At 42.3% G+C, this 230,686-nt stretch carries 216 protein-coding genes, 2 tRNA genes and 9 pseudogenes; 99 read left to right on the plus strand and 128 right to left on the minus strand.

Annotated features, from left to right (window positions below):
• Both V7K31_RS14050 and V7K31_RS14055 read left to right on the plus strand, forming a co-directional pair.
• The coding region (locus V7K31_RS14050) for an IS110 family transposase (protein WP_335094937.1) at nt 1-1,125 on the plus strand (1,125 nt) is incomplete at its 5' end.
• Between the two features lie 681 nt (nt 1,126-1,806).
• The gene (locus tag V7K31_RS14055) at nt 1,807-2,607 is read left to right on the plus strand and encodes a PhzF family phenazine biosynthesis protein (RefSeq protein ID WP_335094938.1); all 801 of its coding nucleotides are present in this window, start codon (nt 1,807-1,809) and stop codon (nt 2,605-2,607) included.
• A gap of 7 nt (nt 2,608-2,614) precedes the next feature.
• On the opposite strand, the gene V7K31_RS14060 is transcribed toward V7K31_RS14055, so the two are convergent.
• Complete coding sequence (locus V7K31_RS14060) at nt 2,615-3,079, minus strand: DUF29 domain-containing protein (RefSeq protein ID WP_335094939.1); 465 nt, start codon at nt 3,077-3,079, stop codon at nt 2,615-2,617.
• 384 nt (nt 3,080-3,463) lie between these two features.
• Here V7K31_RS14060 and V7K31_RS14065 point away from each other — a divergent pair, with 384 nt between their 5' ends.
• Nucleotides 3,464-3,904, plus strand: a complete 441-nt coding sequence (locus V7K31_RS14065; protein ID WP_335094940.1) for a DUF4332 domain-containing protein — start codon at nt 3,464-3,466, stop codon at nt 3,902-3,904.
• 161 nt (nt 3,905-4,065) lie between these two features.
• On the opposite strand, the gene psbA is transcribed toward V7K31_RS14065, so the two are convergent.
• Nucleotides 4,066-5,148: a photosystem II q(b) protein gene (gene psbA / locus V7K31_RS14070; RefSeq protein ID WP_335094941.1), complete on the minus strand. Its 1,083-nt coding sequence runs from the start codon at nt 5,146-5,148 to the stop codon at nt 4,066-4,068.
• 701 nt (nt 5,149-5,849) lie between these two features.
• Between psbA and V7K31_RS14075 the strand changes: the two genes are divergently transcribed.
• Nucleotides 5,850-6,935, plus strand: coding sequence for a HoxN/HupN/NixA family nickel/cobalt transporter (locus tag V7K31_RS14075; RefSeq protein ID WP_335094942.1), 1,086 nt, complete (start codon nt 5,850-5,852; stop codon nt 6,933-6,935).
• 132 nt (nt 6,936-7,067) lie between these two features.
• Here the strand turns inward: V7K31_RS14075 and V7K31_RS14080 are convergent, their stop codons facing one another.
• From V7K31_RS14080 to menD, 6 genes and pseudogenes are all read right to left on the minus strand, one after another.
• Complete coding sequence (locus V7K31_RS14080) at nt 7,068-7,412, minus strand: XRE family transcriptional regulator (protein WP_335094943.1); 345 nt, start codon at nt 7,410-7,412, stop codon at nt 7,068-7,070.
• Nucleotides 7,413-7,521: 109 nt separating this feature from the next.
• Nucleotides 7,522-7,977: pseudogene (locus tag V7K31_RS14085) on the minus strand (Crp/Fnr family transcriptional regulator); the annotation flags it as partial.
• A 106-nt stretch (nt 7,978-8,083) separates the two neighbouring features.
• Nucleotides 8,084-9,268: an anion transporter gene (locus tag V7K31_RS14090; RefSeq protein WP_335094944.1), complete on the minus strand. Its 1,185-nt coding sequence runs from the start codon at nt 9,266-9,268 to the stop codon at nt 8,084-8,086.
• Entirely contained in the window at nt 9,265-9,435 is a 171-nt protein-coding gene (locus V7K31_RS14095) for a hypothetical protein (RefSeq protein WP_335094945.1), read from the minus strand. The genes V7K31_RS14090 and V7K31_RS14095 overlap by 4 nt, the downstream gene beginning before the upstream one ends.
• Nucleotides 9,428-9,931: pseudogene (locus V7K31_RS14100) on the minus strand (MFS transporter); the annotation flags it as partial. The gene V7K31_RS14095 and the pseudogene V7K31_RS14100, both read right to left, overlap by 8 nt.
• A 195-nt stretch (nt 9,932-10,126) precedes the next feature.
• Complete coding sequence (menD, locus tag V7K31_RS14105; protein ID WP_335094947.1) at nt 10,127-11,887, minus strand: 2-succinyl-5-enolpyruvyl-6-hydroxy-3-cyclohexene-1-carboxylic-acid synthase; 1,761 nt, start codon at nt 11,885-11,887, stop codon at nt 10,127-10,129.
• 129 nt (nt 11,888-12,016) lie between these two features.
• Between menD and folB the strand changes: the two genes are divergently transcribed.
• The 3 genes from folB to V7K31_RS14120 all read left to right on the plus strand — a co-directional run bounded on the left by folB (nt 12,017) and on the right by V7K31_RS14120 (nt 14,863).
• The gene (gene folB, locus V7K31_RS14110; RefSeq protein WP_335094948.1) at nt 12,017-12,385 is read left to right on the plus strand and encodes a dihydroneopterin aldolase; all 369 of its coding nucleotides are present in this window, start codon (nt 12,017-12,019) and stop codon (nt 12,383-12,385) included.
• 563 nt (nt 12,386-12,948) lie between these two features.
• On the plus strand, nt 12,949-14,232 hold the full coding sequence (locus V7K31_RS14115; RefSeq protein ID WP_335094949.1) for a diguanylate cyclase domain-containing protein: 1,284 nt from the start codon (nt 12,949-12,951) through the stop codon (nt 14,230-14,232).
• Nucleotides 14,233-14,302: 70 nt separating this feature from the next.
• A complete protein-coding gene (locus V7K31_RS14120; protein WP_335094950.1) occupies nt 14,303-14,863 on the plus strand; it encodes a sugar O-acetyltransferase in 561 nt (186 codons plus the stop codon).
• Nucleotides 14,864-14,999: 136 nt separating this feature from the next.
• Here V7K31_RS14120 and V7K31_RS14125 read toward each other — a convergent pair whose 3' ends face one another.
• Nucleotides 15,000-15,995, minus strand: a complete 996-nt coding sequence (locus tag V7K31_RS14125; protein WP_335094951.1) for a DUF1517 domain-containing protein — start codon at nt 15,993-15,995, stop codon at nt 15,000-15,002.
• Nucleotides 15,996-17,019: 1,024 nt separating this feature from the next.
• On the opposite strand from V7K31_RS14125, the gene V7K31_RS14130 reads away from it, so the two are divergent.
• Both V7K31_RS14130 and blaOXA read left to right on the plus strand, forming a co-directional pair.
• Nucleotides 17,020-18,237: a glycosyltransferase family 4 protein gene (locus V7K31_RS14130; protein ID WP_335094952.1), complete on the plus strand. Its 1,218-nt coding sequence runs from the start codon at nt 17,020-17,022 to the stop codon at nt 18,235-18,237.
• A 200-nt stretch (nt 18,238-18,437) separates the two neighbouring features.
• Complete coding sequence (blaOXA, locus tag V7K31_RS14135; RefSeq protein ID WP_335095185.1) at nt 18,438-19,292, plus strand: class D beta-lactamase; 855 nt, start codon at nt 18,438-18,440, stop codon at nt 19,290-19,292.
• Here blaOXA and thiS read toward each other — a convergent pair.
• The 12 genes and pseudogenes from thiS to V7K31_RS14190 all read right to left on the minus strand — a co-directional run bounded on the left by thiS (nt 19,289) and on the right by V7K31_RS14190 (nt 28,327).
• On the minus strand, nt 19,289-19,501 hold the full coding sequence (gene thiS, locus V7K31_RS14140; RefSeq protein WP_335095186.1) for a sulfur carrier protein ThiS: 213 nt from the start codon (nt 19,499-19,501) through the stop codon (nt 19,289-19,291). The genes blaOXA and thiS overlap by 4 nt on opposite strands.
• A 193-nt stretch (nt 19,502-19,694) precedes the next feature.
• Nucleotides 19,695-20,750, minus strand: a complete 1,056-nt coding sequence (locus V7K31_RS14145; protein ID WP_335094953.1) for a thiamine phosphate synthase — start codon at nt 20,748-20,750, stop codon at nt 19,695-19,697.
• 152 nt (nt 20,751-20,902) lie between these two features.
• Nucleotides 20,903-21,217: a hypothetical protein gene (locus tag V7K31_RS14150; protein ID WP_335094954.1), complete on the minus strand. Its 315-nt coding sequence runs from the start codon at nt 21,215-21,217 to the stop codon at nt 20,903-20,905.
• 5 nt (nt 21,218-21,222) lie between these two features.
• Nucleotides 21,223-21,450: a hypothetical protein gene (locus tag V7K31_RS14155; protein WP_335094955.1), complete on the minus strand. Its 228-nt coding sequence runs from the start codon at nt 21,448-21,450 to the stop codon at nt 21,223-21,225.
• Nucleotides 21,450-21,587, minus strand: a complete 138-nt coding sequence (locus V7K31_RS14160; RefSeq protein WP_335094956.1) for a hypothetical protein — start codon at nt 21,585-21,587, stop codon at nt 21,450-21,452. The genes V7K31_RS14155 and V7K31_RS14160 overlap by 1 nt, the downstream gene beginning before the upstream one ends.
• Before the next feature lie 185 nt (nt 21,588-21,772).
• Nucleotides 21,773-21,919, minus strand: a pseudogene (locus V7K31_RS31880) (DUF7005 family protein); the annotation flags it as partial.
• 183 nt (nt 21,920-22,102) lie between these two features.
• The gene (locus V7K31_RS14165) at nt 22,103-23,305 is read right to left on the minus strand and encodes an alpha/beta hydrolase (RefSeq protein WP_335094957.1); all 1,203 of its coding nucleotides are present in this window, start codon (nt 23,303-23,305) and stop codon (nt 22,103-22,105) included.
• Between the two features lie 331 nt (nt 23,306-23,636).
• On the minus strand, nt 23,637-24,542 hold the full coding sequence (locus tag V7K31_RS14170) for a shikimate dehydrogenase (RefSeq protein WP_335094958.1): 906 nt from the start codon (nt 24,540-24,542) through the stop codon (nt 23,637-23,639).
• A 30-nt stretch (nt 24,543-24,572) separates the two neighbouring features.
• Nucleotides 24,573-25,634, minus strand: a complete 1,062-nt coding sequence (gene rfbB, locus V7K31_RS14175; RefSeq protein ID WP_335094959.1) for a dTDP-glucose 4,6-dehydratase — start codon at nt 25,632-25,634, stop codon at nt 24,573-24,575.
• Between the two features lie 61 nt (nt 25,635-25,695).
• Complete coding sequence (locus V7K31_RS14180) at nt 25,696-26,682, minus strand: glycosyltransferase (protein WP_335094960.1); 987 nt, start codon at nt 26,680-26,682, stop codon at nt 25,696-25,698.
• Between the two features lie 67 nt (nt 26,683-26,749).
• Nucleotides 26,750-27,451 (minus strand): DUF6391 domain-containing protein, encoded by a 702-nt coding sequence (locus tag V7K31_RS14185; protein ID WP_335094961.1) that lies wholly within the window; start codon nt 27,449-27,451, stop codon nt 26,750-26,752.
• 612 nt (nt 27,452-28,063) lie between these two features.
• On the minus strand, nt 28,064-28,327 hold the full coding sequence (locus tag V7K31_RS14190) for a helix-turn-helix domain-containing protein (protein ID WP_335094962.1): 264 nt from the start codon (nt 28,325-28,327) through the stop codon (nt 28,064-28,066).
• A gap of 363 nt (nt 28,328-28,690) precedes the next feature.
• Between V7K31_RS14190 and V7K31_RS14195 the strand changes: the two genes are divergently transcribed.
• Nucleotides 28,691-29,668 (plus strand): carbohydrate kinase family protein, encoded by a 978-nt coding sequence (locus V7K31_RS14195; protein WP_335094963.1) that lies wholly within the window; start codon nt 28,691-28,693, stop codon nt 29,666-29,668.
• Here the strand turns inward: V7K31_RS14195 and V7K31_RS14200 are convergent.
• A complete protein-coding gene (locus V7K31_RS14200) occupies nt 29,665-30,429 on the minus strand; it encodes an HIRAN domain-containing protein (RefSeq protein ID WP_335094964.1) in 765 nt (254 codons plus the stop codon). The two genes, V7K31_RS14195 and V7K31_RS14200, sit on opposite strands and share 4 nt — an antisense overlap.
• 324 nt (nt 30,430-30,753) lie before the next feature.
• Nucleotides 30,754-31,428: a polysaccharide deacetylase family protein gene (locus tag V7K31_RS14205; RefSeq protein WP_335094965.1), complete on the minus strand. Its 675-nt coding sequence runs from the start codon at nt 31,426-31,428 to the stop codon at nt 30,754-30,756.
• A 193-nt stretch (nt 31,429-31,621) separates the two neighbouring features.
• Here V7K31_RS14205 and V7K31_RS14210 point away from each other — a divergent pair, with 193 nt between their 5' ends.
• From V7K31_RS14210 to V7K31_RS14220, 3 genes are all read left to right on the plus strand, one after another.
• On the plus strand, nt 31,622-32,488 hold the full coding sequence (locus V7K31_RS14210; RefSeq protein WP_335094966.1) for an RnfABCDGE type electron transport complex subunit D: 867 nt from the start codon (nt 31,622-31,624) through the stop codon (nt 32,486-32,488).
• A gap of 28 nt (nt 32,489-32,516) precedes the next feature.
• Nucleotides 32,517-33,893: a DUF2330 domain-containing protein gene (locus tag V7K31_RS14215; RefSeq protein ID WP_335094967.1), complete on the plus strand. Its 1,377-nt coding sequence runs from the start codon at nt 32,517-32,519 to the stop codon at nt 33,891-33,893.
• Between the two features lie 214 nt (nt 33,894-34,107).
• Nucleotides 34,108-34,758, plus strand: coding sequence for a sigma-70 family RNA polymerase sigma factor (locus tag V7K31_RS14220; RefSeq protein ID WP_335094968.1), 651 nt, complete (start codon nt 34,108-34,110; stop codon nt 34,756-34,758).
• A gap of 439 nt (nt 34,759-35,197) precedes the next feature.
• Here the strand turns inward: V7K31_RS14220 and V7K31_RS14225 are convergent, their stop codons facing one another.
• The 4 genes from V7K31_RS14225 to V7K31_RS14240 form a co-directional block, all read right to left on the minus strand.
• A complete protein-coding gene (locus V7K31_RS14225) occupies nt 35,198-35,776 on the minus strand; it encodes a hypothetical protein (RefSeq protein ID WP_335094969.1) in 579 nt (192 codons plus the stop codon).
• Nucleotides 35,777-35,943: 167 nt separating this feature from the next.
• Nucleotides 35,944-36,102, minus strand: a complete 159-nt coding sequence (locus V7K31_RS14230) for a hypothetical protein (RefSeq protein ID WP_335094970.1) — start codon at nt 36,100-36,102, stop codon at nt 35,944-35,946.
• 157 nt (nt 36,103-36,259) lie between these two features.
• On the minus strand, nt 36,260-36,703 hold the full coding sequence (locus V7K31_RS14235; protein WP_335094971.1) for a lectin OAA family protein: 444 nt from the start codon (nt 36,701-36,703) through the stop codon (nt 36,260-36,262).
• A 477-nt stretch (nt 36,704-37,180) separates the two neighbouring features.
• The gene (locus V7K31_RS14240; protein ID WP_335094972.1) at nt 37,181-38,107 is read right to left on the minus strand and encodes an alpha/beta fold hydrolase; all 927 of its coding nucleotides are present in this window, start codon (nt 38,105-38,107) and stop codon (nt 37,181-37,183) included.
• Nucleotides 38,108-38,188: 81 nt separating this feature from the next.
• On the opposite strand from V7K31_RS14240, the pseudogene V7K31_RS14245 reads away from it, so the two are divergent.
• A pseudogene (locus V7K31_RS14245) lies at nt 38,189-38,318 on the plus strand (shikimate dehydrogenase); the annotation flags it as partial.
• A 194-nt stretch (nt 38,319-38,512) separates the two neighbouring features.
• Here the strand turns inward: V7K31_RS14245 and msrA are convergent.
• The gene (gene msrA, locus V7K31_RS14250) at nt 38,513-39,181 is read right to left on the minus strand and encodes a peptide-methionine (S)-S-oxide reductase MsrA (protein WP_335094973.1); all 669 of its coding nucleotides are present in this window, start codon (nt 39,179-39,181) and stop codon (nt 38,513-38,515) included.
• Between the two features lie 176 nt (nt 39,182-39,357).
• On the opposite strand from msrA, the pseudogene V7K31_RS14255 reads away from it, so the two are divergent.
• A pseudogene (locus V7K31_RS14255) lies at nt 39,358-39,786 on the plus strand (YidH family protein); the annotation flags it as partial.
• Between the two features lie 387 nt (nt 39,787-40,173).
• Here V7K31_RS14255 and V7K31_RS14260 read toward each other — a convergent pair.
• Nucleotides 40,174-42,429, minus strand: a complete 2,256-nt coding sequence (locus tag V7K31_RS14260) for a hypothetical protein (RefSeq protein WP_335094974.1) — start codon at nt 42,427-42,429, stop codon at nt 40,174-40,176.
• Nucleotides 42,430-42,691: 262 nt separating this feature from the next.
• On the opposite strand from V7K31_RS14260, the gene V7K31_RS14265 reads away from it, so the two are divergent.
• A complete protein-coding gene (locus tag V7K31_RS14265; protein ID WP_335094975.1) occupies nt 42,692-44,362 on the plus strand; it encodes an ABC transporter ATP-binding protein in 1,671 nt (556 codons plus the stop codon).
• Nucleotides 44,363-44,410: 48 nt separating this feature from the next.
• On the opposite strand, the pseudogene V7K31_RS14270 reads toward V7K31_RS14265, so the two are convergent.
• Nucleotides 44,411-44,662, minus strand: a pseudogene (locus tag V7K31_RS14270) (hypothetical protein); the annotation flags it as partial.
• Nucleotides 44,663-44,742: 80 nt separating this feature from the next.
• Between V7K31_RS14270 and V7K31_RS14275 the strand changes: the two are divergent.
• The 7 genes from V7K31_RS14275 (at nt 44,743) to V7K31_RS14305 (ending at nt 50,442) form a co-directional block, all read left to right on the plus strand.
• Nucleotides 44,743-45,021: a hypothetical protein gene (locus V7K31_RS14275; protein WP_335094976.1), complete on the plus strand. Its 279-nt coding sequence runs from the start codon at nt 44,743-44,745 to the stop codon at nt 45,019-45,021.
• Between the two features lie 7 nt (nt 45,022-45,028).
• A complete protein-coding gene (locus V7K31_RS14280) occupies nt 45,029-45,268 on the plus strand; it encodes a hypothetical protein (RefSeq protein WP_335094977.1) in 240 nt (79 codons plus the stop codon).
• 227 nt (nt 45,269-45,495) lie between these two features.
• Nucleotides 45,496-47,253 (plus strand): FAD-dependent oxidoreductase, encoded by a 1,758-nt coding sequence (locus V7K31_RS14285; RefSeq protein WP_335094978.1) that lies wholly within the window; start codon nt 45,496-45,498, stop codon nt 47,251-47,253.
• A gap of 107 nt (nt 47,254-47,360) precedes the next feature.
• A complete protein-coding gene (gene patX / locus V7K31_RS14290; protein WP_335094979.1) occupies nt 47,361-47,588 on the plus strand; it encodes a heterocyst-inhibiting protein PatX in 228 nt (75 codons plus the stop codon).
• Nucleotides 47,575-47,724: a hypothetical protein gene (locus V7K31_RS14295; RefSeq protein ID WP_335094980.1), complete on the plus strand. Its 150-nt coding sequence runs from the start codon at nt 47,575-47,577 to the stop codon at nt 47,722-47,724. The genes patX and V7K31_RS14295 overlap by 14 nt, the downstream gene beginning before the upstream one ends.
• A 705-nt stretch (nt 47,725-48,429) precedes the next feature.
• A complete protein-coding gene (locus V7K31_RS14300; RefSeq protein WP_335094981.1) occupies nt 48,430-48,600 on the plus strand; it encodes a hypothetical protein in 171 nt (56 codons plus the stop codon).
• 78 nt (nt 48,601-48,678) lie between these two features.
• Nucleotides 48,679-50,442, plus strand: coding sequence for a Rieske (2Fe-2S) protein (locus V7K31_RS14305; protein WP_335094982.1), 1,764 nt, complete (start codon nt 48,679-48,681; stop codon nt 50,440-50,442).
• A 129-nt stretch (nt 50,443-50,571) separates the two neighbouring features.
• Here V7K31_RS14305 and fdhD read toward each other — a convergent pair whose 3' ends face one another.
• Nucleotides 50,572-51,399, minus strand: a complete 828-nt coding sequence (gene fdhD / locus V7K31_RS14310; protein ID WP_335094983.1) for a formate dehydrogenase accessory sulfurtransferase FdhD — start codon at nt 51,397-51,399, stop codon at nt 50,572-50,574.
• A gap of 243 nt (nt 51,400-51,642) precedes the next feature.
• Between fdhD and V7K31_RS14315 the strand changes: the two genes are divergently transcribed.
• Nucleotides 51,643-52,824 (plus strand): serine hydrolase domain-containing protein, encoded by a 1,182-nt coding sequence (locus tag V7K31_RS14315; protein WP_335094984.1) that lies wholly within the window; start codon nt 51,643-51,645, stop codon nt 52,822-52,824.
• Nucleotides 52,825-52,949: 125 nt separating this feature from the next.
• Here the strand turns inward: V7K31_RS14315 and V7K31_RS14320 are convergent, their stop codons facing one another.
• Nucleotides 52,950-53,642 (minus strand): Uma2 family endonuclease, encoded by a 693-nt coding sequence (locus tag V7K31_RS14320; protein ID WP_335094985.1) that lies wholly within the window; start codon nt 53,640-53,642, stop codon nt 52,950-52,952.
• 555 nt (nt 53,643-54,197) lie between these two features.
• On the opposite strand from V7K31_RS14320, the gene V7K31_RS14325 reads away from it, so the two are divergent.
• Together V7K31_RS14325 and V7K31_RS14330 are read left to right on the plus strand one after the other, a co-directional pair.
• Nucleotides 54,198-54,647, plus strand: coding sequence for an orange carotenoid protein N-terminal domain-containing protein (locus V7K31_RS14325; RefSeq protein ID WP_335094986.1), 450 nt, complete (start codon nt 54,198-54,200; stop codon nt 54,645-54,647).
• A 301-nt stretch (nt 54,648-54,948) separates the two neighbouring features.
• Nucleotides 54,949-56,094: a GTPase gene (locus tag V7K31_RS14330; RefSeq protein WP_335094987.1), complete on the plus strand. Its 1,146-nt coding sequence runs from the start codon at nt 54,949-54,951 to the stop codon at nt 56,092-56,094.
• A 253-nt stretch (nt 56,095-56,347) separates the two neighbouring features.
• On the opposite strand, the gene V7K31_RS14335 is transcribed toward V7K31_RS14330, so the two are convergent.
• The 6 genes and pseudogenes from V7K31_RS14335 to V7K31_RS14360 form a co-directional block, all read right to left on the minus strand.
• A complete protein-coding gene (locus V7K31_RS14335) occupies nt 56,348-58,570 on the minus strand; it encodes an FdhF/YdeP family oxidoreductase (protein ID WP_335094988.1) in 2,223 nt (740 codons plus the stop codon).
• 33 nt (nt 58,571-58,603) lie between these two features.
• A complete protein-coding gene (locus V7K31_RS14340; RefSeq protein ID WP_335094989.1) occupies nt 58,604-58,912 on the minus strand; it encodes a hypothetical protein in 309 nt (102 codons plus the stop codon).
• Nucleotides 58,913-59,336: 424 nt separating this feature from the next.
• Nucleotides 59,337-59,513: a hypothetical protein gene (locus V7K31_RS14345; protein WP_335094990.1), complete on the minus strand. Its 177-nt coding sequence runs from the start codon at nt 59,511-59,513 to the stop codon at nt 59,337-59,339.
• A 77-nt stretch (nt 59,514-59,590) separates the two neighbouring features.
• The gene (locus V7K31_RS14350) at nt 59,591-59,896 is read right to left on the minus strand and encodes a hypothetical protein (protein ID WP_335094991.1); all 306 of its coding nucleotides are present in this window, start codon (nt 59,894-59,896) and stop codon (nt 59,591-59,593) included.
• 286 nt (nt 59,897-60,182) lie between these two features.
• A complete protein-coding gene (locus V7K31_RS14355) occupies nt 60,183-60,359 on the minus strand; it encodes a hypothetical protein (RefSeq protein ID WP_335094992.1) in 177 nt (58 codons plus the stop codon).
• A 273-nt stretch (nt 60,360-60,632) separates the two neighbouring features.
• Nucleotides 60,633-60,842: pseudogene (locus tag V7K31_RS14360) on the minus strand (hypothetical protein); the annotation flags it as partial.
• A gap of 218 nt (nt 60,843-61,060) precedes the next feature.
• Here V7K31_RS14360 and V7K31_RS14365 point away from each other — a divergent pair.
• From V7K31_RS14365 to V7K31_RS14375, 3 genes are all read left to right on the plus strand, one after another.
• Complete coding sequence (locus V7K31_RS14365) at nt 61,061-61,300, plus strand: hypothetical protein (protein ID WP_335094994.1); 240 nt, start codon at nt 61,061-61,063, stop codon at nt 61,298-61,300.
• A gap of 40 nt (nt 61,301-61,340) precedes the next feature.
• A complete protein-coding gene (locus V7K31_RS14370) occupies nt 61,341-62,720 on the plus strand; it encodes an aminopeptidase P family protein (RefSeq protein ID WP_335094995.1) in 1,380 nt (459 codons plus the stop codon).
• Nucleotides 62,721-63,025: 305 nt separating this feature from the next.
• On the plus strand, nt 63,026-63,919 hold the full coding sequence (locus tag V7K31_RS14375; RefSeq protein WP_335094996.1) for an alpha/beta fold hydrolase: 894 nt from the start codon (nt 63,026-63,028) through the stop codon (nt 63,917-63,919).
• 113 nt (nt 63,920-64,032) lie between these two features.
• On the opposite strand, the gene ebsA is transcribed toward V7K31_RS14375, so the two are convergent.
• Entirely contained in the window at nt 64,033-64,407 is a 375-nt protein-coding gene (gene ebsA, locus V7K31_RS14380) for a type IV pilus biogenesis protein EbsA (RefSeq protein WP_334830063.1), read from the minus strand.
• Nucleotides 64,408-64,712: 305 nt separating this feature from the next.
• Nucleotides 64,713-65,021 carry a hypothetical protein gene (locus tag V7K31_RS14385; protein WP_335094997.1) on the minus strand — a complete coding sequence of 103 codons (309 nt, stop codon included), beginning with the start codon at nt 65,019-65,021 and terminating at the stop codon, nt 64,713-64,715.
• A gap of 31 nt (nt 65,022-65,052) precedes the next feature.
• Between V7K31_RS14385 and V7K31_RS14390 the strand changes: the two genes are divergently transcribed.
• Both V7K31_RS14390 and V7K31_RS14395 read left to right on the plus strand, forming a co-directional pair.
• Nucleotides 65,053-66,459, plus strand: coding sequence for a glycosyltransferase (locus V7K31_RS14390; RefSeq protein ID WP_335094998.1), 1,407 nt, complete (start codon nt 65,053-65,055; stop codon nt 66,457-66,459).
• An 81-nt stretch (nt 66,460-66,540) separates the two neighbouring features.
• Entirely contained in the window at nt 66,541-66,732 is a 192-nt protein-coding gene (locus tag V7K31_RS14395) for a hypothetical protein (protein WP_335094999.1), read from the plus strand.
• Here V7K31_RS14395 and dnaX read toward each other — a convergent pair.
• Nucleotides 66,689-70,069 carry a DNA polymerase III subunit gamma/tau gene (dnaX, locus tag V7K31_RS14400; RefSeq protein ID WP_335095000.1) on the minus strand — a complete coding sequence of 1,127 codons (3,381 nt, stop codon included), beginning with the start codon at nt 70,067-70,069 and terminating at the stop codon, nt 66,689-66,691. The two genes, V7K31_RS14395 and dnaX, sit on opposite strands and share 44 nt — an antisense overlap.
• Before the next feature lie 933 nt (nt 70,070-71,002).
• On the opposite strand from dnaX, the gene V7K31_RS14405 reads away from it, so the two are divergent.
• The 3 genes from V7K31_RS14405 to V7K31_RS14415 all read left to right on the plus strand — a co-directional run bounded on the left by V7K31_RS14405 (nt 71,003) and on the right by V7K31_RS14415 (nt 79,323).
• A complete protein-coding gene (locus V7K31_RS14405) occupies nt 71,003-74,080 on the plus strand; it encodes a DUF4347 domain-containing protein (protein ID WP_335095001.1) in 3,078 nt (1,025 codons plus the stop codon).
• 449 nt (nt 74,081-74,529) lie between these two features.
• Nucleotides 74,530-75,216: a hypothetical protein gene (locus V7K31_RS14410; protein WP_442941289.1), complete on the plus strand. Its 687-nt coding sequence runs from the start codon at nt 74,530-74,532 to the stop codon at nt 75,214-75,216.
• Nucleotides 75,217-75,447: 231 nt separating this feature from the next.
• Entirely contained in the window at nt 75,448-79,323 is a 3,876-nt protein-coding gene (locus V7K31_RS14415; protein ID WP_335095003.1) for a CHAT domain-containing protein, read from the plus strand.
• A 543-nt stretch (nt 79,324-79,866) separates the two neighbouring features.
• On the opposite strand, the gene recR is transcribed toward V7K31_RS14415, so the two are convergent.
• A complete protein-coding gene (gene recR / locus V7K31_RS14420; RefSeq protein WP_335095004.1) occupies nt 79,867-80,424 on the minus strand; it encodes a recombination mediator RecR in 558 nt (185 codons plus the stop codon).
• Between the two features lie 218 nt (nt 80,425-80,642).
• Between recR and V7K31_RS14425 the strand changes: the two genes are divergently transcribed.
• On the plus strand, nt 80,643-80,852 hold the full coding sequence (locus tag V7K31_RS14425; RefSeq protein WP_335095005.1) for a hypothetical protein: 210 nt from the start codon (nt 80,643-80,645) through the stop codon (nt 80,850-80,852).
• A gap of 127 nt (nt 80,853-80,979) precedes the next feature.
• On the opposite strand, the gene V7K31_RS14430 is transcribed toward V7K31_RS14425, so the two are convergent.
• The gene (locus V7K31_RS14430; RefSeq protein WP_335095006.1) at nt 80,980-81,330 is read right to left on the minus strand and encodes a histidine triad nucleotide-binding protein; all 351 of its coding nucleotides are present in this window, start codon (nt 81,328-81,330) and stop codon (nt 80,980-80,982) included.
• A gap of 221 nt (nt 81,331-81,551) precedes the next feature.
• On the opposite strand from V7K31_RS14430, the gene V7K31_RS14435 reads away from it, so the two are divergent.
• Nucleotides 81,552-82,073 (plus strand): glycosyltransferase family 39 protein, encoded by a 522-nt coding sequence (locus tag V7K31_RS14435; protein WP_335095007.1) that lies wholly within the window; start codon nt 81,552-81,554, stop codon nt 82,071-82,073.
• Nucleotides 82,074-82,327: 254 nt separating this feature from the next.
• Here the strand turns inward: V7K31_RS14435 and V7K31_RS14440 are convergent, their stop codons facing one another.
• Nucleotides 82,328-82,588, minus strand: coding sequence for a hypothetical protein (locus tag V7K31_RS14440; RefSeq protein WP_334945020.1), 261 nt, complete (start codon nt 82,586-82,588; stop codon nt 82,328-82,330).
• Nucleotides 82,589-83,116: 528 nt separating this feature from the next.
• Here V7K31_RS14440 and V7K31_RS14445 point away from each other — a divergent pair.
• Complete coding sequence (locus tag V7K31_RS14445) at nt 83,117-85,186, plus strand: tetratricopeptide repeat protein (RefSeq protein ID WP_335095008.1); 2,070 nt, start codon at nt 83,117-83,119, stop codon at nt 85,184-85,186.
• Nucleotides 85,187-85,286: 100 nt separating this feature from the next.
• On the opposite strand, the gene V7K31_RS14450 is transcribed toward V7K31_RS14445, so the two are convergent.
• Both V7K31_RS14450 and V7K31_RS14455 read right to left on the minus strand, forming a co-directional pair.
• The gene (locus V7K31_RS14450; RefSeq protein ID WP_335095009.1) at nt 85,287-86,042 is read right to left on the minus strand and encodes a hypothetical protein; all 756 of its coding nucleotides are present in this window, start codon (nt 86,040-86,042) and stop codon (nt 85,287-85,289) included.
• A gap of 129 nt (nt 86,043-86,171) precedes the next feature.
• Nucleotides 86,172-87,704: a DUF1565 domain-containing protein gene (locus V7K31_RS14455; RefSeq protein WP_335095187.1), complete on the minus strand. Its 1,533-nt coding sequence runs from the start codon at nt 87,702-87,704 to the stop codon at nt 86,172-86,174.
• A gap of 348 nt (nt 87,705-88,052) precedes the next feature.
• Between V7K31_RS14455 and V7K31_RS14460 the strand changes: the two genes are divergently transcribed.
• Nucleotides 88,053-88,229, plus strand: a complete 177-nt coding sequence (locus tag V7K31_RS14460) for a hypothetical protein (protein WP_335095010.1) — start codon at nt 88,053-88,055, stop codon at nt 88,227-88,229.
• A gap of 137 nt (nt 88,230-88,366) precedes the next feature.
• On the opposite strand, the gene V7K31_RS14465 is transcribed toward V7K31_RS14460, so the two are convergent.
• Entirely contained in the window at nt 88,367-89,215 is an 849-nt protein-coding gene (locus V7K31_RS14465; protein WP_335095011.1) for a pentapeptide repeat-containing protein, read from the minus strand.
• Between the two features lie 115 nt (nt 89,216-89,330).
• Between V7K31_RS14465 and V7K31_RS14470 the strand changes: the two genes are divergently transcribed.
• The 3 genes from V7K31_RS14470 (at nt 89,331) to V7K31_RS14480 (ending at nt 91,657) form a co-directional block, all read left to right on the plus strand.
• A complete protein-coding gene (locus tag V7K31_RS14470; RefSeq protein ID WP_335095012.1) occupies nt 89,331-89,903 on the plus strand; it encodes a phycobiliprotein lyase in 573 nt (190 codons plus the stop codon).
• A gap of 146 nt (nt 89,904-90,049) precedes the next feature.
• A complete protein-coding gene (locus tag V7K31_RS14475) occupies nt 90,050-90,784 on the plus strand; it encodes a 15,16-dihydrobiliverdin:ferredoxin oxidoreductase (RefSeq protein WP_335095188.1) in 735 nt (244 codons plus the stop codon).
• Between the two features lie 105 nt (nt 90,785-90,889).
• On the plus strand, nt 90,890-91,657 hold the full coding sequence (locus V7K31_RS14480; RefSeq protein ID WP_335095013.1) for a phycoerythrobilin:ferredoxin oxidoreductase: 768 nt from the start codon (nt 90,890-90,892) through the stop codon (nt 91,655-91,657).
• 537 nt (nt 91,658-92,194) lie between these two features.
• Here the strand turns inward: V7K31_RS14480 and V7K31_RS14485 are convergent.
• From V7K31_RS14485 to V7K31_RS14505, 5 genes are all read right to left on the minus strand, one after another.
• A complete protein-coding gene (locus tag V7K31_RS14485) occupies nt 92,195-93,508 on the minus strand; it encodes an ABC transporter ATP-binding protein (RefSeq protein ID WP_335095014.1) in 1,314 nt (437 codons plus the stop codon).
• A 250-nt stretch (nt 93,509-93,758) separates the two neighbouring features.
• Nucleotides 93,759-93,983 carry a hypothetical protein gene (locus V7K31_RS14490; protein WP_335095015.1) on the minus strand — a complete coding sequence of 75 codons (225 nt, stop codon included), beginning with the start codon at nt 93,981-93,983 and terminating at the stop codon, nt 93,759-93,761.
• A 3-nt stretch (nt 93,984-93,986) separates the two neighbouring features.
• Nucleotides 93,987-95,186 carry a nicotinate mononucleotide-dependent phosphoribosyltransferase CobT gene (cobT, locus tag V7K31_RS14495; protein WP_335095016.1) on the minus strand — a complete coding sequence of 400 codons (1,200 nt, stop codon included), beginning with the start codon at nt 95,184-95,186 and terminating at the stop codon, nt 93,987-93,989.
• 223 nt (nt 95,187-95,409) lie between these two features.
• Nucleotides 95,410-96,150, minus strand: a complete 741-nt coding sequence (locus tag V7K31_RS14500; protein ID WP_335095189.1) for a DUF2232 domain-containing protein — start codon at nt 96,148-96,150, stop codon at nt 95,410-95,412.
• Between the two features lie 509 nt (nt 96,151-96,659).
• Nucleotides 96,660-97,361 carry a Crp/Fnr family transcriptional regulator gene (locus V7K31_RS14505; protein ID WP_335095017.1) on the minus strand — a complete coding sequence of 234 codons (702 nt, stop codon included), beginning with the start codon at nt 97,359-97,361 and terminating at the stop codon, nt 96,660-96,662.
• 663 nt (nt 97,362-98,024) lie between these two features.
• Between V7K31_RS14505 and V7K31_RS14510 the strand changes: the two genes are divergently transcribed.
• Together V7K31_RS14510 and V7K31_RS14515 are read left to right on the plus strand one after the other, a co-directional pair.
• On the plus strand, nt 98,025-102,089 hold the full coding sequence (locus V7K31_RS14510) for a hypothetical protein (RefSeq protein WP_335095018.1): 4,065 nt from the start codon (nt 98,025-98,027) through the stop codon (nt 102,087-102,089).
• A gap of 522 nt (nt 102,090-102,611) precedes the next feature.
• On the plus strand, nt 102,612-103,265 hold the full coding sequence (locus V7K31_RS14515) for a sugar transferase (protein ID WP_335095019.1): 654 nt from the start codon (nt 102,612-102,614) through the stop codon (nt 103,263-103,265).
• Between the two features lie 38 nt (nt 103,266-103,303).
• Here V7K31_RS14515 and V7K31_RS14520 read toward each other — a convergent pair whose 3' ends face one another.
• From V7K31_RS14520 to V7K31_RS14565, 10 genes are all read right to left on the minus strand, one after another.
• The gene (locus V7K31_RS14520) at nt 103,304-104,140 is read right to left on the minus strand and encodes a carbohydrate ABC transporter permease (protein ID WP_335095020.1); all 837 of its coding nucleotides are present in this window, start codon (nt 104,138-104,140) and stop codon (nt 103,304-103,306) included.
• A gap of 46 nt (nt 104,141-104,186) precedes the next feature.
• The gene (locus V7K31_RS14525; RefSeq protein ID WP_335095021.1) at nt 104,187-104,528 is read right to left on the minus strand and encodes a hypothetical protein; all 342 of its coding nucleotides are present in this window, start codon (nt 104,526-104,528) and stop codon (nt 104,187-104,189) included.
• A gap of 106 nt (nt 104,529-104,634) precedes the next feature.
• Nucleotides 104,635-104,913, minus strand: a complete 279-nt coding sequence (locus tag V7K31_RS14530) for a hypothetical protein (protein ID WP_335095022.1) — start codon at nt 104,911-104,913, stop codon at nt 104,635-104,637.
• A gap of 199 nt (nt 104,914-105,112) precedes the next feature.
• Nucleotides 105,113-105,259, minus strand: coding sequence for a hypothetical protein (locus V7K31_RS14535; protein ID WP_335095023.1), 147 nt, complete (start codon nt 105,257-105,259; stop codon nt 105,113-105,115).
• A 13-nt stretch (nt 105,260-105,272) separates the two neighbouring features.
• Nucleotides 105,273-105,848 carry a 5-formyltetrahydrofolate cyclo-ligase gene (locus V7K31_RS14540; protein ID WP_335095024.1) on the minus strand — a complete coding sequence of 192 codons (576 nt, stop codon included), beginning with the start codon at nt 105,846-105,848 and terminating at the stop codon, nt 105,273-105,275.
• Between the two features lie 72 nt (nt 105,849-105,920).
• Complete coding sequence (locus tag V7K31_RS14545) at nt 105,921-106,865, minus strand: GDP-L-fucose synthase family protein (protein WP_335095025.1); 945 nt, start codon at nt 106,863-106,865, stop codon at nt 105,921-105,923.
• Nucleotides 106,866-106,888: 23 nt separating this feature from the next.
• Nucleotides 106,889-107,968, minus strand: coding sequence for a GDP-mannose 4,6-dehydratase (gene gmd / locus V7K31_RS14550; RefSeq protein WP_335095026.1), 1,080 nt, complete (start codon nt 107,966-107,968; stop codon nt 106,889-106,891).
• Nucleotides 107,969-108,644: 676 nt separating this feature from the next.
• Nucleotides 108,645-109,403 (minus strand): sugar transferase, encoded by a 759-nt coding sequence (locus V7K31_RS14555; protein ID WP_335095190.1) that lies wholly within the window; start codon nt 109,401-109,403, stop codon nt 108,645-108,647.
• A 112-nt stretch (nt 109,404-109,515) separates the two neighbouring features.
• Complete coding sequence (locus V7K31_RS14560) at nt 109,516-110,658, minus strand: glycosyltransferase (RefSeq protein ID WP_335095027.1); 1,143 nt, start codon at nt 110,656-110,658, stop codon at nt 109,516-109,518.
• Nucleotides 110,659-110,731: 73 nt separating this feature from the next.
• Nucleotides 110,732-110,911 (minus strand): hypothetical protein, encoded by a 180-nt coding sequence (locus V7K31_RS14565; protein WP_335095028.1) that lies wholly within the window; start codon nt 110,909-110,911, stop codon nt 110,732-110,734.
• 73 nt (nt 110,912-110,984) lie between these two features.
• On the opposite strand from V7K31_RS14565, the gene V7K31_RS14570 reads away from it, so the two are divergent.
• A complete protein-coding gene (locus V7K31_RS14570; protein WP_335095029.1) occupies nt 110,985-111,923 on the plus strand; it encodes an NAD-dependent epimerase/dehydratase family protein in 939 nt (312 codons plus the stop codon).
• A 301-nt stretch (nt 111,924-112,224) separates the two neighbouring features.
• Complete coding sequence (locus V7K31_RS14575; RefSeq protein ID WP_335095030.1) at nt 112,225-113,100, plus strand: SMP-30/gluconolactonase/LRE family protein; 876 nt, start codon at nt 112,225-112,227, stop codon at nt 113,098-113,100.
• A 293-nt stretch (nt 113,101-113,393) separates the two neighbouring features.
• Here the strand turns inward: V7K31_RS14575 and V7K31_RS14580 are convergent, their stop codons facing one another.
• Complete coding sequence (locus V7K31_RS14580) at nt 113,394-115,568, minus strand: DEAD/DEAH box helicase (RefSeq protein WP_335095031.1); 2,175 nt, start codon at nt 115,566-115,568, stop codon at nt 113,394-113,396.
• Between the two features lie 354 nt (nt 115,569-115,922).
• Between V7K31_RS14580 and V7K31_RS14585 the strand changes: the two genes are divergently transcribed.
• Nucleotides 115,923-116,360 (plus strand): DoxX family protein, encoded by a 438-nt coding sequence (locus V7K31_RS14585; RefSeq protein WP_335095032.1) that lies wholly within the window; start codon nt 115,923-115,925, stop codon nt 116,358-116,360.
• A 22-nt stretch (nt 116,361-116,382) separates the two neighbouring features.
• On the plus strand, nt 116,383-116,952 hold the full coding sequence (locus tag V7K31_RS14590) for a DUF2808 domain-containing protein (RefSeq protein ID WP_335095033.1): 570 nt from the start codon (nt 116,383-116,385) through the stop codon (nt 116,950-116,952).
• A gap of 69 nt (nt 116,953-117,021) precedes the next feature.
• Here the strand turns inward: V7K31_RS14590 and V7K31_RS14595 are convergent, their stop codons facing one another.
• From V7K31_RS14595 to V7K31_RS14605, 3 genes are all read right to left on the minus strand, one after another.
• Nucleotides 117,022-117,600, minus strand: coding sequence for a Uma2 family endonuclease (locus V7K31_RS14595; RefSeq protein WP_335095034.1), 579 nt, complete (start codon nt 117,598-117,600; stop codon nt 117,022-117,024).
• A 10-nt stretch (nt 117,601-117,610) separates the two neighbouring features.
• Complete coding sequence (locus V7K31_RS14600; RefSeq protein ID WP_335095035.1) at nt 117,611-118,189, minus strand: Uma2 family endonuclease; 579 nt, start codon at nt 118,187-118,189, stop codon at nt 117,611-117,613.
• A gap of 105 nt (nt 118,190-118,294) precedes the next feature.
• Nucleotides 118,295-118,474: a hypothetical protein gene (locus V7K31_RS14605; RefSeq protein ID WP_335095036.1), complete on the minus strand. Its 180-nt coding sequence runs from the start codon at nt 118,472-118,474 to the stop codon at nt 118,295-118,297.
• Nucleotides 118,475-118,750: 276 nt separating this feature from the next.
• Between V7K31_RS14605 and V7K31_RS14610 the strand changes: the two genes are divergently transcribed.
• Together V7K31_RS14610 and V7K31_RS14615 are read left to right on the plus strand one after the other, a co-directional pair.
• Nucleotides 118,751-119,743, plus strand: a complete 993-nt coding sequence (locus V7K31_RS14610) for a DUF6745 domain-containing protein (RefSeq protein WP_335095037.1) — start codon at nt 118,751-118,753, stop codon at nt 119,741-119,743.
• Between the two features lie 277 nt (nt 119,744-120,020).
• Nucleotides 120,021-120,188, plus strand: coding sequence for a hypothetical protein (locus V7K31_RS14615; protein ID WP_335095038.1), 168 nt, complete (start codon nt 120,021-120,023; stop codon nt 120,186-120,188).
• Between the two features lie 114 nt (nt 120,189-120,302).
• Here V7K31_RS14615 and V7K31_RS14620 read toward each other — a convergent pair whose 3' ends face one another.
• Nucleotides 120,303-120,557, minus strand: a complete 255-nt coding sequence (locus V7K31_RS14620; protein ID WP_335095039.1) for a hypothetical protein — start codon at nt 120,555-120,557, stop codon at nt 120,303-120,305.
• Between the two features lie 256 nt (nt 120,558-120,813).
• On the opposite strand from V7K31_RS14620, the gene V7K31_RS14625 reads away from it, so the two are divergent.
• The 5 genes from V7K31_RS14625 to V7K31_RS14645 all read left to right on the plus strand — a co-directional run bounded on the left by V7K31_RS14625 (nt 120,814) and on the right by V7K31_RS14645 (nt 125,216).
• Nucleotides 120,814-121,215 (plus strand): CU044_2847 family protein, encoded by a 402-nt coding sequence (locus tag V7K31_RS14625; RefSeq protein ID WP_335095040.1) that lies wholly within the window; start codon nt 120,814-120,816, stop codon nt 121,213-121,215.
• Nucleotides 121,212-121,922, plus strand: coding sequence for a TIGR04283 family arsenosugar biosynthesis glycosyltransferase (locus tag V7K31_RS14630; RefSeq protein WP_335095041.1), 711 nt, complete (start codon nt 121,212-121,214; stop codon nt 121,920-121,922). Before V7K31_RS14625 ends, V7K31_RS14630 begins: the two co-directional genes overlap by 4 nt.
• 322 nt (nt 121,923-122,244) lie before the next feature.
• Nucleotides 122,245-123,018, plus strand: coding sequence for a TVP38/TMEM64 family protein (locus V7K31_RS14635; RefSeq protein WP_335095042.1), 774 nt, complete (start codon nt 122,245-122,247; stop codon nt 123,016-123,018).
• Nucleotides 123,019-123,326: 308 nt separating this feature from the next.
• Nucleotides 123,327-124,877, plus strand: coding sequence for a mercuric reductase (locus V7K31_RS14640; protein WP_335095043.1), 1,551 nt, complete (start codon nt 123,327-123,329; stop codon nt 124,875-124,877).
• Nucleotides 124,878-125,021: 144 nt separating this feature from the next.
• On the plus strand, nt 125,022-125,216 hold the full coding sequence (locus tag V7K31_RS14645) for a hypothetical protein (protein ID WP_335095044.1): 195 nt from the start codon (nt 125,022-125,024) through the stop codon (nt 125,214-125,216).
• Between the two features lie 56 nt (nt 125,217-125,272).
• Here the strand turns inward: V7K31_RS14645 and V7K31_RS14650 are convergent, their stop codons facing one another.
• Together V7K31_RS14650 and V7K31_RS14655 are read right to left on the minus strand one after the other, a co-directional pair.
• Nucleotides 125,273-125,530 (minus strand): hypothetical protein, encoded by a 258-nt coding sequence (locus V7K31_RS14650; RefSeq protein WP_335095045.1) that lies wholly within the window; start codon nt 125,528-125,530, stop codon nt 125,273-125,275.
• 294 nt (nt 125,531-125,824) lie between these two features.
• Nucleotides 125,825-126,724, minus strand: a complete 900-nt coding sequence (locus V7K31_RS14655) for an SDR family oxidoreductase (protein ID WP_442941290.1) — start codon at nt 126,722-126,724, stop codon at nt 125,825-125,827.
• A 783-nt stretch (nt 126,725-127,507) separates the two neighbouring features.
• Here V7K31_RS14655 and V7K31_RS14660 point away from each other — a divergent pair.
• A complete protein-coding gene (locus tag V7K31_RS14660; protein WP_335095046.1) occupies nt 127,508-129,109 on the plus strand; it encodes a peptide ligase PGM1-related protein in 1,602 nt (533 codons plus the stop codon).
• A 1,237-nt stretch (nt 129,110-130,346) separates the two neighbouring features.
• Here V7K31_RS14660 and V7K31_RS14665 read toward each other — a convergent pair.
• Complete coding sequence (locus tag V7K31_RS14665; protein ID WP_335095205.1) at nt 130,347-130,571, minus strand: hypothetical protein; 225 nt, start codon at nt 130,569-130,571, stop codon at nt 130,347-130,349.
• A gap of 111 nt (nt 130,572-130,682) precedes the next feature.
• Between V7K31_RS14665 and V7K31_RS14670 the strand changes: the two genes are divergently transcribed.
• Complete coding sequence (locus V7K31_RS14670; protein ID WP_335095047.1) at nt 130,683-130,862, plus strand: hypothetical protein; 180 nt, start codon at nt 130,683-130,685, stop codon at nt 130,860-130,862.
• 46 nt (nt 130,863-130,908) lie between these two features.
• Here the strand turns inward: V7K31_RS14670 and V7K31_RS14675 are convergent, their stop codons facing one another.
• From V7K31_RS14675 to V7K31_RS14690, 4 genes are all read right to left on the minus strand, one after another.
• On the minus strand, nt 130,909-131,280 hold the full coding sequence (locus V7K31_RS14675) for a four-helix bundle copper-binding protein (RefSeq protein ID WP_335095192.1): 372 nt from the start codon (nt 131,278-131,280) through the stop codon (nt 130,909-130,911).
• 435 nt (nt 131,281-131,715) lie between these two features.
• Nucleotides 131,716-132,852 carry a cystathionine gamma-synthase gene (locus tag V7K31_RS14680; RefSeq protein ID WP_335095048.1) on the minus strand — a complete coding sequence of 379 codons (1,137 nt, stop codon included), beginning with the start codon at nt 132,850-132,852 and terminating at the stop codon, nt 131,716-131,718.
• 13 nt (nt 132,853-132,865) lie between these two features.
• Nucleotides 132,866-134,227, minus strand: coding sequence for a cystathionine beta-synthase (locus V7K31_RS14685; protein ID WP_335095049.1), 1,362 nt, complete (start codon nt 134,225-134,227; stop codon nt 132,866-132,868).
• Between the two features lie 236 nt (nt 134,228-134,463).
• Nucleotides 134,464-135,654 carry a pyridoxal phosphate-dependent aminotransferase gene (locus V7K31_RS14690; protein ID WP_335095050.1) on the minus strand — a complete coding sequence of 397 codons (1,191 nt, stop codon included), beginning with the start codon at nt 135,652-135,654 and terminating at the stop codon, nt 134,464-134,466.
• Nucleotides 135,655-135,843: 189 nt separating this feature from the next.
• Between V7K31_RS14690 and V7K31_RS14695 the strand changes: the two genes are divergently transcribed.
• Both V7K31_RS14695 and ribD read left to right on the plus strand, forming a co-directional pair.
• Nucleotides 135,844-136,443: an MBL fold metallo-hydrolase gene (locus V7K31_RS14695; protein WP_335095051.1), complete on the plus strand. Its 600-nt coding sequence runs from the start codon at nt 135,844-135,846 to the stop codon at nt 136,441-136,443.
• A gap of 135 nt (nt 136,444-136,578) precedes the next feature.
• Nucleotides 136,579-137,688: a bifunctional diaminohydroxyphosphoribosylaminopyrimidine deaminase/5-amino-6-(5-phosphoribosylamino)uracil reductase RibD gene (gene ribD, locus V7K31_RS14700; RefSeq protein ID WP_335095193.1), complete on the plus strand. Its 1,110-nt coding sequence runs from the start codon at nt 136,579-136,581 to the stop codon at nt 137,686-137,688.
• Nucleotides 137,689-137,706: 18 nt separating this feature from the next.
• On the opposite strand, the gene V7K31_RS14705 is transcribed toward ribD, so the two are convergent.
• A complete protein-coding gene (locus V7K31_RS14705; RefSeq protein ID WP_334832735.1) occupies nt 137,707-137,925 on the minus strand; it encodes a hypothetical protein in 219 nt (72 codons plus the stop codon).
• A gap of 158 nt (nt 137,926-138,083) precedes the next feature.
• Here V7K31_RS14705 and V7K31_RS14710 point away from each other — a divergent pair, with 158 nt between their 5' ends.
• Nucleotides 138,084-138,242: a hypothetical protein gene (locus V7K31_RS14710; protein WP_335095052.1), complete on the plus strand. Its 159-nt coding sequence runs from the start codon at nt 138,084-138,086 to the stop codon at nt 138,240-138,242.
• Between the two features lie 325 nt (nt 138,243-138,567).
• On the opposite strand, the gene rnc is transcribed toward V7K31_RS14710, so the two are convergent.
• The 4 genes from rnc to V7K31_RS14730 all read right to left on the minus strand — a co-directional run bounded on the left by rnc (nt 138,568) and on the right by V7K31_RS14730 (nt 141,983).
• Nucleotides 138,568-139,251, minus strand: coding sequence for a ribonuclease III (gene rnc, locus V7K31_RS14715; protein WP_335095194.1), 684 nt, complete (start codon nt 139,249-139,251; stop codon nt 138,568-138,570).
• Nucleotides 139,252-139,387: 136 nt separating this feature from the next.
• Complete coding sequence (locus V7K31_RS14720) at nt 139,388-140,188, minus strand: NYN domain-containing protein (RefSeq protein WP_335095053.1); 801 nt, start codon at nt 140,186-140,188, stop codon at nt 139,388-139,390.
• A 544-nt stretch (nt 140,189-140,732) separates the two neighbouring features.
• The gene (locus tag V7K31_RS14725) at nt 140,733-141,341 is read right to left on the minus strand and encodes a hypothetical protein (protein WP_335095054.1); all 609 of its coding nucleotides are present in this window, start codon (nt 141,339-141,341) and stop codon (nt 140,733-140,735) included.
• A gap of 54 nt (nt 141,342-141,395) precedes the next feature.
• Nucleotides 141,396-141,983, minus strand: a complete 588-nt coding sequence (locus V7K31_RS14730) for a Uma2 family endonuclease (protein WP_335095055.1) — start codon at nt 141,981-141,983, stop codon at nt 141,396-141,398.
• Nucleotides 141,984-142,074: 91 nt separating this feature from the next.
• Here V7K31_RS14730 and bchD point away from each other — a divergent pair, with 91 nt between their 5' ends.
• The gene (gene bchD, locus V7K31_RS14735; protein ID WP_335095056.1) at nt 142,075-144,108 is read left to right on the plus strand and encodes a magnesium chelatase ATPase subunit D; all 2,034 of its coding nucleotides are present in this window, start codon (nt 142,075-142,077) and stop codon (nt 144,106-144,108) included.
• 50 nt (nt 144,109-144,158) lie between these two features.
• On the opposite strand, the gene V7K31_RS14740 is transcribed toward bchD, so the two are convergent.
• On the minus strand, nt 144,159-144,959 hold the full coding sequence (locus V7K31_RS14740; RefSeq protein ID WP_335095057.1) for an RNA polymerase sigma factor SigF: 801 nt from the start codon (nt 144,957-144,959) through the stop codon (nt 144,159-144,161).
• Nucleotides 144,960-145,296: 337 nt separating this feature from the next.
• Between V7K31_RS14740 and V7K31_RS14745 the strand changes: the two genes are divergently transcribed.
• Entirely contained in the window at nt 145,297-146,025 is a 729-nt protein-coding gene (locus V7K31_RS14745) for a Bax inhibitor-1/YccA family protein (protein ID WP_335095058.1), read from the plus strand.
• A gap of 100 nt (nt 146,026-146,125) precedes the next feature.
• Here V7K31_RS14745 and V7K31_RS14750 read toward each other — a convergent pair whose 3' ends face one another.
• On the minus strand, nt 146,126-146,569 hold the full coding sequence (locus V7K31_RS14750) for a VOC family protein (RefSeq protein WP_334832752.1): 444 nt from the start codon (nt 146,567-146,569) through the stop codon (nt 146,126-146,128).
• Between the two features lie 230 nt (nt 146,570-146,799).
• The gene (locus tag V7K31_RS14755) at nt 146,800-147,309 is read right to left on the minus strand and encodes a TIGR02652 family protein (RefSeq protein ID WP_442941291.1); all 510 of its coding nucleotides are present in this window, start codon (nt 147,307-147,309) and stop codon (nt 146,800-146,802) included.
• Nucleotides 147,310-147,551: 242 nt separating this feature from the next.
• On the opposite strand from V7K31_RS14755, the gene V7K31_RS14760 reads away from it, so the two are divergent.
• The 5 genes and pseudogenes from V7K31_RS14760 (at nt 147,552) to V7K31_RS14780 (ending at nt 153,280) form a co-directional block, all read left to right on the plus strand.
• Complete coding sequence (locus V7K31_RS14760; RefSeq protein ID WP_335095059.1) at nt 147,552-148,088, plus strand: gamma carbonic anhydrase family protein; 537 nt, start codon at nt 147,552-147,554, stop codon at nt 148,086-148,088.
• 659 nt (nt 148,089-148,747) lie between these two features.
• Nucleotides 148,748-149,927 (plus strand): annotated as a pseudogene (gene ltrA / locus V7K31_RS14765) (group II intron reverse transcriptase/maturase); the annotation flags it as partial.
• A gap of 321 nt (nt 149,928-150,248) precedes the next feature.
• Nucleotides 150,249-150,452: an HNH endonuclease gene (locus V7K31_RS14770; RefSeq protein WP_335095195.1), complete on the plus strand. Its 204-nt coding sequence runs from the start codon at nt 150,249-150,251 to the stop codon at nt 150,450-150,452.
• Nucleotides 150,453-151,607: 1,155 nt separating this feature from the next.
• Nucleotides 151,608-151,736 (plus strand): photosystem II protein Y, encoded by a 129-nt coding sequence (locus tag V7K31_RS14775; RefSeq protein ID WP_292772125.1) that lies wholly within the window; start codon nt 151,608-151,610, stop codon nt 151,734-151,736.
• Between the two features lie 233 nt (nt 151,737-151,969).
• On the plus strand, nt 151,970-153,280 hold the full coding sequence (locus tag V7K31_RS14780; protein WP_335095196.1) for a bifunctional folylpolyglutamate synthase/dihydrofolate synthase: 1,311 nt from the start codon (nt 151,970-151,972) through the stop codon (nt 153,278-153,280).
• 130 nt (nt 153,281-153,410) lie between these two features.
• Here the strand turns inward: V7K31_RS14780 and V7K31_RS14785 are convergent, their stop codons facing one another.
• Nucleotides 153,411-154,709 (minus strand): ABC transporter substrate-binding protein, encoded by a 1,299-nt coding sequence (locus V7K31_RS14785; protein ID WP_335095060.1) that lies wholly within the window; start codon nt 154,707-154,709, stop codon nt 153,411-153,413.
• A 201-nt stretch (nt 154,710-154,910) separates the two neighbouring features.
• On the opposite strand from V7K31_RS14785, the gene pilM reads away from it, so the two are divergent.
• The 4 genes from pilM to V7K31_RS14805 all read left to right on the plus strand — a co-directional run bounded on the left by pilM (nt 154,911) and on the right by V7K31_RS14805 (nt 160,615).
• Nucleotides 154,911-156,017, plus strand: coding sequence for a type IV pilus biogenesis protein PilM (gene pilM, locus V7K31_RS14790; RefSeq protein WP_335095061.1), 1,107 nt, complete (start codon nt 154,911-154,913; stop codon nt 156,015-156,017).
• Between the two features lie 113 nt (nt 156,018-156,130).
• Complete coding sequence (locus tag V7K31_RS14795; protein WP_335095062.1) at nt 156,131-156,907, plus strand: PilN domain-containing protein; 777 nt, start codon at nt 156,131-156,133, stop codon at nt 156,905-156,907.
• On the plus strand, nt 156,904-157,707 hold the full coding sequence (locus tag V7K31_RS14800) for a pilus assembly protein PilO (protein WP_335095063.1): 804 nt from the start codon (nt 156,904-156,906) through the stop codon (nt 157,705-157,707). Before V7K31_RS14795 ends, V7K31_RS14800 begins: the two co-directional genes overlap by 4 nt.
• 526 nt (nt 157,708-158,233) lie before the next feature.
• The gene (locus tag V7K31_RS14805) at nt 158,234-160,615 is read left to right on the plus strand and encodes an AMIN domain-containing protein (protein WP_335095064.1); all 2,382 of its coding nucleotides are present in this window, start codon (nt 158,234-158,236) and stop codon (nt 160,613-160,615) included.
• Nucleotides 160,616-161,250: 635 nt separating this feature from the next.
• Here V7K31_RS14805 and V7K31_RS14810 read toward each other — a convergent pair.
• From V7K31_RS14810 to V7K31_RS14820, 3 genes are all read right to left on the minus strand, one after another.
• Complete coding sequence (locus V7K31_RS14810) at nt 161,251-161,595, minus strand: hypothetical protein (protein WP_335095065.1); 345 nt, start codon at nt 161,593-161,595, stop codon at nt 161,251-161,253.
• A gap of 649 nt (nt 161,596-162,244) precedes the next feature.
• Nucleotides 162,245-162,448, minus strand: coding sequence for a transposase (locus V7K31_RS14815; RefSeq protein WP_335095066.1), 204 nt, complete (start codon nt 162,446-162,448; stop codon nt 162,245-162,247).
• 20 nt (nt 162,449-162,468) lie between these two features.
• Nucleotides 162,469-162,777 (minus strand): transposase, encoded by a 309-nt coding sequence (locus tag V7K31_RS14820; RefSeq protein ID WP_335095067.1) that lies wholly within the window; start codon nt 162,775-162,777, stop codon nt 162,469-162,471.
• A gap of 178 nt (nt 162,778-162,955) precedes the next feature.
• Between V7K31_RS14820 and V7K31_RS14825 the strand changes: the two genes are divergently transcribed.
• A complete protein-coding gene (locus V7K31_RS14825; RefSeq protein WP_335095068.1) occupies nt 162,956-164,428 on the plus strand; it encodes a glycoside hydrolase family 13 protein in 1,473 nt (490 codons plus the stop codon).
• Between the two features lie 143 nt (nt 164,429-164,571).
• Here the strand turns inward: V7K31_RS14825 and V7K31_RS14830 are convergent, their stop codons facing one another.
• Entirely contained in the window at nt 164,572-164,991 is a 420-nt protein-coding gene (locus V7K31_RS14830) for a fasciclin domain-containing protein (RefSeq protein WP_335095069.1), read from the minus strand.
• A 157-nt stretch (nt 164,992-165,148) separates the two neighbouring features.
• Between V7K31_RS14830 and V7K31_RS14835 the strand changes: the two genes are divergently transcribed.
• The 5 genes from V7K31_RS14835 to V7K31_RS14855 all read left to right on the plus strand — a co-directional run bounded on the left by V7K31_RS14835 (nt 165,149) and on the right by V7K31_RS14855 (nt 167,809).
• Nucleotides 165,149-165,385: a DNA-directed RNA polymerase subunit omega gene (locus tag V7K31_RS14835; RefSeq protein WP_334832704.1), complete on the plus strand. Its 237-nt coding sequence runs from the start codon at nt 165,149-165,151 to the stop codon at nt 165,383-165,385.
• Between the two features lie 361 nt (nt 165,386-165,746).
• Nucleotides 165,747-166,394 (plus strand): hypothetical protein, encoded by a 648-nt coding sequence (locus V7K31_RS14840; RefSeq protein ID WP_335095070.1) that lies wholly within the window; start codon nt 165,747-165,749, stop codon nt 166,392-166,394.
• A 205-nt stretch (nt 166,395-166,599) separates the two neighbouring features.
• Complete coding sequence (locus V7K31_RS14845; protein WP_335095071.1) at nt 166,600-166,965, plus strand: DUF1818 family protein; 366 nt, start codon at nt 166,600-166,602, stop codon at nt 166,963-166,965.
• A 50-nt stretch (nt 166,966-167,015) separates the two neighbouring features.
• Nucleotides 167,016-167,089: transfer RNA gene (locus V7K31_RS14850), tRNA-Pro, on the plus strand.
• A 288-nt stretch (nt 167,090-167,377) separates the two neighbouring features.
• Nucleotides 167,378-167,809: a DUF2358 domain-containing protein gene (locus V7K31_RS14855; RefSeq protein ID WP_335095072.1), complete on the plus strand. Its 432-nt coding sequence runs from the start codon at nt 167,378-167,380 to the stop codon at nt 167,807-167,809.
• 247 nt (nt 167,810-168,056) lie between these two features.
• Here V7K31_RS14855 and V7K31_RS14860 read toward each other — a convergent pair whose 3' ends face one another.
• The 3 genes from V7K31_RS14860 to V7K31_RS14870 all read right to left on the minus strand — a co-directional run bounded on the left by V7K31_RS14860 (nt 168,057) and on the right by V7K31_RS14870 (nt 169,971).
• Nucleotides 168,057-168,254, minus strand: a complete 198-nt coding sequence (locus tag V7K31_RS14860) for a hypothetical protein (protein WP_335095073.1) — start codon at nt 168,252-168,254, stop codon at nt 168,057-168,059.
• A gap of 1 nt (nt 168,255) precedes the next feature.
• Nucleotides 168,256-168,879 (minus strand): TenA family protein, encoded by a 624-nt coding sequence (locus V7K31_RS14865; RefSeq protein WP_335095074.1) that lies wholly within the window; start codon nt 168,877-168,879, stop codon nt 168,256-168,258.
• A 321-nt stretch (nt 168,880-169,200) separates the two neighbouring features.
• The gene (locus tag V7K31_RS14870; protein WP_335095075.1) at nt 169,201-169,971 is read right to left on the minus strand and encodes a pentapeptide repeat-containing protein; all 771 of its coding nucleotides are present in this window, start codon (nt 169,969-169,971) and stop codon (nt 169,201-169,203) included.
• A gap of 535 nt (nt 169,972-170,506) precedes the next feature.
• On the opposite strand from V7K31_RS14870, the gene V7K31_RS14875 reads away from it, so the two are divergent.
• Entirely contained in the window at nt 170,507-170,773 is a 267-nt protein-coding gene (locus V7K31_RS14875; RefSeq protein ID WP_335095076.1) for a type II toxin-antitoxin system HicA family toxin, read from the plus strand.
• Complete coding sequence (locus tag V7K31_RS14880; protein ID WP_442941285.1) at nt 170,760-170,969, plus strand: type II toxin-antitoxin system HicB family antitoxin; 210 nt, start codon at nt 170,760-170,762, stop codon at nt 170,967-170,969. The genes V7K31_RS14875 and V7K31_RS14880 overlap by 14 nt, the downstream gene beginning before the upstream one ends.
• A gap of 129 nt (nt 170,970-171,098) precedes the next feature.
• On the opposite strand, the gene V7K31_RS14885 is transcribed toward V7K31_RS14880, so the two are convergent.
• Entirely contained in the window at nt 171,099-171,332 is a 234-nt protein-coding gene (locus V7K31_RS14885) for a hypothetical protein (RefSeq protein ID WP_335095077.1), read from the minus strand.
• Between the two features lie 148 nt (nt 171,333-171,480).
• On the opposite strand from V7K31_RS14885, the gene V7K31_RS14890 reads away from it, so the two are divergent.
• The 6 genes and pseudogenes from V7K31_RS14890 to V7K31_RS14915 all read left to right on the plus strand — a co-directional run bounded on the left by V7K31_RS14890 (nt 171,481) and on the right by V7K31_RS14915 (nt 176,927).
• Nucleotides 171,481-173,265 carry an ABC transporter ATP-binding protein gene (locus V7K31_RS14890; RefSeq protein WP_335095078.1) on the plus strand — a complete coding sequence of 595 codons (1,785 nt, stop codon included), beginning with the start codon at nt 171,481-171,483 and terminating at the stop codon, nt 173,263-173,265.
• Between the two features lie 132 nt (nt 173,266-173,397).
• Nucleotides 173,398-173,634 carry a hypothetical protein gene (locus tag V7K31_RS14895; protein ID WP_335095079.1) on the plus strand — a complete coding sequence of 79 codons (237 nt, stop codon included), beginning with the start codon at nt 173,398-173,400 and terminating at the stop codon, nt 173,632-173,634.
• A 143-nt stretch (nt 173,635-173,777) separates the two neighbouring features.
• Nucleotides 173,778-173,897 (plus strand): annotated as a pseudogene (locus tag V7K31_RS14900) (type II toxin-antitoxin system RelE family toxin); the annotation flags it as partial.
• Nucleotides 173,898-174,210: 313 nt separating this feature from the next.
• Nucleotides 174,211-176,010 carry an ABC transporter ATP-binding protein gene (locus tag V7K31_RS14905; RefSeq protein WP_335095080.1) on the plus strand — a complete coding sequence of 600 codons (1,800 nt, stop codon included), beginning with the start codon at nt 174,211-174,213 and terminating at the stop codon, nt 176,008-176,010.
• Between the two features lie 39 nt (nt 176,011-176,049).
• Nucleotides 176,050-176,304: a TIGR03643 family protein gene (locus tag V7K31_RS14910; protein WP_335095081.1), complete on the plus strand. Its 255-nt coding sequence runs from the start codon at nt 176,050-176,052 to the stop codon at nt 176,302-176,304.
• Between the two features lie 326 nt (nt 176,305-176,630).
• A complete protein-coding gene (locus V7K31_RS14915) occupies nt 176,631-176,927 on the plus strand; it encodes a hypothetical protein (RefSeq protein ID WP_335095082.1) in 297 nt (98 codons plus the stop codon).
• Between the two features lie 234 nt (nt 176,928-177,161).
• On the opposite strand, the gene V7K31_RS14920 is transcribed toward V7K31_RS14915, so the two are convergent.
• The 3 genes from V7K31_RS14920 to V7K31_RS14930 form a co-directional block, all read right to left on the minus strand.
• Nucleotides 177,162-177,710 carry a GIY-YIG nuclease family protein gene (locus tag V7K31_RS14920; RefSeq protein ID WP_335095083.1) on the minus strand — a complete coding sequence of 183 codons (549 nt, stop codon included), beginning with the start codon at nt 177,708-177,710 and terminating at the stop codon, nt 177,162-177,164.
• Nucleotides 177,711-177,770: 60 nt separating this feature from the next.
• The gene (locus V7K31_RS14925) at nt 177,771-178,112 is read right to left on the minus strand and encodes a hypothetical protein (RefSeq protein ID WP_335095084.1); all 342 of its coding nucleotides are present in this window, start codon (nt 178,110-178,112) and stop codon (nt 177,771-177,773) included.
• A gap of 309 nt (nt 178,113-178,421) precedes the next feature.
• Nucleotides 178,422-180,692 (minus strand): RelA/SpoT family protein, encoded by a 2,271-nt coding sequence (locus tag V7K31_RS14930; RefSeq protein WP_335095085.1) that lies wholly within the window; start codon nt 180,690-180,692, stop codon nt 178,422-178,424.
• A 300-nt stretch (nt 180,693-180,992) separates the two neighbouring features.
• Here V7K31_RS14930 and patD point away from each other — a divergent pair, with 300 nt between their 5' ends.
• Nucleotides 180,993-181,346: a heterocyst frequency control protein PatD gene (gene patD, locus V7K31_RS14935; protein WP_335095086.1), complete on the plus strand. Its 354-nt coding sequence runs from the start codon at nt 180,993-180,995 to the stop codon at nt 181,344-181,346.
• 60 nt (nt 181,347-181,406) lie between these two features.
• Here the strand turns inward: patD and V7K31_RS14940 are convergent, their stop codons facing one another.
• Both V7K31_RS14940 and V7K31_RS14945 read right to left on the minus strand, forming a co-directional pair.
• Nucleotides 181,407-181,589, minus strand: coding sequence for a hypothetical protein (locus tag V7K31_RS14940; RefSeq protein WP_335095087.1), 183 nt, complete (start codon nt 181,587-181,589; stop codon nt 181,407-181,409).
• A 92-nt stretch (nt 181,590-181,681) separates the two neighbouring features.
• A complete protein-coding gene (locus V7K31_RS14945; protein ID WP_335095088.1) occupies nt 181,682-182,278 on the minus strand; it encodes a TetR/AcrR family transcriptional regulator in 597 nt (198 codons plus the stop codon).
• A 369-nt stretch (nt 182,279-182,647) separates the two neighbouring features.
• On the opposite strand from V7K31_RS14945, the gene V7K31_RS14950 reads away from it, so the two are divergent.
• The 3 genes from V7K31_RS14950 (at nt 182,648) to V7K31_RS14960 (ending at nt 187,449) form a co-directional block, all read left to right on the plus strand.
• Nucleotides 182,648-184,237 carry a DHA2 family efflux MFS transporter permease subunit gene (locus tag V7K31_RS14950; RefSeq protein WP_335095089.1) on the plus strand — a complete coding sequence of 530 codons (1,590 nt, stop codon included), beginning with the start codon at nt 182,648-182,650 and terminating at the stop codon, nt 184,235-184,237.
• A 637-nt stretch (nt 184,238-184,874) separates the two neighbouring features.
• Complete coding sequence (cysH, locus tag V7K31_RS14955) at nt 184,875-185,600, plus strand: phosphoadenosine phosphosulfate reductase (RefSeq protein WP_335095090.1); 726 nt, start codon at nt 184,875-184,877, stop codon at nt 185,598-185,600.
• A 646-nt stretch (nt 185,601-186,246) separates the two neighbouring features.
• A complete protein-coding gene (locus V7K31_RS14960; protein ID WP_335095091.1) occupies nt 186,247-187,449 on the plus strand; it encodes an AAA family ATPase in 1,203 nt (400 codons plus the stop codon).
• A gap of 195 nt (nt 187,450-187,644) precedes the next feature.
• Here V7K31_RS14960 and V7K31_RS14965 read toward each other — a convergent pair whose 3' ends face one another.
• The 6 genes from V7K31_RS14965 to V7K31_RS14990 form a co-directional block, all read right to left on the minus strand.
• Nucleotides 187,645-188,457, minus strand: coding sequence for an SDR family NAD(P)-dependent oxidoreductase (locus V7K31_RS14965; protein WP_335095092.1), 813 nt, complete (start codon nt 188,455-188,457; stop codon nt 187,645-187,647).
• A 469-nt stretch (nt 188,458-188,926) separates the two neighbouring features.
• Entirely contained in the window at nt 188,927-190,159 is a 1,233-nt protein-coding gene (cbiE, locus tag V7K31_RS14970) for a precorrin-6y C5,15-methyltransferase (decarboxylating) subunit CbiE (RefSeq protein WP_335095093.1), read from the minus strand.
• A gap of 77 nt (nt 190,160-190,236) precedes the next feature.
• The gene (locus V7K31_RS14975) at nt 190,237-190,680 is read right to left on the minus strand and encodes an SRPBCC family protein (RefSeq protein ID WP_335095094.1); all 444 of its coding nucleotides are present in this window, start codon (nt 190,678-190,680) and stop codon (nt 190,237-190,239) included.
• A gap of 87 nt (nt 190,681-190,767) precedes the next feature.
• Nucleotides 190,768-192,207, minus strand: coding sequence for a 9,9'-di-cis-zeta-carotene desaturase (gene zds / locus V7K31_RS14980; protein WP_335095095.1), 1,440 nt, complete (start codon nt 192,205-192,207; stop codon nt 190,768-190,770).
• 276 nt (nt 192,208-192,483) lie between these two features.
• On the minus strand, nt 192,484-192,660 hold the full coding sequence (locus V7K31_RS14985; protein WP_335041530.1) for a CopG family transcriptional regulator: 177 nt from the start codon (nt 192,658-192,660) through the stop codon (nt 192,484-192,486).
• Between the two features lie 1,698 nt (nt 192,661-194,358).
• Nucleotides 194,359-196,002, minus strand: a complete 1,644-nt coding sequence (locus V7K31_RS14990) for a DUF6930 domain-containing protein (RefSeq protein ID WP_335095096.1) — start codon at nt 196,000-196,002, stop codon at nt 194,359-194,361.
• 300 nt (nt 196,003-196,302) lie between these two features.
• On the opposite strand from V7K31_RS14990, the gene V7K31_RS14995 reads away from it, so the two are divergent.
• The 3 genes from V7K31_RS14995 (at nt 196,303) to V7K31_RS15005 (ending at nt 197,542) form a co-directional block, all read left to right on the plus strand.
• The gene (locus V7K31_RS14995) at nt 196,303-196,659 is read left to right on the plus strand and encodes an iron-sulfur cluster assembly accessory protein (protein ID WP_292823481.1); all 357 of its coding nucleotides are present in this window, start codon (nt 196,303-196,305) and stop codon (nt 196,657-196,659) included.
• A gap of 72 nt (nt 196,660-196,731) precedes the next feature.
• On the plus strand, nt 196,732-197,154 hold the full coding sequence (locus tag V7K31_RS15000; RefSeq protein WP_335095097.1) for a tetratricopeptide repeat protein: 423 nt from the start codon (nt 196,732-196,734) through the stop codon (nt 197,152-197,154).
• Nucleotides 197,155-197,296: 142 nt separating this feature from the next.
• Entirely contained in the window at nt 197,297-197,542 is a 246-nt protein-coding gene (locus tag V7K31_RS15005) for a hypothetical protein (RefSeq protein WP_335010584.1), read from the plus strand.
• Between the two features lie 119 nt (nt 197,543-197,661).
• Here the strand turns inward: V7K31_RS15005 and thyD are convergent, their stop codons facing one another.
• The gene (gene thyD / locus V7K31_RS15010) at nt 197,662-198,582 is read right to left on the minus strand and encodes a thylakoid membrane protein ThyD (protein ID WP_335095098.1); all 921 of its coding nucleotides are present in this window, start codon (nt 198,580-198,582) and stop codon (nt 197,662-197,664) included.
• A 203-nt stretch (nt 198,583-198,785) separates the two neighbouring features.
• Here thyD and V7K31_RS15015 point away from each other — a divergent pair, with 203 nt between their 5' ends.
• Entirely contained in the window at nt 198,786-199,133 is a 348-nt protein-coding gene (locus V7K31_RS15015; RefSeq protein ID WP_334827109.1) for a hypothetical protein, read from the plus strand.
• A gap of 75 nt (nt 199,134-199,208) precedes the next feature.
• Here the strand turns inward: V7K31_RS15015 and V7K31_RS15020 are convergent, their stop codons facing one another.
• Nucleotides 199,209-199,706 carry an FHA domain-containing protein gene (locus tag V7K31_RS15020; RefSeq protein ID WP_335095099.1) on the minus strand — a complete coding sequence of 166 codons (498 nt, stop codon included), beginning with the start codon at nt 199,704-199,706 and terminating at the stop codon, nt 199,209-199,211.
• Between the two features lie 191 nt (nt 199,707-199,897).
• The gene (locus V7K31_RS15025; protein WP_335095100.1) at nt 199,898-200,044 is read right to left on the minus strand and encodes a hypothetical protein; all 147 of its coding nucleotides are present in this window, start codon (nt 200,042-200,044) and stop codon (nt 199,898-199,900) included.
• Nucleotides 200,045-200,318: 274 nt separating this feature from the next.
• Here V7K31_RS15025 and V7K31_RS15030 point away from each other — a divergent pair, with 274 nt between their 5' ends.
• The gene (locus V7K31_RS15030; RefSeq protein WP_335095101.1) at nt 200,319-200,489 is read left to right on the plus strand and encodes a hypothetical protein; all 171 of its coding nucleotides are present in this window, start codon (nt 200,319-200,321) and stop codon (nt 200,487-200,489) included.
• Nucleotides 200,490-200,629: 140 nt separating this feature from the next.
• Here the strand turns inward: V7K31_RS15030 and V7K31_RS15035 are convergent, their stop codons facing one another.
• The 4 genes from V7K31_RS15035 to V7K31_RS15050 form a co-directional block, all read right to left on the minus strand.
• The gene (locus tag V7K31_RS15035; RefSeq protein WP_335095102.1) at nt 200,630-203,089 is read right to left on the minus strand and encodes a heavy metal translocating P-type ATPase; all 2,460 of its coding nucleotides are present in this window, start codon (nt 203,087-203,089) and stop codon (nt 200,630-200,632) included.
• A 159-nt stretch (nt 203,090-203,248) separates the two neighbouring features.
• On the minus strand, nt 203,249-203,515 hold the full coding sequence (locus tag V7K31_RS15040) for a hypothetical protein (protein WP_335095103.1): 267 nt from the start codon (nt 203,513-203,515) through the stop codon (nt 203,249-203,251).
• Nucleotides 203,516-204,082: 567 nt separating this feature from the next.
• A complete protein-coding gene (locus tag V7K31_RS15045; RefSeq protein ID WP_335095104.1) occupies nt 204,083-204,358 on the minus strand; it encodes a TM2 domain-containing protein in 276 nt (91 codons plus the stop codon).
• Nucleotides 204,359-205,017: 659 nt separating this feature from the next.
• The gene (locus tag V7K31_RS15050; protein WP_335095105.1) at nt 205,018-206,592 is read right to left on the minus strand and encodes a CPBP family intramembrane glutamic endopeptidase; all 1,575 of its coding nucleotides are present in this window, start codon (nt 206,590-206,592) and stop codon (nt 205,018-205,020) included.
• A gap of 134 nt (nt 206,593-206,726) precedes the next feature.
• On the opposite strand from V7K31_RS15050, the gene V7K31_RS15055 reads away from it, so the two are divergent.
• On the plus strand, nt 206,727-207,425 hold the full coding sequence (locus V7K31_RS15055; protein ID WP_335095106.1) for a Uma2 family endonuclease: 699 nt from the start codon (nt 206,727-206,729) through the stop codon (nt 207,423-207,425).
• 20 nt (nt 207,426-207,445) lie between these two features.
• Here the strand turns inward: V7K31_RS15055 and V7K31_RS15060 are convergent, their stop codons facing one another.
• The 8 genes from V7K31_RS15060 to V7K31_RS15095 form a co-directional block, all read right to left on the minus strand.
• A complete protein-coding gene (locus V7K31_RS15060) occupies nt 207,446-207,556 on the minus strand; it encodes an addiction module protein (RefSeq protein ID WP_335095198.1) in 111 nt (36 codons plus the stop codon).
• Between the two features lie 229 nt (nt 207,557-207,785).
• Entirely contained in the window at nt 207,786-209,297 is a 1,512-nt protein-coding gene (locus tag V7K31_RS15065; RefSeq protein WP_335095107.1) for a hypothetical protein, read from the minus strand.
• A gap of 21 nt (nt 209,298-209,318) precedes the next feature.
• A complete protein-coding gene (locus V7K31_RS15070) occupies nt 209,319-209,627 on the minus strand; it encodes a hypothetical protein (protein WP_335095108.1) in 309 nt (102 codons plus the stop codon).
• A gap of 7 nt (nt 209,628-209,634) precedes the next feature.
• Entirely contained in the window at nt 209,635-209,910 is a 276-nt protein-coding gene (locus V7K31_RS15075; protein WP_335095109.1) for a hypothetical protein, read from the minus strand.
• Nucleotides 209,911-210,728: 818 nt separating this feature from the next.
• A tRNA-Lys gene (locus V7K31_RS15080) sits at nt 210,729-210,800 on the minus strand.
• Between the two features lie 62 nt (nt 210,801-210,862).
• Nucleotides 210,863-213,112, minus strand: a complete 2,250-nt coding sequence (locus V7K31_RS15085) for a PAS domain-containing sensor histidine kinase (protein WP_335095110.1) — start codon at nt 213,110-213,112, stop codon at nt 210,863-210,865.
• Between the two features lie 641 nt (nt 213,113-213,753).
• Nucleotides 213,754-214,338, minus strand: coding sequence for a hypothetical protein (locus V7K31_RS15090; protein ID WP_335095111.1), 585 nt, complete (start codon nt 214,336-214,338; stop codon nt 213,754-213,756).
• Nucleotides 214,338-215,576 carry a glycoside hydrolase family 10 protein gene (locus tag V7K31_RS15095; RefSeq protein WP_335095112.1) on the minus strand — a complete coding sequence of 413 codons (1,239 nt, stop codon included), beginning with the start codon at nt 215,574-215,576 and terminating at the stop codon, nt 214,338-214,340. The genes V7K31_RS15090 and V7K31_RS15095 overlap by 1 nt, the downstream gene beginning before the upstream one ends.
• A gap of 505 nt (nt 215,577-216,081) precedes the next feature.
• On the opposite strand from V7K31_RS15095, the gene V7K31_RS15100 reads away from it, so the two are divergent.
• Complete coding sequence (locus tag V7K31_RS15100; RefSeq protein WP_335095199.1) at nt 216,082-216,699, plus strand: class I SAM-dependent methyltransferase; 618 nt, start codon at nt 216,082-216,084, stop codon at nt 216,697-216,699.
• A 52-nt stretch (nt 216,700-216,751) separates the two neighbouring features.
• Here the strand turns inward: V7K31_RS15100 and V7K31_RS15105 are convergent, their stop codons facing one another.
• Complete coding sequence (locus V7K31_RS15105; protein WP_335095113.1) at nt 216,752-217,270, minus strand: GNAT family N-acetyltransferase; 519 nt, start codon at nt 217,268-217,270, stop codon at nt 216,752-216,754.
• 270 nt (nt 217,271-217,540) lie between these two features.
• On the opposite strand from V7K31_RS15105, the gene V7K31_RS15110 reads away from it, so the two are divergent.
• The 4 genes from V7K31_RS15110 to V7K31_RS15125 all read left to right on the plus strand — a co-directional run bounded on the left by V7K31_RS15110 (nt 217,541) and on the right by V7K31_RS15125 (nt 221,026).
• Nucleotides 217,541-217,741 carry a hypothetical protein gene (locus V7K31_RS15110; RefSeq protein ID WP_335095114.1) on the plus strand — a complete coding sequence of 67 codons (201 nt, stop codon included), beginning with the start codon at nt 217,541-217,543 and terminating at the stop codon, nt 217,739-217,741.
• 957 nt (nt 217,742-218,698) lie between these two features.
• A complete protein-coding gene (locus tag V7K31_RS15115; RefSeq protein WP_335095115.1) occupies nt 218,699-218,836 on the plus strand; it encodes a hypothetical protein in 138 nt (45 codons plus the stop codon).
• 177 nt (nt 218,837-219,013) lie between these two features.
• A complete protein-coding gene (locus V7K31_RS15120) occupies nt 219,014-219,460 on the plus strand; it encodes a tellurite resistance TerB family protein (protein ID WP_335095116.1) in 447 nt (148 codons plus the stop codon).
• Nucleotides 219,461-219,670: 210 nt separating this feature from the next.
• A complete protein-coding gene (locus V7K31_RS15125; RefSeq protein WP_335095117.1) occupies nt 219,671-221,026 on the plus strand; it encodes a UDP-N-acetylmuramoyl-tripeptide--D-alanyl-D-alanine ligase in 1,356 nt (451 codons plus the stop codon).
• Between the two features lie 38 nt (nt 221,027-221,064).
• Here V7K31_RS15125 and V7K31_RS15130 read toward each other — a convergent pair whose 3' ends face one another.
• The 10 genes from V7K31_RS15130 to V7K31_RS15175 all read right to left on the minus strand — a co-directional run bounded on the left by V7K31_RS15130 (nt 221,065) and on the right by V7K31_RS15175 (nt 230,540).
• Nucleotides 221,065-221,394 (minus strand): hypothetical protein, encoded by a 330-nt coding sequence (locus V7K31_RS15130; RefSeq protein ID WP_335095118.1) that lies wholly within the window; start codon nt 221,392-221,394, stop codon nt 221,065-221,067.
• A gap of 201 nt (nt 221,395-221,595) precedes the next feature.
• Nucleotides 221,596-221,997, minus strand: a complete 402-nt coding sequence (locus V7K31_RS15135) for a fasciclin domain-containing protein (protein ID WP_335095119.1) — start codon at nt 221,995-221,997, stop codon at nt 221,596-221,598.
• A gap of 117 nt (nt 221,998-222,114) precedes the next feature.
• Entirely contained in the window at nt 222,115-222,306 is a 192-nt protein-coding gene (locus V7K31_RS15140; RefSeq protein WP_335095120.1) for a hypothetical protein, read from the minus strand.
• A complete protein-coding gene (gene trmFO, locus V7K31_RS15145) occupies nt 222,306-223,625 on the minus strand; it encodes an FADH(2)-oxidizing methylenetetrahydrofolate--tRNA-(uracil(54)-C(5))-methyltransferase TrmFO (protein WP_335095121.1) in 1,320 nt (439 codons plus the stop codon). The genes V7K31_RS15140 and trmFO overlap by 1 nt, the downstream gene beginning before the upstream one ends.
• Nucleotides 223,626-223,871: 246 nt before the next feature.
• Complete coding sequence (locus V7K31_RS15150; RefSeq protein ID WP_335095122.1) at nt 223,872-224,117, minus strand: hypothetical protein; 246 nt, start codon at nt 224,115-224,117, stop codon at nt 223,872-223,874.
• A 3-nt stretch (nt 224,118-224,120) separates the two neighbouring features.
• Nucleotides 224,121-224,249, minus strand: coding sequence for a hypothetical protein (locus tag V7K31_RS15155; RefSeq protein WP_335095123.1), 129 nt, complete (start codon nt 224,247-224,249; stop codon nt 224,121-224,123).
• Nucleotides 224,242-224,463: a type II toxin-antitoxin system RelN family antitoxin gene (locus V7K31_RS15160; protein ID WP_442941288.1), complete on the minus strand. Its 222-nt coding sequence runs from the start codon at nt 224,461-224,463 to the stop codon at nt 224,242-224,244. The genes V7K31_RS15155 and V7K31_RS15160 overlap by 8 nt, the downstream gene beginning before the upstream one ends.
• Before the next feature lie 148 nt (nt 224,464-224,611).
• Complete coding sequence (locus V7K31_RS15165; RefSeq protein ID WP_335095125.1) at nt 224,612-224,806, minus strand: DUF2283 domain-containing protein; 195 nt, start codon at nt 224,804-224,806, stop codon at nt 224,612-224,614.
• Between the two features lie 16 nt (nt 224,807-224,822).
• Complete coding sequence (locus V7K31_RS15170; protein ID WP_335095200.1) at nt 224,823-228,395, minus strand: N-6 DNA methylase; 3,573 nt, start codon at nt 228,393-228,395, stop codon at nt 224,823-224,825.
• Nucleotides 228,396-228,827: 432 nt separating this feature from the next.
• Nucleotides 228,828-230,540, minus strand: coding sequence for a putative bifunctional diguanylate cyclase/phosphodiesterase (locus V7K31_RS15175; protein WP_335095126.1), 1,713 nt, complete (start codon nt 230,538-230,540; stop codon nt 228,828-228,830).
• Nucleotides 230,541-230,686 lie beyond the last annotated feature (146 nt).

Below are 230,686 nucleotides of genomic sequence, written 5' to 3' on the forward strand. Positions count from 1 at the left end.
CATCAAGAGGCAGTTCATTATCGCAAGCAAAATAAATTGCCCGATAAAAATGACCAAGCCGATGCCCTGGCACTTGCAGCTTACGCGATTGCCCATTGGGAAGATAATGAATTTTTTCTTCAGTTTCAGCCTGGGGTGATTGCCCAAATGCGTCAATCTTGGCTGCAATTGCAGTCGGTCAACCGCATCAAGTCCCCGATCATTAATCGGTGCCGTCAACAGTTAGCTAGAGAATTCCCCGAAGCTGCGCTATCGCGAAGTCAACCTAGTAAAGCTGATGGGATGTTACCCCTCTGGGCTTGGTTGGCAGCCCGCGAACGTAACCTAACCAAGAATAACAATTACTATGAGCGACTTTACAACCGCTCAATTGCCAAAACATACGGGGTTGAAATTTCTGCTTTTACCCGTCACTTATCTAACCTACTGTGTGATTTACAAGACTGGGAGAATGAAATTAACACGGAAATTCTGTTGATGTTGGAGCAACCGCAGTTTGCCGCTTACACCCAAGTTTTTCAAAAGTTTGGTATTGGTGCTAGACCCCAAGCATTGTTCATTAGCCAAATTTACCCCATTACCAAGTTTGAGTCTTTGGGTCGGTTTAAGCGGCGGCTGGGTATGGCCAAAGATGAAAATTCCAGTGGTGACAAAGAAACGATGAACACCGGAGCCGGTTCGGGGTTATGTCGAAGTCAATTGTACTTGTGGATTTTTGACATGATTGCCCCAGCCCACGCCCGACCAAAAAACGAAATTGGCGAGAAATTAGGTAACTTCTATGACTCCAGAAAAGCCCAATTCCAGGACAATCCAGAGCTATGGAAGAAAAAAGCCGTCGCTCGACTTCAGCAACAAGCCCTCAAAGAATTTCAGCGATCGCTAATCCAAAATCTAATTCCGATGGTGTCAAAGGATCTACAACCACAGTTGGAGGCAACCCTTAACCTCACACTCCAAACCATGCAGTTAAGTTTAGCGTCCTCGATGGCCGCGGAGGATATCGCCCCTGGGGTGAAACAAAACCAAGTCAAAAAGGGATTTGGTAATTTGGTTATCTCCCAAACAGCCGCCTACGGTTGTAGATTGCTGTTCAAGGAATTGAAGAAATCGTGTAGCCAATGACCACTGATTCACACTTTAGCAAGCTTTATAGTCTAGGTTAGCAAGCTTTATAGTCTAGGTTAGCAAGCTTTATAGTCTAGGTTAACTAGCTAAAGTGAAAGCTTTGATGTCTATCCCTGGTAAAACATTTGCTGAGATAAATAAAGCTTTAGGAATTAAGCTAATTTCCAAAGCAGGCGAGAAAACTTTAGTCAACATATCAACAATGATACCTTTGATAGGTCCTCCGATCATTGGTGTGATCGATGGAGTAATGATGAATGCTTGTGGACATTCAGTGATTGCCTTCATCAAGGCTTGGAAAAGGTCATAAGGTAGGATGACGTAGTGATTATCTAGATTGTCAAGTCTAGGCGATCGCTATGACGCCTTTATTCTGTTTTGATAAATATAATAGCGGTTCTCACTTGAGTGAGGTACAAGAACCCCACCCCCAACCCCCTCCCCGCAAGCGAGGAGGGGGCTATGATTTACTTCATGTCATTACGAAACGCTATATTGCTGTCTAATATCATGTCCGGGTAATTAGTTATGATTCCCACAGTCATTGCACCCCTCCCCTGCCCTTAATCCCCTCCTCGCTTGCGGGGAGGGGAGACAAAGCGTAGCTTTGGCGGGGTGGGGTTCTTGAAGTTTAATAAGTAATCAAGCGGACATGATATAACTTTCAAGGTGACTCTAATGGGACAAACCATTATTCAGGTTGATGCTTTTACCAATACACCTTTTGCAGGTAATCCTGCTGCTGTGTGTGTTTTGCCTACTCCTCAAGACGAACGCTGGATGCAGAATGTGGCGCAGGAGATGAATTTATCTGAGACGGCTTTTCTAGTTAGACAGGATGATGGCTTTAATCTGCGTTGGTTTACGCCCACGGTGGAAGTGCCGCTTTGTGGTCATGCAACTTTAGCTAGCGCCCATGTACTTTGGTCAGAAAGGCATCTGTCAGCTAATGAAGTTGCGCGTTTTTACACCAAAAGTGGAGTGCTGATTGCTAAGTTGCAAGGTGAGTGGATTGAGTTAGATTTTCCTGTAAATCACTCACAAGCAACGATCGCTCCTCCAGAACTTAATGCTGCTTTGGGTGTACCATACAAATCTGTCTTGCAAAATTCACTAGGTTATTTAGTGGAATTGGAATCGGAAGACTTGGTGCGGCAAATGCAGCCAAATTTTCAACTCCTAAAAACGTTACCTGTTTCTGATGTTATAGTCACCAGCATTACGCAGTCTGACCCAAATTATGATTTCATCTCTCGCTTCTTTGCACCAGGACTAGGTATTAATGAAGACCCCGTGACTGGGGCTGCCCATTGTTGCCTTGCTGCGTTCTGGCGCGATCGCTTGCACAAAGATCAGTTTTTGGCTTATCAAGCATCAAGTCGCGGTGGGGTGGTAAAAGTACGTTATACAGGAGGCGATCGCGTCTTTCTGGGCGGACAAGCCGTAACTGTGATGCGAGGTGAGTTAATTACCGCATAAACCTATATTACAAATCAATCGCATCCGGCAAAAACTCAGCATCAAAAACTTGGGAAATGGAATAAGGACATTCCACTGGAAACGGATCTATTGGTAGTCCAGTTTCATTACTAGCAGCTCTCAATCCGCGATCGTAGCATTGGGCTAAAACTTCTTCTGGATATGACTTGAGGCTGGGACTCTCTTGCAGCAAATCTGCAATTCGGTTGCGTTGCTCATCAATCGTATTTCGGCAAGAGCCACTCCGCAAACTAGAATGATAATGCCACTTGAGCAAATGCTGCAATAATACTTCTAAGCGGCTTTTCAACTCCCGTCGATCTGACCGTCCCAAGCTTTCAATCTCCTCAATTACAGCATCCCAGTCTACTTGTGCAAATTGTCCAGCACGAATAAGTTGCACAGTCTTTTCTGTCCATGCTACAAAATCCGTTTCATACAACTGGGCTGCGCTTTTCGGAATTGGGGTCATGAGCTTCCTGCAATCCACTGTAGACTAGCAAAAGTTGAGATATTTTACACCTATTTTAACGTCAGCTATGCGAGGCGATCGCGTTTTTCTCGTCGGACAAGCGGTAACTGTTATGCAAGGTGAGTAGGGACAATTCATGAATTGTCCCTACTAGCGTGTAGTTTTGCGTAAGTCCTACTTTAGAGAAGTGCGGTGGAAAATACTAGCCATCGACTCTACTTAATTTTTGCAAGCCGACATAATGCCATTGTTAGTTGATACAATGCCATTGCAAGAGGTTTAGTTAAAATAACACGGCAATACAAATACTAAATTGCAAGAGCGTACTTTTGGGAAGAAGCGACTATCACAATATTTAAACAAACCTCTATTTTAATTTAAAAAATGTCTGCTAAACACACAAATAGTAGAAGTCCTATCCAATCTCGTGACTGGCCAATTGAGCAATTGCCTGGACTGAGCCAAGAGGAACAATCTCAACTGCAAAATTGTGGGATTATTAGCACAGTACAGCTAATCAAACAAGGCAAGACTCTAGAGGAAAAAGTAGCGTTAGCTAATAAACTACAGATTCATCTTCAGTATGTAAATAAATGGATAGCTTTGGCTGACTTGGCACGTATTCCCAGTGTCGGGACACAATATTGTGGTTTATTGCTCCATGCGGGTATTGTTTCTGTAGCACAGTTAGCTCAAACTCCCACTCACAGATTGCACCAACAAATTATGCGCTTGCAGGTAGCAACAATGCAGCGACGAGATTTGTGTCCAGCAATTGAGTTAGTACAACAATGGAGTCAGCAAGCACAAGCAATCATCAGTTAGGAGTTATACCAATTCTGTATGAAGATGCACAGAATTATCTGCCTGAAATCCTTGCTAGATAAAGACATAAAAAATCATCAATCTGACTTTTAAATATAGTTCCAACAAAAAAGCGCCCCCCATTTCTAGAGGGCGCTTTTTATTTAGCTAATACTTAAATATTAACCGTTGATAGCAGGAGCAGTCATTGCTACAGGATAAACTTCACCAGCAGCTAAGTCTAGAGGGAAGTTGTGAGCATTGCGCTCGTGCATTACTTCCATACCCAAGTTAGCGCGGTTAATTACGTCTGCCCAGGTGCTGATGACACGACCTTGGGAGTCAATGATTGATTGGTTGAAGTTGAAACCGTTCAGGTTGAATGCCATCGTGCTGATACCCAAAGCGGTGAACCAGATACCGACGACAGGCCACGCTGCGAGTAAGAAGTGCAGTGAACGGCTGTTGTTGAAAGAAGCGTATTGGAAGATCAAACGACCGAAGTAGCCGTGGGCTGCAACGATGTTATAGGTTTCTTCTTCTTGACCGAACTTATAACCGTAGTTTAGTGATTCGGTTTCGGTGGTTTCACGCACCAACGAAGAAGTTACTAGAGAACCGTGCATTGCAGAGAACAAGGAACCGCCAAACACACCAGCCACACCTAACATGTGGAAGGGGTGCATCAAGATGTTATGTTCTGCTTGGAACACAATCATAAAATTGAAAGTTCCAGAGATACCCAAAGGCATACCATCAGAGAAAGAACCTTGACCGATGGGGTAGATCAAGAATACTGCGGTAGCGGAAGCCAAAGGTGCGCTGTAAGCTACGCAGATCCAAGGACGCATACCCAAGCGGTAAGAAAGTTCCCACTGACGACCCAGATAGGCAGCGCAACCGATTAAGAAGTGGAAAACTACCAACTGGTAAGGACCACCGTTGTACAACCACTCATCTAAAGAAGCAGCTTCCCAGATTGGGTACAAGTGCAAGCCGATGGCGTTTGAAGAAGGAACAACTGCACCAGAGATGATGTTGTTTCCGTAGATCAAAGAACCTGCAACTGGTTCACGGATGCCATCGATGTCTACAGGAGGAGCAGCGATGAAGGCAATTACAAAGCAGGTGGTCGCAGCTAGCAGGGTAGGAATCATCAGAACGCCAAACCAACCGATATATATACGGTTGTCGGTGCTGGTGATCCACTCGCAGAAGCGATCCCATACGTTAGCGTCAGAGCGCCGTTGTAAGGTTGTGGTCATTGTTTTATAAGTGCGATGGGTTCTTAAATATGGAACAAGCGAATTTTTTTTCGCCTGTTTAATTACAGTTTATATGAATTTATTTTGATGCGATCTGTGACTTAATATTCTGTTACAGAATTCTTTAACAAGCTCATCAAACTGTAAATTTTTCCTACTATGAAATAATAATAAATTGAGGCTTTATAAGCCATTTAAACACCAAACTAGCTATAACTATCAATGACGCGATCGCACAGTATAAGTGGGTCAAATTAAATATAAAACCTCACCCCTGCCTCCGGCTTCCCTCTCCGAACTCACGGAGAGGGATTGAGGGTGAGGTTTGATCTTATATTTAATTACGCCTACCTACTTACACTGTGCCGAAAGTTTACCTACCTTCAATAAGGGGCTTAATCAATTGTCTGGTTAATTGAGATGGTAAGTAGATTTACGTTGTGCTATAGTAGTGACTTACCTTTACACTTCTTTACAATCAGCTTGTGGGAAAAATTTTAAGCCTTGCTTATTTGTAACGACATAAGAAACCTTGAAACGCCTCCCTAGAGGATTGCAGCTTTTATCCCAATAGGTTTCTATTGAAAAGTTACTTAAATAATCTTTACGAGTCTAAACGAGATAGTTAGGCTCAGTTTTCGCTGCTAATACAGTCCTATTCCTTTTCCCCAAACAAAAATCTGTCTTTAAAGAGGAAATGCATGCTATCAGGTTTTTCGCGTGTTTTCAACGATAGTTCCAGAAACGTTAGACGTAAAGTTATCAATATTTATGCATTCCTGATTAGCGTGAATATTTTGGTTTGGGTAGTTGCACTGATTGCATTCCACAGCTATCCCCTTCTGCTTGGGACTGCCGTATTAGCTTATAGCTTTGGTCTACGTCATGCTGTGGATGCCGATCATATTGCGGCGATTGACAATGTTACGCGTAAATTGATGCAGGAGAATAAACGACCTGTTGCTGTTGGGTTCTTTTTCTCACTGGGTCATTCCACCATTGTGGTTTTAGCCTCTGTTGCGATCGCTTTGACCGCCTCGACTATCCAAAGGGACTTTCCTAGTTTTCAAAAGGTTGGTGGGTTAATTGGCACTAGTGTTTCTGCACTTTTCCTACTGGTAATTGCAGCGATTAATATGGTGGTTCTCTGGGATGTGTATAAAACCTTCCAAAGCGTAAAGCGGGGAGGAACCTACGATGATCAGTCCTTAGATGAATTTTTGAACCAACGTGGGCTGTTAGGTCGCTTCTTCCGTCCCTTGTTTCGGCTGATAGATAGTAGCTGGAAAATGTACCCTTTGGGGTTTCTTTTTGGTTTAGGCTTCGACACCGCGACTGAGGTAGGACTGCTTGGGATCTCTGCAAGTCAGGCAGCTAAAGGTCTGCCGATTTGGTCAATCTTATTGTTTCCAGCTTTGTTTACAGCAGGTATGTCCCTAGTTGACACTACTGACGGCATTTTAATGCTTGGTGCTTATGGCTGGGCTTACGTAAAACCAATCCGCAAGCTTTACTACAACATGACTATCACCTTTGTTTCTGTACTAGTCGCTGTAATCATCGGAGGGATTGAAGCTCTGAGCATCATTGGTGATCAGTTAGAACTGAAAGGTTCCTTTTGGGATTTTATTAGTAACCTAAGTGATAATTTCGGCACAATTGGCTACTTGATCATTGGCATCTTTATATTAAGTTGGTTACTCTCGACTTTCATCTACAAAGTCAAGAAGTACGATGAGTTGGAGGTTACTACTACTACAACCCCTAAGCAGAGGAGGGATAAGTAAATATAAATCAAAGGCGATGATTAATGGCGATCGCACCCCGGTAAAATTCTCATAGCTACAAAGCTTTGATGAATGAAAAACTGCAAGAAACGCGGGTATATCAGGAAGCGGTGGAAGAAAGAGTGCGATCGCTCATTCTACTTCTATCTCAGATGCTTGATCATCTAATTCTCCTAGAGCAGAAATAATCACAGGTGGCCTATCAGGAAATTCTGCCACAAGTTTTAGCTCTCCTCCCATAGCTTTTACGTAACTACGCAATGTAGAAAGAAGAAGGTCTGTACGTTTTTCCAGCCTAGAGACGCTATCTTGGCGAATTCCTAATAGTTCTGCCATAGATTCCTGAGTTAATTTATTTGCTTTTCTCATATCTTGAAGCGTCATGTTTTCAGCAATAAGCTCTTGAGCGCGAGCTTCAATTTTTGCTCGACATGCTGGTGGGATTTGTGCCATTACATCACTCAGTTTTGTTGCCATAGGTTTATTCTCCTTTTTCTTTCAGTTCATCAAGATGAGAGTCAAATCGTGCATCTGCTTTTGCAATCAGTTGCTTGTAAAATCGTTTTTCACTTACCCTTCCCTTCCCTCAGCCACCGATTTCGACATCTTCGAGGATGCCGAGTGCGTCAGGGACGAGGACAGCTGCGGAGTAGTAGGCGGTGACGAGGTAGGAGATGATAGCCTTTTCGCTTATACCCATGAATCGGACGGACAAACTGGGTTGGTGTTCATCGGGGATACCAGTTTGATGTAAGCCGATAACGCCCTGGTTTTCCTCACCAGTGCGGAGTACAAGGATGGAGCTAGTCTGGGTATCGCTGATCGGGATTTTGTTGCAGGGAAAAATGGGTACGCTCCGCCAAGTGACCACCATACTGCCGTCCAGGTCGATGCTTTCTGGATAGATGCCGAGGCGGTTGCACTCCCGACCGAAAGCGGCAATGGTGCGGGGATGAGCCAGGAAGAATTTCGACTTCCTCCGGCGGGTGAGCAGTTCGTCTAGATCGTCGGGGTTAGGTGGTCCGTTGCGGGTGTATGCCCTTAGTCCACGCAGGCGGACTTCGTTTGTGTAGCAGCGACTTCCAGTCGTTCGGGCAAAGTGCAAGATGTGAGGAGCAGAAGAGTCTCTTGAAACAAATGACCAATGACTAAATCCAGTAATAAGCCAGGATGAGAGTTAGGACAGTTAGCGGTAGACCAAAACGTAAATGTTCCCAGAATGATAACTGATAACCAAGTTTTGCAACAGCCTCAGCAACAATTAAATTAGCAACTGAACCTAACAAAGTTAGATTACCTGCCAAAGTAGAACCTGCTGCTAATAGTAACCAGGTTTTGGTGTCTGGATGGGGAAGTAAATGTTGTAATAGCAATACTGCTGGAACATTGGAAACTAAATTTGAAAGGAGAGCAGTAACTCCTAAGATGCTCAGGGGAGTATGAACTAAACCGCTAAATAAATTTAATATTCCTAATTTTTCGACTCCGGCAGTCACAATAAATAGTCCAGAAAACATCACCAGTAAATCCCAATCTACTTTATTTAAAACTCGCTGCGGTTTGATTCGCCTAGTAATAAACATTAAACCAGCAGCTACGAATGTTGCTTGGGCTGGGGGTATTCCAATTAAGAATGCAATTAATAGTCCTGCGGTTATCAATAGGCTTTTAGTAAGTAACGGTTTAAATATGCGGTAATGCACGGGGGTTCCAGTCGGACAAGACTTAGTAGAACGGACATCAGGATAAAGCCACCACAGTAACCCAATTTGAATCAACAAACTTACTAATGCGATGGGAGTCAATGCTTTAGCAAAATCGAGATAGCTGATACCAGAGAAGGAACCAATTAGGATATTTTGCGGATTACCACTTAAGGTAGCCACTGAACCTAGATTAGTTGCTCCGGCTAAGGCAAGTAAGTAAGGAATAGGATTGAGGTTCAAAGTTTGGGTTAAGCCGAGAACCAAAGGAGTCAGAATTAGAGCGATGGTATCATTCAGAAAAAAAGCGGAGAGAATTCCACTGCCAAAAGTTAAAATAATCAGCAAACCTAAAGGGCTGCGGGTAAAGTGTGTAACTGTATCAAGGGTTAGTTGGAAAAAACCAGCATAAGCTAAGTTTGTGCTGATTATCATCATGCTAAACAGGAAAATCAGCGTTTTATAGTCTATAGCAAGCCATGCTTCTTTGAGGTCTAATACCCCGAATGCCATCAGCAAAGATGCACCAACTAAAGCAATACTGGCTCGGTTCGTCCGCAAACCAGGTAGATATCCTAAACCTAAACCTATATAAGTCAGCCCAATGATGATGTATCTGAAGACAATCATGATTTCGCTAGATTCTTTTGAGGTGATGCATTTCTATTAACTCCTGTTTTTGTTTCAGGTACACAGAACCAAAAAACTCCTAAAGCCACAACTGCGTAGGCATAGCCCGCCCCAAGCATCGCTGCTAAAATCAAAAAACCAACATTGTAACCAGCACTTTTAACCACAAACCCAAGCTTTTACATTGCTTAAACCCGCACCAACACCAATGGCAGTGTTGAGCATCCCTTGGGTAACATTAAAGCGCCCTGTGCCTTTAGTCAAATCAGCTACCATCAACACTGAAAGCACACCAAAAATCCCGGCTCTAATACCATCCAGAATTTGCACAGAAACGAGAAAATAGGGATTGTCTGAAAGCGTATACAGCACTCCTCGAATAGGTAAGACGGCAAAGCCAAGCAGAAATATGGGTTTTCGGGCTGCATTTGCGAAACGCCCAGCCAAGTTGGACACCGGAATCATCACTAACTGAGCCACAATGATCCAAACAGACATATAAACTGTGTCACTTGTCCCTTTACCCTGCGCCAATTCTTGACCAACTAGCGGTAACATAGCAGCATTGGCAAAGTGAAACAGAACTACTGCAACAGTAAAAAAAAGAATTTTGCGATCGCTCAATAATTCCAATATGCCTTCATAGCGCTGTTGATGTTTTTCTTTATCCTCCTCTTCGCCCTCTTCACCATCTCCACGCGCTAGGTCGTGTTTTTTTGGGGAATTTTAACCCTGTCCAGGGTGTTAAGCTGTCGCGTAGAGATTGGCGACAACTATTTCGATTTAATTTTGACACCATAAACATTTCGCCAAATTAATACCTTGCATCTCGCTATTTAGTAATATCTAACAGGAGAGTTAAATTACAATATCTGCGGCAAACTTCCGTAAATTATCCTGTCGCCACTTGGCATCTGCTTTGCGATTTGTCTGCAACTCTAAAACCCGAATTCCTGTAGCTGGTAGCGGGTTTAATTTTTGCTGCAACTGCTGCCAAGAAGTAATCAATTCATGCTGCACATTATAAGTAGCACACAACTGAGCAAAATCAATATGCTGGGGAGTGCCAAAAAACTCTTCAAATGGTGGGTCAAATTTGGCAATGGGTAACATTTCAAAAATCCCACCGCCATTGTTGTTGATTAACACAATTGTGAGATGTCCGACAAACTTATTTCTAATTAAAAAACCATTGGTGTCATGCAACAGCGCTAAATCTCCTGTTAACATGACACTACTTTGCTGGCGATGGGCCATTCCTAAAGCTGTGGATAATGTGCCATCTATACCATTTGCACCCCGGTTAAAATGCGATCGCACTCCGAAATTATTCGGTTTCCAGAAATATTCCACATCCCGCACAGGCATACTATTGGCAATAAACAGAGGCGTTCCTGGCGGTAAAATCTGAGAAATTAACCAAGCCGCTTTACTCTCAATGATTTCATCTATTTTCCCCATCGTCTGATCAACAATTAACCTCACCTTAGCTTCCGCATCACACCATTTTTCTCCATAGTCTGAGGAGAAAGATAAATTTATCTCCTCTGCCTTTATGTCTTCTACAGATATCCGTAAATGCGTCGTCCTTCCGTGCAAAGGGTCGAGGTTTTGGTCACTGGGATCAATTACCCAGCGTCGCGGTTGCGTTGCATCTATCCAGGTACGCAGTTCTTTACTCGTGGGCATTTCTCCTACCTGAATCACCATTTTGGGCGCTAACTGCTTTGCTAGTTGCTGATTTCGCAAAATCAGGTCATAAGTAGAAATCAAATAAGGGTTGAGTTCGGCATAATTTCTCACTGGGGAGAGTCCCTCTGCCAGCACTGGCCATTTGAGAGTTTGGGAAAGTTGCCCGATCGCTCTACAATATTCCTCTGGTTTCTGTGGTTGGGCAACACCTGCGATAATAATGCCGCGATCGCATTCTTTCCATTCTTTGGGCATGGGGAATGGGGAATGGGGAATGGGGAATTGGGTAGTGCTTGTTATTCCTGCAAAAAAGTCTTCTGGTTGAAACTGGGACTGTAAATAACTCAAGTCAGTTCCATCAGGAAGAGGTGCTAAAGGATCGCGAAAGGGAATATTCAAATGTACCGGTCCCTTTGTAGGAGTTTGCGCCCTTTCCCAGCTATGAATTACCATTTGTCTCAGATAAGCTAGCATTCCCATGTCGGCGGAGGGTAAAGCTAACTCCGTTTGCCAATTTGGGTAGTTTCCATATAATCTCAATTGATCTATAGTTTGCCCAGAGTGACAATCTCGTAATTCTGGCGGCCTATCGGTGGTTAATACCAACAGTGGTACGCGACTATATGAGGCTTCGATGACTGCTGAATAAAAATTTGCTCCTGCTGTACCAGAGGTGCAAACTAGTACCACAGGGCGTCCGGTTGCTTGAGCTTGTCCCAAGGCAAAAAAGGCGGCGGAACGTTCATCCAGAATGGAAATCGCTTCAATCTCAGGTACTTGTTGAGCAAAGGCTACTGTTAAGGGTGTAGAGCGTGATCCAGGACAAATGATCGCACAAGTCAATCCCAACCGCTTTAGCGTCTCTGTTAAAATATAAGCCCAAAGTTGATTAACATTTTTAAAGGCGATCGGCATTAAATCAAACATAGTTATAAAACAATCTTAAATTTTAGATTTTGTCTAGGGAAATTCAATTTAAAATCCATCTGGGAAAGAAAATCTCCAAGCAAACTTGCTCCACTTTCTACAAAATGCCCAATTTGCTCTCAAACTTTTATGGACTGCATTCATTTAACGGGAATTCGCGGCTATGGCTACACTGGGTATCTACCAGAAGAACAGGTGCTAGGACAATGGTTTGAGGTGGATGTAAAATTATGGTTGGATATCTCCACAGCGGCCAAGACTGACGCGATCGAAGACACTTTAGATTATCGCAGCGTCATTAGCTTGATACAACATCTGGTCAAAACGTCTAAGTTTGCTTTGGTGGAGAAGTTGGTAGCAACGATCGCAGATTCTATTCTCCAAGAATGCGATCGTGTAACACAAGTCCAAGTGATTCTGAGCAAACCTGCCGCACCTATTCCAGACTTTAGTGGCAAAATTAGCATTGAACTGACTAAAACTAAGTCCAATCTCTAAAGTACAAAAGGACTAAAAAATCCCGTGATCTGCTGATGAGCATTGAACTTGCATATTTTCAGATCACAGGATTTGTGATTAAGTATTAACCAGAAGCGATGAATAGTTCTGAGTAAGTAAGTCGGTCAAATTAAATATAAAACCTCACCCTGCCTCCGGCTTCCCTCTCCAAAGTATCCCAGAGGCATTGAGGGTGAGGTTTGATCTTATATTTGATCTTAATTACATGATATTAACTGCATTAACTGATCAAAATTAGCTTTGAAAAGCACAAAAATTGTCGGAGTTAATAATATGATGTTATTTGATCCTTAGTTCAAGATTTATAGCAGGCAAACGCATCTAAAGTCTAATAATCCTTTAATAATAATGGTTTGAGCGGTGTTTTTTTGGATCAAGATCCTTATCTAGCAAAGATTTCATAAATACTGTGTGTTTACGCTGGTATTTATGTGAAGCAAGAACATAGGTAGTTAGAGATTGTTTATGATAAGAGAATGAATTTTCTATCGAGTTAACACTCACAAGAAAAATCGGAACCTTAGCAAGCAGGTTATTTTAATATGTCGATCTGCAAAATCCTAGTTGTTGAGGATGAAAAAATCCCAGCCTCAAATATTAAAAAAAGTTTACAAAAACTAGGGTATTCTGTTTCAGAAATAACTAAGTGTAGTGAAGATGCAATAAAAAAAGTAGCAAAAGCTCATCCACATTTAGTATTAATTAATATCTGCCTAGCTGGGGAAATTGACGGTTTACACGTAGCGGATATGATTGAGAGTCATTTAAATGTGCCTGTAGTATATCTAACAGAGGGTTCGGAATATAAAATATTACATAAAAATCATCTAAGTGAGCCTTTTTGTTACGTAGTCAAACCATTTCTTGAAAGTGATTTACATTTTGCGATTGAAATGGCTCTGTACAACTACCAGAGCAAAAAGATATTACACGATGAAAAATACAGGCTAAGGGCAATTATTAACAGTATGGGGTGTGCAGTGATTGTGACTTATGCAAATGGTTGTATTCAAATGATGAATCCCATAGCAGAACTAATCACTGGTTGGAAGCAAAGTGAAGCGTTCGGTAAAGATTTAGTAGAAGTCGTTAACTTAGTTGACAAAGATGGAGGAGAAACAATTAAAAATTTAGCCATACATGTAATCGAAACAGGTGAGGTTTTAAATTTACCAGAAAACTCTACACTGATTACTAAAGATGGCAATGAAGTAGCGATTGGGGATAATGTTGCACCCATCCGTGATCAAAATGGCAATATTACTGGCTCGGTTTTAGTTTTTCAAGATATCACCAAACGCAAGCAGACAGAAGGGGAACTGATTCACAATGCGTTTTATGATGGGTTGACAGCATTACCGAATCGTGTTTTATTTTTAGAACGGCTCACACAAGCAATTGAACGTAGCAGACGCAGAAGCGATTATTATTTTGCAGTTTTATTTTTGGATTTAGATGGCTTCAAGGAGATTAACGATCGCTTTGGGCATGGAATTGGGGATGATTTTTTAGTAGCGATCGCTAGACGTTTAGAGTCGTGTTTACGCAGTGCCGATACTGTAGCACGATTTGGTGGTGATGAGTTTACTGTTCTTTTGGAGGATATTAAAGACATTACCGACGCCACCAATTTTGCCAAACGTGTTCAAGACTCCTTGCGATTACCACTTCAGATCAATGGACATGAATTATCTGCTACAGCCAGCATTGGTATTACTTGGAATTTTAGAAATTATGAGGAGGCTGCAACTTTGCTGCAAGATGCTGATATTGCGATGTACAGAGCTAAACGGCAGGGAAAAGGTACTTATGCCATATTTAATTAAGGATGGAATATGCTACTCTAGCCGCTAATAAGGTGTATCACACATAACTGAGAAGCTCCATAAGTCTGTCATGGAAAAAACCGAAAAACAGAAAATGCTCGCAGGCGAATTATATCTGGCGGAAGATCCAGAATTGGCTGCCGAAAATAAACGAGCTAGTCGTCTGTTAAGAAGGTACAATTTGACAACAGAAGAACAGCAAGAGCAACGGCAGGAAATTTTACAAGAATTATTTGGAAATATAGGTAACAAAGCATTAATTGTGCCACCCTTTCACTGCGACTATGGCAGTAATATTTTCGCTGGCGACAAATTGTATATGAACTATGGCTGCGTGATTCTAGACTGCAATACAGTTCACATTGGTGAAAATGTCTTGTGCGCTCCTTATGTGCAAATTTATACTGCTTATCACCCCACAGAGCCGAAAATCCGTCTTTCTGGTAGAGAATTAGCTGCCCCAATTAACATTGGTAATAATGTCTGGATTGGTGGCAGTGCAATTATTTGTCCAGGTGTAACTATTGGTGATAACACAACCATTGGTGCTGGCAGTGTAGTTGTTAAAGATATAGCTGAGAATGTTGTCGCTGCTGGCAATCCCTGCCGCGTCATTCGGCATTTGTCCTAGAATTTAAAACTTATTATAGCCCGTCTGCGATCGCTTCTGGGGTTTCGCTATCATCCAAAAAACCGCTTGTGAATGACAAGCGGTTTTCTAGTGGTTGCCCTCAAAGTGCAACCTAAAGCGAAAAATTTTTGAGAGATTAAACAAGTCTCAAATCAGGATAATTTGCCAAGACATCATCAGATGTCAGGGTATCATTTTCAGCTTGCGGAGTCCAAAGAACTTCAATTGCCAGCAGCTTTTCGCTAGGAAGACTACCAATTTGCCGCAAAGCTTGACGCAAATCATCAGCACTGTTAATCGCTGTGGGGATTTCAAACTTACCTAATGTCGCCGCCAGCAAAGTGACGATAATGTATTCACCAGGTCCTTCGGTAAATAAGCGGGTGGGGTTGTCGAGTTCACCAGCCGGGGGCAAAGCATCTTTGGCAAGGGCTGCTTTTAGCTGGTTGTTGACATTAGACAGAGTTTCTTCGCTAAACTTGCTGCGTTCTGCCAGTGACAGCCGATTAAATTGACTTTCAGCTGAATTTAAACTTGCTTGTTGAGTGCCACCACCTGCATATACAAAGTATTCGGGATGGCGGAGTAAAGCTAGGCTGGCTTCTTGTAGAACTTCTGCTCTGCCCTCTGGGGTGTTAGTATCAGCAGTTTCAGCAATGTGGTTGAGTTCATTTTGCAATTCACGAGCTTGAGCTAACAAACCTACTTGCAAACGAGTTACCGAAACAGGAGAGTTGCTGCTGTAATCTGCTTCACCCGTTTCACCACTAGAGACGCGGCGGAAAGTTTGCAATAAGAAATTAGCGATCGCCAAGAAAATTAAGATGGTAAATATACCACCAAATCCTCCTCCAATACCCCACAAGGGAATTAGGAAGGGAAAGCCAAAGCCACCACCAAAGCCACCACCAAAGCCACCACCAGGATAGTATCCGCCCCCACCAGGAGGTGCATAGGTGCGCGGTGCATAAGTGCGACTGGAAGGCGCTCTAAAGGAGCCACCACCGATCCTACCCCCACTGCGGGCTGCTAATGCTCCATCGGCGTGGCCAAGAGCCAAAGCTAACACCAGCACTAGGGCTAAGAAGGTTTTTAACAGAGGTTTGATGGTTTGTTGTAGTTTTTTACGCATAATACATACAGTCGCTTGAAAAACAGAATTTTTTATGATTTCTCCCCATGCTCTTAGGAGTGTTGCGGTATGTCGCTAACGCCAACCCGTAAGCAGCAAGCGAGTTTGTAGCATTCACGTAGCATTTACTTTTAAAGGCTACATATTCAATTTACCGCGTCTGATGTTGGGTAGGCAGCGATCGCAGGGGGGATTTCTCGACTGGGGAACCGTACCTTAAGATATGTTCATCATCACACAAATTTGCGATATCTACGACGGGCTACGCCTACGAGCAATTGTTGCTACGTCTTAGGACTAGCACTTTCAGACTACAGTTTTGAATTATACAGATGATTTTAATTTTTAGTGATTATTTTGACTAATTTTTTTAATATTTCATCCGACTTGTTTTGTCATAAGGGACTTCCAAGAAATAAATTATCCAATCTTGTGGGGTGGACATCTTATCTTGTCCGCCCTTCTCTACGGGCGCTCGTGTCGCCCACCCCACAAGAAGTAGTTGAGTATTTTTTTATTTGTCAGTCCCTAAGGTGGGAGGATATTTTTAAATTATCAACAGCATTTACTACATCTAGTGCCTTTATATTTACGTATACTTAACAGGCTAGCAAGTGTCCATAATGCCTATCATTAATACTAGTCAGACACCAGATAGCTATTAAATACTTATCCAATCTTTTGGCATTTTGGCACAATAGTCCACAGGATTCAGGATATTCTATTAAACGTAGCTAAATTTCGTAATTTTCCCAAGAGTTGTTCACTGAGCAATTTGGCTACAAGTGCTAGCTTTTATTGTTTATCATGCACAGAAATTCTCAAGTAGTGAGAAATTTGCAGAAAAAATAAAATTAACACAACACAATAAAAAAACAATCTTCGTGGCGAATCTTCAAAAATAGCCTTCAAATTTGTCTACCAGATTCGTTTTAAAAGAAATAAAATAATAAATATGGCTTTGAAAGTAATCCTAATTGTAAATAAATTAACAATTATTTGAAATGTAGTCATCAACTTGATTATGGAACATATTTCTCAACTAACAGCCGAAATCACAGACAAAGCTGCATACCCGGATATCCTAGTCATATCCCGAATCTTCCTGCCGAAAGAAGCTGTAATTGGGGAATATATCTACGATCGCTGTCTCCAAGATCCAGAACGAGTTATTGTGCTAGCGGCTAGTTGCTTAGGAGATAAAGTATTTGACGAAGGTCAACAGTTTCCCGTGTATCGCTGGTATTATCCTAGATTCTGGCGTAGTGGTTGCATAGGAAGTATCCTGAAACCTTGGGTCAATATCGTCTGCTCATTTGTGCTAGCAATCAAACTCTATTTTCGCTATCACTACCGTTATATAGAGTGGGGTCACGGCTATGACTTCCCTTCACTGTTGCTATTGAGCTATTTCTTACCGATTCGCTTTTTTATCTATCTGCACGGCAATGATCTTCTTTCTACTTTACACAATCCCGTGCTGCGATCGCTCTTTAAATTAACACTTCATAGAGCCGAAGGTATTGTTTGTAACAGTTCTTATACACAAGACTATCTCAGAACTGCTTTCCGATTAGATACTCCTACCCACGTCATTAACCCAGTAATTAGACCAGAAAAATTTGGTAATAATGTAGCAAGTCCCAGTAGCCTTGATGATTTACGTGTTCGCGTGCGTCAGATGTACAACATTCCCGAAACAGCAATAGTTATTCTCTCGGTAGGAAGGCTAGTAAAACATAAAGGTTTCGACTTAGTTATTGATAATATCCCACTATTGATGACTTTTGGGGTCGATGTCCACTATATAGTCTGCGGCCAAGGATCAAGTGAATCGGAACTGAAATCTCTGGCGCATCGTTTGCGGGTAGATAAGCGCGTACACTTTGCCGGATATGTGCCAGAGCGTGAATTAGCAGGTTATTATGCAGCTTGCGATATATTTGCTATGCTGACTTTATCAGATACTAAACCTAATAATATAGAAGGTTTTGGTATGGTTTATTTAGAAGCAAGTTACTTCGGTAAACCTGTAATTACCTCTCGCTTAGGCGGTGTTCTAGACACAGTTCAGCACGAGGAAAATGGCATACTAGTTAATCCCAATTCTGGTTATGAAGTTTTCCAAGCTTTCAATCGATTGTGCAAAGATCAGCAACTACGTGAGCAGCTTGGCCGCAAAGGTAAAGAATTAGCCAAGCGTAGAACCCTTCATCGATCGCTTTACAAATCAGAGGGGTGAAACGCTGTTTTGTAAAATAAATGCATATCCAATAGGGTAGCACAACTGTGCTATCCTAGCGTGTATCTCATTGTTCTAACAAATAGCTGTAAATAAGCAAGATTGCAGTGTAAAATCTCGCTTGTGATGCGATTAAATGTGCAATGAAAAATATCTGGTTTCGCATAGAGCAATTCCTTCGGCGTTACGCAAATCGCCGAATGCAATCTTTTGTCTTTACAATCATTGGATGTCTGGCTGTATTGAGTGTGATTACCTTTGGGACAATGTATGTCGTGGCTCAACCGGCTTCAACCTCATCTGAACGTCCTGCTGTTAAAACGCCAAATTTCGGGCGACACTTTCAAGAATTCGGGCGTGAAGGCTCAATTTTGATTTACGACTCAAAAAATAACCGCATCTATGAACACAATCCTCAACGTAATGCAACTGCCATCGCTCCAGCTTCGACATTCAAAATTTTTAACGCCCTGGTAGCTATAGAAATAGGTGTAGTTCCTGATGATGTGGCGGTTCTTACTTGGGATGGAATTCACCGAGAAATTGATGCCTGGAATCATGATACAAATTTGCGTCAAGCCTTTAAAGATTCAACTGTTTGGTTCTATCAAGTACTAGCACGTAGGGCTGGATATGAACGGATGCAGCAATTTATTAATAAAGTAGGTTACGGGAACCGTCAAATTGGCACTGCCGCAGACATTGATCGTTTTTGGCTACAACAGCAGCTATTGCAAATTACACCCCAAGAGCAAATTAAGTTTTTGCACAGGTTGTATCAAGGCGATTTACCTTTCTCCCAACGGACAATAAATCTTGTCAAAGACATTATGGTACGCGAACAAACTCCAGACTACACACTGCGGGGAAAAACGGGATGGTTAACGACTAGCAAACCAAACGTTGGTTGGTTTGTGGGTTATTTAGAGCAAAACAAAAACGTCTACTTTTTCGCAACAACCCTTGATATGGATAAAGCAGAGGATGCACCCGCCCGCATCGAGATTACACGACGCAGCCTTAAGGATTTGGGCTTGCTGGCTCAGATCAACTAACCACCACCAACAATAGTTACCACTTCTAAGCGATCGCCTGGTTGCACTTTTGTTTGCGGCCAAAACTGGCGGTGTAAAATTTCGCCATTATACTCCACAGCCACCAAGCGGGGGTTAAAACCCAACTGTTGGAGCAAATCGGGTAAAGAACTTTGAAATAAGCAGCTATGGGTTTCCCCATTTACCTGAATCGTAATCTCATTAGACATAAATGTGGGAAATGGGGAATTGGGCATTGGTTATCACTAATCACGACTTACGCAAAATTATGAAAAAACGAACCGCGTTCGCCCTTGGCCTCTCCGAAGGAGAAGGACGCAAAGGACACGAAGGAATAAGAGTTTTAGAGAGTTATTGCGTAAGTCCTAACTAATGACAAATGACAAATGACTCTTTTAAATTTTAAATTTCTGGTTTAATGCGATTGAGTTGGGAGAGCAAATATTGCGTCACCAGGGTAGGCTGTTCGGCTTGGATGAGCGATCGCACCACTGCTACACGTTCGGCTCCCGCATCAATCACATCATTGATATTATTTGCATCTATTCCGCCAATGGCAAACCAGGGAATTGAGCAATTTTTGGCAGCATAGCTGACATATTCTAAACCTGTTGCTGCCTTACCTACTTTCGTGGGAGTTTCATAAACTGGCCCCACGCCAATGTAATCTACACCTTCAGCAATTGCTGCTTGCATTTCTTCTTTATTTGTGGTAGAAAGACCTATCAGACGCTGGGAACCGAGTAATTGCCGAGCAACAGCAATAGGCATATCTTGTTGTCCCAGATGCACCCCATCTGCATTGACTGCTAAAGCCAGATCCACGCGATCGTTAACAATAAACAAAGTGCCGTAGATGTGGCATAACTGCCGGAGTTTTCTCGCTTGTTCCAGACGCAAAGAATCATCGGCGGTTTTGTCGCGGTACTGTAGGAGCGTTAATCCACCTTTGAGTGCAGCTTCGACGGTGTTCAACAAAGTTTCACTAGGGGAAGTAACAAAATACAGACGCGATCGCCACAACAATTGATGGCGCTGATGACCCATTAAACTACTTTCTAGGGTATAAACCTGATAGCGCATCTGCTTACAAGCTTTAGCCATATTAGGCTGGTAAAGCTTGCTGTATTCTTCCAACACCCGCAATGCTTCTTCGATGCGGCAAAAGTTAGCTTGCAACACTGATTTGATACTAGCTCGTTGTTCTTCCTGAGGATGGCTTAACTCAGTCCCAGCATCGCCTGGTGTATCTCGCGCCGCCCGTAATTCCGAGGTATGCCACTGGGCTACCTCTTGTCGCAGGCGCTTGCATTCAAGGGATAACTGGGCATTATTCAATCCAAACCGACACCATTCCTCAATAATTCGCAAGCCCTCACGAGCGCGATCTAAATTGGCGTCTAAAATGCGGTAGATAACCTGCTGTATTTGCTCTTTTTGGCTGTATGGCTCGACCATTACAACAACCCCGTTAGTGCTTTCATCGAAATGTGAATTATCATATGTCCTAGTAAGCATAAGTTAATTAATTTGCTTTTTTTTACTCAATTTTTACTAAATCATTGTGCCGCTTTTGAGTTATCGTTGTGAGAGACAATAACTCTACTACATCAGCCCTCTCTCTTCATACTATTTTTTTGGCGAAGGTATTGCTCAACACTCATTCCCTTCGGTGCATTATATAACAGGTAGGAAAGTGCAGCCCCATTTGGGTCAAAAGCTGCAATTTGATAACCATATTGTTGTCCTACTGCTGCTGTTATAATGGCATCAGATGTAATTACAGGATTTTGACTCTTATATGGTTTGGCATAAATTCCTGGTGTAAAGTCTACTCGCAGTGCATCGGGGTCATATACTGTAATTGTCCGACTGGTGATTGATTCACCTGGTCTGAGAATCCCATCTGCTACACTGCTACTCAAATCTATTAAATATCCACCTTGGCATTACGGCTTGCAGCGTCGGTGGTGACTCCGGTAAATGATTGTGCTGGGTCTAGCAACAACATTAATGGTATTTGTAAATTCTGAAAAGCTTTGCTAGTAATTGTGACATCGTAGGAAATGGTTTGGTCTTTTTTATCGCTACGAGGATTGCTAAATTTGAAGTCTACTAGGGATGAAAAATCAGCACTTGTGATAGCGATTCGCATCATTAACGAGCAATTAAATTGACTACAGCATCAATAAAAGTTGAATCATAAAAACTACTTTTTGTCAAGTAATAATCAGCACCAGCTTCTAAACCCTGAATGCGGTCTTCAGTGCGATCGCGGTAAGAGACAATAATCATAGGCAGCGAGTGCAAGCGAGGAGATAAATTAGCCTAAAAATAGGATATAAAATTTTATCTTTATAAATTCTAAAACCTGCATTATATAGGTTTTGGGTATTTTACAGCATAATAAATCTTGTTGAAGTTCAAAATTTGAAAATTCTATTTTTTGTCTCTAAACTATTATCAACTATGTCAAACACTTATTGCTCCGTTGATTGAAGACATATAAGCAGGCTTGAAAACCCTTCTACAGACTGGGTTATAAATTTCAGGACAAGTCTAATTAGTTCATCCAGCATATTATTTCCCATCGTACCAAACACCCGTCGCGTAAAATAATGGCAGCATTCGTTGCGATTGACCGCAAAGCGAGACGCAAGCCCCTAGATTTATCTATGGGGTCGAGTCGATTAGGTGGTTTTAAACACCTAATCGTATGGTAAAATCATCTGGTGAGTAGGAATAACCGTGAGCGTGTTGAAGCATCCTAGTGAGGGCGAAATTCCCGTTATCTCAGAAGTTTAATTAAATTATTGCCTGAACAACGCCCAAGCCAAAAACCTCTCGGTATGATACAACGCTAATTGATTGCTCACACCGTTAAAAACGGCATCAAAAGCGTGTTCTGCCCAAGGAATTTCTAGAAAAACCGCAGTATTTCCAGAGTCATGTAAACGTTCATACATTTCTCTGCCAAATCGCGCTTCTACCAAATTGTCACGACTGCCGTAAATTAATAAAGTTGGCGGTAAAGGGTGCGTCAGGTAATTTATCGGTGAACCAATTTTATACTGATTAGGCAATTCTTCTAAAGAACCACCAATAAATGCTTTTAAAACAGCGCGGGTGTTGATAGGATCAGGAACTGGCGGTGTTTTGTATCCTTCAGTTAAGTTAACAGGCCCGTAATAGTTCACCACACCCCGAATGGGTGGTGCATCCGGTTGATAAGCTGCTAACATTGCTAGATGCGCTCCCGCAGAACGTCCTAAAAGCACCATATGTTCTGGATCGGCTTCATATTCGGCTGCATGTTTGCGAATAAAATTTAGGGCTGTACGCACGTCATCTAACTGAGATGGAAACCGATATCTCGGTGCGTGTCGATAGTCGATCGCAAATACTGTATATCCATGATTAGCAAGATATTGATTAAACTCGGAATTGGCATGAGGATTGCCATATTGCCAAGCTCCACCATAAATTACTACCACTGCTGGATATTTCCCTACCTCTGAGGGTTGGTAAACTTCCATTTTTAAAGGCACTCCCGCAGGAGAAGCAAAGAGAATATCTTTTTGATGACGCGTTTTACCTAATGGAATACCCCAGAAGAAATGAACTAAGTTAAAGGGATGGATTTGCATCTTAGCGCTTACTTGGGCTGGAATTTGCTCTAAATAATTTGCTCCCAATCCTTGTTTCATCGCTTTAGCCATCTGTATTTGAGTTAGTGGGATATTCACTAGCAGCCATCCACAAATTAGCAATCCGATTAAACTGAAAATACAAGCTAGGCGTTGTAGTTGACGGCGACGAATGCAGAAAAAAGAAAGTAATAAAGAGAGCAAATTTGATAACAATAACCAAGGACTGACTTCTGGCGCTCCCACTGCTAGGGTGAGTAAAAACATATTTGGAGCCGGAAGAATAATCCAAGAACTAAGAAATAGACTTGCAAAACTGAGTAATAATGCAAGCCATGATAAAAGTATTTTTGGTTTAAAGAACATAAATTAAAGTGCGGTAATAATGACTTAAAGAAATACAATCTATCCGCCAATGCTAAGTTTGGCAATAGTTATATCATGTCCGCTTGATTACTTATTAAACCCGAAGAACCCCACCCCCAACCCCTCCCCGCTCTTCGGGAGGGGAGACGAAGCGTAGCTTTGGCTCTTTGGGGTTCCGGGTATTATGCTTAATTGCCCGGACATGATATAAAGCCTCGTGTAGACAAGCCAGCGCTGTGCGGGGGTTCCCCCCCATTGTTCACGCAGCGTCTCCCCTTAGGAGAGGCGACTGGCGCGCGGTTTATAACCGCCCTTTGAAATTATTTCTTTATCAACCTAAACCCAAATCCTCTCTCAACGCTTGGCGCATCACTTCTACAGGTATAGTTTCCTGCTGTAACCAAATTTTTAATGCTGCTACTCCTTGTTGAACTAGCATTTCTAATCCATCGATCGCAATTGCACCTTGTTTTTCTGCTTGCTGTAGAAATTGCGTCGGTTTCGGAATATATATTAAATCGTAGGCGATCGCACCTGGCGGCAAGTTTTTGATCTCATCTGCACTCAATGGTGACTCATCCACCTTGGGATACATCCCGATCGGGGTTGTGTTTACTAGCAAATCTGCTTGAGGAATCAATTTTGCTAGTTCATCCCATGTACCGACTTGCAAATTCTCTTCTATAGGTGAATTACTCCAACTATCGCAAAATGCTTGTAATTTCTCCACATTGCGCCCCAACACATAAATTTTGGCAAAACCTAGTTGATGACAACCTGCGACAACTGCTCTAGCTGCACCACCATTACCCAAAATTACCGCTACTTTCTGACTCCAATCCTGCTTATACGTTGTCTGCAAAGGGGCAAGAAATCCTTCTATATCTGTATTTGTGCCTACCCATTTATTATTTTGGCGACTAACAGTATTCACTGCGCCGATAGCTTGAGCCAGGGGTGTAATTTCTGAGAGTATGGGTATAATTGCCTGTTTATGAGGTATTGTCACACTAAAACCGACAACACCAATAGCGGCGAAACCTGCGATCGCGATCTCTAGATTTTCTGGTGCTATGGGAAAGGGAAGATAAACGTAATCTAATCCCAAATGTGCGATGTCTTCGACGAGCTGCGCTAACGCGGCATTATGCATCACTGGCGATCGCGAATGTTCCACCGGATGTCCAATTACCCCTAGCAGTTTAGTTTTGCCTGTAATCAATCTTTCTTTAGTCATTTGCCATTTGTTATCCAATTTTCGGTGATTCTACAGATAATTTTTACGATAGTAAGATTGATATTCCGCAGATAGCAGAGGTTCCCACCAATCACGATGATTGAGATACCATTCAACAGTTAAACGTAAACCCTCAGCAATCGTTACTGAAGGTATCCAACCTAGCTGAGTTTTAATTTTGTTCGCATTAATTGCATATCTTCGATCATGTCCCTGTCTATCCTTGACAAAAGTAATCAACTGCTTTGTCGGATGTACTGGTAAATCAGGTGCTAATTCATCCATCATCTCACACAAAAGTTGCACAAGGTTAATATTTTCTACCTCATTATTGCCACCAATATTGTATGTTTCCCCTGGTTGACCATGATTAATCACCACGTCTAAAGCTCGACAATGATCGCCTACATAAAGCCAATCGCGCACATTTTTACCATCGCCATAAACAGGTAATGGTTTCCCTATCAAGGTGTTGATACACATCAGGGGAATTAGCTTTTCGGGAAACTGATAAGGTCCGTAATTATTAGAGCAATTTGTGATAATGGTTGGAAGTTTATAAGTATGATAATAAGCACGCACTAAATGGTCACTGCCAGCTTTGGAGGCTGAATAGGGACTATTGGGAGCGTATGGTGTAGTTTCACAAAAAGCTGGATCATCTGCGCCCAAACTACCGTAAACTTCATCAGTAGAAACGTGTAGGAAACGATAATTAGATGGCTGTGCTTTTGTCTCCCAATGCTGCCGAAAAGCTTCTAGTAGGGTGAAAGTTCCCACCACATTAGTTTGTACAAAAGCCCCAGGCCCAAGAATCGAACGATCAACATGAGATTCAGCAGCAAAATGGGCGATCGCATCAATATTTTCCGTTGCTAGTAACTGATCTATAATGGTGCGATCGCAAATATCCCCCTGCACAAACCGAAAATTCTCTCTTCCCTCAACCAGCGCCAAATTCAGACGATTTCCCGCGTAGGTAAGCGCATCCAACACCACCACTCGATCATCTGGATAAACTTGACACCAATGATGGACAAAATTCGCCCCAATAAACCCAGCACCCCCCGTAACTAATAACCGCCGATTCATCCAATTTCCTCTCTTTTCTCTGTGTTCTCTGCGCCTCTGCGGTTCGTTTCTATTTCTTAAACTATTTCTTCCTCAGCTTACCGTATATCCTCTGTGCGAGTAATTTAGCCATACGTATTTTCGTCAAACTCTTAATATTAGAAGGTTGCTGTATTTTGTGGTCAAAAAACTCATTTAACTCATCTAGAATAACTTGGAAACGCTGAATAATCTTTTCAGTCCGATGCTCAAGCAACAACTTTTCAGATAAGCTAAATGTTACTGAATAATCAATCACCTTCATAATCCGTTGCACATCATATTCTTTTGAATATCCAGCAATTTTATAGCAATTAAATCCCGGATCTAAGTAATCTGCCAGTCCACCGTTGACACTAGAAAATACTTGACAGCCACAGGCAAGAGCTTCCATTGGTTGCAGACCAAATCCTTCACTAACACCCTGTTGTGCCCAGTACTCAGCCGAATCATAGAGGTAAACCTTGGCTCGGTTGAATAGTCCAGGCAAATCCTCTATATAGGAGTCAACAACCAATACTTTACAACGTTTTTGTAACGCTGGAATCAATTCTTTAATTAAATACTCAGAAGATTTCCGAGCCTGAACTAAAACATCAATATCCCGTTCCAGACCTAAATTTTGAAACTCATCAGAAATTTGATTGGGCAAATAATAAATGAGAGAATTGGGTGATTTTTCTCCCCAATATCCCATTGTATAGCGGCTGACAGTGATGATCGGAATACTTGCTCTTAGCCTAAATGGATAACCTGCACTATGTGCATGATAAACGACATTGTATTGCTTAAGTTTAGCCACGAGTTGAGCTACATCAAATCCCCAACTGATGACAAAAATTACATCACTTAAATTTTTCTCTTTTAGCAAATCATCAATAAAAAGCTTACCTTTTTCTCGTTGACGGTAAGTTACAACATCAGCACTAGAAAACTGCTGAACCAGATTAAGTGCTTTTAACTCAGCCCAAAGACCACCACAGGCAAATTTGCCATCTGTACCAGGGAGTAAGAAGTAAAGTTTTCTCATAATTTTGTTAGGGTATTGGGCATTGGGCAAAGGGGAAAGACTTACTACAACTTCTCCCCTGCTCCCTTCATTCTTGCCAGACCACTTTCACAAAATGTGCCTCACGCCCCCAAACGTCGCGTGTACGGATAATATTTTCAATTGCTAGGTTAAAAGGAATGGCAGTTGTTAGGTAACGCTGTGCCATAGAACCTAAATTAGGTGCGAGTTCTGCGGCTGTCGTTGCTGCTAACCCCAAACCTATAAGTTGTTCAATTGGTCGAAATGGTAGCAACAGATGCACACCGACAGCTAGGCCAGCCGTTAAGAGCATTGCTACTGATAAATTTGTGCCGCAACGGGGATGTACAGCCAAATCCCATTCTCCACTGGTGAGGCGATGTCGAGCAAGTGCGATCGCACGCCGCAAATCACTAATATTCACCTCACCATAGAGGTAGAATCCCTGCTCAGTAGACAAACCGCCTAATAGTTCGTTATCTCGTTGAACGTTAGTGGGTTCTCCTTTGGCAGGATAGGCACTTTTTGATTCGCTAAGAACCCAAACAGTAGCATGTTCTAAGGCGTGAACCTGCCGCAGCATCAAAATTTCTTTTAACCCCGGAATAAACGATAGCTGTCTGAGTAAGTCGGCATCTTGTGTGGGTCGAGGAAAGTCTGAAAATCGGTTTTCAAGACTCGGAACTTTCTCAGATACAGGTGTCGTCAGATAAAAGTTAAAAAATTCAAAGGGAGACGAGTCACCCTGAAAAGAAGCAGAAGTATTCATTGAAACACCGCTCTCAAAACCGATAGGGTAACATATATTTCTTTCAAATGTAACGCTTGCACTACTAAATTGTTGCCAATTTTTGTGGATGATTGTTGAGTTTGGGCGTTGGGTATTAATGATTCTCCCCTGCTCCTCAGTCCCCTGCCCAAAGCCTTAATTTTTCGTTGTTGATGCGTAAGTCTCACATCTGTTCTGCTGAATTTGAAAAGAAATAGGACTTACGCCTTCACAGAAAACACCAAATATGGACTAGGAAAAAACCGCATCTGCCGTAGGGGTAATTCATGAATTGCCCCTACAGCGCCGATTTATTTGCCATCAAAGTTAATGATTAATCAAAGCTGAAACTACCTTTTTTGGTAAAATCATACCATGATTAATTTGTAGACTGCATAAGTCCTAAGAAATTGTGATCTTTTTTATAGTTACCGAGTCCGAGGGTCAGCTGGCTCCACTAACATAAACTCCGGCTGAGTGAAGGACTCGGAACTTTTGGTAGAGTGTTCACACTGAAAACTTAGACATGAGGAGGGCAAGAATCAGTAAACCTCATTCATTGGCTCTTTACTATACCAGACCAGAATAATTACCTTGCTACTAGTAAATTATTTATTCGATCTGGTTAGGGAGAAGACAGCAATTGACATCATTCAAACAGACTTTGCCCCACCTTAAAGCCCAGCGCACAAGAGCTACTCGGTTTTCTGTCTCGGTTTTGGTGAGAATATTACTGATATGGTTATCAACTGTACGCTTGCTAATCTCCAGTTTTCCTGCAATCTCTTGGTTAGTTAAGCCAGTGGCCACTAAGTCGATAATTTGCAGTTCTCTGTCTGACAGACTAACGGGGGTCTCAGACTTGCCACCAGCCATGACTATTTCTATCCTCTGTTGGTATATGTACTTAATCGCTCTTTCTAATTCTAGAGGATTCTTTTGTTGGTAGGGGTTTCAAGTGTTAGCAGTAATACTATTGTCAATATTTTCTTTGGATTTCAAGTTGGCAGAAATATAAATTATAAAATATTAAAGTATTAAAAATTACATCGTTTATGTAAAAATCTAGTTTATTCACTGAGATAATTTTGACGAGTATTAGAAGCATATATATGTTATGGGAGTAGTAAAAAGTGCTATTTCATTCTATGAAGAACTGGCGACAGATTAGCAAAAATCATTGTAGATTTTATACTGTAAATTCCTAATCCCAAATCGAAATCTAAAATTGAAAATGAGATGAGCAATCCCCGTGTTTTGTGCCTTGGTGAAATTTTGTTTGATTGTTTAGCCGATCAATTGGGGCTAAAGCTGGAAGAAGTGAAATCTTGGACTCCCTACCCAGGAGGGGCACCAGCTAACGTCGCCTGTGCTTTAGTCAAGTTGGGGACATCAGCCGGATTTATCGGAGCCGTTGGCGAAGATGAAGCAGGGAATGCGCTGGTGAAACTATTACAAGATGTAGGTGTAGAGACGACGGGGGTACAACGCCATCCTACAGCACCAACGCGGCAAGTTTATGTTACACGGGATTTGGCTGGCGATCGCACTTTCGCCGGATTTGGTCGGTATGATACCGCAGAATTTGCCGATACTCACCTGCAAGCTAAACAATTGCTAGATTCACTGTTTCAAGAGGCAGATTTTCTGGTTTTGGGTACTCTGGAATTAGCCTATCCTGAAAGTGAAGAGGCAATTCACCGCGCTCTAGAGTTAGCAGAACATTACGACTTGAAAATTGTGCTGGATGTCAACTGGCGTCCTGTATTTTGGGATGAACCAAACATCGCTCATCAAAAAATTCCAGAATTATTTAAGCGAGTCGATTTCCTCAAACTCTCCAAAGAAGAAGCTGAATGGCTATTTGAAACCGCAGATCCCGGAGCCATCACCTACCGTCTGGCTTCAATTGAGGGGGTACTGGTGACAGATGGGGAAAACGGTTGCAGCTACTGTCTGGGTGAGAACGAAGGCAAATTACCTTCCTTTTCCATCCCTGTAGTTGATACAACTGGTGCAGGAGATAGCTTTTTGGCTGGATTCATCCACCAACTGAGTCAGTATGGCATCCACAGCTTGCGGGATGCAGAAACAGCAAAACGTATTGTCACATACGCCAGTGCAGTTGGAGCGCTGACTACCATTAAAGCAGGTGCGATCGCTTCCCAACCAACAGCTGCCCAAGTCGAAGCTTTTCTAGCCGCACATCAACTCTAAGAACTAGCATAAGTCACTGGGATATCAGCCACCAAAGGCTGATACTCCCAACTAGAAAATGGACGAAAATCCTCATGCCATTCTGCGGTCATATTGCACAATAAACGTAGTTGGAGAGGTGTCGGTACTGGGTTAACCCGCTCAACTTTTACATTTAGAAGTTCTGAATTTTTGTTCTTGAGTTTAAAAACATCATCCACAATATACCGAGGACAATAACCTACGACGTAATGATCTTCAGTGCATAATAGCAATGCACGCGGGTCATAGGGATTTTGAAATTCGTTCGCTAAATATAAGAGTTCACCCGTTTGTAATTGATTAATCCGTTCAGTTGCACAAGCAGGAAGGTGTCGTAATCCATGTGCAAAAAAATGGATATGGTATAAACCATTTTCATCTGGTTCTGGGCAGGGGAAAACTTCAAAATTATCCGTTACCTTGCGTCCACCACTCCGAGAGAGGATGGTAACTGGATAGTCTTCACCTTCAGGAATATTTAGCGATTGAATATAATTTTTGTAGTCGGGTCGAGAGCGTTGCATTAATCGATTATAAAATAAGGGAAATAGTTCAACCGATGTGTATTCTTTGTTCAAGTCTGGCAAGGAATACAATAGCTGAAAATTATGTTCAGCTTGAGCTTTTACAGCACCTTGTGTATACACAAACTGATATTTTGTCCCGTCAAATGTTAAGCGACCGATGGGAAGCCAAGCCCGACTTTTAGGATCTTGCCAAGCTAAAAAAAGTGTTTTCATAGTAGGGTGTCCAGCAGCTTACTTTGATTTCAAAACTTCATCCTGTCTCACAATCCCTCTCCTTTATAAGGCTACCGTGTACACACAAGTCTTTCTTGAAGCAATTTACACTTATATCGAATACTCCAAAGAAACCTCACCCTGGTTTTGCTTGTGCAAAACCTGTCCCTCTCCTTACTAAGGAGAGGGATTAAAGATATGACAGGGTGAGGTTTTTGTTTTGTTTTGGGTAATTCGATGACTTGTGTGTACACCATAGCCTTTATAAGGAGAGGGATTGAGGGTGAGGTAAGCCAGGGACATAAACTATATGTTATTTAATTCTTATTCCTTAGCTCGCTGCCACAGAGTATCAACAGTCACAAACTCATAGCCTTGTTGTAGCAGTTGCGGAATGAGGATTTGAATTATGGCAGCAACATCTTCTCCACCGCAAGCACCATCATGTAAGACAATCAACGAACCATTTTTGACCTGCTGCATAATTCGTTCTACCACAGTGGTTACACCTGGCCGCACCCAGTCTTCTGGTACAACGCTCCACATAACTGGGCGGTAATTCCACTGAAAGAACAATTTTAAAGTCGCAGGTGTAAATAAACCATTGGGGGGGCGGACATCTCGCACTTGTTCAGGTTGCAGGTTGCAGGCATTGTAGATGGCAACTTGGGTTTTTTCTAAACTGTCCTTCAGGTCATTTGGGGAAAGCATCGGAAAAGAACGATGATCGTAGCCATGCAATCCGATCCAGTGTCCGCGATCGCAAACAACTTTAGCAATGGCTGGTGAACGGTTGACACAAACACCCAACCAAAAAAAACTCGCAGTAATATTGTAACGGTCTAACACTGCCAAGACTTCGGGTGTGTATTGAGGATGGGGTCCATCATCAAAAGTCAGAGCGATCGCTTTAGCATGGGGATTTCCACCCCAAAGGCAGTTGGGAAAACTCGGTTGGAGAACGCGGTAGAAAATTGGGAACAGGGGAGCTAGCTGCATTTGCGTTTATCTGCTGCTGACAACTTTTTGTAGGTGTTGCTTACGAAATACATTTCTATCTCTGACTATATCCTCAGGGATTTTTAGATTTACTGCTCTATTTTGTAACAAAATCTGTAACAGTAATACTATTTGAGTTAGCACTCGTCTAGATTGATGACAAATCTACGGGGAATCCCTGAATGAAAGGGTAATGTTGCTCAAAGATATACGAGATTATCAAATTCTATTTCTGGGCTTGTTCCTAGTCGTGGGAATCGGTACACGAGACTGGACGCTGCGACCTGAGTTAATTGGGGTAGCGATCGCCACCAGTCTTGCAACCCAATGGATATTGTCATTAATTAGTGGCAAAGAACAAATCCCCAATCTTCGCAGTGCTTTAATTACCTCACTAGGACTCAGTTTACTATTGCGGGCTGATCACTGGACGACAATGGCAATAGCCGCAGCAATTGCGATCGCTAGCAAATTTATCTTCCAATTCGGTGATAAGCATTTCTTCAATCCCGCCAATTTTGGGATCATTTCCGTCTTGATTCTCACCCCCGATGCTTGGGTTTCGCCGGGACAATGGGGTGAAGAGTGGTGGTATGGGCTATTATTTGTTGGCACTGGTGGCATGATTTTGCAACGTATTGGTCGCTGGGACACCACAGCAGCTTTTTTGACTGCCTACTCCTTGCTGGAAGCGATTCGCAATCTCTGGCTGGGTTGGACTTGGGATGTTTACTGGCACCGATTAATGAGCGGCTCTTTGCTGCTGTTCGCTCTATTTATGATTACAGATCCGCGATCGATTCCCAATTCCCGAATTGGGCGGGTAGTTTGGGCAGTTTGCATCGCCGGATTAACTTTTATCCTGCGGAATTATTTCTTTGTTTCCACAGCAGTCTTCTGGTCGCTGTTTGCCCTTGCGCCATTGACCATTCTGTTAGATGTTCTCTGGTTAGCCCCAAGGTTTGCTTGGCAAAGAGGAGATGAGGGAGAACTCCTAACAGATGCGATTAATCGCGTCTCTCCTAATTCTTGTACAGACGCGATTCATCGCGTCTCCTAATTCAGCATTAAAAAAGTAGAGGTATAAAATGAGATTTTTTCGACTTTTAACGCCATTATTGTTGGCAATTGTAGCTGTTTTGTGCTTTGCACCCGCAGCTTGGGCATTTTGTGGATTTTATGTAGCCAAAGCTGATACGAAGCTGTATAACAAAGCTTCTCAGGTGGTGATAGCGCGAGAAGACGATCGCACTGTAATGACAATGGCAAACGACTTTCAAGGCGAGGTGAAAGATTTTGCAATAGTAATACCTGTGCCAACGGTGCTGCAAAAAGAGCAAGTTCATGTGATCGAACCGAAGATTATCCAGCGCCTAGATGCTTTTAGTGCGCCACGATTGGTAGAATATTTTGACTCAGATCCATGTGCTGTAAGTGATTCGCTAGATCGACCTGCTCCGGCATCTAGAGCAGGCGCAGCCAATGAGCAAGCTCAAAAGACAAGCGATCGCAGTTTAGGTGTGACAGTCGAAGCGCGTTTCAACGTCGGCGAATACGACATTTTGATCCTCAGCGCTAAAGAATCTGGCGGACTAGAAACTTGGCTCAAACGCAATGGCTACAAAATCCCTAGAGGAGCAAAACAGTTACTTCAGCCCTACATCCGTTCCTCAATGAAATTCTTTGTTGCCAAAGTCAACTTGGATAAATTTGAGAAATCTGGCTATCAGTTCCTGCGTCCTTTACAAATTTCCTACCAGTCACCCAAATTCATGCTGCCAATTCGTTTGGGCATGATCAATGCTACGACAGAACAGGATTTGATTGTCTACATCCTCTCGCCCCAAGGACAAGCAGAAATCACTAACTACCGGACAGTGAAAATTCCCTCCGACGCCAACATTCCCTTGTTTGTCAAAGGTGAATTTGGTGAATTCTACAAATCCATGTTTCAAACTGCCTACACCAAAGAAGATAGAAAAGTTGGTTTTTTGGAATACGCTTGGGACATGGGTAGTTGCGATCCCTGTTCTGCCGATCCCCTAACCCCAGAAGAACTCAAGCAAGCAGGTGTATTTTGGTTAGATGATAATTCTGCAAGTAATACGCCAGTACGCCCCGGCTATCGTCGTTCTTCTCCTAGTAGTAGCGTTTTCATCTCCCGGTTGCATGTTCGCTATACCCGTGACAAATTCCCCGAAGACCTGATCTTCCAACAAACTGCTAATAGTGAATCTTTCCAAGGGCGTTATGTTTTGCAACATCCCTTCCAAGGGGAACTCAAGTGTCAGGCAGGTAGAGAATATAAACGGTCTTTGCCCAAGCGTTTTGAACAAGAGGCGCAAACTCTGGCTAAACTAACCAACTGGAATATTCAAGACATTCGCAACAAAATGAACTTGAGTGTAGGTAATCTGAGATATTCTTGGTGGGAAAGTTTCTTATCCTGGTTTCGATTATATTGAGGGGAGTAGGGCAGCAGAGGAGAAGTTACAAGTATTGTGGTTGGTGCAGCATCACATTATGGTCAGAGTGCGCTATACACAGCCACATTTGTAAGTCTTTCCCCTCTGCCTCTTTTCACTGCCCAATGACCAATGACTAAATTTTGACGAAAACTTTTTAAAGTGTTGTTATACGCAATACTAAGATATTCTTGCTTTCTGCGCCAAGATTGTCATGGTTCAATTCGATGAACAGCTACGCCGCTTAGTTACCGAAGCCTGTGAACACCCATCTGGAAGTCCTCAGCGTCAGAAGCTGCTCACGCAAATTATTCGCTTGAGTGCAAGTAGACTCTGGAGGGAAAATACCCCCTACTATCAAGATGCACTACAACAAACTTGGTTGTATTTCTGCCGCAATGTTTGTGAAGGTTTGACAGGTCAAATCTATGATCCCACCTATGGCAGTGTCATCACCTGGCTGAATGCTTACTTAAAACGGAGACTACAAGACTTTTACATTAATCAGAACCGGGAACAAGCTACAACAGTCCCTCTTCGGATTCGTCAGTCTACATCGGGTGGAATAAGTGAAACCATTGATCCTATAGATAACCTCGCAGCTATCCCCCAAGCACCTCCCATTCTGGAAGACTTGGAGATATGGGTTAAGACAGATTCTCAAGGAGAATTGCGCGGTACTTGCATTAAAGGGCGTCCAGATGTGAATTGTCAGGTGTTAATTCTCAAACGCCTACCCCCGGAAGTTAGCTGGAGAGAATTATCTGAAGAATTTGGGCTGTCAATTCCGACATTAAGCAGTTTTTATCAGCGCCAGTGTTTACCACGTTTGCGTAAATTCGCTGAATTGGAAGGATTGTTATAAACTGCTTATTCCCCAGTGGGAGGGTAAACACAACTTGTAGTACAAGTATAGCGGTTCTCAATTGCATGGAATACAGACCACTCGTAGGGGCACAGCAATGCTCATAGGTGTCAACTTAACGTAAAAACCAGTCTAGACAAAGCTTTGATAGATTCCCTCGTTCCCAGTCTCCGACTGGGAATGCCGTTCTAGAGGCTCCGCCTCCCTTGCTGGCGGCTCTGCCGCCAGGAGCGGCATTTCCAGCCAGAGACTGGAAACGAGATTTGAAAAGACTTTGAGCTTAAGTTCTGGAGTTTAGACTAAGCCATGCAAAACAACTCAGCAGGGCTGAGTTAATCACAGACGTAGTGAAATTATGGATAATCTTGAAGATTAAACAGCAATTGATGGTTCTTTAGGTGGTGGTGTTACTGTTTTTTTAACAATCGGGCATCGGTTTTTACGGTGACGCTTTTTTCCAGGTTCCCAACCAGGGGACTTTCCGCGAGGTTTGGGTGCAACAGCAGGAGTGCCAATCACTGTGAAAACTCCACCTATAGATTGAGTAACTCAACGAGCGGGTCAATTTATTAACAGACTTCTGCCAAGGTAGAGGATTGTCGGTGACAATATCACGGGCTAACCACAATTCCCAAGTTATGAACGGCATTAAGTCACTCCACCTTTCACATTGCTTGGGAGTGCTTAAATTTGGCACAGTCCAATGTAGACGTTGCTTTAAAAAGCGATACCAATGATCAATTGTAAAGCGACGCAAATAAAGACACCAAACTGACTCTAGGGGTGGCATTTCTTCTCCTACCCAAGCCAACCACAAAGGTTTGCACACTCTCATGTTACCTTGTGCGTCGAGACGTTCAACCCTAAGCAGTAATATGGGGCGTGTAGGCGCTTTACCGAAGTGTAAATCTTTCCATAAGCTAACACGCACATATCCTAATTTTGGGTGATTGACTTCTAAGATAGATGTGGCTTCACTCCATGTTATGGGAACATTTACGTTTAAATTTATCACCATGCTTTTTGGGTCGCCCCTTTCCAGAATAAGCTAATGGTTCACCCCATAAACATAAATTTGAACGCAACCGGACGAGAATATCCACTGAAATATTGGCAGTTTTTAAGATAAAAGGCGCACAACCGTATTCACTATCCCAAACTGAAATCGGTCTGGTGGGGAAATATTTACACACCTGTTTTAGTTGCCAAAACGAGAAAGCTGATTGGACTTTCGGCACTTGTAATCCGCTCATGTCTTAATGGTAATGCCCAACTCCCTTCACTTTCTGGTATCCAGGCAATTGTGCTATATCCCTGTCCCACGGTTATTGGTTTCTCTCCCACCTTTTTCAATTCGTAATTCGTAATGCTTCGGCTTCCCTTAGCACAGGTTCGTAATTAAATTGGTACAAGCTTCCACCAATTCAAAGATTTAGTGGTCAACAAGACGGTGGTAGGTTTAAGGTCCAAATCGTAAGTATTAGAGTTGTCGCCAAATAAACTAAAGCGCTGCTGTTGATCTGGTTTTGATGTCAACAACGCCTTCAGCCCTAACGCCCTTGAAACCAATAGACCCCTCACCTTTGTAAGTTATGGTTCCATTGAGGGTTTGTCCGTCATCGTCAGACTTGACATCGATAGCGACGACGTTCTGGTCAGAGCGACCACCGAGTACCCATGTACCCCCGTCATGCCAAGGAGCGGAATCCCCTCCCCATTGGTTTTCCACCGTGTAACCATTACTACCGGAGCGCTTCGCCCGAAAACCAATCGGTCCTTCACCAGAATAAGTCATGGTTCCATTGAGGGTTTGTCCTTGATCATCAGACTTGACATCGATAGCGACGACGTTCTGGTCAGAGCGACCACCGATATCCCACCTGCCGCCTTCGTTCCACGGGGCAGATGAGCCACCCCACTGATTTTCTACTTGATATAGTGCCATATCTTTCTCCAATATTTAACTATTTTTCATTAGACTGAAAACTTTTCTGTGAAGCCTTACTAACCTTTGATTTTAACTGGAAAATACTATTCACCGAAATCAGATGACAATTTGCTTTTTAAGTCCATCTTTTCTGGATGAACTTCTGTAACAATGTCTTGCTCGCTCGCTAAATATCACCTGTATATTTTAATTCTCCATCAATATTTTCAATTTCCATCAAGACAATTGAGGTTTTATTCGGCGATTTATCGCTTAATGAGAGTTAATTTTGACTTAAAAAGAGTTTCGCACCGCGAACTAGTCTAAACTCCAGTAAGTTGACACCAATGAGCAATGCTCTGCCCCTGCCATGTGTTGCATCCATACCAGAACTGCTATAGTAGAACGCTCCATTGAATAGTCGAATATCAAAGACAAACTTGCCAATGCCAGCATTCTAGGTCAGTCGAAAGCGAATCAAATAAAAAGCCTATATCACTTGGGAATAGATAAAACCCAATCGCCTAAAAGTTGGTTTACTCTATCGGGTACTTCATCATGGGGACAATGACCTGCTGTTAAGAAATGTTCTGTGAGATCAGGATAATATTGTCGAAATTTTTTGGAACGTTCTCTAGCATTCATCCAAGGATCAGCTTCTCCCCACAGCATCAGAAGTGGACAAGTTAATTGCTTTAGTAGCAGATCAACTTTTTCCCCTTGAGGAGTGCTAAAGACTGACACAAATACATCCAACGCACCAGCATCGTAAGCAGGACGACAAATTTCTTCTACCAATTGGTCTGTAATCGCACTTTTGTCAAGATAAACTTTTTCTAGAGTTTGGCGGATCACCCAACGTTGTCGCACGTATTGAAATAACAAAAACTGGGCTAAAGGTTGTTCAAGAATCCACTTAACCGAGTCACCCAGTAGTTTCTGTAAAGAAGAGGTTTGTTTAGGTGGCTGAATTTCTGATTGTAAAGCTTCAGGCTCAGATGTCGGTTGGCTTTCGCTAAAAGGTCCGGCACTATTGAGCAAAACTAAACCAGCCGCACTGTCAGGACATTGTGCTGCAACACACAAGCCAGCATAGCCACCAAGGGAATTACCCGCTAATACTGCTTTTTGACCAATTACTTCACTGATAAAATCATGGAGTTGGTCACGCCACAAGTCGCCGCTATACTGCAATTTCGGTTTTGCCGATCGCCCAAATCCTAAAAGGTCGATCGCAAATACTTCAAAATCTTCATACAATCCTGTGATATTCTTGCGCCAGTGATCTGTGGAAGCACCAAATCCATGTACCAAAAGCAAGGGCGGACGTTGCGATTGTTTTTCTCCCGCACGCACATAGTAAACGTTGTGTCCTCGCCACTGCCAATATTTACCAGGAGTTGGGGCTGTAGTTGCCTGCATAATCAAAAGAAATGTTAAGTAGCTTTTAATAATTGTAGGCTAAGGGGGAGTGGGGAGTGGGGGAGAAATAACCAATCACAAATGACAAATGACAAATTGATTACAGGTAAAACTAAACTGCTAGGGGTAATTGGATATCCGGTGGAACATTCACGATCGCCATTGTGCATCACTGGCGATCGCACATTTAAAATTAGATTACGTTTATCTGCTAGGCAAAACCTCTCTCTCTCCGAACTCACGGAGAGGGATGTCCGTCAGGACAGGGTGAGGTTTTGTTTTGGGTAATTCGATGACTTGTGTGTACACCGTAGCTCCGAGTCGGAGAGAAACTTGAACTTTAATTCAAGCTAGGGAGAGGTTCGTCGAACTCACGTTAAGTTGACTACCCTACCAACTCCATTTCTAACTACTAACTTGTGATTCAACTACACCCACGGGACAAGATACGTTTGTCCCTCCTAAACCACAATACCCGTTGGGATTTTTAGCGAGGTATTGCTGATGGTAAGGTTCGGCGTAGTAGAACTCAGGCGCATCCAAGATTTCTGTAGTAATCTTGCCATAACCTGCACCGTTGAGAGCTTGCTGATAAGCTTCGCGCGATGCTTCTGCTAGCTGCTTTTGACTTTCGGAATATACATAAATTCCCGAACGGTACTGAGTACCAGCATCATTGCCTTGGCGCATTCCTTGGGTGGGATTGTGACTTTCCCAAAAGACTTTGAGCAGTTCGGCATAACTAATCACTTTGGGATCAAACACAACCAACACCACTTCATTGTGGCCGGTTCGTCCACTACAGACCTCTTCATAGGTGGGATTAGGTGTCAACCCAGCAGCATAACCGACTGCGGTAGTGTAAACTCCTTTAAGTTCCCAGAATTTGCGTTCTGCACCCCAAAAACAGCCCAAGCCAAAAATTGCCTTCTCTAATCCATCGGGATAAGGAGGCTTCAGGGGATTCTTGTTGACATAATGAGCAGCCGGTACTGACATAGATTGTGCCCTTCCTGACAAAGCTTGCTCAGAAGTGGGCATAACTTCCTTTTTGCCAAATCCGAATAGTGCCATTGATTTTGACTCTCATATACATCTTTACCTTATTTTCTATTGTAAAGATTCTAGCGATCGCTTGGGGTTCTCTGAGAATCCTCACTGGACTGTATTTACCTTTACATTAGACTTTTACGAACTTTCATCAATGTTATGAATACTTGTGAAGAGAAACTTAGCATCAAAAAATATTCATGGATAAAATACCAAAAATTGACCGTCAAAGGGAGCATCAAGCGAACGAACGGACTTTTCTGGCTTGGCTACGCACTTCTATTGCATTGATTAGCTTTGGTTTTGCGATCGCGCGATTTGGTATATTTCTGCGCCAGCTGAATAGTACTATTACTCAACAACAAACACCAGTAAATCCATTATCCAACTCGGAAAATTTGGGTCTGGCTTTGGTAATTTTTGGAATTTTGGTTGTTGTGTTAGCCGCGTGGCGATATAACCAAGTTTTCTGGCAAATTGAACGAAGCGACTATAGACCAAATAGGTTAATGGTTTGGATAATCACCGGAGTAGTAATTATGTTGGGATTTCTGAGTATTCCTTTGCTCCTATTGCGTGATCAAGTCCCTTCTCGTTCTCCTGTTCCAATTCAACCACAGTCCCGAAATTGGCAAAGATCAACTCCAAACCTCAATGTTAAAAAGGGGACAATTACTACTCTATACAAACAAATATTTTTGTTTTTTAAATAGCTCATTATTAAATAATACTTAATAAGATCAAACCTCACCCTCAATCCCTCTCCTTAGTAAGGAGAGGGAAGCCGGAGGCAGAGTGAGGTTTTATATTTAATTTGACCCACTAACTTAGGAATCGGATTTGATTTTTTAAAAAGACTATAGCTTTTCCTAATCAAATGAGTTACATCATAGCCCCCTATCGAAGAGCGGGGAGTGGGGGTGGGGTTCTTGTACCTCACCCAACTGAGAAACGCTATAAGCGAGAATACGCTATTTTAAGTAAAGGGTTATTCGTAATAAGTTAACTTACTTTTGCTAGAATGCAACTTCTAACAGCGAATACGACTTTAAGGTATCCCGTGCGGCAGCACGAACAATGCTGTTAGGGTCTTGTGTTAGTTGTTGGCAAATGTTGCGGTCAGTATTAGGGTTTTGAGCGATCGCATATCTTTCTGGCCAAAACCAAGATTTATAGTATCTTGCGAGAAATGAACTGGGTATATGAGGATTCATCAGAACCAAAAAGCGAGAAAAGGATGGGCGATCGGGAAATTTTAGACATCGATCCAAAAAAGGAATCGCAGTTTCTGGTTCTTGAGTCAGTAAACTTTTAACAGCAGCTAAATTAAGTTGATTAAAGTAAAATCCCTCACGGACTGCGGGTTGAGTCGCTAACTGAATTAGTAAATCTTTCGGCGCACCAGGGTTTTGAGCAACTGCGAGAGGTAATCTTCGATCTGGATGCTCAGTAAATCTAGTTAGAATCTCGGCTGGAGTTTTCCGATGTTTAGCTACAGCTAATCTGACAATTAACTTATCGTCAGCTAGTTTTGCCAGAATTGAACCATCAACGTTAGGATGTCTAGCAACTTTAGCTCTGACAGCAGTATGCTCGCTATTTGCTAGTTCTAGTAAATCTAGTGCAGATAAATTTGGATTTTCCAAGCTTGCTAATTGTTCTCTAACCATCGAATCAAGTTTGGGATTCGCCAAAGCAGCTGCTCTAACTTCTGCATTGCGATCATCAATTAACTTAGCTAAAGAGTTTTGAGTAATATTGTGATGACTAGCTACCAAAACTCTTACACCCTGAATTGGATGCTCTACTAATTTTGATAGGATTTGCGGTGAAGTTCTTGGGTCACTTGCTAGAATTACACCATAATATTCTAGATTAGAAAATTCAATAAATATCCCATTATGGTCTTTATAACTACCTTTTTCAAAATCCATAAGCATCTTTTCTAGGTAGTGTCTTCTACGCCTCGCTCCCATTTTGTTATGTATAAAATTAACTATATGTTCAGTATTTTCCCCTTCCTTTATGAATATATATCTTACCTCTTTCCACCAATATCTATCTTTCAACTTCGTAAATAGAGTATCTAAATCGGTAACTACAGGGTTTATTTTATTGGCATAATGATCCGGTAATTCAGTATTATCTATTGGCAGCATCTGCGGAAGTAAATCAAAAACTATTGTTTCTCGTTGTTTTAAGAAGGTAATACATTTAGTAATTAATTTAGAAACTCTGGAGTGGTTTTCAAGATTATCTAAAATCGATCGAGGTGTGTCAGCCGAACAAATAATATTTAACAAAGTACTTATACTTATATATTCGTGTACTGATTTCTGATTTAAATAAGTTAAAGTGCTTTCATCAATTGCTCCTGCGTACCACAATCGCAGTTCAATTTCTTCTTCCTTATCAGTTGAAATAGATAGTTGCGCTCTATCAATTTTGCTTTCCGCCAGTTCGCGCCACCCAGTTTCCAATTCTCCAGCATAATTAATATGTAGCTTTGCTCCTTCAGCAATAAAAGTAAGGCTATTTTTCGCAAGCTTATCGAGTAATTCTTTGGGTGTTTTTGGATGATTTGCAATAATATTGAGAATTTCTGGAAGTGTTTCAAGCTGGGATGCCGCTTTTAGAAAGTTTGTGGATATTTTGGGCAATTGCACCAATTTAAACATTAGCCTATGGGGAATAAAAAGAATGAGATTTGGTTTCTTCTTTAAAGCAACTTTATCCCAGAAAGTAATGTCATCATTGGGACAATCAAGACGTAACTGAGCAATTTCTGCAACAATCTCCTTACCAAATGTAGATAACTCCAATAGTTTTTTTCTAGAAGTATTCTGATGACTAGCTATAACAATTTTAAGATTATTCTCACAAATGCCAGCAGCAAATTCTAGAAAAGAGGTTGGTGCATTAAATGCACAAACAAGCTTCAAGAGTAATTCTTTTCCAAAACGTTGAACAAAGTTGACATTTAAAATTGACAAATCATAAGCCGGATTGCTAAAGAATTCTTCAGGAAATAGATGGGCTAGTCCGATTAAGCATTGTGTTGGTGTATTAGGATTGCTTGCGATCGCTCTTTGTATTTCCACATCTTTGTTGTTTCTGGCTTTTATGGCAAGTTCTCCTAATAAACCACTATCGGCGAGAGGATTGACAGCAACTAATCTTGTTAGCTCATCATTAATTGCAGCTAGTTCTCGTAATCTTTGTGGTGAAGTGTTATGATTGCTTGCTTCTTGCTTAAACGAATCGAGTGACATTAACTTAACAACCCTCTTTTACTATTTCAGGAATATCATTTTTAATTTACTCGGATATTTCAGTAAGTGCTAGGTTGATTTAGTATCGGATAACAGTGTTATGCCGATTCCCGTAGGCTCCCCATGAGCAACTGGCGCGCGATTTCTAATCGCCGGGGCTGGTATTAATTTAGACTTGTTCATTCATCCTCTAATACTAATCTGATAGACTATCTTAAATTTGAAATTATAAAAGCTGGTGGCTCAGGGCTGATGACTAACTATGAGTGAAGCCTTATTCTGTATCGAAAATCTGCAAGTTGCCTATCCTGGGCGGAGTGGAGAAGAAGCAAGCTGGGCGGTTGATGATGTATCTTTCACTTTGCAACCAGGTGAAAGAATGGGATTGGTGGGAGAGTCGGGTTGTGGGAAGTCAACTATCGGACGGGCAGTAATGCGTTTATTACCAGCGTCTAGTCGTATTGAGGGACGGGTAACATTTCAAGGACAGTCGGTGTTTGACTTGATGCCTAACCAGTTGCGGAAGTTTCGAGGAGAAGCGATCGCCTTAGTTTTTCAAGATCCGATGACACGCCTCGATCCACTGATGACGATTGGTAAGCATTGTATCGAAACCCTTCAGGCGCACTCACCAGAATTATCAAGGCGGGAAGCTAAAGTAAAAGCACTTGCTACCTTGGCTAAGGTGAATATTCCAGCTAGTCGCTGGAATCAGTATCCCCATGAGTTTAGCGGTGGAATGCGCCAACGAGTTGCGATCGCCTTAGCTTTACTCCTCAACCCCAAGTTAATTGTTGCCGATGAACCCACCACCAGTTTAGATGTCACCGTTTCCGCGCAGATATTAAAAGAATTAACTCGCCTGTGCGGTGAAGAAAACATGGGATTGTTGCTGATTTCTCACGATTTAGCAATGGTGGCTGAGTATTGCGATCGCATTGGCGTTATGTACAACGGCAAGATAGTCGAAATGGGTTCTACAGAAACCGTATTTAGACACCCTCAACATGAATACACGCGATCGCTCTTAAAAGCAGCTTTACATATTCAAGCAGTAAATGATCATGGAGAATTGATCATTGTTAATGACTCAGAAAAGCAATTACCGATTATTAATGATAAATCCCCAATTTTGAGTGTTACAGAACTCAAGCAATATTACACCATAGAACCTAACTTGATCGAACGACTGTTTAAGACACAAGCGCAGACAATTAAAGCAGTAGATGGAATCAACCTGGATGTTTATTCAGGAGAAATTCTTGGCTTAGTTGGGGAATCAGGTTGTGGTAAAAGTACGCTATCACGAACAATCTTGCAACTAATTCGCCCTACTAGTGGCAAAGTTGAGTTTTTAGGACAGGATTTAACTACACTGTCGCGTCAAGAAATTCGCTCCTCACGGCGGCAGATACAAATGGTTTTTCAAGACCCTCATGCTTGTCTCAATCCAGCGATGACAGTGGGAGAAAGTATCGCTGACCCTTTATTTATCCATAATCTTGCCGATCCTATTAAGGCAAAAGAACAGGTTTTGTGGATGCTAGAGAAAGTTGGGTTAACACCGCCAAAAGTGTATTATGAGCGTTATCCATCAGATTTGTCTGGTGGACAACAGCAAAGAGTTGCGATCGCTCGTGCTTTGATTACTCACCCTAAACTTCTCATTTGCGATGAACCCGTGAGTATGTTAGACGCCAGCGTGCAGTCGCAAGTGCTGGATTTGATGTTGCAATTAAAGGAAGAGTTTGAGTTAACTTATCTGTTCATCACCCATGATCTTTGGTTGGCGAGATTTTTGTGCGATCGTATTGCCGTAATGAATGGCGGTAAAATTGTCGAACTCGGTTTGACAAAAACTATTTTTGCTAATCCTCAGCACCCTTATACCAAAACCTTACTAGCTGCTGCTCCCTTACTAGCACGCGCTTAACTAAACAAAGTGAGGAGTTAATAATTCATAACTCCCCACTCCTAACTCCTAACTCTCTTCCCTTCCCTCAAGTAACTTAGTTCCTTCTGGACTCGAACCATATAGCTCAACAAATCTTTTAAACAGCAACGCACTCTCGTTATTTGAAGTCCTATTTAAGTTGAAGAAACGCTCTATATTTTTCTCAGCTAAAGCTCTTAGATTCGGCAAATCTTCAAATACTGTCAAACAAGAAGCTAAATGCAATATTATTTGTAATAATGGCTTTGGCCACTCTAAGTCACTATAAATATCTCTAAATATATCTCAAGAAAAATGCGCCGAGTCAAACAATTGTGAGAGGTTAATCGTGTTCTAAATTATTTTAGGAAAGTCTAAAAATGGTTGTAGCTTTAGATGATACCAAGCGGAGCGCGATCGCTACAGAGCTAGGAGATTTGAAAGCTATACAAGAGTTGCTAATTGCTAATGAACAAAAAGTACTACCTGCTGTAAGCAACGATCAAGAAATTAGCAAGCGCCTAAACGACTTTCTCAAAGATGACCAAGAAAATCTCACAGTAATCGAGCAAGTCATCTCTAAATTTGGTGGTGGTTCAGCCCAGCCTAGAGACACCATACGGCAGTACGTCGAGCAAGTATATAATAGATGGAAATGAACTGACATTGTATCAAAAGGCTTCTATTCACGAAAGGATTAAGCACCAAGCCGTAATGACTGGTTTAATTATCCATAAGGCTGCACAGGTGGTTGGTGATGATGTCAATCAAGAACAATTGAAAGGTGTGTTGGAAGTGTTGGGTACAAGAGAACTTACAGGTCAAGACCCAGATCAAGGTGTTTGGGCGCGGACTCAAGATGCTGTTGCAGCTTTAAGATGTGTGTTTGAGGGTTTGACAAAGTAAATAGAACTGAACACCACCTTTACTTATAGTTGGGTAAGTAGTAATTGATAAATAATCCTAATAATCTCTTTTGATTTAAGGAATCCGATCGCGATCGCACTCAGTTTGAGATAAAAACTGAAATGCGATCGCTTTTTTTTAAGGGATGGTTAATCAAACATAGCCGAGACTTGTCTGAACCCACTCTATTTAGAGACAATATCTCGAACGCTTAGTGAGGTTCAGGGATGGCTAATCAATATCAAGCTGATGTCTTAGTTGTCGGAGGGGGAACCGGTGGGACTGCGGCTGCTATCCAAGCGGCGCGACGGGGAGCCAAAACCATTCTGGTGAGTGAATTTCCTTGGTTGGGGGGAATGCTGACTTCAGCTGGAGTATCTGCACCAGATGGCAACGAATTAGAAGCCTTTCAAACGGGGTTATGGGGTGCGTTTTTGCAGGAATTGCGACAACGACAGCCTGGAGGATTAGATAATAACTGGGTAAGCTTTTTTAGTTATGATCCCCGGATTGGGGCAGAGATTTTTGCAGATTGGGTGGAGGAATTCCCAAATCTGCACTGGATTTCTAGACAAGTGCCAATAGAGGTTTACCGACAAGGTGATTCTATTACTGGTGTCCGCTTTGCTGATTTTACTGCCACAGCCAAAATTATTCTCGACGCTACAGAATTAGGAGATTTATTGGCTTTAGCTGACATACCTTACCGTTGGGGCTGGGAATTGCAATCTGAGTGGGGAGAACCCAGCGCCCCAGTAACTTTTAATTCTTTAACTAAGAGATATCCAGTGCAAGCGCCCACTTATGTAGTGATTATGCAAGACTTTGGTGAAGCGATCGCTTCAGAAATTCCGGCTGCCCCTAACTATAATCCATCCCAGTTTACAGGTGCTTGGGATGGCTATGGAGCAGAGATATTTTTGAATTACGGACGCCTGCCTGGAGGTCTATTTATGATTAATTGGCCAATCTGTGGCAATGACTACGCCGAAGGAGTAGGGCGGCTGATAGAGTCAGATGTATCCAGAGGTGAATTCATCCAAGAATCTCGCTGGCACAGCCAAAATTTTGCCCATTTTATCCAAAAACAGCTTGGTCGTCGCTATGGTTTAGCAGAAAAAGTATTTCCTCACACCCCTACAGCTTTTGCACTGCATCCCTATTACCGGGAAAGCCGCCGCTTAGTGGGGCTAACTACTATCCGAGAACAGGATATTTTGCCGATCGCTGGAGGGAGAGTTGCATCTATATTTAATGATGCGATCGCCCTTGGTAACTACGCCAATGACCATCATTATCCTGGTGTTCAATTCCCACTGCAACCAAAATCTATCCGTTGGGGCGGACGCTGGACTGGGACTCCCTTTACAATTCCCTACAGTTGTCTAATTCCAGCTACAACAGATGGTTTCTTAGTCTGTGAAAAGAATATTTCTGTCTCGCACATTGCTAATGGCGCCACCAGATTACAACCTGTAGTTATGGGCATTGGTCAAGCTGCGGGGATGGCGGCGGCGATGTGTGTTGAGTTAAACTGCCAGCCGAGGGATTTACCTGTGAGGGCGCTGCAAACCGCTTTATTAGAAGATAATCGCTCAAAAACAGCAATTATTCCTTTATTTAATCTTCCACCCAATCGTTCGGATTGGCGGCACTGGCAACTGTATTACTTAAATAACCCACAAGCCTATCCAGTTAGTGGCGATTGCCCTTTCCCATCGGGGAATGAGTACCCACACTCCAAGGCATTAATTCGGGAAAGTAACTGTTTCAAAGGCATTTTTTACCGCTTGTCACAGCAGGAATACAGATTCACTGTCACAGCACCAGCCGCATATCAAGGGCAAAATTGGCAGCTTGTGACTTTGCGATCGCATATCGACGAGCAATTACGCGCTTATCCCCACGAACAATTCGTTACATTGTGGGGTCGTCAGAATCACTTTGCTAATTGGTTATTAGTCGAACATTTAAACGGAGGATAAAAAGAGTTTATTTTCAGTAAAACAGAATACTTTTTGATGATTTGTCCGGATATTAATCAAAAAGCTAAGTATCAGTGAAGTGGAGAGTTTCAAAATAGACATCTTCTATGCGTGCTGCCATTTCACTTTTAGTATCGAGTCTGGTGTTCGGCCCCTTAGCTTATAACTGCCAAGCAATGGTCAATCACTTATCCTATAGACTACCTTCCACGCCTGCTTCGGAACAGTGGCTCTCGGCAGCATCTGAACAAAATCCAGATGATGCGCCACGTCATCGCGGTAGTGGGCGTAGAGAAGTAACGCAAAAATTCGGAAATATCTATGCTGTGGTTTAACTACCTTCGGGTAATGCCTCTTTTGCCAAAGGAACCAAAGTATCAGAAAACCGGCTGTTGTGCTAACATCTTTTACACAGCTTTTCTGGTAAAGATATATACAGTTGACATCCGAAAATCTTTTGCGATCGCTTAGTATTTCAACTGCAAGCTTTGTATATATAGTTGGCGTCAATCCTGGCGATCAAAACGCAAATCAAATTAAGTGCCTTGATCAACGGCATCACCAACTCCTCAAAAGCTACACAACTGTTGCTTATATTGCTGGGAAGCTCTGCGTCTCAATCCTCAACTGCTCTAGAAATAGATGTTACTTAGGCTATCAGTTAATCTAAAGCACATCTAATTCAAACATTTTGCTTGTTGAGGAAACAGTCTTCAGGCAACTTCACTTTATTCCCCAATAGGTTTTCTTCTCAGACATTGAGTAGCTGGTTATCTAGATCAGCAACTAATTGATCTTCGCTCCGACACCTGTTTAGCGCCCTTTGCCGAAGCATAAAATCCCTTTCGTTTCATCTTGAGCTGATCTAGGGCATGGATTAGCACAAGTAGTGTAGGTTTATTGCACTTGGCAACAAATCTTACTATTCGTGAGTTACTCTTGCACCCTGGTTCCTTCTCCTCGCAGATGGCTCCCGACGAAATAAATATTAAGAAGGATCTGCTAGATCATCTTAGTCATTTTAATTATTTTACACCCAAGGCCAAATGCAATATATTGCATTTGGCCTTTTTAGATGAATTTTACGTGAATAAAAGGTATACCCTCAAAGATTCGGGGTAGCAGAGAGAAATAAAAAGGTGAGCAAGGTACATAAAACGTCATAGAATATGACACATGACGCAAAAACTTCTTGAGAATGAAAAGTCAGTAGAGAAATTGCTGCAAGCCATCGACCCAAAAAGGATTGCAGACGAATCAATGCGTCCGACTATAGAAATATTATTGAACCTCCTAGAGGAATTAAATTCAAAAGTTAAAGAACTGGAGTCAGTTAACAAAAATTAGAATTGCATAAATGCTCAAACCTGAAAAACTTCGTCAAACTAGAAGTAAGGGTTTTGACATTTACCTATGTGCAATTAAATGACTCAAATATTTGTTGCTGCAACGAAAAGAGACGATTATATCCGTGTTGCTCAACTTGTAGAAGTTCAGGCAGCAGGCAGTTTGCTAGTCCACAAGGAAAAGCATACGATCGCTTTATTTTACTCAAACAATACAGTTTATGCAATAGATAACCGTTGCCCCCATATGGGCTTTCCCCTACAAGGAAGTACTTGTAAGAATGGTATTGTTACCTGCCCTTGGCACTATGCCCGCTTTGATCTAGCTAGTGGTGGAACCTTTGATTCTTGGGCAGATGATGTTCCTTGTTTCCCTGTAGAAATCCGTGATGGTGAAGTTTGGGTAAATTTAGCCCCACCAGTTAACCCTCATGCCCACCACCGCCAACGTCTGCAAGACGGTTTAGAGCAGAATATTTCCTTAATTATTGCTAAATCAACGATCGCACTGTTAGATATCGGAGTCAATCCGGCGGAACCATTTCTCACGGGGCTAGAATTCGGTACTCGTTATCACAAAGCAGGTTGGAGTACAGGTTTAACTATCCATACTTGCATGATGAATTTACTACCTTACTTAGATGCAGAAGACAAACCTCGTGCTTTATTCCACGGACTTTCGGCAGTAGCTAATGATAGTGCCGATGCCCCACCACAGTTTGTTGTTCACCCTTTACCCAACTCTAAAGTTGATTTTGTGACTCTCAAAAGCTGGTTTCGCCAATTTATTCAGGTACGGGATACTGAAGCAGCACAAAGATGTCTAGTATCTGCGATTCGCTCAGGAGCAAATTCCCAGCAAATTGCAGATATGCTGTTCTGTGCTGCTACGGATCATCGCTATCTTGATTTTGGGCATACGCTTGATTTTATTAACAAAGCACTAGAATCACTTGATGCTGTAGATTGGCAAGCATCTGAATCGATTTTGGCTAGCCTCGTTTCAGGTTTAGCTAATGCAGTACGTATGGAAGAATCTAATTCCTGGCGCTACCCTGTAGATTTGGTGGCAATATTGGAGTCGGCTTTTGAGCAATTACCTACTGTATTAAATGTGGGAAAATCTCGACAAGGAACTTGGTCAAAACCAGATGAATTAGTACCAATTTTATTGGGTGAAGACCCACAAGCGATCGCTGACTCGCTGCTGAATGCACTGCTTGCAGGTTGTACTGAAGAACAATTAGCCAGTGTGGTTACTTATACAACAGCATTGCGAGTAGCTCGTTTCCACACTAACAATGACTTTGGAGATTGGAATTCAGCACACCATCCATTTACTTTTGCTAATGCCGTGCATCGAGGGTTACGAAGAGTACCAACAGTAGAACTAATAAGAGGTGTGTTTGATGCAGCTATGAGTGTTTATTTAAATCGTTTTTTGAATGTCCCACCAGCACGGCTGCCAGAACCCAAAGACACCGTTGAAAATCCTGAAGAATTACTACAGCAGCTACCGGATTTATTAAACCGTCAGCAACAAGTAAACCAGACAGGCCAGTTAGTTGCTAACTATTTATATAGCGGTGGCCGTGCTGAAAAACTGATGGCAATGCTGGGAAAATTGATGCTGCGAGAAAACCGCGATTTTCATGTCATTCAAGAAATAGAAGCAGCTTTTGGTCAGTATTCTCTGTTTAGGGAAACTCCGGCTGGTATTCACATATTAGTAGCTGCATCTCGGTATTTAGCAGCTCATTCTCCCACAATGCGATCTCAAGGACAAACCTATCAAATTGCTGAACGCTTACATAAAGGAGATCACTTATTTGAGGAATCTTGACTAAAAATATTTGCACAGCTTGGCTAGCTCAAGCTGTGCCATCGCTTGGTGTTTCCTCTTTGAATCGGGAGAGCGATCGCTTTTGTTAGCTATCTTGAAGCTTCGCGGTAACACACCTTACGAAATTTATTAAGCAGCGTTTATTCTTTGCAAACCAGTATAAATATTGAACCGTTCTCCGCGCAAGAATCCAATTAAGGTAATCCCGAATTCTTTGGCGACAGACATCGCCAAACTACTGGGAGCGGATACAGAACAAACAATGGGAACTCCAGCAGTTGTAGACTTTTGCAAAATCTCAAAACTAGAGCGTCCACTGACTAGGACAATACAATTATTTAAAGGCAACTCGTCACTGAGCAAAGCTGTACCAATCAATTTATCCAAAGCATTGTGTCGCCCAACATCCTCCCGCAGGTTTAACAACTGTCCTTGAGCATTGAAGGTAGCCGCAGCGTGTAAACCCCCTGTAGCACTAAAGATACCTTGAGCAGCGCGGAGCTTGTCTGGTAGGCTGTAGATAATCTCAGGTGTTACCGTTAGCCCAGAAGGAATCACTGGACATCCCCGCAGACGCAAAGCCTCAAGGCTAGCTTTACCACACACCCCACAAGCGCTACTAGTGTAGAAATGACGCTCTAAAGGCTGTAAGTCTGGAATCAACCCATCCCGCAGTTCTACATTTACGATGTTATGGCGTTGCTCACCATCTACGCAGTAGCTCATACGTCGGATATCTTCCCTGCGGCTAACGACTCCTTCACTGTAGAGGAAACCAGCAGCTAGTTCAAAATCTGCCCCTGGTGTCCGCATGGTTACAGCTACCGTCTTCTGGAGAGGAATAAGGCGAATTTCTAAAGGTTCCTCAGTAGTGAGATGATCTAAACGAGGCCGTACTTGACCTTTTTCCACTACCCAAACAGTAGCTTTAGTCTTGCTTTTAGTTGGCATTCTCATATTTGTGAGAGTTGGTGAATTGAAATTTTGATACTAATCTGGAAACAGAGTAATGCTATTTGTATATCAGATGTCAAGTTGATGCTCACCAACTACTTTGTGTAGTTGAGCTAGTTCGGCTAGTACAGCATGGCGTAAATAAACCACCCATTCAAAATCAATGAAACGCTTACGCTATATTCATTTTGAATTTTGAATTTTGAATTTTGCCCTGCGGTACTAGGTTTCTGTTTAGGAAGTAAAATGAACCTAAAATTTTTGGCTTTCAGTAAAATTTTATTTGCAATAGTCTTTGTGATTTCCCTTGGTTTTGCAGGATATCTAGTGGGTAATAACATTAGTCAGGGAGTAATTGAAAAATCTCTTGCTAAACAAGTCATGTCTACCTCCACCGTAGGGAAAAGTTCTCGACTACAGACACTTTTAAATGAGATAGTTGTAGAACAAAAAATCCCTGGTGCAGTCATGTATATTACTACACCTAAAGGTTCTTGGTTGGGAGCATCTGGTGTGAATAACTTGTCAACTAAAACCCGGATGAAACCCACAGATGGCTTTGCCATTGCCAGTATGAGTAAAACTTTTATGGCGGTGGTTGTGCTGAAATTAGTGGAGCAAAAGAAGATAGAATTAGATCGGGCGATCGCAACCTACCTACCAAGAGACATCAGTCCTCATATTATTAACAGCGACAAAATTACAGTTCGTCAACTGCTCAACCATACTAGTGGTATTGCTGAATACTTAGATACAAAAGAGTTTATTCAAGCTACTGCGAAAAGAAGTCGCTCACAGCCTTGGACAGCTAGAGAAGCTATTCGATATATGTACCAAGAACAACCGCGTGCAAATCCCGGAGAAAAATTTATTTATACTGATGGCAACTACATTCTTTTGGAACTGATTGTTGAAAATATAACTAGGGGAACTCTCGCACAAGCAATCCGCAGTCGGATTTTAAAACCATTAGGATTAAAACATACCTTCACGGAATTGCGCGAACCGACAATTGGAGAAGTAGCTACAGGTTATGGCGATCGCCATAAGCATGGTAAGCTAGATAGCTACGCAAAAGTCAATGATGGCAATGGCTTGGGAGATGGTGGATTGGTTTCAACAGCAGAGGATTTAGCCAAGTTCGCTAAAGCGTTATTTGTCAAAAAAACCTTACTTTCCTCGAAGATGATGAAAGAAATGCTGAAATTTAAAGATAATGGCGAAGGTTATAGCTATGGGTTGGGTGTAGAACGCTTTTCATCTCCTTTGGAAAAAGCAATTGGGCATACTGGTACAGCTTATGGCTTCGTAACATTGCTTGCATATCTTCCCAATCAAAATACCACCATAATAGTGCTACTAAACAATCAGGATGTTGATATTAAATCAGTAGCTAGGACAGGTTTAGAGGTTGTCGAGAATAATTGATAAGCTAATGAGCATTTAAGTTGCATAAAACCAGGGCTTCAGCCCTTACTACAAGCGAATCATTCTGGAAAAAAGAATGACGATTACCTTACTAATTTGTAATTATGTTTGTAGGGCTGACATTATCATGATAAATTTTCTGGGTCAATATTCAGTTCTCGCAATTTGGCTGCTAGGCGTTCAGCGCGTTGTCGTTCTTGTTCAGCGTGATTCGCTTCCCACAGTGCAATTTCTTCAGGTGTAGGCATTAACTGTCCTTCCGCATTGAAATAGCGTAATTGATTTTCATGAACACCCAAATACAAACTTAGCTGCTGACTCCATAACAATTCTTGTGGGTTGGGTTCTATAGGTTGATACCTACCACCCAACAAAATAAACCCAGCAAATTCTAGATTCTTGGGGTCAAACCAAAAATATTCAGGAGTGCGAAAGATATCTTGGTAAATTTGTTTTTTTAAGCCCTTGTCAATCGCTGCGGTTGACTTTGAAAGCAGTTCTATAATCAAATTTGGATATTTGCCGTCTTCTTCCCAAACAACCCAACTATCACGGGGTTTGCGTTCAGTATCCAAAACGACAAAGAAATCTGGCCCCCGAAAGTCTTGAGATTTTCGCTGGCGTGGACTGTAATAAATGCTAAGATTGCCGGCAGCAAAAAAGTCGTTGTGGTCTCGCCACCACCAATCAAGGCATTTTATCAATAGCAGCATTTGCTGCAAATGTAGGTATGTTTCCAATGGTGGCTCATTACTTTCTAAATCCCCTGGTGGAAATATAACATCTTCTGGGGTTTCAAAATCTTTGGCGACAGACATGGCTGCAAGTTTTGGAGTAATATTAAGTCGAGCGTAGCAGTCAAAAAGCGTTAATATTAGGTTTGCTTTTCTAGGCGTACTACTGCATTATAATCAGGAACTCCTTCGAGCGATCGCTTACTTTAAAATTCTAGGCATTATCACTGACGCTTCGCTCATTTGGAGACAAGCTTCTCAACTTTGGGTAATGTCTGGATATGAGCAAAACCCCTACATTCAGAAATGTTACTTAAACTTTTAACTTTTATCTTTACTTTTCCATACATCTAGGACTTACGCACAAGTTACGGAATAACGAACCACAGAGGCGCAGAGGACACAGAGAAATCAGAGTTTGAGAGATATTTTGCGTAAGTCCATACATCAAAGCAGGGATTTTTGTAAGTAGCAACTTAAGTTATCTATATCTGTCTTATGTAGTGAGTCCTATTCATACCCTAAGTAGAGTTATCCATCTTCATTTGTTCGTTAAGTTATATGAAGATACTGAAAGCAAATTTTCTCATTTCAGTAACTGAAGAAATCAGAATACCCTTAACTTAGTTAGAGTTTTTTATGACTTATACAGTTGATGAAGCAACAAAACCGGCTTTAGAAACTTTTCAACGCTTTGATGTAGATACTCAACTAGCCTTACTTTGGTTTGGTTACTTGGATATTAAAGAGCAGCTAAAGCCGGCACCTCCTCAAAGGATAGAAGTTCCTGCTAAAGCAGTGTTTGACCTATTTCTGGACTTATCTCCTGAAGAGCAACTGCAAGCACAACGCGACATTATTAATGGTGCAGCGAACAATATTAGCCAAGCCTATAATGCTCTAAGTGCCAATGCCAGATTAGACGTTTGGCTGCTGCTGGCAGAAGGAATGGAGAATGGAAGCATCATTCAAGTGCCGCCTGACTATCAACCACCTGCTGAAACGGACGAATTTGTTGCATTGATCAAAAAGCTAGAGTTTGAGCAGCGGATTAATTTCATGCTGACTGCGGTGCAAGCAATGGGTTAGTCAAGTCCAAGAACTCTCAATAGCTTTCTAGAATTGGGGATAACTGAAAGTAGCAAATTAAGCTAGACCTGGCTGTTTTTGCTCTACTTTAATAGTGGTTAACTTACAACTACCGCAGAGATGCTCATCTTTGCGGTAGTCTTGATGCAAATTTTGTGAAGTCTCCTGACACGATTCACAAAAAATCTTTGTGGATATTTACTCATGGTCAGTACCCCAAGGTGCGATTGCTGGTTAGTTTGATAAGCTTTGTGGGTACTATAAGTTCAACCATTGATACATAAAATGGATGAACTACTAGATGACGAACTCAGCTTTTGATGGATTGAACGAAGAAAGTTTTTTTGACAGGGTTAAGGCCAACTTTGATGAGAAAGCACCAAATTTATCTCAAACATTGAATATTGCAGTCATTGGCAAAGTAAGTTCTGGGAAAAGCTCATTAATAAATGCTTTGTTAAAACTCACTCGAAGGCAGGCTCTCGAAATTGCAAAGGTAGGAGCAATATCAGGAGTTACGAAAGATTTGCGAATTATCAAACTTGATGAAAAAGTTTGTCTGATTGATTCTCCAGGACTTGATGATGTCCGAAAAGAAAACAGTGAAGTCACTAAAAGTTTTTTGAAGCATATTGATATTGGACTTTTTGTAGTAACTGGTTCGTCAGATGCATCTCAAAAGAAAAATCTAGATGATTTAAAAAAACACTGTGATTCGATTTTTGTAGTTTTAAATAAGATAGATGAGTGGGATGATCTAGACTCAACAGCTCTTGATGATGTAATCCATCAATGGAAAAGTGATTTAGACGTAGATAAAATTTATCCAATCTGTACTAAAGGTTACGACCCTAAAAGCCGTTTACCGAAAATGGACATTAGGGGAGTCCATCCACTACGTAAAAATATTGAGGAATTTCTAGAAAAAAAAGGAAAAGACCTGCTGCTAAAAAGACACATGGCTGAAAAGCAATCTTATGCAGTAACTATAATTGCAACAGCTCTAGTTGCAGTAGCAGGTGAAGCATTCCTCCCTGGTAGCGCAGCTTGGATAACAGCAACACAAGGAGTTGCTATAGCGTCTCTTTCCTATCTGTATACTGGTAAAATATTATCTACAAATGCAGCAATTACTATTCTACCTACATTCTTTGCTGAGACTGCTGGCTCTAGCATCTTTTTATTTGTAAAATCATTTTTTCCACCAACAGGAATTATTGATGTTGCTGCTGCTGGTGTATCCGTAATGATCACACTTGCTATATTAGCAACCGTCAATAGTATATTGTCTGATGGCGCTGAACTTGAACAAAAAGAACTTCTGAGTTCTAAATTTAAAACATACCATAAACAAGCCAAAGAATTAATCAAAGAGTTGGCGTTAACAGATATAAGCAATTTGCCTGCTCTATCAATTATTGTAACTAAGTTTTTAGGCAGCTATTAGCTTTAGTCTGTAGGTTGAGTTAGGCGAAGCATAACCAAACAATTACGAATTAATTATGAACGCTCATTTGGAACAAGTATAAAAGTAAGTGAATTTTGTCAACAGCCAAAACTTTACTTTTACTAGATAGTGGTGCGTTAGGCGCTTCTCAAAAATGTTTTCGCAACAAATCATATTAAAAGATGCGCTTAACATATACTATTGCTGTAGATATGCTGTTGGAAATGTGAAAACTGGGAAAATGAGACTTGATTCAGATTTTTTCCAACCGCACGATCGCATTATAATCAGGTACACCTTCAAGCGATCGCTTACTTTTATCTAGTAGCACATTCCCTTCTGGCCAATGTACTTGCAAGTTTCCTGACTGAATTGGCGCAATGTAGACTTGACAGAACAACTCGCCTAACTCATTCTTAAGAATGACGCGATCGCAATCTTTTAAACCCAATAGTGCCGCATCAGCAGCATTTATTAGCACCGCCTCTCGCACCGCCCCTGTAATTGCATCCTTGCGCTCCTGCACCATACTATTAAATTGTTTGCCTCGGCGCGTTGCTAATAAGAAATAACCTTCTGGTAATTCTCTTTGGCGTGGCAACAATACGCCAAAGTGTGCCTTACCATCCACTGTTGGGAAATTCCAACCAAAGCACAAATGTGACCCACCATACTGAAATTGATCGCCAGCTTGCTGTAAGTGTTGAATACCAGCATATTGCGGGACGACTTGAGCAATTTCTTGACGGATAGCAGCTGTGTCAGCAAAAGCCAGCTTATCTGCTAAATCTGGTTTTACCCGCCTTGCCAATTCTAAAAATACTTCCCACTCTGGACGTGTTTCCCCAATGCGTGTCCCGGGAATTTCTGGACTGAAAATTACCCGGCGTTCAGTATTAGTTTGTGTGACTCCCCCTGGTATTTCGTAGCGAGTCGTCGCAGGTAAAAGCACCACAGTATCAGCAGGTTCCACCAACATTTGGCTAGAGAGAACAATATCCATGTGTACCCGCAACGGTATTTTTTTCAGCGCGGCTTCCACATAATCTGGTTCTGGTAGCACTTCTAAAAAATTCCCGCCCACGGAAAACAACACATCTAATTGCCCCTGATGTGCGGCGTTAATCATTTCTGGAGCAATTAAACCTTTACTTGCTGGTACTTCAAAGCCCCAATGCTGACTCAATTGGGCAGCATTTTCTGAAGTAATCGGTTTACCACCAGGAAACACTGTCGCGTAACATCCCATTTCTGCGCCACCCTGCACCCCAGAATGACCGCGAATTGGCATTAAACCGCAGCCTTCCCGACCGACAAAACCTTTGGTGAGAGCTAAGTTAATGATACTTCGCACATTATCTTCACCGCATTCATGTTGAGTAATGCCCATACTCCAAACAAATACAGCTTTATTCGCTTCTTTGACCATTTTGGCAAAGCCGTACATTGACTCGCGGGATGTACCAGAAAGCCGCTCTAATTCTTCCCAAGATTGACTTTCTAACGATGTCTTGAGTTCGGCAAAGCCATCTGTGTGTAAATTTATAAATGACTGGTCTACCCAATTGTGAGCAATTATATGTTTAATTGTGCCATTCAAAAATGCTATATCCCCGCCCATGTTGATTAAAAAGAAGTCTTCGGCAAACTTTGTACCAAAAACGGCACTTTCCACAATTGAGGGCACCCAGTAGCGCTCCATTCCTGGCTCACGGTAAGTATTAATAACTACAATCTTAGTGCCAGCTTTCTTGGCGTAATGGAGATACTTAACGGTAACAGGCTGATTATTGGCAACATTGGAGCCAATGAAGACTAATAAATCAGTTCCAATCCAGTCTTTATAAGAACAGGTAGTAGCCCCTGCACCAATAGCAGCTTTCAGTCCCGCCGTGCTGGGAGAATGGCAGATACGGGCAGCGTTATCAATATTATTGCTTCCCATTGCCCGCACAGCTTTTTGGGTAGCATAATAAGTCTCGTTGACAGTACCGCGACTGGTAACATAGAAACTGAGGCGGTCTGGTGTAGTAGTGCGGATGCGATCGCTAATTATCCCTAAAGCTTCATCCCAGCTAACACGACGAAAGCCCTTTTCCCCGCGTTGACGAATCATCGGGTAAGGAAGCCGTCCCAAGTCTCGTAGTTGGACACTTTTTTGCTTTTGGAACTGCGAAACATCTTCTAATGGCATAGGGTCAAAAGCTGGCATAGTATTCATCCGCAACAGCCGCAACCGGACATTGCAGAGATGGATGCCATCTAAAGTCCAATCTTTCATCCCGGTTGTTCCGAGAGCGCAACCATCGCAAACACCTTTATCGAGAATATTCCACGCATAGGGTAGTTTGTCACGAGACAGCCAGATTGCCCGAAAGACCTCCCAGTAGTTGTTGGGGTACTGTTCGCCAATCCCGAAGGGCTTCCAACTTGCCCAGTGCTGAGGTGTCCAGTGCTTTTTGGGTTTAGGTAACATGATGCAGTGTGTGAGTTGCTGGATTATTTAAGGCTACCGTTTTAAGTAGCATTTAAGTAGCATTACCGTTAATTTGACCAAAATCAACATCACAAAGAAAAATTCAAACACAAATGCGGGGATTTCCCGATGATTAAGTCCCTGTAGCACTTGAATCTCTCGCTCATGTGCTGTGAAAGCTGACCAATTAGAACCAAGTTGAGCAAAACAGAACTGTTTCACTACCACCTGTTGACTTGTATTGAGGTTTGATACCAACCATGTAATCCTTCCTCCTTCTCGATTCCGCCCTAATTCGTTAATGACTTGATAGCCTTGTGGGGAAAAATCTGGATAGCTCATAGTCTGCTATAGCAGTCCTAAATCATTTGTGAAAATTTTTGTAGATTCCTCTCTCTGCGCTCTCTGCGCCTCTGCGGTTCGTTAAAACAGTAATTTTCACAACTCAGATAGGATTGCTATAGAAGCTAGTTAATATTAATTAATGCACTATATTAAATTTTTTAGAAGATGTCAGAAAATTGCCAACATAATTGTGATTTTTTTTGGCTAACAAAGACCAAATTGAAATAATTTATCAAATTCATCAATGGAAAATAAATCTTGTAGAGAGTGCATGGGGCTGGGAATGAGAAAGAGTGAAGGCGCTATTTATTCCCATCAAGCATGGCATCGCGTGTCAGCTTCTCTTGTGGGCACAGGAGTCCAAATAAAAATCCCTGCCACTGTGGACAGGGATAGTAGTTTTTAGCTAGGGCTTGTCCCGTTAGTACAGTTTTGCGTAAAAGCGTAGCGTTTTTAATGCGGGGAAACGCATTAACATTGCATTGGGATGCATTAGCATTGCAAGGGGACGCATTAACAAGGCATCCTCTTGCATTGGCATTGCAGAAAGACGCATTAACATTGTATTGGGATGCATTGGCATTGTAGAGGGACGCATTAACAATGCATCCCTATGCATTGGCATTGCAACGTATTGCCAAATTTAATTCGCTACGAATTAATCAAATGCTATAGTTAGCTAACAAAATCTTTGTGGGCAGCGACAAGCATCTGAGCCTGCCTTAAAACGTTTCCGAATAAATAAATAGGAATCTGCCAAGCTGCAACGGTAACTTGTTTGACTAGATCCTGTACACTAATTGCGATTAGTTCATGCTCTGGCGGTTCTCCCTCAATTGTACCAGACCAAGTAAAAGCTAATAAGAAATCATCGTGTCCAGGTAAGGATGCAATCAAGCATTCTTCTGGTGTTGGCTGGCAAATAATTCCATAATCATTTGCAAGTTCTACTAGTCTTTGAAAGTTGTTTACGTTGCTCATCTGTCCTTTGGATGTAATTTAATCTAGTTTTAGAAGAAATCATATTTTTATCTCCAGAACTCAAGCTAGTTGCTCTATACCATAAATTACGAATTATTAATTATTCGGTCAGAGTTAGGAGTTATTGGAGATGGATCAGGCTTTAGTCCCAAATCTTACCGCGATCGCTTGGTTATATCAGCAACAATTGCTACTTTTTTAAAAAAAGCTGAACTACCTACTTTTTCAGTTGACTCTATTTACATACACCTCCCTTCGTTATCATTTGAATATTGATGCCCTAATCTCACCCAGGCTGACGCAGTGCATTGAGAATTGCTATCGTTTTTGGGGGAACATCTGTAAACCGAAGCAGAAAAAGATGCTCGTCAACATTAGATTGTTGGATCACCTTGGCATAGATATCTTCTTCTTCTGTAACCAGTTTTGCGTCAATCAATAACTTGAGTTTGAGATTACTCAAGAGTTCTAAAGAATGTGGCGATCGCAGTTATGCCCCTTTTTAAAAGAGGTTAACCAATGAACCATGAAATACTGTTAACACGGCATTTTTTCCCTGCAAAATAGTGTATTTTACAGGTACTTATTGATTGAGAATGATTATTTTTTTATTATCTTTAGTTAAGAATAAATTATATTGACCGCCAATGCCACGAATTTCACAAATTTTCACACGGTGTTTCATTCCCTGATGTTCTATTTGTAATTATCCAGCAATTTGCAGGTTAATATTAGCATTCAAAATCTTTACTACTTCTTCAGAGGGCAATTGTTCAGAAATAGCTGAGAATCCTTTTAAATCAGACACGAGAACCGTAACTTTTCTCCGTTCTCTCCCCAACTTTAACCCAGAAGGAGTTTCCAGGATATTGGCGACGATTTCATCAGTTAGATAGCGAATGAGGGTTTTTCGCATCTCGGTAGCGCTTTGAGCAATATACTGAGTGCGATGGCAGAACCTACCCTAGTCAAGTGGAGAGGGGCAGACTTGAACTAAGTAGGTAGGCGTAATTAAATATAAGATCAAACCTCACCCTCAATCCCTCTCCAAAGTATCGGAGAGGGAAGCCGGAGGCAGGGAGAGGTTCATCGAACTCACGTTACCTTAGAAATTAGTCATACAATCTTTAAAAACTAGGGTGAATGTTAAAGGAAAACGGAAACATGAGGATAAAAATCTTCAGAAGCATCTTTGCTGCTCTCAACTTAGCGCTAATTTCTGGAGGATTAGTTAGTTGTGTTGTTGAAGTACCGCGGCCAGTTCCTGCAACTGAGCAACAAAAACCAGTCATACAACCTACCCAACAGCCTAATCAAGTAAAGCAGAACGAAAAAAATGGCGATGATAAACATAGCGATCGCAAGGATGATAAAAAAGATGACGATAAAGAAGATAACGACTAAATAAAGGCAAAACTATCACCTTTTCTTTGAGTTTCCATTTATGCTGATCCCACAAACTTCTACTTCCCTAATCGATACTTTACGCCTCCGACGGCAACAACTAGCCAACCTGATTAATTTTCCCGCAATTCTCTGGTCAGGTAGCAACAGTTCGCGCAACTTTCCAGCAAATGCTTTTCCGTTTCGTGCTAGCAGTCATTTTCTCTACTTCGCCGGACTGCCATTATCAAAGGCGGCAATTCGTCTAGAAGCGGGTAAGCTAGAATTATTCATCGACGATCCCTCACCCAGCAGCGCCCTTTGGCATGGAGAAATGCCAACGCGCGAGGAAATAGCCCAGCAGATTGGGGCGGATGTGGCTCGACCAATGGCAGAATTAGAGTCTTGGATAGAAGATGCCGCGACAATTGCTGTACAAGATGCGGCTACTTGGACGCAGCAATCGCAGCTATTAAATAGATGGGTTTTACCACAAAGTCCTCCCCAAGGAATTGATTTGGAGTTAGCTAAGGCGATCGTTACCCTACGCCTCACCCACGATCAAGCTGCATTAACCGAGTTGCGAAAAGCTGCTGCTGTCACCGTTAAAGCACACAAAGCTGGTATGGCAGCAACACCTCAAGCCAAGCTGGAAGCAGAAGTTCGTGCAGCGATGGAAGGGGTAATTATTGCCCACAATATGACCACCTCATACAACAGTATTGTCACCGTTCACGGTGAAGTTCTGCATAACGAACAATATCACCAGCCTTTACAACCAGGTGATTTACTGCTTGCCGATGTTGGCGCTGAAACCCAGACGGGTTGGGCAGGTGATGTCACTCGCACATGGCCAGTTTCCGGTAAATTTTCATCAACCCAGAGAGATATTTATAATGTCGTATTAGCAGCCCATGATGCTTGCATTGCCAAAATACATCCTGGTGTAGAGTATGGGGATATTCATTTGCTGGCTGTTACGGTCATAGCTGAAGGTTTAGTGGAGTTAGGCATTTTACAAGGAAATCCCCAAGATTTAGTAGAGATGGATACTCACGCGCTGTTTTTCCCTCATGGTATCGGTCATCTATTGGGTTTAGATGTTCATGATCTGGAAGATTTGGGCGATTTAGCAGGCTATGAAGAGGGACGTGAAAGGAGCGATCGCTTTGGTTTAAGCTACCTGCGTTTAAATCGTCCTTTGCGTCCAGGAATGTTAGTCACAATTGAGCCTGGTTTTTATCAAGTACCAGCAATTTTAAATGATGTCAATCTCCGCTCAAAATATCATCATGTCGTAAATTGGCAGCGTTTATCTGAATTTGCCGATGTGCGCGGAATCCGCATCGAAGATGATGTTTTAGTTACAACAGACGGTAGCGAGGTTTTAACAGCCGCATTACCGACTAGTGCCAGTGCTGTAGAAGATTTAGCTGATTAGATTAGATGTAGAAACCTTGCAATGCAGCGTTTCTACAAGGGTTTTCAGGAAGAGGCAAGGGAGCAGGGATCTCAAAGCTTGGGGGATAGAAAAGAATTGGGATTCGACCCATTCCTGTTCGAGAGCCACTTATAACAAGTGGGGGACTCAGACCCATGTTCCCCCCTTCATTCCACAGCTCTTGGTTGGGGTCATTTCCCCCAAGCTTTGAGCCGCCTTCCCCCTGCCTCTTCGTTGAGCGTCGAAGTAGTCGAAACTCGTCTCGGATTGTTATATATTGAAGAAATACTTTATAAATCTTAATAATGACAGTAACTACACGGCAGTTTGCAACCCAAGACGCTTTTGAAAAATTCTTTTGGAATTGGCAGGGCTATAAAATTCAGTATACTGTCATGGGTACAGGACGACCTCTGATTCTGGTTCACGGCTTTGGTGCTTCCATTGGACACTGGCGCAAAAATATCCCAGTTTTAGCTAATGCTGGCTACCAGGTATTTGCCATAGACCTTTTAGGTTTTGGTGGTTCTGATAAAGCGCCCATTGATTACAGTGTGGAAGTTTGGGTAGAACTGCTGAAAGATTTTTGCATAGCACATATACACGAACCTGCTGTATTTATTGGCAACTCCATCGGCGCACTTTTGAGTTTGATAGTACTGGTGGAACATCCAGAAATTGCTGCTGGTGGGATTTTAATTAACTCTGCGGGTGGGTTGAGTCATCGTCCCCACGAATTGAACCCGCCGCTACGGATTGTCATAGCAGCTTTTAACAGGTTTGTGCGATCGCCAATTACAGGTAAATTTGTCTATAACCGCATCCGCCAAAAAGCCCAAATTCGCCGTACCCTCTACCAAGTTTACCGCGATCGTGAAGCCGTCACTGATGAATTAGTCGATTTACTTTATACTCCCTCTTGCGATCCAGGAGCGCAACAAGTTTTTGCCTCCATTCTCACAGCCCCTCCTGGCCCAAGTCCAGAGGAACTATTGCCCAAAGTAGAACGCCCCCTTTTAATAATTTGGGGTGCTGACGATCCCTGGACACCAATTACCGGGGCAAAGATTTACGAAAACGCGCGTGAGAATGGCAAAGAAATCAAAATTGTTCCCATTCCTAATGCTGGTCATTGTCCCCACGATGAGGTTCCAGATGTTGTTAATGCCCAGATTGTCGATTGGCTAGCGCAAAGATAATAATTTCGTCCCTAAAGGCAAAAAAGCTTTGTAGCAAGAACTCCAGGTTTTATACCACCAGAATAAACAGTTTTAAAGACAAGCCGAACTGGTAAAAGTCCGGCTGAATTTAATCAATCGTCTATACGCAGTAGCTTGCGGTAAAACGGTTGTGAAAAATCGGTCACGCGATGACGTTTATAGTTGTCCATAAGTTCAATTAAAAAATTAATAAACTCAAAACTAGCCATCATCAATTCGTAACTCAGATCAGCATTGCCATCAAACTGGATTCGGCAACGGGTTAAGTCTGACGGTAAAGTAGCAACATTCCAGGAGGCGACGAAGGGGATATGTTCACTGGCTTCTATCTTCCGATGTCCCTCCAAGACCCCTTTTTGATAAAGACTGATGGCATAGGGTAAGAAATTGCGCCTAGCGCCCTGAACGTAAGGTAAGTAAACACTGGCTTGTTGTTGAGTGGCGGGCTGGAGTTGCTCAATAGACATTGTTAAATATTCCTCAAGTTGGTTGAAAACTGGGGATATTAGTGGTTGTTAGTAGTATTCCCAAAAGATGTATCTAAAACACATAGGGGGAGTGGGGAGTGGGGGAGCAAGAATTTTAGATTTTAGATTTTGGATTTTAGATTGAAATTTAATCCAAAATCCAAAATTGAATTGCCCTGTTTGGCCAATAAATGAAGTTACTGCTAAGAAATATTAAAATTTCGGTTACAATGATGCTGCATTAACTTTTATCGAAGCTGGGAACGATAACACTAAAAATCCAGACTGTAAAGTGGTGGATGCCGTTATTGCAGTTTCTCCCAACAACAAGCTGCTGCTACCTTGCTATTACTTTGCCCAAACCGGAGTTCTGATTGGAAAAAGTCCGACTCTACAAGCTTCCTGCCCAAGTGGCTATCAAAGGAATCAAGCCTCTGTCTAAGAGTAGCAAACGTGGTTAATGTGAGGTAATTACGCAGAGTGGCGGTGACAACAAAGGTAGTCCCAGCGGCTTTTGGCTTAGGGATAGCGGGTATTGCAGTTTGCCCATTCCGATTAATATCGGGAAAAGTAGCTTCGGGATATTTGTCCGTAAAATTACTAACTGTAGACAAATACTGGTTTTTGAATCAAGCAACCTAACCTATGCCAGCGAATTCCTGGCCCGAAGAAGATTCTTATCAAGAGCTTGATCCGCTCAACTCCTTATTGTCTGACCTATCAGTAAATGAGGAGCCAGTGTCAGAGACAGATCCTGTGTCTCTAACACCCCGGTTTCAAGGTCGTAGACGCAAAGCAGCTCTAGTCTTGACTATCGTCTGGAGTGGCACGATCGCTCTACATTTAGTTTCTTGGGCTTCTATATTTATTCTAGGACTGACCACCATTCTAGGATTTCATGCCTTGGTGGTAGTGTTTACTAAACCCCGTCGTTATCCAAAAGAAATACAGGGAGATTTGCCTTTTGTATCTTTGCTAGTGGCTGCGAAAAATGAAGAAGCGGTAATTGCTAAATTAGTCAAAAATCTTTGTAATCTGGAATATCCAGGTGGGCAATACGAAGTATGGATAATTGACGATCACAGCAGTGATAGCACCCCACATTTATTAGCAGAACTAGAACAGAAACACGAGCAACTGAAACTACTAAGGCGTTCAGCAGAAGCTAGTGGGGGCAAGTCGGGGGCGTTGAATCAGGTATTGCCACTGACAAAGGGCGATATTATAGCAGTATTTGATGCTGATGCCCAAGTGACACCAGACTTGTTACTACAGGTAATACCTTTGTTTCAAAGAGAAAAGGTGGGGGCGGTGCAGGTGCGAAAAGCGATCGCCAACGCTAAAGAAAACTTTTGGACTAAGGGTCAAATGGCGGAAATGGCGCTTGATACCTGGTTTCAGCAACAGCGAACGGCCCTTGGGGGCATTGGTGAACTGCGGGGCAATGGTCAATTTGTCAGGCGTTCAGCCTTGGAAAGCTGCGGTGGCTGGAATGAGGAAACCATTACCGATGATTTAGATTTGACAATCCGTTTACATTTGGAGAAATGGGATATTGAGTGTGTTTTCCATCCAGCCGTGCAAGAAGAAGGAGTGACGAGCGCAGTTTCACTCTGGCATCAGCGCAACCGTTGGGCAGAAGGCGGTTATCAACGCTATCTGGATTACTGGGATTTAATTCTCAAAAACCGGATGGGATGGCGCAAAAGCTGGGATTTGCTGATTTTTATGCTGATTATGTATATTTTGCCCACAGCAACAGTACCAGATTTATTAATGGCGATCGCTCGTCATCGTCCACCAATCTTAAGTCCGATCACAGGCTTGTCCATTTCTATGTCAATGGTAGGGATGTTTACAGGTCTGAAACGGGTACGTCAAGATCAAAAATTCCCACTTTCTACATATTTTCTCATGCTGGTGCAAACCCTGCGCGGCAGTTTATATATGTTGCACTGGTTAGTCGTCATGAGCAGTACTACTGCCCGGATGTCGGTAAGACCAAAGCGGCTGAAATGGGTGAAAACTTTGCATACTGGGGATGGGGAATAGGGCATGGGGCATGGGAAATAGGGAAATAGGGAAATAGGGAAATAGGGAAATAGGGAAATAGGGAAATAGGGAAATAGGGAAATGATGGATGGAGTAAAGGAGTACAAGGGCAGAGAAGAACTTTATCAAGGTCTTTCCCCAATGCCCAATGCCCAATGCCCAATGCCCAATACCCAATACCCAATGCCCAATGCCCAATGCCCAATACCCAATACCCAATGCCCAATTTTTATTCATCATCAACTTCTGATTCTTCTACCCACTCAGGTGTAGTTACCGAATCTGAAAATTCTGTTGAATCCTCTGCAAAACGGATAATTTGTCCGTTGAAGAATTCTGCTAGACGCTGAGCTGCGATCGCTACTTCGTCAGGTTCCCAATCAGGTGGGGGTGTTCGCTTTGCAGTTGGAGGCAAAGCTTGCACCCCATTTCCATTTACCCCATTTCCATTTACGCCATTGCCATTTACGCCATTGCCATTTACTCCATTGCCATTTACACCATTTCCGTTCTTTGCTACCGATTCGGTTTTTAGTGGTGCTGGTGGTGGAGTGGTTGGCTGTGGTACTGGCGCTGGAGACTGAATTTGCTGGTTATAACTGGGAGTTGGTGGCTGCTGAACGCGACTAGAGTCTTTTGGGGGAGGATTTTTTTTGGCTGAGGTAGAGTTTGAAGAAGTTCCTTTTTCTATATTTATCTGGATTTCACGCTGGAAAGTCTGCTGGAAAGCTGCCGTAATCATCGGTAGATAAGATTTTCCCTTGTCATACCATGCCTGTTTGATCGCAATTCGAGCCACAACACCGTTGAACTCTATGAGTTGGCTCATTTGGCGCAGCATTTCTTGCCTTGATTTTGGCTGGAGGTTAGCAAGCACCTGTTGCCAAACCTGAGTTAAGTCATATTCTGCTTCCCCAACAACTTCTGAAGTTACTGGTTCAATGTTTGCAGGTGGTACCGGTACAGATAGAGGTTCTGGGGTTGGTGGCGAAACTGAGTTAGCAGCAGAATTGTGATTTGTTTGCCGTTGAGCTGGGGGAGATGAAGTGACGGGCTGATTTTGGGCAACCGCTAGATGATTGGGAGATACAGAATTATGATTTGTTTGCGGATTATGTAGAGGCACAGAAGAGACTGTGTGATTTTGGGCAACTGCTGGAGAATAATTTGGAGATACAGCAGGTGTGTTAACTCGCGGCGCGACACTTGGCGCTTGTGGTTGAATATTTGTCGCACTGGGTAATAATCCTAGTAATGTTACCTCTAACCACAAACGCGGCTGGGTAGTATTTTTAATTTGCACTTCTGATGTTCGCAGGTGTTGCTGTCCTGCTAAAATCGCGCTCATATCCAAGTATTGGGCAAACTCAACCAGCGCTGTCCAGGTTTGCTGAGTACAAGCAACCAAGTCGTGGCGGTTGGGTGCAGTTTTGGCTATGAGTAAATCGCGGTAGAAGGCGGCGAGATTTTGCAGAAGAGTTAGCGGTTCTCGACCACGATCTAGGATGTTGTGAGTACAATCTAGAACTGCTTCTGGTTTATCTTGAGCGATCGCATTTAAAAGCCCCAGCAAGTCCTGTTCGCTCACTGTCCCCACCAAATCCCAAACTCGCTCTGGTGTCACTTCACCCGCTAATAAACCCAATTGGTCGAGTAGACTTTCGGCATCTCGCAATCCTCCCTGAGCAAGTTGGGCTACCAGGGTTACAGCATTGGGTGAAATATGAATATTTTCTATAGAGGCGATCGCACTTAAATGCTTGACCATCGCCTCTAACTGAATGCGTCTAAAATCAAACCTTTGACAGCGCGAAATAATTGTTGGTAACACCCGTTGTGGGTCTGTTGTCGCCAACACAAAAACCACATGCCTCGGTGGTTCTTCTAGGGTCTTAAGTAGTGCATTGAATGCCTGAGTACTAAGCATGTGGCAATTATGTACCAAAAGTCCATTTGCCACAAAATTATGATTATCTGCTACTTCAATATCGTAAACTCGCTCAACCCCAGCGAGGTGGACAGATTCGACTGTCTCCAAACTTGTAATCCATCGAGGGGATGGAATATTGTTTAAGGTCTGCCAGCCATTTTCTACTGGTGCTTGCCCCCAACCGTATATAGTGGTATGTCTTGTCGGTACTACTTCTGGTATAAAATTTTGTTGTTGCTGAGTATCCCATTGCTGTAAGCCAAGTAGCAATGAGTTGGTTTTCTGCGGCAGAGAATCCTTCGGTATGTAGTTGAATTTGTGGACTTCCTTCTGGACTGAGGGCAAGTGAACCATCATCGCAAAACCACCAAGCAATTCCTTCTGGGGTAATTCGATTAAGCCAGTCCATAGAGACGAGTTTTTTATCCCTACTCGGTTTAACGATGTCAAAAACATCTTTGAGTTGGGGATGGCAACCTGTGTTACAGGTAACTGATATGTTTCCGTATCCTTTGTTAGATATAATTCGCAGTTTTGGAGGCAATTCTTGAAGGCGATAGGCTTTATATTCCAACCATTCTTGCTGCTTTTCTGAGTGTGTCCAACACAATCTAGGGAATCTGCTGTATTTATTGGGATAACTGATAGAGCAATCTCCAAGCAAGGTTCCGTAGATAAGCCCAAGTGCATTTGGTTGTATAACTGCCGCATCTGCAAGGAACTTTTCTGTTCTAAGTTCCCAAATTCCGTGTCCTTTTTTATATGGATGTTTTTCCCAGCGAGACTGGATACTGATGATTCCTCGCCCCTTTTTTTGTAAAAAGGTTGGAATATCAAGCTTTTCTCCACACCCGCAAGCACAGAAAGGTCGGAGTAATTCGGCTTGTTTAAGGATAGATTCCAGGTCGTATGATTTTTGCCCTGATGTATTTCCTTTAAACTGGTGTCCGCTAGCAAATCTCCGGGTGCGTCCATCGATACCAAATTTGTAAATGAGGATGCCGCATCCGCATTCACAGGGGATAGTATCTTCACTCCTTCTTTTACGTCCAATGCTTGTAGCCATCCCCGATCTGTCCTAATTAAGTGATTACCCGTACATCTAATTTCTCGATTAGTTGTCTTGATAATCAGGGTTTGCCGTTCTCCTTGGTCTAACCATCTGACAACTTTCTTGAATTCCCACTGAAGAGATGAGTCGTTGTAACTCAGTACTTTCTTGCCTTTAATTTTGGGATCGTCAATTCTGTGAAGTCCCTCATCAGTCAAGACCAGAGAATCTCCAGTTAGGCATTCGTCGATTACATAAACCTTGTAACGACACTGCACAGGAGCAAACTGGGCTTTTTCAATCAACTCGCGGATATTATCGACACCAGTGTTACTAGCGGCATCTATTTCAATTACATCTAAAGCATAACCCTTGGTGATTCCCTGACAAACATCACACACGCCGCAGGGTTCAGCAGTGGGCTTATCACCTTTGAGACAATTGAGAGATTTAGCCAAAATCCGGGCGCTAGAAGTTTTCCCGGTACCTCTAGGCCCAGTGAATAAATAGGCGGGGGCGATTTTGGATGTGCCGATCGCGTTCGTCAGGGTGGTAGCGATCGCCTCTTGGCCCACCAGTTCAGCAAAACTCTTAGGGCGATATTTGTGGTGCAGGGGTTCGTAAGACATGAAAATATAGACTTCAATGCCTTTCAAAGTTAATTAGTAGCACCGAGTCGAGTTTAGGATTCAACTATTTTAATCTCTTGTACCTGCTTTGTTTGTGGATGTTGCCATAGCGCTTACACTCAACTAATGCGGTAATTTTTGGCACTCAGGAAAGCAAGCAACTACAGCTTATCCTCTACGATGATTTCAACATCAAAGTATCGGAATTATAGCATATCATTTAGTATATTTGTACTATAAAGGAGGAGTTGGAAAGATTGAAGAAACAGACAAGCCCCCAAGTCCCCTTGTTTCTTTCTTCAATAAGGGGCTAGAGCATCCCCCTTCCTTACTAGGGAAGCTACGGCGTACACACAAGTCATCGAATTACCCAAAACAAAAACCTCACCCTGTCCTAACTTTAATCCCTCTCCTTAACAAGGAGAGGGACAGGTTTTGCGTAGCAGAACCAGGGTGAGGTTTTCTTGAGCTATTCGATAAATTGTGTGTACACCGTAAGCGATGGAAGAGCAAGCCAAACTCCCCTCGGTCTTCGCCATTTTTTAAGTGTTTATACTGTAGTTAAAAATAACAAATATCGTTATATTTACAAAAAAAATGCCTTTTAAAACTACTCCTAATAACTTGTGAATTGGAGGCTGAGGCTACATAAACTAACGTTTTGAGGTTTCTTTAGTTAAAGATTTTCATTGTTGCATAACAGTAGCAATTATATAGTCTTTGTTCTTGTTCTACAAAGAATCAGGACGCTATTTACGTTTGCTTTTAAATACCACAGGACTTACGCACTGAAAATCCGAAACCTAGATCCCCCCTTCAAAAGGGGGGAACCCTGAAAGCCCCCTTCAAAAGTGGGTTGGGGGATCTCTTGTGCGTAAGTCCCATACCAAAAAGTCAGCAACATTTAATCAGTAAACCAAAAATTTCCCTAAGATGAATTACAACATGAATTACAAAGCGACTCAACTGCTTTTTATTGATGCGACTGTTAATGACATTGAGACTTTATTGCAGGGGGCTTTACCTGGTATTGAAGTGCATGTCCTTTCTGGTGAGGAAGATGCTGTAGCCCAAATTACCCAAATTCTGCAACACCGTCCAGAAGTTAATACAGTTCACATTGTTTCTCACGGTTCACCAGGTTGTCTGTATTTGGGTAACAGTCAACTTAGTCTTGATACCTTGAATATTTACACATCTCAGTTACAAAGTTGGTCAAGATATGGACTGACTTTGATACTCTACGGTTGTAATGTTGCAGCCGGAGATGCGGGGGAAGAATTTGTTAATAAATTGCACCAGTTAACAGGGGCAAATATTGCTGCTGCTGTCACTTTAACTGGGAATGCTAATTTGGGCGGCAATTGGATTTTGGAGTTTAGCAAGGGGGATATTAGCCCAACATTAGCTTTCAAATCGGATATTGTGGAAACTTTCAACCACGTCCTTGGACAAGTATTTTCCGAAACATTTGCCAATAACAATGCTGGGTGGACTTTAGGATCAGAATGGCAAATTGGCTCTGCGACTGCTTCTAGTGGACAAGATTTTGTTGACACTTACCCAGTTAACCCTGACCCAGCTTTTGACAACACCGCCACCAGCGATAATGGTGTTGCTGGTGTCGTCATAGGTGGGAAGGCATCGACAGCAGCGTTACATGGCTACTATTACATTACCAGCCCTGTAATTAACACTAACGGTACAGGCAAGTTGAACTTCGATTACTACCGTTGGTTGAATAGCGATTACACCCCTTACATGCAGAACACTGTTGAGGTGTTCAACGGTAGTAGTTGGGTTACTGTATGGACGTCAAGTGGGCCTCCTCCAATTGCAGATAATGCTTGGACAAAACAAAGTTTTGATATCACAGCTTACAAGAGTAGTGCCACCCAAGTGCGTTTCGGCTTTAAGATCGGTGACAGTTACGTTTCTACAGTAAGTTCTTGGAATCTTGATGATGTTAAAATTTATTATACCAATATACTCAACGCTCCGGACACCATCAGTTTTACCGATACAGCCAATGATGACACCTTTACTGCTCAAACTGGTACTTTAGCAGTTAGTGACCCAGACGGACAAACTCTCACTTACGGTATTACTGGTGGTACAATTAATGGCACAACTGTCACCAAAACCGGCACTTACGGTACACTCAGTCTCAACAGCAGCACCGGAGCATATACCTTTACACCCGTTGATAGTGCAATTGAAGCACTGACGAACAACGATACAGAAGGATTTCCCGTCACAGTTAGCGATGGTACTGCTAATGATAGCAAAACTCTAGCCATTAACCTCACAGGTACTAACGATACACCTACTCTCAATACTCCCACTGCCATCAGTTACACTGATACAGCCAATGATGACACCTTTACTGCTCAAACTGCTACTTTAGCAGCTACTGACCCAGATAGCGGACAAACCCTTACCTACAGTATTACTGGTGGTACAGTCAATGGCACAACTGTAACCAAAACCGGCACTTACGGTACACTCAGTCTCAACAGCAGCACCGGAGCATATACCTTTACACCCGTTGATAGTGCAATTGAAGCACTGACAAGCAACGCTACAGAAGGATTTCCCGTTACAGTTAGTGATGGTACTGCTACCGATAACAAAACCCTAGATATTAACCTCACTGGTGTAAATGATACACCCACCTTAGAAAATGCGATCGCTGATCAAATAGCGAAACAAGATACAGCTTTCAGCTTTACTTTTGATGCTAATACCTTCAGTGATGTGGATGCCGGAGACAATCTTAGTTACTCAGCAACTCTACAAGATGGCAGTAATATACCTAGCTGGCTGAAATTCAATACGACTACGCGCACATTTAGCGGTACACCAACTAACGCCGATATTGTCAATCTGACAATTAAGGTACAAGCTGAAGATAATAATGGTGTAAGTGCCACTGACACATTTGCATTAGCTGTCGAACCCAATAACGATAAACCTACCTTCAAGCTTTCAAAAATTGCGGATGATATCTTTAAAATCTCTAATAGCAGTAGCAAATCAAAACTTCAAGTTACTCTCACCGGACAAAGCTCTAATCTTGTAAATGAACTAGGAGTGTTTACCGTTGACGATGCTCAAGGTAACATTAATGGTATTGCTCCAGGCGCAGCAGGTTATGCCCAAGCAGCTTTAGACCGAGCTAAGGTAATTTTCTCTGCTATTGCCAATCTTCCCAATGGGTTTAATACCGACAATTTGACACATCTGTTGGAATTTAACTCCGATGATAACTTGAGATTTTATTTGGTGAAAAATAGCACAACTGATGCTGTACGCACTGGAGTTACTCCACTTACAGACATACTATTTTCTAATCCTTTAACGCAAAAGATTACAGATTTGGGGAATGAGGACTTTTCCCTTGCTTGGAAAGATGGCTCTGGTAATAACGCTGCTGACTTCAATAATCTGGTGGTAAAAATTCAGTCGACAAATGATTTATTACCTCTGGGTACAAATCTGCAAGGAAACTCCCAAGGAGAAGTAATTGATTTGCGCGGTGTCACAAGTCAGGTAAAAGCTGATTTTGTGGTCAACAGAGAAGCAGCTTTCAAGAATTTCATCGGCTTCTATCAAGTAGCTGATGAGAATGGTGGCATTGACACCAACGGAGATGGAAAAGCAGATATTCTCACTGGACAGCCTGGTTATACTGAAGCTGCAATTCGTGGGCGTGTTGCAGGCATTGACTTGACAGTTAAGAACCAAGGTACTGCAACTTACACAGGAACTTTCCAGCCAGGTTCTATTTTTGCACCATTTATTATTGCTAATGGTATACCTGATGCTTTACTTGATAGCAATCCCAATAACAATCCAGCAGTTTACTTCCCATTCTTGGGAGCTAATGCTGATAAAGTAGATCACATTCGCTTGTTAGGGAATAACGTTTTTGGCTTTGAGGATTTACCAAGTGGTGGTGACAAAGATTTCAACGATATGATCGTGCGAGTTAATATGACTATCGCCTAGCCTAAATTATTAAACATCGCCTATACTCAGTCGAGCCAATGTTGAGCAATGTGGTTAAGCGTCATTGGTTGGGAGCATCCGCTTTTGGAAGAAATACCTGGCGATTGGAAATCGCTCGCGGCTACCAGCAGCCATTCTTGCATGATCGAAAAAAGCCTCGCCACCGTCCGCATAGCTAAGACAAAGCTAGCTAACAGTCGCCAATATTTCATAATGTTTTCTTAATAAATCTCAACACTTTCACCATTAACTATTAAACCTCACAGAAGAGGACAAAGGAGCAGGGAAGCACAGAGAAAGTTCCAGTAAGTCTTTCCCAATGCCCCATGCCCCATGCCCTAGATGGAAAAAAGAGATTTCCTGTCTATAGGTTTTATTGACTGAACTAACGCCATAGTCCAGTGCGATCGCTACAATTTTAGGATAAGCAATATTCGATGGTGCAGCAGATGCTCAAGCGGCTATTTCAATGGCTCGAAAAGCTTTTTCAGAGCTTGTTTGGTGGAAAACAGACTGCCTCCAAATCTAGGGAGAATGTGCAAAAAGAACCAGCACCACCCCTAAGCGATACGGATCTGGAATTTCTCTTCACCGAACTGTTGCAAGGAGTACATCAAGCACGAGGGGAAGTATGGGCACAAAAGTGGCTGCATAATATTGAACATCGAATCTCAACTGAACGCTGGGTTGAGTGGTTAGGGCGCTTTGGGGACAGATTGCTAGCATCACCTACACCCAATAATGAAATAGCCGCGCGGTTAGTGCAGCTGGGTGAGTTGAACATCCCAGAAATTGGAGATGTTGCCTATAGTATCGGAATGCAGTTGTTGACACGCAATCAAGGCGAACCAATTTGGGAATATGAAGGGCCAGATGCTGTCAGCACAACTTTGTCCTCTGAGCCAACTGCTCCAATATTAGAGTTGGCAGATGCACCAGAGAACCTCCCAGAGGGAGAATCCCAAACTGTCACCCTAGAAGAGTTGTTTGTGATGTTGCAGGAGGATCAAAACTTACGCCAGCAGATTGCTCAACAGCTTGCCGTTGAGACAGACGATCCACAAGTGCTTGTCCAGGCATTGATTAGTCAATTATATCCGGCTGGTCAATCGACTACAGAGCAAACAGAAAATTAACGACTCGTTAAATTTTGGATTGAGCGAAAATCTGAAATTGGCACGGTCAAAATTCCAGAGTTTAATCTGGTAATTGTAACGTTGTAATGCTATTCTCTTGAAGTTTTGTATATTTTTTGCTAATCTCCTACGGAAGCGCCGTCTGAATCTAATGGATTTTTACGTGATTCATGATTTTTTTAACACAACGATGGCTACAATCTAGAAAAAGAAAATCCAAGAGTGTGGCAGATGCTCAGGCGGATATCGCAGTCGCTTAAAAGGTTTTTAAAGCGCCTCATTGCAAGTAAGCAGACTCGTCGTTCTCTCAAGGGTGGGAGAGGACGCAATCTGGTGGGGGTACTACCAGAACTAACCAATGCGGATCTAGAACAATTGTTTATCCAATTGCTAGAAGGCGTGCATCAAGCACGAGGACGACAGTGGGCATTGAGGTATCTGCAACGGATCGAAAATCGCATTCCGGCTGAACGCTGGATAGATTGGTTGGTGATGTTTGGCGAAAGCTTGCTAGCTTCACCCACACCGAATCCTCTGTTAGCAACCCAGATGGTGCAGTTGGGAGAACTTGGTGTTGGCAGAATTGGAGATGTTGCATACAACATTGGCATCAGGCTGATGCAAAACTCACCCATACAAAACTCGCCCACACCAATAGAGTATGAGGACAATCAGGCGCAAGATGGGGTAGAAATCACTCCTGGGCAAGAACTGATCGGCGACTTAGGCGAACAATTATGGGAATATAATCAGCCAGATGTAATAGAAACTACTCCTGGGCAAGAACTGATCCGCAATTTAGGCGAACAGTTATGGGAGTATAATGAGCCAGATGTCGTAGAAACTACAACCGATGAAGAAATTCTCCCAACTTCCCCTGGGCAAGAGCTAATCCGTAGCTTAGGTGAACAGTTATGGGAATATGATGTGCAAGATGTTGAATTAATAACGTCAGCACCCCAAAATGTCTCTTCTGAGGAAGGATTTAGCGAGAACTTAGAGGAACCGGTATTGGAATATGAACGAAAAGACACCCAAACCATAATCAGAGAAAATCTCCCTCTCCCCCCCGCAGAAGATTCAATCACCTCATTAGCCCAACTGAGGTTCGGCGATGAAGAGGAAGTTACTCCAACTAAAACACCAACAAATTTCCTTTCCACTAGACAAAAAACTGAATTAACAACGTCTTCCTCAGAGGAAATCTGGGATAACACTTTGACGGATTTAGATCCAAATGTGGCTTATACCTTAGATGAGTTGTGGGTAAGGTTAGATCAAAGTACCAATTTAGTCCAGCAACTTGCTGCTAATTTGGCAGTTCAAAGCAGTAATTCCCCTGGTATTATTGAGCGACAGAGCGATAATCCTGTTACCCAGGCTCAAGTGTGGTTTTACCAAGGTCTTCAGCAAGCTAAAACGGGTGATTTGTTAGGCGCGATCGCCTCTTATGACCAAGCGATTGAACTTCAACCCGAATTCCCAGAATATTGGTTTAACCGAGGCTTGACGCTGTTTCATTTAGAACGTTTTGATGAAGCGATCGCATCTTACCAAACAGCCACAGAACTGAAACCCGACTTCTACAAAGCTTGGTACAACAGAGGTCGAACTCTGGGAGAATTAGGATATTTTGAAGAAGCGATCGCTTCTTTTGACAAAGCCATAGAAATTAAACCAGATTACCAAGAAGCTTGGTCTAGCCGGGGTTTGGCGCTGCTAAAGTTAGGTTGGCTACCGGAAGCTATTTCTAGTTATGATCAAGCGCTGCATCTGGAACCAGAAGACCAGGAAAACTGGTATTACCGAGGCATAGCCCTGGCTGTCGGCGAACAATTTGCCGAAGCGATTATATCTTACGACAAAGCCCTAGAAATTCACCCAGAGTATCATGAAGTCTGGATAGACCGGGGTGTAGTGCTGTTTAATTTAAAAAGGTGGTCAGAAGCGATCGCCTCCTGGGATAAAGCCCTTTCAGTTCAAGCCGACTTCTACTTAGCTTGGTACAACCGGGGTATAGCATTAGATAACTTAGGACGCCGCATTGAAGCGATCGCCTCCTATCGGCAAACGATCGCCATTAAACCCGACTTCCACTTAGCTTGGTATAATCAGGCGGTAGCACTGTTTTATTTAGAAGAATTTGCCGAAGCGATCGCCTGTTATGACAGCGCTTTGCAAATTAAACAAGACTATTGGGAAGCTTGGATTGGTCGGGGAAGTGCGATCGGTAATTTAGTAAACTCTGACGCATTGCTGAATTTGTCGAGTAGTATAATAGCGACAAATCCCGCCTTACAACAGGGCGGCTACGAAGGAAAATTAGCCAGCTACGAGGAAGGGTTGAAATACCTTCGTACAGATACCCACCCAGAAGGTTGGGGTAGATTGCATGTTGCGATCGGTAATACTTACTACGACCAAGGCAAAAAACATCCCAATACCCGCGATTATTGGCGCAAAGCCGCATCTGAGTATCATCAAGCGTTGTTAACCCTTACACTAGAACATTTTCCCCAGTTGCATCTAGAGGTTTTGCAATCTCTAAGCAAAGTGTTAATGGGTTTGGAACAAACAACACAAGTTCAAGAATTGCTGCAACGCGGTACAGATTTATTGCAACAATTACTGAGTGAAGAAACTCGCTCAGACGAAAGTAAAAAACAGCTAGCTCTGAAATTTACCGGATTTGAGCAATTAGCAGTTGATTTAGCCGTAGAGTCCGGTGATTTAGTTGAAGCTTGGCAAATTGCCGAACAAGGCAAAAATGCTTGTTTAAACTGGCTGCTTTCTGGCTGGAATGATCATATTTACTCACCTCATTATGGCGTAATTCAACAACTATTCAATCCCACAACAGCAATTATTTACTGGCATATTAGTCCAGTTGCCTTACATACTTTCATTCTCAAAGACCAAGCGCCATCACCAATCCTCCTCTTTACACCCATGCAAGATTCTGGGGCAATACCTTTAGGAGAAGACGCTATCCGTTTAAATGAATTGCCCTTACCCGAAGCAGTGCAACGCCTAATTGAATTTGAAACTTGGCTAGAAGATTGGCATCAACAATACCAAGAATATCGCAGCATAGCCCAAGACAAAGAAAGTAAAAGCCAGCATTCTTGGCGAGTTGATATGGAACAAAAGCTGTTGCAACTGTATGAAATCCTAAATATTTCCACAATTGCACAGGAACTCGAAGGCATCACCCAACTGGTTTTAATTCCTCACCGTGACTTGTTCAGATTACCCATTCATACACTTTTCCATCTCTCTTCACCATCGCCGGAAGAGTTGCCGAATGTGGAATCAAATTTCAGCGTCACCTATCTGCCTAGTGCCCAAATAGGTTTATCAATAAAAACTGAAGAAATTTGGCAGTGGCAAAATCAGTTATTACTCAGTGTTGAACATCCTGAGAGTGCAGCTTATCCCACACTAAAATTTGCCAAACTTGAGTCTGAAGTTATTAGCCAGATGTTCAATAATACTCAACGAATTCAGGGGTCAGAAGCTACTAAAAGTATTGTCGAAAACGCCTTATTTGATAATTACAACATCTTTCATTTTACGGGTCGTGTTACTAATAACTTGTCTGAACCTAAAAAGTCAGAATTAGCATTAGCAGGTGAAGACAAACTTACTCTAGATGAAATCTACCAACAAAATCTAGCAAGTTACAACCTTATTACCCTCTCTGCCTGTGAAAATTTAAGTACTAGCAACCACACTATCAGCAGCGAATATGTGAGTTTAGTAACTGGTTTTGTGAGTCAGGGTGTTCCTCATGTAGTGAGTACTCTTTGGAGTGTAGAATCTTCGGCTAGTGCCTTGGTAATGATCGAGTTTTACCGACGGTTACAGCCCAATAAATCAGCAGTTACTGCCTTAGCGGAAGTAACACGATGGCTGAAAGAGCTTACTGCTGGAGAACTGACAAAATGGTATGAAGATGTCTTGAATAATCTGCATCCAGAGGAATTACGAATTCAAACTTATTTAGCGACACAACTATATAGAAATAGTAAAATGGCATCAGATAAAAATCTTTATAATCATCCTTACTACTGGGCAGCATTCACGATTACGGGTAAGCCAAATTAATCCTTTGAAACTTCTACCAATTCTCTCTAGAGACTTCCAAATAAAAAAATATCCCAAAATTGGCGCAAAAATCCTCTCTATTTCTCTCCTTTCTGTGTCGCGCCAGTTTTGTTAGGAACGTGGATTAAATAAAATGCAAAACTTCATTCTGTCTCATGATCCCTCTCCAATATATCGGAGAGGGATTGAGGGTGAGGTAAGCCAGGGACATAAATTGTATGTTATTTAATTCTTATTCCTTAGAAGTCCCTTAAACTGACACCGAAGTATTCTTAACTTATCTCTTCCTTCTCTAAGGAGACGCTGCGCGAACGCGGTTCGTTTAATAAAAATTACGTGCATCTTCATGGAGAATTGGTATTAGTCAAAATAATTCCTAATTGATAATGGCAAAAACACACCCATTGGTTGTGAATAATACACTATAGGAATTGTAATTTGTTTTTGAAAAAATCTAAGTAGTCTTGTAGGGTGTATTTCAAAAATCAAATACTATTCCTATATCAGAAAGCTTGAATCTAAAGTTTATACATTTAATTAAGCCTAATCTAACTCTCGGCGTCCTTCCAATGCCCTTGCCAGGGTCACTTCGTCGGCGTACTCCAAATCACCACCTACAGGCAAACCAAAGGCAATCCGCGTCACCTTGGTAAATGGTTTCAGTAGCTGACCGATATACAGTGTTGTTGTCTCCCCTTCTACACTCGGACTAATTGCGAGAATTACTTCTTGAGGTTTTTGCTGACTCACCCGCCGTTGCAAAGCCAGTATAGTCAACTGTTCTGGCCCAATTCCATCAATTGGAGAAATCACTCCACCCAAAACGTGATACTTGCCTTTATACTCACGGGTTTTTTCTAGCGCAATCACATCGCGGGGATCTGCTACAACACAAATAGTGTTGTTGTCACGGTTGGCATTGCGGCAAATTTCACAAACAGGTTCAGCAGATAAGTGAAAGCAAATAGAACACAAGCCTATCTGTTTTTTTGCCTCAATTAAAGCTTGTGCCAAAGCTTCTACTTCTGCTTCTGGACGCTTCAAAATATGCAGAGCCAGTCGTTGGGCAGATTTGGGCCCAACTCCCGGTAGGCGTTGCAATTGCTCAATTAACCGTGCTAAAGGGCGTGCGTAAACCGTGGTTTTGTCTCCAGAATGTTTTCACCATAACTATGATGACATTTTTATGTAATTTTTGATTGGTTCTTGAACCCAAATATCAACCAAACTTCCCACGCCTCAAGTTGTGGTTATGATTGCAGTATGGACGTAATATTTACTACTTATAATTGTTAGAGGAATTATGAGGAGATAATGGATTGGACATTTGTATCAATGGTGTAGAGGCAATAAATCTTAAAGAGATTGTCATTGCTTTAAATGATTTGCTAACAGCAATTTATGGTATTGAAACGCGTTTAAGTGACTTACTTATCAATATTGGTTTTGACAAAACTCAGCGCCCCTCTGCGCTTCCCTGTGCGTTTAAAAAAGCTACCAATTTCGGAAATGCTGTACTTAGGTCATAACCCAGGAGATATCTACAAAGGCGTGGATTTGAATTTGGGGCATCAAGTTAATTTTTTTATCGAATACTTCCCAAAATAAAAAGCGCCCTCCCGAAAGCAGGGCGCAGAGACAATTCATCGGGTTTTATCAACCAGGGGGCCAGTTTAACTGCCGTCCTCCCAAAATATGTACATGTAAGTGATGGACAGTTTGACCGCCGTCATCACCAGTATTGATGACAACTCGATAACCGTTTTTCAGTCCAGCTTCTTCAGCAAGACGTTTGGCAGTTAACAAAAGATGCCCCAACACAGCATGATCCTCAGATTCAGCATCAGCTAGTGTGGGAATGGTTTTTTTGGGAATGATGAGGATATGAACGGGCGCTTGGGGGTGGATGTCTTTGAATGCCAAGACCAAATTATCCTCATAAACAATATCAGCCGGAATTTCCCGACGAATGATTTTGCTGAAAATCGTTTCTGTAGTTTCACTCATGCTAATCTACCTACTCATCTGCTAGAGATTTTAAAAGTTTACTGTAGTGACTCGATCATCTACACAATAAAATATTCGTTTGTGTGATCAAGTTTTCCATAGATAAAATTCGTTTCACGTCAACATAGAGACAATAATTATAATCTCTCACTCAACTGTAGGGTGACATTTTGATGCTTAGAAAGTTGCATATCTTCTACCCCAGTGCTTTGGAGATGTAGATGAAACAGTCAAAATACTATTTTGTTGTTTTTCTTATTATCATAATTAGCATCTTTCTGCGTTTCTGTTTGTTGCAAAATCAAAGTCTTTGGTTTGATCAAGGCTGGAGTCTAGCTTTATCTGATGGTACAACCTTTCAAGAAAATCTCTTCCAAATTGTAAATCGAGAAGCTGGTGACAAATCCCAACCGCTTTATTATTTAGTCTTGTTCTATTGGCGTTCGGCTTTCGGAGATAGTAAATTTGCGATTAGATCGCTCTCAGCTTTGCTGGGAGTCGGCTCAGTAATTACCATATTCTTTACTAGCCTACGTGTTTATGGAAAAACACATGCCTTATGGTCTTCCATGATTCTAGCAGTTAGTTCTTTCAGCGTGTTCTACAGCCAAGATGCCAGACCTTACGCATTATTAATATTTATAGCCTCACTTCAGATATATTTCTTTAGTTATTCAATGGCTGAAGATAAGAGTAATAAAATTATTCCACAATTGCTTTTTGGTATCTTTACTGCTATTTGATGATTTTAAAAGGTATTTATGATCCAATACAAAGATAGGAATAAGAATTAAATAACATACAATTTATGTCCCTAGTTTACCTCACTCTCAATCCCTCTCCTTATAAAGGAGAGGGAAGCTGGAGACAAGATGAAGTTTTGCATTTTATTTAATCCACGTTCGTTCCATAACAAATAGCGTTCCCAATTGGGGAACGCTATATTTTGGTAAATTCTGTTAAGATAATTTAAATTTAAAATTGCTAGTTGCTAAAATCAGGCATGGAGATTTGCTTGTTCCTGCAACCAAGGATCTACAGGTTGTCCATCTTTGCGGCGTAATTCAATTTCTACTACCATCACTTCTTTTGAACCAGGAGGTGCGGGTTTTTTATGGAAAATAATGTCATAATCTTCTGGATTGTGTTTGTGTTCTTTTAACCAATCCTGTACCTTCGTTGTGGCAAAAAATGATTGCCCTTGCTCAAACATTCGGGTAATCTGCAATTGCAGTGTATAAGGATTTAAGCGACCCATTTTCTACCGCCTTTGTTAAGTTAATTTTAGGACAAGTAATCTGCTTACCCTAGATAATCTAATGTTAGTGCGAAGTACCCACATTTGACCAAATAATTACTAATTCGTAATTCGTAATTCGTAATTAAGAGGGTACAGCGTAAGCATTAAAATCTCCGATTTGGTGGTCAACAAGACAGTGGAGAGTTCAGAGCAAGCACTGATTGCAACTACGAATTACGAATTATTTTGACACTTCGCGTAGAGATGCAAATTTCAGTTTCAACCCCCTACTAGTCTATCAAGTTTAAAGTGATGGTTAATCGAGTTTGTAGTAAGGACTTTAGTGCTTACTACAAACCCTTATGTCAAAAAGTTGACTGCACTCCTCGGCTGAAGTTCTACGTACCTAAGGGACAAGGAAACGGATTAGTTAAGGATTGTTCAGCATTTCTCACTGCCTCTATAACATTTCACTACTTAATTCTGTTATAGATTGGAGAGAGGCACGCCGCTTCAAAAACTGACCAACAGACTGAGATGGTTGTTATGAAGAGCAAAAATCAAGCTGTTTTCGCTTTAATTGTAAAAAGCACTGTTGTCTTTTTACCTTTACTTTTATCCGTTGGAATTGCCACTGGTCAATCTGCACCATCACCTTCCCCAGCACTAACCCCTACTCCGGTGTTATCGAATCAGGAACGGGAAGAATTAGCGCGACTACGAGCCGAAAAGCGAATTCAACAACAAGTCCAATCTGATTTTAATAGCGCTTTTAGCCGTACAACTATCTTACTCAATATCTGGCTAGTTATATTAAGTCTATTTCCAGTCGCAATAATTGCTTTATTTTGGCTCCTACGACGGGTGGTAATTCGTGAAATTGTTGATAAAGCAATTCAACAAATACAGGGACTGGAAAAATTGCAGAATCAGCTAACCACCGTTAAGCAAGAGGCTGAAAATGTTATTCAAGAAGCTAAAAAAATCAATTATGAATTAGAACAGCAAACGACTATTTTACGACAAAAAATTAAAGATGAACAAGAGAATATATCTATTCTTTCATCTGAAGTAGATTTAGCTAAAGCACAGGTATTAAATAGATTAGAAACTGAACTCAAAAAATCTCAAGAAAATATAGAAACTTTAGAGGCAAAATTTGCTTCTGGACTATCTAAGTTAGAGTTTGATGCTCAACAACAAAGAGATATAGCACTGGAGAATCTAGGAAAATTAACATCTGTCATGGCAGAGGAACTGTCTAATTTAAAGTTAGGTGTGCAACAACAGCAAGAACTTGCAGTTGCTAATTTAGAAGTATCAAGGTCTGAGTTCACATCTCAACTTTCTGGATGGCAGTCTGATACTCAAAAGCAAAAGGATATGGCTGTTGAAAATTTAACAAATTTGCAGTCAGAATTTGCTGATCAATTATCAGAATTACAGGTGGATGCTCAAAAACAAAAAGAGATTACATTTGACAATTTAGGAAAATTAGATAATCAACTGAAATCTCAATTATCAGAATTACAGATAGATGCTCAGGAGCAAAAAAATAAAATTGTTGAGAATTTAGCAGCATTGCAGTTAGAGTTTACTGAAAAATTATCTGAATTACAAGTAGATGCTAAAAAGTGCAAAGAGTTAATCATTGAGAATTTAGAAAAATCTGGTTCTGAGTTTACTTCCCAATTCTCAGAATTACAATGGAATGCTCAACAACAAAAGATTCTAATTTTAGAGAAGTTAGAAAGATTAGAAACAGAGTTTGTCTCGCAACTCTCTGAGTTACAATTGGATGCCCAAGAAAGAAAGGATCTCATCCTTCAAGAACTAACTGAAATTACACCTGAATCTATCCCAGAGATTGTGAATTCGGAAGTTGAGGAAGAAGTAGAGGAACAGCCACAACAACCGGAATTTACTGCTGATGAGTATGTAAAACAGGGAGATGAACTGTTTTCACAAAGGCGTTATGAAGAGGCGATCGCAGCTTACAACCAAGCGGTAAAAATCCAACCTGATGAACCTGTGGCTTGGTTAAAAGGAGGTCTAACTCTCGGAAGGTTGAAACGCTACAAAGATGCGATCGCATCCTATGACAGAGCGATTGCGATTCAACCAGATTATCATCAAGCTTGGTGCGATCGCGGCGTTGCTTTTGGGAACTTACAACAGCATCAGCAAGCTTTTGCCTCATTTGACAAAGCGACACAAATTAAGCCTGATGATGCCGTTGCTTGGTTGAATCGCGGTCTTTCCCTAGTAGCATTGGAACAATACGAAGAGGCAATGGTATCCTTAGAAAAAGCGCGGGAATTCCAACCCAATTCTCCCAAAATCTGGGATAAACGCGGTTATACTTTGGTAAGATTGGGACGCGATGATGAAGCGATCGCTAGTTTTAACAAAGCCTTAGAAATTAAGTCAGATTACGCCAGTGCCTATTACAACAAAGCAGCCTGTTACGCACTGCAAAGACAAGTTGAACTGTCTCTGCTAACTCTACAACAAGCTATTGAACTTAATCCCAGGTACAAAGAAGATGCAGCATCTGATCTAGATTTTGATGAGATTGCCGATGATCAGCGCTTTAAGCAGTTAGTTGCAGAGTAAAAGGCATTGGGCATTGGGCATTGGGCATTGGGCATTGGGCATTGGGCATTGGGCATTGGTTATTCCACTCCTGCTTCCCCTGCTCCGCTTCCCCGACTCCCTACTCCCCACTCCGCACAATTGAATTCTGCTCACCAGACATCGCCTTGAGTTTAGATGTAAAAGACTCAGAGCGATCGCTTTTTTCTGGAGTAAATTGCCCGATTGGGGCATGAATAGCAGCAGGTGGAAGCAGCTTTGCCCGTTTATGATGCAATGGTGATGGAGAGGGCGGTGAACTTTCTTGTGAAGTTTGCCTTTGGCTGACAGCAGATAGCTGAAGGGTTGCCGAAGAGGCAAATTTCCCAGAAAGCGGAGACTTCAAGACGGTTTTCTGATCTCTATCTTCCTGCTTTTCCTCTTCTTCACTCAAAGATGTCTTTGGTTCGGAACTTTTCAGTTGTAGAGTTGCAGTATTGCTGTGTTGATAGGCATTGCCAATCTTAGCTGGTGGTAATTGAGGACTCGTCACTTTCTCTACAGTCAGGTTTTTCTGGGCTGGCGGTAGGGCTGGTGCAGCCAATGAGCTTAACCTTTGGGGAAATTTGCTACAAATCATCCGTTCAAATTCCATGTTGAAATGATATGTAGCCTGATCCCGGCGCTGCCAAAATATTAAGATTTGCTGCACGGAAACCGCTTTATAACGACCTTGATATAGCGCCTCAATCACTGCCAGGTGTAACCAATTAAGGGGATATTGTGTTTGCCAACGCTCAACTAGCTCATTGGCACTATACCCAGTGAGATCAAAACTATAGTTAATTAATAAGGCGATCGCTAAATTGGCAGAAGTGTCTGGAAGTGTTGTTAACATGGGGCTATTAGCTCTAGGCAATAGGTCTAAAATTTGTCACCCATCGCATATTAGCCTAGCGTGCTTTTAACTACATGGTTTTTTTTCACGAGTTATTAAGCCGACAGGCAGTGTTCCCTATTTTACTTATCAACTTCTGGAATGCAACCCTACATAGACTGATTTAATCGCAGGTGTTCGCCCAATGGCGACTAATGCCTGATAAACCATCGCTGCAACTTCGGCGCGTGTTGCCGAATCTAAAGGTGCAAGTACTGTCGGATCAGGATAGTTGACAACGATTCCCCCTTGTGTAGCAGTGGCAACGGCGATCCGGGCATAGTCGGGAATTGTATGACGATCGCTATATACTTCTAAAATATCGCTATCAGCAGCTGGTAGTCCGAGTCCGCTTACTAGGGAGACAATCACCTGTAGTCGCTGGACATTTTGATCGGGGCGGAAAGTGCGATCGCTAAATCCGCCAACAAAGCCGCCGCTAGCAGCGATTTTGATCGCATTATCAGCCCAAAAATCTTTGGGTACGTCTGTAAAATCAGGTGCTGGGACTTTGGGAAATGGGTTAAAAGCGATCGCCACCAAAGCCGCGTACTGGGCGCGAGTCATGGGTTTATCTGGCTGATAGCTACCATCGGCAAAACCCTGAGTTAAATCCATGCTCACTAATGCCTGAATAAATGGTTGCGCCCAATGTCCATCTAATTGAAGAGACGCGGGGAGTTTTTGAGATCGGGATTTTGTCGGCACGTTAGAGAAACTGGTGCTAATTGCGACTCGATTAGTTGGGTTCAATTCCAGTAAGCCCTTGACTAGAGAAGGATTTAATTGATTACCTACAGAAACCAGCTTTTGTGTAGTGGCATTGTGTAAATCAAATTCATTATTATCACGAAAAATATTATTACCGGGATATTGGGTATTACCTAAATCGGGGACTGCATTGCCATTGACTAATAGACCACCTTGGGTATTTTTGGCAATCAGATTTTGACGTAGTACAGGGTGGGCGTTGCGAGAAAGTGCGATCGCTGTGCGATTTTCTGATAATTTATTATTGGCGATCGCTGGAGCGGCAAAGTCACTAATTGCTATGCCTAACAGGTTTCTTTGAAATACATTCCGTAGTACTTTTCCCTGGCTATGACGTGCCATCACTAACCCACTAACACTATTTTGCACAAATATGTTATCTAAAATCGCGGGTTTGGCAGTACCAGTGGTAAACACACCTTCTCGTCCACAGTCGCTGAAAGTATTGTTAGCTAAAGTAGGTGCAGCCGATTCAATCCAGATACCAGTTCCTTTGGCTGAGGGATTAGTGACAGTTACACCTAAAAGACTGGCATTATCTAGCAAGAGCAGCGTGATATTTTGTAAACCAAAACTGCGACTTTGATACTCGCCACTCCCGGAAATTACAATCCCTGCACCTTTTTTTGCTTCGTTACCCACCACTGTCGCCCCTTCAGGGATGACCAGTGGGAACACCTCACCACTAGCGGCGCTGTAAGTCCCCAATTCCAGATGAATTATCCTGGTGATTTTGGTTACTTTTAAGGCACGGGTGAGGCTTTTAAACGGACTCAACCGTGAACCAGTATTGGTATCATTCCCTGTCATAGGGTTGACATAGAGTGTGACAACGAGCGTAGAGTTCACCATTGATAATTGAGAGTCAATAGTTTTAATTATGACAATCATTTGCTCCCCTCTCCCAAAAATTGGCTACTGCGACTTAGACAAAAAGTAGTAATAAAAAAACCTCAAATGTATATACAGAGAAACTTTGACATCGACTTGCCTAGTTTCTTGATATATCTGGGTTTCAAGGATTTTTTAGCCTTTAGTGTATTTTCCTTGCTGTATATGGGTTTGGGGCTTGTTTCTACCTCAAAAATGTTTAAGTCCCGCTAATTACCCGGACATGATATTAATCTGCCAAAATCTGCAATAAAAGATCAACTTTTTGGAGATGAGGAGGCATTTGTAACTGATATACCAACTGGTCAAATGACTTGGCGATTACCAGGTTCCTCAGAGTCTGCCTTACATTTGCGGCATAATGCTTCGGAACCTTGGCGATCGTATAAAGAATTTCCACAATATGTTCTACCTGATCCGCCCGGTTTTTCCGAAGGATACGCTACATTTTTAGCGCTCCTGAAAAAGAACTGGCAGCCTTTATGAAGAGTGCTGAGTATAAAAGTGCTGTTAGCGGATAACTATGGTTTAGCCCGTGCTGAGTGCCTATAAATTACTTTTTAACTCCTAACTCCTGTACAGGCGCGATTAATCGCGTCTCTCCTCACTCAGCACTATATTGGTCAAGCACTCAAACTTTCGCGGGTTGTTGTGCGGGTGTAAGCGTTCCAAACGTCGAGTTCTGAATGTGGACGGCTGGAAAGCATGGCTAGGGTTGCTTCTGTGAGTCCTTGAGCAAGAGTAAAATCTGCTCCAGCGATACTTTGAAGATGCTCTATCTCTGCATCACTGAGGTCAGTTGCTCGCAGGTCTGTACCCCGCAAATCGGCTCCAGTTAATCGAGCATTCCGCAAGCAAGCCCCTGTCAAATAAGCTTTTGTCAGGTCAGCGCCACTTAAAGCCGCACCTTGCAAATTGGCTCCTGTCAAGTCAGCCCCACTCAGGTAGGCTCCACGCAGATTAGTGCCTTGTAAATCTGCGTTTCGTAAAGAAGCTGTATTCAGAAAAGCACCATTGAGATTAGCACCCGGACCCACCGCTCCCGAAGCTTTGTAGTTATATTCTTGAGGCCATTTTGTCTGTGAATCATAACGCGCGACTTGGAGTTTAGCTCCCTCCAAATTTGCGTCACTGAGATTTGCTTGTTCGAGGTTAGCACGGTTTAAATAGGCTCCCTGCAAATTAGCCCCACTCAAATCGGCTCCTCGCAGATTAGCACCTCGCAAATCAGCCCCACTCAAATCGGCATTACTCAAGACTACCTCACTGAGGTCGGCTCTTAATAGCTTGGCTTTACTCAAGTTAGCTTGCTGTAAATCGACTTCCCTGAGATTGAATTGGTACAAATCTACCCAATCCAGAGGGATTCCTGTTTTGAGGGCTGTTAAGATTTCTGGAGTTGGACTAGGGCGTTCGGCAAAGCCGTTACCGTAGGCATCGCTAGTAATAAGTTGAATTTCACTATTTATCATCAGCTGATTAAAATATAACTTTTGGAGTTATTCTACACTTTAGCTAAATCGGGACTTGATCTGATCACTCAGTATTCAATAACGCCAAAATTAGATAAAAGAGGTTTCAAAATAGATGCATCTAATACCGCCCTTGACAATGATCGACTTCTTCCGTAAAAGTGAGGGGACATGGTTTACCGAACGCTCCGTTCATCATTTTGACTCGGCGGCGGATGAGTCGGGAGAGTCAAATTTGATTATTCAAGTCATGGAAAAGGATGATCCGAAAGTCCAGGAAGTTTGTACAGATCAAGGGATAGACCCTAATAAAGCAACAAGCGGTGCTAGCTTTGCATGGCAGGCTAATTTAGACAACAGACTACCGAATACTGATAATGCTGCCATTTTGGTTGATGTTCCCGACGAAACGAGGCGTTCTGGAAAACTTATCCGCAACCAGGGCTATGTTGAGAGCATTCCCGTTGTGAGCCGATATCGGTTTGCTGATGATGGAGTGCTGACGATTGATACTGACTATGACAATAATCAAGGTCAGGAACGTTGTTGGTTTGTTACGGATAATTTTCGTGTCAGGGTCAGTACAGTGCGAATGATGAACGGAGTCAACTTGATGACTTATTGTTCTGAGCGTCGTTGTGTTTCCCAAGAACTACTAGAGGAAATGATCAGTCGGAATCGATGCTAGGCGTTAGTCGGGAGTGGGGAGTAGGGGAGAATAACTATTGCCCAATGCCCAATGCGCCATTAAGGAATGTTGCTTTGTTTCTCATAAATGAGACGCGCATGATTGCCATCACTTATTTTCATGCAAGGGTTAACAAGTCATGCTCCATGTATAAGCCTTTCCTGGAATTTTTAGAAAAAGAGCTATTTCAACGCTTTGATTTACAAAGTAGGGTCATTCCCCCTGGTTTGGAATTGAAAGTTAGCGATCGCGGCAGAAACCCAGCAACTATTCGTAGTTGGTGTTACCAATGTCAAGAGTTGCGGAAAATTCGTTATACCTACATTGATGCCGGAGAGAGTGCCCAGATTTTTAATAGCGTGGTTTATCCGAGTCATCACTACGATCTACCTCTGTTAGGGATTGATTTTTTATCTTTTGGTAAAGTCAAAAACCTGATTGTACTTGACTTTCAACCTTTATTTCAGGATGAAGATTATCAAAACAAATATATAGTTCCGCTCAAATCTCTCCGTGATAAATACCCGGATTTGGCGCAAAACTTAGAAATGAAGTTTTACGATGCTAACCAGTATTTTTCTAAATACCTATTGTTTGCCAAAACAGATTCTGAAACAGTGGCGACGCGGGTCTTTGAAGCTTTTCAGGATTATTTAAACTTGTATTGGCAAATGCTAGAAGATGCCCAAGCGCTCGAAGATCCAGAAGATATCCAACGGATTGTCAAAGTCCAAAAAGACTATGACCAATATAGTGCAGACCGCGATCCAGCATCTGGTTTGTTTAGCAGTTACTTTGGTCATGAATGGGCGGAGCGTTTTCTCCATGAATTCTTATTTGAAGATGCTGTTCCCCTAGCAGTTAGTAGCAGCAAAAGATAACCATTGGGCATTGGGCATTGGGCATTGGGCATTGGGCATTGGGCATTGGGCATTGAGCATTGGGTTGAAGTAGTATTTTTTAAGTCAGTAGGTATAGGTTGAATTTTGAATTTGGAGCGAAGCGACGTGACACTTTATCAACCATTTCTCGATTATGCGATCGCCTACATGCGATCGCGCTTGGATTTACAACCCTATCCTATCCCCACTGGGTTTGACTCCAAGAGTGCTGTTGTGGGCAAGGGAAAGAATCAGGAAGAGGTTGTCACCACCAGTTATGCTTTTCAAACGGCAAAATTGCGGCAAATTCGCGCAGCTCACGTACAGGGTGGTAATTCCCTGCAAGTGCTGAATTTTGTGATTTTCCCCCGCCTCAACTACGATTTACCATTTTTTGGGGCGGATCTGGTGACATTGCCAGGAGGACATCTAATTGCTTTGGATATGCAGCCGCTATTTCGGGATGATCCAGCATATCAAGCAAAATATACCGAACCAATTCTGCCTATTTTCCATGCCCATCAACAACATCTGTCTTGGGGAGGAGATTTTCCAGAAGAAGCACAGCCCTTTTTCTCTCCCGCTTTTCTCTGGACTCGTCCCCAAGAAACGGCTGTAGTAGAAACTCAGGTGTTTGCCGCTTTTAAAGACTATTTAAAAGCTTATCTGGATTTCGTCGACCAGGCAGAACCCATAACAGATTTCCAAAATTTAGTAGCCATTGAGCAAGCCCAACTGCGATACCTGCGATATCGGGCTGAAAAAGACCCAGCACGAGGGATGTTTAAACGCTTCTATGGTGCCGAATGGACTGAGGAGTATATCCACGGCTTTTTATTTGACCTAGAGAGAAAATTAATCGCCATTAACTAGAGACTCTACTTTCCGCTTTCTGGAATTGCACTTCACAAGAATACACTACTCCTACACCTGCATTTTCTGGTGGCAGGGTGGTTTCATACCAGCAGAGAAAAACTAAAGCTGGGTTTCAAAGCCTCTCCCCCACGGGGGGAGAGGTTTGGAGAGGGGTAAAAAGCCATGCCACAAAACGAGAAATCAAGACTTATGTCGTGACGGCAGCCAGGGCTATTTCGTTCTAAACATAAACCGCCCCGAACTTTAGTTCGGGGCTAATAGCTAAAGTCCGTTAAAACGGACTATAATCCAATACGCTTGGGTTAAGAAAAATTGTCGGTTGGGTTAAGCAAAGCGCAACCCAACAAAGCCTCGAAATGTTGGGTTTCGTTCCTCAACCCAACCTACGCAGTTTAGGGTTTTTGGCGCTAACCCAAGCGTATTGGACTATAACCTTTTTTCTAGTCGTCTTGAGACGACTTTCGCTATTAGACTCAGAATTCATTCTGAGGCGGGTTAGATGAGAATGAAATAGCCCTATGACGGGAGCGGATGTTATTGCAATATAGCTAGCTCGGTTTCCGGGTCAAAAAAGTGAATTTTCTCTGGATTTAAGGACAACCAAAGTTGCTCACCAACTTGTACAAATCGGTCTGGTGGTATTCGCACTTGTAGGTTATTGGCTGTAGTGGCTCTTTGAGATCCGGGTTCGGCAATCTTAACGGCGAGAAAGGAATCGTTGCCAAGATTCTCTACCAAATCTACTTGCACTGGGATATTTTTGGTGGCAGGCATACTCAAATTCAAATGTTCTGGGCGAATACCTAAAATTAAAGTTTTCCCATCATATTTTTGTAAGGCTTTTGCCCAAACTTCTGGGAGGGTGAAACGAAACTGGGAATAAGTAATCAACTGCGGGGCATGAAATTCTACAGGAATAAAATTCATCGGTGGTGAACCAATGAATTCTGCTACAAAAAGATTGGCAGGGCGGTTGTAAAGTTCTAGGGGAGAAGCGACTTGCTGAATTTTACCCTCGGACATAATTGCAATGCGATCGCCCATTGTCATCGCTTCTGTTTGATCGTGGGTAACGTAAATTGTCGTTGTTCCTAGTTGGCGCTGCAATTTGACAATTTGGGCGCGGGTTTCCGCCCGCAGTTTGGCATCTAAGTTAGAAAGCGGCTCATCCATTAAAAATACTTGGGGGTCACGCGCGATCGCTCGTCCCAGTGCAACCCGTTGTCTTTGTCCCCCAGATAGCTGTTTGGGTAAGCGATTCAGCAATGTTTCAATTTGTAACAGTTGAGCAACACTACGCACCTGCTCATTCACCGCCCGTTCCTTATCAGAAACATAGCGCAGTCCTTTAGGTAGCTTTCTTGTCACCCCCACAAAAAGATTTTCAGCCCACGCCCGAAGATAGGGAGTATTTTCTCCTCTGCTCCTCTGCTCCTCTGCTCCCCTGCTTCCCCTGCGGCGTAACCCAAAGGCGATATTGTCATACACCGTCATGTGGGGATAGAGGGCGTAATTTTGAAACACCATTGCGATGTCGCGTTCCTTGGGTGGTAGGTCATTGATCAAGCGATCGCCTACCCAGATATTACCGCCAGTCATCACTTCTAACCCGGCGATTAACCGCAGCAAGGTGCTTTTACCACAACCAGAAGGCCCCACCAGCACCATAAACTCGCCATCTGCGATCGTCAGATTAATCCGGCGCAAGACGTTGACACTTCCTGCACGCTCTAGCGCTGCATCAGTTTTCTCCCCAGGTGTCAGGGGAGATTGAGTTTGTGAGGTCACGCTTCCCCCTTTACGTGGGGAAAAACTTTTATAAACGTTTTCTAAAACAACTTGGGACACGATTAGTTATTGTCATTGAGCATTGGGCACTTATACTAACTTGTACTGAGTGCATCTGAAGTAGCGTTGCCGTTGGCGCAGCCTCTGGTAGAGAAGTATTGGGCATTGGTCATAAAGGGACTAATCACACTTTAGCTGGATCAGCATTCATCTCACACTCACTTTTAGAAGTGTGAGTATGAGGCTTATGCCTTTTTGAATGTGCAAAGCACGGGAAAAAGGGATGTGGAGGAAACGAACAAATATTCTGTTATAGTATTTTAACTTCAAGCAAACCCGAAAATGCTGGTTTTAAATTAAAGTGGAGTACGTCACCTTTCTTCACTTCCCCTTCCCAGACTTCGTATTCAATAACGGGCTTGCCGTTGACGCTCAGGAATGACTCAAAGGGATAGATCCTGGTTAATAGACGCGATCGCATCAGCGCTTTACCTTCCCGCAGACGTAAGCGCAGACTTACGTACCCAATTAGCACAAGCTAATGAGATGCTGTACTTAGCCGTTCAAGTTGGGCTTCAATGGCTGCCAAAAGTTGGTGTTGCTGCCAATTTTGGCTAAGATGGGCGGCTATGCAAGCTGCTCCAGCACCCATACCTTCTTTGACAAAGCCCTGCTCATAAGCTCTCAGTTGGGGATAACGAGAATCGGCAAAGCTCAGATGAGTTGCTAATAGGGGAGGGGTTCTTCCACTCTGAGTTAAGCTGCCTTTTCCTAAACTGAGAGCTAAGTCAACTGTAGCGCCAGTCGGGTCTTCTGCCACCCAGCGAGTCGTGCCTACAACTACTGCTTCTGGTTGCCATGATAGAGTGTAAGCTTGAGCGATCGCACTGATCAGCGCATAAACCGCCAGCATTTGCGTGCCACCAGCCAACATTACACCACAACTACGACTAGCTGCGATCGCCATTCCAGCTACCACCACTTGCATGGGATCACCCACGGCAGCGACGATTTTTAGAGGATCTACGGAATTTTGGATTCGAGATTGGAAGTTTTTCTCCCCCTGCTCCTTGCCCCCTGCCCCCTGCCCCCTGCTCCCCATCATCTTCTCCAGCCCAGCTTGCACTAAATCCCACTTTTGCGTGTGATTACAAACAGGGTGACTACTATTAACTTTTCCGGCAGCTTCTATACCCAAACCAGTTAAGATTGCCAGGGCAGTTGTGGTGCCTCCAACGACGCACTCACCGACAATCAGATACCCCTGTTGGATATTGGCAGCAAGGCGTTCTCCCCAAAGTAGCCCTTGTTCAAGCAAGTGGTGTACCGTTGTGATTTCCATAGCAGCACCTCCACTTAAACACTTAGCAGGAGCGCCACCCAAATCAATTATTGGCACAGCCGGAGGCTGGGGTAAACCAGCATTAAACAAATGAACTGGTATCTTTAATGATTCAAAGACAGCGCGAGAAATCAGCACTGGTGAAGCCCCAGCCGCTAATGGTGGTAGGGTATATTGGGCTTTATGTTCTGCCCCGTAAAACAAAAACTCGGCATCGGCACAAGCGGTATATTTCCGATCTTCGGGAGTGCGACCAGCTGCTGAAATCCCTGGAATTAAACCAGTTTCAGTAAATCCTAAAACACAGGCAAATACGGGTAGACAGCCACGATACCGTCGTAGCCATTCTTCCCCCTGTTCTTTTTGGGTATAAATACTAATCAAGTCATTGGTCATTGGTCATTGGGCATGGGTCATTGGTCATTGGGCATTGGTGATTAGTTAGGACAAGCTCATTATTTAACGTCAGTTCGGGTTAAGGAGGTTTATTTAACCTTGAATGGCTGAAACGACGTAAGGGCGTTGACCAATACCAGAATAATGTAACGGCGTAATGAGGGTTTGAGCTTATCCCGAACTCAGGTTATTTAACCAAGGACAAAGGACAAAGGACAAATAACTATCCTTCATAATCCATGAGGACTTGCACCCAGCGTGGTGGAGGGGGAATAGGGTTGCCCAAGCGTTCAAAAAGCAACCATGCTGCTAGGTGTACCACAAAAAGGTAGATAAAGTTGTTGAGTAGAATTAGAGCGATCGCTCCCACTTGAATTAAAAACACACTGGGACTCGCCAATAAACTCAAGCTAAAAAATACCCACTCAATGAACTCAGTTACCTGGGTAATCACATAAATCCACAGGTCTTCACCCGACAAAACAGACAGCAACCACAGCCGAAAAAAGACTCCCAAAGTACCCAACAGCGTACCCAAGGTGATAGAAACAATCCAGGGAACACGACGACGATACCACGTCGCTCCCAAAAGCACGCCCATGAACCCGTAGGGCATGACAAACAGCAAACTGCGGGCTGGACCCATCAGTACTGTCAGTAGTAACCCGGAGGTGAGTGCTGCCATCCATGCCGCACGTTTGCCCCAACGTAGATAAACTAGAGCGATCGGCACCGGAAAAAATATCCGCAAAACTGGGCCTAAGGGAAAATAGAAATTAATAAACCAAATCAAGCTAGCGGTACTGGCTAAAAACGCCGTTTCCACCATCCTCAAGGGCGCATCAGCCTTAAGTTGAGGAGGCATTAACTGCTGTTCTTTGTCTAACCAATGATTCTGGGGAGTTGGAGATTCAGTCGATGGATCTTCCTCCGGCTCATCTGGTAGAGAATCTAAAATACTCATATCTAAATAATTTATCGAAAACTTGGGTATAAAACCCCGTGCTTCTAGCACGGCTTTTAGTAGAATGAAAGTTGTGGAAGGGTAATCAACCACTTAAAAAATCCGATTGCTACTTAAAACGTAGACGCTGTACCTTGACAACTGAACGGCAGTTGCTCAACTTGGGGAAACCCCAAGACCGCACTGCCTCATCTATGGGGTTCTACTTCGTAGTTCTAGTACCAACCTGGAAGTAGGTAAAAGATTCACAGGTGCTAGACGACCAGTATTTAACAAAAAACAAATTTTGCCGTTAAGCAACTACGGTAGGGCATACCGAAAGTTAACGCTTGGGAGCCAGTGCGTTGGGCGGCTCTGCCGACTTGAAGCAACTGGCGTGGAGAGAACCACCTATGAGTTAGATAACGCAAGGAATCTAATTTAAGTGGACTCGTCGAACCAAGAATCCCCGTCTCAATAGAAAAGGGGAGTGTCAATAACTGATTCGCCGTAAGTCCCCACTTGGTACTTCAGACTATCATTCTTTCCAATGCTGACAAATCGGGAATACAAAGACTGTCTTGATCCCGTCTAATCAAGCCTTTTTTTTCTAGCCTTGTCAACACTCGTGTCACCGTTTCCCGCGCCAGTCCGCTCAAACTGCTCAATTCCCGATGAGGTAAATTGGGGATTTCGGTTCCTGTCTGCCCTTTTTTTCCCTGTCCTTCTGCCAAAAATAGCAACGTATCTGCCACCCTTGACTGACTATCAGATTCCCGCAACCGCAACCGGCGATTTACTTGCCGCAAACGTCGTGCCATTAGTTGCGCCAATCGAACTCCCGCCAAGGGTTCTATCTGAAGTAACTTGACAAAATCCTGAGCAGGCATACTGCCAATTACCGTCGCGGCCAAGGTAATCACATCTGTGGATCGAGGTACTTCATCTAATGCGGCCATTTCACCAAACAATTCCCCTTTACCAAGAATATTCAGCGTTACCTCTTTTCCTTCCAGATTGTAGGTGCGAATTTTTACCCATCCGTCCAGAATAAAATACACAGAACCGCCCCAGTCATTTTCCAGCAGAATCACCTGATTCGCTGGGTGAGTGCGGGTGACAAGATGCATCAGGGCTGATTCCACAGCAGTTTCTGGCAACCCTTGAAAAAAGGGAGCCGAGGTGATCATCCAGGGATTAGCCTGTGCTTGCAACCTATATCGGTCTTCCATTACGACATTTTATTTAAGCTGCTATATATACACAACAAACAAGAGCGCCATTTTTAGCCTCAACTATTAAAGGACAGCTCCCTTTCAAAGATAAAACTAAACTATGCTACATACAAAAAACGACAAGAACGTTTTTCTGAATAATCTTTACCTATAAGTTTAAACGGGGTAAAAGTTTTGCAAAAAGTAGTTTATAGCCGGCGGTTGTATTGCTTAAGGGCTAGCTGCACTGAAAACTTGATTAGTTCAGAATATAGGCAAACAACATTAATGATACTAAAGTGAGTAAATTATTGCTCAGGTATTTTAGCGATTTTCAAAAATAGGCAACCAATGATCTGCAAAACTAAGTACTGCATTTCCGAAATTCGGAGCTTTTTTAAACGCAGAGGGACGCTGAGGGAAGCGCAGAGGGGCGCTGAGAATTCCCTACGAACTGATGAAATTCTGTACTCAGCTTCTCAAACAAATGCTGACTGAAGATTGCCACGACTCCAAGTAATCCATAACATAATGACAGTCACAAGTCCAAGTAGCGGCTTTTGCGACTCAAAACTTCTCCGATGGTCGAGGCTGCGCCTAGCTTGCTTCCCCATAGGGGTATGGTGATTGTAAAGTAATTGTCATATTAGTTGACATACATTTATAGGTAAGGTAATAAAAGTGACTTCCAGTGCAGATGAAATTCAAAAGCTGATCGCAGACATTGACAACTTACTTGGCAACGGTGGCAAGCGCCTGTCTAAATTTCTGTCTGGTCAGGCGCAAGAGCCTAAAGAAGTTTTAGAACGAATTCGTGACTTCTTGGTGAGGTTACAAGAAAAAGAAGCATTAGAGAGGGGCATCCCAAATCAGTCTTCTCAAGAATCGCGATCGCCCTTGGCGTTGGCGGAGCCATCGCCTTTATTAACAAAATTAGTTGATCAAGGTTATAACCAGTATCCACTACCGCAGCCCGAACCCAATCAGGAACAGAGTGCTGTTGAAGCAGGAAAATTAAAAAGTGAATTTTCAAGATTGATTCAGCCATTGCGATCGGAATTAGAAGGATTATTGCAAGAGCGGGGCACTCTCATACAGGAAATTCGCCAGCTAGAGCAAAGGCGATTGCAAAACTACTCCTTAGCACAGCAGTTGACAAACCAGGATCAGATGATTACTGAGTTTTTACAAGTACTGATGAGTCGTCTTCTGCCAACTTTAACGCCACTGGTAGGACAGAATTTGGCAAATTCCCCCACTTCATCAGGAGTAACCAATCACACCAACTCAGAACCAACAATTTCTGCAACTCAACCTTTTTTGGAATCACCAGACGGTGGGGAGCGGTTAACCCAGTTGGACAGGGAGTTGGATCAACGTCTATTATCACTAGATGGGACGGTGAATGTAGTCTTTGAGGCACTACAGCGCAACATTAATACTTATTACGAATCCCTGTCGCAAGCACTGGCAAGAATGCATAGCAAGGGGATGCAAGGCGAACAGCTGATGGCCAGCTTTCTCAACAATTTGACCCAGAATTTGCAGCAACAATCCCCTAGTTCTCAGTCATCTTTTCTGGGGGGAGAATCTGAGACACCTCCATCATTGGCTGATCCCGCCGCGATCGCTGCTGAAGTTACGCCCCAAACGTTGGAGTTTATCCAGCCAGAAACTTCATCTTCACTCACAATTAATTCTGAGCCACAGGAGACTACCCTCACAGAAGATTTAGATGCAGCGCTGTTGCAGCTTGGTTTACACTCGTCTCAATCTTCTGAAAGCTCGACCGAATTACCGCAAGATATTTCTGCGTTAATTGGTGATGAAGTAGACCAACTTTACGCCAGTTTGTTTGGTACTGATGATGTTAATAATTCAAGCCTCGATGTTGACTTATCTGCTTTTACAGCCTCTCCATTACCGTTAAATATCGCTGAGGAAGCACCTGTCTCTCCAACAGTGGATATGGATCTTTCAACCCAAGAAACTTTAGTAGAAACCACAGATTCATTATCCGAGCCACAGGAAGAACTATTTTTTGAAGAGGATACTGACCTAGACTCGCCTTTTAGCAACTCTTTGCTACAAACAGAAAGTTTGCTCGTGGAACTCGGCACTCAGCCAGCTAGTGTTGATACAATTAATACCCTAACTGATCTATTGGCTGATCCAGCTAGTGAGCAGCAACTGGTGGAAGTATTATTCTCTGTGGATAATGCCACAACTACAGCCCCAGTTACTCCAGAAGTAGCAGAAATTGCGTTGGCAAAGCCTACTGTTGGCGTAGCGGACGTACCAGAAGGTATCGCCACATCGGAAGTATTAATTAACGATGATCAGCCAGAACCGTCTTCAGATAACTACATTACTGCTTCACCCCAGGAAAACTTGCTTTCTGTTGAGTCAAACCAGTCTCCAGCCGTACCTGATATTTCTTTAGATGCAGAACAGTTGCAGCAATTAGATCGGGATTTGGCTAATTTTGATCGGCAGCTAAATTCTGAGTTGCAGCCAGAGACTAACTTGAATATTTACCCAGAAGTGATTGGTAACACTCAAGACACGATCGCCACAACTTCCCCTGAGGCACAAACAGAAAATCTCCAAATAGCAGAAAATACCTCAACTGCGGCTTTCTCCAGTTTGGCAGTTCCCCTGGTAGAAACTGAAAAAAAGGAAATCACAACTCCTGTTGAAGAAAGTTCTTTACCTGCAATTTCCAACTCCATAAATAATCCAGAAGTTTCGCTCAATGTTCTAGAATCAGTCTGGTATTTAGGAATTGATTTAGGTACAACAGGAATTTCCGCCGCATTATTAAATCGCTCGACTTTAGTTGTACATCCTATCTACTGGTCAGCAGAAAATCCACCGGGAACAAGTTCCTTCCAGCAATCGTTTCGTTTACCAACAGAGGTTTATCTGCCTACAGCTTCTATACCCCAAGGTGAAAACGAAAGTATGGAAGCACATGAGCAGACAGCACCTGCGGCTGTTGCCCAAGATAAAGTGCCTGACCACTTGGCTACCACCCCTGCAACACCGATATCAACAGCAGAACCGACGACAAATAATCTCTACTCGGCGCAGTTGAAGCCCTATTTACAAGTAGCCATTCCCTACAAGAGTGATCGGGAAAAATGGGAACCTGTTTTGCAATTAAATGAATTTTCGGCAGGCCCTTTGATTTGGGTTGTGCGATCGCTCTCTAAACTACTATTAACCCTCAAATCCGATCGTACTAGTACTACCCCTAGTTTAATGGCTGCTGCTGTTGGGATCAGCGAAGAAAATTTTCCGCAGATTATCAATAATATTGCTGGTGTAATTTGTACCTGTCCATCTACCTGGTCGGAACAATACCGCTTTAACGTGCGGGAAGCTTTACTCACTAGCAAACTGATTCAACATCCCCAGCAAGTCTTTTTTGTGGAAGAAGCGATCGCTAGTCTACTCCCGGAACTGGATGGTGCTAACGGTGAGCAAGTAAAGTTAAGTGATAGTCAAGGTTCTCATCCGGCAAAAACCAGCGAACATCCCATTGTTGGCAACACCTTGGTGATTAACATTGGGACAACTGCCACAGAAATGTTGCTGGTCGATATCCCAGAAACCCTGCTGGAATTGACATACAATGATTTCATGCTCCATAGTTTTGCCTATGCTGGCAAGGGAATTGAACAAGATATAATCTGTCAGCTACTTTTGCCACCTAAATCTCGGCAATCACGCCCAGAAACACCAAGCGATGCCTGGGTTGGGCTACACCTACGCAAAAACATTACCACTAATCCTTGGCAATGGCAACCCTCAATTCCCGGTTTAGACCAAATGCGTTGGCAGAGTTTAGGGTTGGAAGAATTAGAATTACCCAAAGTCGGAGAACCAGATATCATCGCTCGGATTCGCCTCCAGCAGCGTCTAGAAAGTTCTCTGCTAGGACAGGCGGTATTAGATGCGGCACTAGCTCTAAAGCTGATTTTGCAACACCAAGACTCTTTTACCCTGGAATTGGCCGATCAGCAGTGGATTTTGCAGCGACGAGACTTAGAAAGTCAGGTATTTATCCCCTTTGTGCGTCGCCTGAACCGAGAACTCAATAAATTATTGGTAGCTCGTGGCATCCCTACGGAAGCAATTAATCAAGCTATCCTGACTGGTGGGGTGGCTTGTATCAGCACGGTGAACCGATGGCTACGGCAAAAACTCCCCAACGCTAAGATTATTCAAGATTTATATCTCGGCGAAAACGGCGCTCCTAATTGCAGTCGGGTTGCCTATGGTTTGGCGATGCTGCCTCTAAATCCCCAGATATTAGATATACCGAGGCAACAGTACACTGATTATTTCCTATTTACAGAATTGCTGCGGCTGCTACCAGATCGACCCTTATCTTTCGGTGAAGTTATCCACTTATTTGAGGGTCGTGGGATCAATACTCGCACTTGTCAGCAACGCCTGCTAGCTTTTTTGTCAGGCGAACTACCTTCGGGTTTGATACCTTCAGTCACAGACTCAACCTGGCTTACCCAGAGTTCGCAAGAAAATCCCGACTATCAGGCGATCGCCACGGCATCACTTTTTGAAAAACAAGGGAGTCTCACTTATCGTCCCAATTCCCAACAACTGTTGTCTTTGCGCCGCTATTTAGATGCGATCAGGGCTAGTAATCAGCAATCACTGGAGGAACCATATACAGTGAATTTCGTTTTAGAGGTTCATCAAGGTACAACGAATTCGTGACATTACCCCGCGCCTTTTGGTACGGGGCTTCCAAGAATTACTTTAAGGTTTTCCTAGTTGCTCCCAAAAGGGTTTTCGACTTTGACCTAGACCGAGATATCTCAGTACAAGAGCAAACCGTCTGCATAGGCGTTTTGGATTCCGATGTGTCCCGCCGTACTAATTAGTTCTAACTATTTTAGCGTATTTAGTGGCAGGTACGACGCTAGTAAATATATAGCCGTGCTTCTAGCACGGGGTTTTAAACCCAATTCTCTGATAATTGTAATTTTTTGGCTGTGTACGAATAACACTTCTCTTTTTTATCTTATGGAAAAATAATGCTGAAAACACTGTAGATTTATAATCTACCATCTTTATTGAAAGATTCTGTAAACTTTGGATTTTAGGTTTTTATATTGTTTGAATTTTGTGTATGTTAACACTCGGTAGGAATGACAAAAACAGTAAAAATCACCTAAAAATTATGTTCATGTCTACACTACTGATACAAAAAGTCCTGTTGTAGATAACTTAGCCCTTGTGAATAATCTTTATCTTTATTCAGTTAATTGTTCGCAACAGCCTTCACATCCGTCAACTTTAAGCGCCAGAAAACGATTAATTGACATTGTTGGAGCTATTGTGGGGCTGATTATTACATTTATAGTAGCAATTCCGGTAGTAATTGCTACCTTTATACATGATCCAAGTACAATACTTTATTCCCAAATTCGCTGTGGTTTGAACGGAAAAACTTTCCGCATATGGAAATTCCGTTCGATGATCGTCGATGCCGATAAATTCAAGCATTTGGTTGAAAACCAAGCCAAAGGTCACATCTTTAAGTCTGTTGACGATCCTCGCATTACTCCTGTGGGTAAATTTTTGCGGCGTACTAGCTTGGACGAATTACCCCAATTTTGGAATGTTTTGTTAGGAGACATGAGTTTAGTTGGTACTCGTCCACCTACTCTTGATGAAGTTAGCCATTACGATCTACACCACTGGGATAGATTGCGAGTCAAACCAGGTATTACTGGAGAATGGCAGGCTAATGGGCGCTCCAGCATTACAGACTTTGAAACTATTGTCAAGATGGATATAGATTATCAACGCAAGTGGTCTGTAACTTATGACCTGAGTCTGATTGCTAAAACTATCTGGGTAGTATTGAAAAAGACTGGTGCTTATTGAATTGGGGCATTGGGCATTGGGCATTGGGAGAGAGATTTTTAACCCTTGACGCCGCTACCAGTTTCTGTGGGTACAATGTAACGTTGTAAAAATAAAAATAGTAATAATACTGGGGCGATCGCAATCACTGAACCAGCAGCTACTAACCGCCAGTCAAGGGAAAATGTCCCTGCTAGCTTTGCGACTCCCAAGGGAAGAGTGTATAAATTTTCGTCTTGGATGACAATTAAAGGCCACAAAAAGTCACTCCAAGCACCAATGAATACAAAAATAGCTAAAGTTACCAGTGCTGGGCGAACTGCTGGTAACATAATATGCCACCACAAACCTAACTCCGAACTGCCATCCATTCGGGCGGCTTCTTCTATCTCTTTGGGGACACTCATGAAAGCTTGGCGCAGCAGAAAAATACCAAAGGCAGAAGCTAAACTCGGAAAAATCATTCCTAAATAACTATTTGTCAAACCCAACTTAACTGTCAAAATATACAGGGGAATCATCACGATTTGGAAGGGAATCATAATCGTAGAGACGATCGCTACAAAAATCCAGTCTCGCCCCACAAAGGACAATCTTGCCAACGGGTACGCAGCTAAAGCGCAAAACAGCAGATTTAAGCCCACAGTCAGCACTGACACTAAAGTACTGTTATACAGGTATTGTCCAAAAGGTAGAGAGTTCCACACACTAGAGAAGTTATTTAGTGTTGGTGACGCAGGCAACAACTGTGGCGGCGACTGAAAAATATTTTCCGTAGGCGATTTTAAGGATGTGCTAATTAGCCACAGTAAAGGAAAGAGCATCACCAGTGCGATCGCTCCCAATAGCGCATATATTAGCAGAATTTGCGATCGTGATTTTTTCCAATTCAGCATTTTATTTTGCAAATTTTATTTTGTAATTCAACAGGAATGTAAACACTCACGCTGCTTGCTGTTTATTTTGAAAAATATTTAATGTATATCTAGCTCTAGTTTTAATAATATTTAATTGGTCAATTTGCGCTAATAATCTGTCTAAAGTTTCAGTTTCTTCATTTGACAAATTATTTTCAGAATTTTTAATTAGCAATTCCTGTAATTGGATCTGAGTTTTGGGAAATAAAGAGCTTTCCGCTAAAGTTTGCAACTCATCTAGATTTAAACCAATCAATAATTCAGAATCTACAGACAAGTTGGTTAACTGTTGGTAAGTTTCTAAATCTAACAGTACTCCAACTTTTTCTCCCTGTGCGTTAGTGATATAGTGAACTGAGTCAGACATGGCTTTACTTGAGAATTTGATTAATTTTATCGTAACCTATCATCAAAAATCTGGTTAAAGCAATTCACCTAATTATGTTATAGAATTTATTCACATATGAGTATAATTAAGTTTCTTCACTTTCCGAACTCCCTAATTCTTCAAGTACATCAAAGAAGTCGTTCATTATTTTTGCATCGATTTCTTTGACATCACTCCATGTTTGACTATTGTGAATGATATCTTGTGCCTTATAATAAGAAATACTCAAAGCATTTTTTAAAATTTCAATTGATTTAGCTTTTGAATAATTACTCAATCTCAAGAACTTAATAACAGATTCTTGATCTGCGGATTCAATCAACATATTATTCAGTTTTTCAGTTAGTTCACTATCTTCATTCATAGTTTGTCTCCAATTGACAAAAGGCATTGTGTTGTACAAATTAAATATTTATTAAAGATCCAGCACTTTAGATTTCCTCGTTCCCAGTCTCCGACTGGCAATGCCTATATGAGGCTCCGCCTCAAGACTTGCGGCAGAGCCGCAATTGAAGTACATTTCCAGCCAGAGGCTGTAAACGAGATTTTAAAAGGGTTTGCACTTAAGTTGACACCAATGAACACTGTTGTGCCCTGACAATAATCTGTACCTCACGCTTGTTGCAATCTGCTGTAATAACAGATTCTTGGTCTGCGGATTCAGTCAACATATTATTCAGTTTTTCAGTTAGTTCATTGTCTTCATTCATTATCCTGAATGCTTCAGCCTTTTTGAGTCAATCCGGTTTCGGTAGAAACAGTTTGTAGTGGTTTATCCCAAAGTTCAATCGGTATTTGGGACAAATAGGCAAAATCAAAGACAATTCCGATAGTCGGCTTTGTCTGCCACTGCGGTAAACTGAGCAAGCGATCGTAATATCCGCCGCCATAACCCAAACGATATCCTTGATAGTCGCAAGCTACACTGGGGACGAGAATCAAATCTACTTCGGCAGCATCTAAGATTGGAGCGTCGGGATGTGGTTCAGTAATGCCATAAGCGCCATTTTGGACAGAATCTTCAGGTGTCCAAATATGCCAATATAGGGATTTATCAACGCAGCGAGGAAATCCCCAACGGTATTTGGTGTTTGCAAATAGTGGACTGAGGTCTGGTTCTTGACGAAAGCTGAAATAAGCGAGTATTGTTTTTGCTTGGGTAAATAAAGTAGAGTTTTGTAAATGAGAGCAAATGCGATCGCTTTTTTCTCTCCACTCTCCAACGGACATTGATTGACGTGTTTTGAGTAAAGTGCGGCGTAGTTCTGCTTTATTTAGTTGATAATTAACTTTGTCCATAAAAATTTATAGCGTGAAAGAAATAAGCTGGGCATTACCCAGCTTAAGTACTCTACACTCATTAGTACATTGTTATGCAGCGTGTTGACGATACCACTCAATGGTATTTTTTAGCCCTTCCTGAAAGCTTACCTGAGCAGTGAAATTAAAGGCTTGCCTTGCCCGTTCAGTATCTAAACAACGGCGGGGTTGACCATTAGGCTGGTCAGTTTGCCAAACAATTTCACCATTAAACTCCATCAATTCGCAGATTAGAGTTACTAAATTAAGGATAGAGATTTCATCACCTGTTCCCAAATTAACTGGTTCCAATTCGTTATAGAATTGAGTCCCCATAACAATCCCCCTCGCTGCATCTTCTGAATACAGAAACTCGCGGGTGGGACTGCCATCACCCCAAACTGGAAGTTGCTTTTCTCCTTTAATTTGGGCTTCGTAAACTTTCCGAACTAACGCTGGAATAACGTGGGAACTTCCAGGGTCAAAGTTATCTTCTGGGCCATATAAATTTACTGGCAGTAGGTAAATCCCATTAAAATCGTACTGCTGACGGTAAGATTGCAATTGAACTAAAAGTGCTTTTTTTGCAATTCCGTAGGGGGCGTTGGTTTCCTCTGGGTAGCCATTCCAAAGATCATCTTCTTTGAATGGCACTGGGGTAAATTTAGGATAGGCGCAGATTGTCCCAACACATACAAATTTTTCTACTCCAGCTTGATAGGCAGCGTGAATTAGCTGGGTTCCCATTATCAAGTTATCGTAGAACAACTCTGCGGGTTTTTCGCGGTTCAGACCGATGCCACCAACATGAGCTGCTAGGTGAATAATTATGTCTTGCTGGTCAACTGCACGTTGGCTATTTTCCCAAACACGTAGATCGCAATCGCGCGATCGCACTATTGTAATCTTCTCACGAGCAGCCCCTGCTTTACACAGTTGATCAATCACCTGACGACCTAGAAACCCCGACCCACCAGTCACGAGAATACGTTGATTTTTTAGTTCTAAGGCGGTCATATTTTTATCTTTTGTGGTGGGAATCAGAAGTGCAAAGCACCCAGTTCTTGACGAGTAGTAGCAATATCATGTGGAAATTGCGAACCATTTCCATTAGGTGAAGTGTGACCCAATACTTGTAAGTCTGCTTCTACCATTAGAGAAACTAGTTCTTCAAAGGTTACTGATGTTGTCCAGCCCAACTTCTGGCGTGCTTTGGTAGAATCGCCAATCAACAACTCTACCTCAGATGGACGGAGGTAACGCTCATCAAACTCTACATAATCTTGCCAATTGAGATTCACATAACTAAATGCCAGTTGCAAAAACTCCCGTACCGAGTGAGTTTCACCAGTAGAAATTACGTAATCTTCTGGCTGGTCTTTCTGCAACATCAACCACATGGCTTTGACGTAATCTTTCGCATAGCCCCAATCTCGCTTGGCATCTAGATTACCCATGTAAATTTTTTTCTGCTTACCAGCAACGATACCAGCCACTGCTCTAGTAATTTTGCGGGTTACAAAGGTTTCACCCCGTCGTGGTGACTCGTGGTTAAAAAGTATGCCGTTACAAGCAAACAAACCATAAGACTCACGATAATTTACAGTTTGCCAGTGGGCGTAAACTTTCGCACAGGCATAGGGACTGCGCGGATAAAAGGGCGTTGTCTCAGTTTGAGGTATTGCTTGTACTAAACCGTACATTTCTGAAGAACCCGCCTGGTAAAATCGCACCTGAATTCCGGTACGCTGTTGGTAGTCCCGAATTGCTTCCAACAGACGCAGTGTACCCATTCCTACAGTATCCACCGTATATTCTGGTGAATCAAAGCTGACTCTGACATGGGATTGAGCGCCGAGGTTATAAATCTCTACTGGTTTGACATCTTCTAAAATACGGCGCAAGGTTGTACCATCCGTCAAGTCACCATAGTGCAGAAACAACCGCACTCCCTCTTTGTGGGGGTCTTCGTAAATGTGATCGATGCGGTCTGTGTTGAAGGTAGAAGTTCGGCGAATAATGCCATGAACCTCATAACCTTTTTCCAGCAAAAACTCAGTTAGATATGAACCATCTTGACCAGTAATACCAGTAATTAACGCTCGTTTTTCTTGCGTCATGCTCAATTATCCTTTATTGTCTTTGATTAAAAAGTTACAAGCAATCTGATACAACCTAGCAGCTAATTGCCGAATTGCCTAATGGGAAACCTACGAGTTATTGTGGTTATGATACTTTTGGACTACATAAATATACTTAATAAAAAGGAATTTAACACGTAAGCCAACCTGAGATAGATGAAGATTGTTTAATTATGTATATTTTTTCAGATGAAGATTCTTTTTGTGTACGTTGTTTTTTGTCAAAACTTCATATATCTCTGGTTTTGTGAAGATTCAATAGAATAGGATTTTAAATTAGACTTCTGGCAAAAATCTGAATATGAGCAAAACGAACCACAGAGAGAAGTTTCACCTAGGTAGAAAGACATAAACCTCGTCCATTTTGAAAACTGAAGTAGTGGAGGCAGCGTTCGACTGACTTGTACTGACTTCTACTGAGCGATGTCGTTGGCGCAGCCTAAGAAGAGAAGTAGCGCTCACGCCGAAGTCTTGCCCGCTACTTACTACCCGCATTTTAGCTGCTGCCGCTACTTTTAAAACTATGGTTCTCAAAATAGATGGAGTTTAAATAGAGATAACTATATAAAGCAAAGATGAACAGTCGTTTAGTCTAGGGCAAGAATTGGTACTTAGGGGCATTAACTGCCCCCCAGAATCCACCCTAAGTAGTTACTCAGTATGCCCCGTTATTTTTGGGCAGAATCACCACATCAACAGTTTTCAAGATAATCCATAAATCAAGCCATAAATTCCTAAATTTGACATAATGCAGGTCTATTTGGACTCGCCGAGGGTAGGGAATGTCATTACGCCCAGATACCTGCCACAAACCAGTAATTCCTGGACGGATTGTTAAAATCTCATCAATGTGACAACCGTATTTTGGCAGTTCCTCTGCTACTAAGGGTCGGGGGCCGACTACACTCATGTCCCCTTTTAAAACATTCCAGAACTGGGGAAATTCATCTAAGCTGGTAATTCGCAAAAATCGACCAATTTTGGTAATCCGGGGATCTTGTTTCAGCTTAAAACTGCTCTCAAATTCTTGTCGCAACTGGGGGGATGTTTCCATCATTTGCACGAGGATTTCGTCCGCATTGCTCACCATTGTTCGGAATTTAATACAATTAAACGCTTTGTAATTTTTCCCTACCCGTTCGTGGACATAAAAAATTGGACCTTCTGAGCTGAAAGCAATCAGCAAGACCAAGATTAAGTAGACGGGGAAGAACAAAATTAACACTGACAGCGAAAACACTATATCGAACAGTCGCTTGGCAAACTCTCCGTTTAAACCCTGAAAAGAGAAACCTTTGGGTTTAACTTTTGGGGTCTTTGTTTTTTGACCGCGTTTTAAGAAAGTACGCGTAGACGCTCTAGTGTCTTGCTGTAGGCCTCGCTTGCCGGAGAGGAGTGAGCTCTGGGCAGTCATCATACTCCTTAATAATCCACACCACACATAGTCCCAATATTAAAGCCAAAATGAGGTGCTTCTGGGGGGAAATTGCCAAAAGCCTAAAAAAATAAGAGATTAACCAAGACCATCATTGGAAAAACGGTCTTTTTTCGTTGCATTTGTTTACAAAATCTAGATAACGATCTGCAAAGATTTGCGGTGAAAACTGCGCGGCGTGCGATCGCATATACTCGGAACTGAATGAACCCTCATACATTTCAAACTTTTCTACTGCCTCCACTAAAGCTGCCTCTGTTTGCGTCCTGAAAAATATACCTGTCCCTGTATCCACATCAGAGCGGATATCTCGCACTGTTTCTAGAGCACCTCCTGCACCATAGGCAATCACTGGTGTGCCACAGGCTTGTGCTTCCACTAGGGCAATACCAAAATCTTCACAAGCTGCATACACAAAAGCCTTAGCCCTAGACATATATTTTTTTACCACATTATCGGGTTGCCATCCCAGTATTTGGATATTGGAGTTTGCCATCTCACGAATCTTTATCATTTCATCTCCTGTACCAATTACTACTAATGGTCGTTTTAGTTGATTAAAAGCGTTGACAATCAACGATACTTGCTTGTAACTCACTAACCGGGAAACTATCAGGTAAAAGTCCTCTTTCTCAGACAGAAATGGAAATTCCGCAATATTCACTGGTGGGTAAATGACTGTTGCTTCTCGCCGATAGCAACGCCAAATCCGCCGAGCTGTATGCTGGGAGTTAGCAATGAAGTAATCAACGCGATTGGCACTCAATACATCCCACTGGCGCAAACGATGTAATATATATCGCGTCACCCACCCAGGCAAACCACTACCCAGTTTGCTGTGGCGTAGATAATCAAAGGTCAAGTCCCAGGCATAGCGCATAGGGCTGTGACAGTAGCAAATATGCATCTGTTCGGGAGTGGTAAGAATTCCTTTGGCAACAGCATGGGATGAAGACAAAATTACATCATAATGCCGTAAATCCAGTTGTTCAATTGCCAACGGCCACAAAGGCAAGTATTTTTGGACACCGTTGCGAGCATAGGGAAGGTGCTGGAGAAAGGTCTTGCCAATCTGACGCTTGTATAAATAACTTTCTCTATTGCTGGATTCAAAATCGATGAGAGCATACAAATCAGCATCAATGTGATTCAAAATTTCTCGGACAACGAGTTCTGAACCACCGGTGGCTTTAGGTGTTAGCCACTCATGAACTAGAGCATATTTCAAGGGCACAGCTAACTTGAATAAATGGAAAATACTTAGGCAACTTGATGACGTTAAATGAAAAGTTTCCCCTTGTGATTAATTAACAGGAAGCGTCCCAGATTAGCACAGAAGACGCAATCTTTCCCTCAGAGGTTCCAGATAGATGCTGTAACCTGATAACCTCAGATTGGGGCATTGGGCATTGGGCATTGGGCATTGGGCATTGGGCATTGGGCATTGGGCATTGGGCATTGTCTCCCTCATCTCCCTCACTTCCCACTCCCCAGTACAGACGCGATTAATCGCGTCTCTGCCCACTCCTTAACAACAACTGATATAGAAAGGGGAAACTTATGCGAATTCTAATTATGGGTGGTACTCGGTTCATTGGTGTGTATTTGACTCAACTACTAGTGGAACAAGGACACGAGGTGGTGCTGTTCAATCGTGGGAATCGCCCAGCACCTCCTTTAGAGGGAGTAGGACAAATTATAGGCGATCGCACGGATGCTACCCAATTAAAAGCAAAATTATCGCCAGAAAATTTTGATGTCATTTTTGACAATAATGGACGGGAACTGACTGATACTCAACCACTAGCAGAGATTTTTCAAGACCGAGTGCAACATTTTGTGTATATGAGTTCTGCGGGTGTGTATCTCAAATCTGACCAATTGCCTCATGTAGAAGGTGATCTGGTAGATCCCAAAAGTCGCCATAAGGGTAAACATGAAACAGAAGCTTATTTGACTCAATTGGGATTGCCCTTTACTTCCATTCGTCCTACTTATATTTACGGACCTCGTAATTATAATGAGTTGGAAAGTTGGTTTTTTGACAGAATTGTGCGCGATCGCCCGATTCCCATCCCTGGAAATGGCTTGCATATCACACAGCTAGGTCATGTAAAAGACTTAGCAAAAGCTTTGACTCAGGTTTTGGGTAATGAACAGGCAATAGGAGAGATTTATAATATATCTGGCGATCGCTTTGTCACTTTTGATGGTTTAGCCCGTGCTAGTGCTGTAGCGGCTGGTAAATCACCCGATGCTGTAAAAATCGTCCATTACGACCCGAAAAAGTTTGATTTCGGCAAGCGCAAAGCTTTTCCGATGCGAGTGCAGCATTTCTTTGCTTCGGTGAATAAAGCGCAAACAGAATTAAACTGGCATCCTGAATATGATTTGATTTCTGGGTTACAAGACTCTCTAGAAAATGACTATTTAGCTAATGCAAAAGACAAAGCAGAAGTAGATTTTTCTGTAGATGAGGAGATTTTACAAGTTGTTTAACAACAAGATTCCCGACTTGTCTAAAAAGTTGGGAATCTGAACCTTAACCAAAAGGAAGAGTTTTTCTTTTACCTGGGGAAGACACAATTCACCGCATTTTTAGTTTAATACAAATTTAAACCTCACCCCCAACCCCTCTCCTGACTAAGGAGAGGGGAGTGTTTGCTTGACTCAAATACGGGGTGAGGTTCAGACTATATTGCAGCGAAGTCAGAACCGCTATATAAGGCAGACGTTTTTAAACGCATTGCGTCAATTCCACTGAAATTGCTTTCTGTAAATGGTGTTGTTGATTGGTAAAATGAACAAGTTGCAATATCCACTCTACAATGTTCTAGAAGCCCGTGCCCGTTTAGGCGAAAGCCCCATCTGGGACACTACCCAAAACCTACTGTACTGGGTCGATATTTATAACCATCGGGTGCATCAGTTCAATCCTACCACAGGGAAAAACTGCTTTTTTGATGTGGGAGATGTCGTAGGTGCGATCGCAACAGCAGGTGCAAATAGATTAATTATGGCGTTGCGTCATCACCTGGCATTCCTCAACACCCAGACAGGTGAAGTTAACCCGATTTTGGAAATTGAAGGAAATCTACCAAATAACCGTCTCAATGAGGGTAAATGTGACTCTCAAGGCCGTTTCTGGTTCGGTTCAACGTGTTCTTTGGAAAAACCCCAGGCTAGCCTATATCGCTATGACATTGATGGTTCATTGCATATTATGGAAATAGGATTAACTATCTCTAATGGTCTGGGGTGGAGTCCTGACGAAAAGACATTTTACTTAACAGATTCCCCCCAGCAAAAAATATACGCTTACGACTTTAACTCAGTAACAGGAAACATTAGTAATCGCCGTATTTTTGTTGATTTAACTAATGAATCTTTCTACCCAGATGGGTTGACAATAGACAGTGAGGGACATATTTGGTCAGCGATGTGGGATGGATGGTGTGTGATTCGTTTCAACGCCAAGGGTGAAGAGATATTGCGGATAAAATTACCTGTGCAATTGCCAACTAGTTGTACTTTTGGCGGTGAGGATTTACAAACACTTTATATTACCACTGCTTCAGTTGGACTCAGCCAATCAGAGATCGAAAAAAGTTTCTACTCTGGTGATTTGTTTGCTCTCCAAACTGATGTTACTGGATTACCTAATTATGATTTTTAGGAATTAGACGATAACAATCCTATAGCGGTTCTCAATTGTGTCAAATACAGGTGAACGTAGGGGCACAGCATTGCTCATTGGTGTCAACTTAAGTCCAAACATCCTCTAAAACCTCGTTTCTAGCCAGAGGCTAGAAATGCTTGCGGCTCTGCCGCAAGTCTTGAGGCGGAGCCTCTCATAGGAATTCTCAGTCAGAGACTGGGAACGAGACAATCTCTAAAAGCTCTTTTTATGCTCGCTTTTACGTTAAGTTAACACCAATGTGTTGCATCCAGGGGAATTTTTGCTCTTGTTTATTCTCTCCAGAGTGCCACTTGCTGTTTGAGTTCTCTCATATCTAAATAATCGCTAGCAAAAGCTTTTCGTAAAAGTGGATGAGGAATAAATTGATCATACTTTTGAATTTCCGGTGCTTCTGAAGTACTGACTAAATCTTCTGGGCTAATTCTTTGCTCACACAATGAAGCGATTTCACGATGAAGATATTTAAATTTATCCTTGCCTAATTTAATTGTTAAATAATAAGGAGTTACTGCACCAATACTTGTAATTTCCAACGATTCTCGACAGCAGGAGTTGAGTAATCTCTCTAAGGTGCGATAAGCAATCGTACCCATCCAGGGAAAAATGCAGCATTTACCTTTTTCCAATTGCAAGATATTTTGTTTATCTAATCCAACCTGCTGCACCAATTGGCGAACTTTATGTAAACGTTGCGAAGCATTTTTTTGCAAGTAACTATACTCGACATTTTCAAATAGAACTTGCTGCATTCGTTGCAAAACTTGAGTATGAATAGTGCCACCACTACCACGCCAATAAATACTAGCTTTACCCTCGGCTTGTTTAACAAAAATAGCCTTCTTTTTAAAGTCTACTTCTACGACTTCCCAACTTCTGCCAGCTAAAGCAAATTGATTGCCAACAGGAGGCGGCGTGACGATACTGCCAATTTCCGTTGCACCTTGTTTAACAATATATTCTTGCTGTTCAGCAAAGACAGCATAAAACTGAAATTTTCTCACAACCTTTTCTCCTGCCAAACCCAGGATTAATTTACCTTCTTCAGTATGCTGAATATGACCAATATCAATTAAATAGCGGAGCAATAGTTGGAAATCCTCTTTTAAAATAGCAGCAAAGGGCGGCAGACTAAAAATTTGTTTAGCTAGGGCATTAGGTGAAATTTGCCCCGTTGCTGTTAAAATACTCATTGTTTGGTGATAAAGCAAACTCAAAGGATATTTAATCGGTCTGATTGGTTCAATCCATTGCTCCTCTAAATAAAGTTGAATAATAGCGATACACTGCAAGAGTTGCCACGGGATTTGCTCTGGTAGAGAAGCTTCTGATAATGGTTTATCTTCGGCGCAGATAAAGCGCATATCGGCAGCTTCATCTCTTCTGCCACTACGTCCTAAACGCTGTAAAAAGCTAGCTACAGATAAGGGTGATTCTAACTGAATAACTCGCTCTAAATGACCAATATCTATGCCTAATTCTAAAGTTAGAGTGGCGGCGGTAACAGCTGGATTGTTGGGTTCACGCATCGCATTCTCAGCTGCTTGCCGCAAGCTAGCAGATATACTCCCATGATGCACATGATATATATCTGGTAGTCCTTGTTTTGTGGCAATTTGTCGCAATGATGCTATTATAGATTCGGTACGCGTCCGATTATTAGCAAATATCAGGCATTTGCGAGATTTGCTGAGATTGAAAATATATTGTTCATCAACTGTCGCCTCTGATTCATCTACTTCATCGGTAAGATAAAAATGTTCTACAGCTAGTTTTATTTGGCGTTTTATCCCGTCAACTTGCGGTGTAATCACTGGCTTATCTGTTCCAGAACTCAACCACTCTTCAGCTGTTGAGTAATCACCAATAGTTGCGGATAAACCAATACGGCGCGGTTGTTTTTGCGTCAACTTTGCTAAACGTTGTAATTGGCAAATAATTTGACAACCGCGTTCTGAACCCATAAAGGTATGAATTTCATCAATAATCACAAATCTTAAATCACCAAATAAACGCAGGAGTTCGTTATTTTTGTTGATTAACAAACTTTCTAGAGATTCTGGTGTAATTTGTAGAATGCCTTGAGGATTCTTTAAAAGCTTGTTTTTTCGAGTTTGAGAAACATCACCGTGCCAGTGCCAAACTGGAATATCTGCTTCTTTGAGTAAGTCGTTGAGGCGCTCAAATTGATCATTAATTAAAGCTTTGATGGGACTAATATATAATGCCCCGATAGTTGTAGGCGGGTTAGCATATAATAGAGTCAAAACTGGCAGAAAGGCTGCTTCTGTTTTACCCGCAGCAGTTGCAGCAGTAACTAGCAAGTGAGCATCAGTGTCAAATATAACTTGACAAGCGGCAATTTGGACTGGTCGTAACTCAGTCCACTGGTGATAATAAATATATTCTTGGATGAAGGGTGCAAGTCGGCTAAAGGCATCGCTCATATTTTTTATGAATAATTAGTAACAGGTAATGAATTAACTACTAAATTATTACTGATTATTTATTACACCGATAAAGTTGAAATAATATCATATTATGGCGGTTGCCAGATGCATGAAGTACATATCAAAACCTCACCCCCAACCCCTCTCCTTATTAAGGAGAGGGGAGATGAAGTATAGCTTTATCGGGGTGAGGTTAACAGTATTTAACTAGATTAGAAAACGCTATAGGCGACGTGAGCATTGTGGATTTTGAAAAATTTTGTCGATTTCTCCTCCTATTGACTCAAGGCAGATTAATATCTGTCAGTCAAACTGAAGTAATAGGGGTAAGTATATAATCAGGCAAAAACCATGAAGAAGTATAAGGAAATTTTACGTGTAGTCCTTGCTATATCCATCATTGTGGTTGGAGTGACACACTTTGTTATTCCAGAACCATTTGTCAAAATTATGCCACCGCAACTTCCTTACCCTTTAGGATTAGTTTATCTCAGTGGCTTTTATGAAATTTTGGGTGGTATCGGCTTATTAGTCCCGCCTGTAAGTCAAGCTGCTGCTTGGGGACTTATTGCTCTTTTTATTGCTGTTTTCCCTGCCAATATCAACATGGCGGTTAATCATATTCAGCTAGAACATATACCAAACTCGCCTTGGGTACACGTAGTCAGACTTCCCTTTCAAGCAGTTTTAATTGCTTGGGCTTGGTGGTACACGAAATCTTCTGATTGGGAAAAACAAGCTTCTATCATTCCCAAGTCACTGATTCCCAAAGGACTAAAATTTAAATGAGTGCGTTTTTTATATTTGAATCATGCGTGTTGCAACTTTATTTGGGATAACACTCTCGTTAGCAATAAGTATTGCAGGAGTTGCCGTGACGGTGACTCAAGCAGTGCAGCTCAGAGATGGTACTGTCTACTTTGTCCAACCGCCAAAACTTGTTAAAGCGACAACTACTTACAAAGATGTGAATATTTTGGGCGGAACTTATTATTTTACTATTAATTTGCCGGAGAATGCTGGAGAATCCCTCCAGAGGGTAACGATCGCCCAGAGCGAGGGAGTAGAAAACATCGACTACAATCTTAATGATACCCGCGCATTTGTGAGAACAAGCGATGCCTACGGCGGGCTACGCCTACGCAAAGAAATGCGACTAAAATTAGGCTCAGTCACAAACGAGCGCGACACACGCACGGTTTCTGTGAACTTTGATCCGCCTGTAACTCCGGGACAGACAATTACAATCGCCCTCCGCCCTGTGAGTAATCCCAGCTTTTCTGGTGTCTACTTATTGGGTGTGACAGCGTTCCCAGTGGGTGAAAAATCCCACGGTCAATTTCTTGGCTTTGGACGGTTTCAGTTTTACAGCAATAGGTGAAGCTGGTTTCCATGAACAAGTAAGCCGGAGTGAGTTTTTTCCAAATTTAGACCCCGCTTTACTAAATATTTATCTCCAGATGATTTGCAAATTTAAAATAAACCCTGGTAAAACATCTTCTCCTGATAATTGTTGTGGAGATTCTGATATTTCTATAGATTTACCAAGACGATAAATTTGTACCTGACGCATTTTCGGATTAATTAACCAACCTAATTTCACTCCATTATCAATATATTCCTGCATTTTATCTTGCGTTTCCCGCAAACTATCGCTTGTTGACATTAATTCTAAAACAAAATCTGGTGCAATTGGGGGGAACTTTTCTTTCTGTTCAGGTGTGAGTGCATCCCATCTATCTTGTCTAATCCAAGCGACATCAGGAGAACGGTTTGCACCATTAGGAAGTTTAAAGCAGGTGGAAGAATCGAAAACTTTACCTAGTTGAGTTTGGCGATTCCAAAACACAAAATCAGCATTAATTTCTGAGTTATGATTTCCAGTTTCTCCGCCTGTAGGTGGCATGATCAGAAGTTCTCCGGCTGTATTGCGTTCAAATTTAACTTCAGGATTTTCCCGACACAACTGATAGAATTGGTTGTCGGTGAGTTGGATGATCGGATTTAAGTTAATGGCGATCGCTGTCATAAATTAATATTTATCTCCAGATTATTGATAAGTTTAAAATAAATCCTGGTAAAACATCTTCTCCTGATAATTGTTGTGGAGATGTTAATATTTCCACTGGTTGACCAAGACGAGAGATTTCTACTTGACGCGTTTTTGGATTAATTAACCAACCTAATTTGACTCCGTTATCGATATATTCCTGCATTTTCTCTTGGGTTTCTCGCAAAGTATCGCTGGGTGACATTAACTCTAAAACAAAATCTGGGGCGATCGGCGGGAACTTTTCTTTTTGTTCGGATGTGAGTGCATCCCATCGATCTTTTTTTATCCAAGCAACATCAGGAGAACGGTTTGCACCATTGGGAAGTTTAAAGCAGGTGGAAGAATCAAAGCAAACTCCTAACTGAGTTTGGCGATTCCAAATCACAAAATCTGCTGCAATTTCAATATTACGATTTCCAGTTTCTCCGCCTGTGGGTGGCATGATTAGAAGTTCTCCGGCTGCATTGCGTTCAAATTTGATTTCAGGATTTTCCCGACAGAGTTGATAAAATTGGTTGTCGGTGAGTTGGATGATGGGATTTAAGTTAATGGCGATCGCTGTCATAGTAATTATGTTGGGGATAACATCAACTTTAGCTAAATTGTAAGCAAAATAAAAAGTTAAAAGAAATAAACCTGGAATTAGGAAGATAAAAGGAATAAATTTTTACTACTTATGTTTATGTTTATCTAGTGCTTTCTGGATAACGCGACGACAAAACTCAGGAGGATCTTCTTTTGCCTTGACTTCTTCCTTCATCTCTTTGGTGATACGAAAGTTTAATTGCTCAGTTAATTCTTTGCTTGGTTGATTCTCAAAATTCTGAGGATTACCTTTCCGGTTTGCCATTGTTTAGAAACGTAAATATAGCTTAAATTCGGTGTTAACAACGAAATAAAGTATTGTCGGTGGGTATCTACCGTCCAAAGTGAATACCCACCATGTCACTTTTTGAGAATGAACACTTTCATTTTGTGTTCACAAGAAGCTCAATTTATATTTAAGTTATTAGCCCTAGCGATCGCCAAATTATTACGCTGAAGTGAGGTTGATTTTAATAAATTTTACTAACCAAGTCAAATAACCTGCTTTAATACAAGATAGCTACTGTATCGCATACCTGCTATGTCCGCCGACTATCTGACACCAGAACAACGTGCATTCATATCCCGATATCGAGAAAAATGGCAACACATTGGGCTATCCACTGAACGCATTAACCAGCAACACGCTACAGATGCAGTTCGAGCAATATATACTGCACTCGAACTCACCGAACCTGAAATAATTATCGTTGATAGCCCCAACGCTGCGTTCGAGTACATCTGGAATTTGCTCAAAGTTGGTTCCCATAGAATTCTGGGTGATGCCATAGATAGTTACTATTGGAGCAGAATCTACAGTAATTTGCAATCAAATTTACTCGTGCGACTACCCGGTGATTTACAAACAAATTTACATTCGTTGTTTGACAATCATCTGGCAAAAGAGTATGCCAATTTACTGCAAAGACAGCTAGAAACACAGTGGAAAGATGTTTTTGAACAACACTTTGGTAAGCGCGATCGCAATTTCATTAAAAATATATTCTCTTCCTGCCAAAAACCTGAAAGTTTAATTGCAGGATGTAGTTATTTTGATTTTTGTATTCATAGTTTAAACTACCACCAATTTCAAAACAAACTATTAATTTTAGAAGACTTTGTTAAGAATTGCGGCTGGACTTTCTTTTTTCAGAATATCGCCATTATCTCCAACCATTCCACCACAATCAGTATTGATAGCAACAACCATCTCCATGACGAAGATACACCTGCTATAGCCTTTGCAGATGGATATAACTTGTATGCACACCACGGTAAACTAAAGCTCGAACGCACGCGTAAACTCGATGATATCGGCTGGGTACACTTATTAGAAAAAATGAATACAGTCGAAATTGACTCCTGGGAAGAATACAAATTGTTACGTATCGTTAGAGAGCGAATTAATGTCCAGCCTATGCAGTTCCTCAAAGTGACAAATCCTAGTACGGGGGAAGTGCGGGTTTCTTGGGTGCCTCTGCGGTTCGCATCTGCTATTGAGGCGGCACGTTGGACAAACCAACGCAGAATTTAGGAATCATCAGTGAGAATGAGCTGTTTAACATCTAGTTTGCATATCTAGATTTAACCAATGATCTCGCAAGTTATTACTAATTCTTAGATTGGCTTGGCTACACAGGCTTTCGTCCGTATGGTGTGGACTAACACAAAACAACCCAGGTTGGTAGTTTTTGTTTATGTAGACGAGGTTTATAACTGCTCATTTCACGTTAAGTTGACTTGTCGGTAGACATTGCTTGTAGAAGTTTGGGATAATCTAGAGGATATTCAGTCGGTAGCTTGAAATACCTATGACTAGTAAAGAAGAATTAAGAAGTGTTGCCTCAGAAATTCCATTATTTAATAATATTGAGCAAAAAGAAACATTTTTGTTTGTGATAGGGGCGTTATTTTCGAGAATTATTAGTTTGAAAAAAGCCGCAGAATTCATGGAAATAGAGCCTGATGTATTTCTTTAACTATTAGATTTGATGGGGCTGGAATTTTCCTACTTGACTGAACAAGATATCGCTATAGAAAAGGATTGTTAGAGTGTGTGAACGTTATTGTCTTTGTCTGCTGCGATCGCTTAATTATAAAAACTCATTGCCAGCAAAGCAAGCTCCGATCCTTGCGATCGCTCTTTGATGCCATTTTTTCAGATTAGATGCAGAGTTCCCGGAAGTAGCTTCAGGGTTCATGGAATTAACTTTAGGGTTCATGGAATTAACTTTAGGGTTCATGGAATTAACTTTAGGGTTCATGGAATTAACTTCAGGGTTCATGGAATTAACTTTAGGGTTCTCGGAAGTAGCTTCAGGGTTGACAGAAGTAGCTTCAGGGTTCATGGAATTAGCTTCAGGGTTTGTCTTTGTCTGCTGCGATCGCTTCAGCATCCGCAGCTGGTGCGTTGAGACATTTTAAGCCGTCATACGTATTAATTCCCACCACTAAAGCGTCTCGACTCATCTTAGAAAGCCCTATGATAGTTGTGCCGAATTATTTCCAGCTTCTACAAGAAATTTAGCGCATTTTCCGTAAAAATTTGTAGGCTACTACAACTGTGCTATCTTACACGCAATTCTTTTAGGCGAGATTTATCCCATGACTCAACTCACACCTATCCAGTTAGAAGATGGCACGATTATTTACATTGAAGCCACAAATAACGTAGATGCTCCGTCAGTTAGCATCGAAGTTTCCCCGGAGGGAGAGGAAGAAGCGTTAATTGATAAGGGATGGGATGCTAATGTTGCACAAAAACAAATAGTGCAAAATTTCCAAGCAATTGAAGGCACAATTCGGGCTTACACTGTTTATACACTCAATGCTTTTAAGAAAATTCCTATTGCTAATATTGATAAAGTCACTCTAGAATTTGGCATCAAAGTTGGTGGTGAAGCGGGTATACCTTACGTAACTAAAGGCACGGCTGAGAGCAATCTTAAGATAACGGTAGAGTGTTCATTTCCTGACCTACTGGAAAAGAAAACTCAGCAATCATGAGTCAGAATATTGACGCAGCTAGAATTTCTATTATTATTCCGACTCTCAATGAAGCCGGGAATATCAAAGAGGCAATTGCAACTACTCAACCCAATATAAATATAGAAGTAATCATAGTAGATGGTGGCTCCAAAGATGACACCATAGAAATAGCTAAGTCATTAGGTATCAAAGTTATCTCATCGTCTCCCGGTCGGGCTATTCAAATGAATGCTGGTGCTGTAGCTGCTAGGGGTGATATTCTATTATTTCTCCATGCAGATACCCGTTTACCTACTGGGTTTGATGACATGATTCGCACGGCGCTGCAACAACCTGAGACTGTGGCTGGTGCGTTTAACTTGCGGATTGAAGCATCACTTTTAAGTTTACGATGGGTGGAGTGGGGAGTAAATGTGCGATCGCATTTTTGCCAAATGCCCTATGGCGACCAAGCAATATTTTTAACAAAGGAAGTATTTCAGCAAATCGGCGGTTTTCTTGAATTGCCTATCATGGAAGACTTTGAACTCATGCGTAGTTTAAAACGCATCGGACGCATTGTAATTATTCCTACACCAGTTGTTACCTCAGCCCGTAGATGGTTACAAAAAGGAGTATTCAAAACTACGCTACTTAATCAAATAGTCATTATTGCTTATTTAGTCGGTATTTCACCTAAGCGAATTTGTCGCTGGTATCGCCGAGAAAAATTTAAGAGGGTTTAAGCTGTTTCTCATGTAAGTAGTATATCTTAGAAGCATTGAATTTGAGGTGTAAGTTTCAACATTGAGCCTCAGAAGGTCAAAGTCGAGCCTCAAAAGGTCAACATCGAGCCTCGAAAGGTCAAAGTCGAGCCTCAAAAGGTCAACATCGAGCCTCGGAAGGTCATAGTCGAGCCTCAAAAGGTCATAGTCGAGCTTCAGAAGGTCATAGTCGAGCCTCAGAAGGTCATAGTCGAGCCTCAGAAGGTCAACGTCGAGCTTCAGAGGGTCAACGTCGAGCTTCAGAGGGTCAAAAATTTATTTATTCTTTTTACCCCTGTAAGTTATGAACAAGAAATTTATAACAAATCGATTTAATCCTGGAGATTTGCGGAAGTTTTTGAGATTGATTGGATTAATATTACTAGTACTTAGCTTTACTTTTTTATCAAACACAGACTTTGCCTTAGCACAAGAATTTACAAATTCAAATTCTTTCAATCCCCAAGCAATTTTACGAAATGCGTTGCAGTGGATTGATAGCCTTGGTACAGTAGGAGCGATCGCTTTTATTGCCCTTTACATTATCGCTACCGTCGCTTTTTTCCCAGGTTCTATTCTCACCTTGGGAGCTGGTGTAATTTTTGGTGCAGTTTGGGGTTCTGTCTATGTGTTTATTGGTGCAACCCTTGGCGCTACTGCTGCTTTCCTTGTGGGACGTTATTTAGCAAGAGGCTGGGTTGCTGGTAAAATCGCAGATAACAAAAAATTTGCTGCCATTGACCAAGCGGTTGGTAGAGAAGGATTAAAAATTGTCCTGTTAACGCGATTGTCCCCCATATTTCCTTTCAATTTATTAAACTATGCTTTTGGGATTACGGGAGTTTCACTTAAAGATTACTTTATTGGCTCTGTAGGCATGATTCCCGGAACCATTATGTATGTTTATATTGGTTCCCTTGCGGGTAATCTGGCCATGATTGGTAGTAAGGCTCAACCCACCAACCCGACTTTACAATGGGCAATTCGCATCTTGGGTTTGATTGCTACAGTCGCTGTGACAATTTATGTAACCCGGATTGCGCGGAAAGCTTTGGAAGAGAAGGTAAGTAGCAATTAAAAATTCAAACGCGTTCTGCTAAAGATAAATTATCTCTTGCTGAAACCTTTATACAGGAAAGCTTTAATAGTATCTGTCAATTCCAGACGGACAAAACAGTTCAAAGGTTGTATTCATTGTTAAATAAGCATTAAAAATAAAAGATTGAGCCACCTAAATTTACTAGATAAGCCTCGCCCCTTGTGGGCGACCTAGTTATCCCTGTTTTCTATTCCCTGTTCCCTATTCCCTTTCATAGCTATTCTTAATTTTGAATATCGCAAAGGCGTTGACTTGAGCATTTTTAATTCTCAAATGAGGTTCCACTAATGACCAATTCAGAATTCGAGAGAGTCACAGTTCGCCCAATGGATGAGTATAATCAAAAGTTGGTGTCTTACGTCCATCCGCCAAATTGGGTTAATCCTCAACCCGCAGATGTTTACGACTTGGTAGTAATTGGTGCTGGTACGGCGGGATTAGTAGTGGCGGCGGGTGCGGCGGGTCTGGATTTGGGTTTAAAAGTGGCGTTGATTGAAAAGCATCTCATGGGTGGAGATTGCTTAAATGTTGGTTGCGTACCATCTAAAACTATTATTCGGTCTGCCCGCGTCGTTGGTGAAATCTGGAATGCTCAAGACTTGGGAGTTAATATTCCCCAACATAATATTGATGTTGATTTTTCCAAAGTCATGGGAAGGATGCGGCGGATAAGAGCTGATATCAGCCATAACGACTCAGCTGAACGCTTCTCATCGTTGGGTGTCGATGTGTTTTTGGGTAGCGGTCGATTTGCAAGTAAAAATACTGTGGAAGTTGGTGAGAAAACCCTCCGGTTTAAAAAAGCTGTAATTGCTACTGGCGCCAGAGCTGCACAACTGTCGATTCCGGGAATTGAAAAGGCGGGTTATTTAACTAATGAGACGGTTTTTTCCCTGATTCAACGACCAGAACATTTGGCGGTGATTGGTGGCGGCCCCATTGGTTGCGAATTGGCGCAGGCTTTTCGACGTTTGGGTTCTGAGGTGGTACTTTTCCATAGCGGTTCTCATCTTCTGAATAAAGAAGATGCTGATGCAGCTGAAATTCTCCAAAAGGTTTTAATTAGCGAAGGAATTCGCGTGGTGTTGAATTCCAAATTAGAAGAAGTAGTAACTGTCACCGAAGGGAAACGGCTTTACTTTTCCTCCAATGGCCATCGAGATTCGGTGACAGTAGATGAAATTTTAGTCGGTGCGGGGCGATCGCCGAATGTAGAAGGTTTAAATTTAGAATTAGTGGGTGTAGAATACGACAATCGCCAAGGTGTAAAGGTAAATGATTACCTCCAGACGACGAATTCCAAAATTTATGCAGCTGGCGATATCTGTATGAACTGGAAGTTTACGCATGCTGCTGATGCCGCAGCGCGGATTGTGATTAAAAATACGCTGTTTTCTCCCTTCGGTTTCGGACGCTCCAAACTCAGTAGTCTGGTGATGCCGTGGGTAACTTATACTGACCCAGAAATTGCCCATGTAGGGTTGTACGAACACGAGGCGCAGAAATTGGGGATTGAGGTGACGACAATCAAGATAGCTTTTAGTAGTGTAGACCGAGCGATCGCAGATGGTGAAGAGTCAGGATTTCTCAAAATCTACCATAAAAAGGGGTCTGATGAAATTATCGGTGCAACTATTGTTGCCAGCCACGCGGGTGAGATGATATCAGTTGTGACTACGGCAATGGTGAATAAGATCGGTTTGAGTAAGTTAAGTAGTGTAATTCATCCTTATCCCACTCAAGCTGAAGCTATTAAAAAAGCAGCAGATGCTTATCGTCGTACACTCCTGACATCAAATACCAAAAAAATATTGGGATTTCTAACAAAGTTATCTTAACCTTTCACAGTATCTGAAAAATCTCTCTCCTTATAACCTCACCCTGTCCTATCTTTAATCCCTCTCCTTATTAAGGAGAGGGACAGGTTTTACGTAGTAAAACCTGGGTGAGGTATCTTAGGGGCTATAATAGTTAACCGTAAATTGCGTCACCAAAGACGTAAAAGCCAGGAAGTCCGCGATATTGCCGAGCAAATGTCGTCTAGAGTATTGCAGGTAATCAGCTACAAGGCGATATCTGACAACAAACCACTTTACGTCTACACTACGGCATTATTGGGAGGAATGTTAGAAGTGCGATCGCTACTGTCTGGGCTTATTTTCTGCAACGATGATTAGAAGTAGCGATCGCTATAGGCACTAATCTGCTACAACAAATGACAAATGACTAACTTTTACAGTTCTGATTCTGTCTTTGGAGCAACAATTTCGCCAGTACCCAATTCTAGTATCATGTCCTGGTCAGTAATCAATCCGCTCAGTTCCTTCACTTGTAAATTCATTTCTTCACAAGCTTGTCTGAGTTCTTGTGCAAATTTGTTGAGGTCTTGACCATAGCCACATTGATAAGCAGCAGTTTCAATTCCTTGTTTGGCATTTGCTCTAGCACAATCTACTAGTTCCGTGCCATGCAGTGGTGTAGGAGATGCCATAGACGTAGTTATTATTTTTTAAATGTTTGCTGCTAGATAGATTATCAATATTTGAACATTCACTCATCCCTCTAATGGAAGAAAATTAGGGTAGAGAGACGCAATGAATTGCGTCTGTACAGGAGTTTGGAGAGATGCGATGAATCGCGTTTGTACAGAAGTTAGGAGTTAAGAATGAACAAATAAAAATTTATCACTCCAAACTCTACCAGTTTTAGATAGATTTTGAATTTTTGATTTAAAGAAAAATCTAAAATCTAAAATCCAAAATTGAATGACTCCTAACTTTTTTACTTACCCATTGACAACTTCTCCGCCATTGACATGTAACACTTGTCCAGAGACATAAGAAGCATCATCAGAGGCTAAATATACGTAGCTAGGAGCAACTTCTTCTGGTTGTCCGGGTCGTTGCATTGGTACTTGTTTACCAAAAGTTTCAACCTTCTCTTTGGGAAAAGTTGAGGGAATTAAAGGTGTCCAAATTGGCCCTGGCGCGACAGCATTAACGCGAATTCCTTTGGAGATCAAATTTTGTGATAAGGAGCGAGTAAAGGCAACGATCGCACCTTTTGTAGAGGAATAATCTAGTAGTTGTGGGTTCCCTTTATAAGCTGTTACCGATGTAGTATTGATGATAGAACTGCCTGGTTGTAAATGCTTGAGTGCAGCTTTAGTCATGAAAAACATCGAGAATATATTAGTGCGAAAAGTCCGCTCTAGTTGTTCTTTGGTGATTTCCTCGATACTTTCTTTCGGATGTTGTTCGGCGGCGTTGTTGATCAGAATATCGAGTTTGCCAAACTCACCAACTGTTTGTTGGATAGCTTGCTGACAAAAAGTTTCATCGCCAATATCGCCTGCAATGGTTACTGCCCGACGCCCTTGTTTTTCTACCAAATGTTTTGTTTCTTTGGCATCGTCGTGTTCATTGAGGTAAAGGATCGCTACATCTGCACCTTCTTTAGCAAATGCGATCGCTACAGCACGACCAATACCACTATCTGCACCCGTAATCAATGCTACTTTATTTTGTAACTTACCACTACCGTGATACTGGGCATCATCTGCTTTGGGTTTTGGTGTCATTTCTGATTCAACACCTGGAACTTCTTGCTCCTGTGGCGGTTGTAATTTTTGCTCTTTTTTCTCTTTTTGCTCTTTTGATTTAGCCATAGGTTTTGTCTTGGTAATTGTATATTGAATTGACCATTGGTTATTTCGCCCTGCTCCCAGTTCTAAAAGTAAACCTTGGATTGCAAACTCAACCCAAGGTCTATTTTTTGCTTTGGCTCCCACTCGCCATTTGCAATTTTAAGCGTTTATACCTCGGATGCTTGCCAAACTTAACTTCTTACGGGCAACTGTACGCGACTTAGATTATTTACCCTTATATCTGACACACGCTATTCACTTGACTACAAAAAACAAGTACACAACTATAGGAATCATATTTGATTTTTGAACAAAATTAGGTATTTCGGGTGTGTTATAACACAGTTCGTAACGCACCAAACCCTTGATGATGGTGCCGTACTCTCCTTGCTAACACAACGCCAGTTGCTACAACGGAGGGAACCTCCGCAACGCACTGGCTCCCCTACGTATCTTTTCATAAATCAAATACTAGTCCTCTATCATCTGCTTTTAAGTTAACTATTATGTTGTTGTACTTTATCGCTCCCTAGAGGTAAAGTAACCTGGAATTTGCTCACCCTTAAGACTGAAAATAAATTAAGGAGATAAGAGTTATTCAATTAGGTTTATAATCATCTATTATCGCTTAAATAATTAAAGGTTTGTAATAAGTCGCTCTAGCCTTGGAAGGCGAAAACCGCTTACTACGAGCAAATCTCAATACTTAACATTCAAAACACATATAGCAATTCTGAATCTTTACGCTGCGGCTATACCCCCACACTAATTGTTCAAAAGCCGCGTGGTACACTACATTGGGATTATTAGAGAGCAAGGGTTATGGCAACACTAAATATTTCCGAGTTAGAGCAGGTTGAAAAGTTTCGCCACTTACAATTAACCCTGCGCGATCGCTGGAAAACAAGCGAACTATTTGATAATTGTGAAGCGGATATTTTAATTATTCCCTCCCTGAGTCTCGACCAGCGCGAACTCCAAAAGATCGAAGGTTGCGAGCATTATGAAGAAAGATTACTATTTTCCTTAATTCGGTTGCAGAATCCTCGGACTCGGCTAGTTTATGTGACATCAGTACCGCTACATCCGAGTATTATTGATTATTATCTGCAACTGTTGCCAGGAATTCCCTTTTCTCATGCTCGCAATCGCTTGCTGCTACTTTCTACTTACGATTCCTCCCTTAAGCCTCTGAGCCAAAAGATTTTAGAACGCCCCCGCCTGCTAGAGCGGATTCATCAAGCTTTGAGGCTAGACAAATCATTTATGATCTGTTACAACTCTTCGCAATGGGAAGGCGAATTGTCTTTAAAATTAGGTGTACCCTTGTATGCTGCTGCACCAGATTTACAGATTTGGGGGACAAAAAGTGGCAGTCGGGAAATCTTCGCCCAAAGCGGAGTACCACATCCAGATGGCAGCGAAAAAATTTGGAATCACACAGATTTGGCAGAAGCTACTAGTGATTTGTGGGAACGACAACCAACATTACAACGGGTAGTGATAAAACTCAACGAAGGCATTTCTGGAGAAGGGAATGCATTGCTGGATCTTAGACCGATTGATAATTTAGCACCCGGTAAAGTTACTCATGCCGAAAGGGTAGCAGCAATTAGCGATCGCTTCTCAACAATGCGCTTTCAAGCAAAACAAGAGACTTGGGACAATTTTTCGGGAAGAATCCCGGAATTAGGGGCGATCGCCGAAGCATTTGTGGAAGGAAAAATTAAGCGATCGCCCAGTGTCCAAGGACGGATCACACCCAATGGCGAAGTCGAAATTCTTTCAACCCACGACCAAATTCTCGGAGGCCCAGACGGTCAGATTTATCTTGGTTGTCGCTTCCCGGCTGATCAAAGCTATCGATTGCAATTACAACAATTGGGATTACAAGTTGGCAGAAAGCTAGCAGAGAAAGGCACTTTAGAGCGATTTGGCGTAGATTTTATCGCCGTTGACAAGGGTAACGAAGAGTGGGATATTCAAGCGATCGAAATTAACCTGCGTAAAGGCGGCACAACTCATCCATTCATGACCCTGAAATTACTAACAAACGGTCGCTATGACCTTTCCACGGGCTTATTTTATAGTCAGCAAGGTCGTGCAAAATACTACATTGCCACTGATAATCTCCAAAAAGAGCGCTATCAGGGATTATTGCCTAATGATTTGATGGATATCATCGCTGACCAAAGACTACACTTCGACAGTGGGACTGAAACGGGGACAGTGTTTCATCTTATGGGTTGCCTTTCGCAGTTTGGCAAGGTGGGATTAACCAGCATCGGTGATTCCCCGCAACAAGCACAAGACATTTATAACAAAGTTGTCAAAGTTCTGGATGAAGAAACTCGCAGGGAAAATCATGATTTCTCGGCATTTTCAGATTATTCCTTTCCCGTGGCTTGGGATGAATGTAGTTAATTCGTAATTCGTAATTCGTAATTCGTAATTCGTAATTAAGTTTTGTGTTGGGGTTAAATCCCCATTACAAAACTTTACTTGCGGCTTCTTTTAACTAATTCTGGGGGTTTACAGCAGAATTCAAGTATTTGAACCACATCTGTCTTAGAGGATGAATGAACAAGTATTATTGCTAACATCAAAACCTCAGAAACCTAACCCCTCTAGCCCCCCTTCCCTATAAGGGAATGGGAGTTTCAAAGCCTCTCGCCCAAGCGGGGCTACGGTGTACACACAAGTCTTCAAATTACCCAAAACAAAAACCTCACCCTGTCCTGACTTTAATCCCTCTCCTTACTAAGGAGAGGGACAGGTTTTGCGTAGCATAAACCAGGGTGAGGTTTTCTTGAGCTATTCGAGAAACCGTAAATTGTCTCTAGAGAGACTTATGTGTAGACCGTAGCCGAAGCGCAAAGAGGAATGCAAGCGGGGTTTTTGGTATACTCTACGATTTTTCAAACATCCTCTTAGACGCCGCCACAAAACTGAATTACGAATTACGAATTACGAACAGGACTAGCCCTTTCAAGGTGTTGTGTAATGGCTTGATTTGTAGTTTGCTGATGCATAGGTGAAACTCTGTTGGGTGGAGAAGAGAAATGTTACTAGGGCAGGTGTTTGAGCGATTTATAAAAGAAAGTCCAGTTTCGGTAATGGTTCGTGGGCTTTTAGAAAAAGCGTTATGTCCCCAAATTCTGGATGAACTATTTTTGTTCGTAGTGCAAAAACCCAGTACACTCGCGAGTTATTATTCTCCACAGTCGTCAATTTGATGAGCCTTGTCGTCTGCGGAGTCCACCCATCAGTACATGCAGCCCACCAAGCATCTGCTGAAGAAATAGGTGTTTGAGTTACCTCGGTCTATAACAAAATCAATGGTATCGAAGCGAGTATTAATGGGGAGTTAGTCACAGAGGTCGCTGGACAAATGGAAGCTACAATTCGGCATCTGAACGCAACAATGCCTGATTTGCTACCAGGTTATCGAGTAAAAATTATTGATGGTAATGCGTAGGCGTAGCCCGCCGCAGGCATCGCAGCTAGTGAACATCGTTTAAAAGAACTGCGCCAAATCAATAGCGCTCCATTACCAGGGCAATCTTTGGTTGTACTAGACCCAAGCTTGATGCTGGCAGTAGATGTATTTCTATGTGTTGAGGTCATGCTCAAGAACGTTCTTTGTTTGATGAAGTGCTACCTACTGTTGAAGAAGACGATGTTTGGCTGGCAGACCGGAATTTTTGTACACTTGATAAACCAGTTTCCCCGCCAAAGCTTTTCTTACCTCACGGGCATCTGCGCGACTATCTATAAATTCTTGTGATTCTGCGTTAGCGAAGCTCACCGTTGGCGTTCGCGCAGCGTGTCGCAGACAAGCCTCTCGTAGAGAAGGTATCGCCATTTCTAGTTCCTGGTTTATCATTGTTCGTTATTAGACAGATACCTCTATCCGTATTATCTCGCAGTCTTTTTCAGAAATCAAATATGATTCCTATAGATACCATTAGTTACTTCAACAGATCCCAAGCTAACAATGATTTTACTGGATAAGACTATTTTTAGTGCGTTCCCGCTTCGGGTTGCCGTAGGCATCGCTTCTAATCCAGAAACTAATTTAAGTAATATTAATGCTTTTTATAGTATTGGTTTAGACTTGCATCAACTGAGAATTTTAGAAGTCTTTACTTCAAACGCCCAGACCCAAAGAGTCTGAGCGCTTGAATATTAGGTTGCAGAGAAACTTCTGCTAAGTAGGGGAATTATGCGGGCATCATCTGCATACTTCTGCAAGACTCTGCACACTTACGGCAAGCGGCAGCACATTCCATCATTTTTGCGTCATCGCTCATCATTTCACAAGCCATTGCAGTGCGATCGCACATTTGGGCGCAAAGCATACAAGTGCGTTCCATAAATTCAGAACCGCTCATCATCATATTCATGCACATCATGCACATTTCAGAGCAATCGCGCATCATGCTCATCATGCTCATCATGTTCTTGTCCATCTGCTTACCACCTTTGCTCATGCAGTAAGTCATGGTTTCCATGCACATTTTGTGACAGTCCATGCAAGCATCCATGCAGGTTTGCATTTCGGGAGTCATGGTTTCAGTCATCGTCATCATCATCATAGAAATACCTCCTGGTTTTTTGATGCTTAGATATAGCTTTTCCTAATCAAATGAGGTACATCATAGCCCCCTCATCGCTTGCTCTTAGGGGGTTGGGGGTGGGGTTCTTGTATCTCACCCAGATGAGAAACGCTATAGTGTCCTTCAAAGGACTACTGATAACATTAGTCCTATCCTTTTAAAGAGTCAATGGGGTTTTTAATCCAGAATTCATAAGCCTACTATCCCGATATAATTACCGGGATTTTTAACGAATTCTACACTAGTTTAGTGTTGTTTCTCTGGGGATTACTACGCATTAAGGCTTAGAAACCCCAGTTTTGGAGTGAGGTTTTCTTGAGCAAATCAACTTTCCGTCAGGGATCAAAAGTTACAGTTAAATCTGGAGGGAAAATAATGTTATTTTTTTTAACAAACGCCTAAACAAAGCATTTAACCTAGAGCATTTTCTAAATCAGCTTGCAAATCTTGCTGATGCTCAATTCCTACCGAAAGACGGACTAAATTATCCTTTATTCCCCGCTTAAGTCGTTCTGCTTCTGGTAAAGAACCGTGAGTCATTTTGGTAGGATAGCAAAGCAGCGATTCCACACCACCCAAACTTTCAGCCAGCAAAAATAACTTGAGTCGGGAAGCGAATCTTTCAACCTCAGCAAAACCACCTTTTAATTCCAAACTAATCATCCCCCCAAAGCCAGACATTTGCTCTTTTGCTAATTGATGTTGTTCATGACTGGATAATCCTGGATAATAAATTCGCTCAATTTTGGGATGTTTTTCTAAAAATTCAGCCAAAAACAAAGCGTTTTTTTGATGTTCTCGCATTCTCACAGCCAGAGTTTTAATTCCTCGCAGCACTAACCAGCTATCAAAAGGACTAGGAATCGCCCCGATCGCATTTTGATAAAACTTCAGTTCGGTGTATAGTTGCTCGTTAGATGTGATGACTCCGCCACCAATAATATCGCTGTGTCCCCCTAGATATTTGGTAGTGCTGTGAACTACAATGTCAGCACCTAAATCTAAGGGTGTTTGAAAATAAGGACTAGCAAAGGTGTTATCAACTACTAAGATGATGTTGTTTTTACGGGCAATATTTGCTAGTGCAGCAATATCAATGATTTTTAACAAAGGGTTGGTAGGAGTTTCAATCCAAATCAGCTTAGTATTTGGTTGAATGGCAGTTTCAAATTCAGCGATGTTATCAATATCTACATAGGTAGTTGTCACACCCCAATTGCTCACTACCTTTTCTAACAGACGATAAGTTCCCCCATACAAATCATCACCAGCAACAATATGATCGCCACTTTTTAGCAGACTTAATACTGTGGTAGTTGCAGCCAAACCAGAGGCAAATGCTAAACCAAATTTCCCATTTTCAAGAGAAGCTAAAGCCGATTCTAAAGCAGTACGGGTGGGGTTTCCCGTGCGAGAATATTCATATCCTTTATGTTTACCTATGGCTTCTTGTTCATAAGTAGAAGTCAAATAAATGGGAACAATTACAGCGCCTGTTTGTGGATCTGATTTTTGCCCTTCATGAATTGCTCTTGTCTCAAATTCCATGATTTTTCCTTGATTATTCTTGGGTTTGACTAATCCAATATCTGATTAAATCGGCTCTGGTAATTAATCCAATAGGAACATCATTTCGCTTAATAATAATCCCTGTTGTTCCTGATAACAATACTCGATAAGCTTCGGAAACATCAACTTCTTCATCGAGCATCGGCAGAGGTTTACCCATAACTGCCGAAACTTCCTGCTTAGAAAAGTTGATGCCATCATGGAGAAATTTCATTAAAGAGGCTTCATTGATGCTACCAACTACATGATTATTATCAATCACAGGTAGCTGCGAAATATTTAGTTTTTGTAGGTAATTTGTCGCTTTGCTTAAGGTATCACGGGGACTGACGGCAATTAGAGAAGGAAAGTCTGTTTTTTGAGCCAGAATTTCGCTAACTTTGATGCTTTTTACTGTTGTACCTTCCCAAAAACCATTTTCCTGCATCCAGGCATCGGAGTAGATTTTATTAATGTAGTTTCTTCCCGTATCTGGTAATAGCGCTACAATATACTTCGGCTCTGTTAATCTGGCTGCATACTTGAGCGCTGCGGTTACTGCTGTACCACAGGAACCTCCTACCAATAAACCTTCTTCTCGTGCTAAACGACGAGCCATATTAAAAGATTCTTTATCACTAACCCGAACCATTTCATCGACTAATTGACGATTAAATGTCTTGGGAATAAAGTCTTCACCAATTCCTTCAACTTTGTAAGATTTGGGGGCATCACCAGAAAGAATTGAACCCTCTGGATCTGCACCAACAATCACTATATTTGGATTTTGCTCTTTCAGATATTTAGCAACTCCTGAAATTGTACCACCTGTTCCCATACCTGCAACAAAAACATCAACTTTTCCATTACTATCTGACCAAATTTCTGGGCCGGTACTTAAGTAATGCGCTAAAGGATTATTCGGGTTTTCAAATTGATTTGGTCTGTAAGCTCCTGGTATTTCTTTGGCGAGTCTTTCCGCTACACCGTTATAACTTTCTGGCGAGTCAGGTGGTACTGATGTGGGAGTAACAACTACTTCTGCACCATAAGCTTTGAGTAGGTTGATTTTATCCTGGCTCATTTTATCAGGCATGACAAAAATACAGCGATACTTTTTCACTGCTGCAATTAATGCCAGTCCCACACCAGTATTACCTGCGGTAGCTTCAATAATAGTGCCGCCCGGTTGCAGTTGACCTGTTTTTTCTGCGGCTTCAATCATCGTCAGAGCAATTCTATCTTTGGTACTCCCGCCAGGATTGAGATATTCTACTTTGGCATAAATAGTTGAGTGAATATCTTCGGTAATTTTGTTAAGTCTGACTAATGGAGTTCTACCAATTGCTTGCAAAATGTTGTCGTAAGTAGCCATATAGCAGTCCTAAATGATTTTTTAAATCCTTTCTTATCTTCCTTCGCGTCCTTCGCGTCCTTCGCGGTTCGTTAAAAAAAGCAATTTTGACAACTCAGATAAGATTGCTATAGTTATTCCTGACTAGGAATAAAAAATAAGGTATGATGGGTCTTTCGTATTGAATTAATTTGGATGTGAAACGAACCGCGAAGGACGCAAAGAGCGCGAAGGGAAGAGAGGAGAAGAAATGAATGTTAAGATGTCGGTTGTAGATTTGATTGTAGTTTGAGTAAGCGATCGCTCGCTGTTTGTAATGTCTCAGGTCTTTTGCTAAAGCAAAATCTGATCAATGAATGTCCTTTTTCTGGTTGGCTGAAAAAGCTGGAACCAGGAACTACGGCAACACCAATCTCTTTAATTAGATGGTAAGTGAATTCAACATCTGTTTTATAGCCAAATTTGGAAATATCTGCAAGCACATAATAAGCTCCTTTGGGAATAAAATAGGGAATCCCAACTTGATCTAGAATCTCTAAGATGTTGTCTCGCTTCTGGTGATAAAGTTTGGCTAGTTCTTCATAATAGGATGGTGGCAGTTGCATGGCGGCAACTCCGGCTCGTTGCAATGGTGCAGGAGCGCCAACGGTGAGGAAATCATGGACTTTGCGAATCGCTCCTGTCAATTTAGGGTTGGCCAAAATGTAGCCAACTCGCCAGCCAGTAACGCTGTAAGTTTTGGAAAGACCATTGATGGTAATTGTGCGTTCTTCCATGCCGGGAAGGGTCGCTAGGGCAATATGTTGAGTGCCATCATAAAGAATATGTTCATAGATTTCATCAGTGAAGGCTAATACATCCCACTTTTGACAAAGTTCAGCAATTAGGGTGAGTTCTTCACGGGTGAAGACTTTGCCGGTGGGGTTGTGGGGTGTGTTGATAATAATGGCTTTGGTATTGGCATTAAAAGCTTGACGCAACTCTGATTGATCAAATGTCCAATGAGGGGGATGTAGTGTTACGTAGCGGGGTGTAGCACCAGCTAAAATCGCATCGGGACCGTAGTTTTCGTAATATGGCTCAAATACAATTACTTCCTCACCGGGATCGACGGTTGCCAGCATTACAGCTGCCATTGCTTCTGTGGAACCACAGGTAACGGTGATTTGGGTTTCGGGATCAATATCTAAGCCCAGATACCAACGAACTTTGTTGGCGATCGCATCACGAAATGAGCGATCGCCCCAAGTAATAGCATACTGGTTGACATCTGCCTCTATTGCTTCGTAAGCTGCCTGTTTCAACTCCAAGGGACAGGGAAAATCAGGAAACCCCTGCGCCAGATTCACTGCACCATGTTGCAGTGCCACCCTTGTCATTTCTCGAATCACCGACTCTGTAAACTGATCTGCTTTCGCTGATATTTTTTTGCGCCCAATCTCACTCACCTGTATACCTCCATTGATCTCTATTGCGCTTCGGCGGGAATTTTTATCAACCCGATAAAATCCATAATATCGATAGATTCATCGTAGTATACTCAAATTCGAGATCCATAGGGAATGCAACCTCATAATCTATATACTTAATTATTGAGATTAATAGTCAATTATTGAAGGTACTGATCCAGAATCATCATGAAATCTTTGCACCGTCCCGATCTCTATAGCTGGTCAAGTTTCAATCCGGCAAGAAATATTGATTTCAATGGGATTGCCTGGATTCGCCCAGATGGCAACATCTTGATTGACCCAGTAGCCCTATCAAATCATGATTGGAATCATCTGAAATCCCTCGGTGGTGTGGTTTGGATTGTGCTGACGAATTCTGAGCATGTCAGAGCAACTAAAGAAATTGCCGATCAAACCTATGCTAAGATAGCTGGTCCTCTGGCAGAAAAAGATACTTTTCCTATACATTGCGATCGCTGGCTGTCTGATGGTGAAGAGTTCGTACCAGGACTGGAGGTGATTGAACTCCAAGGCTCGAAAACTCCCGGTGAATTGGCTCTGTTACTGGAGGAGACGACTTTGATCACAGGAGATTTAGTCAGGGCACGCAAAGCAGGTAGCTTAACAATATTACCAGATGACAAGCTGTTGAATCGAGAGGAGGCTATTGCTTCTGTTCGCAGGTTGGCTCAACTGAGTCGGGTAGAAGCAGTGCTGGTGGGGGATGGGTGGCCAGTCTTCCGCGATGGAAGCGATCGCTTACAGGAACTTGCAGCCACGCTGTAAATGGGTGGTTAGCACAGCTAGCTGTGCTAACCTACAGGAGATTGTGATTTAAATAGATAAAAAAGGCTGTAAGAAGAATTGTTTGGATCGAATTCTCCTATAAAGCAAAAGGTAGGAAGTGACTTTGACTCTCGCATGATGCTGCGGTGTTTGGAACTTGCTCGCCGCGCTTTAGGACGTACTTCGCCAAATCCCCTAGTGGGAGCGGTGATTGTCAAGGATGGCGAGATTGTCGGCGAAGGGTTTCATCCTCGTGCAGGTGAGCCTCATGCAGAAGTGTTTGCCTTGAAGGCAGCAGGCGTTGGCGCAGCCTCTCCCCAGGAGAATCGCGCTCGTGGTGCGACAATCTATGTCAACCTCGAACCTTGCAATCACTACGGACGTACTCCCCCTTGTTCGGAAGGATTGATCCAAGCTGGAGTGGCAAAAGTGGTGGTGGGTATGGTTGATCCCAATCCACTGGTAGCTGGAGGTGGTATTGCCCGTTTACGTGCGGCGGGGATCGAAGTGTTGGTAGGAGTAGAAGAGTCAGCTTGTCATCAGCTAAATGAAGCTTTTGTGCATCGCATTCTCTACAAACGACCTTTGGGAATTTTAAAATATGCCATGACTTTAGATGGCAAAATTGCTACCACCTCTGGTAACAGCGCCTGGGTGACAAGCCAAGACTCCCGCAGTGAAGTACATCAACTGCGGGCGGCAAGTGATGCAATAATTGTCGGTGGTAATACAGTCCGACACGATAATCCTTACTTAACCAGCCATCAGGTGGGGGCACATAATCCCCTGCGCGTGGTGATGAGTCGCCATCTCAACTTACCGGAAAATGCTCATCTGTGGCAAACTGCGGATGCTCCAACTTTGGTGTTGACACAGGAGGGCGCTAACCCCGATTTTCAAGAACTGTTGCTAAAAAAGGGGGTGGAGGTGGTGAAATTAACATCACTTACACCAGATAAGGCAATGGCGTACTTATATGAGCGAGGTTTTTGTAGCGTGTTGTGGGAATGTGGTGGTACCTTAGCTGCAAGTGCGATCGCTCAAGGAGCAGTACAAAAAATTCTCGCATTTATCGCCCCGAAAATCATTGGTGGTAGCACTGCTCCCACACCTGTGGGCGATTTAGGTTTTATTACCATGACTGAGGCGTTGTCTCTAGAACGTGTTCGTTGGCGTGTAGTCGGCTCTGACTGCTTAGTTGAAGGTTATTTTCCCCAAAAAGCTAATAGTCAAGATATCAAGTAATTCATCGTAATTTTACGATCATGAACACTGACGTTCCTGAGCAATATCACGTATAAGGGCTAGCCGCGATTGAATGTAGTGGCACAGAAAATCAGTTTCGTTAGAATCTAACAACACTTGCGTTTCGGTTTGTTTTACTAACCACTGCACCAAGCTAGCATCATCCAGTTGCAAGAGGAGCTTGGCTTGGGCGGTTTCAACCACTGACCAAAGCTGACGCATAATCGTAGGAGTCATCAGACCTCAATTGAATAATTAGCTTTGCTATCTTCAGATTACACAATTGCGATCGCACTTTCCGTCATGAATGTAGAAGCTGAGATAAGTATTATGAAAAACTTAATAATGGTATTTATAACTCAATACAGTTCAGTTAAGGATAATTGTAGGTTGGGTTGAACATTCGTGTTACCCAACAAACCCTGCAAAATGTTGGGTTTCGTTCCTCAAACGCCACTTGCTTCTCCCAAGGGGAGACGCTGCGCGAACAAGTCGGGAAACCCGCCCAACACAGTGGCTCCCCAACCTACGCTGGTTTTGGTTTTTGGCTCTAACCCAAGCGTATTGATTTATAACTTTATGAAGATTAAGAATTTAAAACTCAGTTTGGAAAATGGGGATTGGGCATGGAATAGACAGATTTTCATGGATTTAGTTGCAAAACTTAGAAAACAAATCCACTAATTCTAAATCTTGCTCAAACAGGAATTTAGCATTTTGAGCATCAAATACACACTCAGATTCATCCTCCTTTGCTAATGCAAAATTACTTCTTCTGCTGTTGAACCGTAGTTTTTCACTCTCACCCAGTAAAAATAAATTAAGAAGCAAGATGAATAGGAAGATGTTTTATACCTGTATGAGCCTGGGTAATCATCTCTACAACAAACCTTTCTTTTTCAACTTAGCTAGCGCATCTTCAGCAGCATCTTTTTCAGCCTCTTTTTTATTACGTCCCGTACCCGTTCCATACTCTTTTCCATCTACCAATACTCTAGCTACGAATTGTGGTGCGTGAGAAGGTCCTCCTATTTGTTCTGTCTCATATATCGGGGGATTTGGGGTAACATGAGATTGCACCCATTCCTGAAAGCGGTTTTTTGAGTCTACATTAGAGCGAGATACAACAATATTTTGCGATACGGAATCAAACAGAGGTTCTACAATTTTGCGAACTACTTCAATATTGGAATCATTATCTAGATAGTAGGCGCCAAGGACTGCTTCAAAGGTGCTACTTAATAAATTAGGATTTTGATATCCTCCATCTCGAATTGCACCTTGTCCTAATCTCATCTTAAATTCTAAATCAACTTCAAGAGCAAACTTTGCTAATTGCTTCTGATCTACTAATGCAGAACGGCGACGAGTTAATTCATCTTCTCCTTTTTCTGGATTACGTTTATAGAGATATTCACCACTTAAAAAATTTAGAATAGCATCACCAAGAAACTCTAGACGTTCGTTGTGTTCACCTTCTTCTGGGTGTTCGTTGACATAAGAACGGTGGGTAAGTGCTTGACGGAATAATTTTTGATTATTAAATGTGAGAAGTTTGTGCATTTTTGTCTTGTATTTTGTTGCAGAAATTGACTGTTGGGAAACTATACAATTGTGATTGTCTTCAGACATGAAAAAACCGCAGATAGCGGTGTTATTAAAACCCATTTTTTACTGAACTGGGTTTTTAAAAGCTATTTTAAGCAGCTAGCATATCTAACTCAGTTAAAAATAACTCCTGATTTTCCTTTCGGACTTTGCCATCCTTTACAACAACATCAATAAACTGGCTAAAACTCTTAATTTTCTTGCCATTAGACATAGAAATAGATGAGCATCCTTGATAGTTAGCATAACGTTGACGCATCAATTTATCAATGCGAGCAAATACGGTAGGCTTACCTTGGCTTGAGGCAATATTGATAGCTTCAATTAGATACTCTATAGCCTGATTGTAATTAATCTCAGACACAATATCCATGTTTTGAGTTTGAGTCTTATTGCTATTGCCAACTAGCTGAGGTAATTCATCTACAAAGTAGAAGTTCTCATTACCAACTAGTTTAACCAACTTTGGACTGGCACTACCTCTTTGAGAAAAGATGATCACGTTTTTACCTAAAGCCTTTAAAATGCAAATTAAGCCAGCATAGTCCCAGTCTCCTAAGATTAAGATAATTATATTAACAGAAGCATTAAAGGCAACCCAATTAATACAGTCATTTATCAATCTATAATCTGCACTATTCTCTGAATGTTCAGGAACATCAATACCCTTCATACCAAGAATTTCTAACTCGTTTTTGGTACAAACTTGGCCTATGTAGTGTGAATTATAGTAGAAATTTTTGCAGCCTATACGCCCCTTGGATTGGGCAAATTTCAACAACAAATGACCCTTTCCTTTAATTGAAGAGACGTTCTGAATATCGGCAAAAATACCGATAGAATTTTTATGCTGGCTTGTTTGTTTTTTATAAGATTGATCAGCGTGTGTCATTGTAATGTATCCAGTCTTGTTTAGTGAACTGGACAGCTTCAACAAATTACACATCTAGCAGTAGCAGGGCTTTGTACGAGGAATTTGCACTTAAAAAGTACTTCACTGCCATAAAGCTCTCTTACCGTCGTGTTCTTTTGGTTCAAGTCTCAGCCGTAGAATTCCTGGCTTCCTACCAAGTTTTGCGTCATTCTTTCCCCTGAATATTCATCCAAACATCTTGTCTTCCCGTTGAAAGTCTAATCAATCAGTTGACTTAACATTGGTCTGAAAATTCAGCCGAAGGGATGACACGAAGCTTGGCAGGAAACTAGGAATTCTGCTGCTGAGACAACACCAAAAACTTGCGTTTTAGAGTGCGGTTGTTTCTTCTGTCTTATATACAATGTTACATATATGACCTTGGATTGTCAATATACTTATTCATGAAGATTCGTAAAAGCGTAGACGCGTAGTCGCCTGACATCCATGAAGTTTAAGAATCATCTATGATATTCTCTCAAAGCCACCATTTTTTTCAAATATTCTGGTTAATATAAATAATTTACGGCTTACTTTGCGCGATCGCACTATACAAAATCCCTAAAATTTTCTTAATATCCTTAATATAATATTCACTCAAATCAATCGAAACTACATTGCCATCAAGCTTGAGAAATTGCCAGAGCGTACCGATAGTAACAGCACCATAGATAGCTTTGATTTGATTTCCACTTCTCTCGTTAAAAATCTGTGCGGCTACCATTTCAGCAATACATTGTGCTAAACCAGACCTCAAATTCTCATTTTTACTTTCTACTAAGACAACCACCGGACTACGTACAAGCAACTGCTCCGAAGAAAGACTCAAAATAAAATCACAAAAGCCATTTAGTCCTCGTTGGCTATCAACAGTAAAATCAACTCCAGAAAACAAGCTTATTTCATAATTAAATTTGCGTCTAATTTCTAACAAAATTGGACTAATTATCATTTCACTCCGAGCTTTTTCTGTACTTATCGCTACTGCTAGATCAACATTTTCCTTAAGAAGGATAGATAATAAATCACTACATTCTTGCTCATGTACATTTGCAAATAGTCCAGATGACTCGTGAATAACTAAACCAAAAGAATCAATAATTTCAATAAGTTTAAAATCACTATAAGCCATAAAACTTACTCCTTTGTCTTATGACTGAATTTTATCTCATTTATATAGCAAAGTTTAAAAATTCAGCTTTGGCGGAAACACCTTAGCTAAATCAATAGATGAATCAGGCAAAAAAGGGAAATTGATTACCTGATTTGACAAGACAATTCGCTTATTTAAATAACCATATTTACCTGGATTATCCTGATATGGTTCACTATAAAATTCCAAATAGTTATCAAATAAATTAAATATCCAAAAATCAGCAATACCAGCTTGAGCATAGAGAGGTATTTTCACATCTTGGTCATAAGCCAAAGAAGAATCAGAAACTTCCATCACCAATAACACATCAGCCGGTTTTGGGTGAGACGATAGATAATTATCATCTCGGTTTTGAACAATCGCAAAATCTGGTTCAGGTTCGCTGTTAGGTGGCAAAGTAATCGGGGCTTGAGATTGCAGAGTTGCCCTATCTCCGACAAGTTTTGGGAGTTGTTTCCACAAATTCCTTAGACAAGTTTCATGGGCTGTACCTTTGGATGCCATTTCAATAATTTCCCCGTTAATTAATTCAATGTGGTCATCTTCATGGAAAAAGCCCAATTCTCCAAGCCTGTGATATTCATCTAGTGTGAAGCGTTTAGCCTGAGCAATACTCATAACCTTACCTTTCTCTCATTGCAATAATACTTATTCTAAATGTGTCAGAAATTGGTATGCTAAAGACCAAGACTCGCAATGAAAGCAAACCATGCCTGCGCCTACTATCAATCCCACAATCACTGCCTTTCCCTTGAGTGCCGTAGTCGGTCAAGAAGCAATTAAATTAGCCTTGCTGTTAGCAGCAGTTGATCCTGGTTTGGGAGGAGTGGCGATCGCAGGTCGTCGCGGTACGGCAAAATCTGTGATGGCTCGTGCTATCCACGCTCTACTACCGCCGATAGAAGTTGTCAAAGGCTCAATCAGCAATTGTGACCCCAACCACCCAGAAGAATGGGATGATCAACTGTTGGCAGAGTACGCAGACAAAGATATTCAAGATGTTCCCGTCGAAATAATTCCCGCGCCTTTTTTGCAAATTCCTCTAGGTATCACAGAAGACCGACTCCTCGGTTCTGTGGATGTGGAAAAGTCCGTAAAACAAGGTGATACCATTTTTCAGCCCGGTTTACTCGCTACAGCAAACCGGGGTGTACTGTACGTAGATGAAATTAATTTATTAGATGACCAAATATCAAATCAGCTTCTAACAGTATTATCTGACGGACGCAACCAAATAGAACGAGAAGGGATCAGTTTTCAGCATCCGTGTAAATCCTTATTTATTGCCACCTACAATCCCGAAGAAGGCGGATTACGGGAGCATTTGCTAGATAGAATTGCGATCGCACTCTCTGCTGACGGTGTACTCGGCTTAGATCAAAGAGTAGAAGCAGTTGAAGTTGCGATCGCCTATTCTAAATCTCCCCAAGACTTCCTCAAGCAGTACAACGAAGATTTAGACGCCCTCAAAACCCAAATCATCTTGGCACGGGAATGGTTGAAAGAAGTAATTATCACCCATGAACAAATTGCCTACTTAGTAGATGAGGCCATTCGCGGCGGAGTTCAGGGACATCGCGCCGAGTTATTCGCCACGCGGGTTGCCAAGGCGGCGGCGGCTTTGGAAGGACGAACAACAGTTAATGCCGAAGATTTGCGCCGTGCTGTGGAATTGGTGATTGTACCACGCGCCACAATTGTGCAGACACCGCCACCAGAACAATCACCACCACCGCCTCCACCCCCACCACAAAATCAAGAAGAACCCCAGGACGAATCAGAAGAGGAAGAACAGGAAGAACAAGAAGAACAGGAAGAAAATCAAGAGCAAGAACCCCCTAGCATCCCCGAAGAATTCATTTTTGATCCAGAAGGGGTAATTCTTGATGACAGCGTGCTGTACTTTACTCAAATGGCGAAGCGGCAAGGTAAATCTGGTAGTCGCAGTGTCATCTTTTCCGATGACAGGGGACGCTACATTAAGCCAATGTTGCCCAAAGGGAAAGCGCGACGCATTGCAGTAGATGCCACCCTGAGAGCTGCGGCTCCTTATCAAAAATCCCGAAGAGAAAGACACCCAGATAGAAAAGTTATTGTCGAACAGGCTGATATTCGCTCGAAACGCCTGGTACGCAAAGCCGGGGCGTTGGTAGTATTTGTGGTAGATGCTTCTGGCTCAATGGCCTTGAATCGAATGCAATCGGCTAAAGGTGCGGTGATGCAACTCTTGACAGAAGCTTATCAAAACCGTGACCAAATAGCATTGATTCCCTTCCGGGGAGAACAGGCAGAGGTATTATTGCCTCCAACACGTTCTATTGCCTTAGCGCGTAACCGCTTGGAAAGGTTGCCCTGTGGTGGCGGTTCGCCCTTAGCACATGGTTTAACCCAAGCTGTGCGCGTCGGCTTAAATGCCCAGATGAGCGGAGATATTGGGCAAGTTGTGCTTGTAGCGATTACCGATGGGCGGGGTAATATTTCCTTAGCGCGTTCTTTAGGTGAACAACTAGAACCAGGAGAAAAGCCAGATATCAAAGGAGAATTATTAGAAATTGCTGCCAGAATCCGGGCTTTGGGGATGCAACTATTAGTAATTGATACGGAAAGTAAATTTGTGTCCACGGGCTTTGCTAAGGAATTATCCCAAACAGCAGGCGGTAAATATTATCATTTACCGAAAGCGACAGATCAAGCTATTGCTGCTATGACCAGAGGTGCGATCGCTGATTTAAAATCTCGATAATTAGTCATTTGTCATTTGTCATTTGTCATTGGATTTTTAGCCCAGCACGACTAAGACGCCGTTGGTATTACTTGTGTTGGCATTACCTGTGGTTGCAAATAGTAAATCAAATCTTGAATTCCCTTTTGCAGATACCGCGTTACCGTCATTGGACTAGTGCCAATATTTTTAGCAGCATCCTTGCGAGAAAGTTCCTTCAAAAATACCATTTCAACTGCCATGCGGGGCTTGTCTTCTAACATATTTATTGCGCCTTGGAGTTGTTGCCGTTCTTCTTCTTCTTGCAGAAGAACATGAGAACGAGGACAAGGAAGTGCCTCACCCAAGGTTATTTGGCAATCAACATAGTTAAGTGCGGTTGCATCTAAACTTAAAGGCATCCGGTTTTGAGCAGCTAACTTGGTTTCTTGCCATTCTTGCAGAGATACCTGAAGTTCCTTAGCGATTTCAGCATCTTTGGGAAGGCGACCTAAAGACATTGCCAAGTCTTTGCGAATCTTTTGTCCTTCATTGTACAGTTCTTGCCAACGACGGGGAATTCTTAATAGAGTACTGCGATCGCGCAAAAAGTGCAGCATCTCACCGCGAATATATGGTACAGCAAAGGAACTAAAAGCATATCCTTGGCTAGGGTCGAAGCGCTCAATTGCCCTAATCAAACCAAAATAACCGATTTGTTCTAAATCTTCATAAGGTTCATTACATTGATGGCTGAATTTATGAGCCATCTTCCGCACTAAGCCAGTATGTAACTGTACAAGTTTATTACGAAGTTTAATAGAAGGATTCTGGTGGTACAAGTGTAATAATTCTATACCATCAATTCGTAAAGAGGACTCACTTGTTGCCATATACATTCCCTTGTTTTAACTCCCATTCCTAAGAAAATGGAGCTGCGTATATTTTTTTTTAAGCTGTCATTATTTTCCCTAGTTAAGCCTGAATAAGCTATCGTCGTTTCACTGAACTTATCAGGGGTCGGACTTGACAATTCAGTATTTTTACGCATGATTTTGCTAACCTCTCTGTTGCAGGTAATTTTTGTTTTTTAGATAAAAATTTCAATATTGCATCATCTTTTTTGTTTAGTTATCTTCTAACTTGCCTAACCCCTTACTGGTTTCTTGCCCTAAATCTTGGTAAGAATAGGAATAAGCAGAACGTTTTCCTAAAAAACAGTTTTTCAATATGAGCAATACCAGTAATTTTCGTGAAGCTATGCGTGAGGCTAAATCTCACGCCCTCGTTGGTCCAAATGTAATTGCCAACGCCCTCCCCTACGTCGGTGGTGGATTGGTGCTAACGGCATTAGGAACTTACGGCGGTTTGGGAGTTATCCGTACTAACCCCGGAATATTCTTTCCCACCTTCATTGGTGCGGTGATTTTGGAGTTAATTTTGTTCTTTGTTGCCCAAAATGTTGCTCAAAAAGGTAACAAGGGACTTGCGCTACCCCTGTTGGCAACCTACAGCCTGTTATCTGGATATACTCTCAGTGGCTTAATATTTGTCGCTTTGAGATCCCAAGGTGTTGGCATTCAAGGCATTGGATTGGCTGCCCTTGGCTGTGGCGTTACTTTTATTTTCGCCCGTCAAATTGGTTCAAATCTCTCTGAACAAGACGGCATGGCTTTGACGAAAACCATCAATCTTGGTGTCATTGCTTTGGTGGTTGTGTGTCTAGCCCAATTCGGGTTTGCCATGTTTGGTGTTTACACGCCAAATTGGTTAGAAATCGCTATCTCAGGTTTGGGGGTGTTTCTATTTGTTGGGGTTTCTGTTGTGGATTTCTACATCTTGCCCCGCACTTACAGCGATGACCAATATCTGCCTGCTGCTTTGTCGATGTACCTCACTTACATCAACTTGTTCGTCTTTATCTTGCGCTTGCTAATTTCCCTAAATAGCCGCAATTAATTGTCTGTAGGTACTAACAAAAGTAAAGTTTTATAAAGTAAAAACCGTGGTTAATTTTTTTAGCAACCACGGTTTTTTCATCTGTTTAATAGTAGAAAGATTATGGGAGTTTTCCTAAAACCCGAATGAATTCCAGGGGTAAGCCATCAGTATCGGCGATGAAAGCCACTTCGTAAATGCGATCGCCTATTTGCTGTTGTGTCGGTTCTAAAAGTACCTTCAAAGGTTGTAATTCTTCTACTTGACTCTCAGTTCCAAGTAGTACACGTTCTTGTAAATTTGTCAACCAGCTAGGTAAATCTGGTGTAATCTCAGTTAAATCGAACGAGAGATGATAATAGCCCACATAATGTTCATCAGCAAATGCATCTGGGGCTGGTTTTGGTTCGGGAATTTGGATCAGTTCAATTCTGCCGCCCAATCCTTCCATCCAGCAAGCTAGGGTGTAGCCTGTAGTAAAGCGTTCCGAAATTGTAAACCCTAAATGTTCGTAGAAAGCGATCGCTCGATGAATATTCGCAGTCCGAATCGAAGCGTGGTGCATAACAAAAGTTAGGAGTTATGAGTTAGGAGTTATTAATTGAATTTAACTTAATAGCAATTCTTTGTGAAACTCCACAAAATGAAGCTTGGTAAGACTTGGGGCTTGAGCAAATTGTTCGCGAGCAACCTCAGATGTAATCGGTATAACTCCTAACTCCTGTACAGACGCGATTAATCGCGTCTCTCCTAACTCTTGTACAGACGCGATTAATCGCGTCTCTACTCCTAACTTTACTCAAACAACCTGAAATAAGGGTAGCGCACAGGGACGCCAGGTTCTTTTTCCAAGTCAAAATTAATCACTTCCCAACAGGGATCTTCTGAGGTATCAGGGCTAAAGTCCACGGGTAAGCCATACAAACGCGCAGCAGTAGCTTCTGGTTGTCCAGAACGCCAAGGTGTACTGCGTTCTAAGTAGCCACTCATCAATTCCTGATAGCGTCGAGCAATAATCACTTTTGTTGCTCGATAGCCTTGGGTATACAGCTTGTCTAATGCTTCGTGGATTTCAAAGCGAATACCATCAGGATGAGTATGCTGTCTATACCATTCATTATTCCACCTCCGCCAATGACGCCCCGATTGCAAATGGATTAACTCGCCATTTTTAGGATTAACTTCAAACGCGCCATGACGCGAACACAAATAAGTATCTGTCAGTGTCAGCGCCGGAATAGTCTGGCGACAATGGGGACACTGTATTTCAGGGCCAAACATCGGGTACTGCAAACCTGGATTCATCATGAAGTGCGTACAAACATAATTTTGTCTTCACCAGCACTAGTGGGTTGGATTATACACTTCGGCTCAACCACTTTGGGTTACTTGCTCACTGCTGCATGGACACGGAGTTGCGGCAGGAACATTGTTTACTAGTGTTTTCCTCAGCGTAGAGGCTTGATGCTGTGATATCCTGGTTGTGCAACCAGCCTTAAAGGTTGGAGTTTCTCCAGTGTTCCTGGGTATCATATTTATATTCTATCGTGTCTACCGCTTCTTACTGGACATCTGTCGATTTTTCTCAAGCTGCCTTCATCGCAGCCAATGCTGTTGTTATGGGTTCGGTAGATATAGCAGCAGGGGTGAGCATTTGGTATGGAGCAGTGGTTAGGGGAGATGTTGAACGCATTGAAATTGGCGAATGCACAAATATTCAAGATGGGGCAATTCTACATGGTGATCCTGGTTTTCCGACAATTTTAGAAGATCATGTTACCGTAGGGCATCGCGCTGTGGTACATTCCGCTTACATTGAGCATGGATGTTTGATTGGCATTGGCGCGGTGATTTTAGACGGGGTACGAGTGGGCGCTGGTAGCATTATCGGTGCTGGCGCAGTGGTAACTAAAAATATACCGCCTCTGTCCCTAGTTGTCGGCATTCCTGGCAAAGTGTTACGAAAAGTAACGGAAACTGAAGCCGCAGAACTGATTGAACACGCTAAACGTTACCAAAAATTAGCTTTAGTTCATGCTGGTAAGGGTACTGATATCGGCTTTAGCGTGCGAATCGTTGGCTAGAAACCAATCTTGTAAAAGATTAGGGGGATTAGCCGCAAGGTACTGAACCTTGACAACTGAATGACCATGTAGGTGAGAGAAATTATCCTAGAACCCTCAAATCCTACCCCGTAGGTGCAACGGTGAAAGCATCACCCCCAGGTTTGAGACTAGCCATCAACGCCTGAAGCGGGGTGAAAAGGTGTTATTACTGACAGCCTAAGTTGGTAAGCATCGAGCAAAGTACCCATGAGTAAAGCCTTGGCTTGAAAGATGTGTTTGAATCGTCGTTACGAGAAACCAGCGAAATAAGGCTAAACGCGCTGGAGCCAAAAGGCAAAGGATATGGAGTTGGCAAGTGTTGAATTGACCAACAAGCACTTCCAATAAACCCGGCGAATAAGCATCACTCTAAAGGTACATAGTATGGTCATTCGGAACGAGATAACCTCTCGTATGCTCTCAGGTGGTCGAATACCTGAGTAGGTGCTAACCGTATGCAGCGAGTAGGGAAGATTTAGTCAGAAGCGAATGTCTGGAGTAATGCCCAGAATATGCAGACAGACTTACGGTGATTTGGATGATAAAGTCCCAAGTAGTGAGTATATATGTCTAATACACAGTCCCAAAAACTGATGGTGGAATAGCACTCTATTAACTGGCGCAAGCTAGAGCGTAGCGTGTATAAGCTCCAAAAGAGAATTTATCAAGCCTCTGCCCGTGGTGATGTAAAAGCATATCGCAGTCTCCAAAAGACGCTGATGAAGTCCTGGTCAGCAAGAGTCTTAGCGGTTCGTAGAGTCACCCAGGATAACCAGGGGAAAAAGACGGCTGGGGTAGACGGCGTAAAATCGCTGACTTCAAAGCAACGTCTAGAACTGACTGGAAATTTAAACCTGGGGACAAAGGTCAGCCCCACTAGGCGCGTATGGATTCCTAAGCCTGGAACGGAAGAGAAGCGACCTTTGGGTATACCTACAATGAAAGACCGAGCCTTGCAAGCGCTTGTAAAACTGGCATTAGAGCCAGAATGGGAAGCGCGATTCGAGCCTAACTCATACGGGTTCAGACCAGGACGCTCATGCCACGATGCGGTAGAAGCAATATTTACGGCAATCAGTCTGAAGCCAAAATTCGTACTAGATGCCGATATTGCCAAATGTTTTGACCGCATCGACCAAGACGCACTGCTCAAAAAAATTAAATACATTCCCCACCATCCGCCGACAAGTTCGAGCTTGGTTAAAAGCGGGAGTGATGGATGGTAAGCAGTTGTTTCCAACATCTGAGGGTACGCCACAGGGTGGGGTCATTTCTCCGCTATTGGCAAATATTGCCCTCCACGGGATGGAAGAACGGATAAAGCAATACACAGCAACGCTGAAAGGTAACAAGCGGGATAACCGTAGATCCCTCAGCTTAATCCGTTACGCCGACGATTTCGTAATTCTCCACGAAAACTTAACCGTCGTCCAAAGATGTCAAGAGATTATCTCTGAATGGTTAAAAGGCATGGGTTTGGAATTAAAGCCCAGCAAAACGAGACTCGCTCATACTCTCACAAAGTATGAGCAAGAAAAACCAGGGTTTGATTTCCTTGGTTTTACGATACAACAATTTCCAGTAGGAAAGTATCACTCAAAGCAGGGTTTTAAGACAATCATCACCCCAAGCAAGCAGAAGCAAAAGGTACATTATGACAAAATCGCTAGGGTTATTGAAGCTCATAAGGCAGCACCGCAAGCGGCGCTAATCAGCCATTTAAACCCAATTATTAGGGGATGGGCTAACTATTACGCGACTGTAGTAAGTAAGGTAACTTACTCAGATATCGATGACCTCACGTACCAAAAGCTAATCGCTTGGGCAAAACGCCGCCACCCCAAAAAGGGCGAGAAATGGGTGTCAAAAAGGTATTGGCAATCCATCGGTGGTAAGAACTGGGTATTCGCAACCAGGAAGGAAGGATTAACCCCACTTCGGTTACTAAAGCATAACGACACTCCAATAGTTCGTCATGTGAAAGTTAAAGGCGAATCGTCACCATACGACGGAAACCTGGTTTATTGGAGTACAAGAAGGGGAAGCAGCCCAGAAATGCCAACCAGAGTAGCAATACTCCTGAAAGAGCAAAAAGGGAAGTGTACCCACTGCGAAATGTTTTTCCGAGAAGATGATGTAATGGAAGTTGATCATATCATCCCAAAATCGAAAGGTGGGAAGGATGAGTATAAAAATCTTCAACTCTTACACAGACATTGCCACGACACAAAGACAGCCAATGATGGCAGTTTTGGTACAAAATCTGGCTGTAATAGTGCCAAGCCTAAGCCCACCACAAGACTTGAGAAAGTCGCGGATAAATGGGTAATGAGGTATGCGTGACAAGCACCAAGTTACTGAGGAGCCGTGTGAGTTGGAAACTCTCATGCACGGTTTTGAAGACCAACGGGGTTAGCGATAATCCCGTTGAGTTTAATAAGTCTTAGGGAGTGAGGAGAAATCAATTCAAAATTCACGCATTCAAAATTGTTCGCGTGGTAAGTAGGTAGGCGTAATTAAATATTTATATCAAACCTCACCCTCAATCCCTCTCCTTATTAAGGAGAGGAAAGCCGGAGGCAGGGTATTTAATTTGACCCACTTACTTAACAGAGCCTTGCCGAAGTGCAGCGTCTGGTAGAGAAGAAAAGACTGGGGGAGAGGTAGCTGTAATTTAAACATTCTTTACATATTAGATGGTAAAAATTGCCCACTTCAGCTAAAAATAAAAATGAGAGAGTTATTAAATAGTCATAAACCTTATCGAGCTTAGTCAAAGTTCTAAAAATCCAGTAAGTTTTTCCGATGTATTGTGTTTTCTGCATCTGGTATTGTCAAACTTTGCTGAGTCCATAGGCATTTGTGGTAAAATGTAGACAAATTCCAAGAGCCAATGACCTAATTTAGTCAGGTGAAAATCCTATCTAGTTGCGGAAAGCACAAGCTTATAATCTCTCAGTAGTTAACCTATAGTCTAGAAAAAACTTAAAACTAAATTAGCGAGGTAATCAAATCAGGAATCTTGAAAAAGCAGTCCTTAATACATTTGTAGATGGGATAGAGGCTGTGTAGTTCAGCCATGAAGATAAAACTTCTAAACTAATAACTTTGGATATTTGTCCATATTATTAGCAACTATACTCAGTTTAATGCCGAAAACAAAGAAACCTTTCTGGTTTGCAAACCACAGATCGCGTTCATTACTAGCAAGCCTCTAAAAAGGTCAAACGGGAGTCCACTGTTTGTTAAATCTGCTGAAAATAATGGTTGAACAATGACTAAAAGCTTCAAAAAAAACTACTCGTTTAAAACATAGGGTGGGCTACACCCGAATTTACGCTTGTGGACAAGAAGAAGCCGTCTTCCTTGGTTGAAGCAAGAAGCAGACCCTCTAAAGGAAACTTTAGTTGAATGGCTAGCTTTAAATAAGTTTGGTCAAGTTTTGTATAGCAGCAGTTGATAAAACTTTAATTTCTACTTAAAAGAGGGGTTCTAGATATGGATTCTATCGATTTCCGTATAGCGATCGTTTTAGCACCAGTTGCTATTGCTGCTAGCTGGGCAGTGTTTAATATTGGCGCTGCGGCTTTAAGACAAGTTCAAGGCTTTTTTGACAAGGAAGCCTAAATTCGGCTTAATATCATTAGGAATAAGAATTAAATAACATACAATTTATGTCCCTGGCTTACCTCACCCTCAATTTCTCTCCGATATATTGGAGAGCGATCGTGAGACAGGATGAAGTTTTGCATTTTATTTAATCTACGTTCTTTACTCTTCAACCGGCTGTTTCTATTTACGGGGACAGTCGGTTTTATTTGTCACTTGTCAGTCGTCCCCCACTCCCTACTGCCCCTTCTGTGGATATTGATTCTGTAATACAACCCCTGCAACGCTTTGGTGTCCATTTGGGACTCGATCGCATTATCAATCTATTGGCAAATCTCGGCAATCCTCATCAGCAAGTCTCAGTAATTCACGTTGCTGGGACTAATGGCAAAGGTTCAGTCTGTGCCTATCTTTCCTCAGTACTTACTGAGGCTGGTTATCGTACAGGACGCTACACTTCCCCCCATTTAGTTGATTGGACGGAACGTATTTGTCTGAATGAACAGCCAATTTCTTCAGAAGAATTGAGCCAATTATTAGAAAAAGTCAAAGCGGCTATTCGCCCAGAGGACGAATCGGCAACCCAGTTTGAAGTAATTACAGCGGCTGCTTGGTTATATTTTGCCCAGCAACAAGTCGATGTGGCTGTGGTAGAAGTCGGACTAGGAGGGCGCTTAGATGCTACCAATGTCTGTTTGGAACCCCTGGTTACGATGATCACTTCCATCAGCCGGGAACACTGGCAGCAACTTGGCCCTACCGTCGCTGATATTGCTAGAGAAAAAGCAGGTATTCTCAAAGCTGGATGTCCCGTTGTAGTTGGGTCATTGCCACCAGAGGCAGAGAAAGTTGTGCGATCGCGTGCTTTAGAATTAAAATGCCCGATTTTTACCCCTCAACCCGCCTGTGAAATCGCATCAGGATGGGCAGAATATCAGACAATTCAAAATTCAAAATTAATTAAATACCCTTTGCCGTTAGCGGGACAGATTCAATTAACTAATTCAGCTTTGGCTTTAGCTGCTTTAGAAATTATTCAACAAAAGGGTTGGCAGATTTCTGAAGAAGCCATAATTAATGGCATGGCAAAAACTAAATGGCCAGGGCGGATGCAATGGACTATCTGGAACAACCATAAATTATTACTTGATGGCGCTCATAATACCGCCGCCGCCCAAGTTCTTCGCCAGTATGTCGATAGTTTAGACGCAGTTAACCATAAGCCCGTCAATTGGGTTATGGGAATGTTTTCCGATAAGGATCATACTGATATTTTTACCGCTTTACTACGACCAGGCGATCGCCTTTATTTAGTGCCAATACCAGTAGAACCTTGGCCGGGTAGAACTTCCGCAAATCTAGAGGAATTAGCAAACCTAGCTTACAGCCTCTGTCCAGAGTTAAGCGATCGGCAAATCCATCCAGATTTATTCACAGCATTAGAAGCCGCAACCTTAACCGCCACCACAGACGATTTAATCGTTTTATGTGGTTCCCTTTATTTAGTAGGCGATTTTTTACTGAGATCAAAGGAGGTGAATCGCAAGAAGTTTATTCACTAAGGATATAAGAATTAAATAACATACAATTTATGTCCCTGGCTTACCTCACCCTCAATCCCTCTCCTTATAAAGGAGAGGGAAGCTAGAGACAGGAGGAATTTTTCCAATGCCCAATGCCCAATGCCCAAATTTATCTTTGATCCCACTCTTGCGCCGCATCCTCTACAGCTTTATCTACAGTCTTTTCCCCTAACATTGCTGCTTGCAAGTTCTCGTACACTGCCTTTTGCAGTTTGTTAAAATCTTTCAATGTCGGGGTTAATATTTCTGCTTGTGGCAGTTCTTTAGCACTCATAATTCGTGCTTTTTCTATTGTTGAAGCACTGGCTGGAACATCTTTAAAGTAACTATCAGACAATGCTTTGATTGTAGAAGGTAAGACATTTGCAGCTTTAGCAAAGGCTAACTGATTTTCGTCATTGGTGACAAATAAAGCAAATTTCACAGCGCCGTCTGGTTGTTTGCTATCGCGGGGAATAACTATGTTCATCACCGCGACATTTTTTTTGCCTGTGTCACCAGTGAGTTGAGGGGCTATTCCCGAAGCTTGAGCGATTTTTGGGGCATTATTAGCGATCGTTTTCAGAAATTCTGGACCAGAAGCTAGAAACGCAGTCTCTCCAGATTGGTATAAATCGATCGCGTGGCGATGTCCTTGCGTCAAAGCCTCTTTCGGAAGCAACCCTTTTTTATACAAGTCCACCCAATACTGAAACGCTGCTTTACCTTGTGGCGAATTAAACGCCGCTTTCCCATCAGCATTTATTAAAGTGACACCCATTTGCACGAAAGATTCCAGCACTTCCCCGGAATCTTGCGGTACGAAAGTCACAAAAAAGGCATATTTCCCCGTCTTATCTTTAATTTGCTGGGCTGCTTGTGCCAATTCTGCGTAGGTTGCAGGTGTTTTATTGATACCGGCCTGTTTTAATAAATCGGTGTTATAAATGGTTAACCTTGTGGTGAGATACCAGGGAATGCCAAAACTCTTGCCATTGAGCGTACTTGCTTTCCAGATATTCGGTAGATAGGAGGAACGTACATCGTTTGGGACTTTCGGATCTAAATCTAACCAGGCATTTCGTCCGGCAAGTTGGGAAGCGAAACCCGGATTGAGGTTAACTACATCAGGTGGCGTTTTTGCGGAGACTGCGGTTAAAATTTTGTTCTCCATCGCCGCCCAAGGTACATCAACCCAGTTAACCGTTATACCTGGATTTTGCGATTCAAAATTCGCAATTAGGCTTTTGAAGTAGCCGGTAAATTGAGGTTGGAGTTGCATTGTCCAAAACTCAACAGTTGCCGCTCCTGAAGTAGCCTGTTTGGTACTTGTACCAACATTACCTGTGCTGCAACTTACAATCCAACTGGTTAATAAGCCAAGCAGTGCCAAAGCAATAAGTTGTTTAAATTTTCGTAATTGAATCATTTTCCCAGTATTTTTACGCTTGCTCAGTGTGAAAAGCTTAGGCAGAATTGTCGAGGTTATCGGCTAAATAAATTACTTAGCACAAAATCCATCTTTTAGGATCATTTAAATTTCCAATTTAGTAGTCCATCGGACACAACTGTGGTAAAAAGCTTCACTAGTCTGTTTGACAAATCGAATAAAGGGGCCGGCATTGAACTTGTGGTCAAAAAGTTCAATGGTCTGTTTGGCAAAGCGAATAAAGGGGTTGGCATTGAACTTGCTCCCGAACGGGTAAATGTAGTTCAGCTACGTAAGCAGGGTCAAGGCTTGAAACTAGAAACCTTTACATCGGTAGCAGTTCCAGAAGGCATAGTTATCGATGGTCAAATCAGCGACCCCGCAACAATGGCGGAATTAATCCAGCAGGCGCTAGCTGAGAGCAAAATCAAAACTTCTCGCGTTGCGACTGCTGTACCGGGGCGAGATTCCATCGTTCGGATAATACCCATGCCAACGGAGTTAGATGACAAAGAACTGCGAGAAATGGTGCTAAACCATGAAGCAGGTTTGTATTTACCCTATCCTCGTGAAGAAGCTGATGTAGATTATCAGAAACTTGACTACTTTGTAGATGAAGATGGCATTGAAAAAGTACACGTACTCCTAGTTGCCACCCGCAAGGAGATAACGGATACCTATATAAGTACATTCGAGCAAGCAGGATTACAAATCGATGTTTTAGAAATTAACAGTTTTGCTCTGATTCGGACTATTCGGGAGCAACTGCGACAATTTGGACCGCAAGAAGCAGCAGTACTAGTTGATATCGAGTTCGATAGTACAGAAATCGCCATCATCGTTAACGGAGTGCCACAATTTTCGCGCACAGTCCCAATCGGCACTTATCAAATGCAAACTGCCTTAGCAAGGACAATGAGCTTACCCACGTCACGAGATATGGATTTGTTATATGGAATGATTCTTCCCCCAACTCCTATAGACGGTGGCAAAACGGGTGTTACCGAACTCGACCCTGGTATGGCATCCATATTGAGAGTATTGGGAGAACTAACAGATGAACTGCGCCGTTCCATCGATTTTTATCTCAATCAAAGTGAAAATTTGGAGGTAGCGCAGATTTTATTAGCAGGACCTGGAGGTGGACTTCAACAGCTAGATGAATTTTTTACCCAACGATTGAGCTTGCCAACTACCCAAATAGATCCAATCGGGGCTTTATCTTTGGAAGTTGACATTGATAAATATCCACAGGTACAACGCGCTGGCTTGGCGATTGTACTTGGTCTAGGAATGCGGGAGGTGTAACACCAATTTTAGATTTTAGATTTTAGATTTTAGATTTTGGATTGTCTGTTTTGACAGTTATGCTGTTTGAGAATTCTCAAACCATAATATTTATTCTTAGTTGGTGTGAGAAAATGTACAGTTTGGATGTTAACTTTCTTAAAGACCGCCCAGCATACCAGGGAAACTCTGAGAAAAAGAGAGGAATGGAGTTAAAGTTTCCTGCGGGGAATTTGACACCAGTATATGTGGGAGTTGGACTAGGTGTAGGTCTTCCAGTTTTATTGGGAATTAGTTGGTGGTTTTTGCAAGGGAAGATTGTGGAATTACAAGCCAAAGCAACAGAACTAGACCAAGAAAGCAAGAAATTAGATACAGATATCGGAAATATTAGCAAAATCAAAGCCGAGACGATGGCAATGAAAGCGGAAACCCAAGCTTTAGTAAGTGTATTTGACCAGATTCGTCCTTGGTCAGCAATGCTGCAAGATTTGCGCGATCGCACCCCAGCAGAAGTGCAAATCGAAACCATCAAGCAACTTCCACCCGTTGCAGTAGTGGCAGGTCAGCCACCAAACAATCCCGCCGGGGGATTAGAAATTACCGGATTGGCTCGTTCTTATAACGATGTCAATGATTTCTTATTAAGTTTACAACAGTCTCTGTTCTTGAAGCCCACAGAAAGCAGAATTGTGACGGCAACATTAGTAGATCCTCCCTTAGCGCCAGGTGCGGGTCAACCTACTACTGGTGTAATAATTAAACCACCCCAAGTAGTGAAATACACTATTCAATCGACGATGAGCGATGTTCCAGCTTCTTCATTAATCCAGGAGTTGGAAAAAAAAGGCACAGTCGGGTTAGTGACTCGAATACGTAGTATGCAACAAACAGGAGTCATTCCAAAATGACGCTGAGCGATGATTTAAATTTTGCTGAACATGGTGGGGAATTGGGACAGGCAACGCCAGAGTCCCCCGTGATCTTTGGTATTGCTTTCACACCAAAAATTATTGGGATTTTGGTGGGGGTAATTGGTTTAGCGGCAGCAGGTTATATATTGTTAAACCTGCTGATGCCAGCTTGGGAAAGCTATCAGCAGCAGCAAGCCAAAAACTCCGAACTGCAAGGGCAAATTGACCAAAAAAAAGCCACTATCAAACAGATTGATAAAGTTAAAGACGAGCTAGCGCAGGCAAAGCAGCAAAATGTTCAGGTTTTAGGTTTATTTGCTAACGAAAAAACTTTGGATACATTGCTGTTGGATGTGAACCGTTTAGTTGAGTCTGGCAATACTTCAACTTCTATTAATACAGTCAGAGCCAAGCTGAAGAAGTTTGTGCCAGTTTCCTCAAAACCAGAACCAATTATCGATGGAAGTCTAGGACTACTGGTTAACGGCAAGCTGCAACGCAGCAGTATCAATGCCGAAATTACAGGAACTTATGAACAAACACAATCAATAATTCGTAACATTGAGCGTTTGCAGCCTTTGTTAATAATTAAAGATTATCAAGTAACTTCGGTTCCAGTAGAGTCAAGAACCCCATTAGATAAAACGCCGATGCCAGTAGGACCAGGAGCGATTGATACATCATTCCAATTACAGGTATTGATGCCACTTACTCCAGAAGAAATAGCCGCAGCAGCAGCTAAACTTGCCCCAGTTGCTCCAGTTGCTCCAGTTGCTCCAGTTGTCCCCAAAAAGTAATAGTGAACAGTCCTATAGCGGTTCTCGGTTGAGTGAGGTACAAGAACCCCACCCCCAACCCCCTCCCCTCTCGAAGAGCGGGGCTATGATGTACCTCATCTGATTAGGAAACGCTGTAAGTGTCAACTTAAGCTTTGGCGAATAGAATAGAGCCTCCGGCACGCTGACGCGAAGGCAGCTATACAGGCAAAGTCCGCCTCGGCGGACTAAGGAAGAATTGAGGGTTTGAAACCCAGGTCAATGAGTAAAGCTTCGTATAGACGCGGTTTCTAACCGCCGATTTAACATTAAGCGAATGGAATAGACCCTCCGGCACGCTGACGCGAACGCGGCTACACAAACTTTCGTCCGCCTCCGCGGACTAAGGAGAAAATGAGGGTTTGAAACCCAGGTCGGTGGGTAAAGCTTCGTGTAGACGAGCCAGTGCGTTGGGCGGCGAGCCACTCTTGAAGCATCTGGCGTGCGGTTTCTAACCGCCTACTCAAAATTGTTTGTAAACAAGGTTTTATAGTGTGAGGAATGAAGTGTGAAACAGCTTCACGGTAATAGTTTTATATTGGGTGCTACCGCTTTTGTATTTTTGGCAGCTCAACCAGTTTGGGCACAAATTAGTCAAATTACTGATGTAAAGTTAAATCCAGTTGATGGTGGAATTAAGGTTGTTTTGAAAACTTCTTCAGGGTCGCGCCCGCAAGTTTTCACGACAAAAAGAGGCAAGACTTTAGTCGCAGATATTATCAATACTCAATTACGATTACCACAAGGTAAAAGTTTTCGTCAAGATAGCCCAGCACCAGGAATTACCTCCGTTGAGGTTAGTCAGCTTGATACCAATAGCATTCGGGTGACGGTAACTGGCAGCAATAACACACCTAGCAGTCAACCTGTGGTGCGATCGCTAAATGGAATTACACTCAGTTTTAGTCCATCCCCAGGCACTATAGCATCAGCACCAACGCCAACAGCGCCAACATCCACCGCACCGCCTGTTACGACTCCAGCCCAAACTTTTCAAAAGCCAAGTGTTCTCGTTCCCAACCCGCAAATCACCATTGACGGACAACCTGCACAACCTGCTGGGCCAGGTCAACCTCTGAGTCAACCTCCGAGTCAGGGTCCACCTTTCTTACCTAGAGCCGTCGCCCCACCAGTCGGAGATATTGCCATCTCTAATACTGATGCTTCTCCTAGCACCATTGACTTAGGAACTCAGGAACGTGTACCCCGTTTAGTATTGCGAGATGCGCCGGTGCGTGAGGTTTTGTCATTACTTTCCCGTGCTGCTGGTTTGAACTTGGCTTATGTGGGAGGTGAGCAAGCTGCTGGTGCTGGTGCTGCACAAGCAACCTCTCAAACAATCTCTTTAGATATAGAAAACGAGCCAGTGCAAGATGTGTTTAACTACGTCTTACGCTTGAGTGGTTTAGAAGCTAATCGCAGTGGTCGTACAGTTTTTGTCGGGGCTAAACTACCTAATGCAACCCGTGACATGGTTATGCGTAGCCTGCGACTTAATCAGGTAACAGTGGGAGTCGCCGTCAACTTTTTGGTCGCCTTGGGAGCAGAAAGTGCGATCAGCCGCGAACGACAAGTTACCAGTGTTGATGCTGTGCCTGTTGGGGCTGGAGCTGCTCCTATTACCAAAACTCAGACGACCATAGAAAACAGAGTTGAAACTCAACGCGTTACTTTTACAGACTCTAGCCCATTACTGAGAGGTTTACAGGTATTAGGAGAAGAACGCACCAATGCCATTACCTTAATTGGCGCTCCCCGGCTAGTTGACATGGCGATCGCTCAACTAACTCAGCTTGATATCCGCCGTCGTCAAGTGGTAGTTAACGTCAAGATTATCGATGTTAATCTCAATAACACCCAGGACTACAACACTAGCTTTTCTTTTGGGATCGGCAACAACTACTTTAGCAATGATGGTGGTGCAGCATCTCTGAATTTTGGCGGTTCAAGGCCAGTTACTAGTGTTGAAGCGAGAACCAATATAAGCGGTGGTACACCTACAACCGCTAATTCACTTAGTAGCGGAAATATTTTTCTTAACCCACAAAATCCAACTACAGGAGCAGTTAGTGCTGGTATAAACTCTAGCCCAACGCAACCAGGGCTTTCATCATTTACCGCAGGAACTCCAGGAACAATTACATCTGTACCAACTCAGTTTGACCCAATTACTGGGGCACCGACTCAATATAGTAATCAGGTGACTGGTCAAACACCTGCTCAATATACATATAGCTTGCCGTCTATTTACCAATTCCCCAAACGTCTTCTCACTAGCTTGCAAGCTCAAGTGACAAATGGCAATGCCAAGATTTTGACTGACCCAACCTTAATTGTGCAAGAAGGTCAGCAGGCTCTTATCAACCTGACTCAGGAAGTGGTGGGAAACATAACCCTTGATATAACGGATAATGCTGGTGGTGCCAGGACAGAAAGAAAAATTGAGAAACAAAACGTTGGCTTAACCTTGAGTGTAAAAATTGAGCGGATTGACGATAATGGTTTCGTTTCTCTATCGGTTGCTCCTACTGTCAGTGCTCCTTCAGGCACAGCAGATACAGGAAATGGAAGTATTACTTTAGTGTCTCAGCGATCGCTTACTTCTGGCTTAATTCGCTTACGAGATGGTCAAACGCTCATTCTCTCAGGCATCATTCAAGACCAAGACCGGACAAATATATCTAAAATTCCTATTTTGGGTGATCTCCCTCTTATTGGTGCGCTGTTTAGAAGTACGAACAGATCCAATCAGCGCAATGAGGTGATTGTATTACTCACACCTCAAATTATGGATGACTCTCAAAACTCGTCCTACGGCTATAACTACAGCCCCAGCCCAGAAGTGCGGCAAATCCTTGAGCGTCGAGGCTTGAAGCTTCCGCCGAGGTAATAAAGCAATACGCTTGGGTTAAAGCCAAAAACCAAAACCAGCGTAGGTTGGGTTGAGGAACGAAACCCAACATTTTTCATGCTTTGTTGGGTAACACGAATGTTCAACCCAACCTACAACTACAACTATCCTTTAGGACTTACGCACTGAAAACCTGAAACCTCGATCCCCCCTAACCCCCCTTAAAAAGGGATCTGAAAGAGCCAACTTTTTAAGGGGTTGGGGGATCTCTTCTGCGTAAGTCCTGTCCTTAACCCAAGCTGTAATATACGGCACTTGTTCAACGTGTGCCTCCGCAGCCTGTAATATCATGTCCGCTTAATTGCTTATTAAACCCGAAGAACCCCACCCTGCCAAAGCTATGCTTTGTCTCCCCTCTCGAAGAGCGGGGAGGGGTTGGGGGTGGGTTTCTTTTATTAGGGACTTCCAAATAAAAAAATACTCAACTACTTCTTGTGGGGTGGGCGACACGAGGGCACGTAGAGAAGGGCGGACATCTTGTCCGCCCCACAAGATTGGATAATTTATTTCTTGGAAGTCCCTTATGGGTAATCTGGCGGTTCCTATAGAACCCATTTGAGATCTATACAGGAGGGCAATCGAATTTGGCTGAACTACGAGCTAAGTTACAAATTTTATAGATTGATCGTCAGGATTTTTTTCTTGCTTTTTTTGTCGCTCAACACGACTGTATTGTAGGGTAATGTATCCGTTCCCAGAGGAATTGGCAGCTTAAAACTGGGGCTTTTATGATCGAGTTCGCCTAAATCAATGCTTTTCGTTATATCGCCATCTGTTGCAAGATTTGCGGTAAGTTCGCCTTTATAATCTTCAATTAAAAAGTCTCTAAAGAAAACGACTGCCCCACCCTCAGGATCTATACCAAGGATGACCGTACCGCTGAAAGTTGCGCCTTTTCGTTCTTCATCAACCGTTGCCACTGTGATTTCCGAGGGGTCTTGACCGGACTTATCTGCCATAAACTTTTTCCTAGGTGAATTCTCAACAATTGAAAATGATTTTACCTAACGCTATGGGCGATCGCAAAACTCTCAGGACGTATTTCTGCATCGGTCTTGCAAATGTATAGCCAAGTTACTTCTGGTTATACGCCTAATTGGAAGATTGAGTAGGGATGAGTAGGGGCTGAAAGCGATCACGAAGCGTTGCTGCAAAGCAGATCGCATCGCAGAAACCTGATAGAGGGGAGACGTTGAGAAGTTTCCGGATAACTTGATCCGACCTTGCCTCGGCAGTAGAGTGCCCTTATCTGTGAACTGACAGGTTTATAGAACCCATTTGACATCTCAGGAAAGGGCCGCAAGCCGCTTAAGCATTAGCCTGACAAAACAGAGGTTAATCTTGGTTGTTGCATGAGATAGAGTTCGCTCAAAGTTTTTTACCAGACTTTTACAACGCTCCATCCAAGAATTGGATCGTTCTATCACCCATCGAGCTACTGCTGGCACAAATCCAGATTTTCCTTGCGCTGTCTTCTGTTGTTTCGAGGGCTTCGGTGAAAGCTCAAACCTGATTTTCGTCATGATCTGAGGATAAACCTTCTTCAAGGCTTCAATCAAATAGTCGATGTGATAACCGTGGTCTAGCAGGATGGTAATCTTGGGAAGATTAACAGGTTTTGACTTGAAATAGTCGATGCGCGTGCGTTAACATTTCCAGCAATCCTGCATCATCTGAGACATTAGCTTTTGTGCAGTGAGTGAAAAAGGGAAACCCAAGTGTATCAACAGCTAGATGCCTTTTAATCCCGTTGGTCGCTTTGTAGAAACAAAACCCCTTCGAGTTCACACTCGCATTACAGGTATTTTTCACAGCTTGGGAGTCAATAATGATTAACGTTGTCCACTTGGGCTTTTTTTTACCTGCTCACGTACTTGTTCTTGTATTGCGTTCATCAGTTTCTCAATCACTCCTGCACTTCGCCACTGTTTGTAGTGCCAATAGACGGTGGAGTAGGGAGGCAAGTTTTTGGGCAAGTCACACCAGTTGCAACCATTCTTAAGTTGATAGAGGATGCCATCAAGGATCTCTCGTTTTGTCCAATTAGCAGGTCGTGTGCGTTTCTTCCGAGATAATACTTGCTGCAACAGAGGTTCTGCAATTTCCCATTCTGTATCACTGAGGCTGCTGGAATATGTCATGGTGACTAGATTAAAGGGTTGGATGTACCTTAATTCAGTTTTATAAAGATGTCAAATGGGTTCTATATAATAATTTCCCTAATAACTACTAATAAATGACAGATTTTCTATCATAAGTAAGATCCACAAAGAAGCTAATATTTGCAACGATCGCTTCTGAAGGTACAAAAAGTTATTCATGCAAATTCAAACACCAGACTGGGTAAAGCACGCTATTTTCTACCAAATCTTTCCAGACCGCTTTGCCAGAAGCAAAAAGCCGCGCAAACGACTGTTGCACGAAGCCCGTTGGGAAGATTGGGAAGCTATGCCCACACTTCAAGGTTATAAAGGCGGCGATTTGTGGGGGATCATGGAGCAATTAGACTATATCCAGGATTTGGGAATTAACGCAATTTATTTCACACCGATTTTTCAATCAGCCAGCAATCATCGCTATCATACCCACGATTATTACCAAGTTGACCCAATGTTAGGGGGCAACGAAGCTTTTAAAGAATTGCTCGATGCAGCCCATGAACGGAATATCAAAGTTGTTCTGGATGGGGTGTTTAACCATTCCAGTCGGGGCTTTTTCTTTTTCCATGACGTTTTAGAGAATGGACCCCATTCGCCTTGGGTAAATTGGTTCAAAATAGAAAGTTGGCCTCTTTCACCATACAATGGTGAGTTACCTGCTAACTACGGAGGTTGGGTGGGAAATCGTGCCTTGCCAGAATTTAACCACGATAATCCAGAAGTGCGAGAATACATTATGGAAATTGCCGAATATTGGCTTAAATTCGGCATCGACGGTTGGCGATTGGATGTACCATTTGAAATAAAAACTCCTGGCTTTTGGCAGGAATTTCGCGATCGCGTTAAGGCAGTCAATCCCGAAGCTTACATTGTCGGCGAAGTCTGGGGAGATTCCCGCCAGTGGCTAGATGGGACGCAATTTGACGGCGTGATGAATTATCTATTTGCTGGGCCGACAATTGCCTTTGCAGCTGGCGATCGCGTAGTCTTAGAACAAGTCCAAAGCCGCGACTATCAACCCTACCCACCCTTATTTGCCGCCGAGTACGCCACCAAAATCCAAGAAGTACTGCAACTTTACCCTTGGGAAATTCAGCTAACTCAACTCAATTTGCTCGCAAGTCACGATACAGCCCGCTTGATGACGATTGCTGGCGGCGATATCGGTAGTATAGAGTTGTCAACTCTATTGCTACTTACCTTTCCCGGCGCCGCCAGCATCTACTATGGTGATGAAGTTGGCTTACCTGGAGGAATAGACCCAGACTCACGTAGGGGTTTTCCTTTAGAGACTAACTGGAATCAAGAAATTTTCAATACTCACCGCCAATTAATTGCCCTCCGCCACACTTACCCAGCCTTGCGTACAGGTGATTACCAAGTCCTCTATGCTCAAGGACAACTTTATATCTTTGCGCGAACTTTAGGGACAGAGGAATTAATAATTGCTGTCAATGCTGGCACAAGTTCGGCAACAGCGAATGTAGATATCGCCAGTTTGCGTACTCAACCCAACAAGCTGTTATATGGCACTGCTGAGATTGAGTGGAATGGTGAAGGGGAAACTCAGCAGTTGTCATTGAGTCTTTCCTCTCGCAGTGGCTGCATTGTGGGAGTGGGGAATGGGGAGTAGGGAGTAGGGGATGAGGGAGATGAGGGAGATGAGGGAGATGAGGGAGATGAGGGAGATGAGGGAGATGAGGGAGATGAGGAGAATAACTAATGCCCTATGCCCAATTCCCCATGCCCCATGCCCCATCCCCCATGCCCAATGCATTAACTTACTGCCACCACCCCAGGCATCAACACCGCATCAATAATATGGATCACGCCATTGTCTGCCAGAATATCTGTTTTGAGGACATTGGCGTTATTCACCTTAAATTTACCGTCAGCAGATTCAATGGCTACAATAGACCCCTCAACCGTCTCTGCCTCATTAATCTGTACCAAGTCATCAGACCGAACATCCCCACTAGCGATATGATACGCCACAATTTTCTTGAGCTTGGGGATGTCTTGTAGTAGCAAATCTAAAGTTCCCTCTGGCAGATTGGCAAAGGCTTCGTCAGTCGGTGCAAAGAGTGTGAAAGAACCAGGGCTTTTCAATATTTCTATGAGATTTGCAGCTTCAGCAGCCTTCACCAGGGTAGTGAAGTTTCCGGCGTTCACAGCAGTTTCCACAAGATCAGCCATAAGGATGTGTGACTTTAGTCAGGTAATATTATGAGTAACTTATATTGAATAAAACACTCTCAACCTCTATCAAGAGAGAGGTTGCTAGCGATTAAATACACAGCAGCAGATTTATTAGTACTGCTACACTGGGGAATGACCCCAAGAACCACTAATTATGCTAAAGCGTTCTAAGTTCGAGACAACTCAATCTCAGATTATGCTCCGTGCTGAAGAGCTGATTGGTGCAGCCTCAAATCGTTACCGCATTACGGTTCAGGTGGCAAATCGTGCTAAACGTCGGCGTTATGAGGACTTTGAAAATAACGAAGATGTGATGATGAAGCCAGTGCTAAGGGCAATTATCGAAATGTCCGATGAATTGACTCAGCCAGAAATTATTGGCGAACTGTGACATGATTCCTTTCCTGTTGGTGCGGAGCTTCTAGAATCAGTTCAAAGATTTCCTAGTTGCTCCCTTACGGGTTTTCGACTTTGACCTAGACTGAGATATCTGATACCTCAGTACAAGAGCAAACCGTCTGCATAGGCGTTTTGGATTCCCGACTGTCCATCAGTACTAATTAGTATCGTAACATATTCGTGGCAAATCCAATGCTGGTAAATATGAAGCCGTGCTTCTAGCACGGGGTTTTAAACCCAACTTTTCGATAAAAATAGTGCTGAGTTGAGAGTGCTATTAGCGGATAGCTAAGATTTAGCCCGTGCTGAATGAAAAGCAGTGTGATAGCACTTTCATTTGAAAATATCGTTCTATGAAAAAGAAAAAACTTCTACCTAGATCAATCCTCTCAAAACTCAGAACTCATTACTCACGACTACTGCTTGCCTTAATGGTAGTGGGTGTAATTCTTTTGGGTTCAGGGGCGGGCAAATTAATACATACAAATTTATTTAGTATCCAACCTGCGATCGCAGCGCCAACGCCAAGACTGTACGCTCAGAGAATCACTCCTAGCGATGTTTGGCAGCTAGTATATCAGCAATTACCAGATTTACCACGGGAAAATAAGTATATCAGCAAAGAAAATGGGAAAGTTGCCGAAAACAACACCTTAGTAAGTCGCCTGATTAGATATCACATTTATACCAAAGGGCGTGCCGCAATTTATCGCTTGGATTGGAAGTTGACTTTAGCTGATTACCTGGGTGCGAATGAAATTATGTATGATACTAGCTATCCAGGAAATGATTCATTACGGGAAAATCCGATAGAAGGCGATCGCAAAGCTATCACCCATCTCACCCGCAGCCAGCGAAATGCCCTAGTACAAGTCTTAGTCAATATATTTAATCCCCCTTCCCAAAAAAACCCATCACCTAGCCCCAACACCACACCCAGTCCGGCTACATCCACTCCCCCACAGCCACCACAACGAGGAGGTGCCGAACTACTGAGGTAACGAGAGACTTATGAGTTGTAAATCAATATCGCGGTTCTCGTCCCTTGTCAGGTATAAGAACCCCACCCCCAACCCCCCTCCCCGCTCTTCGAGAGGGGGCTATGATGTACTACGAAACAACTCCTAACTCCTAAGTCTTGTACAGACGCGATTAATCGCGTCTCTCCTAACTCCTGTACAGACGCGATTAATCGCGTCTCTTTTTATGGAACGCATTATCAAAACTGGATTTGGTTGGCGTATTGGCTGGAACCCTGATGCATCTGAGTTTAAAGGTTTAGTGGGTACAGATGATTGGGCAATTGAGTTAACGGAAGCCGAGTTAAATGATTTTTGCCGTCTACTAACACAACTAGCAGACACCATGAAACAACTCGCAACTGAATTAATGGAAGAGGAAAAAATTGCTTGTGAAGCCGAAAGCGATTTATTGTGGATGGAGGTAGAAGGCTATCCTCATACTTACAGTCTGCGCTTGATCTTGAATACAGGGCGATGTGTAGAGGGTAAATGGGATGCTTCTGCTGTTCTGGAATTACTGCAAGCTACTGGGATGCTTAAAGTTTTTTAAGTTTGCCTCTTGATTATTGTAGAGTTTTGCTGTATGATGATAATTCTGACCGGGGCGTAGCGCAGCTTGGTAGCGCGCCACTTTGGGGTAGTGGAGGTCGTGGGTTCGAATCCCGCCGCTCCGATTGATGATAAGCCATGCCTGCTAGTCTTTTCAAAAGATTGGCAGGTTTTTCAATGAGGTCTGCAAAACGATGGTCAATCAATTTTGGATTTTAGATTTTAGATTGACTTGTTGGCGCGTCTTTACCGGGAGGTGAAAGCGGTGAATCCTAACTTGCGAGTAGCGATCGCACCTAATATTTATGATTGGGCATTGGATGAATATCTGCAAGACTCAACTACATGACTGAAGTGGCGAATAGTTGATAATAGTTGATATGATTCACCCGCAGATTTAAGGGAAAAGGCGCGTGGAATTTAAATTGCCAGTGGAACGGATAATTAAAACTCTCAAACAAGATTTACCGACACTGTTTGAAAAAGATATTTCCTATGATATTTATACACAGGATATCTATTTTAAAGACCCAGTGAATACATTCAAATACAAATTTAATTATCGGATTATATTTTGGACTTTGCGATTTCACGCTCGGCTATTTTTTACCCAAATTTACTTTGATGTGCATGAAGTCTATCAGTCAGCCGAAGACACTATTTTAGCAAAGTGGACGGTGCGGGGAGTGTTGCGTGTTCCCTGGAAAGCAGGTTTGCTTTTTAATGGCTATTCAACTTATAAACTCAACCAAGATAATTTAATATACGAGCATATCGACACCTGGGATCGCAAACCTGGCGAGATTTTGAAGCAGTTTTGGCAAAGAGGAGAGATCGCTAATTAGGGATTTCCAGGTAAAAAAATATCCCATCGCTTTTATGGCAGGGGACAGGGGGAGGGAAAGTGGTTTTGATTCGGTGAAATTGGATAATTTATTTTTTGGAGTTCCCTTAAATAACAAATTCGACGATGCTTACAGCTATTTTCAGGCAAATAGACCACGCGGTAGGGGCACAGCATTGCTCATTGGTGTCAACTTAAGCGCAAACCCTTTTAAAACCTCGTTTCCAGCCAGTGGCTGGAAATGCACTTCAATTGCGGCTCTGCCGCAAGTCTTGAGGCGGCAGCCCCCCATAGGCATTCCCAGTCGGAGACTGGGAACGAGACAATCTCTTAAAAGCTGGTTCTAGGGAGGTTTTTACGTTAAGTTGACACTCATGAGCAATGCTGTGCCCTGACGACAGATATGGTTCAAATACTTGAATTCTGCTGTAATTTAGACTTTTCAAACTACTCCAAAAGCCACGCAGCCTGAAAAAAGTCACGCTCACAAAACATCGCATAACGATAGGTTGAATCCACAACAGGATTAGTAGTGGCATAATTGTCAACTAAACTTTCTAATTGTTGTGTTAGTGGTTGAAAGTTTGCGCTGCTGTAAGTACGAATCCAGTCTGCATATTGATGATTAGGAATACCGTTACAAGCCAACTGTTCTCCTAAAAAGGCATACAAACGCATACAAGGAGACATCGCCGCAGCAGTTAAACCCACATCTGAACTCCAAGCAGTTGCTAACAAAAAGTCAGTATAGCGGCGGGTGGCAAATCCAGGTTCCACAGAATGCAAATTGACTCCCCACTCTGAAGCATAGCCACCATGCAGCCGCAGTTCTTCTAAAACTCCACTAGCTAAGTTATGAAATGTGGTAAAACCTAACCAATCTGGTGCTTTAGCTGCGGCGATACTGTACGCACGGGCGAAAGCTTCTAAGAAAAAAGCATCTTGCCCTACGTAGTAAGCAAATTTCACCTGATCAAGAGTACCATCGCCAATGCCTTGAACGAAAGGATGCTCTAGGCAAGCTTGAGCTAAGTCTTGATTTGCTGCCCATAATTTGTTTGATAAAGTCATTTGTTATTTGTCATTTGTCATTTCTCATCTGTTATTATCCCTCTGTTCTTTCAAATCTCCCTCTTACCCGACGTTACTAGATTGAAGCAGGAAGTAAACAAAGCTCATGAGTAATTTTGAGTAGGATTTATATAACGGTGTATACACAAGTTATCCGATTACCCAAAAGCCCTCTAAAACCTCAAAGAGTCCTATCTTTAATCCCTCTCCTTACTAAGGAGAGGGACAGGTTTTACTACGTAAAACCAGGGTGAGGTATCTGAGGAGCTATGAGACTTAACCGTAAATTGCGTCACCAGAGACTTGTGTGTACACCGTAGCTCAAAAAGGGAAGAACTGGAGCAAAATTGAGCCAAGACTTCCTAAAAATTCTACGAAACTGGGGCTACCAGCGCTTACCTTCTCATTTACGGGTGTTTGCAGTTCTTTAATAAAAGCTTGAGCTGTTTGCGTTCCCAGGCTGTTGTTTTGAGATGTAAACAATTTTTGAGCAACTTGGGCATCCTGGAATGCACCTTGTCTATCTAATATTTGGTAACGGGCGACACCACGAGCTAAATAAGCACCTGCATATTCTGGTTTAATAGCGATCGCTTGATTAAAATAACTAATTGCTTGCTGTTGGTTGCCTTTTTGGCCTTCTGCTACACCCCAAGCATAAAATTCTTCTGGTGAAGCAATTTGTGATGGTATACCAACTGCACCCAGAAAGTTAGCGCCATTCAGGTAAGCACCAGTCAGTTCTGCATTTGCTAGATAAGTATTTCTCAAATCAGCACCCGTCAAATTTGCCCCACTAAATTTAGCTGCGCTCAGGTTAACACCAAACAAACTAGCGCCACTCAAGTTTGCACCCCGCAAATCTGCGCCGCTTAAGTTTGCACGGCTGAGGTTAGCACCTGTGAGATTAGCGCCGCTCAAATTGGCTCCAGATAAGTCAGCCATCACTAAACCTGCACTAGTCAAATCACAGTTTTGACATTGTTTGGTTGCCAATAACTGTTTAACATGTTCAGAATTTGCTGCTTGTACGGTTGTTGTCAAAATAATTGTGGTTAAAAATGCGGCTGCGCCGAGAATTTGATTTTTCATATTCGCGTAATATTTCTTACTAAATATTAAACATTAACTGAGACGGATTTATACCTCAGCCTATAATATGAGCAATCTTAACAATTTGCCCTCTGTAGTTGCCTATATCACTTATAAATTTGAGTATAGCGGTTCTCATCTGGGTTCAATAGCCCGTTTCTTGGGGAGTCAGGATAACTCTAGATTCTAGCTCCTGGCTTATTAGAAGTTAGCTGTACTTTATTCATCTAAGAATCGCTATAAACACTCGCTGGTTGTGCAAATTCACTTCTCCAGTTTTCTGGTTTGGAGAAGATAAACTCAATTTTGCAAATAAGCTCAAGGTGAATGTTAGAATAACTGCTGTCAAACTGCTAATTATTTATACTGAGGTTAACTCTTGATAGGCGTACTGTTGCCTTTAAAGGCTAAGTATAAAATTTAATTAATTGTAGCGAATTTTCTGCGTGTTTAGGCGTTTAAATTTCAACTCTCAATTCGCCACGATTTTACGCCTCCACAATGTCAAAACAAACATTAAGACAATCAAAAAAACGTGAGTCAGCAAGACAAAATCTTAGATAAAATTCTCTCTGGGACTTCTGATACAGACATCCCTTTTGCCCAACTTTGGCAACTTTTATATAGACTAGGCTTTAATGAACGAATTCGTGGCGATCATCGGATTTTTATCAAAGCCGATGTTGAGGAAATATTGAACCTGCAACATAAGAAAGGAAAAGCCAAAAGCTATCAAATTAAACAAGTTCGTGCAGTGATTCTCAAGTATAAGCTAGGAACTAAAAATAATGTTTCGCTATGAAATTATTCTCTACTGGAGTGAATTAGATCAATCTTTTATTGCCGAAGTACCAGAGTTATCAGGCTGTGCTACTGACGGCGATACTTATCAAGAAGCCCTACATAATGTAGAATTAGTTATGGAGGAATGGATAGAAACAGCTAAGGATTTAGGGCGTCCAATTCCTGAACCTAGACCGCGTTTGATGTATATTTAATTGATACGCAAGCCAAGTCGAATTGATTTTTTAGCAGCATCAGAAATATTTGATACTATTTTAGATTAAATTATCCAATCTTGTGGGGTGGGCGAGACGCATTGGTGTCAACTTAAGGTAAAAGTCTTTTCAAATCTCGTTTCCAGCCTCTGGCTGGAAATGTTGCTCCTGGCAGCTCTGCCGCTTTTCAAGAGGCTCCGCCTCTAGAACGGCATTCCCAGTCAGAGACTGGGAACGGGACTTAGTACCTACGAGGCTAATACGAGTCAACTCAGCTTCTCTCAAATCAACACTACTCAAATCAATTCCAGAAAAATCCCTCTCCCCAGCAGCATACCTTCTTAACAACTCCTCAGCATCCATACCCTAACTCCCGAATCAATTACTACTTAGAATGGTGATTTTAACGACTTTAGTCAATTTGGCGATCTGAGTTAGACATTATCAAGCGCGATCGCTTATACCATCAAAAATAGGAGATAATTTTTCAAAGATACAGGGGTAAATACCATTGGTTCAGCAAGCAGAACTCCAGGGAACTTCGTCGATACAGTCAACCGGGCGCGTGCTTAAAAGTTTGAGTACTTACCGATGGACTTCGCTGGGAGCCTTAGCCAGCCTGTTGCTGTTGACGATCGCAAATGCAATTACCCCGCAACTATTTCGGTGGGGAATTGATCAGGGCATCAGCCAAAAAAATCTCCAAGTTGTGCTATACAGCGCCGCTTGGATGGTAGTCGCCGCGATCGCTCGTGGTTTATTTAACTTTGGACAAAGCTATTTGGCAGAAGCAGTGTCTCAGGGTGTGGCATACGACCTGCGGAACAAAATTTTCAGCCAGATTCAAAATCTCAGTTTCAGTTATCATGACCAGGCGCAGACTTCCCAACTACTAACCCGTGTCACCAGTGACATTGAGCAAATCCGTACCTTTGTTGGCACCAGCTTAATTCAGGTAATTGGTGGAGTTGTGACATTGGTATGTGTTTCGGTGATTTTGCTGGTGATGAACTGGGAATTAGCACTGATTACGCTAACCGTAGTACCCCTAGCCGGATGGGTGATGGCGCGATTCATCACCCAAAATGATAAACTTTTTCGGCAAGTACAAGAGCAACTGAGCGACCTGAATGCGATCTTGCAAGAGAACTTGCTCGGAATCCGGGTGGTGAAAGCCTTTGTGCGAGAGTCAACCGAAAGGTCGCGTTACACAACCCTGAATGATGGCCTAATCAAGGCAAACATGAAGACCATTAACGCCATCCGTAATACCTTCCCGTTGATCTTTTTGCTGAGTAATTTGGTAACACTGGCAGTTTTCGGCTACGGGGGAGCGCAGGTGATTGGGCGCAAATTCTCCATTGGCGAACTGGTGGCGTTTAACTCCTACCTAGCGTTGATTCTCCAACCTATTTTGTTGATTGGATTTGCTGCACCCGCGATCGCTCAATCAGCTGCTTCCGCCGAACGAGTCTACGAAGTTGTAGATGCAGAAGTAGAAATTCGCGATCGCCCCGGTGCTGTCCCATTTGACACCTGCGGTGGGAGAATTACCTTTGAAAATGTTTCCTTTCGCTATCCAGGAGGAACAACCGAAACTCTCAAAGAAGTATCCTTTGAAACGAAGCCTAACGAGTTGATCGCCGTTCTCGGGATGACTGCTTCGGGAAAAAGCACAATTATGAACTTAATTCCCCGCTTTTATGATGTCACAGGGGGAGCAGTTCGCATTGACGGACGAGATGTCAGAGATTTCACGCTCAAAAGCCTCAGATCGCGTATTGGCATTGTATTTCAGGAAACCACCCTTTTCTCCGGCACAATCCGCGAAAATATTGCCTATGCAAAACCCAATGCAACTCTAAAGCAGGTGATTGAGGTTGCAAAAACAGCACAAATGCACGATTTTATTACCAGTCTGCCCAATGGCTACGAGACGATTGTGGGTGAACGGGGCGTGGGCTTGTCTGGTGGACAAAAACAACGAATTGCGATCGCTCGTACCTTACTGACTGATTACAGTATTTTGATACTTGATGACAGTACCTCGGCTGTGGACGCCAAAACTGCTGCCCAAATTCAAGCCAAACTAGATGACTTAATGCACCAAAAAGCTTGTACAACCTTTGTAGTAGCTCAACGCATTAGCACCGTCAAGAATGCCGATCGCATTTTTCTCATGGATAAAGGACGATTGGTGGCACAAGGCACTCACGAGGAATTGATGGAAACCAGCCCGCTCTACGGTGTGATTTTAGAATCTCAGGTAAATCCGAAGAAAAAAAATGACCTTTAGTAGTCTAGGTTTACTGGCGCTGTTTTCTAAATACTTCAAAAAACAATGGGTATTATTGATAATGATCAGATGTATTTAGGCGAAACTAGAGACTGTGGCAGAAAAAGTAAAAGCACGCTCGGATGATTAAAAATGACAGCACAAAAAAGAGAACAGTTAATTAAAGATATCAACGTACTGCTACATCAAGCTTATGATAGTACTTTAGATGAAATTCACGCGTACCTAAAAAGAATCGATGATCTAGAGGATGAAGAAGACTTAAAAGCCATTCAAGAAGCAAGGATTGATATACGCATTAATGGCACTGTGTCTTGGGATGAAATTCAAAAGGAAATAAGAAACGAAATAAACAAGGATGTTGCGTGAGTTATGAAGTTAAATTTTCAAAGGGTGGAAAAAAGCAGTTTAGGAAATTACCTCTAGATGTACAACAGCGCATACAGACTAAAATCAATGACTTGGCAATATAACCGCGTCCAAACGGGGTAAAAAAATTACTTGGTGATGATAATTCATATCGTGTTCGAGTCGGAGATTATCGAGTTATTTATCAACTAGACGACGATATTTTAATAGTAACTGTAATTAAAGTAGGACATCATAGCGAGATTTATAAACATGAAACTTAGCACTAATTAATTTGTGATTAATTCTTGATGATTTTAGTGGAGAGGGGAATATTGGCGCGATCGCTAATAAGATCAAACAATTCCGGTTATCTCAGGTCAAAATCGTTGTTGGCTGTGGGTTACAGGGTCTACAGTCAGCGCGATGAAAATAAATCGGCACGGACGCGCCAAGGTTCTTACTCAACAATAAATACAGCTAAACTTTTATATTAGTGGGATAGGTTCATAGTATTGCTTAAGATTTTTATAACATCCTTGTAATCAAAACAAAGACTTTTAATCCAAAATCCCCAATCTAAAATCCAAAATTTTTATGAGAGTCACAGTTCCCGTTGTTGCATCTGAGCAGGCGAGTCAGCAACTTTCCACCCTGCGGCGCTTTTTACAATACGTGCTACTTTATCGCAAAGAAATTCCCATAGCCCTGACATTAGTATTAATTGGTGCCATAACCCAGGCAATTGGGCCATTCTTTATTGGCTGGTCGATTGATCACCTAATTGCACAAGGGAATTTGCAAGGACTACTGCTGTTATTAGGGCTACTAGGGCTGAACTATGGACTTGGTATTTTGGCAATCCGGGGTCAAGTTATCCGAGTCGGCTGGATTATGCAGCGATTGTTGGCTCAACTGAGGCAAGACATTTTTATTAAAATCCAAAGTCTACCACTCAGCTTTTTCGATCGCAGTGAAGCAGGCGATTTAATGAGCCGCTTGCTGAATGATGTCAATACCGTGAATCAAGCATTTGGACTGACGATCGCCCAAATGCTGGGCAACACTTTTAGTTTAATCGGCATAATCATTGCGATGCTCTCAATCAACCTGCAACTCGGTTTGTTGAGTAATCTGGTTGTGCCACTGATGATTTTTACCACAAACTTATTTGCACGTTGGGCAAGAGCCAGATTCCGCGTCACCCGACAAACGATTGGGCAGCTTTCCGCCAAATTAGAAGAAGATATTGGCAGCGTGCGAGAGGCACAGGCTTTTAATCGTGTACAGATGAACATTGCAGAATTCGACATTCTGAACGCCGCCAATAGAGATGCCAACGTTGAAGCTGTGCTAATTACTTCAGCTTTTCTGCCCTCCATTGATTTTCTCAACACACTAGCAACCGCAGGCGTGCTGGCCTATGGTGGTTATCTGGCGGTAACAGGAGCTGCAACAGTGGGTGTAGTGACATCCTTTTTACTTTACGTCCAGCAGTTCTTCCGCCCGATCCAAATTCTCAGCCAGTTTTACACCCAAGCTCAATCTGCCTTTGCGGGATTAGAGCGAATCTTTCTCTTGCTAGATGAACCGTCAGAACTCAAAGACGCACCCGATGCAATAGAAATGCCGCCGATTCAGGGGGAAGTGACATTTGATCGTGTCAAGTTTGGCTACAACCCAGATCAACTGGTTCTCAAAGGCGTGAATTTGCACGCCTATCCAGGGCAGATGGTTGCCTTAGTCGGACCGACCGGTTCGGGAAAAAGTACAATTATTAACTTGATTTTGCGCTTCTATGATGTATCTGGCGGTGCCGTGAAAATTGATAATATTGATGTGCGAAGTGTTACTCAAGCAAGTCTGCGGCGTCAAATTGGCATCGTCCTGCAAGACAATATTTTGTTTAGCGGCACCGTCGCCGAAAACATTGCCTTTGGCGCTCCCCATACTACTCAAGCTGATATCGAAACGGCTGCACAAATGGCAAATGTGCATGAGTTCATTACCTCATTGCCACAGGGCTATACAACTCAATTGGGTGAACGAGGCGCACCCTTGAGCCAGGGACAGCGACAACTAATTAGTATTGCTCGTGCAGTGTTGATCAACCCGCGAATTCTGATTCTCGATGAAGCCACCAGCAGCATCGATACCCGCACAGAAGCGCTAGTACAGAGTGCGATCGCTCGCTTGCTGCAAAGTCGTACCAGCTTTGTAATTGCTCACCGCCTTAGTACAGTTACTCAGGCAGATCAAGTATTAGTAATTCAGCAAGGACAAATTGTAGAGCAGGGTACTCACGCCGAACTGATCACTCAGCAAGGTGTGTATGCCAACCTCTATGCTCTACAACTGGGTGCAGCAGACACAATGGTTCTTCAAAACGAAAGGTAAAATGTATATAGCTCGAATTTATTAATTGCCAGAAAAAGAATGAAGCTACCTGACCTCGATTCACAAACCATCGATCGCATCATTGAAATGGCATGGGAAGATAGAACATCTTTTGATGCCATTGAGGCTCAGTTTGGGCTGCTGGAGAAACAGGTAATTGCCCTAATGAGACGCCAAATGAAGGAATCTAGTTTCCAGATGTGGCGAGAGCGAGTCACCAAACGCGATACAAAGCATTTATCTAAGCGAGAATTTATTGCAGGTCGGTTTAAATCGCACAATCAAAAAACGTAACTAATTGAGTGAGCGATCGCTCTTTTGTGATCTGTGTACACCGTAGCCTTGGTAAGGAAAGGGGAGAAAAAGCACAGCTTTATCGGGGTGAGGTTAAGCTGTATCTCACTAGATTACAGCACTTCCCGAAGTTATGAGGTACATTAATTGATCGAATGTTTCTCTGTGCTAATAGCATTCCAAGTATCTGTACCTCATAGCAGCAGGAAGTGCTGTGACGTGAGTTTGACGGGGTTAATTGACTGTGGTAGTAGGTTAGAGATTAAGTAAATCTTAAGCTCGTAAGGTACGTTACAATGCGTTAACGCCATTGATAATGCTTGGGAATGAGAGCCAAAATAGAAAATAAAGTGCTTTTTATCCACCACGAAGATTTGCCAGAGTTTAAGAAAGGTGGCTCTGTGGTGAGAAATTCATATTTTTGGGCGCTACGTTCAATTGCTGGTAAAGCTTCGCGTTATCGTGATTGGGAATACGAGATGGAGGTTTGGTTAGCACTTTCACGAATGCTTTTGTCCTTTGCTGAATCTGGGTATTTGGGTTATAGAGAAACCTTGCTGGAGTTTCCCTTATCTCAAGGGGAAATTCCTAATTTGCTACGAGATGTGTCTACTTGGGAGTGAAGAGGCATAGAGAGCATCTCGATTCCTGCTCCCTCTCCTTACTAAGGAGAGGGCTGGGGTGAGGTTTAGGCTTTCTACGAAAGTGAGATGCCTCCAGATGCCTAGCTGTCGGGGTTAGAAAAACCCTTGATTTTACATTAATCCACGGAGGTGAACTTTACTTGTGTAGTCGCAAATGAGCTTCGGCAAATACTTTTAAAACATCCTCTAAGATAGTTTTCCCCATAACTACCTTCATTTTAAATCTAGTAAACCTTCTTCTTTCAATTTAGGATTAAAGCGAATTTGCATTTGCAAACCACGCCCTTCTAGCAATAGCGTTGAAATTTCTGCTTCTACTCTCCGTGCCACATTTTTAATAATTTTTATTTGTGCTAATTCATCATTAGCTGGATTTTGATATTTTGCCTGTTCTTCAGGTGTCATGATTACTTTGACATCAATGGGATGAGTCCATTTTTCTTTGTTATCTCCATTTCCCCAAGGTACACTACCATTTTCAGCAATCCAAGCATTTTCAGTATTTTCTAAAATTGTGCGACTAGGACGTTCAATAGTTTGAACTTTTACCCAATAGCATTGCTGTGGCTGACGAACTAAATGCTGCTTGAGGCTAAGATAAACATCACGGGAGTATCCGACAAATTGAAGTACTTTTTCTTGGTCAAAGATCGCATATACCCCGATTTTACCCTGAAATTGTTCGGGTAATTGACCGCGATCGTCAATGTAAGGAATGTATTCCAGGGATGCCAAAGAAGAAAGATTTGTTTCAAAAGCCATACATCAAATATTAAACTTCTTATTTGCCTTCAAAATTGAGAATTGCTAACTAGGAAAAAATTATTTTGCAAATTCTTCATTACCCAATTTTTGGTAAATTGCACAAAGGCGACTGGGTTTAAAAATCTTAGCACTAAACATGAAATTTGGTGGGACGTTGACGATGGCATATTCATCAGATTCATGATACTTTTCAAATTCTGCTGGCATTCCTTTAGTGGTAGTTAAGCTGTAAGGAACTGGTTGGAAAAGTAATTCTGTAAATTTAACTTGCTCACACCGCAACTGTTGACAAATTTGGTTTAAGAAAGCAACGCTTGTCAATAAATTGAATAGAGTTTCTTGAGCTTGTGCTTCCAGAGTGAAGCTGCCATCAAAGTTCTGAACGATTTTAAGGGGCATTTTCTATATAGGGCTTGCTGAAAAAGTCGTATTTAAACTAGATCGAGAATCAATTAAGAATGCTTGCAAGTGTAAATAATAAGTTATTATATGAGCCAATTTTACATTGTAGTTGTTTTTTTATTGCCTTTCGTCTTTGTTTTTTCGATGGATGTCGTTTTTTCGCTATGTTTAAATATTCTTTTATAGCTAACGTTGCCATCTGTTTCCAGATCAAGGTTGGGTTGAGCAACGCGAAACCCAACCTACATTTACATCTACATCTAATGCACTATTTTAGCCTTGCCACGCCACTACCAATTGGGACACCTACTCGTCAATTTGACCAACGCGGCGGATATTCAAAATGTCGCTCATTTTCTTAATTTGGACGAAGACTTGCTCTAGTTGAAAGCGATCGCGTATATCTATTCCTAAGTCCATCAATGCAGGTTGACCAGTAGAGGTTTTCACCTGGGCATGGCGGACATTGATCCCTTGGTCACTCAACCGTGACAAAATATCCTTTAACACCCCTACGCGGTCAAGGGCTTCAATTTGAACTTCCACTGGATACGTGTGCGGACGACCACTATTTTCGGCGGTTGGGTTCCACCTAACTGGTACTAAGCGCTCATACTCCACAGTCTCCAGATTATGGCAGCCTTGGCGATGAATTGAAATCCCCCTACCTCGCGTCACCACACCAATAATCGGTTCGCCAGGAATCGGGGTACAACACCCAGCTAAATAATACACCAAACCTTCTACCCCAACAATTGGCGAATCAGTGGCGCGAGAGGTAGTTGCAGGTGCATCTCGCAAAGCTTTTGATGTAGTTGCTTCTTTAGGGATAAATAGCGGCACAGTGGAAACTGGTTGTTGTCCCTTCGCCACTTCTCGCCAACGATTTAGTACTAGGTTCAAGGTAACTTCACCGTAACCCAAACCAGCGAGTAAATCTTCCACGCTATGGTAGTTACACTTTTCGGCGACAGTCTCCATTGCATCCGACTTCAGCAAACTATCAAAACCAGTTTTACCAAGTTCCTTTTCTAACAATTCCCGTCCACGGGCGACATTTTCTTCCCGGCGCGATCGCTTGTACCATTGTTTTATTCGATATTTCGCCGCCGAAGTCCTAACAAAGTTCAACCAATCCAAACTCGGATGGCAGTTCTTTTGGGTGAGAACCTCGACAATATCGCCATTGTGCAGCCGCGTTGACAGTGGCACCATTCGCCCATTCACCCGCGCCCCTGAACAGTGGTTCCCCACTTCCGTATGAATCCGATAACCAAAATCTACAGTGGTAGAACCGGGACTTAAAGGTACAACATCCCCCTTAGGGGTGAAGACATAGACATCATCTTCAAATAGATTATCCTTGACGCTATCAAGATATTCTTGTGCATCCTTGAGATCAGTTTGCCATTCTAGCAGCTGCCGCAACCAAGTAAACTTGTCATCTGTCGCTGTCAAATGGCTAATACTAGAACCTCCTGTTTCTTTGTACTTCCAATGAGCTGCAATCCCATACTCGGCGATATGATGCATTTCGATTGTCCGAATTTGCACCTCTAAAGGACGGCCAGTTAGGCCAATCACCCCAGTATGCAACGACTGGTAACGGTTTGGCTTTGGCAGTCCAATGTAGTCCTTAAATCTCCCAGGAATTGGGCGAAAAGCATCATGAACCACCGCCAACGCCCGATAGCATTCCTCATTGGTTTGGACAATAATCCGCAACGCAGCCAAATCGTAAATTTCATGAAATTCCTTTTGCTGTCTGTGCATTTTTTGGTAAATGCCATAAAGGTGCTTGGGACGACCGCTAATATCTTGAAAGTGGATTCCGGCTTGCTGCAAACGCTCTTGCAACATATTCGTAGCTCTAGCCAATTTCTCTTCTCGCGCCGTCCGTTTTTCGGAAACATGTTCCTGCATTTGGCGGAAAGCTTCCGGTTCCAAATATTTAAAAGCCAAATCTTCCAGTTCCCATTTAATCCGCCAAATCCCCAAGCGATTGGCTAAAGGTGCGAATATATCTCGCGTTTCCTGGGCACTGCGGCGGCGGCTGGACTCTGACATATATTGTAAAGTTCGCATATTATGCAAACGGTCAGCCAATTTCACCACAATTACCCGAATATCTTGCGCCATTGCCAAAAACATCCGCCGGAAGTTTTCTGCTTGGCTTTCGGTTTTGCTAGTGAAATTAATTTTAGAAAGCTTGGTGACACCTTCGACCAATTGCCGTACTTCTGGCCCAAAGCGCTGTTCTATGTCTTCGCTTGTAACTTCTGTATCTTCAACGACATCATGGAGAAATCCAGCTGCTATCATAGCAGCACTACCTCCCAAGTCACGCAGCAAGTCGGCTACAGCGATGGGATGAGCAATATATGGTTCTCCCGATTTGCGATATTGACCTTGATGCAGTTGGTAGGCAAATTCAAATGCGTGACCAATTAAAACTGCATCATTATGCCTTCGGTCATCTTCCGTTTCGCCGCTACTTGTGGATGACTCCTTCAAACATTTTTTTAACCATTCAGGAATGGCAAGATCAACTGATGAATTTATCGCTATGCTGCTCATAAAATTGGGTTTACAGAGGATCGGTAGATAAGTGAATGATGAATAAAACTAGCAGCATCGCCCTAATAAAGATGCTGTTGCCCAGAGACGGGTAGAAAAAGTAGTGTCAGGATGATTCTCCAATTGCCGATAGCGTCAGTCATCCAGTTTGAGTTTCAAGGATCATAAATTTAAAAATCCATTGATGGCAAACAAAGCCTCAAACCATGATTTGAAGCTTTTAGTGCTGAGAAGCGCTGAAGTAAAGTTTATTGTAGAAGAAAAATTACTTGACATTAATACTATCTTAACTAGCACTGGATGTCTTTAAACCGTGAGAAATATTTGGCACTCGTAACCTTGCTAGAGCAATTACGCTCCGATGCCACAACTACCCAAATAGTTGCGCTCGAACTGCGAGTACGTGTAGCCTCGTTGCAGCAATTTTTCGCGCAGCAGATTGTACCTTTGGCTGATGAAGACTGGCGAGTGCAGTCTTATCAAACGGAGATGAGCAAGCAATTGCGCCTCTTGGAAATAGATATGATGTTTTTGCAAGGAGCGCGGCAAGCATATACTGCACAAACGAGACTTCAGACGATTAGCGATCGCTTGACAATCCTCATTCAATACTGTGATGCCATTCTGCAACCAGAAACGGAGGGAGAAAAATAACAATTGTTCACCTTTTTCTCTAATTATTCCATCATCTCATTTCCAACCCTTCATGAAAAGTTATTTTGGCAACAAGTTGGAAATTGGGCATTGGGCATTGGGCATTGGGCATTGGGCATTGGGCATTGGGCATTGGGCATTGGGCATTGGGCATTGGGCATTGGAAATGAGGACGAATACCGTGCGTGTCAACTTAACGCGAAATGGGCGGTTAGAAACCGCGTCTACACAAACAAAACCCACCTTCGTGGGTTAAAAAGCCTTAATTTTCTATTAGTTGGCGTAGGCGGACTTTGCCTGTGTAGCTGCGAATTGCACTCCCTACTCCCTACTCCCTACTCCCTACTCCCTACTCCCTTCATAAGAAGATTCATTGTGCGGCGTATGTACGCTTCTACTGGCTCGGTTGTGGGTTTGAAAATCAGTGCATAATATAGTGACCCGCTCACAAGATCGATAATTAAGTCTACGTCTGCATTCTTGTGAATTTCGCCTCTAGACTTGGCACGTTCAAGTATTTTAGAAAAGGCTTCACGTCGGAGTTTTGTATATTTTGTCCAATAGACCTCGGCAAACTGAGGATTGCTAGACGCTGTACTAATTATCAGGGCGAGTGTCTGACGACCAAGGGGACTATCTATTTTTTTGGCGGCATTATTGATTAGAATATCCATGTCTCCCCAAAAGCTGCCAGTATCGGGGATCGCTAAATCATCTCTCAGACTTTCGATCGCGTCTGCAACTAGTTCTTCTTTGGAAGTATAACGCCGATAAATAGTCGTTTTACCAACTCCAGCACGGGAAGCGATCGCTTCTATACTCATGCTTTCATATCCTACCTCTGCAAGCAGGTCTAAAGTCGCTTGCAGAATAGCTTGGTCGGCGTGGATGCTGCGTGGGCGTCCAGAGGGGCTGTTGATTTGCTTACTCATAAAAATATCATCCCCAAGCAATATCTTCTTGGCAATCTGCTTCTACCTTTGGGCATAGAACATACCCTATGGGCAATAAATCACTCCAGAACTCATTTCCCATGCACGAAAACAGCAACAGTGACCATCCATCTTTAGCATAAGTATTTCTGCCACTTCTTATTCAAGACTCTCTTGACCATTTGTATATGATACGCTACCGTAGCGTATATATACAAAAGTTAATTTTAGCTTTGGCGATGCCGAATAGCCCAACTCAGGCATCGCTTTGATACCGAAAAAGCAAACCCAGATAAAATCTGACGAATCTTAATTACATTAGCGCAGCGTTAGCGAGTCATCGAGCGTCATTACGAATTACGAATTAAAATGGCTACCAACATTAAACGTTCAACTTTTGACCAATTTGGTTATGTGCAGGGGCCATTGAAGTGGGCGATCGCTTTCACAGCTTCCCTTGGGGCAATATTGGAAGTAATTGATACCAGTATTGTTAACGTTGCCGTGACTGATATCCAAGCTAGCTTGGGTGCAACTGTTAGTGAAGTAGGTTGGGTGGTGACTGGATATGCGATCGCAAATGTCGTCTTAATTCCCTTATCTGCATGGCTGGGAGATTATTTTGGACGCAAAACCTACTTCATCTTCTCGTTAATTGGCTTTACCCTTGCCTCGGTTTTATGCGGGTTGGCATTAAATCTACCGATGCTAGTTATTTCTCGAATTCTTCAAGGTTTATGTGGTGGTGGGTTACTAGCGAAAGCCCAAGCGATTTTGTTCGAGACTTTTCCACCTGCTGAACAGGGTTTCGCACAGGCAGTTTTTGGGGTAGGTGTAATCGCCGGGCCAGCTATCGGCCCAACATTAGGGGGATTCCTGGTAGATGGTTTGGGCTGGAGGTGGATTTTCTTTGTGAATATTCCCTTTGGGATCATTGCAGTGGCGATGGCCTTGGCATTTTTGCCCAAAGATAAAGATAAGAAAGAGACACAAAGCCAAGCCGTTGATTGGTTCGGGATTGGGTTTTTGGTGGTTGCTATTGGCTGTATGCAAACTTTGTTAGAGGAAGGAGAGACAGACGACTGGTTTTCCTCCAATTTCATCACCACGTTGGCGATCGCTAGTATTATCGGCTTGGGGTTATTTATTTGGCGAGAACTGAAAACAGATCACCCTGCTGTGGATTTGAGAGTTTTGCGTCACCGTTCTTTAGCTGCGGGAAGCGTTCTTTCAGCAGTAGTGGGTATGGGCCTTTATGGCACACTCTTTGCTGTGCCGATATTTGCTCAGAGTGTGCTACACTTTACGGCAACGCAGACAGGACTATTGTTAGCGCCTGGTGCTTTAGCGTCTGCGATCGTTATGGTTTTATTAGGCAAACTGTCTAGTAAAATTGATGCCAGATTTTTAATTGCAATCGGCGCTGTCGGTTCATCTGGAGTCATGTTTCAACTAGCAGCAATTACCCCACAAACCGGCATAGATGATTTATTTTGGCCATTGGTGTGGCGTGGAGCTTTTACTGTGTTGATGTTTCTCCCTTTGAGTTTGGCAGTTTTAGGCCCGCTACCCAAACAAGATATTTCTGCCGGGTCTGGTTTCTACAATCTCACCCGACAACTAGGTGCCAGTATCGGCATTGCCTTACTCACCACTCTGCTTGACCGACGAGAAGCTTTTCATCGAGCTATCTTGTTAGCAAAACTTAGCCCTTATGATGTAGAAACCAATCAGCGTCTCGACTTGCTTAATGGGGCACTCCAAAGCCAAGGCATAGATGCGGCAACAGCGCAACAACAAGCACTAGCTTTAATTAGTCAAACAGTAGATACCCAAGCTGCCGTTTTATCTTACGCAGATTGCTTTCGAGTCGTAGGGGTAGGGTTCCTTTGCTCATTACCTTTGTTACTATTCCTGGGCAAAGGCGGTGCAGGAGTGAAAGCGCCTGTCGGTCACTGAAACAGTGCTGAGTAACAAGTAAAATTAATTGCACTCAGCATCAAATAGCGATCGCATCCCTCTTTGAAATTTTCTGATTGCAAAACTACGTAAAAACACGGTTTCAAAATTATTCTCTGCCGAAAGTCACAGAATAAAGTTAATATACACGGATTTATCTGCATGAAAAGTAAAAGTCCCGCTCAGTTTTGGGCGGGACTATGTAAAATATTATTGCTAAAATTAGAAATCTTTGATCTTAGAAAAAGTTCATTATTGTAATAATGCTAACACTGGTCAACATCATTAAAGCGCCCATAATTATAGATTCACTTAAAGCATTGCGGGATTTTGAAGTGTTCATTTAAGTAAAATCCTTTTTATTAATTGTTTCTTAACCATATCAAAATCAGTATAAATATCTATAAAAGTACTGTAAAACTTAAATTACCGTAAACTTTCTTAGTAAATACTGTGATTTTTACTTATGTAATGATTTTGACTGGGGATTGCTTATTTTCCCAATGCCCAATGCCCAATGCCCAGAATGTAGTAATTTCCGAACAAAATCATTACCTTATCTCCGAGCGGAATACGTGCCTTTATGGGGTAAAATAAATATTAATCAAGGTAAAAATAATTTGAACAGAAGATTATCATGACAGTTTCCACGGCATCTAGAAACCAAACGATCGCTTTTGACTTAGAAAAATTAAATGAGCAATTTGAAACTGCCACTCCAAAAGAGATACTGGCATGGTCTATAGAAAATATCCCAACAGGACTGGTACAAACCAGCGCCTTTAACGTGGATGACATGATAATTACCCATATTCTTTACACTGAACTGAAGCATCCCGTTCCTGTGATCTTTCTCGACACCTTGCACCACTTCCCTGAAAGCCTAGAATTAGTTGCCAAAGCCAAACAAATCTACAACCTCGATTTGCAAACTTACAAAACTCCAGAGCTAGACACCCGCGAAGCCTTTGAAGCCAAGTACGGCGACAAACTCTGGGACAAAGATATTGCCAAATTCCACCACATTACAAAAATTGAACCACTGCTACGGGGTCTAGACGAACTCAACAGCGTCGCTTGGATAACTGGACGCCGCCGTGACCAAGCAGTAACCCGTGGGAATATGCCCATATTTGAATTAGATGGTAAAGGTCGGCTGAAAGTAAATCCTATAGCTACCTGGACACGCCAAGATAGCTGGGTTTACGTGGCTGAACACGGAGTCATCTACAACCCTCTACACGACAAAGGTTATCCCAGCATAGGCGACGAACCGATCACCACCAAAGTCGGCGAAGGCGAAGACGAACGCGCCGGACGCTGGCGGGGAAGTGATAAAACAGAATGTGGAATTCATATTTAAGAGAGAGTCGGGAGTGGGGAAGGTGGGACTCCCTCTGGGGATAAGGGGTAATGGGGAATAGAAGAAAAGAAGAATTTCCCGCAACTCTCACCTTCTCTGGTTACTCTGCGGTTAGATAAAACTGTCAAACTCTACATTCCTAAGCAAAGGACAACAGCAGTTAATCAGTATAGCCCGTACGATTTTGGTTGCTGCGTGCGAATCTTGATTCGCACGCAGCAACCAGTAACATTGGCAGCCAAACAGAGAATTTAGTTCAACAAGCGATCGCTAATTTACTTAGGAACACGTATTTAATAAAATACAAAACCTCACCCCCAATCTCTCTGTGTGAGTTCGGAGAGGAGAGACTTTGACGAAAGTCAAAGGCGGGGTGGTTTTTTTATAAGTGGCGCAGGTAGATCAATAGCTAAAAGCAAACCCCCACTTACCAATTGCTTTGTCAAAAAAGTTGACGCAGGTAGGTACTATGTAATATATTATGTTACAGATGGAATGAGTTAAATTAAAAAGACTTCCTAGCCAGTACAGCACGGTGGAAATAAAATTACCATTTGTACGAAGTTAGTTTATATTACAATAAAACTTTTTCAAAATCTCCTATTTCACCCAAAATAACTCGACTAACGCTGCATAAATAACAAATATGGATTTTGACTATTTTAGAAGCAATGAAGGGTCTCCTACAAATAATAGTCGGCAAAGTTTGCTTGCTAGCGGTTGGCGACCGTTTAACCGAGAATTAGACTGGGGGTTTTTGTGGCAACTATTGTATAGTGACTCCCGCGAATTAAGTCAAAAAAGTTTGAATTTAGCAAGTAATGTTGCTGATATTTTAGGACGAAATAATTATGCTTGGTGGGCTAATTTATTAAGTGTTGTATCTGATAATACCCGCTATGAAGTTGAAAAGTTTTGGAATTACATCACGCCAGATCCCCAATCACCAGATCATCGCTACAAAGATGTTTTAAGTACGGAAACACCCATTGTCCAATTTGTCAGTCGTAGTAGCATTCCCATTGATTATGTTCTTAACCGACTGCAAGAAATTACTGTACTCCGAGTTTTAAATGTATTGGGTAGTCCCGACATTATTACCCAGTATTATTCAGAAAGAGATTTTTATTTTCCTATAGATAAATTTGTTAGCTGGGAACGCTTAGACGTTCTCAATACTGTTTATGCTTACTGGTCGAAGTCTGACGTTTGGTTGCAAATTGACCCTTACGATCGCGGGCGACGACAATATAGTTTAATGGCGAAAAATCTCGCGCCACTAATTAACAAAGCGACTTACGACTTAGCAGTTATGCTGAGTGGATATCAAAGTCGTGTAGGCAAAGTTCACAGTCAATTTGCCATTCGGACATTTCCCGCAGATATCCAAAACTTTACTGATTCTGTACAGCAAGCGATTCTGAATCAAAACCAGTTAGCGGTTGTTGTACATGGGGAACCAGGTACAGGTAAAACAGTCTGGACACAGGCAGTAGCAAAAGAAATTCTTGTACCTTTAGGGTATGTAATTTTTATTTTAGATCATGATGCGATCGCTAATTTTGTCCCACCGACTTACATAGAGCGTATTTGCATCGTGATTAACGAAGCTGATAATCTAGCGCAAAATCGTGCTTCCGAGGTAGCGCAATACAATAACAAAACCGAACACATTCTGAGTTTGCTGGATGGCACTTTGTATCAGAGTGTAATTGATGAATCTGGTATTCAGATGCAGCAACGGTTAGTTGTTTTGATGACTTGCAACACTACTGAAAGATTAGATCCAGCCATGTTACGTAAGGGCAGGGTGGATTTAATGTATGAGTTTACGCAACTATTTATTTGAATTGGCTAATACCATTTGACACAAACCCCAATACGCTTGGGTTAGCGCCAAAAACCTTAAACTGTGTAGGTTAGGGAGCCACTGCGCCCTTGCGGTTTCCCGACTTAAAGCAAGTGGCGTTTGAGGAAGGAAACCCAAGCGTATTGTTGTATAGCCGCGATTTCTAATCGCTAGGGCTAGGTACAAGATGTGAGGCTACTTCTTTTTTTTGAGTTCGTGCATACTTCTCACAACCTTTGTGACTAAATTTCTGGGTGTAAATCTGACGCTTTCAGTCAATATTTTATTTCTCATCCCAGGAACGACAACAGTTTTATTTGTCATTAAGCCTTGATAACCAATTCTCGCAACGGTTTCCGTATCCATCATTCTCTTAACGTTAGCAATCTTTGAATCTTCCATTGCAGCAGTTTGTTGAAATTGGGATGCTGTTGGACCTGGACAAAGAACAGTCACGCTGACACCTGTGCCCTCTAATTCATTAGCGATCGCTTCCGAAAATGATAACACATAGGCTTTAGTAGCGAAATAAACTGCCATTAGAGGCCCTGGTTGAAAAGCAGCTGCTGAGGCCACATTTAATATTTTTCCATACTTTTGCGCGACCATATCCTTGAGGAATAACTTAGTTAAATGAGTCAGGCTGACCATATTTACCTGTAGCATTTTCAGTTCAAGGGTGAGGTCTGTTTCGTTAAATGTTCCATAAGTACCAAAGCCAGCGTTGTTAACCAGCACATCAATCTTGATGGATGCTTGCTGTAGTTCTGTGAAAATTTCTTGTGGGGATGTTGGGATAGATAAATCCTTAGCAAAAACTTTGACAAAAATGCCAAACTTTTGCGGAAATTCATCTATGATTTCAGTAAGTTTTTGTTCATTCTTATCAACTAACACAAGATTATAATGATGACGGGCAAAAATTTGGGTTAATTGATAGCCGATCCCACTAGCCGCTCCTGTAATTAAAGCGGTTTTTTTTTGCCGACTTTCTGATGTTTTATTCATGTTACAAAAATGGCCAACTTGAGTTAATTAATTTAAATTTTATAAATTTAGCCACAGCAATATTCTCATATTTGCTCTAGCTATTTTTATGGAGGCAAGAAATGATGCTATCCACCTGAAATGAGTATGTTTCAATCCAGCATATTAGGCGCAAATCTAAAAATCTGTATCTATATATAGTGTTTCCTAATCACATGAAGTACATCATAGCCCCCTCTCGAAGAGCCTACGGTATACACACAAGTTATCCGATTACCCAAAACCTCACCCTGCCCTATCTTTAATCCCTCTCCTTAATAAGGAGAGGGACAGGTTTTACGTAGTAAAACCTTTCTTGAGGTATCTTAGAGGCTATAAGACTTAACCGTAAATTGCGTCACACTTATGTGTACACCGTAGCCAGAGGGTTGGCGGTGGAGTTCTTGTACCTCACTGAACCAAGAACCGCTATAAACAAGAGCAAAAATATTTAACTAAAACGCCGTAAGTCCTGAGATTTTACGACTATCCATTGCGTCACAGGTGCCATTGCTCGCCAGCCCAAAAATTTACCAATCGGTTCCGCCCGTTGGATGGCAATACGAGTTAAATCACCACCGACTCGTTCATGCCATTGAAATAAAGTTTGCTCACCCTCTACCGTCACCACATTTGCTACCAAACGCCCACCCGGACGCAGTGCCTCCCAGCAAACATCAAAAAGTCCTGTTGCTGTTACTCCACCACCAATAAAAATAGCATCTGGTGTAGGCAAATCTTTCAGGGCATGGGGTGCTTTACCTTCAATGATTTGCAGATTTGGAGTACCGAGAGTGGCAGCATTATCGGCAATATAAAGTAGTCTAGATGAGTTTTGTTCGATCGCGATCGCCCGACACCGAGCATGACTTCGCATCCATTCGATAGAAATTGAGCCGCAACCTGCGCCAACATCCCACAATAATTCTCCCGGTGTGGGAGCTAAAGCTGCGAGAGTGATTGCCCTAACTTCACGCTTAGTTAATTGTCCATCGTGGTGGTAGGCGTTATCTGGTAGCCCTGGTAACTTTGGTAAAGGCACAACCCCAATATCAGCAATACAATCAACTGCGATCGCATTCAAAGCAGCAACTTCAGTTTCATTCCACGATGTAGCCGTACCTTCCACAATTCTTTCATGAGTGCCGCCCATGCGCTCCAGTACGGTAACTTTACTGCCACCATAGCCGCGATTTTTCAAAATTTCGGCAACAATGGCGGGTGTATCCTTCCCCTCGCTCAAAATCAAGAGCCTAGCTCCCGGATAGATGTAAGACTGGAGTAGGGAGGATGAACGACCATTCAAACTCAAGGTTTCCACCTCAGTTAAAGACCAGCCAACTCTGGCGCAAGCGAGGCTGAAAGCTGAAGGTGCGGGGATAATCGTCATTTCCGAGAGGGGAATTCGCCGCATCAAGGTAACACCAATGCCGTAACACATCGGATCGCCGCTTGCGAGTACGCAAATCCACTGACCGCGACGCTGAATAATTTCCTCAACTGAGGCACTAATGGGGGATGTCCAGACTAGTTTCTCACGTTGCTCATCTGTAGGGAGCATTGCCAAATGGCGATCGCCTCCGACAATTACTGTAGCTTGATCGACTAGAGAACGAGCGATCGCACTTAACCCCTGTAACCCATCTTCCCCAATCCCAACGATAGAAAGCCATTTCTCTGTCATGCTGAATTCTGAATTCTGAATTCTGACGCCGAGGCGGAGCTTTCCTTGCTCCGCTCCTGAATTCTGTTTCGAGAAAATCAATTACCTTTAACATTTAGTGCGTATTCTTTAAACCTTTCCAAATCAGCTTGAATAGTCGATTCAACTATCCGCCCCAAAAATAAGTTATCCATAATTTTGCCAATAATGCCGGGGATGGCGTAGGAAATAGTCATTTTCACAACGCTACTACCGTTGCGATCGTAAAAGCGAATCGCTCCCTGATTCGGCAAACCATCAATCGATTCCCATTGGATAATTTGGTTGGGAATAACTTTGAGAATTCGAGATTTCCAAGTAAATTCTAAGCCACCCGTCTTTAATTTCCAAACAGATATATCTGGATTATCTGGCGGAATTTTCACCGAATCAATCCACTTCATCCACCGGGGCATTTGCTCCAAATCAGACCAGAGGCTCCATACTAAATCTATGGGAGCCTCCACTTCCACCTGCACAGTATGCTCTAACCAATCTGACATCTCTCTTCTTCTTCCTTCTCTACGAGACGCTTTGCGAACGCGTTCTTTGCGCCCTTCTCTAACGAGACGCCGCGCGAACGCGGTTTGTTATTTCTTCAAACTTTCCAAAATCACTTTTGCCGCCCGCCGTCCAGAAATAGTTGCTCCTTCCATGCTGTCGATGTAGTCTTGCTGAGTATAACTCCCTGCAAGGAAGAAATTATCTACTGGTGTTTTTTGATTAGGACGGTACGCATCCATCCCTGGCGCTTCTCGGTAGAGAGACTGAGCAAGTTTTACCACACTATACCAAGTCATATTTAGCTCCCGCGACGAGGGAAACAGTTCATGGACTTGCTTGAGGACATGCTGCGCGATCGCTTCATTGCTTTGGGCAATAAACGGATCTCCCGGTGTCAGCACTAGCTGCAACAATGACCCCTGTCCTGGGCGATAATAATCAGCAGGGCTAGTCAACGCCAAATCGGCAAAACAAGAAAAGTCAGCATCGGCTGTGTAAAGTAAATTATCGATTCCAGCCGCATGAGTTAGCTGTTTACGTTGCTCTCCATCGTTGAGTTCCGTTACCCAACCATCGAAGCGTAACTGCACTGTAGCCACTGGCACTGCATCCAGTTTGTAAATATTGTCAAATTCCGACCACTTACGCCACTCGTGGGGTAGGATGCGTTGAATTCCTGGAACATCACAGGCAAAAACGTAAGCATCAGCAGTGATAGTTTCTACGGTATCACCTTGAGCAACTACTATACCAGTGACGCGGGTTTGTTCGTCTAACTCAGTAAACTGAATTTCCCGCACTTGCCGACGCGTGTAAACTTTGGTGCCTCTAACTTCTAAATATTCCAGAATAGGCTTGTGTAAATACTCATCGGGAGAACCTTTGAGCATTCGCAAAACTGAAGCTTCAGTTCTGACTGCAAATAACTGGAATATCGTCAACATACAACGGGCAGACATATTTTCGCAATCAATAAATCCCAATGCGTAGGCGATGGGGTTCCATAAGCGCTTAATGCTGCCATTACTGCCACCGTGACTGCGAAACCAATCGGCAAAGCTAATTTTATCTAAGTTGCGGATGGTTTTCATCGCCCCGTTAAAGTCTACCAATCCGCGAACTATCGGACTAGTACCCAAAGCGATCGCATTTTGCAATTTATCTTGCAACGAGAGTTGAGAAGTAGTGAAAAATGCCTTTAAGCCATTCAAAGGCGCACCCGTAAAGAAACGAAAATCTAAAGCACCTGTGCGCCCCCCTTTGTTAATGAAAGTGTGGGTATGTTCCTTGAGGCGTAAGTTTTTAAACACCCCCACTTTCTTCATTAAGTCAAATAGTTGGTAGTAGCAGCCGAAAAATACATGCAACCCCATTTCTAGATGGTTGCCATCTCCATCAACCCAGCTGCCAACTTTACCACCCACAAACGGACGAGACTCAAAAATCTCTACTTCACAACCAGCATCAGCTAAATCTACTGCGGTTGCTAGTCCAGCCAGTCCCGCACCTACGATTGCAACGCGCATTCCGTTGTTCCTTTTCAGTTTCTTTACAGATTGTAACTGGGTTGGTGTCGGAATTTGCTACTTAATATCGACTCTACCAGCATATTAAGTCCAGGCAATGTCGATCCTAAAACGTCTTTGATCACTCCTTTTATTTCCCAAAAATGACCAGACGCGAGAAAAACGCGTCTGTATCAGCTAGACAAACTGTTGTCCATTGCGGCGGACTCAAAAAAGTATCATAGCTATTTTTTTGGTAGTAAAGCAGTTATCTGGATAAGTCATGAAAGTAACTTCTTACTTGTTTACATCTTTGCTGTCGTCGGAGACAGGCAAACTTCTAATCAGTTCACGAATAACGTCGGTTGCGGGTCTACCTGTTTGTTGACAATATTTTTCTAGTTTTTCTGCTTCCTGTGTTGCGAGATTTACTGTTATGCGTTTAACCGCCCATTTTTTATTTGTCATTATCATGCTATTTGCTGTATGTTTTAGCTCATTGAAAGAATCTAACTAAAGAGGAGGACGATAACAATATCAGAGTTTGTCGCAGGAAACAAGTAATACCATTAATATTAAAAATGTTGATTTTGTCCCAGAATTTATCATTTTGTAAAGAAATCAAAAAACTAGACTTTATTTGTTACTACTTTGACAGTAAAATAGCACATACTTGCTTTTTAAAAAAATAACCCTACTAACAGCATGAGTAAAGCCTGACAATGAAGTTTGATAAATGAATTTGAGACACCTACTGTTGACTCAATCAAGATTTTCAAAATTATTCTCCATTGAAAGCATTTGACCTTCTATCTTAACCAAGTTCTCCAAACCCGCTTGGAGAGAACATCTGGTGTAAAACCAGAGAATAAAGCTTTACTATTCATTATGATGCTGAAATGCGGGCTTACAGGCGAGTTAGAGTCAGGTGTATAGATCGTGAATCAGCACTTACAAAGTAGATAAATAAGCGAGCGCTCTAGAATAAACACTCATCTGCATCCATTGCAGATATGATGTTAGTTGAATGTTGCCGAGCATAATTTTTTAGTTTTATTTCATGCTTTCACACCAACTTCCCGTAAAGATACAATGAAAATGTGCATATCTTTTATCCTCTCTCTAGCGATGTAGTTTGCTTTAAAATCAGCCATTTTTTTGATTGTTCGTATTCATCTATTTGGAGCTTATACAATGGTTTTTAGCTAATTAGTTCGCTAAAAATTCGACAGCAAACCTTTTGATCGGATCTGAACTAAGAAATAAATTACTGGCAAGAAAATTTTGAGTTAAAACTATTTATTAATTGTTAAGTAGGCTCATAAAAGTAATTGTATATTTTAATTTTTTTCGGTAGTGTGTTCATTATAGCTATTATTTACGCACTTTAAATAATCTTCATTTAGACACTAAATAAGCTAATTTTCCTTCTTTATAAAAAAAATACAAAGAAAAACATATACGTCTGAACTTTTGCTTAATGATATTGATACATAACAAGATGCTCGACTCAAAAAAGTGTTAAAAAAAAGATTCCGATATCTAAATGCATCAGCTAGGTTTGATTAAACCGAACTCTGTAGATAACCTGTTATTAAACTGTAGTTATTTATACTGAAAAATATCAGGGTAAAATGATTGGAAAACTATGAGAATACAGGTACTTCATGAAATCGAGGTAAAGTTAACTTCTAATCATTGGTCGCCTATCACTATCAGTATTTACATATAGATGAATATGCAATAGGCTTAGGTTAAAGTCAAAAACCAAAACCAGTGTAGGTTGGGGAGCCACTGCGCCCTTGCGGTTTCCCGACTTGAAGCAAGTGGCGTTTGAGGGACGAAACCCGACATTTTCGGTACTTTGTTGGGTTTCGTCCCTCAACCCAACCTACAATTATCCTTAACTGAACTGTATTGCATGAATATGGATTAAAAAGTGCCGCGGGGAGGTTCACGGATGAAGAGTGCTGAATGGAGCCGGAGCATCTGTGAGAGGTTAAAAGACCACAAAAATCCTGAGTAATTTTTACTTCACCTACGACGGGCTAAACCCTAGCTATCCGCTAACAGGACTCAGCAAGAAATGCAGTCAATATGCGAATCAAATACACATCAACTTAATTTCTCATAGCCACAATTTGAGATTGAGAATTACCTGAATTCGTGCAACTATTCAAATTCAAGTTGGGGCATCAGTTGAAGAGTGCCAATACCTAAATCTTTAGGTAAGAGCGATCGCGCTTCAAACAAAGCCATCATATCTCGTAACTGAGGATTACCACGGGAAGCTCCCGTTAGTCCTTTAGCAATGATTAAGCCACAGTAGCCCTTAGTATTTTTACAGCGCTGATTCCATTTTTTTCGGGCTTCTACATGAATCGGATCTTCTTCTAAAAATTCACCAAATAGGAACAATTCACCATTTTGAGTTTGTAATAAACCCAGATCATAGCGATCGCCATCTAAGGAGTCGGCACCTGGATTAAAGCAAATTGCTCTCAGTGTGCCTGCTGCTTCAATTCTTTCAATTACAATCTTAGCCTTGGGCCGGGAAGTTTGAATTAAAATCACCGGCAAACCGTCACCCACTTGTTTGATTTCACCAGCATTATGGTAGCTGATCCCCTTTTTGAGGGACTCCAACATTTCCCACGACACCACACCTAAACTAAGGAAGGAATCTTCTGGGATCAAGTCATCTTGCAATGCTTGGAAAGATGGTGAGTCAGGGTTTTCAATCTCCTGATCATCGACATCAAAATCTGCCATTTCCTCTAATTCTGCTGCTAACTGCGGCATGGTAGAGACTGTCACAGCCAAAGATTTAGTTGATTCTTCCGACTGCGGCAGAGAAATGCGATAGCGACGGCTGAGGATAGGGAAGATGTCCTCATGAAGCTGGTGACGGCGATCGCGAATAAAGCGGTTCAGGCTTTCGATCGCAACGAACATTACCAGTGCTTCTTCGTCATACAAAACAGACCGTAGTCCTTCTAATGGGTGGATATTACCGAAAGTGGGGTTAATTTCCGATAATGGCAGATCCGCCAAATCACCTTCTTCATCCTCATCTTCATCTTCATCTTCATCAGCACTGTCAAAAGTGAGAAACAGGCAATCTTGTTTGAGGAACGCTTCTTCTAAATGCTCCGTTGATTCTTCATCTGTTAAAACTGCGGCGCGAAACTGTTTTAAAGACTCTTCTGAGCGATAAAACAAAATCCCATACTCCATTCCCAGCATTCCCATAACTGAGGCGTAAAGTGTCCCAACATCCCAGTTATTAATCTCGATTGACAAAATTTGCTGTTCTTGCAAAAATTCCCAAGGTGCTGCTTGCCAAATTGCAAATGCCTTCTCTCGCAAGATTTGTGCATATTGTGGGGGCAAGTCGGGGGTTTGACTATCGAGGATGTCGGTGAATCCGCGAAACAGTTCGTCAATTAAAGGCAGTTCTGGTGCGTAGTCAATGGCAATATCCAAATCTTGCAGCACCCCCCGCAGGTAAAATTGGATCTGGCGATCTCTGACTATAATTCTTTGGGGTCTAGCAGGTCTTGCCGGACTCTGGGGATGCTCCATTGCTTGCATTAAGGTGCGAACTATTGCTTCTGGTCCGACATCTGAAGCTACCACGTCCATTCCTCGGACAATACCTTGGGAATAATCTACCCAAAGAATGCATTCTCCCTTTGGCTCTGAGTCTGAGTATTGGTTTGGTGATGACAACGGACGGCGATCGCCCTCCCATACAGAAGGAATTTGAGGTAATTTCTTCAACCGACGACTGGTAGAGCGATTAAAACTTGTCATAGAGTAAGTTAATCAAAAGAAGCAATTTGGAAGTAAACTTTGGGGGATAGGTAGCATCGGATTAAGTTTTGATGGCTGCCGCAAGGCTTGAACTTCAAAAATACCGAATCTATAAACATACTAAGTCTCTCAATTCTAGAATAAAAATTTTTGGACACTTTTGACGGAGTGTTTACAATTTGGCATCTAGCGACATCTGAGCCGCTAGAATGAATACAAAAACACTCAACGATCAACCCACAGGCATTAACAAGCCGATATAGGGTAACACTTAAACTAATTAAGGAGTTAAAAAAGCAGATGACACAAGCAATTCAGGCTCAACAACGCGGAATTCTGTTGAGCGAAGCCGCATTGCACCAGGTAAAATCCCTCCGGGACAGGCAAGGCACAGATTTCTGCTTACGGGTAGGAGTCCGTCAGGGTGGCTGTTCTGGGATGTCTTACATGATGGACTTTGAAGACACCAGTAAGATTACTCCTGAAGATGAAGTTTTTGACTATGATGGCTTCAAAATTGTTAGCGATCGCAAGAGTCTATTATACCTCTACGGTTTAATGCTCGATTATAGCGATGCGATGATTGGCGGTGGCTTCCAATTCACTAATCCCAATGCTAACCAAACTTGTGGTTGCGGCAAGTCATTTGGGGTGTAATATAGTCATTTGTCAGTTGTCCAATGACAAATGACAAATGACCGATGACTAATGACTCATGATTAATTTACTATGACTCAAACAGTTGAATCCCTGTTTGATACAGGTTTAGAAGGCTATAAAGCTGGAGAATCGGTAGATTCTTTAATCCCTGTATTTAAAGAAGTGTGCGATCGCGCTCCTAAAACTAGTGCTGCTTGGATTTGTTTGGCGTGGTTGTATCTACTCGATAACAAACCCAACTTAGCTTACAAAGCCGCACAGAAGGCAGTCAAGTTAAATCCACAAGACCCCCAGGCTAGAGTAAATCTCGCCTTAGCAATGCTGGAAACAGGTCAAAAGGGTTTGCGCGAACACATCGATGTAGCACAACAGTTAATGTTTGTCAATGAAGAATGGAGTGATGAAATAAAAAATAGTATTCAAGACGGTTTAACTAGAAAACCAGATTGGCAGAGTTTGACAAAAGTCAAAAATTGGCTGTTTGAAGAATGAGGATGAGGAGAGACGCAATTAATCGCGTCTGTACAGGAGTGAGGAGACGCGATTAATCGCGTCTGTCGGTAATTCTCACTTCTAACTTACCCGTTACTTAGTTAGCAGTCGTAAAATTTTGGGCAAGTAGACATAAGGGTAGATGAAAGATAAATTGTTAAATTGGCTAAACATGGTTTTAGTCGCAGATGTTTTTTTGGTTTTGTTTGGCTTTGGCTGGTTAGCGATCGCTGCGATCGGAGATGCGGCGGGAGTAAACCTGGGTTTGGATTTGTGGCATCAACTGTGGCAACCTTTGTTTAACCCAGCGATCGGCATCCTCATGGGCGGTGCCATTCTCAGTGGTATTATCAGTTGGGTTTCCAGAAAATTTCTCTCTAGTCAATAATCAAAGAATTGGCCAAACAGGGCAATTCAATTTTGGATTTTGGATTTTAAATTTTGGATTAAATTTCAATCTAAAATCCAAAATCTAAAATCTAAAATTCTTGCTCCCCCCACTCCCTTTTAACTAAGAATTTGTGTTAGCGCCGATTGCAAATTAGGATATTTGTACTCAAAGCCTGTTTCCACGGTGCGTTTCGGGATGACTTGCTGACCTTCTAAAACGACTATAGCTCCGTCTCCTAAAAGGGCTTCGATCGCAAAAGCCGGAACGGGCAACCAAGAAGGGCGATTCATGACTCGCCCCAAAGTTTGGCTTAAATCTGCCATCCGAACTGGATTAGGGGCAGTGGCATTATATACGCCTTCTATTTCTGGTTTAGTTAAAGCTTGCAGAATCAGGTTAACTAAATCGTCTACGTGAATCCATGAGAACCACTGGCGGCCACTGCCAATGGGGCCACCTGCGAAGAGTTTGAAAGGCGGAATCATTTTACCCAAAGCACCACCATTGCCCAAAGCAATCCCAAAACGCAGAATTACCAGCCGCACACCAGCATCTTTTACCTTTCTCGCTTCTGCTTCCCAGGCTTGGCAGACTTGGGCAAGAAAATCGTTACCAGATAGACTTGTTTCATCAAAGGTAGCCGTTTCACTAGTGCCGTAGTAGCCAATAGCCGAAGCGTTAATTAAGACGCTAGGCTTGGGGTTAGCGTTGGCTATTGCTTCAACTATTTTTTGTGTACCTAGCTTCCGGCTATTGAGGATTTCTTGTTTCCGTTCTGGTGTCCATCGTCCTTCACCAATGGGTTCTCCTGCCAAATTAACTACGCCATCACAACTAGCGATGACATTTTGCCAAGAACCAGATGCATTTGGTGTATAAGCAATAATTTCTAGATTGGCGTAAGCCTCAGATGGAAAAACCTTTTGAGCAAAGGTGGTGTTCCGAGTTAATACTACTATTTTATGACCTTCCTGGTGGAGTCGTTGTATCAAACGACTACCGACAAAGCCTGTTGATCCAGTAATTGCGACTTTCATTTTCTATCTCAGCCAAACTTTCATTGTAAAGTTTTTGATCAAACTTTTAGCTTACGGCACTTTCGTTGTCGATAAAACAGATGTGACTGTATATCTTGTAATCCCTGAACTCAAAACTCAATAACTTTGCTTTTCTAATGACTTTCCGTTTAGATGCTTCGGTATTATAGGATGGACGGAGTGTTGCAAGGCGTGGGGCTATTATGGCTCGCTATACCTGTTCATTTATTGTTTCTGTTCCTAGTGACCATCTGTTGCCGTTACTTGTAGAACTGCTACAGGAATCTCAATTGGATATTCAATACCACACGGCCGAGTACATTATCGCTCGTGAGGTTCCCGGTAATGTTCCTTTTCCTAAATTAGTCACAGTAGAAGTACTGATTGATAAATCAAAATCTACGGAAATAGAAACCCGAATGAGTATTGTGATTAAAAATGAAGAACTACCACTCCAACTAGATAATTATTGCCGACAAATGTTTGAATTCATCAAGCAGGCTATTGAAAATAGCCGTCATTGGCATTTGATTGAAAGTCTTGCAGGATAATAGCTTTAGTGATTATATTGACATTCCCACGACTTGAAGACGTGGGATTCTTAGACTGCTATTGGTAGTTATAACTCACTCTCCCACATCCTCTAAATCCTCGGCCATACCGGGGTTTATTAATGTAATGTCGTACTCACTCGAATCCGTTTGTCCCAAACGCTGATTGTTTCTTAAAAGGTAATAAATAGCACGTACTTGAGGACCAAAAACGATCTCATCTTCATTTTTTAGATCGTGAGCTGGTATCTTACGTCCATTAATCATCAAACCGTTGGAACTAGGCTTACCTTTAGCATCGCCATCTACAATTCGGTAATAGTAGCTATGACTATTATGCTCTCGTGGCAATCTCACTAATGTGGCATGGCGGCGGGAGACAAACTGCGACATCAAACGGATATTACACTCGCGATCTCTACCGATAGAGTAGACGGGGTGCTCCAGAGAAAATTCTTTGCGACCTTGATCGTCTTCAATAATCAGTAGATGGTTTTCATTGGTTTCTGCTGCCATTGACAAATCGGTGGAACTGTGATAAATCAATATTTGTTTAGTATCGTATCTTGGCATTCTCCCGCACCATAAGTCTGTGGTGCTGATCTAAATAAGCTTTAAAATTGCATAATACCTTGAAAGAGTAGAACATGGCCGTTCTACTCCAGTAGTTATGATAGTTTTGGTAGGTGTCTCAAGAGGCTTTGTGGGCTGCGTAAAACCTGACGGGGCGACTTAGTACAGTTTTGCATAAAAGCGTAGCGTTTTTAATTGCAGGCAAACGCATTGCCATTGTTAGCCGACGCATTGGCATTGTCAGCTAGCGCATTGGCATTGTCAGCTAGCGCATTGGTATTGTCAGCTAGCGCATTGGCATTGTCAGCCGACGCATTGGCATTGCAGAGTATTACCAAATTTAATTTGCTACGAATTAATGAAATGCTGTACTTACAGCTATTTTCAGGAAAATAGACCACTCAGTAAGGGCACGGCATTGCTCATTGGTGTCAACTTAACGTGAAAGCCTTTCTAGAAGCAGCTTTTAGATTATCTCGTTAAGAGTCTCCGACTGGGAATGCCGTTCTAGAGGCTCCGCCTCTTGAAAAGCGGCAGAGCCGCCAGGAACAGCATTTCTAGCCAGAGGCTAGAAACAAGGTTTTAAAAGGGTTTACCCTTAAGTTGACACCAATGGGCATTGCTGTGCCCCTACGACAGATGTGGTTTAAATACTTGAATTCTGCTGTAGTTTACGCCGTGTGTAACTTTCTCTCAAACCTAACCCCCAACCCCTTACGCCAGGTGCAACAACAGTGGCTCGCCGCCCAACGCACCGGCTTCCCTACTAGCGTTGGGGAGTAAAAATCAAAGCCTCTCGGACTGTGGGGGAGAGGAATGGAAGCGGGGTTTCAAGAATAAGTTGCACATCGCGTTAGTTTAACTTGAGATAGAAATAACCAAGATTTGTGCTGGGAAATTTGACGTGTAAAAGAAAGAGTATTCTACGGGTGATGAGCTAATCGTCGTAATAATATTGAGTTTGTAACGACGCTAACAGAGCTAAAAGCCATTAATGCAGCAGCACCAGATGGGTTAAGGACAAAACCCAGACTAGGGAACAAAACACCGCCTGCTAAAGGAATGCCAACTGTATTATATGCAAAAGCCCAGAATAAATTTTGGCGAATTTTGTTGAAGGTGGCGCGACTAAGCTGAATAGATTCGACGACATCGTTTAAGCGATCGCGCATTAAGATAATTTCAGCAGTTTCCATCGCCACATCTGTCCCGGAGTGTAAAGCAATTCCGATATCTGCTTGGGATAAAGCTGGAGCATCGTTGATTCCATCTCCCACCATTGCGACTACAGATTGGGAAGTAGAGACGCGATTAATCGCGTCTGTTGCTTTTGTCCCTGCTTGTTGTAGAGACTGGATTGCAGCCGCTTTTTTGGCTGGGGGGACACCCGCGATCACATCAGTGCTATCTAATCCTAGTTGTTTGGCTATGGCGCTAGCTGCTTCTAGGCGATCGCCACTGAGCAACATTACCCGTAAGCCCATCTGACGCAATTTGTCTACGGTGGATTGGGCATCTGGTCTTAAGGTATCAGAAACAGCAATTAGTCCGGCTAAAGTTCCCCCAACTGCTACGCAAACGACTGTTTTACCATCTGTTGCTAAATCTTGTGCTACTTGTTGTGCAGTTTCACTAATGGCAATACCGTGCCAATTCAACCAGTCCCAGTTACCCAACAGCACAACTGTACTATCTACCACAGCAGATACACCTAGTCCTGGTTCTGTGTGAAAGTCCACAGCCTGTGGAATAGATAACTGTTGCCGTTGTGCTTCTTGCTGAATCGCTTTTGCTAGGGGGTGGTGAGTACCGCTTTCTACGGCTGCTGCTAGTTGTATTAGGGATTGGGCATTGTTATTCTTCTCCTGATCGTCTGCCTCTTTCCCATTGCCCATTTCTGAAATTAACAGGCAATCTGTGACGATGGGATTACCTGTGGTGAGAGTACCAGTTTTATCAAATACTACGGTATCTAACTGGTGTACTTTTTCTAAAACGTCGCCGCCTTTGATTAACAGACCTCGTTCTGCGCCCATAGCAGTCCCCACAAGAATGGCTGTTGGTGTGGCAAGTCCCAAAGCACAGGGACAGGCGACTACCATAACTGCGATCGCTAGTTTTAAACTGATTAATAGGGGAGAGTGGGGGGCGTTGTTTGTAGCGTGGCTAATCATTTCCATGCCATCAGACATGGTGATATCAGTCCAGATGTGAGTGCCGAAAAAGTACCAAAAGACAAATGTTAATATAGATGCTGTCAGCACCCCGTAGGTAAAGTAACCAGCTACTGTATCTGCTAATTTCTGTACCGGGGCTTTCCGAGTTTGGGCGGCTTCTACTAAAGCGACAATTTGAGCTAGAGTTGTATCACTTCCAATACGGGTTGCCTGAATAGCGATCGCTCCTGATTGATTTAGGGTTCCCCCTGTCACCATATCTCCCGGTTGCTTGATTACTGGTACGGCTTCCCCAGTCAGCATTGACTCATCGACCGTTGTTTGACCAACCATCACTTCACCATCGACAGGGATTTTATCACCTGGTAGCACTTGTAACCATTCACCGACACGTACCTGTTCAGCAGGAATCTCTACACTAGAAGATCCCACTCCTGCTTTCTCCGGGTTGGCAATCAATCGCGCTAAGAGTGGCTGGAGTGCTAGCAATTTCCTAAATGCGGATGCGGCGCGACCTCTAGCTTGTTGCTCTAATGTCCTTCCCAAAAGAATAAACCCCAGCATCATTACTGGTTCGTCAAAGAAGCACTCCCAACCCATTTTGGGAAAAAGCAGCGCGACTAAACTAGCAATGTAGGCTGTCAGCGTTCCTAATCCAATCAGGGTGTTCATGTTAGGCGCATTTCGCCGCCAGCCTAGCCAGCCATCTACTAAAATCTGGCGACCGGGAATTAATAGTGCCACTGTCGCTAGTCCACAGTGAAACCAGATGTTATTTAGTACTGGCAACACTGAGCTACCAAGATTACCAAAATGTCCACTTCCCGACAATATCAGCAACACCGCAGCGATCGCTAACTGCCTGAGTGAAGAGAGCATTTCTCGGCGTTGTCGTTCTGCTGGGTCTGGTAAAGTAGATATCTCGCCTGCTACTGTGCCACTAGCTTTTCTCTGTTGAGTCGGGAATCCAACGGCTGTTAATCGCTGTGCTAGTGCATCTGCATCTACCACACCAGTTTCTGACTCTACGACTGCTACCTCTGTCGCCAGATTGACACAGGCACTTTTGACTCCTGGATGTTGGATTAGCTGTCGCTCAACTGCGTTCACACACCCAGCACACTTCATGCCGCCAACGTCTAGAATAATTTTCTCTAGAATTGGGTCAAGTTCTGGGACTAGCTTAGTTTTCGGGAGAAGTTGCATGGCAAGTGTTTAGATTCGCTACAGAAATTCAACGCCTGACAAAAAGCGTCTCTAATTTGAGCGTAGGCGAAATATGGAACTATGACTCAATGTCAACCATATTTAAATTATTAATTTATCGTATTTCGTTGAGCATCAACGACTATCGCTGCACTCAATTCAACGTTCCAAGTTCCGAGATTTATCTGTAGGGTTCTTAATTTTGAATTTTGAATTTTGAATTTTTAATTCTCCCACAGGGGGTTGACGGCTCCAGCGTAGATAAGTCACATAGATAATAGCTACCACCTGGATTGGCATGACCACAATCAGGCTTTTTAAGAAATAGTTGATTTCCAAATGAGACATAGCACTGAAATATCCTAAGCCCAATAAGAGGAACATCACCCAGGTAAGCTGTTGTTGTTTAGCTTTGATAATGAGCATATCAATAAAAATAAATATAATAGGTGGTATTGTTGTCAAGTTGATAAAGTACTAAGCTAATCGGCATTAAAATTGCATAATCAGGGCGGGCAAGATTTCGGCGTGAGCGCTCAGTCCTTCCCTGGGGGACGCTCGTAGGGGTACGACAAGGCTCAGGAACCATCGAACGCTGCCCACCCCACAAGATATTGAGAAAATTTTAGGAACGTGGATTAAATAAAATGCAAAACTTCATCCTGTTTCTAGCTTCCCTCTCCTTTATAAGGAGAGGGATTGAGGGTGAGGTAAGCCAGGGACATAAATTGTATGTTATTTGATTCTTATTCCTTAATATGCAAATTAGATATGTTTTAGCTTAGAGGATGTTTGAAAAGTCCTCTTGTCGGTAGCAAAACGTTTTAGATCCCCCTAAATCCCCCGATAAATTGGGGGACTTTGATTCCAATTCCCCCCTTTTTAAGGGGAGCCAGACGCTCAGAGGGGTCTCCCCAAGTGGAGCGACTGGCGTGGGTTAGGGGGGATCAATAAGTGCCTAAAGTCACAACGAAACACTTTTCAAACAACCTCTTAGAACCAGCCCTGCTTATTCACAAAGTAGGTATTGACGAATTCTTCAGGGGACTTATTCAAATAGATCATGCCTTCAACTAAACCTACGAGTAGCATTATTAACAAGGAAAGTCCGTAGGTAAAAGAACCCCCAACTACAGAAATCACCAACATGATAAAGCCTTCTGAAGCGTATCCTAGAATAAACTTATGAACCCCAAATCCTCCAAAGATAATGCCACAGTAACCAGCTAGAAGTTGTTTGGTTGGATGAGTGGGGTTGAAATTTGCCATATAAGTGCTGCTCCTGGATAATTAAGGTATAAAAATAAACTTTTTCTTGGAATAAAACTAAGTAAACACATTTACTTAATCAATAGATTTTTAATTTTTTCAGTATAAGTAAGTCCCAAGACGAATAATCAAAATTAGCGTGCTTCTCTTTTTGAGGGGACGCTAACATGTCTTGCGGCATAGCCTGAAAATCTGGCGCTCCTTACTTTTGGTGGATTTGATGATTGCAAAGCCTGGTGCGGCAGTTTTGCAGATTTTTAGGTATAGACATTTATCTTGAGAAAAATGAACCTGAATAATCAGCAAAAACTGCTACATACACCACTTTTTACAAGTCAATCAGTATTATTTCCGGATTTTTTTACAATCGCTTCCAGCAGGCATGAAACGCCATCGCACCAATATACGAGACCAGTTGTGTGGTTAGTGGGAATGTAGAAGACCAAGAGGCATCTTCTAATATCTCAAAAATGGCTCAAATCACCCGAATGAGAATAAATTGTCTATCTTTACAGCATTCTTTGATTTGCTTTTGCCATTTTCTTACTTTGGTTTTCAACAAGTATTTATGCTTACAACCAATTCTAACTAGTAAATTGTTCCTACTTATGGAGATAAAAGCAAATATTTTCGCTTTAGGCAACAGTAGCATATTAGTATTAATTACTACCTAAAACGAACAAACTTAATAACGTACCACTATTCCAGAGACTATGGAGGAGCATAGGAGCGAGAAGGTTGCGCGATCGCGTGTAAACTACCCCCAAAACAATCCCTAATGCAGTCAGTGGCAGAATTTCAGACAAGCTGAGGTGAGCGATCGCAAACAACAGACTACTGATTAAAATCGCTCCCCACACGGGTAAGTAACGAGTTAGAGAGGGTAACAAAAAACCGCGAAATAGAATTTCTTCAAAAAATGGCGCTGCGATCGCTGCTGTAAAGAAAAATATCCCAAGTGCTACACCATCTTGGCTTTCCAGTGCTAATTGCAATAGGGGATTACTGCCACCCTGTCCTTGCCATAGCTGTTGATTAATCAAAGATACCACCACAACTATCGGTAAAGCCGTGCAATAACCCCCCAGTCCCCACAAAAACCAATTATCTTGAAAACGGAAGCGAAACCAAAATTCTGGTAGGGGAAAAAAGCGTTTGAGAGAGAAATACAGCACTAATAGCGCACCCGATGCTACCAGTAAGTAACTAATCAAGACAGAAAACGCCTGAAGTCGCACATCAGCGACGGGATGCGGGATGGGTAGCAACGATATCACCAAGGGTACAAAAATTTGCCCCATGAAGAAAAAGCCGACGACAAAAACCTGTAAAATTGTTTCACCACCCCAAGGTGTTGACCAAGGGACATCAGCATTTTGAGCTAGTAACGAGGCTTTTCCTTTCAACAAGCGTTGAGCAAATAATAAAATCAGCAGTATTAGACCAATTAAAGCTGCCAAGGTAGGAATAGTCCCAATAACCGCTAATTTGATCACCGCTTGAGCAGCAGATTCTTGTTGTGCAGCTTTAACGCCTAATAAAGCGTCTTGTCGTTGCTGGAGTTGATATAGCTTAACCAAAGCAGTAGAGCGAAACCAACCTTCTAAATTCTTTTTAATCAACTCTTGGGCATTTGGGAGGAGACGAAGGGGATTGTTCCACAGTCCACTCAATGCAGCAGCAGTTTCCCCAAATTCTGGATTAATATCTGAGCGTTGTTGTAATGCGCTCCAAGTCTTGAGGGCTGTATCTGTCTGTCCTTGCTGTGCTTGTAAAATTCCCAGCCGCAAGTCTAACTCAGCCAGTAATTTTTGGAGTTGCTTGAAAGACTGCTGTAACTGTTGCTGTCCCTGTCTAGAGGTTTTAGTAGTCGGAGGAACATCAGGCAAAGGTTTCGGAGGCGTAAGAGTTATTTCAGGTTGAGAGCGTAATTGTGCGAGTTTGTTGTTAACTTTGTCCAAATTAGCTTGAACTGATTCACGCGCCTCCTGATACTGCTTTGTAGCGCTTTCCAGGGGTTGCTCACCAAGTATAGCTTCCCGAATCGCCTGGAGATTGTCATCTTTGCTATCTTCTGATTGCCAAGATTGGGCTTGTAGAGCAATATTGGTTTGATATAGTTCCAGGCGACTTTGAAACTGAGGTTCTTGCCAACTATTAAATAAAGCCAAAACTGCCAACAGAACTGCTATAGGTGTCAGTATAAAAATTAAAATCAACCGCTTGAGTGTCATCTATCCCTCTTTTACTAATCAGTGGAGAGCGCGTCCCCCTTGGGAATTATCGCAAGAAAAAGTCAGAGGTGGATAGATATGATCAATATTATGAATCTGCGTAGGCGTAGCCCGTCATACACATCGCACCCACCATGTTAAATTACAACCCATTGCACTGCTTACCCTCAGCCGAGGATCTGCCAGATTCGGACTATACACCTGTGGACAATGAACTACAAGATTTAATTCCCAGTTTGCTCAAAGCCATCCTAGCTTGGTTATGGACAAGCCGGATGGATTGGTTTTTTGGTGTTGATATGGGGATATATTATGATCCTGAACTACCGCCGATTGTGCCCGATGGGTTTTTAAGTTTAGGAGTCGAGCGAGTTTTTGATGAGAACTTGCGTTTAAGTTATGTGTTGTGGGAAGAAAAAGTTATGCCAATCGTGGCGCTGGAGGTGGTTTCTCATAAACGACGTGGGGAATACAGCACCAAAAAGAAAATGTATGCTGAGATGGAGATTTTGTATTATGTTGTTTACAATCCCCAACGCCGTAGAAAACCGCCTTTAGAAGTTTATCGTTTAGTAAATGGTGAATATGTATTGCAGCCAGGAAATCTAGTTTGGTTAACAGAGATAGGTTTAGCAATTGGTCATGAACGGGGAACTTATCAGGGAATTACGCGGGATTGGCTGTATTGGTATGACAAAGAAGGAGTCAGATATTTAACACCAGAAGAACGGGCGCTCGCTGCTGAACAACGCGCTACCACTGCCGAACAACGCGCTCAAAGGCTAGCAGAAGAATTGCGAAGGTTGGGGATAGATCCAGATTCTTTAAGTTGATTTGGTTCATTCAGATAAACCTATAGTCTTTGCTTGACAGATTGCCAGGTTGAACCTTGGTTTGGGTTTTGGCGATGCATCTCCAAGCGTCTATCTAATTCTTGTTTTTGCTCATCGTTGATGTTATAAATATCTTAAATAACCGTTTACCTTCTTTATTTTATGACTAGTTTCAGTTTCTAACCAATGAAGCTTACTGACTAAATTCTCTTTCTCCTCAGTCTTAATTTTCTGGTCTGTCTGTGCCTGTATTAAAGTATTGCAGTAATTATTTAAGTAGCCATCAAGCTCTGTAAAGAACCTATCAACTCGTTGTTTAAAGTCTTCATCCAAGTATTGATTGATTCCCTCTTTAATATTTTAAATACTATCCTCAATTAATTTATTGGATTTTTCAATTATTTCTTGAAGAGAAATTGTGTAATAGTCTTCCTTCTTATCTGGACGCTTTACGCTTATAATTTCTTTTTTCTTAACTATCCAAAACCAATGAAAAAAGTCTCTCTTCTCAATTGTTTTTGTTTCGTAACCTTGATCTATCAATTTAGTATGCTGATTAACGTTTACTTTAGTGTCACCTATACTTTTACTATCTAAATTTGGTGTTGGCAAAGACAAATTGACATGAAAATTTTCGTTTAATCTCTGACGCGCACGCTCAATAATTGGCTGAGTTTCCGTATCTAAAGAATTTGTCATATCTTGACGTGCCTGTTCAATTATTTTTTTTGCTTTTTTCTGAACGCTTTCGAGCAAAGGCTGTATGACATTAGACTTTGCAGATGCGATCGCTTGTTCTCCAAAATCTTCTGCTGCGGCTGAACTTTGGAATTCAATTATACTGCTACTTGTTGTAGATATTTCAATTTTATTAATTTTTTTAGAAACCCATTTAAAAAAATTTTGACTTACCAAACCTCCTTTTTTTATAAAATCTGCACGTTGATATTCTTCTTCAGTAAAATACGCTTCTAAATTTTGTTTAGCTTCTTGTTTAAGAGTTTCAAGAATTTTCTCAAGCTGTTTGTAAAGATTAGCTTTAATTTTATCTACTTCTTGCAAACGATTACGACATTGTTCTAAGGATTGTAAGTCTCTTTCTAATGCATTAACTTCTTGTTTTAGTTTCGCTTCATCTTGATTGATAGCACTCCTACGAAGTTGTACATCATTATTCAATTCTTGAAGATAAGCACGACTAATTCTGAGTGCAGATTCTATGCTTCGAGGTGCAGCTTCGGCCATAAGTGCATTAATAGCACCAGTTAAAAATTGGTTAAAACCTGATTTTTTCCACAACTTCTCAGCCTTACGTTGTAAATCTTCTGCTGTCGCTTCTTCAAGTTCCTCTTCCCAATCAATACCGAAAACTTGTTGAGCAAGCGATCGCGCTGTTTTTAATTCAGTAATATTAACACCTGGACGCTGCTGCAATTCTGTTAAAAAACTGGCAGAGGTAAACGCTTGCCTAGCTGAGATTTCAAATACTCTATTAATATCACCGGAACCACCTATACTAAACTCAGCAGCTACGAACTGGTGTACTTGTTCAGGACTCATATCACAATCTTGTCGTTGATCAACTTTGTTAATCAGCACGTATAAATTATCTTTCCCTCTTAGCTCTATAACTTTACCAACATCTTGTCTGACTTTTTCGGCAGCTTCAGTCTTGAGTTGGGTAAAGTCTAAAACCATTAATACTATTGAACTTTTGGTAAGTTGTTCTTCAACTACACGCTTAAGCTGCAAATTTTCCCCTGCCTCGTTTGGGCCAGGAGTATCGACAATTACTAATTTACCTAGATTTTCTGATTGCTGATTAGTTTGGGATGAACGCCAAAATGGAGTGTGTATTCTGGGAACATCCATTAAGTGTTTCAACGGATCTACTTATGGATCTAAAAGACTGCACACCCTAATAATATCATTCAAGCTAGTTAAAGTATGAATAATCTTTTTACTTCCTTCACTTTTGCTAGGAATTGTCAGTCCGACTGCTTGTTGAATTTGCCTTGGTATTTTCGCCAAATGAGGATACTGAGCAAGTTTTTCTTGTGCTTCTTCAATCCCCATTAGATCAATTCTCTGGCGTAATGCTAATAGTGTTTCTTGAAAGACTGTCAAAATTTGGGCATTTAGATATAAAACTGGCTGAGTAAACTCAGTATCAAAAATAATCTCAGTCGGAATCGTCGTCATCGCAGCGTTACGACTTGGCAGAAATCTCCTGTCCGATGATGGCGTTAGTGATAGTGGACTTGCCAGCTTTCATTGGTGCAACAATTGCCATTCTCAACTCAAGATTTCTGACCTTATCTATTTCCTGGCTAACTTGCTGTTCAAATTCTGCATATTTTTTGCCAGTACTATCAGAACTAAGTGCTGTACTAGCGTGATTCATCAGCGAACTGACTTGCTCTAGGAGGTCAATAACATCTTTCTGCAATTCCTGTATATTCGGTTTCAGCATCTCAGAAATCATGTATTTTTATCCCGTATCTTGTAAAGTCCACTTCTACTAAGTCTGACCTAGTAAAAACATAAGAGCGTCAGTAGAAACACTGTTTAGCCTAACTTTAGCAGTGCAGATATCCGAGGGGCGGATTTGAGTGATGCTAAGTAATCGGACAGAAATATTTACAAATGACTTTTCAGACTGGATAAGGGTTTCAGGTCAAAATTTGTGTAATTAATTTTGTCTTACTACTTATATTTTTCTTAATCAAGAGTCCCGTTTCCTTTAGATTCCCTAGCAAGCATAAAAAGTTGGATGAAATATACTAAAGTATGCAAGGTGTATAGTTTTTACATACCAAAGTGTATAACTTATATTAAGTTATGGCGTATTAACGCAGAAGCAGCACTACTATGAAATCACAGTATTGTCTATCCACAAAACATTATAAAAGTCAATATTAATATAATTTTTTTAGGTTTTAAAACTACTGGCGATAGGGCTTAGTACACGCCATCTAAATCATACTATTGAAAAGCTGAGACTATTGCAAAAATAACTCAAATCTATTGTCTAGTACAGCTTGGCGGAAGTAAGCAGACCATTAAAAGCTATGAAAATTCGGTGGAATACAAGGCTTAAAAATGGTCTGTATATTTACGCCGCACGGTACTAGTAAGTTCTTAGGAATTATCAGAGATATGTTGATATATAACCTATAATCCGAACTTATATTAACAAGTAATAATTATAATTTTTTTGTATTCCAGCTATCCACCCTCATCTTCTTTCATAGGGTAAATTGGTTTTATCCCTTGAGAGAAAACTTGGATAGCTGGAAAAGGTGGGTGACGAGGGATTTGAACCCGCAACCAATAGATTAAGAGTCTACTGCTCTACCGTTGAGCTAGTCACCCACACGAATAACAATCATAGCAAACTTCTGACAGATTTGCTAGTGCCGCGCCCAAAAAAGAAATTAAAGGGGAAATTTAAGGGTGAAAGTGGTTTGACCAATTGCACTCTTTACATAAATTGAGCCGCCTAAATGTCTGACCATTTTCTGCACTAATGCCAATTCCAGTCCAGTACCGCTATGTTTCCAAGGATCATGTTTGGAAAGGTGATAGAAAGGCTCAAAAATCCGTGACAGTTCATTGCTGGTAATTTCTATTCCCGAATTGGTAATATTAAGCTCTACTGCATCCCCTGTGAGGTGAGCAGAGACTGTGATGTATTCGCCTGCTGGGGTGTATTTGCAGGCATGGTTGAGCAATTCGGTGATAATCCGCTCCAAATCGGTGATATCTGTCTCTAAAGGCGGCAATGCACGATCAACGATCAGGTTTAAGTGTTGTCGCTGACAGCTGGTGAGGTCTCGAAAAGACTCGACAATGGGGTGAAGCCAGCTTTGTAAGTCAATGGCAATCAAAGTTGGGGGTTCAGGTTCGGCTTCGAGATATGTGAGTGTGAGTAAGTCGTTAATTAACTTGCTTTCTCGCCCACACTCGTTATGCAGAATCTGTAATAGTTGCGGAACTATTTCTATATTTGATATTTCTGCTGGTGTGAGAACACTTTCGAGAGTTTGGACTGCGAGGCTGATGCTAGTTATTGGTGTCCGCAGTTCCTGGGAGAGGGTTCTGAGAAATTGGTTTTTGAGCCGATCGCCTTTTTCTAGTTCTTTTACCTGTGCCTGGGTTTGTTTGTAAAGCTGGGCTTGACGAATAGCGATCGCACATTCATTTGCAACTTGCTGTACTAGCTCGATTTCAAATTCATCAAATCCATCTTGTGATGGTCTTGTCAACCAAAGATTTCCCAAAATCCCTTGAGTATCAAAAATTGGACAAGCCATCTGGGACATAACCAACAACTTTGGTTGCCATCCCGGCAGAATTTCTAAAAATTGCAATGGTTGTTTTTGCAATAGGGGCTGATAAACTTCCAGACGGTCTGCAATCTGTCTGGTCAATCCTTGAAACTTGGGTAGGTTCGTGCTGTACTCGTAGGTAATCGTAACCAGGGTTTGGCAGCTGCTATAGAGTTCGATTTGGCAACGTTCAAGGTTCAGTAACTGTACTAATTCCTGGGTAACAGTCTGCAACACCTGAGTCTCATCCAGACTGTCGCGGATTTGTTCTGTCATGCGTTGCACCAAGGCTTGAAAGTTTCGCACCTGCTGCAACTGATTGATGTGCTTCTGTTTTTGCGACTCCATCTTGGCTTTGAGATCCTTGATCTGCTGATCAAGTTCTGTCTGTTGGATAGCAATACCGATTTGAGTTGCCAACTGCTTGAGCAAATCGGTTTCTGTTTGCTGCCATTGACGCGGTTCGTGGCAATGCTGGGCAATCAAGAGTCCCCACATATCTTGCTCTTGGAAAATCGGCACGACTAGATTGGCTCTCACCTGCAAGGATGCTAGGAAATCTATATAGCAAGAATGCAACCCTGCTGCATAAATATCCTCGACAACTTGAATGCAACCTCGTCCGTAGTGTTCTCGATGTTTGCGACTGAAGCAGGGATCGGTGATCTTTTTTCCCAATAGTCGATCGCTGGCAGTTACAGTTGATTCAGTAATGACTACCCCACTGCCATCAGCCTCGAAGCGATAAATTAGTACCCGATCGCAATTCAAAAACTGCCGCAGTTCTTTTGTTGCTTTATGGATAATTGTCTCTAATTCTACAGATTGGTGAATCCGTCGGGCGATCGCTTCTAAGAGTTGCTCTCGTTCAATCTGGAGGCCAACTGCTTGTTCTGCTTGCTTCACAGGCGTGATATTGCTACTAGTACCAATCAGTCGATAAATCCGAGAGTTAGCATCCCTGAGTGGCGTGAGAGTCGTACTCCACCAAGTAGGAATTCCCTGGAATTGCAAACATTGTTCGTAAGAAATAGTTTTGCCAAATAGCACGCAGTCAGAATAATGCTGACGCACTTTCACAGCATCAATAGTAGAGAGAATATCCTCTGGTTTTTTGCCCCGGAGATCGTCTGAGCGAATGCCTATCCACCGCTCATGAGTGGGATTTAATGCCACATATCGAAAGTCTCCGTCCTCCAGCACATCCACTACAAATATTGATGCCTGTACGGAATCGTACATGCTCAGTAGAAACTGCTCGCTACTGCTTTTATCATCTACTTCTGTGCCAAAGAGAATCTGAGGAGGTGATAATTTTGTCAACTCTATAGTTGATTCCACTGGATTTTTATTCATGCGAGAGTCCCTGTCTGGTATTACTCTGACTCTTCTAGGCGCTCTCTTATCGTTACGCTTGTACTCGATGCACTTTAGCGCCTATAGCAAAGTCTTGTCAGCTATTGCTCATGGAAATTTGGATCTTTCTCTACTTCTGATCAGAAATCTAGGAAAGCTAAGTAGGAGTCAGCTTAACAAATCCTGCTTTTTGAAGGCGAAAATACATGATACTGTTGGTCAATTTACTCTCTTGTTAAACCCCCCATCCCTAAAACCTCGTTTTTGCGTTGCTTTCCTGCCCTGCAATAAATTGCGGGCTTATAGCTAAAGTGCGTTGAAACGCACTGAAATGAAACACATTTCAGATCAATTAGGGCTGATGGGTTAGACCCCCTATTAATTCGCCAACAGTATCATACATTTGCAGGTTAGGGCAAAGTTACTGAAATTTATTTTTAACAGTTTCTTAAGATTCTTGCATATATCTCAGTACAAGCATCAGTATACATCAATTAAATTTACAATTCTTAATAAAGTTATTGGGCGAGGGTGGGGAATGGGAAGATATAATAGAAGATCCGAAGGATGCTTAATTCCATCCTCAGTCCAAGATGGTTGCGTGGTTTGTCTATAGGTTGCTTACTAAAGCTAATGAAAACTCACCTAGGCGTAGCCCAACCCAGGCATCGCAATTTCTGAGCATTGATTCCTGTGAGGATACCAACTAGCAGCCAAGTGATGGCTAATCCGATGACTTCGCCTAAGAATAACTGCGTTAAGCGGTGTAAAATCATCCCGACAGCAGAACCCACGGGGACAGCAACAGCCCAACTTGCTGAAGAGACAAATATCCATCGCCACGCCATCGGCTGAGGAATTGCTAACCATTGTGCCAATCCAATCCCCAAGCCACCAAGTCCACCATAAACCACCCCAGACAGGATTCTCAGGGGAAAAATTTGAGTGCTAGGTACAATCCAACCCACGGCACCAATACCGATCGCGGTGATGATACTCCAACCCAAAAGACTTGACAAAATCCACCTGATGCAAAATATCGGTTCTTTGAGAAGACAACCTTGAGGAAGTGCGATCGCAAATCCGCCGATAGCTGCCTCTATTACCCCAATATCTGGCTTTTCGCCGACTTCAATTAAGAGTAAACTTAATAAAAAACCGCCAAAAGTAGCTAAAGTCCACAGCAATGTAAAGCGAAATCTAGTATTTTTAGGCGCGAATGGCATCAAAGTTTCTTTGGTTGTAATAGTCTGACTGTTTTAGTATGAAACATCTCAAAAAAAGCTTTGCGTCGCTGTTGGGGTGATTCAGGTGCGATGTAACCCCACAGACTCTCCCAGTAGAAAAAGGAGATACCATCAAAATGGCGATCGCGCACTACCTGAACCTGTTGTTTAACTTGTGCCATTTTCACAGGATTAGCCATCGTTCCCGTCGATATACCAATACCTACAGGAATTAAACTTTGAGCCAATTTCACAGATGGTTGTTCCAGTTGAGCGATAAAAGAGTTTTTATCATTTCGATATACCTGCAAAATTAACTCATTAACTAAACCTTTTTTTACCCAACTTTCCCAGTCTTGCAAATAATATTTGTAGGCGAAAGCTTGATAGTTAGGAGACAAAGATATTTTGACTTTGGGTTTAACCGCCTTGACAGCTTGATAGATTTCCGCCATGAAATCAGTAATTTTGTCTGCTCGCCAACGCATCCATTCTGGGTTAAAAGGATCACCAGGGGGACTTTTGCCTTGATGTTCTTGCTGGTAGAGTTGAATAGTGAAGCGATCGTAGCCAAACTGTACCGGCATCCCAAAATGGTCGTCAAGCTGAATACCATCTACATCGTAATCCCTGACTACTTCCAAAATTAGCCCTTGGATAAACTTTTGCACTTGGGGATGTAAAGGATTTAACCAAGCCTGTTTATTCACCAAACCATTCTCGATTTCTTCCGGTGGGGCATCTTGGATAGAATTTATACCTTCTTGCCCAATTGTCAACCAATCGGGATAACGCCTTGCTAATTGTGAATAATGCGGCGTCATGAATCCGTATTCAAACCAGGGAATGACTCTCAAATTTTTATTTTTAGTAAGTTTCACTATCTTTGCTAAAACATCCTGTCCACCGTGCATGAAGTTGAGCAAAGGTTGAGTATCCGAGCCTGTAGTCATTTTGGCTATAGCACTTTTATAAAAAGTATGTCCTCGGTTCCAAACTACAGGATAAATTGTATTAAAATTGAGAGCGGATAATTGATTTAAAGCGCGGTTAATACCCCAAGGGACAAATAGTACACCACTAGCAACATTAGTGAGCCAAACGCCGCGAATTTCTGTAGTTAAAGGACTTATTTTTTGCGAATAAACTGGCAGTGAAGAGAGTGAAAAAACTGTTAAAGTAATTACTAATCCCAAACACAGTAAGTAAGAAACACCACGGCGAGCAACCCGATTCATTTGTAAGCGTGACCTAGTGCGATCGGAATATATATAACTACAAAATAAATTTGTAATCCTCCGGATGATGTAAACAAATAATGATTTTATGCCCAGAGATAAATTAATAAATGTGCCTTAGCGGACAATTATCGCTATTTTTAATTTTGTGAAAGACAAGAGTCCATGATGTGCGTAATTTTCCCACATTAAGTACACCCCTGAAACTCTCATTTCCAGTCTCCGGCTATTAGTGATAACCTCATAAAAAGGTAATGTTGTCAATAAGTGCATCCTTTAGCTTACTCAAAAAAAAGCTATAGTTATACCATTTCTCTTTGAAGATGTGCCCATAAGACTGATATAAAACTAGTGGCTGTAGGGGCAATTCATGAATTGCCCCTATGTGAATAAAGCGCAGCTTCATATAGAATTGGTATTAACTTGTGTTGTTAATCAACTTTTTGGAGGCGCAGCTAAACTTACCCTAAAAAAGCATCAAGCTTTAAGAAAGCTGCGAAAACTGATGAATCATGACTTTTTCAGTAACAAAAAGCTACTTTTTGACGCCTGGGCACCAAGTTACGACTGGTTCTTTCCTTCAGTGTTTTATCGAGCCGTTCACAAACGGTTACTGGAGTACGTCGATTTACCAGAGCCAGCAAATGTACTTGATATCGGCTGTGGTACTGGACGCTTACTTGAGCGCCTTGCTACTCAGTTTCCCTACTTGCAAGGCACCGGATTGGATTTATCTGCTAATATGTTGCGAGTAGCAAGACAGACCAACCACCACCGTCCACGTTTAATTTATATTGAGGGCAAAGCTGAGTCTCTTCCCTTTGCTGATGGTCAATTTGATGCGGTTTTCAGCACTATCAGTTTCTTGCACTATTTGGAACCTAAACAGGTGGTTAGTGAGATAGCACGGGTACTTTCTCCCGGTGGACGCTTTTATTTAGTTGACATTACTTCTAAAAAAGAGACAGAACCTCAATTATTGCCAATCTCTCCCCGTGGAATTAGACTCTACAGCCCTAATCAACGTCAACTTCTTGGCTCCTCTGCTGGGCTATTGTGTTTAAATCACCACTATTTACTAGGGCCTGTCTTACTAACGATTTTTGCTAAACCTCCGATGTAAAGGATTGGAAACAGCTTGTATCCAGCCTTGTTCTGCATATCTTAATTACGAATTACGAATTAGTCTGACCTCGATATTGCATAAACACCACAGGAACTTTGAGCAGCCTTTTCGCTAACTGCGAGAATCTAAATTTCCCTTTGAGCGTATACAAGCCTCTTGTCCTGGTAAATTGTGGTAAGTCTTCAAAAGATATTGGCACAAAGTCAAAGCGACTGTAAAACTGCGCCAGTCGTTCACCTAAACATTCAAGATAAAGTGGTTGTGTTGCTGTATTAATCAATTGCTGCATTAGCAAAGTAGCCAAACCGCGACCTCTCCAAGCTGATGCAACGACCAAACTACCAAGTTCTTGTGCCCCTGAGAAATTACGTAGCTGTCCACAAGCTACCAGATTGCGTAGGCTTTGCCCGCCGTAGGCATCGCATTCAATTACCCAAAATTGCTGCCAATTTAATTGGGTTGGGTCGAGTTTTGCTGAGAACACCAGCAATCGAATCGACCACTTATCCGCAGAGGTTGCTTTGCGAAGGATACACCCAGATGGTAACGAGAGATTGCTCTGGTTCATGAATTACTTACCATTTCCTCTTAACTATCAATAAAGCAATTTCAAAAGCATCTTGGATATTAAACCCGTTCCAAGTTCTCCCTTAACCACAGGAAGTGTTCTCAGGTTCACAAATTCTATATTTATGGATTTTTGTCAGCATAGATGAGTAGTACTAAACAATACTTCCGATAGAGGGACGAATCAGCCATAACTAGATTCTGGATAGATGTACTCACACCCGAATTTTCTTAATATAATACCAACAATAGATGATTAGGAATATTAGTCATGGCTGAAGAACAAAAACAAAAACCTAATAATCAAGAAACGACACCTACCGCTTCCGGTGGCTACCAAACCCCCATCGATGAAAGTATCCGCAAAACTGGCGATGCTGAAAAGAGTGATGCTAAAACCACTGCTAAACCAGAAGCACCAGGAGAAGATGGTATCGCAGGTAGCCCCAATCAGGGAACTGAGTCACGTTAATTGGTTTGAACTTTCCCAAGTTCCAATAATCTAATTGGTTTTTTCTAGTAACCCGGATTTAGTAAACTTTGAGTGGATAGTTGTGGTTTATATCATGATTATCCACTCATTTTGCTTGTATAAGAATCGTTTTTAGAGGATCTGAAACAAAGAGCAGGAGCTACTAGAAAAAATTAATCCCAAATAGCTTGATACCGTAAAGCTCCACTACTGCCACTCGGAAAAAGCGCACTTTCATATATACCAACTAACTCTTTTCCAAGTCGCTGACAATTTTTAACTGAAACTTCGCTGAGATTATTGATGATTATTTAGTCATTAACAAGTGCGCCAAAATAAAAAGAAAAAGTATATTTCCAAAGGATGCCTAGATACAAAGCGGCTTGTCGTTAAACATCGCATATCTAATTATCAACCGCTTGTTTACAGTTCGTAGGTTAATAAGCAGTTATTTAAATTTCAAATTATACAAAACAGTAATAATACTAGTTGGGCTTTGTGGAGGATTAATCAACGGTAATTCGACAGGTTTGCCGTGCTTTAATGGTCGCGTCTACGATTCCCTATCTTTACCACAGCAAGTTGGGGATTGAGGACTGGAAAACGATTATTTTAATCCTAATTTCTCATCTCTGATTCCTAATTCAAACAAAGATTTTTATCCGTTCAAAAAGTTAAATGTTACCAGATTTACGTAAGTATAGTCCGCCCCAGGCATCGCGTCTGGATACAATGCCTTAGTATCTATAACGATTTTAGTTTGGATGTAACACGCAATGCTTAATGTCCTTTTTTGTAAAGTTCATCAAATCTTCAGAAAGAAAAAGTTTGAGTGGGGTTCTGAAAGAGCTAAAGTTTTGTTAAGATGCAATTGCTAGCAGTTTCTCAGCGAAATTCACCTATCGGGGTGTGGAGAAATAAAAAGTACTAGCAGCACAAAATTCAAAAGGTGAAGCAATGACCACCTATATTTTTTTCGATGAAGCTCTAAGAATGTTCACCAACGCCTATTTGATGTCAGTAGTACTGTTAATAGCAGCTTCTGGTATTGGTTTGGCGGTAATTGAAACAATAGAAAAGACAGGAGAACGCTAAGTTTGCAGATGGCAATGTCGTTATTGCCAAAAACCATTGGGTGCGAGTGTTCGCCGTGACGAAATCCTGGGAACACTAAAGCATGAAAGTCTCACAGCGTTGCTGCCTTACCTGGAAATCCACCAAACACACAGGTAACTGTAGCGCTATTGAGACCCTAAGCAAGGAGTTACTACAATGGGTCTATTCGACGCTGTGTTGGGCACTGAAAGCCAAACCCAAGCAGCACTCAATCCAGAGGAAGCTTTTGCTGTCATTATCTTGATGGCAACAGCCTCAGACGGTTATCTTTCTGTTGAGCAAGCAAATTCTATCACTTCTGTGCTGTCCCGGATGAAACTTTTTGAAAGTTATCCCGATGAAATGATGAACAGACTGTTTGACAAAATCTTGGGCATTTTCCAGGGTGATGATTTTAATGCTTTATTTGATGCAGCAAAAGATTCTCTATCTCCAGACTTGCGAGAAGCAGCTTTTGCAGTAGCCACCGATTTAGTCCTAGCTGAAGGCATTGTACCTGAAGAAGAAAAAAACTTCTTAAATGATTTATATCAAGCATTAGGTCTTTCTAATGAGATAGCAACACAAATTGTGCAAGTAACCTTGATTAAAAACCGGGGATAGGGGGATAGAAGATATACCTAATTAAACTATATAAATAGCTTATAAACAAAACGTGCCAAAGAAGCCTAACTCCTTTGGCACTATTTTTGATGTTATTCTGACTAGGCTGAGATTCCCGATTTTTTCAAGAAGTCGCAAATCTTGTAGTTCAATGCAGTATTGTGTCATAATCCGATTTTATAATTTTGAATTTTAAATTGTGAATTACTTATGCGTTGTTCTGCCACCCTAACCCAACTGGTTGAAGTTCTTTTGGCTCAAACTGTAAACTTATCTGAAACTGCTTTAACACAAGTAAGTAGCGGTATACAAACAGATAGCCGTACCCTGAAGCCGGGTGAAGTATTTGTAGCTTTGCGAGGCGATAAGTTTGATGGACATGAATTTGTGCCAACTGCGATCGCAAAGGGTGCAATAGCTGCAATTGTGGATTTTGAATACGAAAATCCGGGATTTCCTGTATTACAGGTAAAAGACACTCTCAAGGCATATCAAAAAATTGGCAGATGGTGGCGCGATCGCTTTAATATTCCTGTAATTGGAGTAACCGGTTCTGTAGGTAAAACGACAACCAAAGAATTGATCGCCGCAGTTTTAGGAACAAAGGGACGAGTTCACAAAACTTATGGAAATTACAACAACGAAATTGGTGTTCCGAAAACTCTTCTAGAACTTGGCGCAGAAAATGACTATGCCGTGATTGAAATGGCAATGCGAGGTAGAGGACAAATTGCCGAACTGACGCAAATAGCGCGTCCCACAATTGGAGTGATTACCAATGTGGGGACGGCGCATATTGAGTTACTGGGTTCCGAAGAAGCGATCGCTGAGGCAAAATGTGAGTTGTTAGTCGAAATGTCTGCTGATAGTGTGGCAATTCTCAACCACGACAATCCCCTATTAATCGCCACTGCTGCGAAAGTTTGGCACGGAGAAGTTTTGACTTACGGCTTTTCTGGTGGGGATATTCAAGGGCAGTTAATTGATAACGAAACTGTGGAAGTCGTAGGTATCCAACTACCTTTACCTTTACCCGGTCGTCATAATGCCACTAATTTCTTGGCAGCTTTAGCGGTGGCAAAGGTGTTGGGGATTGATTGGGCATCTCTCAAAGCAGGTGTAATGGTGGATATGCCTACAGGGCGATCGCAACGATTTACCTTACCCAATGATGTGGTAATCTTAGATGAAACTTATAATGCTGCACCAGAAGCCATGATCGCAGCGTTGCAATTGTTGGCAGACACACCCGGAAAGCGGAAGATTGCCGTATTGGGTGCAATGAAAGAATTGGGAGAGCGATCGCAGCAGTTGCACCAGCGAGTGGGAGAGACAGTACGAAAGTTGAATTTAGACGGCTTGTTAGTTTTGGTAGATGGACAAGATGCCGAAGCGATCGCTCTTAGTGCCGAAGGTATTCCATCGGAGTGCTTTGCAACTCATGCTGATTTGCTGGCTAGGTTGAAGACATTTGTGCAAGCAGGCGATCGTTTATTGTTCAAAGCCGCCCATTCCGTGGGATTAGATCGGGTAGTCAATCAGTTACGTGCAGAATTTCCCAATTGATTTTCTGAAAATATCACCAAATAAATGCTCGATAGACTTCAGTTGGAAAGACTAGGGCTATTACTGTAGCGTCTTTGAAAAACAATTGCAGCCAAATTAGCCACTAAACAGGTAATTGCTAGCCACAGCAAGATATAAGTAGGAGCCATCACTACGCCAATCAGGAACCAAGTATATACGTGCAGAATCATTACAGAAGCGAAAAAGCTGGCAATTCCAGCAGATTGCCAGACTTGATGTGATGGGCGACGTAACGCTACTAGGCTGATGGTTAGAATTGTGACAAGCAAGTTTGCTGGTACGAGAAATGCACAAATACTTATGCAGTTGCCACGAGATAACTCAGCTAAGGTGTTAAAATCGAGCATTAATTTGTTGGGATAGATGTTAGCTTTTTAAGAATTTAATTTATTTTAAAATAACAAAATCCAAATTAACATATAAGTGAGTAATCACTTTGCAAGTATAACATAAATTAAACTATTGAGTTGCGTTTTGATACTACTCAATAGTTAGTTAATTGTAAAGATTTTAGATAACTAGGGTGGAAAACACCCACCCTAGCTAAATCAACCCGGTAAAATCACCGTATCGATAACGTGTATCACCCCATTATCAGCTTCGATATCTGCTGCTAAAACTGTGGCATTTTTAACTTCAAAACCATCAGAAGAATCAATTTTAATGGGTGAACCTTCCACAGAATTAACCGTACCGAGTTGTGCAAAATCAGCCTGTAGGAGCTTTCCGGGAACGACATGATACTTTAAAATCCGCGTTAGCTGGGGAATATTCTGTAACAGAGTTTGGATAGTTCCTGGTGGTAACTTGGCAAAAGCATCGTCATTTGGTGCAAAGACAGTGAACGGCCCAGGACTTTTTAATGTGTCTACTAAACCAGCAGCTTGTACAGCCGCCACCAGTGTTTTGAAAGACTCAGCCGTAACAGCAATATCAACAATATCAGCCATATATTTTACCTAAATCTCTGTAAAAGATTTTAAAGGATAATAAACCTATTTGAAGTTTTATTAAATAGGGGGTGGGGAGTAGGGAGTATGGGAATAATAATGCCCATAGGTGTCAACTTAAGCGCAAACCCTTTTAAAACCTCGTTTCCAGCCAGAGGCTGGAAATGTTGCTCCTGGCGGCAGAGCCGCCAGCAAGGGAGGCGGAGCCTCTAGAACAGCATTCCCAGTCGGAGACTGGGAACGAGATAATCTAAAAGCTGGTTCTAGGCAGGTTTTTACACTAAGTTGACACCAATGCCCAATGCCCATTAATTATGATTAGCTTTCCAGTTTGCTAGATCAGTTAAAGAGCGATCGCGGTAACGTCCGTAACGCTCTTGTTTACTTTTGATTTTCGCACCACCCAATTCGGGAAAAATCCCAAAGTTAGGCGGCATTGGTTGGAAATGCTTTGGCGAAGCGGAACTAATAAATTCCAATAACGCACCCATCATTGTTGTTGGTGGTAAAACCAAAGGTTCTTTACCCAAAGCTAGCCGTGCTGCATTAATTCCCGCCAAGCAGCCACCCGCAGCCGCAGCAGTGTAGCCTTCAGTACCAATCAACTGTCCAGCTGCTAACAATGTCGGACGCTCTTTAAATTGCAGAGTCGGATGCATTAGCTGAGGAGCATTAATAAAAGTATTGCGGTGCATCACTCCCAGCCGGACAAACTCCGCCTTTTCCAAACTGGGAATAAGTTGAAATATGCGCTTTTGCTCACCCCAACGCAGGTTAGTTTGAAATCCTACCATATTCCACAGTTGACCGGCTTTATCTTCTTGTCGCAACTGCACGACAGCATAAAAACGTTCTCCGGTGCGAGTATCTGATAATCCCACTGGCTTTAGGGGGCCGTAGCGCATGGTATCTTCCCCCCTCTGTGCTAGTTCTTCTATAGGTAAACAAGCTTCAAAAAATTTCGCCGTTTCCCGTTCAAAACCTTTGAGTTCTGTTTGTTCAGCAATACATAGTTCTTCTCGAAACTGCAAATACTGCTCTTTATTCATTGGGCAGTTGAGATAAGCGGCTTCACCTTTGTCATAACGTGATGCCATAAAAGCAACGTCACGGTTAATCGATTCTCCCACAATAATCGGACTAGCCGCATCAAAAAAGCTGAGGTATTCCATCCCGGTAAAGCGGCGTAAATCTTCTGCCAAGTCGGGACTGGTTAAAGGCCCAGTCGCCAAAACTACAATTCCTTCAGGAATCGCAGACACTTCACCCCGGCGAAATTCAATTAAAGGATGGCTAGCTAAAGTTTGAGTCAAGTCTTGGCCAAATTGTCCTCTATCGACGGCTAGCGCCCCACCAGCAGGTACGGCGTGTTCATCAGCTTTAGAAATGACGATCGAACCCAGTTGACGTAACTCTTCGTGCAATAATCCCGTCGCGCGATCGCTTGCCATTGCCCCAAAGGAATTACTACATACTAATTCTGCCAAATGTTCTGTATGATGAGCAGGACTAAATCGCTTTGGACGCATTTCATGCAGAATTACTGGCATTCCAGCTTGGGCTATTTGCCAAGCTGCTTCTGTCCCAGCTAGCCCACCTCCAATTACTTGTATCGGTTGTTGTTCCATAGTTAAATTTTTAATTCCCTATATAATAACGGTTGGTTCGCTTATTTAAAAAACGTAATAAGCAAATAACAGCCTAAAAGGGTAGTGTACAAAGGCACTCCCGAATAATTGAGACGGTAATGGAACAATTAAATAATACAACTTCAGAACACCGCTTCAAGTTGTTGGGTTATCCAAGTGGTTGCCTTCTCTTCATCGTGCTTAATCGCCCGTTCTACTCCTGTTTTAGCAATTTATAGTAGTTGTTTATATATCTCTTTCTTCATCGTTGATTGTCTGTTGCTCATATTCTGCAATGATGGTATAAATATCCTTTGCTGCAATATCAACTTGTTCAGATTTGGTATAAACAGTCAGCAGAATGATTCCAGTTGCTGTTTTGACGTAATAAATCAGACGATAGCCCCCACTTTCACCTTTTTGAGCGTCGCTATTTAGGACTCTCAACTTGAAGATTGCATAACCAACACCAGATATTTGATCTCCTGGCAACTCTCACTGCTGAAGTTGTTCGATAACAGGTTGTATATCATTCCGAATACTGCGATATTTCTTAGCAAGAGCGCGTAGATTTCGATTGAAGGTTGGAGAAGCTTCAACTTGAATAAAAGGCTGATCAATCATCTTTAAGACCTTCCCAAAGTTGAGCAACGGGAATTGTTTGCCCAGTCATGGTTTCGTGCCAAGCTTGCCGGAAATCTGCTAAAACTTCTGCCTGAGATGTCTCATCTGGGGTTTCTTCATCTGGGATTAAAACAATTACTTCTACACGGCTATTTTTATCTATTGTGAGAGGATGATCTAAGGTTAGTTGTCCCTCCTCATTGATCGTTGCCATGACTTTAAGTGCTTTCATTGCTACTCCAGTATGTTAAGTGGCTGTGGTTAGGTTAATGCCCAAGGTTTTAAGCTGTTGATTTATCCAAGTGGTTGCCGTTGCTTCATCAGTCTCTATCGCCCGTTCTACTCCTGTTTTAGCAATTTTCTCAGGAGGCTAACAATGCAGTCACAGTTTCATTTGACATAAAGCGTCGAAAGTCTAGTATTTCAACTAAAACTAGCTTGGCATCTTGAGAATAATGCAAAATCACTTGTCCTTCGTCTTCAGCATAGGCAATTGGCTCATTGGAAAGTTCAATTAATAGAACGTCAACATCTTTGCTATAGCTAATCTTTTTCATATCTAGACCTCCTGTCTTATTTCAACACCTCTATTTCTATATTTAATGCTTTAAGCTGTTGATTTATCCAAGTGGTTGCGATCGCTTCATCGGTTTCGATCGCCCGTTCTACTCCTGTTTTAGCAATTTCCAGCAGTTGTTTGTATTTATCTTCTGCATCGTAGGATTGATTAACCTTATCAACAAATTTTTGCTGCGTTTCCAAAGGAGGACAAGCTATCAATAAGGATTCAAGCACAGGAATTGTCAGGTTTGTTTGAATTCCGCCTGTATTAGCTTGCTCAGTTTGCAACTTACCGACCAAAGAATTCAAATAAAGAGATAGATAAGTTGGTAGTATAGCCTCCTTATTCGGTCTAGTGAGAATAAAATAGCTCCCGTACACAGCATCGTTTAAGTATTCCGGAATTACAATAGAAAGTCCTAAAGTTCCACTTCGAGAAATTAGAACATCACCTGTTTTAACATTTGCTTGTTGCTGATTAGCAGCTTCTTGCGAAATAAATTTTAAGTCTTTTTCACTAAACCGATACTTTTGCAAATCAGCAATTCTAAGAAAAGGTACGCCTTGTTCAAGATATTCAAATGGCTCAGATGTTCCATACTTAAAAAGAGATGACAAGCTAGCAAGATTTCTCAAAGACCATCCTTTTTCTAAACAAGCAGCTTCTAGAGATTCATAAAGCTCATCATATTTTGGTTGATAATATTCAGCGTCGAAGCGACCGGAGGACAGGAACGACTCAGCAAAACTCTTGACGGCAATGGTTTCTTCCGTGGGTTGCCAGTCCTTCAAGCCAAGCTCCGACAACAGCAAATCCTCAGCTTGTTGATAAATTTCCTTTGCACTGTCTTTAACTTGTCCTACCTGTCTAATAATTTGTTCTATTTTGTTTTGAAATTCTCGCTTGGGTTTAGCAACCAGGATGTCATCAAACTCTACTAATTTGATTTCAGGCCGAGTTGCTTTAATACCCCTTCTTCTAAGTTGAAGATAACCATAGTTGGAATTAAAAAACGTAGAGAGATAGTAAGAGTTAACTTTGCTCTCGTCTACTTTTATTTTCCCAACGTGGGCACTTGTATTTGCAACTGGAAAATTATCTGGAATAACAGCACTTCTACCAAAATAAACGCCCGTTTTTGTTATTACAACATCTCTTGGTTTTAATTCTGATCTTTTAAGGGATTGATGCAATTCTGGAGATATAAATCTATAAATATTTTCATCGATATATCCTTCCTTAACAGATTCACTCAAAATATAATAGACACCTTCATCTTGATACTGAGTGGCACTGTGATCGCCATCTGTAATTAGTAAGCTACATTTGGCGAGAATATCTAGATCCATTTTACTGGTTCTAATTGCATGAACAGCATTAACATATTGCTTCTGATAGAACTCAGCACCTATTGTCATCAGATTCTCAAGTTCCGAGAATTTCAAAGACACAGCTTCAAGCCCATCCATCAAGCGCTGATACTTTACAGCATCAAACGGCATAACAGATGGGCTGGGTTTAAAAAAACTGAAATTCTCCTTTTTGGCAAACTCAATAAACGCTTCAGCAATGCCGTCTTCCGTCTGTCCTTCGTGGTTATACAGGTCATGATCCACCACTAAATGACCGTGGTCATGTTGCAAAAAATCGCTCTCTACCCCAACGACTCGTTGCATCGGAGAAGGCGGCATCAAATCACTCAGTTGATCATCGGGCGGTGAAGCCGTAGAGGATGAAATCTTGCGCCAAATCTTATCCCCAGAGTTATCCTTCCCCGACTTTCGCATCGTGGCAAAAAAGATGTTGTAGTCATCCTTTCGGGGGCAAAGTGCGCCAGCTTTGGGATCATCATTCCATTTCTGCACAAACAGCACTGAGGTTTTTGTGCCTGTGTGCGGCTTAAAGGTGTTGCCATGTAGCCCCACCACTGACAGAATTCGGCAGCGTTCCGCAATAAAATCTCGAATGTTCTTATCGGAAGAGTTGTTAAACCGTCCTTGGGGGAGAACGATCGCCATTCTACCCCCTGGTTTCAAAAAGTCCAGGTTGCGCTCAATAAACAAAATGTCACGCCCCACTTTACTTTGCCACTTGCCATCCGGCTTTTTCGCCAGGTCATAGCGGGCAATCATGCGGGGTTCCTTGATGTCTCCCGCAAAGGGTGGATTTGCCATCAGCACATCAAACTGAAACTCTCGATAGTCTTTGCTGCCTTTTGGTCGGAGCTTTTTCAGCCGTTTGAACCCCTCATGGTAAATGTTATCCCATTCATCTTGCTCCGTGACTTCATCCCACAGTTCATAGTCCAGGGTGTTCAGGTGCAACACATTCGTTTGCCCATCCCCCGCAATCAGGTTCAGCGTCCGCGCCACCCGCACCGCCTTTTCATCAAAATCGATGGCAAACACCTTGTCTTCCACATACTCTTTGCACCGGGGCGGCTTATCTTCAAGCGAAAATAAGTGACTCGTTTTCAATCCCTCATCATCTAAAATCTGCCGCCACACATGAAAAATCGTATGCACCGGAAACCCCGATGACCCCGCCGCCGTGTCGATCATGTACTCATCCTCTTGGGGGTTCAGCATTTTCACGCACAGATCAATCACATAGCGCGGCGTAAAAAACTGTCCTTTTTCGCCCTTGCTGCTCTGGTTGATCAAATACTCAAACGCTTCATCGATCACATCCAAGTTGGAGTTAAACAGCTTCACATTTTCCAACGACGACACACAAACCGATAGGTGAGACGGCGTGAGGCTAATTTTGGCATCCTCGCTAAACACCCCTTCCCACTTCTTCTTGGCTTTGTCGAAGAGATCCTGAATCTTAGTTTTCAGTGCGGCTTCCGTCTGTCCCGTATTGCGAAACTCCAGAGAACGGGTCGATCGCCTGTTGCCCTGCCCAGAATACCACTCATCATAGAGCTTAGTAAAAATCAGCTTAAACAGTTCCTCAAATACATCCACCCCAGCATTTGCTAGCACCTCATCTTCCATTTCTTCGATCAAGGTCTTGAGAGATTTATTCTCCTTCACCAACTTGTCATTTTTGATCAAGTCTTCCAGGGTGAACTTGATCTGGAGAATATCCGCCAGGGTTTGATTCGCATTGGGCAACCCCGGAATGTCTTCAAAATAATTGGGATCTTTGCGCTGGTAGTAGGAAATTTGATCACCATTCGTCCAGACGGCGATCGGCGCACCCGTGGCATTGCAGTAAGAGCGAAGCTGGTCTTTCCCATCCTTCAGCTTTGGCTTCTTTAGCTCCACAAGCATGTAAACCGTGTTGGGACGGTCTTTGTCCATCACCACGATGTCTGCCCGTTTCACCTCTCGCCCAAAGTTCACCCCATACTCAACCTGAATGCGACCGAGGGGATAGTGTAAGCGATCGCTCAAAACCCGTAAATATAGTTGCCGGATTGACTCCTCTGGCGTTAGCTTAATCGTCTTTTGGCGCACCAAACAAACCGTATAAGGAACCTCACCGTTTTTGGTCGCCTTGAGGGTAATCGTCTGCTCTAACTGCTCAATTTCAGCGATCGTAAACTGCGACAGCTTGTAATTTGAGTCCTTGAGGATATCGGCTAATTTCATCACGGGCTATCAGGTTGACTCTAAGGGCTGCTTTGTCATAAAAGTTTAGCGCCATTGTAGTCACTGCCTGATAAATTTTCTTAATTCTTTAATGGCGATCGCTTGTTCAGGAGCCTTGTCTAACTAATATCTTCAAATGGCTAAATTCAATAAACCTAATATATTCCTGGTGAACACATCACCCTGATTCTATTTGATCTGTGCGATCGCAGTTCCCTAGAGAACTAGCCTCGTTTTTTACTACTGCGAATTTGCCAATGGATTCTAATGTGGCTAAACCCGGACGATTTTTTGTGTGGAAGCCCCGCTACCACACAAAAAGAATCTCAATTTAGGTGCATAGTGCTATAGAAGTATTTGGGTGGCCGCCGAGATAGGTGCAAAAGTATGATTAGTTGTAATGGCTTAGGTATCTACCTATGCTGCAATTCTCTCCATCTGGTGAGAACTTTCCTGCAACATCGGGGTAATTATATCAGCAGGGACAGGACGACTGAAGTAGTAACCCTGACCTTCGTCACATCCCTGCATTTGCAGGTAGTCAAGCTGTTCTTTGGTTTCCACACCCTCTGCCGTGATTTTCAACCGCAGACTCTTGGCGAGGGCAATGATCGCATCGGTGATGGCGGTGCTATCAGGATTGGAAATGACATCCTGTACAAATGACTGATCAATCTTGAGCATATTTACAGGAAAGCGCTTCAAGTAATTCAGGGAGGAATAACCGGTGCCAAAGTCGTCTAGAGCCAACCATATACCCAGTTCTCGTAATTGTTTTAAGGTTTTAATTGATCGCTCAATGTCACCCATCAAGAAGCTTTCCGTCACTTCCAGTTCCAGATAAGATGCTTTGAGTCCAGTCTCCTGAAGAATTTGGCTGACGACATCAACCAGATTCGGTTGTTCAAACTGTCTAGCTGAGAGATTTACAGATATCCGAATTGGGTTAAATCCAGCAAGCTGCCAAGCACGGTTTTGGGCGCAAGCAGTTCGCAAAACCCATTGATCAATTGGCACGATCAAACCATTGGCTTCGGCAATGGGAATAAACTTTGCTGGAGAAATCAAACCTAAAGTAGGATGCTGCCAGCGAACCAACGCTTCCATACCTGTAATTTGTCCGTTCTGTAAATCAATCAGAGGTTGATAATAAACCAGCATTTCGTTGCGCTTCAGCGCTCCATGTAATTCATTTTCTAAGGTGAGTCGCTCCTGTAACTGAGCATTAATTTCCGGGGAATAGTATTGGTATTGGCTACGCCCTTGCTGCTTGGCCTGGTACAGTGCCATGTGAGCCTGTTGCAAGAGTTGATCTACGCTATTAAGATCATTTAGTCCATTAATTGTGATGCCCATGCTGGCGGTGATATGAATCAAGTTACCTTCTACAAAAAAGGGTTTGCTCAGGTTACTTGATAGCAGTTGAGATAGCTTAATCACACTTTCAAAAGAAACAATGTCCATGCGGGCAATGGCAAATTCATCTCCACTCAAATGGGCAAGAATATCTGTTTGCACCATGCAGGTTGATAACCTCTGAGCAACTGCTCTTAACAACAAATTTGTTATATGATGCTCCAACCCATGACTCATAGCAGTGAAATCATCAATACTTAGCAAAAAGATAGCTACAAGGCGCTGGTTGTTTTCAGGTTGGGATAGAATCTCATGGAGGCGATCGCAGAATAAATCACGATTGGGCAATCCTGTTAGATCATCATAATTAGTGATGTAGTGAATTAACTCATCTAATTTGTGAAGAGTTTGTGAAGTATCCGCCATCAATGTACCCGCTTCATCAGCATATTTTGTGGGCAATTCAGGTAGGGTTTTGGTGTTCAGATAATTTTGCAATGCAGCAGATGTCAAAATGACCGGTTTGAGGAGATGGTTTAGCGCATAGAGGGTGATGGCTGTACCCACTAACGTCGCCAATAAAGCAATGATCATAACTCGCGCCGCCATCTCCAAAGAATAGGAGTTTGAGACGAGGAAACTCAAGAGTAAAGTTAGAAGTGGTACATGAGTGCCCAAAAATGCCACCAACATGATTTTAGCGGTGTAACTTTTCTTGAGCCATCCGAAATCAGCTAGGAACGAGTATAAGTAAAGCTTGTGATTGAGGTTCATAAATTCTGTTCAATAGTTGGCGAATTAGTTCCGAGCTATCCTGGCAAAAGAATATTTTTGATTCACAATCCAGTGTAATCAGCTCTCGTGGAACCCAACCCTGATAAGGTTATATTTTATGCTTCCCAATATAGGTTCCTACTTGA

Origin of the sequence: Nostoc sp. (genome assembly GCF_036917675.1) — a bacterium.
Lineage (GTDB): Bacteria > Cyanobacteriota > Cyanobacteriia > Cyanobacteriales > Nostocaceae > Nostoc.

Bases quoted from the DNA above. Each gene is read 5' to 3' on its own strand.
- V7K31_RS15070 (WP_335095108.1), bottom strand. From the start codon at position 209,627: ATGACGACGATTCCGACTGAGATTATTTTTGATACTGAGTTTACTCAG.
- patX (WP_335094979.1), top strand. From the start codon at position 47,361: ATGCGTGCTGCCATTTCACTTTTAGTATCGAGTCTGGTGTTCGGCCCC.
- V7K31_RS14555 (WP_335095190.1), bottom strand. From the start codon at position 109,403: ATGACTGCCCAGAGCTCACTCCTCTCCGGCAAGCGAGGCCTACAGCAA.
- V7K31_RS15130 (WP_335095118.1), bottom strand. From the start codon at position 221,394: ATGCTCGATTTTAACACCTTAGCTGAGTTATCTCGTGGCAACTGCATA.
- dnaX (WP_335095000.1), bottom strand. From the start codon at position 70,069: ATGTCTTACGAACCCCTGCACCACAAATATCGCCCTAAGAGTTTTGCT.
- V7K31_RS14090 (WP_335094944.1), bottom strand. From the start codon at position 9,268: ATGATTGTCTTCAGATACATCATCATTGGGCTGACTTATATAGGTTTA.
- V7K31_RS15165 (WP_335095125.1), bottom strand. From the start codon at position 224,806: ATGAAAAAGATTAGCTATAGCAAAGATGTTGACGTTCTATTAATTGAA.
- V7K31_RS14665 (WP_335095205.1), bottom strand. From the start codon at position 130,571: ATGATAAACCAGGAACTAGAAATGGCGATACCTTCTCTACGAGAGGCT.
- ebsA (WP_334830063.1), bottom strand. From the start codon at position 64,407: ATGTCTATTGAGCAACTCCAGCCCGCCACTCAACAACAAGCCAGTGTT.
- V7K31_RS14240 (WP_335094972.1), bottom strand. From the start codon at position 38,107: ATGCAGGCAACTACAGCCCCAACTCCTGGTAAATATTGGCAGTGGCGA.
- V7K31_RS15100 (WP_335095199.1), top strand. From the start codon at position 216,082: ATGAATCATGACTTTTTCAGTAACAAAAAGCTACTTTTTGACGCCTGG.
- V7K31_RS15110 (WP_335095114.1), top strand. From the start codon at position 217,541: ATGGCTGAAGAACAAAAACAAAAACCTAATAATCAAGAAACGACACCT.
- gmd (WP_335095026.1), bottom strand. From the start codon at position 107,968: ATGACGCAAGAAAAACGAGCGTTAATTACTGGTATTACTGGTCAAGAT.
- V7K31_RS14305 (WP_335094982.1), top strand. From the start codon at position 48,679: ATGACTCAAATATTTGTTGCTGCAACGAAAAGAGACGATTATATCCGT.
- V7K31_RS14450 (WP_335095009.1), bottom strand. From the start codon at position 86,042: ATGTTAACAACACTTCCAGACACTTCTGCCAATTTAGCGATCGCCTTA.
- V7K31_RS14525 (WP_335095021.1), bottom strand. From the start codon at position 104,528: ATGTCTGACTCAGTTCACTATATCACTAACGCACAGGGAGAAAAAGTT.
- V7K31_RS14330 (WP_335094987.1), top strand. From the start codon at position 54,949: ATGACGAACTCAGCTTTTGATGGATTGAACGAAGAAAGTTTTTTTGAC.
- rnc (WP_335095194.1), bottom strand. From the start codon at position 139,251: ATGCACAAACTTCTCACATTTAATAATCAAAAATTATTCCGTCAAGCA.
- V7K31_RS15125 (WP_335095117.1), top strand. From the start codon at position 219,671: ATGCGTTGTTCTGCCACCCTAACCCAACTGGTTGAAGTTCTTTTGGCT.
- V7K31_RS14915 (WP_335095082.1), top strand. From the start codon at position 176,631: ATGAGAGCCAAAATAGAAAATAAAGTGCTTTTTATCCACCACGAAGAT.
- V7K31_RS14865 (WP_335095074.1), bottom strand. From the start codon at position 168,879: ATGACTTTATCAAACAAATTATGGGCAGCAAATCAAGACTTAGCTCAA.
- V7K31_RS14165 (WP_335094957.1), bottom strand. From the start codon at position 23,305: ATGTTCTTTAAACCAAAAATACTTTTATCATGGCTTGCATTATTACTC.
- V7K31_RS14195 (WP_335094963.1), top strand. From the start codon at position 28,691: ATGAGCAATCCCCGTGTTTTGTGCCTTGGTGAAATTTTGTTTGATTGT.
- V7K31_RS14910 (WP_335095081.1), top strand. From the start codon at position 176,050: ATGAAGCTACCTGACCTCGATTCACAAACCATCGATCGCATCATTGAA.
- thiS (WP_335095186.1), bottom strand. From the start codon at position 19,501: ATGTCTAATGAGATTACGATTCAGGTAAATGGGGAAACCCATAGCTGC.
- V7K31_RS14635 (WP_335095042.1), top strand. From the start codon at position 122,245: ATGAACAAGAAATTTATAACAAATCGATTTAATCCTGGAGATTTGCGG.
- V7K31_RS14390 (WP_335094998.1), top strand. From the start codon at position 65,053: ATGCCAGCGAATTCCTGGCCCGAAGAAGATTCTTATCAAGAGCTTGAT.
- V7K31_RS14395 (WP_335094999.1), top strand. From the start codon at position 66,541: ATGATGGATGGAGTAAAGGAGTACAAGGGCAGAGAAGAACTTTATCAA.
- V7K31_RS15035 (WP_335095102.1), bottom strand. From the start codon at position 203,089: ATGCAACTTCTCCCGAAAACTAAGCTAGTCCCAGAACTTGACCCAATT.
- V7K31_RS15015 (WP_334827109.1), top strand. From the start codon at position 198,786: ATGGCTCGCTATACCTGTTCATTTATTGTTTCTGTTCCTAGTGACCAT.
- V7K31_RS14885 (WP_335095077.1), bottom strand. From the start codon at position 171,332: ATGGATGCTGAGGAGTTGTTAAGAAGGTATGCTGCTGGGGAGAGGGAT.
- psbA (WP_335094941.1), bottom strand. From the start codon at position 5,148: ATGACCACAACCTTACAACGGCGCTCTGACGCTAACGTATGGGATCGC.
- V7K31_RS14775 (WP_292772125.1), top strand. From the start codon at position 151,608: ATGGATTCTATCGATTTCCGTATAGCGATCGTTTTAGCACCAGTTGCT.
- V7K31_RS14990 (WP_335095096.1), bottom strand. From the start codon at position 196,002: ATGACAAGTTTTAATCGCTCTACCAGTCGTCGGTTGAAGAAATTACCT.
- V7K31_RS14235 (WP_335094971.1), bottom strand. From the start codon at position 36,703: ATGGCACTATATCAAGTAGAAAATCAGTGGGGTGGCTCATCTGCCCCG.
- V7K31_RS14615 (WP_335095038.1), top strand. From the start codon at position 120,021: ATGACTAGTAAAGAAGAATTAAGAAGTGTTGCCTCAGAAATTCCATTA.
- V7K31_RS14340 (WP_335094989.1), bottom strand. From the start codon at position 58,912: ATGAGCTATCCAGATTTTTCCCCACAAGGCTATCAAGTCATTAACGAA.
- V7K31_RS14880 (WP_442941285.1), top strand. From the start codon at position 170,760: ATGTTTCGCTATGAAATTATTCTCTACTGGAGTGAATTAGATCAATCT.
- V7K31_RS14155 (WP_335094955.1), bottom strand. From the start codon at position 21,450: ATGATGCGAATCGCTATCACAAGTGCTGATTTTTCATCCCTAGTAGAC.
- V7K31_RS14225 (WP_335094969.1), bottom strand. From the start codon at position 35,776: ATGGTGATAAATTTAAACGTAAATGTTCCCATAACATGGAGTGAAGCC.
- V7K31_RS14695 (WP_335095051.1), top strand. From the start codon at position 135,844: ATGAAATCTTTGCACCGTCCCGATCTCTATAGCTGGTCAAGTTTCAAT.
- V7K31_RS14115 (WP_335094949.1), top strand. From the start codon at position 12,949: ATGTCGATCTGCAAAATCCTAGTTGTTGAGGATGAAAAAATCCCAGCC.
- V7K31_RS14275 (WP_335094976.1), top strand. From the start codon at position 44,743: ATGGTTGTAGCTTTAGATGATACCAAGCGGAGCGCGATCGCTACAGAG.
- ribD (WP_335095193.1), top strand. From the start codon at position 136,579: ATGATGCTGCGGTGTTTGGAACTTGCTCGCCGCGCTTTAGGACGTACT.
- V7K31_RS14670 (WP_335095047.1), top strand. From the start codon at position 130,683: ATGATTTTACTGGATAAGACTATTTTTAGTGCGTTCCCGCTTCGGGTT.
- V7K31_RS14505 (WP_335095017.1), bottom strand. From the start codon at position 97,361: ATGGAAGACCGATATAGGTTGCAAGCACAGGCTAATCCCTGGATGATC.
- V7K31_RS14795 (WP_335095062.1), top strand. From the start codon at position 156,131: ATGTACAGTTTGGATGTTAACTTTCTTAAAGACCGCCCAGCATACCAG.
- V7K31_RS14950 (WP_335095089.1), top strand. From the start codon at position 182,648: ATGGCTACCAACATTAAACGTTCAACTTTTGACCAATTTGGTTATGTG.
- fdhD (WP_335094983.1), bottom strand. From the start codon at position 51,399: ATGAGAATGCCAACTAAAAGCAAGACTAAAGCTACTGTTTGGGTAGTG.
- V7K31_RS14745 (WP_335095058.1), top strand. From the start codon at position 145,297: ATGAGCAATACCAGTAATTTTCGTGAAGCTATGCGTGAGGCTAAATCT.
- V7K31_RS15040 (WP_335095103.1), bottom strand. From the start codon at position 203,515: ATGCTCATTATCAAAGCTAAACAACAACAGCTTACCTGGGTGATGTTC.
- V7K31_RS14325 (WP_335094986.1), top strand. From the start codon at position 54,198: ATGACTTATACAGTTGATGAAGCAACAAAACCGGCTTTAGAAACTTTT.
- V7K31_RS14055 (WP_335094938.1), top strand. From the start codon at position 1,807: ATGGGACAAACCATTATTCAGGTTGATGCTTTTACCAATACACCTTTT.
- V7K31_RS14755 (WP_442941291.1), bottom strand. From the start codon at position 147,309: ATGAATCCAGGTTTGCAGTACCCGATGTTTGGCCCTGAAATACAGTGT.
- V7K31_RS15000 (WP_335095097.1), top strand. From the start codon at position 196,732: ATGACTCAAACAGTTGAATCCCTGTTTGATACAGGTTTAGAAGGCTAT.
- V7K31_RS14675 (WP_335095192.1), bottom strand. From the start codon at position 131,280: ATGATGATGACGATGACTGAAACCATGACTCCCGAAATGCAAACCTGC.
- V7K31_RS14440 (WP_334945020.1), bottom strand. From the start codon at position 82,588: ATGGGTCGCTTAAATCCTTATACACTGCAATTGCAGATTACCCGAATG.
- V7K31_RS14320 (WP_335094985.1), bottom strand. From the start codon at position 53,642: ATGTCTGTCGCCAAAGATTTTGAAACCCCAGAAGATGTTATATTTCCA.
- V7K31_RS14210 (WP_335094966.1), top strand. From the start codon at position 31,622: ATGTTGCTCAAAGATATACGAGATTATCAAATTCTATTTCTGGGCTTG.
- V7K31_RS14870 (WP_335095075.1), bottom strand. From the start codon at position 169,971: ATGAAAAATCAAATTCTCGGCGCAGCCGCATTTTTAACCACAATTATT.
- V7K31_RS14965 (WP_335095092.1), bottom strand. From the start codon at position 188,457: ATGAATAAAACATCAGAAAGTCGGCAAAAAAAAACCGCTTTAATTACA.
- rfbB (WP_335094959.1), bottom strand. From the start codon at position 25,634: ATGAATCGGCGGTTATTAGTTACGGGGGGTGCTGGGTTTATTGGGGCG.
- V7K31_RS15175 (WP_335095126.1), bottom strand. From the start codon at position 230,540: ATGAACCTCAATCACAAGCTTTACTTATACTCGTTCCTAGCTGATTTC.
- V7K31_RS14595 (WP_335095034.1), bottom strand. From the start codon at position 117,600: ATGACAGCGATCGCCATTAACTTAAATCCGATCATCCAACTCACCGAC.
- V7K31_RS14630 (WP_335095041.1), top strand. From the start codon at position 121,212: ATGAGTCAGAATATTGACGCAGCTAGAATTTCTATTATTATTCCGACT.
- V7K31_RS14520 (WP_335095020.1), bottom strand. From the start codon at position 104,140: ATGCTGAATTGGAAAAAATCACGATCGCAAATTCTGCTAATATATGCG.
- V7K31_RS14680 (WP_335095048.1), bottom strand. From the start codon at position 132,852: ATGGAATTTGAGACAAGAGCAATTCATGAAGGGCAAAAATCAGATCCA.
- V7K31_RS14650 (WP_335095045.1), bottom strand. From the start codon at position 125,530: ATGGCATCTCCTACACCACTGCATGGCACGGAACTAGTAGATTGTGCT.
- V7K31_RS14845 (WP_335095071.1), top strand. From the start codon at position 166,600: ATGGAACGCATTATCAAAACTGGATTTGGTTGGCGTATTGGCTGGAAC.
- V7K31_RS15115 (WP_335095115.1), top strand. From the start codon at position 218,699: ATGACCACCTATATTTTTTTCGATGAAGCTCTAAGAATGTTCACCAAC.
- V7K31_RS14770 (WP_335095195.1), top strand. From the start codon at position 150,249: ATGGAAGTTGATCATATCATCCCAAAATCGAAAGGTGGGAAGGATGAG.
- V7K31_RS15020 (WP_335095099.1), bottom strand. From the start codon at position 199,706: ATGCCAAGATACGATACTAAACAAATATTGATTTATCACAGTTCCACC.
- V7K31_RS14985 (WP_335041530.1), bottom strand. From the start codon at position 192,660: ATGATAATGACAAATAAAAAATGGGCGGTTAAACGCATAACAGTAAAT.
- V7K31_RS14830 (WP_335095069.1), bottom strand. From the start codon at position 164,991: ATGGCTGATCTTGTGGAAACTGCTGTGAACGCCGGAAACTTCACTACC.
- V7K31_RS14530 (WP_335095022.1), bottom strand. From the start codon at position 104,913: ATGAATGAAGATAGTGAACTAACTGAAAAACTGAATAATATGTTGATT.
- V7K31_RS14445 (WP_335095008.1), top strand. From the start codon at position 83,117: ATGAAGAGCAAAAATCAAGCTGTTTTCGCTTTAATTGTAAAAAGCACT.
- trmFO (WP_335095121.1), bottom strand. From the start codon at position 223,625: ATGGAACAACAACCGATACAAGTAATTGGAGGTGGGCTAGCTGGGACA.
- V7K31_RS14205 (WP_335094965.1), bottom strand. From the start codon at position 31,428: ATGCAGCTAGCTCCCCTGTTCCCAATTTTCTACCGCGTTCTCCAACCG.
- V7K31_RS14410 (WP_442941289.1), top strand. From the start codon at position 74,530: ATGCTCAAGCGGCTATTTCAATGGCTCGAAAAGCTTTTTCAGAGCTTG.
- V7K31_RS15005 (WP_335010584.1), top strand. From the start codon at position 197,297: ATGAAAGATAAATTGTTAAATTGGCTAAACATGGTTTTAGTCGCAGAT.
- V7K31_RS14455 (WP_335095187.1), bottom strand. From the start codon at position 87,704: ATGGTGAACTCTACGCTCGTTGTCACACTCTATGTCAACCCTATGACA.
- V7K31_RS15090 (WP_335095111.1), bottom strand. From the start codon at position 214,338: ATGCCATTCGCGCCTAAAAATACTAGATTTCGCTTTACATTGCTGTGG.
- V7K31_RS15140 (WP_335095120.1), bottom strand. From the start codon at position 222,306: ATGGGCATTGGGCATTGGTGTCAACTTAGTGTAAAAACCTGCCTAGAA.
- V7K31_RS15065 (WP_335095107.1), bottom strand. From the start codon at position 209,297: ATGGATGTTCCCAGAATACACACTCCATTTTGGCGTTCATCCCAAACT.
- V7K31_RS14820 (WP_335095067.1), bottom strand. From the start codon at position 162,777: ATGACATATTCCAGCAGCCTCAGTGATACAGAATGGGAAATTGCAGAA.
- V7K31_RS14975 (WP_335095094.1), bottom strand. From the start codon at position 190,680: ATGTCAGATTGGTTAGAGCATACTGTGCAGGTGGAAGTGGAGGCTCCC.
- V7K31_RS14620 (WP_335095039.1), bottom strand. From the start codon at position 120,557: ATGAACCCTGAAGCTACTTCTGTCAACCCTGAAGCTACTTCCGAGAAC.
- V7K31_RS14800 (WP_335095063.1), top strand. From the start codon at position 156,904: ATGACGCTGAGCGATGATTTAAATTTTGCTGAACATGGTGGGGAATTG.
- V7K31_RS14215 (WP_335094967.1), top strand. From the start codon at position 32,517: ATGAGATTTTTTCGACTTTTAACGCCATTATTGTTGGCAATTGTAGCT.
- V7K31_RS14220 (WP_335094968.1), top strand. From the start codon at position 34,108: ATGGTTCAATTCGATGAACAGCTACGCCGCTTAGTTACCGAAGCCTGT.
- patD (WP_335095086.1), top strand. From the start codon at position 180,993: ATGTCTTTAAACCGTGAGAAATATTTGGCACTCGTAACCTTGCTAGAG.
- zds (WP_335095095.1), bottom strand. From the start codon at position 192,207: ATGCGCGTTGCAATCGTAGGTGCGGGACTGGCTGGACTAGCAACCGCA.
- V7K31_RS15120 (WP_335095116.1), top strand. From the start codon at position 219,014: ATGGGTCTATTCGACGCTGTGTTGGGCACTGAAAGCCAAACCCAAGCA.
- V7K31_RS14535 (WP_335095023.1), bottom strand. From the start codon at position 105,259: ATGAATGAAGACAATGAACTAACTGAAAAACTGAATAATATGTTGACT.
- V7K31_RS14460 (WP_335095010.1), top strand. From the start codon at position 88,053: ATGACTTGGCGATTACCAGGTTCCTCAGAGTCTGCCTTACATTTGCGG.
- V7K31_RS15045 (WP_335095104.1), bottom strand. From the start codon at position 204,358: ATGGCAAATTTCAACCCCACTCATCCAACCAAACAACTTCTAGCTGGT.
- V7K31_RS14200 (WP_335094964.1), bottom strand. From the start codon at position 30,429: ATGAAAACACTTTTTTTAGCTTGGCAAGATCCTAAAAGTCGGGCTTGG.
- V7K31_RS14315 (WP_335094984.1), top strand. From the start codon at position 51,643: ATGAACCTAAAATTTTTGGCTTTCAGTAAAATTTTATTTGCAATAGTC.
- V7K31_RS14415 (WP_335095003.1), top strand. From the start codon at position 75,448: ATGCTCAGGCGGATATCGCAGTCGCTTAAAAGGTTTTTAAAGCGCCTC.
- V7K31_RS14625 (WP_335095040.1), top strand. From the start codon at position 120,814: ATGACTCAACTCACACCTATCCAGTTAGAAGATGGCACGATTATTTAC.
- V7K31_RS14640 (WP_335095043.1), top strand. From the start codon at position 123,327: ATGACCAATTCAGAATTCGAGAGAGTCACAGTTCGCCCAATGGATGAG.
- V7K31_RS14080 (WP_335094943.1), bottom strand. From the start codon at position 7,412: ATGGCAACAAAACTGAGTGATGTAATGGCACAAATCCCACCAGCATGT.
- V7K31_RS14720 (WP_335095053.1), bottom strand. From the start codon at position 140,188: ATGACACACGCTGATCAATCTTATAAAAAACAAACAAGCCAGCATAAA.
- V7K31_RS14075 (WP_335094942.1), top strand. From the start codon at position 5,850: ATGCTATCAGGTTTTTCGCGTGTTTTCAACGATAGTTCCAGAAACGTT.
- thyD (WP_335095098.1), bottom strand. From the start codon at position 198,582: ATGAAAGTCGCAATTACTGGATCAACAGGCTTTGTCGGTAGTCGTTTG.
- V7K31_RS14475 (WP_335095188.1), top strand. From the start codon at position 90,050: ATGTATAAGCCTTTCCTGGAATTTTTAGAAAAAGAGCTATTTCAACGC.
- V7K31_RS14285 (WP_335094978.1), top strand. From the start codon at position 45,496: ATGGCTAATCAATATCAAGCTGATGTCTTAGTTGTCGGAGGGGGAACC.
- V7K31_RS14825 (WP_335095068.1), top strand. From the start codon at position 162,956: ATGCAAATTCAAACACCAGACTGGGTAAAGCACGCTATTTTCTACCAA.
- V7K31_RS14065 (WP_335094940.1), top strand. From the start codon at position 3,464: ATGTCTGCTAAACACACAAATAGTAGAAGTCCTATCCAATCTCGTGAC.
- V7K31_RS14610 (WP_335095037.1), top strand. From the start codon at position 118,751: ATGTCCGCCGACTATCTGACACCAGAACAACGTGCATTCATATCCCGA.
- V7K31_RS15095 (WP_335095112.1), bottom strand. From the start codon at position 215,576: ATGAATCGGGTTGCTCGCCGTGGTGTTTCTTACTTACTGTGTTTGGGA.
- V7K31_RS14750 (WP_334832752.1), bottom strand. From the start codon at position 146,569: ATGCACCACGCTTCGATTCGGACTGCGAATATTCATCGAGCGATCGCT.
- V7K31_RS14730 (WP_335095055.1), bottom strand. From the start codon at position 141,983: ATGAGTATTGCTCAGGCTAAACGCTTCACACTAGATGAATATCACAGG.
- cobT (WP_335095016.1), bottom strand. From the start codon at position 95,186: ATGACCAATGACTTGATTAGTATTTATACCCAAAAAGAACAGGGGGAA.
- V7K31_RS14470 (WP_335095012.1), top strand. From the start codon at position 89,331: ATGCATCTAATACCGCCCTTGACAATGATCGACTTCTTCCGTAAAAGT.
- blaOXA (WP_335095185.1), top strand. From the start codon at position 18,438: ATGCAATCTTTTGTCTTTACAATCATTGGATGTCTGGCTGTATTGAGT.
- V7K31_RS14370 (WP_335094995.1), top strand. From the start codon at position 61,341: ATGCTGATCCCACAAACTTCTACTTCCCTAATCGATACTTTACGCCTC.
- V7K31_RS15050 (WP_335095105.1), bottom strand. From the start codon at position 206,592: ATGACACTCAAGCGGTTGATTTTAATTTTTATACTGACACCTATAGCA.
- V7K31_RS14185 (WP_335094961.1), bottom strand. From the start codon at position 27,451: ATGAATACTTCTGCTTCTTTTCAGGGTGACTCGTCTCCCTTTGAATTT.
- V7K31_RS14265 (WP_335094975.1), top strand. From the start codon at position 42,692: ATGAGTGAAGCCTTATTCTGTATCGAAAATCTGCAAGTTGCCTATCCT.
- V7K31_RS14960 (WP_335095091.1), top strand. From the start codon at position 186,247: ATGGATTTTGACTATTTTAGAAGCAATGAAGGGTCTCCTACAAATAAT.
- V7K31_RS14585 (WP_335095032.1), top strand. From the start codon at position 115,923: ATGAAGAAGTATAAGGAAATTTTACGTGTAGTCCTTGCTATATCCATC.
- V7K31_RS14740 (WP_335095057.1), bottom strand. From the start codon at position 144,959: ATGGCAACAAGTGAGTCCTCTTTACGAATTGATGGTATAGAATTATTA.
- V7K31_RS14125 (WP_335094951.1), bottom strand. From the start codon at position 15,995: ATGCGTAAAAAACTACAACAAACCATCAAACCTCTGTTAAAAACCTTC.
- V7K31_RS14465 (WP_335095011.1), bottom strand. From the start codon at position 89,215: ATGATAAATAGTGAAATTCAACTTATTACTAGCGATGCCTACGGTAAC.
- cysH (WP_335095090.1), top strand. From the start codon at position 184,875: ATGACAGTTTCCACGGCATCTAGAAACCAAACGATCGCTTTTGACTTA.
- V7K31_RS15155 (WP_335095123.1), bottom strand. From the start codon at position 224,249: ATGATTGATCAGCCTTTTATTCAAGTTGAAGCTTCTCCAACCTTCAAT.
- V7K31_RS14300 (WP_335094981.1), top strand. From the start codon at position 48,430: ATGACGCAAAAACTTCTTGAGAATGAAAAGTCAGTAGAGAAATTGCTG.
- V7K31_RS14660 (WP_335095046.1), top strand. From the start codon at position 127,508: ATGGCAACACTAAATATTTCCGAGTTAGAGCAGGTTGAAAAGTTTCGC.
- V7K31_RS15105 (WP_335095113.1), bottom strand. From the start codon at position 217,270: ATGAACCAGAGCAATCTCTCGTTACCATCTGGGTGTATCCTTCGCAAA.
- V7K31_RS14685 (WP_335095049.1), bottom strand. From the start codon at position 134,227: ATGGCTACTTACGACAACATTTTGCAAGCAATTGGTAGAACTCCATTA.
- V7K31_RS15075 (WP_335095109.1), bottom strand. From the start codon at position 209,910: ATGATTTCTGAGATGCTGAAACCGAATATACAGGAATTGCAGAAAGAT.
- V7K31_RS14160 (WP_335094956.1), bottom strand. From the start codon at position 21,587: ATGATTATTGTCTCTTACCGCGATCGCACTGAAGACCGCATTCAGGGT.
- V7K31_RS14575 (WP_335095030.1), top strand. From the start codon at position 112,225: ATGAACAAGTTGCAATATCCACTCTACAATGTTCTAGAAGCCCGTGCC.
- V7K31_RS14930 (WP_335095085.1), bottom strand. From the start codon at position 180,692: ATGAGCAGCATAGCGATAAATTCATCAGTTGATCTTGCCATTCCTGAA.
- V7K31_RS14500 (WP_335095189.1), bottom strand. From the start codon at position 96,150: ATGAGTATTTTAGATTCTCTACCAGATGAGCCGGAGGAAGATCCATCG.
- V7K31_RS15135 (WP_335095119.1), bottom strand. From the start codon at position 221,997: ATGGCTGATATTGTTGATATTGCTGTTACGGCTGAGTCTTTCAAAACA.
- menD (WP_335094947.1), bottom strand. From the start codon at position 11,887: ATGTTTGATTTAATGCCGATCGCCTTTAAAAATGTTAATCAACTTTGG.
- V7K31_RS14920 (WP_335095083.1), bottom strand. From the start codon at position 177,710: ATGGCTTTTGAAACAAATCTTTCTTCTTTGGCATCCCTGGAATACATT.
- V7K31_RS14895 (WP_335095079.1), top strand. From the start codon at position 173,398: ATGACAGCACAAAAAAGAGAACAGTTAATTAAAGATATCAACGTACTG.
- V7K31_RS14145 (WP_335094953.1), bottom strand. From the start codon at position 20,750: ATGGTCGAGCCATACAGCCAAAAAGAGCAAATACAGCAGGTTATCTAC.
- V7K31_RS14605 (WP_335095036.1), bottom strand. From the start codon at position 118,474: ATGGCAAACCGGAAAGGTAATCCTCAGAATTTTGAGAATCAACCAAGC.
- V7K31_RS14995 (WP_292823481.1), top strand. From the start codon at position 196,303: ATGACACAAGCAATTCAGGCTCAACAACGCGGAATTCTGTTGAGCGAA.
- V7K31_RS14810 (WP_335095065.1), bottom strand. From the start codon at position 161,595: ATGGCAGATAAGTCCGGTCAAGACCCCTCGGAAATCACAGTGGCAACG.
- V7K31_RS15030 (WP_335095101.1), top strand. From the start codon at position 200,319: ATGGGCATTGCTGTGCCCCTACGACAGATGTGGTTTAAATACTTGAAT.
- V7K31_RS14705 (WP_334832735.1), bottom strand. From the start codon at position 137,925: ATGACTCCTACGATTATGCGTCAGCTTTGGTCAGTGGTTGAAACCGCC.
- V7K31_RS14120 (WP_335094950.1), top strand. From the start codon at position 14,303: ATGGAAAAAACCGAAAAACAGAAAATGCTCGCAGGCGAATTATATCTG.
- V7K31_RS14785 (WP_335095060.1), bottom strand. From the start codon at position 154,709: ATGATTCAATTACGAAAATTTAAACAACTTATTGCTTTGGCACTGCTT.
- V7K31_RS14375 (WP_335094996.1), top strand. From the start codon at position 63,026: ATGACAGTAACTACACGGCAGTTTGCAACCCAAGACGCTTTTGAAAAA.
- folB (WP_335094948.1), top strand. From the start codon at position 12,017: ATGGACTGCATTCATTTAACGGGAATTCGCGGCTATGGCTACACTGGG.
- V7K31_RS14840 (WP_335095070.1), top strand. From the start codon at position 165,747: ATGAAAAAGAAAAAACTTCTACCTAGATCAATCCTCTCAAAACTCAGA.
- V7K31_RS14430 (WP_335095006.1), bottom strand. From the start codon at position 81,330: ATGAGTGAAACTACAGAAACGATTTTCAGCAAAATCATTCGTCGGGAA.
- V7K31_RS14590 (WP_335095033.1), top strand. From the start codon at position 116,383: ATGCGTGTTGCAACTTTATTTGGGATAACACTCTCGTTAGCAATAAGT.
- msrA (WP_335094973.1), bottom strand. From the start codon at position 39,181: ATGGCACTATTCGGATTTGGCAAAAAGGAAGTTATGCCCACTTCTGAG.
- V7K31_RS14725 (WP_335095054.1), bottom strand. From the start codon at position 141,341: ATGGCTTATAGTGATTTTAAACTTATTGAAATTATTGATTCTTTTGGT.
- V7K31_RS14600 (WP_335095035.1), bottom strand. From the start codon at position 118,189: ATGACAGCGATCGCCATTAACTTAAATCCCATCATCCAACTCACCGAC.
- V7K31_RS14435 (WP_335095007.1), top strand. From the start codon at position 81,552: ATGAAACAGTCAAAATACTATTTTGTTGTTTTTCTTATTATCATAATT.
- V7K31_RS15160 (WP_442941288.1), bottom strand. From the start codon at position 224,463: ATGGCAACGATCAATGAGGAGGGACAACTAACCTTAGATCATCCTCTC.
- V7K31_RS14835 (WP_334832704.1), top strand. From the start codon at position 165,149: ATGCTAAAGCGTTCTAAGTTCGAGACAACTCAATCTCAGATTATGCTC.
- V7K31_RS14130 (WP_335094952.1), top strand. From the start codon at position 17,020: ATGGAACATATTTCTCAACTAACAGCCGAAATCACAGACAAAGCTGCA.
- V7K31_RS14180 (WP_335094960.1), bottom strand. From the start codon at position 26,682: ATGAGAAAACTTTACTTCTTACTCCCTGGTACAGATGGCAAATTTGCC.
- V7K31_RS14945 (WP_335095088.1), bottom strand. From the start codon at position 182,278: ATGAGTAAGCAAATCAACAGCCCCTCTGGACGCCCACGCAGCATCCAC.
- V7K31_RS14260 (WP_335094974.1), bottom strand. From the start codon at position 42,429: ATGTCACTCGATTCGTTTAAGCAAGAAGCAAGCAATCATAACACTTCA.
- V7K31_RS14345 (WP_335094990.1), bottom strand. From the start codon at position 59,513: ATGCGTCCCTCTACAATGCCAATGCATCCCAATACAATGTTAATGCGT.
- V7K31_RS14190 (WP_335094962.1), bottom strand. From the start codon at position 28,327: ATGGCTGGTGGCAAGTCTGAGACCCCCGTTAGTCTGTCAGACAGAGAA.
- V7K31_RS14580 (WP_335095031.1), bottom strand. From the start codon at position 115,568: ATGAGCGATGCCTTTAGCCGACTTGCACCCTTCATCCAAGAATATATT.
- V7K31_RS14540 (WP_335095024.1), bottom strand. From the start codon at position 105,848: ATGGACAAAGTTAATTATCAACTAAATAAAGCAGAACTACGCCGCACT.
- V7K31_RS14570 (WP_335095029.1), top strand. From the start codon at position 110,985: ATGCGAATTCTAATTATGGGTGGTACTCGGTTCATTGGTGTGTATTTG.
- V7K31_RS14365 (WP_335094994.1), top strand. From the start codon at position 61,061: ATGAGGATAAAAATCTTCAGAAGCATCTTTGCTGCTCTCAACTTAGCG.
- V7K31_RS14335 (WP_335094988.1), bottom strand. From the start codon at position 58,570: ATGTTACCTAAACCCAAAAAGCACTGGACACCTCAGCACTGGGCAAGT.
- V7K31_RS15085 (WP_335095110.1), bottom strand. From the start codon at position 213,112: ATGAATAAAAATCCAGTGGAATCAACTATAGAGTTGACAAAATTATCA.
- V7K31_RS14170 (WP_335094958.1), bottom strand. From the start codon at position 24,542: ATGACTAAAGAAAGATTGATTACAGGCAAAACTAAACTGCTAGGGGTA.
- V7K31_RS14295 (WP_335094980.1), top strand. From the start codon at position 47,575: ATGCTGTGGTTTAACTACCTTCGGGTAATGCCTCTTTTGCCAAAGGAA.
- V7K31_RS14905 (WP_335095080.1), top strand. From the start codon at position 174,211: ATGAGAGTCACAGTTCCCGTTGTTGCATCTGAGCAGGCGAGTCAGCAA.
- V7K31_RS14545 (WP_335095025.1), bottom strand. From the start codon at position 106,865: ATGACCGCCTTAGAACTAAAAAATCAACGTATTCTCGTGACTGGTGGG.
- V7K31_RS14350 (WP_335094991.1), bottom strand. From the start codon at position 59,896: ATGAGCAACGTAAACAACTTTCAAAGACTAGTAGAACTTGCAAATGAT.
- V7K31_RS15055 (WP_335095106.1), top strand. From the start codon at position 206,727: ATGTTAAATTACAACCCATTGCACTGCTTACCCTCAGCCGAGGATCTG.
- V7K31_RS14060 (WP_335094939.1), bottom strand. From the start codon at position 3,079: ATGACCCCAATTCCGAAAAGCGCAGCCCAGTTGTATGAAACGGATTTT.
- cbiE (WP_335095093.1), bottom strand. From the start codon at position 190,159: ATGACAGAGAAATGGCTTTCTATCGTTGGGATTGGGGAAGATGGGTTA.
- bchD (WP_335095056.1), top strand. From the start codon at position 142,075: ATGCCTGCGCCTACTATCAATCCCACAATCACTGCCTTTCCCTTGAGT.
- V7K31_RS14405 (WP_335095001.1), top strand. From the start codon at position 71,003: ATGAATTACAACATGAATTACAAAGCGACTCAACTGCTTTTTATTGAT.
- V7K31_RS14925 (WP_335095084.1), bottom strand. From the start codon at position 178,112: ATGCCCCTTAAAATCGTTCAGAACTTTGATGGCAGCTTCACTCTGGAA.